We start from the raw sequence: 230686 nt of genomic DNA, 5'->3' as shown, positions 1-230686 counted from the left end.
TCAGGTTACAGGTTGCGGGCCTTCTCGATGATCCGGTCCTGACGCTCCCAGGCTTTCTTCATGACTTCTTGGTAGACGCGCTCTTTCTCTTCGGAAGTGGCGTTGCGGACGAAGTCTGAAAGCGTGCGTTTGAAAGGTGTTTCTGTTTTTTCCGGCGAACTCATTTTTTTCCCTCATTAGCGTTAAGCATCCTTGCCAGCGAAGTCTGATCATATTTTTCAGGGATATGATCGTCAATTCGCTGGATGTTCTCTCGGTACATTCGCGTGGTCCCGTTCTCATTCTTGATGAGGACATCCACGGTCACAGCATGCCCGAACTCAGTTTTGAGTCGGTTAACGACCTCTCGAGCGCTGAAGTACTGCCTGATGAACTCATGCGGAGGAATGTTCCGACCTTCCACCTGCTCCCTTGCCGCCACAAACTTCCAAGCCGGTTCAGGATCTTGGTAAACGTACAAAATCAGCACGAAACGTTGTTTGCGCAAGGATCTGCGAATGTTGCGCGCGACGACGTCAAAATTCGCCGATGTGCCATCCAACAAAAAGGACTGATTCTGCTTAAGCACCTGGTCATGGACTTTGTCCACCAGCACGGAAATCGCGCGCTGAAACAGGTAAGAATTGCCCCCGGTATAAGACGGAATTTCGCTTCTGAGAAGGTCTGGATCAATCCGCACCGTAGGGGTTTCAAATCGAGCGAGAAACTCCAGCGACGCCTCTGTTTTACCCGCACCCGGCGACCCGGCCATGAAAATGGACACGGGAAAATCATCGGGTGGGAAAAATGAAAGGCTCGTCAGCCTTCTCGCAATCTCCCGCCTGTTCGCCTTGGCAAATACCACCGCCTCATCCGCAATCTGTTGTTCGGCTGAATCCATATTCCCCTACGTCCTTTCAATGAGTCGACCCACTTGATTGGCACGCAGTATTGGTAGGTCTGCGGACCCTGCCTATCCGACGCAACACGCAGAAACAGGATGCGCTGCCGAGCATTCACGGATATGGGATAGCAGGAGGCCTAGCGTTCAGGCTATAGAGATACTGCGGATGGACCGGCCCTTTCGCGAATGAATTCGCTCCCACAGTGGAGGTCCGGACGGCTACAGGGGGTTGATGTCGATCGCGTAATCGTGTCGTGACGCAAAACCTGTAGGAGCGAATTCATTCGCGAAAGATGTTCAGGCGATGGAGATACTGCGGATGTACCCACCCGTTCGCGAATGAATTCGCTCCCACAGGAAAAGCCCGGTGCGCCGGCGTGCTACACCGGGATGATGTCGTTCACATCACCCCGGCATGCACGTAAAGTCCCGGCTACGCCCGATCTGGTGCCCTTGGGAATCCTCAAGCTTCACCCGGTATTCCTCGCCCAGGCTCGACTCCACCAGTTTGTAATGCTCGCCCGCCTTGAACTGGTTGAAGCTGATCCCCGCTTCGCAATTCATCTGCCCGTCGTCGCCATTGCCCTCGACGATCAAATCCACGTCCAGCTTATGTGCCCCCGGCTTCACATCGAAATAACGGCCATCGTTCAGGCGCTTCCCGTCCAGGTCCTCGGCCATCAAGACCCCGGAAGGCTCTTCCTGCAACCCTATCCACGCCTCGGTGGGATCGGCTTTCGGCATAGGACCCGCACACGCAGACAGGACAACCACCAGCCCCAGCATGGGCACGAGCAACAGTGATTTGGCGTTCATGACACAACCCTCATTGGAAAGAAGAAGTCCCTGTGGTGCAGGGTGAATTTCAACGATTCAAGGCTGCGCGCCGCCCGGATGAACCACAAATGAATCCCCCATGAAAGCTCCTTGTGCGCGGGACTAACGATTTGTTCATCTGGGCGAAAGCTGCCTGTTAGGTCCCGGCCCCAAGACTCCGCCCATTCGAATAGGAGGTTTCAGGCATGCTCGGGCTGGTCAGGACTGCATTGCTCAAGCCCTACACGTTTATCGTGTTGGCGATTTTCATCTGTATTGTCGGGCCGATGGCGGCGGTCAAGACGCCCACGGACGTGTTCCCCGACATCGGCATTCCGGTGGTGGCGGTGGTCTGGCAGTACGCCGGGCTGTCGCCGGACGCCATGGCGGGCCGGGTGATCTACACCTACGAGCGCTCGCTCAGCACCACGGTCAACGACATCGAGCACATCGAATCGCAATCCTTGCCCGGTATGGGCATCGTCAAGATTTTCTTCCAGCCTGGCGTGGACATCCGCACCGCCAACGCCCAGGTGACGGCGGTGTCACAAACCGTGCTGAAACAGATGCCCGCCGGGATCACGCCGCCGCTGATCCTCAACTACAGCGCCTCGACGGTGCCGATCCTGCAAATGGCCTTTTCCAGCCCGCCGACCCTGTCGGAAGCGCGGATTCGCGACCTCGTGCAAAACAGCATTCGCCTGCCCCTCAGCGCCGTGCCCGGCCTCGCCATGCCAACGCCCATGGGCGGCAAGCAACGGCAGATCACCCTCGACCTCGACCCGCAGGCATTAGCTGCCAAGGGCCTGTCGGCGCAGGACGTCGGCAACGCGCTGGCCGCTGGCAACCAGATCATTCCGGTGGGCACGGCGAAGATGGGCACCGACGAATACACGGTCCTGTTGAACAACAGTCCGCAGGCGATCAACGAGCTCAACGACCTGCCGATCAAGACCGTCGACGGCGCGCTGATCACCATTGGCCAGGTCGCTCACGTGCGGGACGGCTCACCGCCGCAGACCAACATCGTCCGGGTCGATGGCCGTCGTGCGGTGCTGATGCCCGCGTTGAAGAACGGCAATATCTCGACCCTGTCGATCGTCGACGACATCCGCAACATGCTGCCGCTGATCAACGAAACCCTGCCGCCCGAGTTGAAAACCTCGCTGCTCGGTGATGCCTCGGTGTTCGTCAAGGAATCGGTGGGCAGCGTGGCGCGGGAAGGCATCATCGCCGCCCTGCTGACCAGCGTGATGATCCTGCTGTTTCTCGGCAGCTGGCGTTCAACAGTGATCATCGCCGCGTCCATTCCACTGGCCGTGCTGTCGGCCATCGCCCTGCTCTCGGTGACCGGGCAAACCCTCAACGTCATGACCCTCGGCGGGCTGGCGCTGGCGGTGGGGATTCTGGTGGACGACGCCACGGTGACCATCGAAAACATCAACTGGCACCTCGAACAAGGCAAGGCGGTGAAGGACGCGATCATGGACGGCGCGAAGCAGATCGTCGGCCCGGCGTTCGTCTCGCTGCTGTGCATCTGCATCGTGTTCGTGCCGATGTTCATGCTGCAGGGCATCGCCGGTTACCTGTTCCGGCCGATGGCGCTGGCGGTAATCTTCGCCATGGGCAGCTCCTTTCTCCTGTCGCGCACACTGGTGCCGACCCTCGCGATGTTTCTGCTCAAGCCCCACGTGTTGGAATCCGGTCCCGGTCATCACCCGGAAGACGCCTTCATCAATCACCACGAGGGCGATCAGCACGGGCGTCAGCGCAACATGATCCTGCGCGGCGCGCTGAGTTTTCAGCAGGGTTTCGAAAAGCGTTTCTCGGCGATTCGCGACGTCTATCACGGGCTGTTGGGGCTGGCGCTGAAGCGGCGCAAGGCCTTTCTGCTGGGCTTTCTGGCGTGCGTGCTCGCAAGCTTTGCGTTGTTGCCAAGCCTGGGGGAAGACTTCTTCCCGGCCACTGACGCAGGTGCGTTGTCGATGCACGTACGCCTGCCGCTGGGCACTCGGATCGAGGAAAGCGCCGCCGACTTCGACCGCATCGAGCAGCGCATCCGCGAGATCATTCCCGGCGATGAGCTGGACACGGTGATCGACAACATCGGCATCCCGCTCAGCGGCATCGACATGGCCTACAGCAGCAGCGGCACTATCGGTCCGCAGGACGGCGACATTCAGGTCACCCTGAAAGAAGGCCACGCGCCCACTGCCGACTACGTCAAACGCCTGCGCGAAGCCCTGCCCCAGAGTTTTCCCGGCAGCCAGTTCGCCTTCCTGCCCGCCGACATTAGCAGCCAGATTCTCAACTTCGGTAACCCGGCCCCGCTGGACCTGAAAATTTCCGGGCCCAACGGCGACGCCAACCGTGATTACGCGCTGGAACTGCAACGTCGCCTGCAACACATTCCCGGCATCGCTGACCTGCGCATCCAGCAGTCCACGGGCTATCCGTCGCTGCAAGTGGATGTCAACCGGCTGCGGGCCAAGCAACTGGGCATCACCGAAAAAGACGTGACCACCAGCCTCGGCGCCTCATTGGCCGGCACCTCCCAGGTGGCGCCGACCTACTGGCTGAACCCGAAAAACGGCGTGTCCTATTCCGTGGTCGCCGCGACTCCGCAATACCGGCTGGACAGCCTGCCGACGCTGGAAGCCCTGCCGATCACAGGCAACGACGGGCAATCACAGATCCTCGGCGGCCTGGCGACGATCAAACGCGTGGACAGCCCCGCCGTGGTCACCCACTACAACATTCAGCCGACGCTGGACCTGTTCGCCAACGTGCAGGGCCGTGATCTCGGCGGTGTGGCCAAGGACGTGCAAAAGGTTATCGATGACATGGCGCACCTGCGGCCCAAAGGTGCGGTGGTCAGTCTGCACGGCCAGATCGACGCGCTGCACGAAGCCTTCAGCGGCTTGAGTTTCGGCCTGCTCGGTGCGGTAGTGCTGATCTACCTGCTGATCGTGATCAATTTCCAGTCGTGGATCGACCCCTTCGTGATCATCACGGCATTGCCAGCGGCACTGGCCGGGATCGTCTGGATGCTCTTCCTTAGCGGCACCTCGCTGTCGGTGCCGGCGCTGACCGGGGCGATTTTGTGCATGGGCGTGGCGACGGCCAACTCGATTCTGGTGGTGAGTTTCTGCCGCGAGCGGCTGGCGGAACACGGCGACGCCCTGCTCGCCGCGCTGGAAGGCGGGTACACCCGCTTCCGCCCGGTGTGCATGACGGCCTTGGCAATGATCATCGGCATGCTGCCGCTGGCCATTTCTCAGGAGCAGAACGCACCGCTGGGCCGCGCCGTCATTGGCGGGTTGATCCTCGCCACCACCGCCACCCTGCTGTTCGTACCCGTGGTGTTCAGCCTCGTACACCGTCACTCGAAACCCACCTCTGCTATTACCCCCGCCAGCGCTACCGATGGAGAAACACCCCATGTCGTCTGAACACGCCCCTTCGCGCAAACGCCTGATGCTCACCGGCATCGGCGGCCTGACCCTGGCGGCACTTTTGGTCGCCAATGGCCTGGCCGCCCGCACCCGCCACGATCACGCCGTCGCGGACTGGACCGAAAGCCAGTCGGTGCCAGTGGTCACGGTGGTCTCGCCTTCGCAAAACGCCCAGGGTGACACGCTGCAGTTGCCCGCACGCCTCGACGCCTGGAGCAAGGCGTCGATCAACGCGCGGGTCAGCGGCTACCTGAAAGACTGGGCCGCCGACATCGGCACCCAAGTCCAGGCTGGTCAGGTGCTCGCGCACATCGACAGCCCCGAGCTGGATCAACAACTGGCGCAAACCCACGCGCACCTCGCCCAGCAACAGGCCCAGGCGCGCATCGCCCAGACCACCGCCGAGCGCTGGCAACACTTGCTTGCCACCCATTCGGTGTCGCAACAGGAAGTGGACGAGAAAGTCTCCGCCGCCACCGCTGCGAAGGCCGATGTGCAGGCGGCCGAAGCGGACTACCAGCGCCTCACGGACCTGGCCGCGTACAAGACGATTCGGGCGCCGTTCAGCGGCACGATCACCGCGCGCAACACCGACATCGGCCAGTTGATCAAGGCCGACGATGGCGGCGGCACGCCGTTGTTCAGCATGGCCGACACCCATCGACTGCGCCTCTATGTGCCGATTCCGCAGAACTACGCCAGCGTCATCCATCCCGGCATGCAGGTGCAGCTCAGCGTTCCCGAACATCCCGCGCAAACCTACAAGGCGACCCTGCTCGGCGACTCCACTGCCGTCGATCCGCGCTCCGGCACGTTGCTGGCCCAGTTCGTGGCCGACAACCCCGATGGCGCGCTGCTGCCGGGTGATTACGCCGACGCGACCCTGCCCATTGCCGCAGGCAGCCATGGGATGAGCATCCCGGCCAGCGCGCTGATTTTCCGCGCCAAAGGCACGCAGGTCGCGACGATGGACGTGGCCGGTCATGTGCACCTGCGCGACATTCACATTGCGATGGACCTTGGGGATCGGCTGGTGATCGACCAAGGCTTGCAAGCCTCCGACAAGGTCATCGACAACCCGCCCGACGCCCTCCGTGAAAACGACCCGGTGCAACTCGCGGACGCGGGAGGTGCCCATGCGCCCAAGGCTTAAGGGACTGGCGCTCGCCCTGGCCATCGCAGGAACGCTGACCTTACAAGGCTGCTCGCTGGCGCCGACCTACCACGCGCCAGCGGTGCCGCTGCCTGAGCATTACAAGGAGGACGCAGGCCCCTGGCATCCGGCGCAGCCTGCCGATGAATTGCAGGCCCAGTGGTGGCAGGTCTTCGGTGACAAACAGCTCGACGACCTGCAACAGCAACTGCTCACCGCCAACCCGGACCTGGCGGCCGCCCTCGCCCACTACGACGCCTCGGTGGCCTTCGCGAGTCAGCTGCACGCCGGACTGTTCCCGCAGATCAACGCCAGTGTCGCGCCGTTGCGTCAGCGCCAGTCGGATCGCAGACCCTTGCGTGGCGACACCCAGCCCTCGGTCTATAACAGCGACACGGCCGGGTTCAGCCTGAGTTTCGACCCGGACCTGTGGGGCAAGATTCGCAATCAGGTGGCGGCCGGTGACGCACAGGCCCAAGCCTCGGCGGACGACCTGGCCGTCGCCCGTCTCAGCCTGCAAAAGCAACTCGCCACCCTTTACGTGCAAGCGCGCGGACTGGACGCGCAGAGCCGAATTCTCAAGGCGTCGCTGGACGATTACACCCAGGCCCTGCAACTGACCCGCGACCGTTATGAAGGCAAAATCGCCTCGGAACTCGACCTCACCCGCGCCCAGAGCCAGTTGGCCGAAGCCCAGGCGCAACTGGACGATGTCAAAGCGCAAAGTGATTTGAGCGAACACGCCATCGCCGAGCTGGTGGGCGTCCTTCCGAGCGACTTCGCCCTCGTGCATGACGCCAAATCATTGAAACAGCCGGACATTCCTCACGCCTTGCCCGGCAGCCTGTTGCAGCAACGGCCTGACGTGGCGGCCGCAGAGCGTCGGGTGTTCGCGGCCAACGCCAACATCGGCGTCGCCAAAGCCGCGTGGTACCCGGATTTCAGCTTGACTGGCCTGCTCGGCGGGCAGACCCAGGGCAGCGGCAATCTGCTCGCCGCCGCCAATCGTTATTGGGCACTGGGGCCGCTGGTGAACCTGCCGATCTTCGACGGCGGACGCCGCAACGCCAACGAGCGTCAGGCCAGGGCCGAGTTCGACGAAGCCGCCGCGCAGTACCACAGCCAGGTGCTCAAGGCGGTGCGCGAAGTGGAAGATAACTTGGGCCAATTGCGCGATTTGCAGCAGGAGTCCCAAGACCAGCAAGCCGCCGTCGACGCCGCCCACAGCGCCGAACAGATCGCGACCAGCAGTTATGAGGCGGGGGCGGTGAATTATCTGGACGTGGTCACCGCGCAAACCACCGCCTTGCAGGCGCAGCGGCGGTTGCAGGAAGTGGACACCAGCCGGTTGCAGGCCAGTGTCGGGTTGGCGGTGGCGTTGGGTGGAGGGTGGAAATCAGAGTGAGAGCGGCTCATCGACGTTACAGCAGCCAAATCGCAATCTGACTGTAACAGCACGGCTTGCCGGCGGTAGCGATTTCAAGGACGCCACCGCCGGCAAGCCGGACTGCTACAGGGGGATTGATGTCGGTCACGTAATCTCGGCGTACCACAAAACCTGTGGGAGCGAATTCATTCGCGAAAGATTTCAGGCGATAGAGATACTGCGGATGTACCGGCCACTTCGCGAATGAATTCGCTCCCACAGTAGAGATCCTGCGCGTACCGGACGTTGTAGGCGGTGGCGTCCTTGAAATCGCCACCGCCGGCAAGCCGGACTGCTACAGGGTTGTGTGGTGTTCAAATTACCGATCCGCCAACGCCTTGGGCACTTGCCAGACCAGCAGCGCGCCCAAGGTCAGAAACGCCGCCACCGCATACAGCCCGGTGTCGGTGTGCCCGGTTGCGGTGTTCAGCCACCCCACCATATACGGCGACACGAACCCGGCCAGGTTGCCCATGCAGTTGATCCCGGCAATCGCCGCCGCAGCCGAGACCCCGGCAAGAAACGCGGATGGAATGCCCCAGAACAATGACAGCGCGGACAGCACCCCGGCGGTCGCGACGCACAGCGCCAGCACCACCAGCACCGGGTTGGCGCCCACCAACGGACAGACGATGAACCCCAGGGCACCGATCAACAACGCCCCTGAGAAATGCTGGCGGCGCTTGGCGGTGCGGTCGGCCGTCATGCCGGAAATGATGATCGCGGGCAGCGCCACCAGGTACGGGATCGCTGAAATCCAGCCCACATACGCCACATCCTGAATCCCGGATTGCTTGATCAGCGACGGCAGCCAGAAGCTGATGCCGTACAGCCCGATGATCTGGCAGAAATACACCGCCGTGAGCTTCCAGATGTTGCGGTCGCCCATGAAGCTGCGCACGCTGGCGTGTTCGGTTTTCACCGCGTCTTCCCGCGCCAGGTCACTCTGTATTTCCTGCTTCTGCGCGTCGGTCAGCCATTTGGCCTTGGCGGGTTTATCGACCATCAGGAACAGCACGGCAATACCGGCGATGAACGACGGAATGGCTTCGAGCAGGAACAACCATTGCCAGTTAGCCATGACCGTCGAGTCTTTCAGCGTCGCCATGATGATCCCGGAAATCGGCCCGCCAATGACCCCGGCCAGCGGGATGGCGATGTAATACAGCCCGAGCGAAAGGCCACGTTTCTTCGACGGAAACCAGTAGGTCAGGTACAGCATGATGCCTGGCGAAAACCCGGCTTCGGCCACGCCGAGCAGGAAACGTGCGATGTAGAAATGCATCGGCGTCTGCACGAAGAGCATGGCGGCGGAGATGATCGACCAGGTGATCATGATCCGCGCGATCCAGATGCGTGCGCCGACCCGGTGCAGGATCAGGTTGCTCGGCACTTCGAAGAAAAAGTAGCCGATGAAGAACACCCCGGCGCCGAAGCCGTAGATGGCGTCACTGAATTGCAGGTCCTGCATCATCTGCAGTTTGGCGAAACCAACGTTGACCCGGTCGAGGTACGCGGTGAGGTAACAGAAGATAATGAACGGCATGATCCGCCAGGCGATCTTGCGATACACATCGACCTTGCTTGCGGCCTGCGCAGTCGTCTGGCTGGTCGTCTCGGCGACGACGGCTTCGGTGATATTCGACATACATTCCTCTTCTTTCTGAAGATCTTTTTATTGTTGGAAGACCACGTGCGCCGACGGCCAGACAGAGTGCCTGACAGCCGACGCGGGCCTGAATGCAGTGCGCCCTCGGTTACCGCAACGTCGCTTGAAAGATTTCCTCCATTTCCTTGCGCACCCGCACCGCCTGAATCGACAGGTCCGCCGTGACGTCACTCCAGCGCACCGGTTGGCCCGCTGCCACCGGACGGTTCAGCACCACGCCGTGGGCGAGACCGATCGGCAGGCCGCCCATGGCCAGGGAGTCCACCGCTGGCATGAGCTTGCCGTACACCCGATGCCCGCCCTCGCCGTCCAGTTTTTCGCCCGCTTGCAGGTCGCGTTTGGCCGTCGCCACCACATCGCCACGGAAGCCGTTGGTGGCCCCCGTCGCACGGCCCAGCAGCGCGGCCTGGGCCACGGAAATGCCCAGCTCCAGACCGATCATGTGGTACGGCCGGTAGAGCGAGGCGTACTCGCCGGTCGGGTCCGTGCGCACGCCGTATTGCGAGAAGCAGTCGCGCACGTAATCGCTGTGCCCCTTGAACGTCACGTACACGCCCCAGCGCAGGTCGCGGTACACCGGGCGCTCGTCGCGCTCCAGCGAGGAAATCACCTCGACCGTCCCTGAGTGAGAAAGAATCCCGCCGATGTCCCGTGGGCGCAGCAGCGTCGGCAAGTCGTCCACTCCACAGGGCGGAAACGCCAGGCCCGTGGCCGCCGGGGTCAGGCCGGTGGCATTGGACACTGCGGCCATTTCCAGCGCCGATTTGGTGCCGTCGAGAAACGAGTTGAACATCTGTGCGTTGAAATCGCCGGAGCCGACCTGCTCTTCGGTAAAGCCGTAATAGCCCCAGACGGTGTCGGGGGTCGAAGTGTGATAAGCCGGCAGGTATTTGGTGCCCTTGCCCGCGCAGACCACTTCGAAACCCGAGGTCCGGGCCCAGTCCACCAGCTCGACGATCAACGCCGGTTGATCGCCGTAGGCCATGGTATAGACGATCCCGGCCTCGGCCGCCTTCTGCGCCAGCAATGGACCGGCCAGCACGTCGGCTTCGACGTTGACCATGATGATGTGTTTGCGGTGTTCGCAGCAGAGCAAGGCGTGACGAATCCCTGCCGCCGGGCTGCCCGTGGCGTCGATGATCACATCGACCTGGCCATTGGAAATCAGCGCCTGGGCGTCGTCCTGAATGTAGGTGGTTTGGTTGCGCACAGCGTCGTCGAAGGAGCGCGCGGCGTATTGCTCGGGGCTCCAGCCCACCCGCGCCAAGGCGTTGCGGGCGCGTTCAGGCGACAGATCAGCGATGCCGATCAGGTGAATGCCCGGCGTGCGGCGGGCCTGTGAAAGGTACATCGAACCGAATTTGCCTGCGCCGATGAGACCGACACGAACCGGCTTGCCGTCGGCCTGACGTTGTTGCAGTTGATCAATCAGCATCATGAGGGGTACGTCCTCTTTTGTTGTTATGGACCGCTACGTAAACGGTGTCCGGGGTGGGTGTCGTCCTCGTCACCGTTTGTGGAGATTCGAATCTAGCATTAGTATTTCTGCGGATGAATGAGCCTTTTCCCACGACCGGATGTGCAAAAAACCACATGGACGCTTTCAACTGGAACGACTTGCAAACCTTCCTGGCGATTGCCCGCACAGGCCGTCTGACGGTCGCCGCGCAACGCCTGAACCTCGATCACTCGACCTTGAGCCGACGTCTGGCCAGTCTTGAAGAGGCGCTGGGGGTCAAGCTGTTCGACCGCCGCGCCACGGGCTACACGCTGACTCAGGAAGGCGAGGCGCTTATTCAGGAAGCGGAGTCCATCGAAAGCATCAGCCTGCGCCTGCAAACCCGATTGCAGGATGCGCAGCACAGCGTGTCGGGGACCGTGCGCATCGGCACGCCCGAGGGTTTCGGCACCTGGTTTCTGGCGGAACGCTTGCCGCGCCTGATGGCCGACCATCCGCAACTGGAAGTTGAACTGGTGGCCAACCCGCGCAACTTCAGCCTGTCGAAACGCGAGGCGGATTTGTCGATTGCCATGGCGCGCCCGGATCACGGCCGGGTGCATGCCCGCAAGCTGGTGGATTACGAATTGGGGATTTATGGCGCACCGTCGTACCTGGCGCGGCATGACGCCATCGACTCAGTCGCGCAACTGACCCAGCACAAGTGGGTGGGGTACGTGGAAGACCTGATGTGGACGCCGGAGCTGAATTATTTTCGCGGGCAGATCCCGGTGATTCATCCGGGGATTCGCATTTCCAACGTGATCAGCCAACTCGCGGCGGTGCGTGCGGGGGTGGGATTGGGCGTGCTGCCGTGTTTCATGGCCCGTGGCGAGGCGGGGCTGAGGCAGATTTTGCCCAGCCAGAAGATCAACCGCACGTACTGGATCATCACCCACGCTGACACCTGCGAGCTGGCGCGGGTGAAAGTGATGCAGCAGTTTCTGGAGCGCGAGGTGGCGCGGGAACCGTTGTTCTGGCGGATTTGAAAAACATCCGGGATCAACACGTTCACCCTGAGGGAGCGAATTGATTCTGGGCGGCATTCCGACGAGACGGTACTACGCGTTCTGCCTGTGGGAGCGAATTCATTCGCGAGAGGTGTTACAGGCCACGCACTTATGTTGCCTGAACCATTTTTCGCGAATGAATTCGCTCCCACAGGGGTATCCGTATGCCGATGAAAGCGCCTCAGGCTTCAACCACCGAAAAATCGAACAACACCTGTGGCGCTTCGATCAGCAGCGAGCGCATCACCTGCGGCGAGCACCCCAACGCCTGCAACTGTTCGACCACCGTGCCATAGCTGACCTGTGCTTCATGCTGGGTATGCGGCCAGTCGCTGCCCCACACCAACCGCTGCGGGCCGAAGCTCTGCACCAGCAGCGGCAATGCGGCGCGGGCGAAGTCGAGGTTTTCCTGCTCGCTGCCTTCCAGCCGATAGATGCCCGAAACCTTCATCCAGACCTGTCCGCCCAAACCCAACTCCAGCATCTCGCGAAAGCCCGGTTGATCCAGACCCAAACGCGCATCGGGACGACCGAAATGGTCGACGACGACCTTGACCCCGAACGGCATCAGCGCACGAATCAGCCCCGGCAGGTCCGCCACATGGCGGTGCAGCTCCACGTGCCAGTCCAGCTCGGCCACATGCCCGAACAACACCTTCCACTGCGGCTCGGAAAAGTCCGGCATCGCCTTGCCCATCAGGTTCAGGCGGATGCCGACCACGCCCAGCCGGTCCATGTCGTTCAGCTCGGCGCGAGAGATGTCGCGTTCGACCACCACCACGCCCCGTAACTGGCCCGGCGCCTGCTTCAGGGCATTGAGCAGGTAGCTATTGTCGGTGCCCAAAAAGCTCGGTTGCACCAGCACGCCGTGGCTCAGGCCATGGCTTTGCAGGTTCTGAAGATACAAGGCCAGCGTGGCGTCGTAGTCGGGTGAATAGCGTCGTGCCGATGTCAGATCCAGCTCCCTGCTGAATACGTGTGCGTGGCCGTCGATGCCAAGAATCGACGCGGGAAAGGTCTCGGACATGGGTCTCATCTATCGAAGGAATACGCGGTGCCGGGGAGTTGAAATCCGGGCACCGCACTAAAGGAATCGTCAGGCGCTGGCCGCTTCGTTGCGCGGGGTCGAACCCTGGGCAGCGGCGGCGGTGGCTTCGAGGCTCCGGCCACGGGTTTCCGGCAGGCACAGGGCCGCAATCACAGCAACGCCGTAGGCGATACCGGCGTCGATGCCGATGGCCGAACCCAGGGACATCGACTCGCTCATGTGGCCGACGAGGAACGGAAACACCGACGACAGCACGCGGCCGAAGTTGTAGCAGAACCCCACCCCTGCCCCGCGCACGTCCGCCGGGTACAGCTCGTTGAACAACGCGCCGAGGCTGGCGGGAATGCCAGCCGCGAAGAAGCCCAGCGGGAAGCCGAGGAACAGCATTTCGGTGTTGGTCAGCGGCAGGAACACGTAGCACTGCACGGTGATCACGCAGCACAGGGCGAACAGCACGATGTTCATGCGACGGCCGATGCGGTCGATCAGGAAACCGCTGGCCACGCAGCCGCACCAGAAGGCGACGATGATCACCGCGAGGTAGCCGCCGGAGTTCAGCACTGACAGGTTGCGCTCGGTTTTCAGGAACGTCGGCAGCCAGGTCATGACCGCGTGGTAACCGCCGTGGGCACCGAGGCCCAGCAAGCCGCCGAGCAGGGTCACGCGCAGCAGTTCTGGGCGGAAAATGCCGGCCAGGGATTTGAAGAAATTCTGCGGGATGGCGTTGTCTTTTTGCAGGCGCTGGAAGCTGTCCGGCTCTTCGACGTTGCGACGCACCCAGATGATCAACAGCGACGGCAGCAGGCCCACGAGGAACATCACGCGCCAGGCCATGTCGGCCGGGACGAAGGTGTAGATCAGCGCAAACACGCCCACCGCCAGGCCCCAGCCCACGGCCCACGCGCTCTGCACGGTGCCCATGACCTTGCCACGGTATTTCGGGTTGATGGTTTCGGCCATCAGCACCGCGCCCGCCGCCCACTCGCCACCGATGCCAAAACCTTGAAGGGCCTTGACCACCAGCAGCGAGCTGAAGCCGGTGACGAACGCCGAGAGGAAGGTGAAGAACGAGAACCAGAGGATCATCCATTGCAGGGTGCGCACGCGACCGTAGCGGTCCGACAGTGTGCCGCCGACCCAGCCGCCCAGCGCCGAGGTGATCAGGGTCACGCCGCTGATCAGACCGGCGTCGCCCTTGCTCATGGCGAAGGCCGCGATCAGGGCAGGAATGGCCAGGCCGAACATCTGGACTTCAAGGGCGTCCAGCGACCATCCGCCGAAACAGGCCCAGAACGTTTTGCGCTCCCGAGGAGTGACTTGGCGATACCAGTTGAACATGGTTCTTGTCCTTATAAGTGTGTGACGCGGCAGTGGTTATGGCGCCTGCTCTCGATGGCAGGCTTGTCGGATCTTTCAACAACGGACCCGATCCCCTGTAGGAGCGAATTCATTCGCGAAAAATGGTTCAGGCGACATAGATGTGTAGCCTGAACCGGCGTCTCGCGAATGAATTCGCTCCCACAGTAAGTGCAGCAGTGGGCCATGAAAACCGTCGGTTATCTGATGTCCACGCTGTACCGAAAATGGCTGGCGTGCCCCCGCGAGCGGCGCCATTCCAAGGGTTGTCCGGCGTAGTTGCGGGCCAGGCGCTCGATCACCACCACCGGGCTACCGGCTGGCACCTGCAACAGTCGGGCATGGACGTCGCCGATGGCCTCGGCGGTCAGGGTTTCTTCGGCGTAGGCGACCACCTGCCCGCACAGCTCTTCGTAGATGGGATAAAGCAGCGGGCCATGGCGGCTGAGATCGGTGTCGAGCAGGGTCTGGAATTGCACTTGCGGCAGCCAGATTTCCTCGGCCAGCACGGGCTGCGCGTCCAGCAGGCGCAGGCGAATCATGCGAATCACCGGCGCCTCCAGCGGCAGCCCCAGCGCCTGGGACACGGCGGAAGGCGCGTTGACCGGTTCGATGGAAAGAATGCGGCTCTCCGGCACCTGACGTTCGCCGGACACGCTCTGGAAACGAAAGAAACGGAACAGTGACGACTGGAACTGCGGACGGCGAATGAAGGTCCCACGCCCCTGTTGGCGTTCGAGAATGTTTTCGTTGACCAGCATGTCGATGGCTTTGCGCACCGTGCCGGTGGACAGGCAGTACTCGCTCGACAAGGCAGCTTCGGTGGGAATGGCCTCACCCGGACGCCAGCGGTTATTGGCGATCTGCTCAGCCAATTGATCACGCAGACGTTGGTAAAGCGGCAGGCGGACATCACTGGAAAGACGGTTCATGGCGGCGCTTCGCTGTTGTAGTTATCTAGTCATCTATATGAATCTGCGCGAAGTATTGTTCTGTTACAGATGATCGTCAAGGGTAAGGCGCGTGGTTGTCTGATGAGCGGCGTCCCGTCAGGGGCACCGCGTTTTGAACGGTGGGAGCAAATTCATTCGCATAGGGCCAGCGGATTCGGTGGAGAAGCGTTGCCTGGCAGCTTTTTTTTCGCGAATGAATTCGCTTCCACCGTTTCGGGTCAGGCGTGTCGACTGGCGAAGGTTCTTTCAGCCGTCACACCGACGAGATGCTCCACCACATACTCCGCGTCCCGCGCCACGCCGGAGAATCGTCCCGACCCCCAGGTGTACAACCATGGCAGCCCGAGGAAATACAGCCCTGGTTGCGCCGTCACCCCGCGCACATGGCCGGGATGACCACGACCGCTGAACACCGGCGCATCGACCCAGCTGAAATCCGGCGTAAAGCCGATGCACCAGATAATGCTGGTGATGCCCTGCTCCAGCAGATTCAGCTCGCCGCGCTCCTGTTCCGGCGTCCACACCGGCTCGTAACGCTCACCCGCTGGCGCGTCGATCCCCTGCTCGGCAATGTACTTGTCGATAGACGCGTTGATCCGGTTGTACACCGCATCGGCGCTGTTCAGGCTGTCCGTGAGGTTGTCGCTGAACTGCATCACCTTGCCTTGCAAGCCGTCGAGGCGACCGAACAGCTCCATGCCTTCCAGGGCAAATTTGCGCAGGTCGATGTCCCGCCCGCCGTCGCGCCCAGTGACGTAATGGTTGGTGTTGTCGCGCACGCCTTCACGCAGCGGATGGGTATCAACGCCAATCCGGTAGTAGCCCATTTCCGCGAGCCAATCGACCACGTCCTTGCCCCGGTAAAACCGCGCGCACCGGGGCGCATCACCCACCGCCAGATAGACGTTGCGCCCGGCCAGATGGAGGTCTTCGGCGATCTGCGCGCCGGACTGCCCGGAGCCGACCACCAGCACGTTACCCTCGGGCAGCGCTTGCGGGTTGCGGTATTGCTCGGAGTGAATCTGGGTGATGCTCGAAGGCAGGCGCTCGGCCAGGCGCGGGATGATCGGCGTGTGATAGCCGCCCGAGGCGCAGATCACTTGATCGGCGGTGAAGTCGCCTTGGGACGTGTGCACGTCGAACCCGCCAGAAGCACGAGGTGCCACGCGCTTGACCGTCACGCCTTCGCGCACCGGGGCGTTAACCGCTTTGACGAAACCCGCCAGGTAGGCGTTGATCTCGTCCTTTTTCATGAAACCGTGGGGGTCCGTGCCGCCGTGCTCTTCGCTGTAGCGATACCCCGGCAGCGCGCATTGCCAGTTGGGCGTGACCAGACTGAACGCGTCCCAGCGCTGGTGGCGCCAGGTGTGGGTCAGGCTGTGTTTTTCCAGCACCAGATGATCGACGCCCTGCTGTTGCAGGTAGTAGCTGGCCGACAGACCGGCCTGCCCGCCGCCGACGATGATCACGCTGTGGTGCGGGGTTTTGATGGGGGTGATTGAGCTGGGCATGGTGGGGTCTCCGGTGGTGCAAATCATAAAAGTCAGAATGTATGGGCTACGGCCATCTGCCGGCAGAATTGCGTTTTTTCTGTGGGAGCGAATTCATTCGCGAATCGTCGGCACAGGCGCTGCACCTTCCTTGCCTGAAATACCGCTTTCGCGAATGAATTCGCTCCCACAGTTGGGTTTGCGTCTGGCTCAGGCTCCGCAGCGTAGATGAACCTCTGTGGGAGCCAAGTTGAGTCAAAAAGAACTCCACCCCGCGCCCGTCACCCGGCCGCCGCCTTCGGTGCGCATGCTCAGCACTTCGACGTCCCCTTCGGACTGCCCGAAGGCCTGCCCGTTGAGCATGCCGAGGGTGTCCATCGCCGAGCTGCAATAGAAGCCCTTGACCTGCTTCACCCGCTCGGAGGCGTTGTTCAACCCGCCCTCGATGCGCTGCAGAAAATCCGCCAGCGGGTAGCTCGCGCCCTCTTGCAGGTGCTCGTAGATCACGGTCGAGGGCGAGTAGCAGGCGGCCTCTTTGCCATTGGGCCAGCGGATGCGGAAGTTGACGGCGGGCATGTCAGTGCTCCTTGTGTGCGGACAGAGGTGAAAGGTCGAGGTGCGGGTAACTGAACCCGGTGAATGGCTGCTCGTTGAGGTTCCAGAAGGTGCGGCGTTGCAGGCCGTGCTGAACGGTGAGTTCGGCGCTGTCGGTGACCCGGCCGATGCGTTCGCAGCGCAGGCCTTCGAACGCGAACGCCGCCTGAACGTTGGGCCAGTCAGCCTCGTCCAGGGTCATGAGAAATCCGTAGCTGGGGAAGACTTGCAGCCACCGCAAGAGGTCGGCGTCGTCCGGACACGGCAGCCGCTGCAGGTCGATGTCGCCCCCGCAGCCAGTGGTTTCCAGCAGCATCAACAGACTGCCCAGCACCCCGGCGTTGCTGATGTCCTTGGCCGCGTGCAGCAGTTGCGCTTCGGCCAGACGCGGCAGCACTTCGAGCTTGCTGCGCAGGCGCTCGGCAGGCACGCCTTCGAAGGCTTTCCAGTAGGTGCTGTCAGCGTGCCAATAGCCTTCGAGGTCCACCGCCATGGCGATGATTTGCCCCGGCTTCACGTGCAGGGTCGAGAGCAAACGGCTGGCGATGCCGGTGATCGCTACGGCCAAGGCTGTGGGATTGTGCGCGGCGAGGCTGGTGTGCCCGCCCGCCAGCATCAGGCCGTAGGCGTCGCAGGCCGCACGAATACCCGCGAGGATTTCCTGCGCCGCGGCATCGTCGTGGTGCCAGTAGGCATTGACCACTGCCGTCGCGCGCCCGCCCATCGCGGTGATGTCGCTGACATTGGCCATCACCGCTGACCAGCCCGCAAACCACGGCGCCGCTTTCACGAAGGCCGGCAACATGCCTTCGATGGCCAGCAACTGGAAATGATCGCCACAGGCAATGGCGGCTGTATCGTCGCCGGGCAACGCATAGAGTTCGGCGCGGGTCAGTGATTTTTCAGGCTGATCGATAGACGTGCCGATCACCCGAGCAGGCTGCTGGATCGCCTGTTTGGACAGCATTGCCGGGGTGTGGCGCAGGGTGTCGAGCAGCGCGTTCAGATCGATGGATTCAGCCATGACGAGCCCCCTTCAACGCACGCAACGACACCTGACGCGGCATCAGCGGATAGCGGGCCAGATCGGCCTGCATCAGGCAGTGGGGCTGGCCTAGCAGTTCGAGGTGTTCGAGGGTCTGCCACTGCAAGCCATGGAAATACGCTTCGTTGGGCGCCTGAACCGTGGCGTGAAACGTCTCGCAGCCCAGGTCCTTGGCCCGTGAGACCGCCTCGTTGACCAGCGCCTTGCCGATCATGCTGTGGCGACGATAGGCCTGGGCGACACACAAGCGCCCACCAAACCAGAGACCGGGCTCCGGTTGATAGATGCGCACGGCACCGACGACCTGATCCGCCATGCCGCAACTCCCGGCCAGCGCGACAATGGCGATGGCCTGAAAATCATGGCTGTCCTTGTCTTGGGGCAGCAGCTGTTGCTCATCGGAAAACACCGAGCGACGCAGCGCGAAGTACGCCTGTTTCTCCCAGGGTTCCGAGGCGGGTTTGACCACCAGCTCACCGGCGCGAAACGGTTCGAAGGTACTGTCGACGAGGGCAAAGGCCAGGTTCTGCATGATCCGTCTCCCGAAAACCCAAAGGGGTTATTCCCAGTGATTCATTCCTGCTTTTTCATTCATGGTTCTTCAACGCCGAACACGCGCCGCACTTCGCGCAGCCCGCGTTGATGTTTTCCGAGTGCAGGCCGTGGCGACGCAGGCTGGCGCCGATCTGCGGGTAGAGTCGGGCCATCATGGCGCTGTCGGGTTTGGGGTGATGAGCCAGCGGCGTGCCGTCGATGGGCACGAACGGCACGACGAAGGGGTACACGCCCATCGCACTCAAACGCTCGCTCATGTCGGTGATTGCCCGTTCGCTGTCGCCCAGCCCGGCGAGGATATAGGTGCTGACCTGACCGCGCCCGAACACCTTCACCGCCGCTTCGAAGGCTTCGAAATAACGGCTCAACGGCACTTCGGCCTTGCCCGGCATGATCCGCTGACGGACCTCGTCGGTGACCGCTTCCAGGTGCATGCCGAGCGAGACCACGCCGCTGTCGGCCAGTCGCTCGAACCAGATGTCATCGTCCGGTGGCTCGCATTGGGCCTGGATCGGCAAGTCCACGGCGGCGGTGATGGCAGCGGCGGACTCACACAGAATCGCGGCGCCACGGTCCGGCGTCTGGGGCGTGCCGGTGGTCATTACCATGTGCTTCACGCCGTCCAGCTCGACGGCGGCTTTCGCCACTTCCGCCAACTGTTGCGGACGTTTGCGGGCGATGGTCTTGCCGGCCGCCAGCGACTGGCCGATGGCGCAGAACTGGCAGGACGTGCTGCGATCATTGAAACGAATGCAGTGCTGCAACACGGTGGTCGCCAACACGTCAGCGCTGTGCAGCGTGGCGATCTTCCAGTACGGGATGCCGTCGGCGGTGCTGCGGCTGTAGAAATTCGGCACACCGGGCATCTTCACCTGACCGACCTGCAAGCCTTCACGAAAGATCAGCGCCAGGCTGCCGTCTTCACTGGGTTGCGCTTGGTACGGCGACGTCTGCGAAGCCTGGTTGAGGATTGGCACCATCATGGTCCGACCGCCCACGGTCAGCGCCTTGTGATCCGAAGGCCCCGCGCCGCCCTTGCGTGACAGGCCGTTTTGGGCGGCCGGCCAGCGCACGCCGTGGCATTGCAATTCGGCGAGCAGTTCATTGGTCTGCATAGCTCAGCTCCTCGCGGACAGTCGTCATCGGGTGCGGGCTGCGTTCATGCAGCTGGGCGGTGGGCGTGCGGTCGATCAGCAGGCTCAGCAGTTCCGGACGGCTGTAGTGGCCGACGGAATCCATCATGCGTTTGCGTTTGTCGATGAGCTTCAAGTCCAGATCGGCGATCACCCAGCCTTCGCCCGTGCGCAGCGGCTCGCCGAGCAACTTGCCTTCCGGCGTGACGATGGCGGTGAAGCATCCGCCGGAGATCGGCCCCAGGGCGCAACCGGTGTCTTGCATGATCTGGCCCTGCTGATCGGCGTCGAGCCAGGCCGTGGCGTTGACCACGAAGCAGCCGGACTCCAGGGCGTGATGACGGATGGTGACCTCGATCTGCTCGGCAAAAATATCGCCCACCAGCGAGCCGGGAAACATCGCCACGTGAATCTGTTCGCCATCGGCCATCAGCGCGTAACGGGCCAGCGGGTTGTAATGTTCCCAGCAGGCCAGCGAGCCGATGCGGCCCACGGCGCTGTCCACGGCACGCAGGCCCGAACCGTCGCCTTGCCCCCAGACCATGCGTTCGTGGTAGGTCGGAGTGATCTTGCGGCGGTGTTGAATCAGCGTGCCGTCGGCGTCGAACAGCAACTGCGCGTTGTAAATCGTGCCGCCGTCGCGCTCGTTGACGCCGACGGACGCGACGATGCCCACTTCACGGCAGGCCTCGCCAATTTGCCGAGTGACGTCGGAGGGCACGGTGACCGACTCTTCGAGCAGTCGCAGGTGTTCCTTGCCCATGGCGAATGGCGGCTGGACGAAGGAGAAATAGGGGTAATACGGCACCACGGTTTCCGGAAAAACCGCGAACTGCACACCCTCGCGACCCAATTCAAGCAAGGTGCGGCACAGCTTGGCGACGGTGGCTTCGCGGGAGTACAGCACGGGGCTGAACTGAACGGCGGCGGCGCGGATGGTGGTCATGTCGGGGTGTCCTGGTCGTGCATTGATCGTGCGGATCACGAGGCATCGGTTGATCTGTCGCCGGGCGCGATCCCTGTGGGAGCGAATTCATTCGCGAAGGCGACCGTTCAGTCAACGCATCGGCGTCGCCTGAAACCTATCGCGAATAAATTCGCTCCCACAGGGATTGGCGTCAGCCTGCCCAATCGGTGGCGTCGGGCGTTACGCCGTCCAGGTATCGATAATCATCGCGCCCTCACGGCGCATCAGCAGGCGCAGGTCCATCACGTCCAGCGGGTTGATCGGGCGGATGCCTTCGATCAGCGCCTTTTCGGTCTGGCCGTACAACGCCTGCAGGGCAAAACGGCAGGCGTAGACTTCGCCGCCCTCGGCCATGAACGCCTTGATCTGGTTATTCACCGCCAAGTGTCCCGGAAACGCTTCGGCACCCAGTGTCGGGAAGCCGCGCTGCACACCCAGTTGCACGCCAGGTCCGTACAGCAGGACTTTGGTTTCAAAGCCCTTGCGCAGCAGGCGCTTGGCCTGAAGCATATTGACCAGGCCGATAGACCCTTCGAACGCGATGGTGTGGAAGGTCAGCAGGGCTTTTTCGCCCGGCTCGGCTTTGACGTCCTCGAAGACCTTCTCTTCGTAATTGACCAGGAAGTCGCCGTCTTGATAGTGATTGATGTCTACGCTTGGCATGTCGTCGCTCCGTTCTTGGGTGTGTTCGGTGGCCTGAGTCGATCACCGGGTGACACAAGGGACAGAGCGAAGGCCGTGCCAGAAAATAAAAGTGTTTTCGTCCCGCGGCTAACCTACTGATTTACCGGAAGATCCCCATCTGATCCGGTTTTTTGCCTGCCGTCTGATGCTTTCGGGAAATTACGCATTCCCGTAGAACTACGAATATTCGTACGAACAAACCACGAGATTTCGTAGTCATGAACGAACCGGACTCACTGATTGGCTGGGCCGACCTGGCCTATTCCTCGCGGCACATGGTGTTCGAGCACTGCGCCGAAGCCATCGCCCTCCTCGACCCGTTCGCCGATCACTTCGGCGACCTCAACATCGCCGCCTGCAAGCTGCTCGGTTACCCACGACAGGAGTTGCTGGCCCTGCCCGTGAGCAAACTGTTCGGGCATCAGTTGGCGGACCTGATCGTGTTCACCCAGGCTGTGATGGACAAAGGCCGTGGCTGGACCGACGACTTGAGTTGCAACATCAAGACTGGCGAACGCATCGAGCTGGAAATCTCCGCCACCACCTTGCAGATCAAGGGCAGCCCGCAGCTGATTCTGGTGCTGCGCGAGGCCAGCCAGCAGAAGTACCAGCAGGATCAGGCCCACACCGAGCGCACCATGCGCGGCGGGCTGATCGAGTGGCGCAACATCCTCAATCTGTTCCAGGAATCCGAGCGGGACAATCAGCTGTTGCTCAGTTCGGTGGGCGACGGCATCTACGCCATCGACAGCGAAGGCCTGGCCACCTTCGTCAACCCGGCGGGCGCGCGGATGCTCGGCTGGGACGCCAAGGACATGCTCGGCAAGAACATCCACCGCATTCACCACCACAGCCACGAAGACGGCAGCCACTACCCGGTCGAGGATTGCCCGATCTACAAGGCCGTGCACGACGGCGTGGTACACGAAGGTCGGCAGGAGGTGTTCTGGCGTCGTGACGGCAGCTTTTTTCCGGTGGAATTCACCAGCACGCCGGTGATCTCGGATGGGCGTATTGCGGGGGCCGTGGTGGTGTTTCGCGACATCACCGAGCGGCGCAGCACCGAGACTCAGCTGCAAACGGCGCTGGACGAACTGAAGGTGCTGAAGCAGCGGCTCGAAGACCAGAACGCCTATTTACAGGAAGAGATTCACATCGAGCACAACTTCCGCGAGATCGTCGGTCAGAGCGCGCCGATCCTGAAAATCATCAAGCAGATCGACGTGGTCGCCCCCACCGACGCCAGCGTCTTGATCAATGGCGAATCCGGCACCGGCAAGGAGTTGATTGCCCGCGCTATTCACCAGGCCAGTCGCCGCAGCGCGCACCCGCTGATTCGGGTCAACTGCGCGGCAATTCCCACGGAGCTGTTTGAGAGTGAGTTTTTCGGCCATATTCGCGGGGCATTCACCGGAGCGGTGAGAGACCGGGTCGGACGCTTCGAACTGGCCGACGGCGGCACGCTGTTTCTCGACGAAATCGGCGAGATTCCACTGGAGCTGCAAAGCAAATTACTGCGCGTGTTGCAGGAAGGGCAATTCGAACGGGTGGGCGAGGAACGTACCCGCAAGGTCGATGTGCGGATCATCGCGGCCACCAATCGCGATCTGCGGCAGGAAGTCGGGGCCAAGCATTTTCGCGAGGATTTGTACTTTCGCCTCAACGTCTTCCCGATCCAGTCCCCCGCCCTGCGCGACCGCCCGATGGACATCGCCCCACTCGCCGCGCACTTTCTCAAACAAGTCGGCAAACGCCTGAACATGCCCGGTCGGCGGCTGCGCAACAGCGACATCGAACGGCTGCAGAATTACTCTTGGCCGGGGAACATTCGTGAATTGCAGAACGTGATCGAACGGGCACTGATCACCTCGACGGGCGCGGATTTGAATATGGATCTGCCTGATGAACCGAAGGCCTCGAACAGCGCGAAGTCTGACATCTCCAACCCTCCCGCCTTCCTCACCGAAGACCAGATGCGCGACCTCGAACGCAGCAACATGCACGCCGCCTTGAAAGCGGCGAACGGAAAATTGTTCGGCAAAGGCGGTGCGGCGGAATTGTTGGGGGTGAAACCGACGACGCTGGCATCGCGGTTGAAGCGGTTGGATATTGAGGTGGATTGAGTGACGGGCATGCGCCGCAGGGATCTGAACAATACGGTTGTCAGGTTCTACTGCTGCTTTGCAGCAGATCGCAGGCAAGCCAGCTCCTACGGCCTCCGGCCAGAATCAAAAGCCTGAACCTGGTTGCAATCCGCCTCTGGCCGAAGGCCGTAGGAGCTGGCTTGCCTGCGATCTGGCGCGTAGCGGCAGCAAACCCTGACGCCTCAGACTTGACAGGGGCAATGAATACTCCATGACTTACTGCATTTAACCGCCGCATTAAGTATCCGGAGAAACACTCGGCTGCACTGGGGGTATCACCTCTCGATCAGCTTTGGCGTCGTTCGGTTCGACATGAAATTCGCGAGACGGCTGATTCTCACCCCGAACAATCACGCCCATCTCCATCATGCTTTCCACCAGACGCTTGAACAGTTCTTTTTCCATGTTCCCTCCTGAAACCTTCGCACTGTAACTCAAGGGCGAGCACTGGCAATCCCACAAACCGCATTCGTAAAAAAGAGCGCCCGAAGGCGCCCTTGGTTACACGGTATGACCTGCCCTCAAAACCCCACACTCGCCTGCACAAAGAACGTCCGTGGCTGCCCGAGGTAGATCCCCGAGTTGTTGTCGCTGGAGCGGGTGAAGTATTGGTGGTCGAAGATGTTCTTCACGCCCGCGCCCACCTTGAGGTTCGACATCTGTTTGCCGAAATCGTAGGCGCCGCGCACGTTCCAGGTGACGTAGCCGGGGATGTCGCCGTACTGACCGTCGGCGGTAGGGGTGGTGATGTAGTTGCCGGTAAAGCTGCCGTCAGCATTGGACCCGGTGCCGGGGGCGCGTTGTTTGGATTGGGCGTAGCCGTCGAAGTTGTAGGTCCAGCGATCAACCTCATAGCGCAGGCCGACGGTCGCCACCTGACGCGAATAGAGCGGCAGGTCACGGCCTTTGAAGCCAGGAATTTCACCTTCGTAGGTGGCGCGGGTGTAGGTGAATCCGGCGTTGGCGGTCAAACCTGACAAGTGCGCGTCGAGGGCGCTGAGGTCGTAGTGGGCCGACGCTTCGATCCCCTGGTGCTTGGTTGCGCCGAGGTTGGTCCAGCCCACGTCGTTGCTGACGTATTGCAGTTCGTCGTCGAAGTCGATGTAGAACGCGGTCAGCTCACCGCCCCAGGTGCCGTTGTCATACCGGGTGCCCAGTTCGTAGGTCTTGGCCTTTTCCGGTTGCAGGCCGCTGGCCGTCTCGTTACCGATGCCACCCTGGGCGAGCTGGAAGTATTGCAGGCTGCCAAAGGATGTCTCGTAGTTGGCGAACAGTTTCCACTCGTCTGACAGGTGATACATCACGCTCAGCGCGGGCAACGGTTCGTTGTTGTTGACGCTGCGGTCTTTCTCCGGAACGCGTGCGCCGCTGTTATCGATCACTGAACGCTCATGCCAGTCCGTGCTGATGCGCTCGAAGCGAATGCCGGGGGTGATGGTCCATTTGCCGACGTCGATTTTGTCGTCGATGTAAAACGCCGTCGCTTCAGTGCCGCCGGTGCGGTCTTGATAGATGTGGCCGTCCGCACCCGGAATCGGCACCAGCTCACCGTTCACCTGACCCAGACGGGACGCTTGCTCGTGCATCGCCTCTTTCAGGTAACGGGCACCGACACTGACTTCCTGTGTCGTCGGCCCCAGGTCCAGTACATGAGAAACGCGCGGCTCGATGCCAAAGGTGTGATAGCTGCGAGGTGCTGCGAACACGGTTTTCTGGTCCCGGTTGGCGATGTGGCTGCCGCGGAAGCTGTCGGTGTAATACGTCAGCACCTCGGCCTGGGTCGAATCGTCAATCTGGCGCTTGTACTTGATCGACACGTCTTTGCGACGCCCGTTGAAATCGTCGTGATCACGGTCGGACTGATACGGATTGGCGTCGAACTGCTTCTGGGTCAAACCGCCCGGCATGTCGGCCTTGGCGTCGTAATAGTGGAAGTTCACCGACAGGTCATCCTGTTCAGTCAAGGCCCAATGGGTCTTGAGCAGCAGGTCGTCGATGTCGTTGTCATTGTTGCTGGAGCGATAGCCCGAGCCGTTGACCGTGGAGTACAGCAACGCCGCGCCCAGGCCGTTGTCTGCCGTGCCGCCGATGAACATGGTCTCCATGTTTTTGTAACCGCCGTGGCGGCTGGTTTCGACGGTGCTGCTGACGTCGCCGCTGAGTTTTTCCGGGATGGCACGGGTGACGAAGTTGATCACGCCGCCGACGTTCTGCGGCCCGTAACGCACCGAACCTGCGCCGCGTACCACGTCGATGCTGTCGAGGTTGCCCGAGGAGATCGGCGCCATCGACAGCTGTGGCTGACCATAAGGCGCGAACGCCGCGGGCACGCCGTCGATCAGCACCGTCGAGCGGGGCGAGAGGCGCGAGGTCAGGCCGCGCACACCGACGTTCAAGGCGATATCGCTGCCGCCGGTGCCGTTGGATTCCTGCACTTGCACGCCGGGGATGCGGCGCAGCACGTCGCCGACATTCTGCGCGCCCTGCTCGACCATGGTCTGACGGCGCACGACTGTCCGCGCACCGGGGTGGTTCTGCACCACAGCGGCGTCGGCATCACCGAGCCAGTCGCCCACCACTTTCACTTCCATCGGCGCGATTTCCAGGCTGCCCGGTGTCGCGGAGGCACTTTGCCCAGCAGGTTTGAGCACCACGGTGTCGGCGGACATTTCATAGTCCAGGCCGCTGCCTTTGAGCAGCGAACGTAGCGCCTGTTCAGGTGACAGGTTGCCGTCCACCGCAGGCGCCTGCTTACCGGCGACAAGATCCGGGCTGAAGAACAGCTGCAACGATGTTTGTTGACCCAGTTGACTCAACGCGGCGCTCAGGGGCTGGGCCTGAATATGAATGGCGGTCGGCGCGCCCTCGGCATAGCTGTGACCCGCGCTGGTGCCGACCGCCAGGGCCAACGCCCACGGCAGCCAGCGAGAGGATTGCGGTGCAGGCAGGGTGCGGCGGACGGCCAGTTGAAGCGCGTTGAATCGATTGTTTTTCACGTCGGGTCTTGTCCTGAAGTTTCAGAATGCGAAGCACATCTGCGTTGTTCTGAATGCTAAGCAATCGCAGTTGGACAAGAAGACGAAGGGCCGCGAAAAAACCTGAATCTATTTTGAAAATATTTCCTGGCTGCCGTCGGCGAGGGTTCGCACGGCCACCGGCAAAATGCTCGGCAAGGCCCGGAGCAGAGCGTCCGTGTCGTCGGATTTGAACACGCTGGTCAGGCGCAAATTCGCGGCTTTTCCATCGCTGACCCGCAGCGGTTGGGCGCGATAGCGGGAGACTTCTTGCACGACGTCTCTCAAGGACGCGTCGTTGAACACCAGCTTGCCGGTACGCCACGCCGTGATCGCCGCCGTGTTGACGGTCGATGCCGGCATGACGTTGCCACTGGCGTCGATGCTCGAACCCAGTCCCGCGGTGAGCGTGACCTGATTCCCTTGCTCGCCCGCCGTGCCATTGACCTTGACCGTGCCAGACTCCACCGCCACCAGCGTGCGAGTCGGGTCGCGACGAACGTCGAAGCGCGTGCCGGTGACAGTCACCAAGCCATTACCGGTCTGCACCACGAAGGGCCTTGAGGTGTCGTGTTCGACGCTGAACATCGCTTCGCCCTCGGTCAGTTCGACCTGACGCGTGGCGCTGAAGAAGTGCACCTTCAGACGGGTGCGGCCGTTGAGGTCCAGCACCGAGCCATCCGGCAATGCCACCTGACGCCGCTCGCCCACTGCCGTAGCGAATTCCGCGCTGTAATCAGGCTGCCGTTCCAGGCCGAAGTAAAGGCTCGTTCCCACCACCATCGCCACCAGACTGGCCGCCACCGCATAGCGGGTGAACGTTCGACGAGCGGGAGAAGATGGCGCAGGCAACGGCGTCGGCGCATCCGGTTCACACAGGGCTTCGAGCCGGGCCCTGGGCAGCAGATCGGCAGCGCCCCACAGGTTTTGCAGCAGGCGGTATTCATGGGCGTGCGGGTCATGGGCGTTCAGCCAGGCCTCGAACTCAGCGTGTTCTTCCGATGACAGCTCGCCGTCGCGAGCACGCGCAAACCACCACGCCGCCTGATCGCGTACGGCGTCTGGGCCACAAGGGCAATCACGGTCCGTCGTCATGGTGTTTCCTGAGCAAATGAAAGGCGGGCCAGTTCCCGGTGACGATGCATCATGGCGCCGGGGCATCCAGCCGGTCGCGCAAATGGCGCAGCGTGCGAATCATATACTTTTCCACCATGTTCTTGCTCAGGCCCAGGCGGTCGGCGATCTCCAGCTGCGACAACCCTTCGAGCTTTTGCCAGACGAACACCTTGCGACAGTTGAGCGGCAACTCCGCCAGGGCACGTTCGATGGAGTCTGCCAGCTGGATGGCATGCATGAACGCCTCCGGGTCATCCGTGTGACCGGCCGATGTGTCGAGGGATTCCCTTTCGAGTTCGCTGCGCCGGTCTTCACGCCGCCAGGTGTCGACCGCGATGTTGCGGGCCGTTTGATGCAAATACGCCCGAGGCTGCTCGACGCTCGCCCCGCCGGTCGATTCCAGCACGCGCACAAACGCGTCATGGGTCAGGTCTTCGGCCTGATGACGGTTCTTCAGACGGCGGGTCCAGGTGCCCACGAGCTCTTCGTAATGATCGAGAAAGCCTTTGCTTCGTGGCAGCTTGAGGGTCATGAGGGGATGGGGATGTGGGGGCGGAAGGCGCGAATAATAATGGTTCTTATTATAGAAACGCAATGTTCCAACGCATTATCGTCTTCCCCGGTTTTCCGGAGCAGCGCCGTCCTCCGCTCCGCTCCCCCTTGCCCCTCTGTCAGCCATGACGTGCTGAGCGGGACGGTCAGTGTCGTCCATCAGCCCGGTGGAATCGTTGCCAGCAGGCCAATGGAAATGGTCAGCGCCAGGAAGCCCAGCAGAAACAGCGTCATCTTGCCCATGAGTGTCACCTCTCAATGTGTGCGATACAGGCGCAAACATCGCCTGATCGCTCGGGGCCAGCCTCTTTTCAGTGGCTGGGAATGGTGACTATTTTGGGCCGGACAACTGTTTCAATACAGCGCCAGATATTGGAGAAAAATACGGATCAGATGGAAATCCTCACAACGCCGGACGGAGAATGTTCACCCATTCCTGCACGCTCGGCCGCGCCCACTGCCGCTTGGCATACGTCACCAGCGCATCAGGCACGTCGTCGCCATTCAGGATCAGCCGGTTGAGCATCAACGCCAGGTCTACGTCGGCAATCGACCATTCGCCAAACAGGTGGTCCGCCCCTTGCGGCAACAATGCCTGAGCGCCCTCGATCAATTTTCGCGCCGCGGCCTTTGCTGAGGGCGTCAGCGCAGGGGCCTGCTGACCGTAAAACACCACCAGCGTCGAGCGCTCCTGCCGCAACGGGGCCAGATCGCTCCGCAGCCACGCTTGAACCTCACGAGCCTTGGCGCGGTGTTGAGGGTTTCGGGGATAGACCGGCGTGCCGGGGAACACCTCTTCCAGGTATTCGTCGATGGCCGACGATTCGGACAGGGAGAAATCGCCATGGACCAGCGTCGGCACCCGCTGCGTCACGGACAATGCCGTGTAATGGGGGCCTTGCTGCTCGCCAGCCTCCAGGTCCACCGGAATCCATTCAAAGTCGAGGCCCTTCTCGCGCAGGACCACGAAAGCGGACAGGGCGTAAGGGCTGGTGTATTGGGCGTCGACGTAGAGTCGCAGGCGAGCGTCGTTCACGAGGGTGATCTCCATTTCAGGGAACAGACACGCTACGAGAAGCCTGCGAACAAGGGAAATTCAAGATGTTCATGGGCCTATTCTCGCGGGGAATGGAAGGCACCACCGGACGTAAAAACGCCCCCATAAAGGAGGCGTTGTTGAGAGAGTGGTAGACCGATCAGCCCAAATCGAAACGGTCCAGCTGGGTAACTTTGGCCCACGCCGCCACGAAGTCCTTCACGAATTTCTCATGGGCATCGGCGCTGCCGTACACCTCGGAAATCGCCCGCAATTGGGCGTGAGAGCCGAACACCAGATCCACCCGCGTCCCGGTCCATTTCACGTCGCCGGTCTTGCGGTCTCTGGCCTCGAAGGTGTCATTGCCGGGCGACGTGGGTTTCCATTCCACGCTCATGTCCAACAGGTTCTTGAAGAAGTCGTTGGTCAGTACGCCCGGACGGTTCGTGAAGACGCCCTGCTTGCTCTCCCCGACGTTATTGCCCAAGACCCTCAGACCGCCCAGCAACACGGTCATTTCCGGCGCTGTCAGGGTCAGCAATTGCGCCTTGTCCACCAACAGCTTCTCGGCTGAGACCTTGTAGGTCTGTTTGAGGTAATTGCGGAAGCCGTCGGCGATAGGCTCCAGAAAACCAAAAGATTCGACATCCGTTTGCGCTTGGAAGGCATCGACGCGGCCCGGCGCGAATGGCACGGTCACGGTTTGCCCGGCGTCCAGCGCGGCCTTTTCGACGCCTGCGTTCCCGGCGATCACGATCAGGTCGGCCAGCGAGACCTTGCTCGTCGACGCGCCGCCGTTGAATTGGCCCTGAATCTGCTCAAGCACCTGCAACACCTTCGCCAGTTGCTGAGGCTGGTTGGCCGCCCAGTCTTTCTGAGGTGCGAGACGTAGACGCCCACCGTTGGCGCCGCCGCGTTTGTCCGAACCCCTGAAAGTCGACGCTGCCGCCCAAGCGGTGGAGACCAATTGTGAGACGGTCAGCCCCGACGCGAGTATCTGAGTCTTCAAGGCCGTCACGTCGTCAGCGCTGACCAGTGGATGGGTGACATCAGGCAGCGGGTCTTGCCAGAGCAATTCTTCAGTGGGGGTTTCCGGTCCGAGGTAACGGGCGAGCGGGCCCATGTCCCGGTGGGTCAGCTTGAACCAGGCGCGGGCAAACGCGTCGGCGAGCTGGTCAGGATTGTCCTTGAAGCGGCGAGAGATTTTTTCGTACTCGGGGTCGAAGCGCAGGGCCAGGTCCGAGGTCAGCATGCGCGGTTCCTGACGCTTGCTTGGGTCGTGAGCGTGAGGAATGGTGTTAGCACCAGCGCCGCCCTTGGGTTTCCACTGATGGGCACCCGCCGGGCTTTTGGTCAGTTCCCACTCGAAGTTGAAAAGGTTTTCCAGGTACTCGTTGCTCCATTTGGTTGGGGTCGAGGTCCAGGTCACTTCCAGGCCGCTGGTGATGGCATCCCTGCCTTTACCAGTGCCAAATTTATTGCGCCAGCCCAGGCCTTGTTCTTCCAGTCCGGCGGCTTCCGGTTCCGGTCCGACGTTATCGGCAGGTCCCGCGCCGTGGGTCTTGCCGAACGCGTGACCGCCCGCGATCAGCGCCACGGTTTCTTCGTCATTCATCGCCATGCGGCCGAAGGTTTCGCGAATGTCTTTCGCCGAGGCCGCAGGGTCGGGATGACCGTCCGGCCCTTCCGGGTTCACGTAAATCAGGCCCATTTGCACGGCGGCCAACGGGTTTTCCAGATTGCGTTCCCCTTGGGCCGTACGGCTTTTTTCTTCGCCGTGCTTGGCCGGTTCCGCGACCAGATCGCCCTGCCCCGGCTGCTCCATGTCCTTGTGCGCGCCATAACGCTCTTCGCCACCCAGCCAGGTGGTCTCGGCGCCCCAGTACACGTCTTCATCCGGCTCCCAAACGTCAGGCCGACCGCCCGAAAAACCAAAGGTCTTGAAGCCCATGGATTCCAGCGCAACGTTACCGGTGAGCACGATCAGGTCGGCCCAGGAAATCTTGCGTCCGTACTTCTGTTTGACCGGCCAGATCAGACGCCGGGCCTTGTCCAGGCTGACGTTATCCGGCCAACTGTTGAGCGGCGCGAAGCGTTGCTGCCCCGAGCCCGCCCCGCCGCGCCCGTCACCGGTGCGGTAGGTCCCGGCGCTGTGCCAGGCCATGCGCACGAAGAACGGGCCGTAATGACCGAAGTCGGCCGGCCACCAGTCCTGGGAGTTCGTCATCACGGCGAGCAGGTCTTTCTTGACCGCGTCGAAGTCCAGACTTTTGAACGCCTTGGCGTAGTCGAATCCCTCGCCCATTGGATCGGACAAGGAAGAGTGCTGGTGAAGAATTTTCAGGTTCAGCTGATTGGGCCACCAGTCGCGGTTGGTGGTACCGCCGCCGGCCGCATGATTGAAGGGGCATTTTGATTCGGTTGCCATGGTTATCTACCTTTGATCGTGGTCATCCCGCCGTCCGCATTTATCCAGGGCCCGGCCGAGACGCGTGAACTCAGTAGCACCGACGGTGCTTATTCTTATCGCCTTATCAGGGATGGAACCGTCGGCAAAAGCCAACGACAGATCAAAGATAGCTCTGATCTCAGAGAGGTCTAATAGCCGCAGCATTGATCCGCGATAGAGCGGCTCTTTTAAGTGGTCCGGATGTGTCACATTCGCGCGGCCTCGCTCTGCTACCCTGCTTCATCCCTTTCCGGACAGACCTGCCCATGATCAAAATCCGTGCGATGACAATGGACGATTACGATGCCGTCCTGGCCCTGATGAATGCCACCCCCGGCATTTCGATCCGCGATGCCGACTCCCGCGAATCCACGGCCCGCTACCTGGAGCGCAACCCCGGCATGAGCTTCGTGGCGCAAAGCGATGCGGGGCTGGTCGGCTGTGTGATGTGCGGCCACGACGGGCGGCGCGGTTATTTGCAGCACCTGCTGGTCTTGCCCGAACTTCGCCGTCAAGGTATTGCGCGGGAGTTGGTAGAGCGCTGCCTGTCCAGCCTCGAAGCCTTGGGCATTGGCAAATGCCACCTAGACGTGCTCAAGACCAACGACGCCGCTGCCCGCTACTGGCAAGGCCAGGGCTGGAAGCGGCGTGAGGATATCGACCGTTTTTCGTTCACCCGACCGGGCAACGAAAACGCGTGATCCCGACGATCAGGCCTTCGAAACCTCCGCGCTGACGGCCACCGCATCCGCCCCCGCCGGGGTGCGCATCGGCGCGGATGGATCGGTCACCGCCTGCCACACGGCTTCGGCGACATCCAGCGCGTGGGTCATGGGCGATTCGGTGTCACGGACGCTTTCGAACACCTGATCCCGGAACGCGACGTACGCATCCGGAATCGGATCGGCCATCAGCCGCCGAGCGTTATCGCCAAACGCCGTGCCCGGTGCGCGACCCGGCAACACCAGCCGCACGCGAACATCGAACGGTTCCAGCTCCAGCGCCAGCGATTCGGTGAAGGCGTTCACCGCCGCCTTGCTCGCGGTGTACACCGCCAACAGCGGCAACGATTTCAGCGTCACCGTAGACGTGACGTTGACCACCACCCCGCCCCGACGCTGACGGAACTGAGGCAGAACGGCCTGGGTCATGGCGATGGTGCCGAGGGTATTGGTGTCGAAAATCTCCCGTGCGCTGGCAAGGTTCAGCCCTTCCACCGGCGCCAGCAAGCCAACCCCTGCATTGTTGACGAGGGCATCAATCGGTCCCGCCGCGTCGATGCAACGGGCGATGCTGTCGGCGTCCGTCACATCCAGTGCGAGGATGCGCAGGTGATCGGAGGCCGGCAGCGAGTCTTTACGCGGCGTGCGCATCGTGGCGATGACGTTCCAGCCTTTGTCGAGAAAGAATTGCGCGGTTTCCAGGCCGAAGCCCGAGGAGCAACCGGTGATCAAAACGGTGGGCGAGTGAGTCATGTGAAACTCCAGCGAATGAATGACCGCTCCACCATAGATCGACGACAGCAGACGAACTACACTCCAACGTCCTGTTCTTTGTCGTGAGCGTCCGGAATGGTCGATCCACTGGCTGAAGTCGTCGGCCTGCTGCAACCCTCAGCGCCCTTCTCCAAACTGGTCATTGCCTCGTCGCCGTGGGCCGTCAGGCGCGCGGATACCGGCCAGCCATTTTATTTCGTGGTGCTTGAAGGGGCATGCCGACTGGCCATCGACGGCCCTCACGGCAGTGACATGATCGTCCTGAACGAAGGCGACTTCGTGCTGATTCCTGCTGCGCAGTCCTTTGCCACGTCGAGCATGGACCGCGAGCCGCCGCTTGAGGACGAAGTTCCCACGACCGCCGTCACGCCGATGCCTGGCGGTGTCCGGCTCGGCGATCCGCTGGCTGACGTCGACACGCGATTGCTGGTCGGCCATTGCGTGTTCGGCTCGGCCGATGCCGGGCTTCTGGTGCCCTTGTTGCCGCGATGGGTGCACGTGCGTGGCGAACGACGGCTGGCAACGCTGGTGCAATTGGTGGGCGACGAATCCCGTGCCCAGCGACCGGCGCGAGAGATGGTCATGGCGCGACTGCTGGAAGTGTTGCTGATTGAAGCCCTGCGCTCGAGCGGGTCAACGGCGGCCTCGCCGGGGCTGTTGCGAGGTTTGTCCGACCCCAAGCTGTCATTGGCCTTGAGGGGCTTTCATGAGCACCCCGCCGCGCCGTGGAACGTTGCGCAACTGGCAAGCACGGCGGGCATGTCGCGCTCTACGTTTTTCGAGGCCTTCGGCCGTGCGGTGGGCCTGCCGCCCATGGAATACCTGCTGACGTGGCGCATGGCACTGGCCAAACAGATGCTGCGCCAGCGCGAGCTGGCGATCAGCGAGATTGCCGAGCGGGTCGGCTACAGTTCAGTGAGTTCCTTCGGGGTCGCCTTCACCCGTCACGTCGGTCTGCCACCGGGGCGCTACGCCACGACTCAGGTCGATGCAGCGCCGGAGATCGACAGCACAGATCAGCAGCTCGGCTGATCCAGCTTCACCACCGGCACCTGATGCCGACGAGCCGACCAGAGCACCCCGCCCACCAGCAGGCAGATCGACGCCAACTCCACGAAGCCGGGGAAGTGCCGGGTGTAAATAAAGCCGTAGATGCAGGCGAACACTGTTTCGGACACGATCATCTGGCCGCTGAGCGACGAGGCCATACGCCGGGAACAGGCGTTCCACAGGCTGTTCGCCAGCCACGAACCGCACAGCGCCAGAAACAGGCTGACCCACAGAAACGTCATCCAGCGGCTGTGTTCGATGCCGGAGGGAATCAGGTTCGGGAACAGCGCCAACGCCACCACGCCAAACACCACCGCCACGCCGCCGGTGACAATGCCCAGCAACGTCGACCATTCCCTGCTGTTGAACGAACTCTGCTTGAGGTAGCGGCTGTTGTGGGTGGCGAACCACGACCAACTCACCACGCCGCACAACCCGCAGGCGATGCCGAGTAGTTGCGAGGACAGTGGCACATCGGAAGCGGTTTGCACGGCGCGTTCAATGCAGATCGAGACGATGCCGAGGAATACCATCAACAGCGGCAGCTTGAGCTTGTTGATGGGCAGCGATCCGGTGTCGTTGCGCCCTTGAAAGGTGATGGCGATGGGCAGCATGCCGTTGATCAAGGCGGCAGCCGTGACCCCGCTGAGCTGGATCGCCGCGCCGAGCAAGGCGTAGTTCAACACGTTGCCGGTCAGCGACAGGCGCAGCAACAGCATGACCTCGCCGCGAGTGAGCCGAGCGAACAGACGACGGGCGAACGGCAACGCCACCAGCAGGGAAAACAGGCCATACAGGGCAAACCGTGCGCTGCTGATCAGCACGGCATTGAAGTCCGGCAACAGCGACGGGCCAACGATGACCCCGGCCCAGATGGCCCCGGCCAGCAGCGCGTACACAATTCCACTGTTCATGATTTCCACTCGGCAGGCCGTTTGGCGAAATTCTATCGATGGCCGATACTTCGCACATGCGATAAAAACTCAGCGACACATTCCTCGGTGGAATGTCAGCCCCAGGATCGAGCCTTGAGGAGACACCGTCATCAACCGCTACCTGCGCAACCTGCCGCCCCTTGAAACACTGATCACGTTCGAAGCCGTCGGACGGCACGCGAGCTTCACCCACGCGGCGTCGGAGCTGTTTCTCACCCAGAGTGCGGTGAGCAAACAGATGCGTCAGTTGGAGACGTGCATCGGGGTGCCGGTGTTCGAGCGCAAACCTCGGGGCGTGGCGTTGACCCGAGCGGGAGAGGAATTGCTGATGACGGTCAACGTCATGCTGTCGACCCTCTATCAAAGCGTCACGCGCATTCGCAACGTCCACCAGACCAACGCCGTGTCGGTGTTGGCGACCCATGCGCTGGCGCAGTTCTGGCTGTTTCCTAAACTCATCGAATTCAACAAGGCTTACCCCGAGATCGCCGTGCACGTGCATGCGATCAATGAAATCGACGACGCCAGCCTCAACGATTTCGACCTTGGCATCCTCTACGGGGACGGGCAATGGGCCTCGTTGAACAGCGACTTTTTGCTCCCGGAGATCGTTTACCCGGCCGCCCACCCGTCCTACGACGTGTCCGGCATCGAGACGCTGGAAGACCTCGCACGGGCCAACCTCGTGCAAATCGACACCTCCGCCTGGCGTTGCCTGGACTGGCAACAGTGGTTTGAACTGCTGGACCACGACTACATACCGCCCGACAACGCCCCGGTGTTCAATCAGCTGACATTGGCATTCCGCGCCGTGCAACAAGGCATGGGCATCGGCCTGGCGTGGACCTTCATGGGGGACGAAGCCGTGGCCAAGGGCGAACTGCGGCGGGTCACGGACTTCCAGTGCGTCACGCGGTTCGGGGAGTTTCTGGTGTCCGTGAAACACCGCGCCCTGTCACCTTGCGCCGAGGTATTTCGGGAGTGGTTGCTGGTGTCGGCGAAGGAACAGGTGGGTGCATTTGGGGATCGTGTTGGGCCAGATAAAACGCCTTCGCTGCCGTCGTAACCTCCGGCGTCTCCCACGGGTTTCTGTGCTGTAAGACACTTAAAGGGCCGTAGAGACTTATCGGCTGTGCCGGCCAATCGCGAATGAATTCGCTCCTACAGATAGTCCAGGGACGGCGGCGTGCCGTGCTGTTGTGAGCGACACGATCCACTGTGGGAGCGAATTCATTCGCGAAGGATGGGTCAGGCGACAGTGATTCGGAGACTGTAGGGGCCGCTCACTGAACCGTGCGTGTGGGCCGCACCACAATCTCGTTCACATCGACGTCGTCCGGCTGTTCGATGGCGTAGCGCACTGCCCGGCCGATGGCGTCGGGTTGCAGGGCAATGGCGCGGTAGGTGGCCATGGCAGATTTGGCGGCGTCGTCGGTGATGGTCGAGGCCAGTTCGCTTTCCACCACGCCAGGGTGGATGCAGGTGACGCGGATGTCCGGGCTTTCCTGGCGCAAGCCGTCGGAGATGGCGCGCACGGCGTATTTGGTCGCGCAGTACACCGCCGCCGTCGGCACGACGCTCAACGCACCCACCGAAGCGATGTTGATCACATGCCCTGAGCCACGCTGGGTGAATTCGGGCAAGACCGCCGCGATACCGTGCAGCACCCCCTTGATATTGACGTCGACCATGCGGTCCCATTCTTCGGTTTTCATTGAGGCCATGAGCGACAGCGGCATGATCCCGGCGTTGTTGATGATCACGTCCACCCTGCCCCAACGCACCCGTGCGGCTTGGGCGAACGCAACGACGTCGGCAGGATCGGTCACGTCGAGGCGCCGGCACTCGGCCTTCCCGCCGGCAGCATTGATCTGGTCCACCAGGGTTTGCAGACGGTCCGTACGGCGCGCGCCCAGCATCAGGGTCGCACCGGCGGCGCCCAGCTCCCGGGCGATGCCTTCGCCAATGCCGCTGGAAGCGCCGGTGATGAGGATGATTTTGTCGAGGCTCATGTTCAGGTTCTCGTGTGAGTGACGTTGACGGACACACTAACCGTGAAGCATTGTCGCGATAACTCCCTCTCCACTGACCGAACAGGTTAGCGCTGCTTACCAATGGACATTGATCTCAATCTGCTGAAAGTCTTCGCGGCCGTCGCGCAGTGGCACAACTTCAGGGCGGCCGCCGATCATTTGGGGGTGAGCCGCTCAGCGGTGAGCCAAAGTATTCGCAGGTTGGAGGACAGCCTCGGGGTGTCCCTGGTCCAGCGCTCGACCCGCAATGTGCGCCTGACCGAAGCGGGCGAAGCCTTGCACCGACAGACCGCGGGTGCGTTGTCAGCTATGGCCATCGCCCTCGACAGCGCCGCGCTGCAAGGACCGCCTCGCGGGTTGTTGAGGGTGGCGGTGACGTCGATTGCCGAACGCTTTCTCGACGGCCCGCTGATCGCCAGCTTCGTCGAAGCCTTCCCTAACGTGACGCTGGACGTGACAGTAACCGATGAGGAGTTCGACATCGTCGAGCGCGGGTTCGACGCGGGCGTGCGCTTGGGCGAAGTGATCGAGCAGGACATGATCGCCATCCCGGTGACTGGCGAGCAACGCGAAGTCGCCGTCGCCACCCCGGCGTATCTGGCGCAGCACGGGCGACCGCAACACCCCCGCGACCTCACCGCCCACCGCTGCATCGGCTGGCGTCCCGCCCCGGACGTCGCGCCCTGGCGCTGGGAATTCACCGAAAACGGCTGCGCCTTCGACGTCGCCGTCGCCCCCCGAATCACCACCAACGACATGCTGCTGATGGTGCGCACAGCGCTGGCGGGCGGCGGAATCACCTTCGGCATCGAAGACACCTTCCGCCCGTACCTCCAACGCGGGGAGTTGGTGACCGTGCTGGACGAATACCTTACGCCGTTTCCGGGGTTCTACCTGTACTACCCGAATCGGCACAACCTGGCGCCGAAGTTGAGGGCGTTGATTGACCATGTGCGAGGGTATAGGAAGGGATAGAACATGCAGTGCGCGCGGGGAGCCTGATCCACCGGGTTGCCCGGTTTTACTGCCGCTTCGCAGCAGATCGCGAGCAGGCAACGCTCCCACGCCCTTCGGGCAGAATCAAAAGCCTCGACCGCACCACGATCCCGCTTCTGCCACAGGCGTAGGAGCAAGCTTGCTCGCGATCGGCCCGGGGTCGCGCTCGACCACAGCAGTGGCAAACCCGGTGGACGCGGTATGCCTGACACAACCAAGGTCTCTGATTTTACTGCCGCTTCGCGCCAGATCGCGAGCAAGCTACGCTCCCACGGCCTGCCGCCAGAATCGAAACCCTCGAGCGCACCACGATCCCGCTTCTGCCGAAGGCGTAGGAGCAAGCTTGCTCGCGATCGGCCCGGGGTCGCGCTCGACCACAGCAGTCGCAAACCCGGTGGACGCGGTATGCCTGACACAACCAAGGTCTCTGATTTCACTGTCGCTTCGCGCCAAGCGCTAGTCAAAAAACTCCATCCCTTCATACGGACTGACCCGACAAGCGGCCAGCCGGGACGCCAAATCGCCTACATGGGCTTCGAGCTGATGGCCATCGGGATCAAGAAAATACAACGAGTCCCCTTCACTTTTATCCTGTTTCCAAAGTGAGACGTTCCGGTCCCCAAGCAACTGTCCGAATGCAGCAAAATGCTCCGGCGCCACGGTGAATGCATAGTGCGTGTAGTTCAGTTGCACACCTTCCGGGCACACATCATCCAGCGACAGGCACAGCCAGAGATCTCCCAGCGTGAGATACGCGCCACGCGCCCAACGCGCGGAAAGTTTGAAGCCCAAGGTTTTCTGGTAAAACTCAACACTTCGCGGCAGAGACGCCACCGCAAGGGTCAGGTGATTGAAACCGGTCAACATGAGAACGAGCCCTTTGGAGGTTCAATGAGTGCCGATGCAACGCCGCTGGACGAAACAGGATCGCCGCCGCAGGACGGCTGGTTTTCTGCCGAGCATCGGGCGCGGATCGATGAGTTGATCGTGAAGTTGAAGACCAGCGACACCCGCGAGAGCGTTTCGCGGTATCACGGGATGGCGGAAGGGTATCTGCTGGGGCTGCTGGATGGCTATCACGTCGGCGTCGAACACCATGATGCGGTGCGCCAGTACCTACACAGCCTCGCGATTGCACGGTTGAAGGTGGTCAAGCCGAAGGGGCGCACGTGACCACTGTCCCGGGGTCGGTTCAGTCTCCGCGATTGCAGCACAGCCGCATTTCTGCTGGGATGCCCCATCGCCATTCAAAATGAGCCCCTCATGACCTCTTATCAGGACCTTTTCAGCATCGGCGAAGCGTTCGACACCTTCGTCGGTCGCGGCCTGCCCGCAGAAATCGCCAGCGTTCGCCGCATCCAGCAACAGCTCGCGGAAACCAACGCCCTCAGTTCCGCCACCCTTGAGCGACTGCGCGCTGTCCGTGGCCGTGTTCATCTGCTGGCGGCGGGCGAAATGTGGTGCCCGGATTGCCAGATCAACCTCACCGTCCTGGATCACCTTCATCGCGTGCAGCCGAACATTGAGCTGGCGGTGATCACCAAAAGCCGGGCGGAACAGGCGCTCAAGGCACCGCTGGCGCTGGAGCGGATTTCGATCCCGTTCGTGCTGGTGCTGGATGAGGCGTTCCACGTGCTGGGGCGTTTCGTCGAAAGCCCGCAGGCCGTGGCGGACGGCGGCGATGCCGTGAAGGCGGATTATCGGGCGGGGAGATTTCTGGAAAATACCGTGCTGGATGTGCTCGCGATGCTCGAAGCGCCAAAGCCTTGATGTGCTGATTCATCTCACGGGTTTGCCTGTGTGTGGACGTGTCGAGACCGGCAAAAATCCCGTGGGAGACGCCGGAGGGACGACGGTAGCGACGGCGGTGGGGTCCGTTGCCGATCAATCGTCTGCTCCACCGCTTCGCGGCCGTCGTTCCTCCGGCTGCTCCCACAAGGTTCAGTGCCGTGCTCGCGTTCTTTGCTCAAACACAATCGTGTCCGGGTTGCCGATGGCCGCGAGTCACGGCTGCCGCGCCGGAGTGCCACAGTGGGTTTGTGTCGTCAGCTCAATCCCTGGACGCCGCATGTCTTCCTGTGGCGTACGGTGTTTAGCGGACGACGCCAATCTCTGTGCCGGACTCCTTGTAATTTCCGCTCCTTCAGCTCAACTCTCTAAGGTGCATATCCTTATATTCAGGAGCGTTGGACATGGCCATTGCAAGCTCTTTGGCCCCGTTGTTCCGCCAATCGGTGGGATTCGATCGTTTCAATGATGTCTTCGAGTCAGCCCTCCACAGCGAAGCAGCCTCGGGCTACCCCCCTCACAATGTCGAGCGCTACGGCGACGATCATTATCGGATCGTCATCGCCGCTGCCGGGCTGTGCGCCGACGACCTGGACCTTCAACTGGAAAAAAGCGTGCTCACGATTTGCGGCGGCGAGCGCCACGCCGATGCGGGCGCGACTTATCTGCATCAAGGCATCGCCCACGGCCCGTTTCGCATGGTGTTTCATCTGGCCGACCACATTGAAGTGCAAGGCGCAACGTTCGAGCACGGGCTGTTGATCGTTTTTCTGCTGCACCGCATGCCGGAGCCGCTCAAGGCCCGACACATCAGGATCGACAGCTCGGGCGATGGTCCCGGGGAGTACCGAATCAATCGGGGTTGAAGGTGGAGCAATCGGCCGTCTCACCCGCGACGGCCCCTGACCGCCCCTCTTCGACAAACGCTGCCCGCTTCGCCGCCACGGTGTCCCGCAGCGCCTCGTAGTAGTCAGGCTCTTGCCGCAATTTGTCCGTCACCGGTAACAGGCGCGCTCGGTCATCGACAATCCCGCCCACCGTGTTGATCGTGCTCAGGGTGTCGACGGTGTCGCTATTGTCGCCGAACGGATCGACCGCGAAGCTCAATACCTTGCCGGTGGCGTCCCGCAGGTTGGCGGTGCCGAGTAGCGGCAGTTCGACGATAGGTCCGTCGGCGATGCTCCAGACGCCGAAGGTCTGGCCGAAATCGGCCTTATGCCGCTCGATGCCCAGCTTGCCCGACACGTCGAACAGCCCGACCACGCCAACGGTGGTGTTGATGACGAAGCGCCCCAGGGTGTTAACCGAGCGTCGGCCGTTGCCTTGCAGCAAGTCGTTGATGAAGACCTTCGGCTCGCCGAAGTTGGCGACGAAGTTGTGCACGCCGCTCTGGAAGAACCCCGGCAAATGCCGATAGCCACGGGCCACCGGGGCCAGGGCGTAATCGTCAACCGTGCGGTTGAAGGCGAAGATGCCCCGGTTCACCGACTGAGCGGGGTCATGAATCTGGTAGGCCACCGGCTCACACGAAAAGGGCGCCGGGGAAGGCGGCGTCGCGCAACCGCTGGCGAGCACGGCCAGCACACCAACAGCGGCGAATCGAACACAGGGCACAGCAGGTTTGAGGATAGGCATGCGGAGCATCTCGACAGGAAGTGCCGACGATGCTGCCAAGGCTTTTTTGCCCGAAGATTGCCGGTTTCTTGCAAACCGGTCGCTTTGTTGCCGGATTGAAATATATGACGCGGCGCGCTGAATGATTTTAGATAGGCGTCTGTTTTCCAGCCCGACAGCGTGCCCGACCGTGAGCCATCTCATCCTGGTGGACGACGACCTCGAAGTCCTCGCCCTCCTGCAGAAATTCCTTCAGCAACACGGCTACAGCGTCGAGGTCGCCATCGATGGGCCTTCGCTGTGGCAGGCCGTCGAGCGGCGCGCCCCGGACCTGATCATCCTCGACGTAATGCTGCCGGGGGACAGCGGCCTCGTCTTGTGCCAACGCGTGCGCGCCGAACACAATGTCGCGGTGATCATGCTGACGGCGCTGGGCGAGCCAAGTGATCGCATTGTCGGTCTGGAACTGGGCGCCGACGATTACCTGACCAAACCCTTCGACGCCCGCGAACTGCTGGCCCGGGTGCGCGCCGTGCTCAGACGGACTGGAGAACACCAACACCCGACCCGCGAGGCGCCACGACCGATTTTGATGTTTGCCGACTGGCAACTGGACGTCACGCGCCGGGAATTGCGCTCGCCGGATAACGTGATGATTCCGCTGTCCGCCGGGGAGTTCGAGCTGTTGCTGGTGTTCGCCGAGCATCCTCGTCGCGTCCTCACCCGCCAGCAATTGCTGGACATGGCGCGGGGCGAAACCCATGACGCCTTTGATCGCAGCATCGATGTGCAGGTCAGCCGTCTGCGCCGCAAACTGGAGTCGGAAGTGACTGCGATGCCGATGATCCGCACCATTCGCAACGTGGGGTATCTGTTCACCCCTGCCGTGGTCAGTCGATGAACGTGGTACGGGCGGTGCGCGCCACACTGGGCCTGCCTCGCGACACCGTGGCACGCTGGATCGCCTTGACCACGGTTGCCGCGATGCTCACGTCTCTGGCGTTGAACGGCGTGGTCAGCCTGCTCGGCGGGGTGTGGGCCCGGCCACCGCTCACCGAAACCGGCCTGATGGAGAAGGCCGCTGCCGTGACCCGAATCATCGATTCCGTGCCCCCGGCGCAACGGCCAGGGATCGCCAGTGCAGCCAGCGACAAGGCGTTCACCAGCCAGTGGTTGCCGCGTCACGAAGACGCCCGTATGCCACCGGTTGGCGACCCGGACTTCCGCTCCGGTGGCCCGCTGCTGCGCCGGTTGCTGGACAGGCCCACGGCGATAATCGAGGCCTATGAACCCACCGACTGGGTCCCGCAATTGGCCGAGAGTCGCTACAGCCTGTTGATCGAACTGAGCGACAAGAGCTGGGTGCTGTTTTCGGTGCCAACCCGCAGTTGGGGGCTGTCGGAGCTGCCGCGCAATCTGATCATTCTCGTGCTGATTCTGTCCTCGACCCTGCTGGTGGCGCTGGTTGCCACGCGCCATCTGGCGACGCCGCTGGAGCGCTTTGCCAAGGGGGCGCGGCGTTTCGGCGTGGACTTCAAGGCGCCGCCGATTGCCGTCGAAGGGCCTCGGGAAATCCGCGAAGCGATTCTGGCGTTCAATGGGATGCAGGCGCAGATCCAGCACTTTTTGCAGGACCGCACGCAGATGCTCGCGGCCATTTCCCATGACCTGCGCGCCCCGCTGACCCGCATGCGTTTGCGCGGCGAATTCATCGAAGACCCGGAGCAGCAATCGCGGCTGTTCCGGGACGTGGACGAGATGCAGGCAATGGTCAATTCGGCGCTGGAGTTCTTTCGCGATGATGCGCGACTGGAACAGGCTACCGCATTCGACCTGGCCGAGCTGCTGCACACCCTCGTCGATGATTTCAAGGACGCGGGCATCGACGTGGCGCTCGACGCCCCGCCACGTTACGTGTTCGTAGGACGACCCATCGGGATCAAGCGCGCCTTGGTCAACCTGCTGGACAACGCCTTCAAATACGGCACGGAACCGGGGATCAGCTTGCGTGCGCTGACCGGCAGCGTCGAAATCCACGTCACCGACCGCGGCCCCGGCATCGCGGCGGAGTTTCAGGAAAAGGTCTTCGCCCCGTTCTTCCGCATCGAAGTCTCGCGCAACAAACACACGGGTGGTGTGGGCTTGGGGCTGCCTGCGGCACGGGCCATTGTGTTGGAGCACGGCGGCAGCCTGACGCTGGAGGCCCGGCAAGGGGGTGGGTTGGGCGTGAAGGTAGTGCTGCCAGTGTCGGTGTGAACCAGGGGATCGCCTTTGCTGCCGTCAAAACCTCCTGCTGCTCCCACACAGGTTGAATCGGTGTCAGACCGCAAGTATCGCGGCGACACGGGGTTTCTGTGATTGAGTCAGTGTCAGACCGCACATATGGCGGCGACGCTGCCCCCCTGTGGGAGCGAATTCATTCGCGAATCTTCGGTACAGGCGACACATCTCCACCGTTTGAAGTACCGTTTTCGCGAATGAATTCGCTCCCACAGGTTGAGTCGGCGTCAGACCGCAAGTGTCGCGGCGACGCGCGGTTGCTGTGATTGAGTCAGAGTCAGACCGCAGATATGGCGGCAACGCTGCCCCCTGTGGGAGCGAATTCATTCGCGAATCTTCGGTACAGGCGACACATCTCCACCGTCTGAAGCACCGCTTTCGCGAATGAATTCGCTCCCACAGGTTGAGTCGGCGTCAGCCCGCAAATGTGGCGGCGACGCGCGGTTGCTGTGATTGAGTCAGTGTCAGACAGCAGATACGGCGGCAACGCTGCCCCCCCTGTGGGAGCGAATTCATTCGCGAATCTTCGGCACAGGCGACACATCTCCACCGTCTGAAGTACCGCTTTCGCGAATGAATTCGCTCCCACAGGTTGAGTCGGCGTCAGCCCGCAAATGTGGCGGCGACGCGCGGTTGCTGTGATTGAGTCAGAGTCAGACCGCAGATATGGCCGCAACGCTGCCCCCTGTGGGAAGGGATTGCTGTGGTTATTGAATCAACAACCGCAGCGGCGCCAGTGGGCCGATGGTCATGAACTCGTACGACGCGATCCCCTGCGCGGTCAGCGGCAGGGCTTCGATGGCAGCTTTCGCCTCTTCGACGGATTCGACGTTCATCAGGAACACGACGCCCGGTTTGTCCTGCCGGAACCAGAACTGCTCGATCTTGCCGTCCAGATAAAGCTGAAGCGTGGCCGGGACTTCGCTGGGCATGATCTGCTGGCGCATTTCCGGGGTGAGTGGGCGGGTGATCGTTGCAACTGCCAAGACTTTCATGGGTGATCTCCAGATCGGTTTCGGTGTGTTTCGGAGGTCCCAATATGGCGGCGTCGGCGACAAACGAGTATGGTCCTGAATGCCATTTTCAGGATCATTTACGCCATGCGCATGACCATCGTCGCGCTGGAAGGCCTGTTCGACACCGGCTTGTCAGTGCTGCTCGACGCCTTCCGCCTTGCCAACAAATTCGCGGCCGCCCAGCCAGCAGGCGGCAGCCCATTTTTCGACGTCACCCTCGTGGGTGTGCGGAGGAAGGTGCAGACCGCCCAAGGACTGATCGTGCCCGTCAAACCGATCACGCCTGACCTCAAGCCCGACTGGGTGATTCTCCCGGCGCTGGCCACCGGGTCGCCCGAACAGTTGATTCCGGCCCTCGAACGCCCCGACGTGAAAAAGGCCAAGGTTCACCTGAAACAGTGGCACGCCGAAGGCGCGCAGATCGCCGCGTCGTGCATCGGCACGTTTCTGGTGGCGGAAACCGGGCTGCTGGATCAGCGCGAAGCGACCACCACCTGGTGGCTCGCGCCGTTGTTCCGGCAGCGCTACCCGAATGTTCACCTCGACGAATCGCGCATGCTGGTGCAGACCGACATCGGCGTGACCGCCGGGGCCGCCCTGGGGCATCTGGATCTGGCGCTGTGGCTGATTCGCCAGGCCAGTCCGGAACTGGCGGCGATGGTCTCGCGCTACCTGCTGGCGGACATCCGCTCGTTGCAGGCGCCGTACATCATCCCCAACCATCTGGCCCAGGCCGACCCGCTGATCCTGCGGTTCGAACGCTGGTCCCGCGAGCACCTCAAAGAAGGCTTCTCGCTGCCCGCCGCTGCCAAAGCCCTGGCCACCAGTCGCCGGACGCTGCAACGGCGATGCGAAGACGTGTTGGGCAAATCCCCCCTCTCCTATTTTCAGGACTTGCGTGTCGAACGAGCGCAAACGCTGCTTCACGGCAGCGATCTCGACCTTGAAGCCATCGCCACCGAAGTGGGCTACGCCGACGGTTCGACCCTGCGCACGCTGCTGCGCCAACGCTTGGGCCGTGGGGTGCGCGACCTGCGGGCCGATCTGCGCTGACCCATCGATTGATGGAACTCCCTCGGCAAACCCTGGCCCTATAGGAGTAGGCCTCCGCCCTTGAGCGGCGAGAGGCAGGCGCCGGCTCGACGCCGTGCCATGGAATTCAATCGCTGACAGGTGACGCCGTGAATACATTCGTTCCGCTGGAAAAACTAGAAAAAATGGGCCGAGAAGAGCTGAAGGATTTCTACGAAATCTGGCTCACCACGTCCGAAACCTGGCCCCAGGACCCTGCCATCTCGCAACGCGAATGCCTCTGGCGCGCCGACCGCGAGCTGACCCAGGACGTGGAAATCGACGAGGCGTTCTTCCAGAACTTGCCGCGCCTGTGGCTGGTGGTCGATGACCTGAATGACACCTCTGCCATCCGTAAAATCGAAGACGAACTGGGCAGCCATTTCAACGAACTCGCCGTGAAGGGCGAATTTCGGCCGGTCGACAAGCCGAAAGTGTCCTGCGAAGACAAAAACACCGACTTGCGAAGCTGACATCAAATCCCGTGGCAGTCGATCTCCGGCTGCCACTGCCATACCCTTCCAACCTGCGCTAATTGCCCTCCCGTTGTGTTACCGGCATCATCGGCGGTCTCGACACAAGGATCGTGCCCATGTCCACCCCTTCTCTCCCCGACAGCGTTCACATTCGCGACCTGCGAGGCACTGACGCTGAAGCGCTGCTCGCGTTCGAAACCGAGAACCGCGCCTGGTTCGAATCCCACATCGACCCCCGCCCCGCGTCGTTTTACTCACCGCAAGGTGTGAACGAACACATTGAGCGTTGCCTGTCCGAGCTCGCCTTGGGTACATGGCATCCGTGCGTCATCGAAGATGCCAGCGGGCACATCGTGGGCAGGGCCAATTTGAAGCAAATCGATGCGCAGTCCGGGACCGCGGAAGTGGGCTATCGAATCGCGCAAACGGCAGCCGGAAAGGGCTTGGCCACCCACGCGCTCAGGCACCTGATTCAACAGGCGCACAGCCGCTGGGGGCTGACCGGGTTGGTGGCGTATGTGTTTGAGGAAAATCGAGGGTCGCAGAAGGTACTGGCGCGGTGTGGTTTCGGCCGTGACCGCCTCGCCCTTCACGGGGAGCCCGGAAGGGAAAGGCGGTTCACACTGTCACTTTGAGTCCAGCATTCAGCGTCAGTGGCTGATCGCGTCTTCCATGCCGATGCCGCTGTCACGGCGCAACACCAAGGCACGCCATTTCTCATCGGCGTCCACGCGTCTACGGTAGAGAAGAGTGCCCAGTATCAAAAAGATCGCGCCGAGCGGAATCGAAATCACCCCAGGGTTTTTCAAACCGATCAACGGCTGCTCCAACCCCACCAGACTGGTGGTTTCAGCGCCTGTCGCGTCGTATTTATCTTTGTTGGTCTGGAGGTTCGCCTGGGCTTTGGCGAGTGCGGCGGTCAAGGCCTTGACGGACTCATCGTTCAGGCCTGGCGCATCAAGACGGGTTTCCAGCGTTTGAATGTCCGCCGCGATACGGGTCATCGTTACGGTGGTCTCTGCGCGAATCGCCATCGGGTATTGCATGTTGGGCGAGACAAGCACTACCACGATCGCGGCCAGTGTCCCGCCGATGACGCCGCAGACCACACCGAAGACATTGCAACGTTTCCAGTACAAGGTGCCGATCAATGCCGGGAGATTGGCCGAAGCAGCAATGGCGTAGGCAAGCCCTACCAACTGGGCGACGTTTTGCCCCTTGGCCATCAGACTTGCAGAAATGGCCACGGCGCCCACCAGAATGGCGGCCAGTTTCCCGGCCAGCATTTGCTGGCGGTCCGACGCCACGCCCTTCTTGATGGCGCCCACATACACGTCGTGGGCCAGCGACGACGCCGCGGCAAGGGTCAACCCCGCCACCACCGCCACGATCGTGGCGAACGCAACGGCAGCCACCAGACCCAGCAGCACATTGCCGGATACTGTGTCTGCCCCTCCGCCCAACAGCTGGGCCAATAAAGGAGCAGCCAGGTTGCCACCTTTATCACTCGCGATAATCGTCGAACTGCCCACGTAATAAGCCGCCGCGAAACCCAGAAAAATGATCAGCAAGTGGCAAGCGCCGATGGCGAGCATGGCCCACAACACTGACTTACGCGCCGTTTGTGCATCCTTCACTGTAAAGAAACGCATGAGAATATGAGGCAAGGCGGCCGTGCCCAAGGTCAGTCCCAGGCCTAACGACACTTGCTCCAGCGGGTTCTTCAAATACAGGCCCGGCTCGAAAAAGGTTTTCGTCACCAACGTCGGGTCCTCACCGGACGCCAATGCACGGCCATGGGAAAGATAGTCATACAGTGCGGCTTGATGGATGAGCGACGAAAAGAACGCCGAAATATCAAGATGAAAGGGAATGAGTGCGAGCACGGTCAAACCTGCACACGCCGTCAGTAACAAGCCTGCCTTAATGATTTGCACCCAGGTGGTGGCCGTCATGCCGCCAAACGTCACGTAGGTGAGCATTAATACGCCGACCACCGCGACCGACACTTCGTACTTGATGCCCAACAGCGCATAGAGCAGAACGGCGCCGCCGACGATTTGCGGAATCATATAAGCGATGACGATGACGACACTCGATGTCGCTGCGAGAATCTTGGACGTACGAAAGTCATAGCGATACGCGAGCACATCACCAAACGTGTAGCGACCGAGGTTTCGGCAGGGCTCGGCCACGAATAACAGCACAGGCATCAGCGCGACGAAAAAACCGATGAGGTAAAGAATGCCGTCGTAACCATACAGCGCGATCAGGCCCGACACCCCCAGAAACGCGGCGGCAGACAGGTAATCCCCGGCGATCGCGAAGCCATTCTTGACCCCGGATATGCCGCCCCCCGCGGTATAAAAGTCACGCGTGCTCTTGCCCTTTTTCGAAGCCAATCCGGTGATGACCAACGTCATCAGAATAATCGCCACAAACGCCGCCAAGGCATAAGGTTTGTGGGCTTGCGGCACCAGATCTGCCGCTTGGGATGAGGCGGTCGCGAACATCGCTGTACACCCCGCGACGCAGCGCTTAACAGTGTTCATGGACTTTTCTCCAGGCGTCGGAAAACGTTGTTATTTGAATATCAATGGCTTTCATCCGATACGCATAGATCAGGGCAAGGCCCGCAACGAAGAAGTACTGCGACACCGCAAACGCAGTCCCCACATTGACCCCACCCATCAACGGCAATACATAAATGTCGCGAAACCACCCCGCCCCGACAATGAACGCGAAATAGTAGGTGAAAAAAACGGCACTCAGCGTGACCAGCATTCGGTTTTTTGCGGCCATGCAGCGTTCGAAAGATTCAATCGCCAACGCTTTTTCATCCGTGTGCAGCGGCGGGACGGGAAGTTGTTTGAGCGCATTCATGATTGCCAATCCTCCAGGAGCCGGGAATAAATATCGACGCATTCATGAACGCGTCTGACGCTGCACCATTCATCCGTCTGATGGGCGCAAGAAGGCTCTCCGGGACCGATGACGATCGCCGGCACTTCGCCAAACAATTCCCGGAGTACCGGACCATCCGTGAAGAACGCCACCGTCCGCACGGCTGACTGCTCACCGGTGACAAACGCGACGGATTCTGTGACCTGCCGGATCCACGGGTTGGCGAGATCGTTCGAAAGGGCGGGTACATCCACTGTCGCTGACAACTTCACGTTGCCGCCGATATGGTCGCCCACCCTGCCGCACAGCTCCTTGTGGGAAAGCCCGCACACGGTGCGGATGTCGATCGTGAACGCTGACGTGTCCGGCACTGAGTTAACGTTCATGCCTCCCGTGATCGTGCCGATGTTTAAGGTGGGACTGCCCAGCAACGGATCGACCGGGGTGCAGAAATCAAATTGCCGCAGCTTCTGGATGGCATCGACCGCATGGTAGATGGCGTTATCACCAAGCTCGGGCATGGCACCGTGCGCGGTCTTCCCCGTGGCCTGTCCCGTCAGCCAGAGCGCGCCTTTGTGCCCGACGACACATTGATTCGCGGTCGGCTCTCCGATGAGCAACGCGCCCACGTCCAGACCGGACAGATCAAGCTCGGCCAGGCGCTTGGCCCCTTCACACCCCGTTTCCTCACCCGCGGTCAGTACAACCAGAACGGGAGGCAACGACCCGAACCGCGTCGCGAAGGTGTGCAACGCGCAAAGAAAAGCCGCGATGCCCCCCTTCATATCCGAAGCGCCGCGGCCATAGAGACGATCACCGATCACCTCCCCGCCCAACGGCGCCTGAACCCACGGAGCCGCGCCTAACGGGACGGTGTCGAGATGACCTGTGAAACATAACCTCGACCCGTCCGCCGAAGGGTTCCATGCCAAAAGGTTGGCCCGTCCCGGGGCGATCGACTGGACCAGCGTGGTCAACCCCAGCGTTTTAAGTGCCCGCTCCAACTCTTCGACGAGGGGGCCTTCATTGCCAGGGGGGTTGATGGTGTTGGTGCAGACCAGGTGTCGCGTCAGTGCTATAGGGTCACGCAGACTTAGGGGCACGATAGGATTCCTATGTTAGGAAGCAGGATGTCGCACCTAGACAAAGCGGTCTTGAAACGCCATGTACTGGTACGTTACTTATTTTGTACCAGATGAATCTATAATGACGATGCGTGACCGTCAACCGAAAACATAAGGGCGAGGGAGTTGATGAGCCCTCACATCTGGTACAAACGCCCCACGACCCGGCGTATGTCCCGGCATTTCGGCCCTATGCATGTGCAACATCCAGGCGAAGGTACAGGTTTGTCCCGGTTCGAGCTAAAGTATGTCTCCCTGTACCGGCGCCGGCCGGACGCGGCATGGCCCTCCCGCACCCACGGCCAGGTCGCAAAGACCGTTGAGGATGATTATGTTCACGTTGCAACCCCATGAAATTGCCGAAGGCAAGGCAGAATCCATACGCCGTGCCATTGAGCAGGCCATTCTCGACGACCGCCTCAAGCCGGGTGAAAGCCTTCCAACGGTGCGTAACCTCGCGGCGGACCTGGGTGTCAACAAGAACACAGTGGTGGTTGCCTACCGACAGCTACAGGCGACGGGGCTGGTGGTGTCCGATGGCAGACGGGGTTCGATCGTTGCCAACCCCTCGTCGTCGGCGCCTTCCGCCGATGTCGGCCTGCCCCAGATGATGTCGGTGCGTGACGGCAATCCGGACATCGCGTTTCTTCCCGATGACCACGACATTCGCGACGCATTTTCCCGCATGAGCCTCGACAACCATTTGTATGGCGAGCAGCGAAACAACGCAGGGTTCGTCAAATGGGCAAAAGAGGGCTTCCTGGCGGACGACGTGCCCGTGGACAGAAGCATTTTTGTCTCCGCAGGCGCTCTGGATCTGATCGAGCGCGCGCTTGAAGCGAGCGGGCTTATTGCAGGTGACAAAGTGGCCGTGGAGGACCCCGGCTACATGAGCCTGCTGGCGTTGACGCGCCTGATGGGCTTTGAGCTGGTGCCCCTTGCGTTCGATGAGCACGGGATCGTCCCCGCCAGCCTGCAAGCGGCAGTGGACGTGGGCGTGAAGGCGGTGCTGTTCAGCAGCCGTGCGCAAAATCCCACCGGTATTTCGACGTCGAAAGAGCGCGCACGGGCGCTGGCGGACATTGCCGCCCATGCCGATGACGTGCTGTTCATCGATGACGATCATTCCAGCCTGCTCCAATTGGCCGATTATCATCCATGGCACATCCGGGAGAACGGGCCCTGGCTGGTTGTCAGGTCGCTGTCCAAATTCCTGGGGCCTGATTACCGACTGGCGGTATCGACCGGAGACGCCCAGACCATCGAAAGCCTCGAAAACAGACAGGCCGTCGGCATGGGGTGGGTCAGCACCTTTTTGCAGCGTCTGGCGCTTGAGCTGCTCATCAGCCCTGCCATCCGCCGAAAAATAGCCGCCGGTGGCGCAACGTATATCGAGCGCCATACGGCCTTGGTGACGATGCTGAAAAAGAAAGGGTTCAACGTCGCAGGCGGCGCCGGGCTCAATCTGTGGTTGCCCATCCCCGACGAGCGTGCAGTGGCCGAACGCCTGTTCGATGCGGGCTGGCTGGTGCGCACGGGGCGTGATTTCTGCGTCACACCCCAGTCCGGCATTCGGATCACATCATCGAGAATGACACCGCAACAAAGCAGCGTGTTCGTGGAGGCGCTCGTCGCCGCCCGTCACGCCGTGACCACCACACTGTCGGCCTGAGTCTGGCGCCGACAGGACCAGACCGGGACGATCAATGCCGGCCCATTGCGAGCCATCATCGATCGTCCCGTGTCACGCTGGAAAAGCGGATTGATCCGGCAGAATCAAGCGCGGGCCAACGTTTGGCTGGCGTGATAAGCACGTGCGGTTTCAAGGCGCTGGGCCGTGATGTTGGCCGCGCGTTCCGTTACCGTGCGCAAGATCGAGGCAGGCGCGCTTTTCGGTGAACCGGCCTGGAAAGGCGGTTCCGGATCGTAGGCCATGTAGAGTTGCAACTCTTGGGCGACTGTCTCCCCGCGCAGCAGTGAAACCAGTACCAGCGACCCATCGATCCCGGACGTCACGCCGCCAGCGCTGACGAACTTGCCGTCGATCACGACCCGCTCATCGCTGGGGATGGCACCGAAAAAGGGCAGCGTTTCCATGGCTGTCCAGTGGGTCGTCGCGCGCTTGCCCTTGAGCAAGCCAGCCCCGCCACAGAGCAACGCTCCGGTGCACACCGAGAACACGTACTTCGCGTTTGCGGCTTGCTGGCGGATGAAAGAAAGCACGACCTCATCGTGCATCAGGGCTTGCTGGCCATAGCCGCCCGGCACCAGCAGCACGTCGAGCTGTGGCGCCTCGTCCAGGGTCGTATCGGCCAGCAACAGCATCCCGGCCAGATCGCGGACCGGCTCTTTGTCCTTCCAGATGGTGAAGAACGTCGAGTTCGGGGTACGTGCCAACGCTTCGAAGGGGCCGGTGAAATCGCATTGATCCATGCCGGGAAAGATCAGGGCGCCGATCTTCAAATGGGTCTCGAGTGGAATAGTCATGTTCGCTCCAACAGTATCAAGGTTTGTGGTACAACATTTGTTATGTACCAGTACAAATATAGGCTATTGTCTGCCCTGTCAACGAATTTTGACGCCGGGGTGAGTACCCACGGGTGGCCTGTCCAGCGTTCCATCGCTGGGCAGAGCCTCCGGGTGAGTTACGCAAACGGACCATCGACCGCCCTGTTCACGCGACCAGACACACGTTTCTCAGGGCATTTATGCGCATTCACGTGACCTTCATCGACCGCGTTGGCATCACTCAGGAAGTCCTCGCCCTGCTGGGTGGGCGCCGCTTCAATCTGGAGGCCGTGGAGATGGTTCCACCCCACGTCTACATTGATGCGCCGACGCTCGGCGCCGAGGTGCTGGAAGAGTTGCGCGGCGCATTTCTCGACGTGAAAGGCGTGCAATCGGTGACGGTGGTCGACATCCTTCCGGGCCAGCGCCGGCATCTGCAGCTCGATGCGTTGTTATCTGCCAGCTCCGACCCGGTATTGGCGGTGGATGAGCGAGGGCATGTCTTGCTGGCCAACCCTGCGCTGATTGCCCTGTGCGGACGCGAACCGGCCGGCGAGTCACTCGCCGAGGTGTTTGATGACGACGTGCTGCACACGCTGGTCAGTCACGCCTTTCGCTTGCCGATGCGAGAAGTCAGCCTTGGAGGGCGAACCCTGCTGCTCGACGCCATGCCGATCAATGCGGCGGGCGCCCTGATCACCCTCTACCCGCCAAGCCGAATCGGCGAGCGGCTGTCGGCGCTGCGCCATGACCCTGCCGGTGGCTTCGACGCGATGTTGGGTGCTTCTCAAGCCATTCAAAGGCTCAAGGCGCGAGCGCATCGCGTGGGGGGGCTCGATGCACCCCTGCTGATTCAAGGCGAGACAGGCACCGGCAAAGAGTTGGTGGCCCGCGCCTGCCACGCGATCAGCAAACGGCGTGACGCGCCGTTCTTGCCGTTGAATTGCGCAGCTTTGCCGGAGAGCCTTGCCGAGAGTGAGCTGTTCGGGTACGCCGCTGGCGCCTTCACCGGCGCGCAACGGGGCGGCAAACTCGGGCTGCTGGAGCTGGCGGATCAAGGCACGGTGTTCCTGGACGAAGTCGGAGAAATGTCACCCTATCTGCAGGCCAAACTCCTGCGTTTTCTGAGCGATGGATGCTTCCGTCGCGTCGGCGGTGACCGGGAGATCAGGGTCAATGTGCGAATCCTCAGCGCGACCCACCGCAATCTGGAAAACATGGTCAGCGACGGTCAATTTCGTGAAGACCTGTTTTATCGCCTCAACGTGCTCAACCTGCACGTGCCGCCACTGCGCGAGCGTGGCCAGGACATCCTGTTGATGGCAGAGCACTTCATGCAGCAAGCCTGCGCGCAGATTCAGCGTCCGGTTTGCCGTCTGGCCCCCAGCACGTTTCCCGCCTTGCTCGACAACCGATGGCCGGGGAACGTCCGGCAATTGCAAAACGTGATATTTCGCGCTGCGGCCATTTGTGAACATCCCAGGGTGGACCTCGACGACCTGGACATCGCGCGCACGGCCGTGGATGGGCAGCAAACCCGCGAGATAGGCAGCCTGGAGGACGCGGTTGCCCGCTTCGAGAAAGACCTGCTGGAACAGCTTTACCCCAGCCACCCTTCCAGCCGACTGCTGGCGGCGCGGTTGCAGACCTCGCACACGTCGATCTCCATGCGACTTCGCAAATACGGCATCCCTGGCAAGTCCTGAGCCTTTTGCTCCAGTGCCGTGTTCGGCTGGGCAGATGACAGCGCCTATAAAAAAAGCACCCTCAGGTGCTTTTTCAATGACACGTTCTTCTGTTTATCGGGCTGCCGTCGCCCGCGCCGCGTGCAGCTTTTTATAGCTCTCGATCAGGCGCAGGTGTTTGTCCAGGCCTTCAAGCTTCATGCTCGTCGGCGTCAGTCCGTGGAAGCGCACGCTGCCGTTCACCGAACCAATCGCCGCGTCCATGCGCTCGTTGCCGAACATGCGGCGGAAGTTGACTTCGTAGTCGGCCAGTTCCAGGTCGTCGTCCAGTTCCATTTCCAGCACCACGTTGACCGCCTGATAGAACAGGCCGCGCTCGACGGTGTTGTCGTTGTATTGCAGGAAGGCTTCGACGAGGTCTTTGGCTTTTTCGTATTTCTGCAGAGCGAGGTAGATGAGCAGTCTCAATTCGAGAATGGTCAGTTGGCCCCAGTTGGTGTTGTCGTCGAACTCGATGCCGATCAGCGTGGTGATGTCGGTGTAGTCGTCCAGTTCGCTGTCTTCAAGACGCTGGGCGAGGCTTCTCAGGCCGACTTTGCTCAGGCTGTGCAGGTTGAGGATGTCGGCGCGGAAGGCCAGCGCCTTGTTGGTGTTGTCCCAGATCAGGTCTTCGACCGGATAGATCTCGGAATAGTCCGGCACCAGGATGCGGCACGCGGTGGCGCCGAGGTCGTCGTAGACCGCCATGTAGGCTTCCTTGCCCATGTCTTCGAGGATGCCGAACAGGGTCGCGGCCTCCTCGGCATTGGCGTGCTCGCCTTCCGCTGAAAAGTCCCACTCGACGAATTCGTAATCGGCTTTCGCGCTGAAGAATCGCCACGACACCACACCGCTGGAGTCGATGAAGTGTTCGACGAAGTTGTTCGGCTCGATCACCGCCTGGCCTTCGAAGGTCGGCTGTGGCAAGTCATTCAGGCCTTCGAAACTGCGGCCTTGCAGCAGTTCGGTGAGGCTGCGCTCCAGGGCGATTTCGAAGCTTGGGTGAGCGCCGAACGAAGCGAATACACCCCCGGTGCGCGGGTTCATCAGGGTCACGCACATGACCGGGAATTCGCCGCCAAGCGAGGCGTCTTTCACCAGCACCGGGAAACCCTGCTCTTCCAGCCCCTGAATGCCCGCGAGGATGCCGGGGTACTTGGCGATGACCTCCTGCGGCACGTCCGGCAGCGCGAGTTCACCTTCGAGGATTTCGCGCTTCACCGCCCGCTCGAAGATCTCCGACAGGCACTGCACCTGGGCTTCCGCCAGGGTGTTGCCCGCGCTCATGCCATTGCTGAGGTACAGGTTCTCAATCAGGTTGGATGGGAAGTACACGGTTTCGCCATCCGACTGGCGCACGAACGGCAGCGAGACGATGCCGCGCTGAGTGTTGCCGGAGTTGGTGTCGTACAGGTGCGAGCCGCGCAACTCGCCGTCGCGGTTGTAGATTTTCAGGCAGTAGTCGTCGAGCACTTCGCTCGGCAGCGCGTCGTCCGGGCCGGGCTTGAACCAGCGCTCGTTCGGGTAATGCACGAAGTCGGCAGTGGCGATGTCTTCGCCCCAGAACTGGTCGTTGTAGAAGAAGTTGCAGTTCAGACGCTCGATGAACTCCCCCAGCGCCGAGGCCAGTGCGCCCTCTTTCGTCGCGCCCTTGCCGTTGGTGAAGCACATTTGAGAGTGAGCGTCGCGGATGTGCAGCGACCAGACGTTGGGCACGATGTTGCGCCACGAGGCGATCTCGATCTTCATGCCCAGCGCCGCGAGGATGCCCGACATGTTGGCGATGGTCTCTTCCAGCGGCAGGTCCTTACCCGCGATGAAGGTGCTTTCGCCGGACAGGGACGCCGGCATCAGCAGCGCCTGGGCGTCGGCGTCGAGGTTTTCGACTTCCTCGATCACGAACTCGGGCCCGGCCTGCACCACTTTCTTCACGGTGCAGCGGTCGATGGAACGCAGGATGCCGAGGCGATCTTTTTCGGAAATGTCGGCGGGCAGCTCGACCTGGATCTTGAAGATCTGGTTGTAGCGGTTTTCCGGGTCAACGATGTTGTTCTGCGAGAGGCGGATGTTGTCCGTCGGGATGTTGCGCGTCTGGCAGTACAGCTTCACGAAATACGCCGCACACAGGGCCGACGACGCCAGGAAGTAATCGAACGGACCAGGGGCCGAGCCATCGCCCTTATAGCGAATGGGCTGGTCGGCGATCACCGTGAAGTCGTCGAACTTGGCCTCCAGGCGGAGGTTGTCGAGAAAGTTGACCTTGATTTCCATGGGGTTTACCAGAAGCGAAAAACGGAATGGCGGCCATTATCCGGGTTTTGCGCCGGAAGTCTCGTGCGGTCGGCTCAGAGGGTGAAGGTCGGACCGATCAGGGAATGTTGCGAGATGTGAAAAAATTGTAAAAAATCCGTTACCATTTGTGTATATTTCTCATTTGCGACTGATTGACAATTACTTCTCTGCTCAACCACCCAGGAAATCGATCTTGAAAGCCCGCCTCCCTGCCAGCCTGTTGTTCGCTGGCGCTTGCAGCGCCATGCCCCTCACCCACGCCGCTGATGAAATCACCCTGCCCTCCACGCAAATCCAGAGCAACGGCGTCGCCCAAGCCGACGAGCAAAGTCAGGGTTATCAGGGGAAGACGGCCACCAGTACCACGCGTCTGGGGCTATCGGACAAGGAAACGCCGCAAGCGGTGACCACCGTGACCCGCGACCAGATCGACGATTTCCGCATGAACAGCGTCAAGAGCGCGTTGCGTTCGGCGCCCTCCGTCACGGTCGAGCAGATCGAGACCGACCGCACCGAGTTCACCTCACGCGGCTTCAACATCAACACCTTCGAATACGACGGCATGGGCATGCCCTTCACCGGCGACCTGCTGGTGGGTGATCAGGACCTGGCCGAATACGAGCAGATTGACGTGTTGCACGGCGCCAACGGCCTGATGAGCGGCAGCGGTAACCCGTCCGCGACGGTCAACTTCGTGCGCAAGCGTCCGACGAAGGATGTGCAAGCGAAGATCAGCACCAGCGTCGGCGCGTGGGACAACCGCCGTCTGGACGTGGACGTGTCCGGTCCGCTGACCGACAGCGGCAACGTGCGCGGGCGTTTCATTTATGCCCACGACAAGGGCAACTCCTACCTCGACCGCTACAGCCACGAAATTAACGTCGCGGCTGGCCTGATGGACTTCGACCTGACCGACGCCGATACCCTGACCGTCGGTTTCTCTCAGCACAACAGCGATTCAAACGGCAGCAGCTGGGGCAACCTGCCGCTGTCGGATTCGGACGGCAACGCGATCCATTACGGCAGCCGCAGTTCCAACGTCGGTCAGCCGTGGACCTACTGGAACGTGCACACTCAGCGCACCTTCGCCGAGCTGAAACATGACTTCGGCAATGGCTGGAACAGCAAGCTGTCCGTGACCGGCATCCGCCAGTACCAGGACACCGACATGTTCTACATTGCCAGCGTCACGGGCGACGACGCGTCGGCTTATGCGACACACATCACCAGCAAGACCGATCAGGTGATCGGCGAGGCTCAGCTGTCCGGTCCTTTCACCCTATTTGGCCGCGACCATGACCTGACCGTCGGCGCCAACTACGGCCGCACGCATTTGAAGGCCAACGAGCATGACATTGACGCCAACGGCTATTACGACGTGCCGTTCTCCAGCGCGCTAGCCGGCACGCTTACCCGTCCGTCACTGGATTACACCTTCGACACCAACAACCAGAATTTCCGGGACACCCAGAAGAGCCTCTACGCCGGTACGCGTTTCAGCCTGATGGATGACCTGCACTGGATCGTCGGCGCGCGGATGCTCAGCGCCGATGGCAGCGGTCTGGATTACGGCGCTGACCATTACACCCGCGAGCACGGCAAGGTCACGCCGTATTCCGGTCTGGTGTACGACCTCAACGATCAGTGGAGCGTGTACGGCAGCTGGACCAAGATTTACGCGCCGCAATACAAGGTCAGTTCGGACGGCAGCATGCTCGACCCGCTGGAAGGCACCAGCAAGGAAATCGGCATCAAGGGCAGTCTGGACAGCGGCCTCAACCTGACGGCCGCGCTATTCAAGACCAAGCAGGAAAACGTTGCGGGTAACGGGCAGTATCAGGGCAGCCGCTTCGTCTACGACCCCATGGATTACAAGAGCCACGGCGTCGAGCTGCAAGCGTCGGGCGAAGCGATGCCGGGCCTGGAAGTGTTGGGCGGCTACACCTACGTGCGCATCGACGACGATAACGACGACCGCGCCCGCAAATTCGTGCCGACTCATAGCTTCCGGGGCATGGCGACGTATCGCCTGCCGGGCCTGCCGAAAGCCAAGGTGGGCACGCGGGTCAGTTGGCAGAGCGCCGTGCAAAGCGACACCAACAGCGACGTGCGCCAGAACGCCTACGCCCTGGTGGACCTGATGAGCAGTTACGACATTGACGAGCACTGGAGCACGTCGGTCAACCTCAACAACGTCACTGACCGCAAATACCTGATGTCGCTGTACGACAGCGCCACCAGCGCCAACTACGGCGCCCCGCGCAACGTGACCGCGTCGGTGACCTGGACATATTGAGCCGCGTGTTGCTGTAGCACTCCGACTGGCCGGCGGCGCGGTCTCACAGTCGCCACCGCCGGTACGCCGTGCGGCTGCAGCCAACCTTTGGTCTCACAATCTGGCACGTCGCAAGGGTGACAATCCATTCCCCCTGTGGGAGCGAATTCATTCGCGAGAGGCCGGTACATCCGACACGTGTTTGTCGGTAGTACGATTGCATCGCGAATGAATTCGCTCCTACAGGGTTCGCGCTTGTCCGGCCGGAGTGCATTCAGGCGGATAGCGCTTGCGCCTGCTACAGCATGGGTCAGTCGCCCAGCGCTTCGATAAAATCCGTCGACGGCACGAAGAACAGCGCACCGCTCACGGCCTTGCTGAAGTCCAGCAGCCGGTCGTAATTCCCTGCCGGGCGGCCGACGAACATGTTTTCCAGCATCTGCTCCAGCGGTTCGGGCGAGCGCGCGTAGCCGATGAAATAGGTGCCGAACTCGCCCGATCCCGGGCGCCCGAACGGCATGTTGTGGCGCAGGACTTTCACTTCTTTGCCGTCTTTCTCGATGACGGTCAACGCGCTGTGGGAGTTGGTCGGCTTCACGTCATCGCCCAGTTCGATGTCCGACAGTTTCTTGCGACCGATGACCAATTCCTGTTGCTCGACGGTCAACCGGTTCCAGGCCGTCATGTCGTGCAGGTATTTCTGCACGATCACGTAACTGCCGCCCGCGAACGTTGGGTCTTCATCACCGACGATGGTCGCTTCTGCCGCGCGCTTGCCTTCCGGGTTTTCCGTGCCGTCGACGAAGCCGATGATGCTGCGCATGTCAAAGTTGCGGAAACCGTGGACTTCTTCGACGACGGTCACTGCATCGCCCAAGGGTTCCAGCAGCTGAGTGGCAAGCTCGAAACACAGGTCCATGCGATCGGCGCGGATGTGCATCAGAATGTCGCCCGGCGTGGCCACGGCGCGACGTTCCGGTGGGCCGAACTCTCGGAAGTTGTGCAGTGCCGCCGGACGGTGGGTACCGAACAGCGAATCCCAGGCGTTGAAGCTGAAACCGCAGATGCACGACAGGTTGCCGTCGGGCACCCGTTTGCCAACCGCGCGGACCAGACCAGCAATGTCGGCGCACCAGGCTCGGGCGGTTTCAATGGCGTCATCGCCCGGCGCCAGAGTCGCCACCATGAAGATCGCGCTGCTGGTGATGGGCGTGTCGATGCCCTGGGGGAATGGGGTGTCTTTGATCATGGATCCGGTAATTCCTTGGGATACGCTTTGATGCTGACGGAACGTATTGCAGGTGTATGTAACATTTGCGGCCTGCGCGGCCTGCTTCTGCCGAAGGCGTGGGAGTGCCGGGGTGGCGCTCCCACGCCCTCCGGGCAGAAACCATACGCCTCGCCCGAAAAACAGGGCAAGGCGTCGCTCTCCCATCCCTCAGCGAATATCCGCCGCCGAATGCCGCTCCGGCACTTGTTTGTCTTCATCGCCCCAGGTGCGGTTCACCCGCAGGCCGCGCACGACGGCCGGGCGGTTGGCGATGGTTTCGGCCCAGCGCTGGATGTGGGTATAGCTCTCGGCGTCGAGGAATTCGGCAGAGTTGTACACGGTGCCGCGCACCAGTTGGCCGTACCACGACCACACCGCGATGTCTGCGATGCTGTAGTCCTTGCCGCCCAGGTACGGGCTTTCAGCGAGACGACGGTCGAGCACGTCGAGCTGACGTTTGGCTTCCATGGTGAAACGGTTGATGGCGTATTCGATCTTTTCCGGGGCGTAGACGTAGAAATGCCCGAACCCACCGCCCAGATAAGGCGCTGCGCCCATCTGCCAGAACAGCCAGTTCAGGGTTTCGGTACGGCCCGCCGCATCGGTGGGCAGCAACGCACCAAACTTCTCCGCTAGGTAGAGCAGGATCGACCCGGACTCGAACACACGCACCGGTGGCTCGACGCTGCGGTCCAGCAAGGCCGGGATCTTGGAATTCGGGTTGATATCGACGAATCCGCTGGAGAACTGGTCGCCCTCACCAATGCGGATCAGCCACGCGTCGTATTCGGCATCGGTCTTGCCCAGCGCCAACAGCTCTTCGAGCATGATGGTGACTTTCACGCCGTTGGGGGTCGCCAGCGAATACAGTTGCAGCGCGTGCTTGCCGACTGGCAGGACTTTCTCGTGGGTCGGACCGGCCACCGGGCGGTTGATCTTGGAGAACTGACCACCGGATTCTGCATCGTTTTTCCAGACCTTGGGCGGTACGTATGCTGCGTTCGACATGAAACTAACCTCTTGAAGTGAGTCACTGCGAAGGGTCCATGAGGCACCGCCAAACAGGCTGCGGGCCATGACCAGACCGGGCGTGATGGAGAGCGGTTCAGGGTATGCGCTTACGTTGGGGCGGCTCAAGAACATTTCAATCGCGACGTCTTGGCTTTAACCTGACACCCCTTCCTAGCCCCTCTCCGACAGGAACGCCATGCTCGCCCCCTTTTCCGGTGCCAAAATCGCCGTGCTGTGTGAAGGCCAGTTGCTGATCTACCTGCGCGACGACATCCCCACGATTCCATGGCCCGGCCTGTGGGACCTGCCGGGCGGCGGCCGGGAACAGGACGAAACCCCGCTGCAATGCGCTTTGCGTGAAACCCATGAAGAATTCGGCCTCACCCTCGATCCGGCGTGGATCGTCTGGCAACGGCTGTACGCAGGCCAGGGTATGCACGGCCTTGACACCTGGTTTTTCGTGGCTGAAGTGCCGCCGGGCACATTCGATCAAGTGGTCTTCGGCGATGAAGGCCAGCGCTGGATAATCAGCTCAGTCGAAGCCTTTCTGGCCCTGCCGGACGCCATTCCCCGCCTGCAACAGCGTTTACGCGAGTACCTGAACGACGGCCGATAACAGCCTGTTAGCCCAACGGGCGCGCCGCGTCCCGAGCAAACAGCGCCGCCAATTCCTCCGAAGGCACCGCCTTGCTGAAATGGAAGCCCTGCACCTCATCGCACGGATGCCGTTGCAGGCATTCCAGTTGCTCCAGGGTTTCAACGCCTTCGGCGGTGACCGTCATGCCCAGCGACCGCCCGAGGTCGATCATCGCCTGCACGATCGCCTGATCGTTGCCGCGCTCGGTCATGTGAGAGATGAAGCTGCGGTCAATCTTGATCCCGTCCAGCGGGTATTTGCGCAAGTACGCCAGCGACGAAAAGCCGGTGCCGAAATCGTCCAGGCTCAGCCGCACGCCCAGGGCACGCAGCGCCGTGAGGGTCGCGAGTGCGGCGTGAGCATGATCGAGCAGCACGCGCTCGGTGATTTCCAGTTCCAGACGGCTGGCGGGCAAACCGCTGTCGAGCAACGCGGCGGCCACCACGGCGACCACGTCTTCGTTCTCGGCCAATTGGCCCGGCGACAGGTTCACCGACAGGCCGATGTCGTCCGGCCAGGTCATCGCTTCGCGGCACGCAGTGTTCAACACCCACTGCCCCAGCGGCTGAATCAACCCGGTCTCTTCCGCGAGGCCGATGAAGGTGTCGGGCGGGAGCAGGCCGCGCTCCGGATGCTGCCAACGCACCAGCGCCTCGAAACTGCGCAGCGAGCCGCCAACGGTGGCGTAACGCGGCTGGTAATGCAGGCGCAACTGACCGTCGAGCAGCGCCTGACGCAATTCCTGTTCGAGCTGACGACGCGCCACCAGTTGGGCTTTCATGCTGTCGTCGTAGAAACACCACGTGTTGCGACCGGCGCCTTTGGCCTGATACAGCGCAATGTCACCAGTGCTCAACACCTCTGCGGCGGTGTGCGCGTTTTCCGGGGCCTGAGCGATACCGATGCTGGTGCCGATGAACACGGTCTGCCCCTCGACCTCCAACGGGCGGCACAGGTCGTCCACCACCCGCCCACACAGTTCGATGATGTCGCCTTTTCGCGACTCGCCCACCAGCACCAGAATGAATTCGTCGCCCCCGAGCCGCGCGACCATGCCATTCGGTTGCGCGTGGCTGCGCAGGCGCTGGGCGACTTCCTGCAACACAAGGTCGCCGATGGCGTGGCCCAGCGCGTCATTGATCGGCTTGAAGCGGTCCAGGTCCAGACTCAACACCGTCAGCGCTGACGGCGCCGGTCGATCCAGGTGTTCGTCGAGGAATTGGTGCAGGCGCAAGCGGTTCGACAAGCCGGTCAGGGAATCATGCAACGACAGCTGGCGAAAACGCTGCTCGCTGCTGGTCAGTTCCAGTTGGCTCGCGTGCAAGGCGTCGAATTGCGCGTCGATCTGCCGCGCCGAGGTCAGGGCGTAACGCACCAGCATCGCCAAGACGATCGCCAGCACCAGCACCCCGGAAATGAACAGCGGCAAGGTCTGTTGAAGCAGGTCCATGCCAGGCTTGGGCGGCACCCAGCCCAATTCGATGTTGGAACCGAGCAGCGGCATCTGGTCATAGCCCTGCCGTGGCGCGGGGGACACGGAGATCGTCGGCAGACCGTAGGTGTCGCTGAGGTGCGCGAGCTTGGCGGGGTCGAGAATGGTGACGAACATCATCACCGACATGGGGCCGGGCACCGGTTCGATCAGCGGGTCGGACGCCGGGCTGATGGTCGCTGCGGCCACCAGCGCGGGCACGCCGTCGACGCTGAACGCGCGCACCAGCCCGTCGTTCTCCTGAGTGGACTGACGGGCATCAGCGATCAACGCGCTTAAATCGCCTTCCAGCCAGTCGCCGGCCTGAATCATCGAGGGCTTACCGTCGATCACCGCGTAGCTGGTGCGGTCGTTGGCATCGATCACCAGCACGCCGTTGTAGCCGTACAACTCGTAGGGCACCGCGCCGACGTTGCGCTGTTCGTCAGCCCACGGTTTGTCCACCACCATGTGCAAGTGTTTGTAGGCCTCGCCCCACTTGGCGTAGTTGATGATGTTGCGCCCCACCTCGTTGCGCACCTGATCCAGCGTGCGGGAGATGAACGTGCGCGAACGCTGCTGCACGTCGCGATCCTGATTGAGCGCGTTCTGCACCAACAGGTAGCCACTCAGGCCGATCAGCAGCAACAGCGCGCAGATCGCCGGAAAGAGGCGCAGGATCAATTGGCGACTGCGACGGGTGGCGGCCCAGTCGGTCAGTGTGGGTTTGAACATGCAGACACCTGAATGCATCGACGGTAACGACCGCGGCTCGTCTGGACCGGCCGTCAGCAAGACGCTGCGGCCGACCGATGATTGCGATTGGCTATCGTAACCGGCTGTTTCTGCAGGGGCTAGCGGTCATTCTGCGAAGCGGCAGTCACCTGGTCGCGAACGGCCGCCTTGTCGATGACCGAATACACGTTGCGAATCCGCCCGTCGCTGAATTCGTAGAACACGTTTTCGGTGAACTGCACGCGCTGGCCGTTGACCGCCGCGCCAAACAGTTCGCCCACCGGGGTGCAGTCAAAACGCAGGCGGGCCGCGACGTGCGGCGGGTCTGCCAGCAGCATGTCGATCCCGAAATGCAAGTCGGGGATGGCGTGAAAATCGTTCTCCAGCATGCGTTGGTAACCTGCCAATCCGATGCGGTGGCCGTTGTAATGGGCCTCCTCATCGACAAACCGGCCGAGGTTGGCCCAGTCCTGATGGTTCAGGCAATCGATGTAACGGCGATACAGGCTGAGAATTTCGGGTTCGGACATGGGAAGCTCCCTTTTTTTATCGCTGCGGGTGCAGCCTTCGGACGTTAGGGCGCACGAGCTTCGGGTTAGTTCACCGCGACGCGGCAGGCGGTGGCGTTCGTGAAATCGTTACCCTGCGGGCCGTGCGGCCAGAGGGGAACCGAATGCAGCCTGTGAAATGGCGGCGTGCCCCGAACGCCTGGGGTCGGCCCGCTCATTATTACCAAACCCACAACACTGTTTATCCACGCTGTCGCAGGACAATTTGCCGCAGCGAAGGGATTTTTTGGTATCTTTGCGCAATTAACTAACTGGTTAATTACACACGTGATCACGCCCTGGCACCCGATGTTGCGGCGCGTCGTCACGGGATAAAACCTCTCCCCCACCACCGCCGAGGACGACCTGAAGCCCTCGGCGTCAGCAGGATCACGCAACATGACAACGTCTCGACCTACGGCATCCGTCAGTCGCTGGCCCATCTGGGTCGTCGCCTTCGGCGTGCTGGTATTTGGCTTACTGTTTTCGGCGGGCGGCGGTTACCTCGTCACCCTGGGTGGCAGCTGGTATTTCCTGCTGGCGGGCCTCGGCCTGATCGGCTCGTCGGTTCTCCTGTTTCAACGCCGCCTCGCGGGTGCCTGGCTGTTCGCGGTGGTGATGGTGCTGACCCTGATCTGGGCCGTCGTCGATGCCGGTGTGGTGTTCTGGCCGTTGGTGTCACGCCTGTTCGCACTGGGCGTGTTGAGTCTTTTGGTGGCGCTGGTCTACCCGACTCTGCGCAAGAGCAACGGTCTGGCCAGCGGTCGCGGCGGCTACGCCCTGAGCGCGCTGCTCGCCCTCGCCATGGTCGGCGGATTCTGGGGCATGTTTCAGCCCCACGCCTCGGTGTCGCCCACCGGCAATGGCCCTGAGCTGACCAAAGTCGACCCGGCCAAGGCGCAGAAAGACTGGGCGCACTACGGCAATGACGAAGGCGGCAGCCGCTTTGCTGCGCTGGACCAGATCAACCGCGGCAACGTGTCGAAGCTGGTCCCGGTCTGGACCTACCACACCGGCGACATCGCCCTCAGTGACGGCAACGGTGCCGAAGACCAGATGACCCCGCTGCAAATCGGCGACAAGGTGTTCATCTGCACCCCGCACAACAACATCATCGCGCTGGATGCCGACACCGGCAAACAGCTGTGGAAGCACGAGACCAACGCCAAATCCGCCGTCTGGCAGCGTTGCCGGGGTTTGGCGTATTTCGATGCCACCGCCGCCGTCGTAGCCCCTACCGATGGCAGCGTCCCTGCCGCGCCGGTCAGTGTTCCTGCGGGGGCGAGCTGCCAGCGCCGCCTGCTGACCAACACCATCGACGCCCGCCTGATCGCGGTCGATGCCGACACCGGCGAGTTGTGCAAAGGCTTCGGCGACAACGGCCAGATCGACCTGAAAGCCGGTCTCGGCAACGTTCCGGACTCCTACTATCAACTGTCGTCGGCACCGCTGATGGCGGGCACCACCGTCGTGGTGGGCGTTCGCGTGGCAGACAACGTGCAAACCGACATGCCCGGTGGCGTGATCCGGGGTTTCGACGTGGTCACCGGCGAGATGCGCTGGGCGTTCGACCCGGGCAACCCGGAAGACAAAAAGGCCCCGGCCGACGGCAGCACCTATGTGCGCAGCACGCCGAACAGCTGGGCGCCGATGTCTTACGATCCGGCCATGAACACCGTGTTCCTGCCGATGGGAAGTTCGTCCACGGACATCTACGGTGTCGAGCGCACCCAGCTCGATCACACCTACGGCGCGTCGGTGCTGGCGTTGAACGCGACCACCGGCCAGGAAAAATGGGTCTATCAGACCGTCCACAACGACCTCTGGGACTTCGACCTGCCGATGCAGCCGAGCCTGATCGACTTCACCAAGAAGGACGGCAGCACGGTCCCGGCGGTGGTGATCGGCACCAAGGCCGGCCAGATTTACGTCCTGGATCGCCACACCGGTCAGCCGCTGACGGAAGTGAAAGAAGTCCCGGTCAAGCCGTCGAACATCCCGAACGAACCGTACTCGCCGACGCAACCGAAATCAGTGGGCATGCCGGAAATCGGCGCGCAGACCTTGACCGAATCGGACATGTGGGGCGCGACTCCGTTCGACCAGTTGCTGTGCCGCATCTCGTTCAAGAAAATGCGCTACGACGGCCTGTACACCGCGCCGGGCACTGACATTTCGTTGAGCTTTCCGGGATCGTTGGGCGGCATGAACTGGGGCAGTCTGTCGACCGACCCGGTGCACGGTTTCATCTTCGTCAACGACATGCGTCTGGGCCTGTGGAGCCAGATGGTGCCGCAACAGAAAGACGCCAAGGCGTCGAGCGGCGGTGAAGCGCTGAACACCGGCATGGGCGCCGTACCGCTCAAAGGCACGCCGTATGCGGTGAACAAGAACCGCTTCCTGTCCGTGGCCGGGATTCCGTGCCAGGCGCCGCCGTTCGGCACCTTGACCGCCATCGACATGAAGACCCAGAAAATCGCCTGGCAAGTGCCGGTCGGTACCGTGCAGGACACCGGCCCGATGGGCATCAAAATGCACCTGCCATTGCCCATCGGCATGCCGACGCTGGGAGGCACCCTCTCCACCCAAGGCGGGCTGATCTTCATCGCCGGGACCCAGGATTACTACCTGCGCGCCTTCAACAGCGCCAACGGCGAAGAAGCCTGGAAGGCCCGCCTGCCCGTCGGCAGCCAGGGCGGCCCGATGACCTTCGTCTCGCCGAAGACCGGCAAGCAATACATCGTCATCACCGCCAGCGGCGCCCGCCAGTCGGCAGACCGTGGCGACTACGTGATTGCGTACGGATTGCCGGACGGCCAATAAAACGCGGCACATGAAAAACCCGCTGTCACCTCATGGGTGGCAGCGGGTTTTTTGTTGGCTTTCACATTCGTTTGAAAGACCGGAGCCCCCTTCATTCCGCGTCTGGCAAAAGCCGTGGGAGTGCGGGTGTGGCGCTCTACCATGCCTACGATCGGCTGGGGAAACAGCCGTAAACCCGGCTGACGCAGCAGGCCTGAAACAACGAAGGTGTTTGATTTTGCTGTCGCTTCGCGCCAGATCGCAGGCAAGCCGGCTCCCACGCCTTCGGCAGAAGCGGGATTGATGCACGATCCGAGCTTTTGATTCTGGCCGGAGGCCGTGGGGGCGCTCCTTCGGCAGAGGCAGATCGGTGGCGCAACCTAGGTTTTTGATTCTGGCCGAAGGCCGTGGGAGTTGGCTCGCCTACGATCTGGCGCGAAGCGGCAGTAAATTCAGCGCATGCAGTGTGTCAGAGCTACCCCGTCGCCAAGGGGTACGACTGCCGCGCCGCCGGTCGTCTGAGCATAGCCCGGAGCAAGCAATGCTCTCATGCCTTCTCTCACGCTTTCGGCAGAAGCGGGATTGATGCACGATCCGAGCTTTTGATTCTGGCCGGAGGCCGTGGGGGCGCTCCTTCGGCAGAGGCAGATCGGTGGCGCAACCTAGGTTTTTGATTCTGGCCGAAGGCCGTGGGAGTTGGCTCGCCTACGATCTGGCGCGAAGCGGCAGTAAATTCAGCGCATGCAGTGTGTCAGAGCTACCCCGTCGCCAAGGGGTACGACTGCCGCGCCGCCGGTCGTCTGAGCATAGCCCGGAGCAAGCAATGCTCTCATGCCTTCTCTCACACTTTCGGCAGAAGCGGGAGTGATGCACGATCCGAGCTTTTGATTCTGGCCGGAGGCCGTGGGAGTTGGCTCGCCTACGATCTGGCGCGAAGCGGCAGTAAATTCAGCGCATGCAGTGTGTCAGAACTACCGCGTCGCTAGGGATTACGACTGCTGTGCAGCCGATCGGCTGATCGCAGTCCGGAGCAAGCAATGCTCTCACGCCTTCGGCAGAAGCGGGATTGATGCACGCGGCCTCAATTTCCCGCCACTTGCGCCACTTCACCCGAGGTCACCAGCGCTTTGAGCGAGGCGTCGAACTGTTTCAAGGCGTGGACTTGCAACGCGCGCTGTTGATCGATCTGCGCGGCAATTTCAGGGGCGGCCTTGTCGTGAACCCAGACCGATGTCAGCTCCTGAGCACCCGCACCTTCCGCTTTACCAATATATTGCAGGTTTTCGTCATAAAACTTGGCGACAAACCGTGCCTCTACTTTGCTATTACGCTGGGTCACGAGCTGGTTGTAGGTGTCGAGCATGACCACCACATCAGGGCGCGCTTTCATCAACGCATCGAGATTGTCGTAAACAGTGACCGACGCAAACTCTTTGGCAATCGACGCTTTGAGCCAATCGATCGCCAGCTTCGGATCGGAGCTGTTGACGAACGCCTCACGAATCCGAGAATCCAGCGCGCCATTTTTGACGCCCTTCAATGCCACGGCGTGATAACGCTCAAGGTATTCGAGCGTGCTGACGGTGTTTTCGCTGTAAAGAACGCCCACCGACTGAGTTTTTCTCAAGGCAATGTTGCTGTCAGCCACGGGCACGAAATGGCAGGAATGTTCATCCACAGCAGCGGTGGCCGCATAAACAGGCGCGGTGGCAGCGATGCCCCCAGTGAGGACGGCGACAAGTGTCAGCAGGGTTGAAATTCTCATCGCGGGTGTCCTCTAACGCCAGTTCGGTATGGCTCTATCCTGCTCCTTTGCTGGAAAAAAAGAACTCCCGATTGGTGATGTTCACTATCGATTTCACGAATGGTAGACAGACGGAAAAGGTCCTTTACGTTTTACTGAATAAAGCAACTTCGCCCTATGCTTATACGGACTAACTCAGAAGGCCAAGTTACCGATTACTTGCCGAACTTTATGCAGCGCCTGTTGTAATGCATTCATGTCCACCGACCCGAGTGCCAACCGAATCGCATGAGGCACCGGGCTGGAAATGGCGAACGGTTCGGCGGTGGACACCGCCACGTTCATCGACAACAACGCCACCGCGACCTGATCCGCCCGCACCTCTTCCGGCAGGGGCAGCCACAGAAAATACGACGCGGGATGGCCGATGACCTTCAGCCCCTCCAAGGCTTTCCGGGCCAGGGTTTGCCGTTTCCTCGCATCTTCACGTTTTTCCGCTTCGAGCCGCAGGACGGTGCCGTCTTCGATCCAGCCACAGACCAGCGCGGTCATCACCCCCGGCGTGTTCCAGGTGGTCGCCCGTATTGTCCGTTCAATCGCAGGCACCCACTGCAACGGCGCGACCACGAACCCAACGCGCAAGCCGGTGGCGATGTTTTTCGAGAAGCCCGAGACGTAGACCGTCAGCTCCGGGGCCAGCGCTCGCAGCGGCGCAGGGGGCGAATCGGCGAGAAAGGCATAGGCCGCGTCTTCGATCAACAACAAACCGTGTGTTCGTGCGATGCCGACCAGACGCTCGCGCCAAGGCAAATCCATGACCCAGCCCATGGGGTTGTGCAGGGTCGGCATCGCATACACCGCCTTGATCCGGCGTTTTCGACACAGCGCCTCTAACGCCTCCAGATCAGGGCCGGTGTCGGTCAGCGGGATCGCCACCAGTTCCAACCGATGGGCGTCGGCGATCACCTTGAAACCCGAATAGGTCAACGCATCCACCGCGACCACGTCCCCCGGTTTGAGCAAGCCCATCACCGTCGCTGCCAGCCCGTGTTGAGCGCCGCTGACGATCAACACTTCTTCCGCTTCGACCTGCAATCCCCGCTCCGCCAGATGTCGGGCCATGCAGGCCCGTTCATGGCCTCTGCCCGCGTGAGGCTGATAGCGCAGCAACGCCTCCAGGTCCCCTGACAACGCCAGTTGCCGCAACCCCACGCGCAATAACTCCGCCTGTTCCGGTAATGCCGGGTAGTTGAAGTTCAGGTCCAGCACGCCCACGGCGGCTGCCTGTTGATCGACGCCATGGCTCAGCGGTAGCGCAATCTCGCGAACGAAGGTGCCGCGCCCGGCTTCGCCGCTGATCAGGCCCATCGCCTCCAGCTCGGCATAGACCCGAGACGCCGTGACCAGTGCCAGCCCTTCTTGCTCGGCCAATTGGCGGTGGGTCGGCAAACGCGTGCCTGGCGGCAAGGCGCCCGACGCGATGTCGCTGGCAAAGGTGTCGACGAGGGTTTTGTAGCGGGCGCGGGGCATGGGGCTGTATCCATTACAATTTTTTGATTGTCCTGATACTGCGCCTTAGGATGCGTCAACTGCAACCTGGCACCGGACGATCAGCATGGAAAACGCATCGAAACTGCAACACGGCAATCCCGTGAAAGCCTCCAGCGGCTGGCTGAACGGACTGATTGGGGTGGTGATCTTCAGTGGCTCGCTGCCCGCGACACGCATCGCGGTGCAGGAAATCGCGCCGGTGTTCCTGACCGTTGCCCGGGCCTCCATCGCGGGTGCCGTGGCGCTGTGCATGCTGCTGTTGCTCAAGGAACGGCGCCCGGCGCGGCATCACATCCTGCCGCTGTGCATCGTCGCGTTGGGCGTCGTGCTCGGCTTTCCGCTGCTCACGGCGCTGGCCTTGCAATACGTCACGTCCGCGCATTCCATTGTCTTCGTCGGCCTGTTGCCATTGGCGACCGCAGTCTTCGCCGTATTGCGCGGCGGTGAACGGCCCAAGCCAGCGTTCTGGCTGTTCTCGGTGCTGGGTAGCGCGCTGGTGGTGGGGTTTGCAGTGTCTCAGGGGCTGTCGCAAGGACTGAAAGCCTCCCCGGTCGGCGACTGCCTGATGCTGCTGGCGATCCTCGCGTGTGGGTTGGGCTATGCCGAAGGGGCGAAAGTCTCGCGGACCCTCGGCGGCTGGCAGGTGATCTGCTGGGCGCTGGTGATTTCCCTGCCCTTGATGCTGGCGCTGACTGCATTTACCGCCCCGCTCACCCTTGCCCACCTGAGTTGGCCGGCATGGCTGAGCCTGGGTTACGTCTCGTTGTTCAGCATGCTGATCGGGTTCGTGTTCTGGTATCGCGGGCTGGTACAAGGCGGGATCGCGGCCGTGGGGCAGTTGCAACTGCTGCAACCGTTTTTCGGACTGGCACTGGCGGCCACATTGCTTTATGAACAGGTCAGCGTCGGGATGATCGGCGTCACCGTCGCGGTGATTCTGTGTGTGGCAGCGGCGCGCCGGTTCTCTCGCTGAACGCGCTCAGTTGCTCAGGGCTGCGGCCGTGCGTCTGCCGTACACCAGCAGCCCGCTGAAACAGATCAACGCCATGCCCGCCACCGAGAACAGCGCCGGGTAATTGCCGAAGAAAAGCATCCCGTACAGCGTGGCAAACACGATCTGCAAATAGCCCAGCGGCGCGAGCGCGGACGACGAAGCGTAGCGGTAGGATTTCGAGATCAGGAAATGCGCCGACAGACCCAGGCTGCCCAGTACCAGCAACATCAGCCATTGGGTCAACGTCGGGCTGACCCAGAAAAACGGCACCACCAGGCTCAACAGTGCGGTGCTGAACACCCCCACATAAAAGCTGCACACCGACGGGCTGTCCGACTCCCCGGCCAGTTGCGTCAACAGTTGGTACACCGCGAAGCAGAACGCACAAGCCAGCGGGAACAGCATCCACAGCGAAAATCCGTCACTGGCCGGGTTGATCACCACCAGCACACCGATGAACCCGACGATCACCGACACCCACTGCAAACGGTCGGCGCGAATGCCGAACAGCAGCGGCGAAAGGATCGTGACGAAGGCCGGTGCCAGGAACACCAGCGCGGTTGATTCGGCCAACGGCACGTGAGTCAGGCCAAACAGAAACGTCAGGCTGTCGCCCAACAGAAACACGGCCCTGAGCAGATGCAGCCAAGGGCGTTTGGTGTGGAACGCGGCGCGGCTTTTCTCCCGGATGATCACGCTGGTGACCAGCAAGGTGTGAATCAGATACCGCGCCCAGGCCACGAAAATAACCGGCAGTACAAAGATCAGGCTTTTGGACAGCGCATCGTGGGTGGCGAACACAAACGCCACGCCCACCATCAGCCACATGCCGATCACATGGCTGGAACGGGAAGAAACAGTCATCGAACCGCCGGACAGTCAAAAGGTGTGCAGGAATGCGCGGGAGTACACCACAGTTGAGGCCACGGGTCCAAGCAGGCCGCCGCCCGCAGAGGATTCGATGTCGGTCGCAGACATTGAGTACGACACCTCCTCCCCTGTAGGAGCGAATTCATTCGCGAAGTGGGTTCAGGCGATGGAGATGTATTGGCTGTACCGGCCCTTTCGCGAATGAATTCGCTCCCACAGGGGATCTGCGTCAAGGCAGTCACAGGTGCACCGCCTGACACACCGCCTTCGCGGCCGTCGTAACCTCCGGCTGCTCCTACAGGGAATTTGCGTCAAGGCAGTGACAAATTCATCGCCTGACACACCGCCTTCGCGGCCGTCGTACCTCCGGCTGCTCCCACAGGGTTCGATGTTGGTCTCAAACCTTGAGTACGACACCCCTCCCCTGTAGGAGCGAATTCATTCGCGAAGGGGGTTCAGGCGATGGAGATGCGTCGACTGTACCGCCGGTTCGCGAATGAATTCGCTCCTACAGGAAAGGAACGTCGTCGGACAATGCCCTGTGAATCCGGCTATCCGTGCGCCTACTTCGTGCGACTCACCCGCCACACCTTATTCCCCACGTCATCCGCCACCAGCAACGCACCCTGCTGGTCCAGAATCACGCCCACCGGACGTCCCTGAGCCTCGCCATCGGCATTGAGAAACCCGGTGAGGAAGTCGATGGGCATGCCTGACGGTTTGCCGTTGTCGAAGCCGATGAACACGACCTTGTAGCCCGATTGCGGGTTGCGGTTCCAGGAGCCGTGTTCGCCGACGAACACACCGTTGGAGAAGTTCTCGGGCATGCCTTTGGCGTCGGAATAGGTCAGGCCCAGCGGCGCTACGTGGGTGCCGAGGGCGTAATCGGGGGCGATGGCCTTGGCGACCATGTCCGGACGCGGTGGCTGGACGCGAACGTCCACGTGGCCGCCGTAATAACTCCACGGCCAGCCGTAGAATGCGCCGTCTTTCACCGAGGTCAGGTAATCCGGCACCAGGTCGCTGCCGATTTCGTCACGCTCGTTGACCACGGTCCACAACTCGGTGCTGCCCGGTTTCCAGATCAGGCCGTTGGGGTTGCGCAGGCCGCTGGCGAAGAGGCGCTTCTGGCCGGTCTTGGCGTCCACTTCCCAGATCGCCGCCCGGCCCTCTTCCGCTTCCAGGCCGTTCTCGCCGACGTTGCTGTTGGAGCCGACGGTGACGTACAGCTTGCTGCCGTCAGCGTTGGCCACGATGTTCTTGGTCCAGTGATGGTTCAGGCCCGCTGGCAGGTCGGTGACTTTGACCGGCGTGGCGGTGATTTCCGTCTGGCCTGCGGTGTACGGCACTTTCACCACCGCGTCGGCATTGGCGATGAACAGCTCGTTGCCCACCAGTGCCATGCCATACGGCGACGTCAGGCCGCTGATGAAGACCGTGTGCACCTCGGCCTTGCCGTCGCCATCGGCATCACGCAGCAAGGTGATGCGGTTGGCGCTCGGCGCTTCGGCTCCGGCGCGGTCCATGACGATCCCGGTGGCCTTGCGCTTGGCCCACGCCATGAACCCGCTGCCGCCATCCTTCGACCCTTCCGGTTTCGGCGGCGTGTTGCTCTCGGCCACCAACACATCGCCGTTCGGCAGTTTGTACAGCCAGCGCGGGTGCTGAAGGTTGTCGGCCAGCGCCTGCACCTTGAAACCCTGCGGCGCCTTCGGCGTGTCATCGCCCTTCCAGCCCACGGCCTTTGACACCTTGAGCGTCGGAATCAGGCTGCTGGTCGGCTCCGGCAATTGCGGGTTGGGCCCGACACCGGCCTGAAACGGCAATTTGGAATTCTCTCCACAGGCACTCAACAGCGCCGCGGTGGTCATCAGCAGTACAACGCGTTGCGACGGCTTCATCATTCGAACCTCTTGGCGGCCATCCATGGGCCGAATTGGAATTGACCGAAGTATCGCCCTGTCGCCCGACACCGAACAGGCCGGGGGCCACAAATGAGATTTGTCCTTCAGGCACGAATAACCGACCGCACGGAACGCACAAGGGTTCAACTGCCCGGCCTGTTGCGCTCATGCCCGGAACGACACACGCCGCTCACTTCACCAACCGCTTCTCCTTCGATGGCCGATAACCGAAGTACGAGCTGTAGCACTTGCTGAAGTGGCTCGGCGAGACAAACCCGCAGGCCACCAGCACTTCAACCTGTGACAGTTCGGTGTGCTGCAACAGGCGGCGGGCTTCGGTGATGCGCAGTTCGAGGTAGTAGCGCTGGGGCGTGGTGCCCAGTTGTTCCTTGAACAGCCGTTCGATCTGCCGCCGTGAGCGTCCGGCATAGACCGCCAGCTGCTCCATTTCCAGCGGTTCTTCAAGGTTGGCGTCCATCAGTTTGACGACTTCCTTGAGCGGCGCGCTGACGGAGATGTGCGGGCTGGGTTTGATGCGGCGGTAGCGCGATTCTTCGAACGACAGGATGTCTTCGATGCCTTCCACCAACGCCTTGTCGTGGAGTTCCTTGATCCACTCCAGCGCCATGTGAAACGCCCCGGACGGGCTGGATGCCGTAAGTCGCTGGCGGTCGACGACGAAGGGTTCGCTGGTGACGTGGGTGACCTTTGAAATCTCCGCCAGCGCCGGGCGATGCTCGGGGTGAATCGCGCATCGGTAGCCTTCCAGCAGACCGGCGGCGCCGAGAAACCAGGCGCCGTTCCATAGTCCTGCCAGGGTCAGGCCCAGGTCGGAAGCGGTGATCAGCAGGTGGTTCAGCGACTCCATGACCTTGAGTTCGGTGCGGTAGCCGCCGCAGATCACCAGCAGGTCCAGATCCTTGAGCGCCGACAGTTCAAGGCGCGCGTCCGGGCGGATGACCAGGCCCAGGTCGCTGGTCACCTCGCCGTCCTGCAACCCGAAGGTGCGCGACGAAAACAGCTTCGGGCGCAACAGGTTGGCCGTGACGAGGGTGTCGAGAAACTGGGTGAAGGCCGGCAGGGAAAAATGTTCGAGCAGCAGGAAGCCTGCCCGGGTGGTCGCAGAGGGTGTCTTTTTATTGTCGTCCAGATAACGAAGGTTCTTGCCCTTCATGCCCCCACTGAACTCGCGTCTTTCGCTCAACGTTTGCCTCTTCGCTTGAAAACAGGCGCCCGGATGCGGGCGCCGCGCACGTGCCGATGACTCGACGCCTACGCCAGCTGGAAGCCGTGGGCGAGTGGATCGCGGTCATCGACAAAAATGGTGTTGTGGCCGGTCACGCGGGCCCAGCCGGCGATGCTGGGTTTCATGCCGTCGAATTCGCCGACCTTGATCGCGGCCTCGACTTTGCCCTCGTAGAGAGTACCGATCAAACTCTCGTGCCGGTAGAGGTCGCCCACATTCAAGCGGCCTTTGCCGAATAACTGCGCCATTCGCGCCGAAGTCCCGGTGCCACCGGGTGAACGGTCGATGGCCTTGTCGCCATAGAACACCGCGCAGCGTCCGTGGGCGGTGGGGTCTTTCGGGGCGTCGCACCAGATGACGTGGTGCACACCGCTGATGCGTGGGTTTTCCGGGTGGACGGGCTGGCTGATGTGGGCCAATGCCGCCCGCAGCTTCACGCTCAGGTCAACGATGTCTGCCGTGGTCTGCCCTTCCAGGCCGCGCCAGTTGGCCTGGGGTTCGACCACTGCGTAGAAATTGCCGCCGTAGGCGATGTCCACCTTCAGCGTGCCCACGCCCGGCACCTCCACCTCCACGTCGGCGCTGTGCAGGTAGCTGGCGACGTTGTGCAGGCGCACCGAATCGACGAAGCCGTTGTTCACCTCATACGCCACGTCGACCCGACCCGCCGGGGTTTCGATGGCCAGTTGGCCGGGCACTTTCGGGGTGATCAGGCCTTCTTCGATGACCACCGTGGACAGCCCGATGGTGCCCGCGCCGCACATGGGCAGGCAGCCGCTGACTTCGATGAACAGCGCGCCGAAGTCGCAGTCGCTGCGGACCGTGGGGTAGATGATCACGCCCGACATGATGTCGTGGCCGCGAGGCTCGAACATCAGCGCCGTGCGCACCCAGTCGTGATCGCGAACGAAAATCTCGCGGCGCTCGGCCATGGACACCGACGGCAGCAACGGCCCGCCCCCGGCCACCACGCGCACCGGGTTGCCACAGGCGTGGGAATCGATACAGAAAAAACTACGTCTCATGTGGGAAATCCTTCAGACCGTTTTGGAAGGCCTAAACCAGCTTGGTTGGAGAGTGCCGCTGCAAGGCGCCCCGGGACAATCGATCCAGCAACAGCGCGATGGCGACGATGGCCAGACCGGCGCGCAAGCCCAGGCCCATTTCCATCCGCGACAGCCCTCGCGTGACTTCCGCACCGAGACCGCCCGCCCCCACCAGCCCCGCCAGCACCACCATCGCCAGCGACATGAGGATGCACTGGTTCAGCCCCACCAACAGGGTCGGTGCGGCGGTGGGCAGTTCGATCTTGAACAGAATGTCCTTGGGCGACGCACCGGAGGCTTGGCCCAGTTCCAACAGGTCCTTGGGCAGCTGTTTGAACGCTAGCGTGGTCAGGCGCAGCATCGGCGGGATGCCATAAACGATGGTGGCGATGATCGCAGGCACCCGGCCGAGGCTGAACAGAATCACGGCCGGGATCAGGTACACCCATGGCGGCACGGTCTGCATGATGTTGAGGATCGGCTGGAACGCGTCGTCCACGCGCTTGACCCGCGCCGCCAGCACGCCGAGCGGGAACGCGATGGCCACCGAAATCAGCACCGCCACCGAGACCAGCGCGACGGTTTGCATCGACGCCACCCACAGCCCGGAAAACAGACAAAACGCCAACATCAGCGCGGCGAACACCGCCACGCGTTTGGTGGCGAAAATGAACGCCGCGACGAACACGATGCCGATCAGCACGTAAGGATGCGGCGCCAACAGCACGCGCTCCACCAGCCCCAATACCGCCTCAACGATCTGGCTGATGAACACGAACAACCCGTGCAAATTGGCGTTCAGCCAGTCGATGGCCGGAGCGAGGAATTCGCCGGGGGAAAAACGCAGGTCCGCAGTCATTGGGCTTCTCCCGTACGCGACCGGGCGGCGCTCTGGGCCAGGCGGTCGAGGATCATGGTCAGGATGACGATGGCAATCGCCGCGTTGATCGACTTGGCGATGTCCAGCGTGCGCACCGCGCCGTAGATCGATTCACCTAGCCCACCGGAACCGACGATCCCGGCGATCACCACCATGCCGAAGGCCATCATCAGGCTCTGGTTCACCCCGGCCATGATGCTCGGCATCGCGAACGGCAGGCGGATCTTGAAAAACATCTGCCAGCCGGTCACACCGCTGGCGTCGCCCAGTTCGATGAAATGATTGGAGGTCATGCGAATCCCCAGCGAGGTCAGGCGCAAGGCCGGTGGCAGCGCGACGATGAAGGTCGCCAGCAACGCCGTGGCCGGACCGTAGCCCAACAGCGCAATCGCGGGCAGCAGGTAGATGTAGGGCGGCATGGTTTGCACCAGGTCCAGGCACGGATCCACGACCCGGTCGAACGCCGGAGTCAGCCCTGCCAGCACGCCCAGCGGAATCGCCACGACCAACGCCAGAAAGGTCGCCGTCAGCACCAGCGCCAACGTGCTCACCGTTTCCGGCCATAGCCCGATGAACGCGCAAAACGCCAAGGCCAGGCCTGACAGGATCGCAAACCGCACGCCAATCAAGCGCCAGCCGAGCAACGCAAAAACGATCGCCACGACGTAGAACGGCGGCCAGGCGATGCACCACAGCACGGCCTTGTATAAACCGGTCAAGGCGCTGTTGGCCGCATCGAACAGAAACTCGCCGTGGTCGGCCAGCCACCCAAGCGCGGAGTCGATGGCCTCGTCGAATTGACTGGAAAAATCGGGCGTGTTCATGCCGAGGCCTCCAGCGCCGCGACGTTCGCCGAGGCCGCGAATTCGTTGGGAATGCCCTGCACGCCCCGCAGCAGGTCGCGGGAGGTGATGATGCCGACGACACTGCCGTTTTCCACGACTGCCAGCGCGTCGCGCTCGGACTTCATGGTCAGGCCGATCAGTTCGTCGATGTCGGCGCTGGGCGAGGTTTTGGTCAGGCGCTGAATGTCGCAACCGGGGTTGGCCGCCTTGTACGCATCGACCGGGGTCATCACCGAATGGGCTTTCACCAGGTGCAGGCGGGAGATGCCCGCGACGAACTCGGCCACGTAATCGTCGGCCGGGTTGAGCACGATGTCCTCGGCGGTGCCGACCTGAATGATCGCGCCGTCTTTCATGATCGCAATGCGGTCACCGATGCGGATCGCTTCATCGAGGTCGTGGGTGATGAACACCGCTGACTTGCCCAGCTCTTTGGTCAGTTGGCGGAACTCGTCTTGCAGCTGTCGGCGAATCAACGGGTCGAGGGCGCTGAACGGCTCGTCCATCAGGATGATTTCCGGGTCCGCCGTGATGGCGCGGGCCAGACCGACACGCTGTTGCATGCCGCCGGACAGCTCGCTCGGGTAGCGGGAGGACCACTCGCTGAGGCCAACTTTCGCCAGCGCGCGCTCGGCGACCTGATAGCGCTCGGCCTTGCCGATGCCCTGCACTTCCAGGCCGAACGCGGTGTTTTCCAGCACCGTGCGGTTGGGCAGCAGCGCCACACTCTGGAAGACCATGCCGATGTGGCGGGCACGGACTTCACGCAATTGGGCCGGGCTCAGGGCCGACAGGTCTTTGCCTTTGACGATGACCTTGCCTGAGCTCGGGGTGATCAGCTTGTTGAGCAACCTGATCAGGGTGGACTTGCCACTGCCGGACAACCCCATGATGCAAAAGATCTCCCCACGGCGAACCTGGAGACTGACGTCCGAGACCCCGACCACGCAGCTGAAATCTTGCAGAATCCGGCTCTTGGTCAGGCCTTGCTGCACGACAGCGTTCATCGCGGCAGGTGCGCTTTTCCCGAAGATTTTCCAGACGTTCTGGCAATCCACCAGCACTTCGTTCGTATCGATTTTAGCCGTAGTCATGTCGTAACCCGTCGAGTCAGTGGTGCTGACTTCTCTCATTGATCAAAAGGCGGCAGTGGCAAAAAAGGTGCAGCAATCGCTCAGTTCTTCACTCAGTTCTTGACGTTTTCCCAACGCTTGAGCAGGTCGGCGTGGCTGTCGGTCCAGTCTTTGACGGCCTGGTCCATGGTCTTGCCGTCCTTGACCTGGGTGTTGATCCCGGTGATGTCGGCAATCGGCACGTAGACGCTGGCCATCAGCTCGCGAGCGTGGGGATAATCCGCCGCGAAGCCTTTGTGGCCGATCCAGTAGTAACCCTGTGGCGGCGGGAAGACGCCTTTCGGGTCTTTGAGGAATTTCACGTCGTATTTCTGCACCATCCACGACGGCTCCCAGATGGTCACGGCGATGGGTTCCTTGCGGTCCACGGCGGACTTCAGCGCAGCGGTCATGGCCGCGGTACTGCCTTCCACCAGTTGCAGCTTGAGGTCATAGCCCTTGACCACATTGGTGGCGTCTTTCATCAGGCCCGACCCCGGCTCGATGCCGATGATCTTGCCGCCGAACTTGTCGGCGTTGGCGTTCAGTTGTTCGATGGAGTCGATGTCCACGTACTTCGGAACGGCCAGGCCTTGATAGAGGCCGTGGGACACTGGCGACAGTTTTTCCAGCCGGTTCTTGTTCTTGTTCCAGTAGTCGGACGCGGCGTAGTCGGTCTGGGAAGCCAGCACCTGCACGTCGCCCTTGGTCAGCGCGGCGTAAGCGATGCCCCATTCAGAGAACTCCACCACCTTGACGGTGTAGCCCGAGTCTTCGAGGACTTTCTTGGTGATGCCGGTGATGGGCGTCAAATCCTCCCAGTTCATGGTCCCGACGGTGATGGTCTTTTCCTCTGCCTGAACCGGCAGCGTCATCACGCCCACGACAGCCACCGCGCAAACGGCCTTCCAGATGTTCTTCATGGCATTCCCCGATCTACGTTGATGAAACTTGAGTGTTGGTGTTTTTCGAACCCGATACCGCGTTTACCCCTCACGCCCCGCTCTTAACTCTTGCCAGCGAATCACCGAACTCACCCCCAGTTGCGTCAGCAGTCGCGGCGGTAATTTGCTCGGCTCCGGTGCCTGGCTGAAGCGCCGCAGGAAGTCGGAACCCATGCCCGTCGCCAGCTCCGCCGCCATGACGCCCGCCAAAGTGCTCTTCACCGTGCCCAGGCCGTTTTCACAGCAGGCGGCGTAGAGGTTTTCTTCCACTTCGCCGAACGCCGGAACGCTGTTGCGGCTCAGGCACAGGCGCCCCGCCCAACTGAATTCGATGGGGGTGTCTTTCAGTTCCGGAAAGCGCGCGTCGAGGGACTGCCGCTGCTCCATGGCCACCTGCGCCACCCGTTTCGGGGTCACGGTGATGGTCGGGTCGTAAGTGAATTTGGTGCGGATGACGATCCGCGACAGGCCGTCTTCCGAGATCTTGCGCACCGTTGCGCCCATCGGGTCGGCGGGCAGCAGCGCCCAGCGATCGTGACCGGAGACCCTGCGTGAGAACTGATCGTCGCTGTAGGCCGCGGTCATCGACGCGTAGGTGAAGACGTGCAGCAGCCGTCCCTGAAAATGCCCGAAATCCTCGATGTGGCCGTTGACCGCGAGAATCACCTTGGGCGCCGACACCCGGCCCTTGTGGGATTTCGCCACCCAGCCCGCGCCGGATTTCGACAGCTCGACGATGGGCGAGCGTTCGTACAACGTGACGCTCTGCGCCAGACCGCCCGCCAAGTCGCGGATGTACTGCGCCGGTTGAATCATCACCGCGCCGGGGGTGTACAGCCCGCCGTGGTAATAACGCGAGCCGGTGATCTCACGCATCTGCGCGGCGTCGAACAGCTCGTGTTTCTCGCCAATCCCCGCCAGCGATTTCGCATACTTGAGGTTCAGCTTCAGGCCGCGTTCGGTGGCCGCCGCGTTGATCTTCCCGGACGGGTCGAAGGTGTGCGGCGACATGCCGTATTCGAAAGCGGCCTGTGCAGCGAAATCGATGGCGAAGCGGTTCTGCTCGATTTCCAGCGCCGTGGCCGATTCGCCGCCCACCGAATATTCGCCAGTGGACAGGCTGTGGGGCACGTCGATCATGAAACCGGAATTACGCCCCGCCGGGCCTTTGGCGATTTCATGGGCATCGACCACCACGATGCGGTCCTGTGGGCGCAACTGGGACAGCCGACGGGCCGCCGAAAGACCGGCGAATCCCGCACCGATGATCAGCCAGTCCGCCGACACGTTCCCATCAAGCATTCGCACCGGGGTCGAACGCGTGGAGATCGCCTCCCAGCCTGAAACACCGGTGTCCACCGGCAGCCGCTTGATGGTGTGCTGGCTCATTTTACGGTCTCGTCTACCGAGCGATCGGACACGTCGATCCAGATGGTCTTGATCTCGGTGTACTGGTCGTGGGCGAACACCGACTTGTCGCGACCGCCGAAACCGGACTCCTTGTAACCGCCGAACGGGGTGGACGCGTCGCCCTCGCCGAAGCAGTTGACGGTGACGATGCCGGCACGAATTTCCCGCGACAGTTTGATCGCCTTGCGCAGGCTGCCGGTGTACACCGAAGCGGCCAGGCCATACGCCGTGTCGTTGGCCAGTGCGATGGCTTCGGAGATCGAATTGAAGGTCGTGACCGACAGCACCGGGCCGAAGATTTCTTCCTGGAACAGGCGGCTGTCGCGGTCCACGCCGTCAATAACGGTGGGCTGCACGTAAGCGCCGTCCTGGGTGTCGCCGCCATACACCGCTTCCAGATCGCCGCTGCTGGCGTAATCGAGGTACGACTTCACTTTCTCGAAATGGTCGCTGCTGACCAGCGCGCCGACGCGGTTTTGCGGGTCCAGCGGGTCGCCCATTTTCCATTCACGCAGATAGGCGCCCATGCGCTTGAGCAGTTCGTCCTTGACCGACGCGTGCACCAGCAGACGCGAGGTGGCGGAGCAGTTTTCGCCCATGTTCCAGAACGCGCCGTTGACCACGTGCTCGGCGACCAGGTCCAGGTCTTCGGCATCGTCCATCACCACGGCCGGGTTCTTGCCGCCGCACTCCAGCACCACGCGCTTGAGGTTCGAATCCGCTGCGTAATGCAGGAAACGACGCCCGGTGGCGGTGGACCCTGTAAAGCTCACCATGTCCACGTATTTGTGCAGGCCGATCGGTTCGCCGACGTCCTTGCCAGTGCCGGTGACGATGTTCAGCACGCCCGCCGGTACGCCCGCTTCGAACGCCAGTTCGGCCACGCGCAATGTCGTGAGCGAGGTTTGCTCGGCGGGTTTGACGATCACCGAGCAGCCGGAGGCCAGCGCCGGGCCGATTTTCCACGCCAGCATGAGCAGCGGGAAATTCCACGGCAGCACGCAGCCGACGACACCGATGGGCTCGCGCACCACCAGGGTCAGCGCGTCATTGCCCACGGGCGCGGTGTGGTCGTAGAGCTTGTCGATGACTTCCGCGTGCCAGCGCAGAGTGTGAATGGTGTCCGGCACATCGACCAACTGGCACTCGCGCACTGGCTTGCCGCTGTCGAGGCTTTCCAGCACCGCCAGTTCGTGGCGATTGTTTTCCAGCAATTTGGCGAATTTGAGCAGCACGGCCTTGCGCTCACCAGGCGCCAGCAATCTCCAGCGGCCATCGTCGAAGGCTTCCTTGGCCTTGCTCACCGCGTAATCCACGTCATCGGCGTTGCACGCCGCCACGTCGGTGAGGTGTTCGCCGTTGGCCGGGTTGAAGGTGGCGAGGGTGTTGCCCGAAATCGCCGGTTTGAATGCACCGTTGATGAACGCATTGGTCGGAAACGACATCGACTGAGCGATGGCGGCATATTCGGCCGCGGTAAGAAGATCACGCATTGCTGGCTCCCGAGGTGATGTGTGCGACGGTGCGTTTCACGTTGGTGATAACGGTCTGAAGGCTGCGTTTGTCATCGGAGTTGAGGGGCCGCAATGGCGCACGCACATCCCCGACGTTCAAGCCGTTCAATTCACAGCCGAACTTGATGCATTGCACGAACTTGCCGCCGTCGAGGGCGTTCATCAGCGGCATCATCGCCGACATGATCTGCCGGCCTTTATCGAAGTTCTTTTCCAGCACGCAGGCTTCATACAGCGCGACGTGTTCTTTAGGCAGGAAGTTGGAACCGGCACACACCCAACTTCTGGCGCCCCAGGCGAAGAACTCCAATGCCTGATCGTCCCAGCCGCAGGACAGCGCAATATGCGGAAATTCACGGGCCAATAAGTGCACGCGGCCCATGTCACCGGAACTTTCTTTAATGGCTTTAACGTTCTTTGATTTGCCGACGCGCGCGAGGTAATCCTCGTTCATTTGCACGGACATGCGACCCGGATAGTTGTACAACATGATCGGCAAGTTGGCGGCGCGGTCGATGGTCAGCGCGTGGATGGCGTTTTCCTGATCGGTGGGCAGCGCGTACGGCGGGGTCGTGACCAGGATCGCGTCAGCCTTGATCCGCTTGGCGTCTTCGGCGTACAGCACCGCGTCTTCAGTGCGAATGGCGCCGGTGCCGACGATCAATTGCACGCGGGAACCGATGACTTCCTTGGCGTGGGCCGCCAACTTCAGACGCTCTTCGGCGGTCTGGGCGTAATACTCGCCGGTGGAGCCACCAATGATGATGCCGTGGACGTTCGCTTCAATCAGCGATTCCAGAACTTCTGAAAAGACGCTCCAGTCGATTTCACCATCAGGCGTGTGAGGCGTCACCGCCGGTGTATATATGCCTTCGAATTTCAAGACGTCTTCTCCGAATAAGTAGGGCGCGAGCGTTCAATGAGCAGCACAAAACAATCCCCGGATAAACAAGAGGAAGATTCCGTGGTGAAACATGTTCGGTTGTGTACGGACGCAGGGGTGCCGTGCGCTCGAGTCGGAACTTGAGCGGGGTGTTCGGCCGTTTGGCCTCAACAATTTGTCAGCAGCGCGAGCGAACCGTTATTCCACGCCCGTCCTTTTTACTCGGGCGATGGGGTGAACTAGGTCTTTAGCATTCATGTCGTCGGGACAGCGCCGGAAAAGCACTAAGGCGTTGTTCGACAGTGGGCAGAGGTCACTCAATCATCTGGAGCATGGACCGTATCTATCCCAATTGGCAGTGACGACGGTTTCTTGTTTTAAGCCCGTCCGGGGCAGCCCCGGCGGTCTTTTTGCACGTCTCGAATCCCGGTTTTCGTCCCGGTGATGGCTGGCGGCTTGGGTGAAGATTACGTGGCGTTTGAGGCTGGGAACAAGAAACTTTTACGCTCATCAATCCATAAGCTGATGTTATCGATTGGGGGTTTTTGAGGGGGAATTCTGGGTAAATGAAGGGCAAAAGATTCGGTTAGAGCATCTCAGGTTTTTTTGCCATGCATTATTTCCAGGTAGCCCCCCGCACGGCTTCTGCGGTATTGCGTTTGACGCGAGAACATCATGCGTCGCTCCCACAGCTGAAAAGTGTCCAGGTCAAGACCTGTGCACGGCATCGGAGCGAGCTGTTCCAGCACTAAAACTGCCCCAACACCCAATCCCGCAAGCGGCAGCATGCCTCGTCTTTCTCTCGGTCTTCGCGGAACGTCAGGTAGTGCTGGCTCTCCGTCAACACCACTTCCTCCTTCACCGGCCGCACCAACCGGCCTTGTTCCACCAGCGCCGCGACCAGATGGTTCCACCCCAAGGCAACACCCTGATGGGTGAGCACCATGCTGATGATCAAGTTGTAGTCGTTGGCATTCAGCAGATGGGGGCTGTCATGGGGGCGTTCATCGATGTCGACGTCATGAAAGGCAAACCACACGCCCCAATCCACATGTTCCGCCACTTGGGAACGGCCATAGGGGCTCAGGTTCAGCAACCCGCTGTCGCGCAGTCCCGTCAGCGACGCCAGTTCCAGGTGCGCCGCCTGGTATTCCGGCGTACACACCGGATAAATCACGTCGTGGAACAAGGGATAGCTGCGGTAGCCGTCCTGAATTTTCGCCATTTTCGTGATAAAGATATCCGGCCGCACCCCCGGCTCCATCGACAGGAAGTTCTGCGTCGTGATCAGGTTCAAGTCGATGTCCGGGTTCTCGCTGAAGAACGTCGGCAGTCTGGCCGACAGCCACAACGCCGAAAAAGCCGGCGAGCAACACAGGGTCAACACACGCTTCCCGGCGTTGTGGCTGCGGATGCGTTCGGCGGCCTGGGAGATGTTGACGAAGGACATCTGCGCCGCGTCGAAAAAGATCGCCCCTGCTTCGGTCAGCGCCACGGCGCGCCCTACCCGCTTGAACAGCTCGACGCCGAGGTAGGTTTCCAGCTCACGAATCTGTCGGCTGATGGCCGCTTGCGTGACACACAACGCCTCGGCAGCGCGGGTGAAGCTCTGGTACTTGGCCGCCGCTACGAACGACTTCACTGCTTTCAGCGAAGGCATTTTCAGCAGCGTCATATCCGGATCGATGTGTTTTACCATAACGTGAGGGCGTGGATTCCGATTCGATGCAGGATGAGGGGAGCAGGCCTGCGCAGACCGCCTGCGCCCGTGGGGCAGGCGGGAGATTAGCCGAAAGCTCGGGCAACGCCTACGCCGAGTCGCCCCGAACGGCGGCCTCGATGGTGGCGATGTCGATTTTGGTCATGTTCATCATTGCCGCGAACGCCCGTTTGGCTGCGGCCTTGTCGGTGCTGGTGTACGCCTTGGTGAGCACACGCGGGGTGATCTGCCACGACAGGCCCCATTTATCCTTGCACCAACCACAGACGCTGGCCTCGCCGCCGTTGCCGATGATCGCGTCCCACAGGCGGTCGGTTTCCGCCTGATCGTCCGTGGCGACCTGAAACGAAAACGCCTCGCTGTGTGTGAATTCGGCACCGCCATTAAGCCCGATACAGGGGATGCCCATCACCGTGAATTCCACGGTCAAGACGTCTCCTTCCATGCCGGACGGGTAATCGCTCGGGGCGTGATGGACGGCCTTCACTTCGCTGTCGACGAACGTCTTGGCGTAGAACGCTGCGGCCTCCAGGGCGTCGCCGTTGTACCAGAGGCAAAGGGTGTTTTTGCTGACCATGTCGGTTCTCCAGAAACGAAGAATTGAAAGGTCAGTCTAGTCCCGCCCGTCACAACAGCGAACGCGAGAGAGGGTCAGCCGGACGAGCGCTGACCCGTCTGCTTTCAATCGCGGAATTGCGTGAGTTGCTTGTCCAGCGACCCGGCCTGGTCGCGCAGTTCGACCGACTGATCGAGCAACACGCGGATCGCCTGATCGTTCTGTTCGGAAATGCGGCTCACGCCCTGGATCGCCACCGACAGTTGCTCGCCTGTGGCCGCCTGGCTTTGGGTCTGGCGGGCGACTTCGCTGATGCGGGTGAGGATGTCGCGGGCGTGCTGACGGATCTGCACGACGCCTTCAGAGGAAGTGGTCAATTGCGAAACACCGGTGCGCACGGCTTCACCGACCTGTTGAACGTTGGCCACGGTGTTACGCACGTCCGAGCCGATGGCGCCGATCATCTCGCCGATTTCACCGGTCGAGCGGCTGGTGCGTTCGGCCAGTTGCCGGACTTCATCGGCCACCACCGCAAATCCTCGGCCCTGCTCCCCTGCCCGCGCCGCTTCGATGGCGGCGTTGAGCGCCAACAGGTTGGTCTGGTCGGCGATGCTGCGGATGACCGCGATGATGCCGGCGATTTGTTGGGAGCGTTTTTCCAGATCGCCGACGGCACCGGCCACAACGTCCATGGTCTGGTCGATGTGGGTGATGCCCGCCAGGGTCTGGCTCATGTCATCGGAGATGTGCGTCGTCAGCGCTTCAGTGTTGCGCGCCAGTTGCTCGACGTCCTCGGCCTGTTGGGCCATCTCGGTCACCGAGTGCGCCAGGGCTGTGACACCGCTGGCCATTTCTTCCGTGGCCGTGTGTTGCGCGGTCGCCCGCTCGGCGACGGCCTGGGTGGTGTCGCCCAGTTGCGTGGAAATCTGCATCAACGCGCCGCTGCTGTGGCGAATGGTGCCGACCAGCCCGCCGAGGCGCTGAATGAACTGATTGAAGGCGCCCGCCAGCTTGCCGGTCTCGTCGCCGCTGCGTTGTTCGAAACGCAGGCCCAGTTCGCCGCTCCATCCCTGGATACCGACCGTGAGCCCCGACAGCGGACGAATCTGCCAACCGAGCAGGTTCCACAGCACCAGCGCCAGCACCAACAACCCCGCCAGCCCCACCAGCACGGCGACGTAGAGGAAGCGGTTGATGCCCGCCATGGCCTCGGCCTGCGGGTAGGCAATCATCAGTGACCAATGGTTCGGTGCTTCACCGATCTGCACCGGCCGCAGCGCGTAGGTCCAGCCATTGCTTTCGAAGTTGTAGGGCTGACCGGCCTTGATCGCCTCTCTCGCCGCGACAGGCAGGTCGTCCGCGAGCTGCGCCAAACGTTTGCTATCCGGGTGACTGGCGTACAGACCGTCGCTCGACACCAACGCGCCGTAGCCCTTGAACACATTGATGGTCGACAGCTGTTTATTGATGCCCTCAAGCGGAATATCGACCCCCGCAACCCCCAGCGTTTTGCCGCCCTGCACCAGCGGCACCATGATCGAGGTCAGCATCAATTGCTGGCCGCTGGCGGTTTTGTAAGCGTATGGCTCGGAGGCCCAGGCCTTGGCGGTGTGCAGCGGGCGGTAGTAATACTGGTTGTCGGCGTTTTCCGGCACATAGCCCACCAGCGGCTCGGATTTGACCACCCCGCTCGCCCGGTTCCAATACGTCAGGTAACGGCCGGTTGCATCGTGATTGGGTTGATTGACAAATTCGCTGTCTTTGCCATCGAATGCGTTCGGCTCCCAATACTGCCCCAATCCCAATAGTTGGGAATTGGATTCCAGAAGTGCGCGCGAAGTGGCATCAGCGGTTTTACGATCGACATGTTCGTGTTGCATGGCAATGGCAACACTGGCAAGCGAGTCTGCAATTGAATAGCCCACGCCAAGTTCTACTTCGACCGCCCTCGCGTTTTCTTTGACGAGGGTATCGACCAGCGTTGTATTTTCTTTGACCGCCGACCCGTAAGCCACGTAGGCAACGGACGCCAGCAACAGCAGCAGGACCGCCACAGCGCCGATCAGCGCGGTCCAGAACAGTTTGAAGTGTAAAGAGCGGTTAGACATGAAGGTTCTCGGATGGCATAAAAAGTCAGTCGGCAAGACTGTCCGAATATGCACACGCGGCAGCCCTGCCAGGTCTATTATTAGTTTGATATCTATGTGCCAGCATATACCTGCTTCCTTCAACTCCGCAACCATATAAAGCGCAGCGTTATAAAAGATGACGGGTGAGTCTCTGGGCGAGGTCGTTATTGGAAAGTTGTACGACGTAATAGAACTAAGACCGGCTCGTTATTAACGAACCGGTTAGTTTTTGTTTAGCCTGAATAACTGATTTATATAACCGAACAATCATTCCGCCTCGTCGGCGACCTCCACTCGGTTTCGGCCTTGGCGCTTGGCGTGGTACAGCGCGGTATCCGCCAGGCCGTAGGCCAGGTCGAAGCTGGTGCCGACGGGATTGGCACTGACGCCGAAACTCGCGGTGATGACGCGATTGACCGGGTCGCCGAAAACGTGTTCGGCGACGGCCTGGCGCATCGCTTCGGCCAGCGCGAGGCCTTCTTCCAGTTGGCCACCGGGGATCAGCACGGTGAATTCCTCGCCGCCGACCCGGCCAATGGCGCCTTTCTCGCCGACGATCTTGCGCAGGCACTCGACGATGCCCTGAATCACGGCATCGCCCGCCGGGTGACCGAATTCATCGTTGACGTGTTTGAAATGGTCGATGTCGAGCACGATCATCACCGCCCCCGTGCGCATCAGCGCCTGGGCAGTCATGTCGATGATTGCGCCGCGGTTCAGTACGCCGGTCAGCGCGTCGTGGGTGGCCCGGTATTCAAGCTGGCGCGCCAGGGTCTGCAACTGCGCGTTGAGCGCGTTCATTTCGCGCTCCGCCCGGTCGCTGCGGCCAATCAGGCGACGGGTATCGCGCATCAGCCGCTCGTAGTGAGTCGCCAGACCCGACAACGATGTGCGGTAGACCTCGGCGTCGGCATGCGGCAATGCCAGCACCGAACGAACCTGTTCAAGGGCCTCGGCCTCGCTCTTGAACAAGTCAGGCGCCGGCTGGCCGGAAGGGTCTCGCGAAGCGACGGAGGCTGCCATGTCCACGAGCCTCTTCACGTCGTGATCGGACGGTCATTGAAGACAATCGACGTGAAGTCGGCTTTCAGTTCTTCACCGAATTCGAAAATCGTCTCGTCTTCTTCGTCGTAGTACCAGTTCACTTCGATGCCGTTGCCGTCTTCGGCGCATTGGTCGAGGGCATCGAAAATGCTGAACAGCATCTTGGTACTGGAACTGTTGAAATACGCCAGCGCGATGTTGGCGGTGATCGTTGCGCCTTCTTTGCCTGCCAGGTAGGTGCGCAGTTGCTCCACGATGGGCGAGTAAAAGGCGGCTGCGTTTTCCGGGTATGACTCACCCTTCATCGACAGAAGGTTCTGGTCGAAACGAAAGTCGATTTCCGGGGAAGTGGCCGTTGCTTCGATGTAGACGTTGTCCATGGCTAAGCGTCGCTCAATTCAAATAGTGGCTTTAAGGCAAAACAGCGTCGTGTCCGGGTCATCGGCGCGCGGATGAAACCCGAACTCCAGCGGCGCGCTGGCGTCCCGGGCCATGGTCAGAAAGCCCAGACCGGCGCCCTTGCTGTCTTCCGGCGTCTCGGCACGCAGGGTGACTTTGTAGGCCTGTTTGATTTCCTCGATCGTCATGTTGCGCAGCGGCTCCAGCTTTTCGCGCAGACGTTCGGTGTCGGCGGTGGCGATCGGGTTGGCGCAAAGCATCTGATGACGCTCGCCATCGGTGCTGATGCACACCGCGCCCTGACGCAGGCCGGACTCGTCGGGGGCCGAACCGCTCAAGGCGTCGGACGAGTAATGGATGATGTTCTGGGACAGCTCGACGAACGAGGAAAACAGCTTGCGCCGCGTCGGTCCGCTGACCCCGGAGATTTCCAGCTGCAGCTTCACCACCTCAGCCATCGCCGAGATGATGTGATGAGAGAAATAACCCATGTGATAGAAAATCACGTTTCGCTGTTGGGCCAGGTCGAAAAACGTGCAGTCCTGCTGGGCGGTTTCTGAGTTGAACATCGTCATTCCTGAATGCGGGCACAGAATAGGGTCAAATCGTCGCGCCGAGCCTGGTCCGCCTGCCACAGCGCCAGCGCTCCTTGCAACGCTTCACAGATGGCAGCGGACGATTCGCGGCGGTGTTGCAGCAGAGCGTCGAAGGCTTTGCGTTTGCCGAAGGCGATGCGTTTCGGGCCGCCGATCTGATCGATCAGGCCGTCGGTGGCGATAAACATCAGGCTGCCGGGCTGCATCGGAACCGTGCTGACCGACCATTGGTAATCGAAATCGCTGCCCACGTAGCCGACGCCCATGCGCTGACCGGCGATGGTCTCGACCTGATCGACGTCGGGGTGCAACACCTGCAAGGCCATGCGCGCGCCCGCGAAACTCAGGGTGCGGCTGGCGTTGTCGAACCAGAAAAAGGACGCATCAAGGCCGTCATCGGATTCCGGGGTGTCGTCCTGGCCATCGACCTGCCCCAGCAGTTCCTTTACGCTGCGGTTGACCGCCGCGAGCAACTGCGCGGGGTCACTGGGTCCGAAGCGCTCCAGCGACTGGGTCAGCGAGGAAGACGCGATGAGCGTCATGAATGCGCCCGGCACGCCATGGCCGGTGCAGTCGGCAATCGCGCCAAACCAACCCTCGGGGTAGGCGCTGAAATGGTAGAAATCGCCACCGACCACGTCTCGCGGTTCCCACAGCAGCGCGGCGTCGCCCAACGTGGACGCCAGCGCATCGCGAGAGGCGCGCAGCATGGCCCGCTGAATCACGCTGGCGTATTCGATGCTTTGCATCATCTGGCGATTTTTTTCGGCTTGCATGGCGGCGACCACGGCCATCAGTTCCAGACCGTTGCCCAACCCGGCAAAGCGCCCATTACGGGTGACGATGAAACCGTCCGCCAAGGCCTTTTCGCCGAACTCGACCGTCTTGAACGTCAGGTCCTCGATGCTCATCAGTGCATCGACGATCAGCGGTTCTTTGTCCATGAAGGCGATGCAACTTTTCTTGTCGTAAAGCTCACGATGAAACGGCTTGCTCATCTGCGACAGAAAAATGTTGCGGTTGATCAGACCAATCGGGCGCTCGCCTTCCAGCACAGCCAGACACGCACGTTCGCGGTGGGCGCTGAAGATTTCCATGACCCGGTCATTGGTGCTGTTGGATTCGATACCGGGCACTTCATTGCACAGGTCACCGGCACAGCGGTGGTCCCTGGGCAACTTCGGCCGGGTGAAAGTGAAGTGTTCTGCCTGCATGCTCGTGGCCACTGCGCCGGACGGAAGCGGGGACATTAGCAATGTGATGTTAAGGTGATGTTACAGCGAACCGCCTCTGCCTCCGTTGCCCGAGTTGGTGTTAAATACAGCACGCGGATTACACGTACAGCGCGCCAAGCCTTGTCTGGACGCGCGCCATGAAACGGAAAGCACGATGAAAAGCCCATTGAAGACCCCTCTTTTTCCTCATTCGGCGGTGGCAGCATGATCGAAGTCACCGAAGTTTCCATTGCTGACCTGCGGGCTGCACTGGCATCCGGTCAGACCACCTCGGTCGAGCTGGTCAAGGCGTACTTGGCGCGCATCGACGCCTACGACGGCCCGCAGACCGACACCGCGCTCAATGCCGTGGTCGTGCGCAATCCTGATGCCTTCAAAGAAGCCGAAGCCGCCGACCAGCGACGCGCCGAGGGGAAAACCCTTGGTCCGCTGGACGGCATCCCGTACACGGCCAAAGACAGTTATCTGGTCAAGGGCCTGACCGCCGCATCGGGCAGTCCGGCCTTTGCGAATCTGGTCGCCCATCGCGACGCCTTTACCATCGAACGCCTGCGTGCAGCCGGGGCGATCTGCCTGGGCAAGACCAACATGCCGCCGATGGCCAATGGCGGCATGCAGCGCGGCGTCTACGGTCGCGCGGAAAGCCCGTACAACGCGGATTTCCTCACTGCACCGTTTGCGTCCGGCTCCTCCAACGGCGCCGGGACCGCAACGGCGGCCAGCTTCGCGGCGTTCGGGCTGGCGGAAGAAACCTGGTCCAGCGGCCGTGGCCCGGCGTCCAACAACGGCCTGTGCGCCTACACCCCATCGCGCGGCGTGATTTCGGTGCGCGGCAACTGGCCGCTAACGCCCACCATGGACGTGGTCGTACCCTTCGCCCGCACCATGGCCGACCTGCTGGAAGTGCTGGACGTGGTGGTCGCGGAAGACCCGGACACCCGTGGCGACCTGTGGCGGTTGCAGCCGTGGGTGCCGATTCCGCCCGTCGCGTCGGTGCGTCCGGCCTCCTACGCCGAATTGGCGGTGAAGGCCGATGCATTAGCGGGGAAACGTCTGGGCATCCCGCGTATGTACATCAATGCGGATGCTGACGCTGGCACCAGCGAAGCGCCGGGCATTGGCGGCCCCACCGGGCAACGCATTCACACCCGCCCTTCGGTGATCGGCCTGTGGCAAGCCGCACGCAAAGCCCTCGAAGCCGCAGGCGCGCAAGTGATCGAAGTGGACTTCCCGCTGGTGTCGAACTGCGAAGGCGATCGCCCCGGCGCACCGACCGTGTTCAATCGCGGCATCGTCTCCAAGGAATTCCTGCACCACGAATTGTGGGAACTGACCGCCTGGGCGTTCGATGACTTCCTGCGCGCCAACGGCGATCCGCAACTGAACCAGTTGGTGGACGTCGACGGCCCGAAAATCTTCCCCCACGACCCCGGAACCCTGCCCAACCGCGAGGGCGATCTGGCGGCCGGCATGGACGAGTACGTGCGCATGGCCGAGCGCGGCATCACGCCGTGGAATGAAATCGAGACGTTGCCGGACGGCCTGCGCGGGCTGGAGAAGACCCGCAAGCAGGACCTGGAAGACTGGATGGACACACTGGGGCTGGATGCGGTGCTGTTCCCGACCGTCGCCGACGTCGCGCCGGCCAACTCGGACGTTGACCCGGCGTCGGCCGACATCGCCTGGAGCAACGGCGTGTGGGTCGCCAACGGCAACCTCGCCATCCGCCACCTCGGCGTGCCCACCGTTACCGTGCCCATGGGCGTCATGCCCGACATCGGCATGCCCGTCGGCCTGACTTTCGCCGGCCGCGCCTACGACGACTCGGCATTGCTGCGACTGGCCTCGGCGTTCGAGTCCACAGGCAGCAAGCGCCAGGTGCCACCGCGCACGCCGCCGTTGGAGCGAAACGCAGGTTGATGCCGCTCCCCTTGTAGCCGTCCGGCTAGTCGGCGGTGGCGATCTCAAAATCGCCGCCGCCGACAAGCCGTGCGGCTACAGCGGCGCTCCACCGCTTCTGCCATCGCTTTTCAACTGAACGAGGACCTGAACATGCTTCTCCATCTGTCGACGTGGCGCGAGATCGAACACTTTCTGACGCGCAGCCGCACGATCGTTGTTCCCATTGGCTCCAATGAACAACACGGCCCCACCGGCTTGCTCGGCACTGACTGGATGTGCCCGCAGATCATCGCCGAAGAAGCCCAAAAAGACGCCGACATCCTGATCGCGCCGACCTTCAACATCGGCATGGCCCAGCACCATCTGGGTTTTCCCGGCACGATTTCCCTACGCCCCTCGACCTTCATCGCCGCCATCGGTGACTGGACTCGCTCGCTGGCGGGCCACGGCTTCGAAAAAATCCTTTTCCTCAATGGCCATGGCGGCAACATCGCATCGATTGAAGCGGCGTTCTCCGAGCTGTACGCCGAAGCCAGCTTTGCCAGACGCCCCGCAGGTTTTGCGCTGAAGTTGTGCAACTGGTGGGATCTGGAAGGCGTCGGCAAACTGGCCCACGCGCAATTTCCGGTGGGCCATGGCTCCCACGCAACGCCATCGGAAATCGCCGTGACGCAATGGGCCTATCCCGACGCAATCAAGTCGGCCGACTACTCCCCGCAAATCGCGCCGACCGGTCCGATCCGTGAGGCCGGCGATTTCCGCGCACGCTTTCCCGACGGCCGCATGGGCTCGGACCCTGCGCTGGCGACCCCGGAAAAAGGCGGAGAACTGGTGAGGCTGGCGGCCAAGGGCTTGGTGAAGGAAGTGGAGGCGTTCAGCCGGGAATCGCTGCCCGGCTGATTCATCAGCGTGTGCGCTGACGATCGACTTGCCTCGGCCGTCAGGGGTTCAACCGCTTGAGAGCCTCGCGCAACTCGGCATCATTGCCCCCTAGCGCGTTGGTGGCGATGGCTGCGTTGCGCAGCAGTATCGACGCGGCGTGTTCGATGTGTTCTTTGAGCAGACGGTCGGACGGGCCGGACAAGGTCAACGCCCCTTTCAATTCATACCCCATGGCGAACACCGGCACTGACACGGCCGTGGTCTCAGGGTCGCGCTCGCCGTAGGAACACGCCCAAAAACGCTCGCGAACTTCTGTCAGCGCAGGGTCGACATTGCGCGAGAACGCCCGAAGTACCTTGCCGGACGCACCCGCCTGCAACGGAAAGCGCGCGCCTTCCAGCACCGACACGCGCACCGCCCGCTTGGGTTCTACCCTGAACAGCACCACGCGGCTGCCGTTTTCCAGCACATAAAAGGAAGAGGTCTCACCGCTTTCTTCGGTGATCGATTCCAGCAGCGGATGAATCACGTCGCGCAACCGGAACGAGGTCTGGTACAGCTGCGACAAACGTAGCGGCTCAGGTCCCACGGAATAGCGACCATCGCTGAGACGACGGACGAACCCGGCTTTTTCCAGCGAAGCGATCAGACGCAAGATCGTACTTTTGTACAAACCCGTGCGCCGTGCGATCTCGGCCAGGGTCAGGCAATCCTGTTCAATGTTGAAGGCCGACAGAATGGCGAACGCGCGGTCGACGGCCGCCACCCCGCTTTCTGCTTGGGCCTGCTCAGGGAGGTTCTTTTCGGATTCGGTATTCATAGACACTCATTGTCGATTCGTCGCTCGCGGGCGGCAGGTGATTCGCAAACCACCCCGCCGACCCGCAAGACAATATCAGAGCAGCCGGATACCTTTCGAAAAAAGTGCAGCCCGCCTCACGCCTCGCGCAAAAACAATCGCAGCGAAACCACCATGGCCGCGGCGATGAACATGATGCAGCCCATCACCATCAGACCCGCGGTGAACGAACCGGTGTAATCCTTCAAGAAGCCCATCAGGTACGGCCCGACAAAACCGCCAAAGGCACCGATGGAATTGATCAGCGCGATGCCGCCCGCCGCTGCCTGCCCACGCAGGAACTTGCCCGGCAACGTGTAGAAAATGGTTTTGCCGGCGATGGTGCCGATCAAGGCCAGGGTGATGCCCGCCAGTGCCGGAATCAGCGCGTCCATCTGCAGCGCCAGGATCAACGCAAAGCCGGCCAGCAACATTGCCAGCGTCAGGTTGAAAATGCCCTTGCCGGTACGGTCCACGTGTTTGGCCCAGATCAACAGCGCCACGGTGGAAAAGAAGTACGGGATCGCCGCCACCCAGCCGATCATGCTGACCTCCACGCCATGGGCCTTGAGCATCTGCGGCAACCAGATGCCGATGCCGTAGGAACCGAGGGTGAAGCTGAAGGTGATCGAACTGAGAATCCACACGCGCGGATCTTTCAGCGCCGCCTTGAAGCCGTGGCTGTGCTGGCCCTTGCCCTGCTCTTCGGCCAACATCCCGGTCAGCACCTCGCGCTCATCGGCGGTCAGCCATTTGGCCTCGGCCGGGTGATTGGTCAGCACCTTGAGGGTGATCAACCCGAGGATGCACGCCGGAACCCCTTCGATGAGGAACATCCACTGCCAGCCCGCGAGCCCCAGCAAACCGTGCATTTGCAACAGCCAGATCGACAGCGGCCCGCCTACCAGGAACGAGATCGGTGTGGCCACGGTAAACCAGGCCAGCACCCGCGTGCGGTATTGCGCCGGGAACCAGAGGGTCAGAAAGAAGATCACGCCAGGGAAGAAACCCGCTTCGGCGATGCCGAGGATCAGGCGCACGATATAAAAGCTGTACGGCCCTACAATCATCGCTGTCGCGGCGGCAGCAAGGCCCCAGGTGATCATGATCCGCGCCATCCACAAGCGGGCGCCGAAACGGTACATCGCCAGGTTGCTCGGCACTTCGCACAGGCAGTAGCCGAAAAACATGATGCCCGCGCCCAAACCAAACTGCGTGGCGGTCAAGCCCAGTTGCTCGGTCATCTGCAACGCGGCATAGCCGACGCTGGTGCGGTCCAGGTAATTGAAGAAATACGCCAGCGCTAGCAACGGGATCAAGCGCCAGGCGGCTTTATGCAGGACGCGGGTCTGTTCGGCATCCAAGGGGCGCACGCTGGCGACGTCGCTGCTGTGCGGGGGTGTCGTGACGATGGCCATGACGGGGTTCCTCACCAATTATTTTTATAAGGCTGACGGCGGGAATGGCCGTCAGCGACAGGCATCAGGGAATCCGTTCCAGCAGAGTGTCAGCGAACGATGCCACGTCCGCGCAGCGCGTCGATGTCACCCGAGGCGTAGCCCATTCCTTCCAGCAACTCGGCGGAGTGACTGCCCAGCGACGGCACATTGAGGCGGGCGTCGAAGCGACGGCCATTCATCTCGAAAGGCAGCATCGGCACCTTGACCGCCTCGCCATCTTCCAGCGTCAGATGGGCCAGGCCACCCGATTCGTTGAGGTGCCGATCTTCGAACAGATCCTGCGGACGCTGGATCGGTGAAAACGGCAGGCCGGTCTGTTCGCACAGGTCCATGACCGCCTGCTTGGTCATCTGTGCCAGCCGTTCACGGACCGGCGGCAAGATCCTTGCTCGGGCTTGAACGCGCTGGGTGTTTTTCGCCAGCGAAGGATCACGGCCCAGTTCGGCAAAACCAAAACGCTCGCAAAAATTGACCCACTGGCTGTCGCTCACCACACCCATGAACACCTGCTCATCGCCCAAGGTATTGAATACGTCGTAGATGGCCCAGGCCGACAAACGACTGGGCATCGGCGCGGCGGGCTTACCGGTGGTCGCCATCTGCATCATGTGCTGCCCCACCAGAAACGCCGAGTTCTCGAACAGGCCGGTCTGCACGAACTGCCCTTCCCCGGTGTGCTTGCGCTGCCACAGCGCCGCCAGAATCGAGATGGCGCTGAACATGCCGCCCATCACGTCGTTGACCGACGCCCCCGCGCGTAGCGGGCGACCTTCCGGACCGGTCATGTAGGCCAGGCCCGTCATCATCTGCACCACCTCGTCCAGCGCGGTGCGATGTTCATACGGCCCCGGCAGAAAACCTTTCATCGAGCTGTAAATGATGTCTGGCTTGATCGCCTTGACCTGCTCGTAGCCCAGGCCGAGTTTATCCATGGCGCCAGGGCGGAAGTTTTCGGTGACCACATCAGCGCTTTCGATCAGCTTGCGCACGGCGGCCATGCCCTCCTCAGTCTTGATGTCGACCGCGAAGCTTTTCTTGTTGCGGTTGTAAGTCATCCAGTAGCCCGCGCCGGAACCGGTCAGACGACGGGTATTGTCGCCTTCCGGAACGGGCTCGACCTTGATCACCTCGGCGCCAAGATCCGCCAGCACCAACCCGCAGGTCGGGCCCATGACCATGTGCACGAACTCGACCACGCGCACGCCGGCCAGCGGCAGCGCCTGAAGCTTCTGATTGAGCAGGCTCATCGCGCGCCTCCGGCGTAGTGGAAATTCTTGCCGACGCCTGCGTCCGGAATGAAGCCATACAGCGGCTCTCCCGGCAGGCCCTGTTTCAGCCAGGCCCGAGCGGCCACCAGCTTGTCGATGTCCACGCCGGTGCGCAGGCCCATGGATTCGAGCAGGAAGACCAAATCCTCGGTCACGATATTGCCCGACGCCCCCGGCGCATAGGGGCAACCGCCGATGCCGCCTTGAGAGGCATCGATGGTGGTCACGCCGACGTCCAGCGCCGCGACCACATTGGCCAGGCCCTGCCCGCGAGTGTTGTGAAAATGCGCGCTGCCAGCCTTGCTGCCGATCTCGTTGCGCAGCCGCGTGAACACGCGACGCACCTGCGCCGGATTGGCGTACCCCACGGTGTCGGCGAGCCCCACCTCATCAACGCCCAGCTCAACCATGGTCAGGGCCATGCGCAGCACATCGTCTTCCGGCACCTCGCCCTGAATCGTGCAACCGAACACCGTCGACAACCCGGCCTCGACCTCGACATGAGGGAAGCGCTCGTTGCGCAGGGCCATGACCGCGCGTACTTCGTCGTACACCTGTGGGTGGGTCTTGCGGATGTTGGCCAGGGAATGGGGTTCACTGACGGAAATAGGCAGGGTGATCTTCTGCACGCCCGCGTTGAACGCCGCTTCAGCGCCTTTGAGGTTCGGTACCAGTGCGGTGACGAACACGTCAGATCGCTGACGCATGTGCGCCACCAGCTCAGCGGCATCGGCCATTTGCGGCAGCAGTTTCGGAGAAACGAACGAACCGACCTCGATCTCTTTCAAGCCCGCGTCGGCCAGCGCCGTCAGCCATTGAAGCTTGAGCGCCGTGGGCATGGTCGCGCTGACGCTTTGCAGGCCGTCGCGGGGGCCGACCTCGCTGATCAGGATGTCTACGTTGTTATTCGGGGTCATCGCCGGGTCTCCGGGTGTTAGAATGCGATTGTTCTATCTGGTAGAACGATGTTCTGAAATAATCATGGGCCGATAAAATCCCACTGTCAACGCTGCGTATCCCGAGCCCTGCGCGAGAGCTTCCGTGATCGGTCGGGAGTGTTCAGCCAAGCCTCGTGAAATGAAAACCAGACCCACCCGGCGGGTTGACAGCCGAAAAAATAAAGTCGAACCTTGTTCTGTCAGTAAACACAACGTTCTGTCAGATAGAACAATAACGATATGGCGAAAAGGCCTCGTCACCGGCAAGATCGGTGGTTTCCCGTTCGCCCCCGTAGGAGCTGATCCTGTGAGCCTGTACGCCCCGCCTCGCGATTTGCCCACTCGCTTGTTCACCACGCTGCCCGAAGCGTTCTGGAGAAACGGCGACTCCGACTGGGTGCGCGCCAACAAGCCCGGGCAGAAGGTCAAGAGTTTTCTCGAAGGACCGTCCTTCGACCGGAACGGCAACCTGTACGTCACCGATATCCCCTACGGCCGCATCCTGCGCATCGATCCTCAGGGCCACTGGACCCTGATCGCCGAATACGATGGCTGGCCCAACGGTTTGAAAATCCACCGCGACGGACGGGTTTTCATCGCCGATTACAAGCAAGGGATTCTGACCCTCGATCCGCACACCGGAGCGGTGACCCCCTTCCTCACCCACAGCCGCAGCGAAGGCTTCAAGGGCGTCAACGACCTGTTCTTCGATGCCAGCGGCAAGCTGTACTTCACCGATCAAGGCCAGACCGGACAGCAGGACCCGACCGGTCGCGTCTATGCCTATGACCTGGAAAAGCAAACCCTCATGCGCCTGATCGACAACGGTCCCAGCCCCAACGGCCTGGTCATGGACCTGGCGCAGAACGCGCTGTTCGTGGCGATGACACGGGGCAATGCGGTCTGGCGCCTGCCAATCCAACGCGATGGCGGCACCAGCAAAGTAGGGATTTTCACAGCCATGGCCGGGGGCGTCAGTGGCGCCGACGGCATGGCACTGGACATCGAAGGCAACCTCTATGTGTGCGATGCCGGGAATGGTTGCGTCTGGGTGTTCGACCCTCACGCCGTGCCGCTGTACCGCATCCGCTCGTGCACCGAAGGCCGCACCCTGACCAACCTGGCGTTCGGTGGCGAGGGCAATCGGCAATTGTTCATCACCGACTCCTCCACCGGCTCCATCCTGGTCGCCGACTTGCCCCACAGCGGCCAGCCGATGTTCTCGCACCGCTAGGCCCTTAATCCGCTGAACCCTGTGCGCCAGGCGCACGGGTTTCGTTCGGCCTGAAGAAAGCGAGCCCCGCCGCGCTCGCTCCCGACAAAACCAATAAAAGGGATGCCCATGTTGATCTTTCTGAGCTACGCCATGATCGCCTGCTTCATGTACCTGATCATGAGCAAGCGCCTCTCGCCGCTGGTCGCGCTGCTGCTGGTGCCGATTGCCTTCGGTTGCCTCGGCGGCTTCGCTACGCAACTGGGCGGCATGATGTACGACGGCGTAAAGATGCTTGCCCCCACCGGGATCATGCTCACGTTCGCGATCCTGTACTTCTGCATGATGACCGATGCCGGGCTGTTCAATCCGCTGATCAAGGTGTTGCTGCGGCTGGTCAAGGGTGATCCGCGCAAGATCGTCGTCGGCACCGCCGTGCTGGGATTGTGCGTCGGGCTCGATGGCGACGGCGCCACCACCTACATCATCGCTACGGCGGCTTTTTTACCACTCTATCGTCTGACCGGCATTCGTCTGCAGGTCATGGCCACCGTGTTGCTGCTGGCCATCGGAGTGATGAACATTCTGCCTTGGGCTGGGCCGTTCTCGCGGGCGGCCAGTGCCATGCACGTCGACATCACCGAGCTGTTTCTGCAGATGGCGCCGATCATGATCGCCGGTGGCGTGTGGGTGATCTTCGCGGCGTGGTGGCTGGGCCGGATGGAATATCGCCGCCTGGGTATCGTCAGTGTCAGCGAAGACAAAGTGCTGGAAGGCTACGCGCACATTCGCCTGAGCGACCCGAAATTTCTGTTCAACGTGGTGCTGACCGTCGCCCTGATCAGCTCGATGATGCTCAGCCTGATGCCGCTGCCGATCCTGTTCATGGTCGCGTTCGGGCTTGGCTGCCTGGTCAACTACCCGACGCTGAAACAACAGAAGGAGGTCATCGGCCGTCACGCCGACAACGTGCTGGCCGTGACGCTATTGATTTTCGCGGCAGGGATCTTCGTCGGCATCATGGGCGGCACCGGGATGATCAAGGCCATTTCCGACAACCTGATCGCCATCCTGCCGGAGCAGGCCGGACACGGTATGTCGGTGATCACGGCACTGCTGAGCATGCCGTTCACTTACGTGCTGACCAACGATGCATTCTACTTTGGCGTGCTGCCCATCCTCGCCGAAACCGCCGCCCACTACGGCATTGGCCCCCACGAAATGGCCATCGCCTCGCTGATAGGCCAACCGGTGCACCTGCTCAGCCCACTGGTGGCTTCGACCTATCTGTTGTGCGGCCTGCTGGACATCGACTACGGCGACAACCAGCGGATCTCGCTGAAATGGACCTTCGGCACCGTGCTGGTGATGCTGATCGCGGCTATCGCCATCGGCGCAATCACGGTCATCAACTGACGTGCAACGCGGACGCCGATGGCCTGGGGTGATTAGGCCACGGCGTCCAGTTCGGTCAGCAATTCGGCCGGAATCTTTAACTCCGCCGCTCCGAGGTTCTCGCGCAAATGCGCCACCGAAGACGTACCCGGAATCAGCAGAATGTTCGGCGCCCGTTGCAACAGCCAGGCAAGGGCCACATTCAATTGCGACGACCCCACACGTTGCGCGACGCTGGCCAATACGTCCGACTGCAACGGGGAAAAGCCGCCCATGGGGAAAAACGGCACATAGGCAATCCCCTGCTGGCCCAGCTCCGCGATCAATTGTTCATCATCCCGGTGAGACAGATTGTAGTGGTTCTGCACACAAACCACCTTCGCAATGCCTTGAGCCTCTTTCACCTGTTTGCTGGTGACGTTGCTCAAACCCAGGTGCCGAATCAGCCCCTGCTGTTGCAGCTCGGCTAACGCACTGAAACCTTCGGCGATGGACTCATCACCCGGCGAATGCAAGTTGCCCCACGCTCGTAGATTCACCACGTCCAGCACATCCAGACCCAGATTGCGCAGGTTGTCGTGCACGGCGCTCACCAGTTCGGCGGGGCTCTGCGCCGGGTTCCACGACGCATCGTCACCGCGCACGGCGCCCACTTTGGTCACGATCGTCAGATCATCGGCGTAGGGGTGCAGCGCCTCGCGAATCAACTGATTGGTGACGTGGGGACCGTAAAAGTCTGACGTGTCGATGTGATTCACCCCCAGCGCCAAGGCTTCGCGCAACACGGCAATCGCCGCTTGCGGGTCTTTCGGCGGCCCGAATACGCCTGGCCCTGCCAGCTGCATCGCACCGTAACCCATGCGGTTAACGGTACGGTCGCCCAATTGAAACGTGCCTGCCTTGTTCGCATCGCTCATGTCGTTTGCCTCTGTCAAGGGGTGTCGGGCCACTATAGGCGTTGACGGACCGCTCGATAATCCGGTGCAATCGGCACAGGTCGTACGGCTCACCGAACAATCACCTTCACTCAAGAGCACACCATGGCAGCGGATATTCAGGATTTGATGGCTTTCGTGGCCGTGGTCAAGGCCGGCGGTTTTCGTGAAGGCGCGCGGCTGAGCGGTAGATCGGCGTCGAGCCTGAGCGACGCCGTGCGGCGAATCGAATCGGGGTTGGGCGTTCGGCTGCTCAACCGCACCACCCGCAGCGTGGTGCCGACCGAAGCCGGGGCGAGGCTGATGGAACGCATTGTGCCCGCACTGGGCGAAGTGGAATCGGCCCTGGATGTGGTCAATGACTTCCGCGATCGCCCGTCCGGCACCCTCAAACTCAACGTCCCCGCCAGCGCCGCGCGGCTGGTGCTTCCCGCGATCATCACGCCGTTTTTACAGGCCCACCCCGACATCCAGCTGGAAGTCATCGTCGAAGAAAGCTTCGTCGACATGCTCGCCGCCGGCTGCGACGCGGGCATTCGCTACGATGAACGCCTCGAACAAGACATGATCGCCGTGCCCATCGGCCCGCGCTTCCAGCGCTTCACTACCGCCGCTTCCCCCGCCTACCTCGCCGCCCGCGGCATCCCGCAACACCCTCGCGACCTCCTCGATCACGCCTGCCTGCGGGGCAAATTTCCCAGCGGTTCAATGCCAATGTGGGAATACGAAAAAGACGGAGAAACCCTCCACGTCGACCCCACCGGCCCGCTCGTGGTGCGCATCGCGGGCGCCATCGACCTCGGCATCCAGGCCGCCGTCGATGGCCTGGGTGTGGTCTACCTGTTCGAAGACTGGCTCCGCCCACACATCGAGAGCGGCGCATTGGTGCCGATTCTGGAAGACTGGTGCATGACGTTCAGCGGGCCTTTCCTTTATTACCCAGGGCGCCGGTATGTGCCGTCGCCGTTGCGGGCGTTTGTGGAGTTTATAAAGACAAGAGAATGACAACGTTATGGGAGTGGACATCCATCTGCAATTCAGCATCTAAAACCCAACCACCAACGATCCTACAACTAATTCCTACAATAATGTTTAAAGCTATCGTTTTGCAAAATACGAAGCCTACATGCCTACGGGACATTTCCCACACGGCTTGCCATTGACCTCATAAATAAAACAGCTAATCTGGAAATGTCAGAAACATTCTGACAATCTCAATAACAAAGGAAAAAAAATACATGAAAAATATTTCGCTGGAATCCAAAAAAATCACCAATCTGAACTGCCTGGTGAAAACCAAGTAACTGAGTAAACTGTCGAGTGGGGAGTGCCGGCTACCCACTCTTCATGACAGGAGTATCGGCATATGATATTCAATTCCCACATTTTCTGTATTCCACGCCCACCCCATTTGATTGTATGGAACTGCGAATCACACCAGCAATACGAGTTATCCGTCGCCCACCAAGAGCGTCTAATGGAACTCATTAACGCGCCTGGAATCTTTGAAGCCAGCAACCCGATAGACAGGGATTTTTTGGCAACGGGTATTCTTATCGATCGCGATGTTCCCACCGACGACTGGGGGTGGGATATACTCTCAAAATTATTTCACGTCGGTACAAAAAATATACCGTTCGAGTTCCAGCCCGAGACCTTGGCTGAATGGGCGAAAGCGTATACCACCCACTGTTGCGAAACACTCTCAAAAACGTCCCCGCAGGAGAACTCGGCTTTACACGCAACAACCAGCATCGATCTTCCCAAACCACAACCCAATCAAACTCGCTTAAACCACGCACTTCAAGCAAGACAAACTTCAAGAGAATTCAACAGAAAAGCCGTTTCACTTGAGAGCGTCGCGACCATTCTGTATTACACGCTTGCCTACCTCGACCGAAAAGAGGACCCGGACGAAGCTGTTCTTCACCCTCGCTTTGGTAACCGAAGAAGCAGTCCTTCGGGCGGCGCACTGAATGCTACCGAAGGCTATGTCTATGTCACAAACGTAGAATCGGTAACCGCTGGGGTTTATTACTACAATCCAACCCATCACACACTTGAACACCGAAGCGAGTTACCGGTTGTACCCTTAGGGAATATGCTCAATGGGCAGCACTTCGTGAACGACATCTCATTTGGGGTTTTTTTCACATCCAGGCTTGACAAACTTTGGTGGAAGTACGAGCACTCCAGGGCCTATCGAATGGCTTTGATCGAGATCGGACACCTCTCACAAACCTTTCAACTGGTCGCCACCTCGTTCGGCTTGCGGACATGGCTGACCGGTGCGCTTAACGAAAAGCCAATCGAACAATTAATCAACTCCCCATTCGAGCGGGAAGAGGTCATGTTTTTCGTGGGTGCAGGGTATGGAAGCAACGCCTCCGTACCCTCAGTATTGAAGGCAGAACTGGCCAGGCAAATAAAAGATGAGTAAACCCAACGATCGTCTAGCGCTTGAGTCATGGGATAAGTATTCCTCCGTGCGCAGCAAACCTAACAACTATGGATTGCAGCACTTTTGCACGGCAACAGAAAAATCAAGAGATTGGTATCCCAGAGCAATGTTACCGTTTTTGGAACGGCCTTGGTTTGAGAACATGCCTAATGGGACACTTCAAAAGCTATTAGCCCGGCACCTCATTTATTTTCTGGATTACACGACTCGGCTTGAACACCTGATGATCAACAGATCATTAGAAGTTGTGATTTATGGCGCATTGAAGGTTCCTGTTTCTGATTTTTTGAAAACCGCGGCATTACAAATCTACACGGACGAAGGCTACCACGCGCTCTTCTCGAGACAACTATCAAACGCGCTGGCCGGCGAATACCAAATTGTGCGACCAGACATCTTGCCTTATCGAATTCGCGTACTGTACGACTTCCTCGACACATTTCCTATTCAAGACAGGGATCTCATCTATTTCTCAATAGGTTTTGTTTCAGAGACCATCATTGCAAAGGAAATCTCTAGAGTCACCTCAGAGGATCTAGCCGCACCCGCCTATGCGTTGCTCACCGATCATCTGCGCGACGAAGCCATACACGCTCTTTACTTCGCAGACGTGTTCAAGGCTATCTGGACTAACTGTTCCACTCTCCAAAGAAACATCATGGTAGGCGCCTTTCCCGCCATTTTGAAAATATTCTGTTCAAGCGACATTCCATGGCTTACCTCGGCGCTCACAGAATCGGAAGTTCCGACTCTGGAAATCGAACTAATCACAAGCCGGTTAAATGATGCTAACACCCTCACCCAACGCGTGGCCGCTGTAGGCGGGATGACATTTTCAGTTTTAAGAAAAGTGGGTGTTTTTGAAAACGAACAGTATGTTGATTCGTTCAAGAGCGAGGGACTTCCGTATGCTTAAGCCTTATAAAGGGTATACATTGCTCCTGTTGCTTTCAATGACCCTGCTCGGCGTCTTCCCACTGGACGTCATCCTGCCCTCTTTCCCCGCGCTGTCCGCCCATTTCAACACCCCGTCAGCCACCATCGCGTTGTCCATCAGCCTTTTCGCGATTGGTTTTTCCCTGTCGCAGTTCTTTCTGGGCCCGCTTTCAGACCGGCTGGGACGCAAACGGTTGTTGATCATGGGAATGGTCGTGGCGATTATCGGGGCGTTGGGGTGCGTGCTCAGCACAGAATTCTCGACATTTATTCTGTGGAGAATCCTGCAGGCTGCCGGTTGCGGTTGTTTCGTCTTGAGCAATGCCTTGGTTCAAGACCTCTTCAGCAGAGACGAACGCGAGCGCGTGAGAATCTTGATGACCACCGCGAGTGGCCTGTTCATTTCAACGTCTCCGCTCATGGGGACGGCACTTCAACATGCATTCGGGTGGACGGGCAGTTTTTGCCTGTTTGCCGTGATTGCGGGGCTCGTTTTGCTCCACGCAACATGGGTGCTGCCTGTCACTGTGGCGCCTGCTTCGAGCCTTCGTTTCTGGCAATCATGCGTTTTGGTGATATCCAATGCGCGATTCATGGGCTTTTCGTTGATCGCAGCGTTCGCCTTCACCTGCCACTTTTCCTTTATCGCCATCTCTCCCGTCATCTTCCTCGACGGTTTCGGGCTTTCCGCCTTTGAGTTTTCGCTGATATTACTGGCCTACGGGGCCGCTTATGTCATGGGGGGCCTGGTCGCCAGCCGTTTGCAGAAGGTCCTCGGCCACCCGCATCAACTGAAAACCGGGTTGGTACTCATCGGTCTGGCGGGTGTGATCTTGATTGCGCTCCACGTCACGACAGAGCGCAGCTTTCTGACGTTTTTGCTACCCATGATGGTCTGCACCATCGGCACCACTATTGCCCGTCCTGCGGCCACTTCGCAGGCCATGGATTTTTTTCCGAACAACGCGGGTGCTGCCTCGTCTGTGCTCAATACCCTCGTGTTCGTCACGGGTGGTGTGTTCAGTGGGCTTGCGAGTCTGGCCGTGATGAACGTCGAATACGTGCTCTCAGTAGGTTTCATGGTGGTGAGCGGCCTCGGCTGGATTCTGGTCCGCGCGGTGTACGCACCTGAGTCCTGCACCCAAGCGAGTCTGTAGACATCGATCACTGGACCCACGCTTCAGCCCCTACTCCTCTCCCCAATCATCTCGTAAAGCTGCTGAGCCGCCGCCGACAGCACCCGCCCCCGTCGACGAATCAAGCCGATGGTGCGGCTGACCACCGGCTCCACCAGCGGCACGCTCACCAATATCGGGTGGTCATCGGCGGGCATGGCCAGGCGTGGCACGGCGGCGATGCCGACGCCTGCTTCGACCAGGCTCACGACGCTCATGACGTGGCGCACTTCGCAGAATGAGCGCGGCAGGTCCGGGGCGTCGGCCAGGGCCAGGTCCAGCAGCAGGCGGTTGCCGCTCGCTTTGGCCACGCTCATGTAGTCGTACGCGTTGAGCTCGGTCCACGTCACGGCTGGCCGTTTCGCCAAAGGATGATCGCGGCGGCAGGCGACGACGAAGGCTTCTTTGAGCACGGGCTGGAAGTCGATGTTGGCCTCCTGAACGCCAATGTAGTTCAGGCCGAAGTCCACTTCGTTGCGCACCACGCTGGAGAGCACGTCGCTGGCGCCTTCGTCCATCACGCGGATGACGATCCGCGGGTAACGTTCGTGAAATTCGCGCAGCACTTGCGGCAGAAAATAGCGCACCACCGAAGGCACGCAGGCCACGCTGACTTCGCCGCTCATGCGTCCCGCGACGTCGCCCAGCCCGATCAACGACTCGTCGAGGCTGTTGAGAATGTCACGGGCCTTGCGGGCGAAGTCACGACCGAAGGCCGTAAGGTCGACGCGCCGGGTCGTGCGTTCCAGCAGGCGCACGCCCATTTTCGCTTCGAGCTTGGAGATCCGTCTCGACAGTGCTGGCTGTGACAGGTGCAGGTCCAGCGCAGCGGCGCTGAACGTTCCGAGCTCCGCGACCGCAACGAAAGCGCGGAGGTCGCTCATTTCCAGATTCATGTGTGGCATGCATAGATCCATCAGATTGTTGCAATTCAAATGCTACCACTGCTGCGCCATGATCGCCGGGTGCTGCTCGGCACGTGCAACCAGACAATCATAAATAGAAGGAGCGCACCCTCATGACCACGATCAATCGCCGCGGACTGCTCAAGGCAGGAGCCATCGCCTCTGTCGCCGCCGCCACGCCCGGCCTGTCCTTCTCCGCTCTCGCGCAAGGGGAAAAAATGAAACCTGCCGACCCCGCTCCTGCCCCAGAACCAGTGACCCATATCCTGGCGCGCTATTTGGTGAACGCCCGCTACGAAGACCTGCCCGCCAATGTGCGAAAGGAAGGCACGCGCACCCTGCTCAACTGGGTCGGCGTGGCCGTTGGCGGTTCGCACCATGAAACGGTGGAGCGGGCGCTGTCGGCGCTCAAACCTTTTTCCGGACCGCCACAAGCCGGTTTGCTGGGGCGATCGGAACGTCTGGACATCATGAACACGGCCTTTCTAAATGGGGTCGCCAGCCACATTTTCGACTTCGATGACACGCACCTGAAAACCATCATTCACCCGGCAGGACCGGTGGTGTCGGCGATTCTGGCGTTGTCGGAGTACCACCCGGTGTCTGGCAAGGATTTCCTCAACGCCGTGGTGCTGGGCGTGGAGACCGAATGCCGCATCGGCAACGCCGTGTACCCCAATCACTACGACGTTGGCTGGCACATCACCGGGACCGCCGGTGTGTTCGGCGCGGCTGCGGCGGCGGGCAAGATTCTGGGGCTGAATGAACAGCAAATGGTCTGGGCCTTGGGCCTGGCGGCCTCGCAACCGGTGGGGCTGCGCGAATCGTTCGGCTCGATGAACAAGAGCTTCAACCCCGGCCGTGCGGCCAGTAACGGCCTGTTTGCAGCGCTGCTGGCCGCGAAGGACTACACCAGTTCCGACGGCATGATCGAGGCCAAGCGCGGCTGGGCCAACACCATCAGCACCAAGCAGGATTACCGCGAGATCACCGAAGGCCTCGGGACCCGCTACGAGGCGGCGTTGAACACCTACAAGCCCTTCGCCTGCGGGATCGTGATTCACCCGGCACTGGACGCGGCGATTCAACTGCGCAATCAGAACAAGCTGACCGACGACCAGATCGCCCGCATCGACCTCAAGGTGCACCCGCTGGTGATCGAACTCACCGGCAAGAAAACGCCGAAGATCGGGCTGGAAGGCAAGTTCAGCATTTACCACTCGGTGGCCGTGGCGATCATCGAAGGCGCGGCAGGGGAACGTCAGTACAGCGACCGCGCCGTCAACGATCCCAAGGTCATCGCCCTGCGCGACAAGGTGACGGCCACCATCGATCCGGCGATCAAGCCCGAGCAGGTGGACATGACCATCACCCTCAAGGACGGCCGCACGCTGCACAAATTCATCGAACACGCCATCGGCAGCCTGGAAGTGCCGATGACCGATCAGCAACTGGAGGCCAAATTCACCGACCTGGCGAAAGGCATCCTGCCTGATGCCCAGATCCGCAAGCTCATCGAAACGTGCTGGTCGGTAGAAAAACTGGCAAGCGCGGCGGAGATCGCCAAAACGGCAGTGGTCTAGCGGCTCGCCAGTTAGCCACCTGTAGGAGCGAATTCATTCGCGAAAATCGGCCAGGCGACCGAGTTGCGTGGGATGTCCCGACACTTCGTCGGAATGCCGCCCAGAATGAATTCGCTCCCACAGTGACTGGCGGCATGCCGAAGTCCTGCGAATGGACGCTGCTCTGTAGCCGACCCGTTTCGACTGGGCAATAATGCACGACGTTTTTCCGCGCCCACCCAGAAGGAATTTTCGTGTCGTCGAACGGTTCAACCCCTGCGTTGCTTGAGGTCAGGAAACTGAGCCGTCTGGATCAAAGCGGCACGACGCAACTGCTGAAACCCACTGATTTTTCCCTGATGCCTGGTGCGCAGGTCGCGATCACCGGGGCGTCCGGTTCGGGCAAGAGCGTGTTCCTGCGCACCCTGGCGTCGCTCGATGCGCCGTCCACGGGCGAGATTCTGTGGCAGCAACACCCGCTCTCCAATGACACGATTCCGCACTTCCGCACATGCGTGGCGTACGTGGCGCAACGCCCGGCGTTGATCGAGGGTTCGGTGCTGGACAATCTGCAGTTCCCGTTCACCCTGAACGCCCTGCGCACGCGCACGTTCAACTTGGCTCACACCACTGAATTGCTGGTGAAAGCCGGTAAGGACACCCTTTTTCTGAGCAAGCCTGCCGGGGATTTGTCCGGTGGCGAATCGCAGATCGTCGCGCTGATCCGCACCCTGCAACTGGCGCCGCAGGTCATGCTGTTCGATGAACCCACTTCCGCACTCGACCCGGCCTCGGCGGCCGCAGTCGAGTCGTTGGTGCTGCATTGGTTCGAGGAAGGTGCGGGGACGCGGGCCTACATCTGGGTGTCCCATGACCCCGAGCAGGCGCGTCGAATGAGCACTCAACACCTGACGATGAATCAAGGCGTGTTGCGATCGGGAGACGACGCATGAATTACCAGAACCTGTCGTATGTGGACCTGGCCATCGCGGCCACGCTGATCCTGATCAACGGCGTGTTGTCGCTGGTGCTCAAGCTCGGGTTGGGGCGCCAGTTGTTGTGGGCGTCGGTGCGCACGGTGGTGCAGTTGCTGGCGGTGGGTTATCTGCTGGGCTGGGTATTCGCCCACGCCGAATGGTACGTGGTGCTGCCGTTGATGTGCCTGATGACGCTGGTGGCCGGGGTGTCGGCGGCGGGCCGGGGCAAGCGCACGTACGCCGGGCAGTTGATGGACAGCGTGGCTTCGGTGTGGAGCAGCTCGTGGCTGGTGGCGGCCATCGGCCTGTTCGTGATCATCCGCATTCGGCCGTGGTACGAGCCGCAGTACGCGATTCCGATTCTCGGGATGATTCTGGGCAACACGCTGACGGCGGTGTCGCTGGGCATCGAACGCATGACTCAGGAACTGACCTCCGGTCGCAACACCATCGAGATGATCCTGGCGCTGGGTGGCACGCGCTGGGAAGCCGCTCAGGGCGCGGCGCGGCAAGCAGTTCGTGCGGGGATGATGCCGACGCTCAACCAGATGTCGGTGGTGGGGATCGTCAGCCTGCCGGGGATGATGACCGGTCAGGTGCTGGCCGGTGAAAACCCGGTGGATGCGGTGCGTTACCAGATCATGATCATGTTTCTGATTGCGGCGGGATCGGCGTTGGGCACCGTGTGCGCGGTGCTGCTGACGTTCCGGCGGCTGTTCACGCCGGACCATCGTTTCAGGGCTCATCGGCTGGTCGTCCGGCGCTGAAACCGGTGGTAGCCGGTTTGTTGCGGGCCGGCGCCGCCAGAGAACACGCCAAGTCACGAGACCGTCATAAAGCAGTATTATTCTGCCATCACCTCGCGGCAGGAAATACATGCAGTGGTCCGCCGATCGTTCTCCTCCCTCAGTTTCCTCCAACGCCTGCTGATGACGCTCTGCGCCGCGACGCTGGTGTTTCTCTGGGCGCTCTATGGCCAACAGAAAGCCACCTCGCGCCACGAAGCGCTCGCCGCCAAATCAGCGGAACACCTCAATCTGGCCACCATCGCAGCCGAAAACCTGCGCCAGCTGGTTGACCGGGCACAGGCCATTGGCCGGGTGACGCGAGGTGATATGGACGACCTCGGCCAACGCCACCAAGGGCTGGTCCGCATGTTGGCCGAAGACCCGGTGTTCAAGCGCATGAGCCTGTACAGCAGCGACGGTACGCTGCTGTCCGCCAGCCATTTCGATGAGCTCCGTCAACTGCCGCCGGAATGGCTGAGCCAAATGCAGCAGCATGCCGAGCACTACGGGCACAAGGCCCTGTTGCCGAGCGCGCCTGCCACCCAGACCCATACGCTGCTGCCGAGCTGGCGCCTGCCCTTCCTGCTGCCACTGGTGGATTCAGCGACCGGCAAGATGGACAGCATTCTGGTGGTGCAACTGGACGTCGGCTACCTCGCCGCCCTCTTCGAACACATCGACCTCGGTCAGAGCGGCATGATGCGCCTGCTCGACAACGACGGCCACGAACGCCTGCGCATCAGCAGCAGCGGCGTGATGGTGTCGGGTGTCCCTATGATCCCGGAGCTGTCTTCCGGCAACGAGGTGACGGGGATGCTGACGCAAATGTCCCGGGACACTCCGTACCAGAGCATGTACCTGCGCGTGCCGCAACGGGGCTTCAGCGTCGTGGTGAGCCAGGCTGACGACGAAATCCTCGCTTCGTCCCGTCGGACCTATGAACGCCAGTTGTGGCTGAACCTCTGCATGACCCTGCTGATTCTCGGCAGCCTGATCTGGACCCTGCGGGTGTTGCGCAAGCGCCAAGAGGCGTTTAACGCGCTGGAACAGGCGCAACAGGTCAATCAAGAGTTGATCGATCGCCTGGAAGACGAGCATCGGCGCAGCAGCCACGCTGCCGCCACCGACCATCTGAGCGGCCTGCACAATCGCCGTCAATTTCTGGAAGTCGCGGCCCGCACGCTGTTCAGCCAACGGGGCAAGCGGCGTCTGATGGCGATTCTGTTCATCGACATGGACCGCTTCAAATCGATCAACGATTCCCTGGGCCACAAGGTCGGCGACATGCTGCTGCAAGCCGTGGCCGGGCGCATCAGCCGCATGTTGGAACCCGACGACGAAGCGGCGCGCTTTGGCGGTGACGAGTTCGTCGTGCTGCTGGCCGGTGAACGCACTGAAGAACAGATCGACAGCTGGGTGCGGGGTTTGGTGCAAAAGCTCTCGGCGATCTATTCCCTCGGCGATCACGAAGTCACCACCAGTCCCAGCGTCGGCGTCAGCATTTGCCCGCGGGACGGCCAGGACGTCGAAGACCTGATTCGCAGCGCCGACGCCGCCATGTATTCGGCCAAGCGTGCGGGCCGCGGCCAGTATCGCTTCTTCGACCCGTCCCTGAACGTCGCCGACGTTGAAGAGTTCATGCTCGAACAGGCTTTCGGCAATGCCCTGAGCGAGCGGCAATTCGTGCTGCACTACCAACCACAGATTCGCCTCGACACCATGATTGTCGACGGCTACGAGGCATTGGTGCGCTGGGAACACCCCGAATTCGGATTGTTGTACCCGGACCGCTTCATCTCCCTCGCCGAACGCAGTGGCTTCATCATCGCGCTGGGTTGGGAAGTGCTGCGGCTGGCCTGCGAAACCCTCGAACAGTGGCTCAAGGAAGGCCGTCAGTTGCGCCTGGCGGTCAACGTCTCCGCCATTCAATTGCATCAGGCCGATTTCAGCGACCGGGTGTTGGCCAAACTGGCGCGACACGGCATCCCTGCGCAATGGCTGGAACTGGAAATCACCGAGACCACGCTGCTCGATCAGGAAGGCCGCGCGGTGGAGCACCTGCAGCGTCTGCGCGAAGCGGGGATGCACATCAGCCTCGACGATTTCGGCAAGGGCTATGCCGGTTTCGCTCACTTGCAAGCGCTGCCGCTGACCAAGCTGAAAATCGATCGCACGCTCATCGCGCCACTGTCCAACAGCCCGGACGACAGCCCCATCGTGTCGTCCACCATCATCCTCGCCAAGCGCCTGGGGCTGACGGTGGTGGCCGAGGGCGTGGAAACCCGCGAACAGGTGGTGTGCCTGAAAATCGCCGGGTGCGACGTGGCGCAGGGTTACCACTTCAGCCGCCCATTGGCAGCGGCACAACTGGCCGAATACCCGCCCTTCATTCACTCGGCTCCAACGGACGCGACTCACAGGGATGCGACGGAAAACACATGCACGCAGTGAAATGCCTTAGCGCTGTTTTGGCAGGCCTGATGTTCAACGTCTGCGTGGCCGCGCCTGCTCCGACGGCGCCCTCTCCGGCACCGCCCTTTTCGACCGCGCAGTGCACCCAACACAGCCTGCGCATCGCGGTGATTCCGAAAAAGAGCATGGACGAACTGCTCCAGGAACAGAAACCGCTGATCGAACGGCTGAGCAGTGCCACCGGCATTCCTGTGGAAATCGTGCCTTCTTCGTCCTACGAGAGCGTGGTCGATGCCATCGTCTCGGGCGGCGTCGACATCGCCTGGCTGGGCCCTGCGTCCTACATGCTCGCGTACCAGCGTGACCCGCGCATCGAACCCTTTGCCAGCCTGACCATCAACAACGGCTTCTTCACCCCGGCCGGTCATCATTATCAGGCCCTGCTGCTGGCCCGCAGCGATGTCGCCAGCAGCCTCGACGCCTTGCGCGGCAAACGCGTGGTCCTGACCGACCCCGCCAGCACCTCCGGGAGCCTGGTGCCGAACACTGAATTCTCCCGATTGACCGGGATTCCGCTGGCGCAGTTCTTCGGCTCCATTGCCTATTCGGGTTCTCACGACAAGTCATTGGACGCCCTGATCAACCGCAAGGCCGACGCGGCGTTCGTGTCCAGCGTGCGCGCCGATGAATACCTCATCAATGGCCTGATCCAGCGCGACACCTTCAAGGTGCTGTGGCGTTCGGAACCGATCTACTACGACCCTTTCGTGTTCAGCGGCAGTGTCTGCCCCCCGCTGAAGGAAAAGATTCGCGCCGCGATGCTGAACGATCAGCAAGGGCTGGCAGGGTTTCTGGCATCACAGAAAGCCTCCGGCATTGCGCCGGTGAGCCACGCCGAATACGCGCCGTTGCTGCGCATGATGCAGGCCGAACCGATCCCGAAATGAGCGGTTAAAACGGGCCGTCCAGCGTCGCCTGATACAGCGCCCGATAAGCGCTCACCAGTTGCTCCTGCGAGAACGCCAGGTTGCGGCCGCTGGGATTGGGCAATACCCAGACGATTGCCCCGCCGAACGTGTCCGCCTGACGCCCCCACGGAATGTCCTTGCGGCCCGACAGCGCTGAATACGCGGCCTTGCCGAGAAAGGCGACGAAGCGTGGCGCGTACAGCCTGATCTTCTGTTCGAAGGCCACGGCGGCCAGATCGAACTCCTGCCGCGACAACTGATCGGCCCGCGCCGTGGGACGGTCCACCACCGCCGTGAGACCACAGCGGTGCTGCAAAATCGTCCGATCATCTTCGGGTCGCAGCAACTCCGGCGTGAAACCCGCCAACTGCAACGTGCGCCAGAAACGATTGCCCCGCCCCGCGAAATGATGCCCTTGGGCTGCCGCAAGCAGGCCCGGATTGATGCCGCAGAAAATCACCGAGAGGTGCTCGGCGAGGATGTCTTGCAGGGAATGGGGCAACGTAAACCTCGTACTCAGTGCAGCAGTCACGACGGACGGCGCCTGATTGTGGGACGGAGCACTGCGTTTGGGAACCTCGATGAAGATTGCGTCAGGAATCACCGCGGCAGCTGATCGATCACTGCGATTGCGCGCATAATGCGCCCGCCACGTTTCCACGATGAGGGTCTCTGAGATGTCAGTCGTTCATAAAGCGGCTCAAGTGGGGTTTTCGACGCAAGCGGGGGCCTACACTCAGGGCCGACCGGATTATCCGGATGAACTGAGCAACTGGCTCAGGCGCACGGTGGGGATCGAGGCGCAGGCCTCGGTGGTCGACCTCGGTGCAGGTACCGGCAAGTTCACGCGATTGTTGGCCCCCCTGACCGACCACCTCACCGCCGTCGAGCCGGTCCAGGCGATGCGTCGGGAGTTCGCCAAGGGCCTGCCCGACACGAACATCGTTTCCGGCACGGCCGATGCCCTGCCCTTCACAGATGGCGCCGTTGACGCGGTGGTCTGCGCCCAGGCCTTTCACTGGTTCGCCAATGACGCGGTGCTCGCCGAGATTCACCGGGTGCTGAAACCGGAGGGTCGTCTGGGATTGATCTGGAACGTGCGCGACGAGTCCGTGGACTGGGTCGCCGAGATCACCCGCATCATCACGCCGTACGAAGGCGATACCCCGCGCTTTCACACGGGCCAATGGCGCCAGCCCTTCAGGGGCCCGCACTTCGCCCACCCCGAACTCACCTGTTTCAACTACAGCCACTCCGGCCCTGCGGAAACGGTGATCATGAACCGTTTTCTGTCCGTCAGCTTCATCGCCGCGCTGCCCGAAGCAGAGAAAGCCGTGGTCACCGAACAGCTGCGGGAGCTGATCAAAACCCATCCCGCCCTGCGCGGCCGCGACAGCATCGACTTTCCCTACCAGACCCAGGCCTACGTGTGCCGACGGCTGGATTGATCAAAGGTAATCCTCGTGAAGATCATTCGCAGTAAAGCGTTCACCGGCGACCGCGCCTGGGCAGCACTGGACATCGCCAACATGAACGGCATCACCACCCGCCTGCACTGGACTGACCGGCCGTACAAATGGCACGTCAACGACGGTCAGGAAGTCTTCGCCGTGCTGGACGGTCGCGTGGAGATGCACTTCAAGGCAGACGGCGTCGAGCAGTCGACGATTCTGGAAACCGGCGACGTGTTCTACGCCTCGGTCGGCACCGCCCACGTCGCCCACCCACTGGGAGTGGCGCGGATTCTAGTGGTGGAAAGCGAAGGGAGCGTTTAGTCCTCGGATCTGGCAAGAAACACTGCAAATCTGTCACATGCGCAATCCGGTGGGCACCTACAGTCGTCAGCCAACGGTGGGGCGACGTCCCGCCCCTGCCCACAGGAGACGACCATGTCCAGATTCGATGAATACGTGTTCAGTGCACAGCCGGGTTTCGATGAGCCGGTCATGCGCGAGGCGTTCGCCAAAGCCGTTCCGCTCAACACCGTGGTGATCTATTGTTACGACCCACGGGTGCGGGACATTCCCGAAGCGATCGCCCGGCATTTTGGTGAGGTCTATCCCGGCGAGGTGATTCGCGATCAGGACGGTAGCAGCGTCGGTTCGACCACCACGCTGGCCACGGTGTCGGTGGCGGCGGGACGTGCCGTCGATGGTTTGCGCTCGATCACGGTGGCCGAATACCTGTTCGGCATTCGCAACATAGTGGTGGTGCATCACTCCAACTGCGGTGCGACCTCGTTCTCCAAAGACGGCTTCGTCCGCAACTTCAATCATGAGCACAGCGCCGATATTTCAGCGTGCTACGACCACGGCAGCGTCGCCATCGTCGATTATGAACAGTCGCTGGCGTACGACACCGCCATGGTCCGCACCCATCCCGGCACACCCGAGAACGTCAACATCTTCGGTCTGTTCTACAACACCGACACCGGCGAGCTGACCGAAGTCGTTCGCGACCTGCGGACAGACTGACGGCGAAGTCAGGCCTCTGCCGTCGCGAGTCTGGGTGACGGCGCGAAACGCTGCGCGTACTCTTTCGGCGTCACCCCCAACCGTCGAACGAACGCCTTGCGCAACACATCGACGCTGTTGTACCCGCAGCGGCGGGCGATTTCTTCCATGGAGCGCCCGCCCATCTCGAACGCACGGCACGCGGCTTCAAGACGGACGTCTTCGACGTATTTCGCCGGGGTGGTGTTCAGGCCTTTCTGAAACTGGCGAATCAACGTACGAACGCTGGTGGACATGCGGTCGGCGAGCATCTCCACGGTCAGTTCGGTGTGCAAATGCTCGCTGATCCACACGCACAGTTCTTCCAGCCCCGAACCCGCAGTGCGTTGGGATTGCAGGGTGACGCTGAACTGCGCCTGCCCGCCGGGACGGCGCAGAAACAGCACCAGGTTGCGGGCGACCTCCATGGCAATCGCGTCGCCAAGGTCCTCGCTGACCAGTGCCAACGCCAGATCGATCCCTGCCGAGATCCCCGCCGAGGTGTAGACGTGTCCGTCCTTGATCCAGATCGGGTCCGGGTCGACGTTGACCTTGGGATAACGCTCCGTCAGCTCCCGCGCCACGCCCCAATGCGTGGTCGCCCGCCGGCCGTCCAGCACCCCCGCCGCGGCCAACGCGAACGCCGCCACGCAGATCGAGCACAGTCGGCGCACGTCCGTTGACCGCTGCTGAATCCATGTCAGCGCGGGCTGATCCAGATGGCCAAGCGTCTTCCAGCCGGTCGTGACGATCAGGGTGTCAATCGGCAGGTCATCCAGCCGTTCCTGTTCCAGCGTCTTGTGGGCCAGAAGGCCAATGCCGGTGCCGCTTTGCATCTGCACATCAGCGCTCGACGAGATCAGTTCCAGCCGATAAGGGGGCGCGTCGGCAGCGAACAAGCTGTTGGTGAAACTGAAAACCTCAGCCGGTCCGATCACGTCCAGCGCGTCCACCGGGGGCAACGACAGAATGACGACCCGTTTCTGCGGCGTATGCAAGGCCCGGGTCTGGCGGCGGGTAGGGGTGGTCACGGGACGTCTCCGGTTGAATGGATGAAGAACACGATCTTGGCACGAATCGACTGAAAACAGTCAATTCTGACGATGGCAGAACCCTAGACTCAGCGGCAGACCCACTTCTCAGGTAAGCGCCATGACTTCTCCCATCACCCTCGGTGGCATCATTGCCCCGGATACCGACCTGACTCGCGAAGCCAGCGCGCTGGTCGAGCGGGTGCATTCCAAGGCCCTGCTCAACCACGTCCACCGCTCTTGGTGGTTCGCCGATTTTCTCGGCCAACAGCGTGGCCTGAAATACGACCGCGAAGTCGTTTACTTGGCCGCCCTGATGCACGACCTCGGGCTGACCGAAGCCTTCGCGGCCGACCAGCGTTTCGAAGTGGATGGGGCGGATGCCGCCAGCCGTTTCCTGCTCGACAACGGCTATGCAGAGGCCAAGGCGCAACTGGTCTGGGACGCTATCGCCCTGCACTCCAGCGCCGGGATCGCCGACCGTAAACAACCGGAAATTGCCCTGATCTACATGGGGGCCCACGTCGACGTCATGGGCCTGTTCATCGACGAAATCACCCCGTCGCTGATCGACGACACCCTGGCGCTGTACCCGCGCCTGGGCATGAAGGCGGCGTTCACCCAGGCCGTCGCTGAAGTCGCGCGGAAGAAACCGCACACGGCCATCGGCACCGGGCTCGCGGACGTGGGAAGACGGCACATCCACGGCTTCGATTGCCCGAACGTGTGCGACCTGATCGACAACGCGCCGTTCGACAGCTAAGCGGAGGTGTCCATGATTTCTGACTGGCTTTGCGGGGTGCTCGCCCGACGCGGGATTCATTATGGCTGGGCAATGGTCGCGGTGACGTTTCTGACGGCCCTGATCACGGCGGCCTCGGTGGGCGCGCCGGGAATTTTCATCGTGCCCATGCAAATGGAATTTGGTTGGAACACGCTGGAAATCTCATCGGCGTTGTCGATTCGCTTCGTGCTGTTTGGCCTGATGGCGCCGTTTGCCGCTGCGCTGATGAACCGCTACGGCCTGCGCACCGTCACGATCACCGCGATTCTGGTGATCATGGTCGCGCTGCTGCTGTCGCTGAGCATGACCAAGGTCTGGCAACTGGTGGCGCTGTGGGGCGTCGCGGTCGGCATCGGCGCAGGAATGACCGCGCTGACCCTGGGCGCGACGGTTGCCTCACGCTGGTTCAGCCACCGGCGAGGGCTGGTGATCGGCGTGCTCACCGCCAGCACGGCCACCGGGCAACTGATCTTCATGCCAATTCTGGCGAATATCACCGATCACTACGGTTGGCGCTGGGCATTGATGTTGATGTCCGTGATGCTCGCGGTCGCGGGTTTAGCCGTGCTGATGATCATGCGCGATCGCCCAGGCGACATGGGCCTGCGCCCGTATGGCGACACCGGCGACGTTGCGCTTGCCACGCCACCTGTCAGTGCGGCGTCGATCTTCGCCGCGTCTTTGAACACCTTGCGTGACGCCGCGAAGACCCGGGTCTTCTGGATTCTGTTCAGCACCTTTTTTATCTGCGGCGCCACCACCAACGGTCTGGTGCAAGTCCACCTGATACCGATGTGTGGCGATTACGGCATTTCACAGGTCAAGGCAGCCGGGTTGCTGGCGGCGATGGGGGTGTTCGACCTGATCGGCACGGTGGCGTCTGGCTGGCTGTCGGACCGGTTTGATAATCGTCGGCTGCTGTTCTGGTACTACGGGTTGCGAGGGCTGTCGCTGATCGCACTGCCCTTCACCGACTTCTCGATCTTCGGCTTGTCGGTGTTCGCCGTGTTTTACGGCCTCGACTGGATCGCCACCGTGCCGCCCACTGTCCGCCTGGCGGCCTCCCGATTCGGCGCCGAACGCGCCGGGCTGGTGTTCGGGTGGATCTTCGCCGGGCACCAGATCGGCGCCGCCGTTGCGGCATTTGGCGCAGGCTGGTCGCGCACAGCGCTGTTGAGTTATCTGCCCTCGTTTTTCACCGGCGGCGTGTTGTGCCTGATCGCGGCAGTGACCATCCTGTCGGTGCGGGAGCAGAAAGCGATGCCCAAGGCCGTGACGAGCTGATGGCGGCGTGAAGGCTGCTTGAAGACTCAGCGCAGCCCCGCGGCAAACGCCTCCAGTTGCGTGATCACTGCGTTCCAGCCGTCGAAGAAGCCGAGCTGTTTGTGCTGCTCGCACGTGTCTTCGTCGGGGTGCATGACGTGGGCGGTGTAGCGGGTGCCGCCACCTTCATCGCTCATCGTCACGATGGCGGTGAACCCCAGCCAGGGCGTGGCCGGGCGCCAATCGGCGGTGAGCATGGAGGTGAACACCAGCCGCGACTGTGGCACCACTTCCAGAAAGCTGCCGGGGTTGCCGCTGCTGGCACCGTCCGGCCCGGTCATCAGCGTATGAAAGGCACCGCCGGGTCGTAGATCGAACGCCTTGACCTCGGTGACCCACGGTTTGGGGCACCACCATTCTTTCAGCAGATCGGGGTCGGACCACGCACGCCAGAGCGCGGTGCGGGGGACGTTGAGCACGCGGGAAATGATCAGGTCGTGAGGGTGGGTGTTTTCAGATGTATTGAGCGACATGGCGGGCATCCTCTTTTTAGGGTTGTCGGGTTTCCCGAGGGGATCGCACGGGATTAACAGCCTAGCAGGCGGCAGTGAGTCTGCGCCGTGAGCCCGGCCTGCCACCGCTTTCGCGGCCGTCGTAACCTCCGGCTGCTCCCACAGGTTTCGCGTCGTTACGCGGGTCCTCGCTTCAACGCCATTTCCTGTGGGAGACGCCGGAGGTTACGACGGCAGCGACAGCGACCTATCGGCCGCCGACCGTGCCTGGCCTACAACCGAAACGATTGCTGCATCGCCTGTGCCAGCAGGTCCACGGCTTCATCCCCGTGTGAAGCCGCGCTGCGCACGAACACAATGTCGTGATCGGGAATGACCGGCAGGCCGTCGAGGATTTGCATCTGTTCGGTGACCTTGCCGCGATCAATCAGACTGACAGCCATGCCGGCTTCCACACAGGCCTTGACCGCTTGATTGGAAGGGCTTTCGAGGACGATGCGTGAGCAGCGACCCGAGGCTTTAAGCGACTCCGTCATGGCTTCGCGGTAAGGGCATTGCAGCGCGTGAACGGCCAAGGGCAGCGGATCGTTGAGCGCCACTGTCGTGCTCGTCGGGCCGACCCAGACAGGCGTGGTCGACATCAGCACTTGGGTGTCGGGGCCGATGTCGCCTTTGCGCTGCGCCACGACGGCCGTCTGCAACTTGCCGCGCTGGACCAGTTCTCTCAGCGCATAGCTCGGCCCGGTTTTCAGTTCCAGCACCACATTCGGCCAGGCGGCGGCGAAGGTCGGCAGGATGTCGCGGATGACATGGGTCGCGTATTCGTCCGGCACCCCCAGCGTAATGCGCCCGGCGAGGTCAGTGCCGTGCAGGTCGGCCAGCGCCTGATCGTGGGTGCGCAGCAACTCGGCGGTCGAAATCAGCAGCCGCTTGCCCAGCACGGTCAGCGAAATGGACTGGTTATCGCGGTTCAGCAACCGGCCGCCCGCCACCTGCTCCAGACGCTGAATGTGAACGCTCACCGCGGCCGGGCTTTTATGCAGCTGCTCGGCCGCCGCGCTGAATTTTCCGATGCGCACCACCGCATGAAAGGTGCGCAACAGGTCGATGTCGAGAATGGCTGTCATGGTTCAATCCTGATGAACAACTGCTGCATGATCTTTTGATTTATTAGACTACGCCCTTTCCGTAGTCTGTGGAAATGAGCCAGCCAATTCCGCTTCAACACGACCAACCGACGCGCCGCCACTGGCGTCAGACCCTGCCACTGCCCTTGCTTGAAGCAGGGCTGCTGCTGACCTGGAGTTCCGGCTTCATCGGCGCACGCTTTTCCATTGATTACGCCCCGGCGCTGCTGGTGGTGTTCTGGCGCTGCGTCGTCGTATGCCTCCTGCTGCTGCCGTTCGTCTTCCGCGCCCTGCTCAAGACGCCGGTTTCCGTTTTGTTGACCAACGCCGGGATCGGGCTGCTGGCCATGGCGGGTTATCTGACGGGAGTGACTCAAGGCATCGCGATCGGGGTGCCCGCCGGGCTGGCCGCGTTGTGCGCTGATTTGCTGCCGCTGGGCATGGCATTGCTGGCAGCGCTGGCGTTGGGCGAGCGCTTGGCACGGCAGGTCTGGCTGGGGCTGATCGTCGGGCTGGTCGGAGTGTTGTGGGTGACCCATGGCGCGCTGGTGCTGGGGGATGCGCCGCTCTGGGCCTACGGCTTGCCGGTGGCGGGCATGTTCTCCCTCGCCGTGGCGACCTTGTGGCAAAAACACGCCACCACGTCGCAGTCGATCGGTCTGCTGCCCAACCTGTGGTTGCAGTGTTTCGTGTCGAGCTTCGCCTTCGCCGCCATCGAGGGCAGTCAAGGCAGCCTGGCGCCGATCCCTACCTCGGGCTTCGTCCTGAGCGTGGTATGGACCGTCGGCCTGTCGACCCTCGGCGGCTACGGGCTGTACTGGATTTGCCTGCGTCGGACCACCGCGACCCGGGTCGCCAGCGTGCTGTACCTCAGCCCGCCGATCACCCTGCTCTGGGCATGGGCAATGTTCGACGAACCGTTGTCCTGGCAGATGGCGTCGGGCATGGCGATTTCCGCAGTGGGCATCTGGCTGGTGGTGCGCGCCGAGGCTCGGCAGGCGGAGAAAGCGAAAGACTCCGCGAGGCCCTCCCCCGGCTCGGTTGGCCAAGGCGATGACGTCCTTCACGACAACGCAATCACCGAGAATCGCTGACGTCTACCAAGCGCACGCCTGCGTCAGACGGCCGACAAATGCTCGAAGAGGATGGTCGCGCCCACTGCGATCAGCACCAGACCGCCAACGATCTCGGCACGCTTGCCGACCACCGTGCCCAGCACCCGACCGAGCATCACCCCCAGCGTCACCATCACGGTAGTGGCGATGCCGATGGCCAGTGCCGCGACCATGATGTTCACGTCAACGAACGCCAGGCCCACGCCGACTGCCAAGGCATCGATGCTGGTGGCGAACGCGGTCACGGCAAGGATGAGGAACGAATGCTGGTCAGGCTTCTGCTCGTCTTCTTGGTCGTGTTTGAAGCCGTTGTAGATCATGTGCAGGCCCAACGCGAGCAACAGCACAAAGGCGATCCAGTGGTCCCAGCTCTCGACGAAACGGGTCGCGACCTGACCGATGCCCCAGCCGATGACCGGGGTAATGGCTTCAATGACGCCGAAGATCAGACCGGTGCGCAGCGCTTCGATCAGGCGACGTTTGTGCAGGCTGGAGCCTTTGCCGATGGCCGCTGCGAAAGCGTCCGTGGACATGGCCAGGGCGAGAAAGATGAGGGAAATGGGGCTCACGGTTTACGTCCAGTCACCCCGAGAGTCCCCCCTGCTCGGCCATCAATTCGACAATCCAGTCGATGAATACCCGCAGCTTGAGGCTGATGTGCCGGTTGGGCGCATAGGCCACGTACATAGGCATCACGCTCAACGTCCAGTCCTCGAACAAGGGGATCAGTTCGCCCTGCGCCTGCGATTTTTTCGCCATGTAGACGGGCAACCAGAGTGCGCCCAATCCGGCCAGACCGGCTGTGATGTACGCGTTGCCGTCGTCCACCACCAAGCCGTGGCGGCTCTGCACTTGAACGGCTTCGTCACCCCGTTGCAAGGTCATCGGAAACAGCTTGCCCGTCCGCGCCCAGCGATACCCGACGATGCGGTGGTGCGCCTCTTCCAGCTCCCGGGGGTGGGTGGGCGTGCCGTTGCGTTGCAGATAATCCGGCGCAGCGTAGACACCCAATTGCAGGTCGCCGATATGGCGGGCCATCAACGATTGATCGGTGAGTTCGCCGCCGCGGACCACGCAATCGACGTTTTCGCCGATCAGATCGACCATGCGATCGCTCACGCCCAGGTCGATCTGGATGTCCGGGTAGCGCGCCTGAAACCCGGGCAGCGCCGGGATCAGAATGAACCGCGCAAACGGGCTCGGGACGTCCACCCGCAACCGGCCTCGGGGCACGGTGGCAGCGCCGGACAGGCTGGTCTCGGCGTCGTCCACGTCGGCCAGCACCCGCACCGCACGCTCGTAGTACACCGCGCCATCGGCAGTGACGTTCACCTTGCGCGTGGTGCGGTTGAGCAACTTCACCCGCAGGCGCGCTTCCAGTTGCTGAACGAGCTGTGTAACGGTGGTCTTGCTCATGTGCAACGTCCCGGCAGCTTTGGTGAAACTGCCGGTTTCGACCACACGAACGAACGCCTGCATTGCGTCGAAACGGTCCATGACGACTCCGAAAACGAGAGAGATTGTTTGGGATTACCAAACAGTGCTGAACAAGGTTGCTCGTTTATCGGTGGCGTGCAAGGGCTTTACAGTCACTTCATCGTTAATTACGGGTCATCACTGACCCACCGATGGAGGTTGCACATGACAGTTCGCGACGTTGTTTTCCCACCTGGACGCCAAGCGCTGTATGAGCGCAATCGGTACTCCCCGGCCATCAAGTCCAATGGCTTTCTGTTCGTGTCTGGCCAGGTCGGCAGTCGCGAAGACGGCTCGCCTGAGCCTGAACTGAAGGCGCAGGTGCGCTTGGCTTTTACGAACCTCAACGGGATTTTGAAAGAGGCTGGCATCACCTTCGACGACGTCATCGACGTGACCGTGTTCATCGTCGACCCGCAGAAGCGATTCGAGGAAATCTGGGAAGTCGTGCCCGAATTCTGGGGCGTTGCGCCGCATCCGACCATCACGGCAGTCGGCGTGACGTGGTTGTACGGGTTTGATTTCGAGATCAAGGTGATTGCGAAATTGCCGGAGTGAAACGACGGCATCAATGGCGGTGTGTCAGCGCTGAATGGGGCGCCTCACACACCGCCTTCGCGGCCGTCGCACAGCTCCGGCTGCTCCCACAGGATTTCCTTCGTTCCGCCTGGAGGGGACCGGCGCACCATCGCGGACGTGAGGATGTCCATAAACAAAGGTTCAACACGGTTCCCGTGGGAGACGCCGGAGGGACGACGGCAGCGATGGCGACCTATCTGAGACACCACTGCCACTGACTGACCTCAGCTCACCAAACCCGGCGCAGGCCCCAGCTCCGCACGCAACTTGCTCAACGCTGCATAGGCCTTGTCGCGATACGCCAGCAGTTCGGCGCGTTTTTCCGGGTCGATATCGAGAAAACCGTGCCCGGACTTGAGGCCGTAGTTGCCGCCGTCCACCAGGTCTTGCAAGGCTTTCGGCGCGGCCAGACGATCGCCATAGGTGCCCGACAGCGTTTTGTAGGAAGACGCATAAACGTCCAGCCCGGCCATGTCACCAATCGCGAACGGCCCGAACAGCGCCAGACGGAAACCGAAGGCATTGCTCACCACCAGATCGACCTGTTCCGGCGTCGCCAACCCCTCTTCCACCACCATCACCGCTTCTTTATAGAGCGCGAACTGCAAACGGTTGGCGACGAAGCCCGGGGTGTCCGCGACCCGCGCAGGCACCTTGCCGACCGCGCGAATAAGCGCTTCCAGTGTGTCGACATGACCGGGCAATGTGTGTTCGCTGGCAATCAGCTCGACGCTCGGAATGAACGGCGCCGGGTTCATCCAGTGCACGCCCAGAAAACGCTCCGGGTGAGTGACGAACTTCGCCAGTTCGCCAATCGGAATCGCCGAGGTGTTGGTGCCGATGATGGTGTCCGCTGCGGCCGCCGCCGACACGCGCCCCAGTACATCGCGCTTGACGTCCATCGATTCGAACACCGCCTCGGTCACGTAATCCACGCCCTCGACCGCCTCTTCGATGGAGCCTGCGGCGGTCAGGTTTGCACTCAGCCGTGCATGGGCATCTTCCGGAAACAGCCCGGCTTCGGCGAACGCCTTGCCCTGTTTGAGCAGGCGCTCCAGGTTGTCCTTCGCCACGCTGGCGGACACATCGCCCAAGACCACCTGCGCGCCGCCCAGGGCCAGCACTTGAGCGATACCGCCGCCCATGTAGCCCGAACCGACCACTGCCACTTTCTTGATCGTCATACTGCAACTCCTATTCTTGAATGACAGACCCGGTGATCAGAGATGCTGATCGCTGCGGTCCTTGAGACTCGACAAAGCCAGTGCGGCAATCACGCCGCCTGCCGCCAGATAAGCCGCCACCGCATACCCCGAACCGAAGCTGACCAGCAGGAACGACGCGATCAGCGGCGCCGGACCCCCGGCCACCAGCGAGGACATCTGGTAGCCGACCCCCGCACCGGTGTAGCGAACGTGCACCGGAAACTGCTCGGAGATCAGCGACGCCTGGGCGCCGTACTGAATGGCATGAGGCACCAGCGACAGGGTAATGGCGATGAAAATCCAGGTTTCGTTGCCCGAATTCAGCACCCAGAAGTACGGGAAGGCCATGAGGATCAGCACCGCACACCCGAAGTAGTACATGTTGCGGCGACCTACCCGGTCCGCGAGGTTGGAGAAAATCGGCAACAGGATCAGGTCGAGGATCGCTGCGGACAACGTCCCAAGCAGCACAAAGGTGCGCGACACGTGAGCTGTCTGCGTCGCGTAATCGAGGATGAACGCCGTGAAGATGTAGAACGGCATCTGCTCGGACATGCGCAGGAACGCCACTTTGATGATCTCGCGCCAGTGGTGTTTGACCACGAACTTGAGGGGGCTTTTCTCGATTTGCTGGTTCTGCTTCTTCGCCGCGAAGGACGGCGTCTCTTCAATGGAGAGACGCACGAGCAGGCCGACCACCACCAGAATCCCCGACAGCAGGAACGGAATGCGCCAGCCCCACTCAAGGAAATGCTCGCCGGTGAAATAGCTCGACCCCATCACCGCCGAGGTCGACAGGATCAGGCCGATGGACGTGCCCAGTTGCGGCCAGGCGCCCGCCGCACCGCGCTTCTTCTGATCGCCCCACTCCAGCGACATCAACGCCGCACCGCCCCACTCACCGCCCACGCCGAAACCCTGGACCAGACGCAGGATGATCAGAATCACCGGCGCCCACAGCCCGATGCTTTCGTAGGTGGGCAAAAACCCGATGAGAAAAGTCGCCAGCCCGGTCATCACCAGCGTGACGATCAACGTGGTCTTGCGCCCGACGCGATCGCCGTAGTGGCCGAAAACTGCCGCGCCGATGGGGCGAATCGCGAAGGCGATGGCAAAGGAGGCGAACGACAACATCAATGAGACGAGCCGATCATGAGTGGGAAAAAATAACAGAGGGAACACCAGCGCGGCCGTCGCACCGTAGATGTAATACTCGTACCACTCGATGGTGGTGCCGATCAGACTGCCCACCGAAGCCCGGCGGCGCTGTTTGAGCTGGTGCGCGGTGGGTTGCGCCGAATGCGCAACCGGCTCGGTGGTGGGTGCCGCATTGGGTGCAGAGGAGCTGCCCCCCAAGGTGCCGTCGAGTGTAGACATGAAGCTGCCTCCATTATTCTTATTGGGGTAGGCAAAGCGCGCGGAACGGCCTGTTCAGGCCGTCGGGCTTGCGCTCTGTCATGAGCAACGCATTGTGTCGTGTGGCTTTTGCATGTGAGCAGCTCACAGTATTTGTTATTTTTTCACATTGTCAAGCAATATGCGTTAAAATTTAACAAAACGAGTTATCACTTTTCACACTCAGGATTCTCGATGGACACTGATGAACAGACCCACCGCACGCTCTACCTGATCCGCCACGGCGAAACCGACTGGAACGCCAAACGCTTGTTGCAGGGGCGCCGCGATATCCCCTTGAACGCGTTGGGTAGAGGCCAGGCCGCAGTGTCCGGCACCTGTCTCAAGTGGCTGCTGCCAGACGCGTCACACACCGACTTCATCGCCAGCCCGCTGGGCCGCACGCGCGAGACCATGGAAATCATCCGTCAGCGAATGGGGCTGGACGCCGAGGATTACCAGACCGATGAACGGCTGGTGGAGATCAACTTTGGCGAGTGGGAAGGACTGGACTGGCAGCAGATCGCCGAGCGTCAGCCGGAGCGTTACGCCGCACGGCAGGCTGATCCGCTGAATTTTATTCCCACCGAGGGCGAGAGTTACCCCCACGTGTTCGAGCGCGTCGGCAGCCTGCTGGGTTCATTGCAGCGGGACACGGTTCTGGTTGCCCACGCCGGGGTGCTGCGCAGTTGCCTGGCGTTGCTCACCGAGGTGCGGGATTATGAGGTGCCGCTGCTGGAAATCCCGCAGGACCAGGTGCTGATGGTGCGCGATGGCCAATTTGCCTGGATGCGGGTCAGCACGGCTCTGGATGGAAGCCGCTGACCGTAGGGCGACGTCAACGGCGATCAGGCGAGGATCAGTTCGATGCCCGAGCGGCGAATGCCAGCGGCGGAATCGGTCGTCAGCCCGTCGTCGGAAATGATCGGATCAAAGCGGTCAAGACCGGCTACGCGGTACATGCCGAAGGTGCCGTATTTGGAGCTGGTGGCCATCAACACCACCTGGGAGGAACCCGCCATGGCGGCTTTCTTGACCTCGACTTTGGCCTCTGACGGTGTGGTGATGCCCCGTTGCAAGTCCCAAGAGCTGCTGGAAATGAAAGCGATGTCGGTGGCGAGATTGCGCAGGGTGTCGGCAGCGAGGGTGCCGATGCCGGTGATGTTGTCGTGGTCCAGCACGCCGCCGGTGTGAATCACTTTGACGTGCCGCGCTTCCGACAGGGCAATGACGATGCTGAAATCGTTGGTGACCACGGTGATGCCCTCCAGCGCGATGATGTGCGGCACAAGGCACAGCGTCGTCGTGCCCGCATCGAGGTAAACCACCATGCCCGGCTTGAGGTACTGCGCGGCGATCACGGCCATGCGCTGCTTCTGCTCGGATTCGAGAATCACCCGCTTATGGTGGCTCGGCTCGTTGGCCATCTGGCTCGCCAGACGCACGCCACCGGGCACGGAAAACACCAGTCCCTCCTGCTCCAGCAGCGCGATGTCCCGGCGCACGGTCATGTGCGAACAATTGAAGATTTCCGTGAGCTGCACGACGCTCAACGTCTGCTCGCGCCGAAGCCTGCGAATGATCATCTCGCGACGTTGCGCCGGTTGCATCGGCGGCGCATCAGGTGATGGCAGAAGGTCTTCGCTCATGGGGGCTCTTGGGGTCGGGTTGAGGGCGTAGATTAACGCACAACGTCAGGCGGGCGCTGTTGATTGCACCCGTTTCATTTACCACTCCAACCTGATGCGGCTTTGGAACACCCGCTCCTCCCCCGTCACCGGATCGACGAACCGCAATCCCTGCGCCAGCAATTTCAGCGGCCGGTCGTAATCATCCACGGCGTCCTTGATCACCTCGGGATAGAAAGGGTCATTGCAAATTCCTGCGCCCAGCGCCGCCATGTGCACCCGCAATTGGTGCTTCTTGCCGGTTACCGGGTACAAGCCATAACGCCACAGGTCGCCCTTGCGCTCACAGACTTCGATGCGGGTTTCGGTGTTGCTCTGCCCTTCCCCTTCCTGCATGCGAAAAAACGGCTCGCCATCCACCAGACGGCTCTTGTGCACCCGCGGAAATTCCAGCTCAGGCAAGGCGCGAGCGATGGCTTCGTAGCGTTTGTTGATCGTCCGGGTGGGAAACAGCGCTTGATACGTCGAGCGGCTGTCTTTATTCGCGGAGAACAGCACCAGGCCTGCGGTGTGACGGTCGATACGGTGCAGCGGCACCAGATTGGGATTGTCGAGCGTGCGAATCAAGCGCCGCAGCAACGTCTGTTCGACGTACTCCCCGGCAGGCGTGACCGGCAGGAAGTGCGGCTTGTCGGCGACCACCAGATGCTCGTCGGCGTACAGAATCGTCTCTTGCACGGGAATCGGCACTTCATTGGGCACTTCGCGAAAATAATGAATGCGCAGGCCTTCGCGGTACGGCAGGTCCAGTGCGATGGGCTGTCCTTCGCCGTCCAGGACTCGACCACGGGTAATACGGTCCAGCCATTGCTCCCGGCTGATGGCGCTGAAGCGTTCGCACAGACAATCGACCACCGTCAGCCACGGCCCCGGCGGAAGATAAAGGGTGCTGGCCTGGCGTTCGGCGGCGATGAAAGCGGGTTCGGACATGGGGGGCTCAGAATCTGTGATCGGACGGACTGACACGACAAGCCGGCATTATCGCCCAGCCCCATGGCGTTGCGCGAGCAGCGTCACTTCAACTGAAGCCGCTCCGCTTGTCGGCGGTGACGGTCGCAATAGCATGGCCGTGACGATTTGTCGCAGCCCGATTCAGTACCAGTTGTCAGACATCCATATGACAGCGGTAGAAGCGACAACTGATTTGTCCTAAAATGTTTCCAAATCGGCAAGCAGGCGCGACACCGATCGACATCAACCGGGCCTCCACAGACCCGCCCGATGACCGAATCCGAAAACGCCTGCCGGACCTGAACTCATAAAAAGAAAGCCCGTCCTCGACGGGCTTTTTTCGTTTTCAGCGTTTGTTCCGCGCATCGAGCGCGACCGCCGGACTCGCAACGTCGGCACTGAAGACCCAGGACACCGCGGTGTTCTCACTGCCCACGACAGATTTTGTATTTCAAACTTTGAGGTGACACCCATGCTGGTTCAACTGTTTCAATGGATCAAACGTCTTTCCACCGGCACATCGGCCGAAAGCGAAGAGCGCTACTCGCAATCCTTTCAGGACGAAGAAAGCGATGTCGGTCGCTGGACCTTCATGTCGGTGTTCATCGTCTTCACCCTGAGCCTGTACATCGTCGCGGGCCTTGGCTACTACGCCAAAGTGCACGTCTGGGATGGCATGAGCGAAGCGCAGAAAGAAGCCGTTGCGAAAGCGATGGTCGTGGACACGCAATATCTCTGATTGACCGACCTGGATTGAGCGCCCCGGACTGAGAGACCGCCCGGCCTCAGTCACGCAAAAACATCACCACCTGCCCGGTGTCGAACGGCCAGTCCAGTTCGGCACCGGTGTCAGTGCGCCGCAACACCGGAATGCGCAAACCGTACGCGTCATTCAGCGCGTCACTCTCCGCAATATCGACCAACTCGACCAACAAGCCGTGCTCTACCAGGGGCATCAGCTCGGCCTCGGCGACTTCGCATAAATGACACCCTAACGTCCCGAAAAGTTGGCACTCTGGCGGCATGTCGTGGCCCTCTGCATGGGGATTTCAACGGCTGAACGCCAGTTTAGGCCCGCCCTGAAATGCCGTCGAGCCGGAACCGACGTCGAGAGAAGTCGTTGGAACGGTCCAGCACCGGCTTCTCGAACCAGCGATACCCGACCCACCCGTAGCAGAGCACTGCGGCCAGCATCAGCAGGGTGAACAGCACGTTGTCCCACAGGCTGTCAGGCCGACTTCCCACGATCTGCCAAACGCGCCCGATCACCCCCAGCACCAGCAGATGCGACAAGTAAACGGTGTAGGACATGTCTCCGACTGCAACCAGAAACGGTGGCATGCGCAGGTGACGGCGGCGCTCCAGCAAGGCGAACCCGAGGATCAGCGTGCCAAACACCCCGCCCACCGCGAACATGCGCAGCAGGCCGTCATCGTCAAACAGCCGGTAGTAACCGATGAGCCCGATGCCCGGCAGCAACGCGGCGATCAGCGCGATGACAACGGCACGCGTTGGAATGCGTGCGCTGTGCGGGCCGTAAAACAGCAATGCCAGCGCCACACCGACCATGAATTCCAGCGAGTACGGATGAAGGATGATCCTCAGCGCCGCGTTGTAGTCCCGCCAGTCCTGGACGCCATTGAACACGATCAGGACGAGCGCCCAGACCGCCAGAAACCCGGGCAGCCAGCGCTCACGAAACAGCATCAATCCGGTGAAGACCAGGTAGAACCACAGCTCGAACAGCAGCGACCAGGCGACCATCACCAGCAACACTTTGTCGTTGGGCAGCAGCAGGAAGGACATCAGCAGGTTGGACGAACCGTGGGTGCTGTTCACCATGTTCGGCTGCACCAGCACCACCGCCAGGGTGAGGAAGAAATAGAGCCAGTACGTGGGATAAATGCGCGACACGCGATTGAACAGAAAGCGCTTGGATTCGGCGGCTTTCTGAAATCGGCCCCGGCTGACGATCACCATCACGAAACCGCTGATGATGAAGAACAGGTCCACGCCCAGTTGAAAGAAATCCAGCAACGGCGGCAGCAGAATGTCGCCGCCCGAATATTTGTGCTCCACGGCGGTCATGTGGAACAGCACCACACCCAACACCGCCACGCCCCTCAACCCCTGAAGGGAATAGATACGTTCCATCGACTGCTCCTACTGCGGACGCGGTCCTCAAGGATCGCGACAAATCCGGCATGTCGGGGGCAGGCGCTTTTGGCCATGCCTGCCCCATTGGGGAACAAGCATAGCCAACGGTGGGTATCACGCTTCAGTCGTGACTGACAGCCCCGATCTTGTGGATGGACAGGTCGGCGCCGTAGTACTCCTGTTCCTGACTGAGCCGCAGCCCCAGGCACAGTTTGATCACGCCATAGACCAGGAAGCCCCCCACCAGGGCAATCGCCACACCCAGCGCGCTGCCGATCAACTGGCTGATCAGGCTGACGCCACCGATACCGCCCCAGCTCGTCTGACCGAAAATGCCACAGGCGATCCCGCCCCATACGCCGCACAGACCGTGCAACGGCCACACGCCCAGCACGTCGTCGATCTTCCACTTCACTTGCGCGGCGGTGAAGCACCAGACGAACAAGGCACCGGCGATGATGCCGGTGACCAGCGCGCCTACCGGGTGCATCAGGTCGGAACCCGCGCACACGGCGACCAACCCGGCCAGCGGGCCGTTGTGCAGAAAGCCGGGGTCGTTGCGGCCGACGATCAACGCCGCCACTGTACCGCCGACCATCGCCATCAGCGAATTGACAGCCACCAGACCGCTCACGCCGTCCAGCGTCTGGGCGCTCATGACGTTGAAGCCGAACCAGCCGACGATGAGAATCCACGATCCCAGCGCCAGGAACGGGATGCTCGACGGCGGATAGGCCACCAGCCTGCCCTCGCGATACCTGCCGTGGCGCGCGCCGAGCAGGGTCACGGCTGCCAGCGCCAGCCAGCCTCCCATCGCGTGCACCACCACTGAGCCGGCGAAATCATGAAAGCTCGCCCCAAAGGACTTCAACAGCCAGGCCTGCAGGCCAAAGTTGCCGTTCCACACCATGCCTTCGAAGAACGGGTAAACAAACGCAACGATCAACACCGTCGCGCACAATTGCGGGGCGAATCGCGCACGTTCGGCAATGCCGCCGGAAATGATCGCCGGGATGGCCGCCGCGAAAGTCAGCAGGAAAAAGAATTTCACCAGGCCGTAGCCATGGTCGGTCGCTAGCACATTCGCCGGTTGCAGGAAGCTGACGCCGTAGGAAATCCAGTACCCCACGAAGAAATACGCCAGGGTCGAGACCGCAAAATCGCTGAGAATCTTGGACAGCGCGTTGACCTGGTTTTTTTGCCGGACGGTCCCGACTTCCAGAAAGGCAAAACCGGCGTGCATGGCGAGAACCATGACCGCGCCGATCAGAATGAACAGGGTATTAGAGCTGTGGATCAGGGTGTCCACCGCACTTTGCACATTTTCCATCGAGAGGCAGGCCTGCAAGTGATGAAAAGCACCAAAGCGGTACAACGTTTCCATCGCACTCGGCAAACGGCACCAATCTGGCGCACGAACGCCGCTGCGCGAACCGGTTTGGCGCACGCTTATCGACAGGAAAATTGAACGCTTAAGGGTTTTTCTCGGTTTTATGGTTTTGGATCAACGTGTCGGCGCATTCACCGACTTCCGCGCTCCGCGATGGAGCGCGCTGCCTCCCTGGCGCACCAACACAAAGCAAAACCTGTACCAGCCAAAGAGATCACAATGCAGGGCAATTGGAATGAACCTTCGCGAATAGGCCATACTCGAAAGCCAATATTGCCACCCCTACGGAGAACACCCATGGCTCGCCCGACCGCAGAGAAAGCCCAGGACATTTTGATGGCAGATTTCCAGACATTGGTGGCCGACACCGAAAAGCTGCTAGCGCACACCGCGTCGTTGGCCGGTGAGCAAGCTGACGTCCTGCGTGATCAGATCAACGACAGCCTGGTACGTGCCCGCGAAACCTTGGCCCTGGCGGAAGAAGCCTTGCGCAACCGCAGCCAGGAAGCCGTTGTCGCCACCGAAGAATACGTGCAAGCCAATCCATGGCAATCCGTGGGCATTGCCGCTGGCGTCGGCTTCTTGCTGGGTCTGCTGGCTACAAGGCGCTGACTGATATGACCCTAGGAACAGGTCCATCCGAGACCGATAACACGTCTTCGCCTCGTCGACTGGGAGCGGCCTTTCTCGGCTTGCTTCACAGCCATGTCGAGCTGTTCGGCATTGAATTGCAGGAGCAGAAAGCGCGCACCGTGAGCCTTCTGCTGTTCGCGGGTCTGGCGCTGGTGTTCGCGCTGTTGTTGCTCATCGGGCTCTCGGCGTTGCTGCTGATTCTGGTGTGGGACAGCTATCGACTCACCGGCATCATCGGGCTGTGCGTCTTCTATACGTTGGCTGCGCTGTTCTGTGCGATGCGTCTGCGGTCCGCGATCTTCGATGAATCCTCGCCCTTCCACTCGACCCTGGAAGAACTGGCCAATGACCGCGAGCGACTGATGCCATGAGCAATCCCGATTCGCCCCAGACTCATAACCGTCGGGAACTGCGCAAAGCCCTGATCCGCCTGCGCATGGAAATGCATCGCCAGGAAATCCGCCACGAATCCGCACAGTTGCTACGCCCCCTCCACCGCATGCGCGGCATGGCCCACGACCTGCCCGGCTCCCTTGGTATCAAACACGCGCCGCTATGGGGTGTCGGCATCGTTTCGCTGCTGGGCTTCCTGACCGGCAAAGGCGCCCGCAGCAAACGCACCGGCAGCGTCACGCGGTTGATCAAACTCAGCGCCAGTGTGATGCCAATCATTCGTCTCATCCTCCAAACCTCGGGGCGTCGCCCCTGAGCTGACCATTTGGCTGCATTCTTGCAACAAATCCTGTCTGCGCTTTTGCCTCGTGTTTTTTCACGGGGCAAAGGCGCGCCTACGCCTGACCATAAAGCCAATAATCATTGAGGACGCCATGTGATCGATGGGCAACCGCTAGCGTGTTTTCAGCCGTTCATCGATACCGCCACCGGCCGTATTGCAGGAATCGAAGCACTGGGACGTCTGCGTCAATCTGACGGGCGCCTGCAGTCCGTAGGCCCGTTGTTCGCCGACCCGAGAAGGCCTGCGGCCGAGCTCCGCCGCCTGGACCGATTGATACGCGACAACGCGCTGGGGCGGTTGCATGAAGTCCCGAATGACTGGTTTCTGAGCATCAACATTTCCCCACGCTGGATCAGCCGACTGCGCCCCGGCCAGCCGCTGCCGAGCCTCAAACAATTGCAGCAACACGGTATCCCGGCACAACGCATCGTTTTTGAGATCACCGAGTTGGGCGGCGACGGCCAGCGCTTGAGCGAGGTGGTGGCGCGCTACAGGGAAGCAGGCGCGCGCATCGCCATTGATGACTTTGGCGCGGGCTATTCGCAGTTGGACCGGGTGCTGGCCTTGCAACCTGACATCCTCAAACTCGACATGCGTCTGTTTCAGGCGGCGGCCCGTGGCGGCCCCAGCAGCGACGTGGTCAAGGCCCTGGCGCAGATGGCGGAGAAGACGGGTTGCTGGATCATCGCCGAAGGCGTGGAAACCGAAGCCGAACTGCATTTCGCGCTGGAATGCGGCTCCCGTTACGTTCAAGGCTTCCTGTTCGCCCAGGCCGAAGAAAACTTTTTCGCCGCCGACGCCTTCGTCGAGCGCTTCGCCGAATTGCGCGACCGCTACGTCATGCAAAAGGTGGTGGACCGCGAACGCTGGATGAATCTGCGCAAACAGCTCAGCCAGCTCATGCAGCGCTTGCAGGCCTGGGCCGAGGGCGACGAGCCGCTGGGCCATCTGCCGGACGTGCAGGAATACCCTTGGCTGCTGCGGTTTTACCAATGCGACCGACACGGCACGCAACTCACCCCCAACCTCGAATGGCGCCAAGGCGCATGGATCGCCGACACCCGCTACATGGGGCACAACTGGTCGTGGCGGCCATACTTCTATCACCTGCTCGCCGAGGGCTGGCATGAGCGCCGTCTGACCCTCTCCAACACCTACCGCGACGCCACGAGCAATCAGTATTGCCTGACCGCCGGGCAGTTCTTCAATAACGGCCAGCGCTTACTGCTGATTGACGTCGACGCCGCCGGCTTTTGATTCATCGGCTCCATGATGTTCTGCTTGCAGCCCGACAGACGAACCGGGAAGCTAGCCCGGTAATCACTCGATGGAGTACCGGCCTTGGATTGGCAGACCCTGCTCACCCGCGAGCGCCTCGGCAAGACCCTGCACAGCCCTGAAGAACTGGGGCGAAGCCCGTTCCACAAGGACCATGACCGCATCATTTTTTCCGGGGCGTTCCGGCGACTGGGACGCAAGACCCAAGTCCATCCGGTGACCAGCAACGACCATATCCACACGCGCCTGACCCATTCGCTGGAGGTCAGCTGCGTGGGCCGCTCGCTGGGCATGCGCGTCGGTGAAACCCTGCGCGGCGCCCTGCCCGACTGGTGCGAGCCAAGCGACTTGGGCATGGTCGTGCAATCCGCTTGTCTGGCCCACGACATCGGCAACCCGCCGTTCGGCCACTCCGGCGAAGACGCCATCCGCAACTGGTTCAAACAGGCAGCGGGCCGCGGCTGGCTTGACGCGATGACCGACGTCGAGCGCAATGACTTCCTCAATTTCGAGGGCAACGCTCAGGGCTTTCGCGTGTTGACGCAACTGGAATACCACCAGTTCGAAGGCGGCACGCGGCTGACCTACGCCACCCTCGGCACGTACCTCAAATACCCGTGGACCGCCCGCCACGCCGACTCGCTGGGCTACAAAAAACACAAATTCGGGTGTTACCAGAGCGAACTGCCGATCCTCGAACAGATCGCCCATAAGCTCGGACTGCCGCAACTGGAAGAACAACGCTGGGCGCGGCACCCGCTGGTCTACCTGATGGAAGCGGCCGACGACATCTGCTACGCGCTCATCGACCTTGAAGACGGCCTTGAGATGGAGCTGCTGAGCTACCCGGAAGTCGAGTCCCTGCTGCTGGGGCTGGTGGGTGATGACCTGCCGGAGACGTACCGCCAACTGGGGCCCAACGACTCGCGCCGACGCAAACTGGCGATCCTGCGCGGCAAGGCGATCGAACACCTGACCAACGCCGCAGCCCGTGCCTTCGTCGAACAGCAGGACGCCCTGCTCGCAGGCACCTTGCAAGGCGATCTGGTCGAGCACATGCACGGCCCTGCCAAACGTTGCGTACTCAGCGCCAAGGACATGGCCCGCAAGAAGATCTTTCAGGACAAACGCAAAACCCTCCACGAAATCGGCGCCTACACCACGCTGGAAATCCTGCTGAACGCTTTTTGCGGCGCCGCGCTGGAACAGTTCGGTGGCCACACGCCGTCATTCAAGAGCCGCCGCATCCTCGACCTGCTGGGCAACAACGCGCCTGATCCCGACTGGTCGCTACACACCTCGTTCCTCAGGGTCATCGACTTTATCGCGGGCATGACCGACAGCTACGCCAGCGAGATGGCGAGGGAAATGACCGGACGCTCGAACCCGATCCACTGATCCCACGAACCGGACGCTGCGTTCACAGCCCGAAATCCTATTGGAGATCGGGCTTTTCTTTGCGTGCTCAACAGAAAAGAAAACAGAATCTTCGGAAGCGTCCTACACGCGAACAGGAAACACCCTATCGCAGCCCTCAGACCGCTACCGAATAATCCGGCAGCCCTCAAACGCTGGCGGCGCCGCTTCTTCGCCCGCCAAAGCGCCTCAATCCTGTGTGTTCCCATCTATTGCGCCAGGGCTGCGCATCGGTGCGAACCCCCTCGCTCTGCCAGGTACCCACGATGTCCAGACACACCCTTCGCATTTTGCTGGTAGAGGATCATCCGTTTCAGCTCATCGCGCTGCAGATCCTGCTCAACAACCACGGCTTCTACCGCGTGACCCCCGCCCTGACCGCCAGCGAAGCGCTGGCGGCAATGGAGCGCAGCGACATCCCTTATGACCTCCTGCTCTGCGATCAACGCCTGCCGGACATGAGCGGCATCGAATTGATCGAACGGGCAAGCCGACGGTGCCTGGTAAGAGAGGCCGTCTTGCTGAGTGGTCTGGAACCGTCACAGTTGCGGGATATCGAAACTCAGGCCATCAGAAACGGCATTCCATTACTCGGTTGCCTGATCAAACCGTTGAACACGCTGGAACTGTTCCGACTTATTTCTTCCATTCCCGGTGACTGCTGACGCTATCGCGGCATCTTATTGGCACTTGCATCGCTGGCAAGTTAATAACATCACGCTGCCCAGTCGTTAATGAATACCCCATTTTGAGGGTACGCGTTGCTGCATCACCTTTTTGAGTGGTTTAAATATGTAGTCAGTGCCTGACTTCAATGTAGGATCATTCCGATTTTCAATAAACGCCATACGCCTGATAACTTTTTTTCGACGACTATAACGCTCGTTTTTTTAAACTTTTTCGTGCCGCTTGAGTAGTGACGTACGGCAATACGCCATTTTTTGTAGGACATTTCCTATATACAGCCATGAGCCCTTTCAGCTCATGCGCACCCTCTAGCTTCTGAGATAAGGTGCGCGCTTTCTTCGTTGCTCGTTATGGATTGAATTATGAAAACAGTTTTTATCATCGATGATCATCCTGTGATTCGTCTCGCCATCCGGATGCTGCTTGAGAATGAGAATTACGAGATCGTCGGCGAGACCGACAACGGGGTGGACGCCATGCAGATGGTCCGCGAATGCATGCCGGACCTGATCATTCTGGACATCAGCATTCCCAAACTCGACGGTCTTGAGGTTCTGACACGCTTCAACGCCATGAACATGCCAGCAAAGATTCTGGTGTTGACGGGACAAGCACCCAGTTTGTTCGCCATCCGTTGCATGCAAAACGGCGCCGCTGGCTATGTATGCAAGCAAGAAGACCTCAGCGAACTTGTCAGCTCGGTGAAAGCGGTACTTTCTGGCTACAATTATTTCCCAAGTCAGGCGCTGGGAAGGTTGCAGACAGACGGAATTCCCGAAGAACTGGAGCGCTTCAAAATAGTCAATGACCGAGAACTGATGGTCCTTCAGCTATTTGCCCAGGGGCGGACAAACAAGGAAATCGCCAAAGGCATGTTTCTCAGCAACAAGACGGTGAGCACTTATAAAACCCGTCTGATGCAAAAATTGAAAGTCAAGACGCTCGTAGAACTTATCGAGATGGCAAAACGCAATTCGCTAGTGTGAGAGATAGGATGTCTAAGGGGCTAAAGGACTATTGGATAGCATGCGTGTTGGCGTGCCTGAGCATGGGTATTCATGCCGGATCGGCTGCGGCCGAACGCTATACCCTGCTCAGCCGTGCCAACCCGGCGCACATGGATGTGACGCTGGACCGGACGCAGTGGCAGTGGGTGCGCAACAAGCGCGAGCTGGTTCTGGGCACTTCCGCTCCGGACTACCCCCCTTTCGACATGACCCTCACCGGCCGTGATTACGAAGGCTTCACCGCCGACTACACGGGTATTCTGGGGCGGGCACTGGACCTGCCCATCAGGGTCCTGCGCTATGACTCAAGGAACGCGGCCATCGACGCACTGCTGAGCGGGGAAATCGACCTGCTGGGCAGCGCCAACGGTTACGAGGCCGCTGCGTCCGAACTCAAGCTTTCGTCTCCGTACGCCGTTGACCAGCCGGTACTGGTGACGCGTACGGGCGAGAACCGGAGTCTGACCGATGGTCTCAATGGCCTGCGCCTGAGCATGGTCTATCACTACCTGCCTCCGGACGAAATCAGCGCGCTTTACCCCAAGGCGAGCTTGCAGACATTCCCGTCATTCCAGAGCGCGATCAATGCGGTCGCGTTCAATCAGGCCGACGTCTTTCTGGGCGACGCCATTTCAACCCACTACGTCATCAACAAGGGTTACCTCAACAACGTTCAGATGGCCAACTTTGGCAAGCACGAGCCCAACGGGTTCAGCTTTGCCGTCAAAGGCGACAACACAGCGCTTCTGGAGATCGTCAATTTGGTCCTCAAAGGCATTCCCATCGAGGAACGCATCGCCATTTCCAAACGCTGGGGTGCAGGCGCCGACCTGCTGCTCACTGACCAGAAACTGCAACTGACCCAACGCGAGGAACGCTGGATCGCCCAGCATCCAACGGTTCGGGTGGTGATCAACGACGCTTACGCACCGCTGACTTTCTTCGACGTCAACGGTAACTTTCGCGGCGTGACGGCGGACCTGCTGGACCTCGTCAAGCTGCGCACCGGGCTGCGTTTCGAGGTCAGTCACGCGCCGAGCATGCGCGACATGATGAACCGGCTGACCCAAGGGCAGGCCGACCTTATCGGCGCCATGGTGCCCAGCGACGAACGCGAAAACCGCTTCAACTTCAGTCGCCCCTACATGGACAACGCCTTTGTGCTGGTGACCCGCAAGGAAACGTCCAGCCCTTCCAATCTCGATCAACTGGAAGACAAACGCATTGCCCTCACCCTCGGCAGCCCGGTGATGGAATACCTCCAGCAAGCGTACCCGCGCATTTATCCCGTGGAAGTCGACAATCCCGCCCAGGCGCTCGACATGCTGGCCCATGGTCGCGTGGAAGGGGCTGTCACGTCGTTGTTCAGCGCCAATTATTTCATCTCATCGCGGGGGCTGAGCGATGCCTTGCAAATGCGGGTGACGGTGGGCCGTGACCCGGCGCGCATCGCCATGGCAACGTCGCGCAACGCCCCGGAACTGAGCGGCATCATCGACAAGGCGCTGTCGAGCATTGCGCCGGAAGACCTGGCGGTGATCAACAACCGCTGGCGCACATACGTCCCTTCAGGAGGTGGCGCCTGGCAGGACTATCAACTGCTGATTTACCAGATCGTCATCGGTGCGGGCCTGTTGCTGCTCGGCTTGCTGGCCTGGAACGCCTGGATGCGTCGTCAGATAAAGCAGCGCGTACGTGCCGAACGTGCGCTAGGTGACCAGTTCGAATTCATGAGCGCGCTGGTTAACGGCACGCCCCACCCCATCTATGTGCGCGACAGTGCCGGGTTGCTGCAACTGTGCAACGACAGCTACCTGACCGCCTTTTCGGCTAACCGCGAAGACGTGATCGGCAAGAGCATCCTTGACGGGGTGCTGAGCGATGCCCAGGAAGCCCGGCAGTACGTTGCCGACTATCAACAGGTCATGCAGAACGACACGCCGCTGATCCTCGACCGTTCTCTGCACATCGGTGATCGCTCATTAACCATCTACCACTGGATTCTTCCGTTCCGGGATTCCCTCGGCAAGGTACAAGGGATTATCGGCGGCTGGATCGACATCAGCGAACGCCGCCAGTTGATCGAGGAACTGCAGACCGCCAAACAACAGGCCGACGACGCGAACCGCGCCAAGAGTACTTTTTTGGCGACCATGAGCCATGAAATCCGGACACCGATGAACGCTGTCATTGGCATGCTCGAACTGGCCCTCAAACGCGCGGACCAGGGTCAGCTCGACCGTCCTGCCATTGAAGTGGCGTACAGCTCCGCCAAGGACCTGCTGGAGCTGATCGGCGACATTCTCGACATTGCACATTTCCCCATTTACGACGGTCGTCAAAACGACCTAATTACCCGCTAATTCGGAGCATTAGCGTTTCAAGACCCCTTTCAAAAAATTGACGATCGTCAAATTCATCGCGAAGCTTACAGCTAAATTATTTCCGTAAAAAAACTGTCCTACCGCGACAAAAAATTAAATCCCAGATGACTGTTATAAATACAAAACAGCGAACCCTTATTCATCAGCAACTTAAAAACCGTTCAGCAATACAAAATAACAGCTTACAAATAAAGAAATTAATAATAATATCAAAACTATTGAAAACGAACACACCAGTGCAACTAACTTGCCAAAAACAAGGTAATCGGAAATATTTTTAAAGGCTATTGACGGGACTGCCACAGTCGGATTACATAAATAATCCAATGATTCTAACATATCCATGATAGCGACTAAGTTCATCACGCAATTCCCGCTAGCCGCGATTGACGGTGAGGCGGTAGCTATTCTCCAAGCAAGCACAAAGCGGCGAGCCGGCGTGAGTAGAAACTGGCCTAGGTTGATTAGCATGGTCAGTGCCTTTTGCGATATTACGGGACGGCATCTCTCCATCGAAGATATGCAATCTCAAAGCGCTGCCGAAATAAAACTATCCGGTTTCGAAGGTTTTTTACTATCAGAAACAGATATCTCAAAGCGCGTTGCTGCATCAAAGTACAGTGAAATCTTGAGGATAATGTCGCTCAGCTTTGGTTTCAAGCTCGAAAGTTCACAGGTGAGGAAGGCTAAATCGGGTTTGCGCACAGCAGAATCGATCAGTCACTACGCACTATGCGCAAAGGACCAAGATAAAAGAAAGTATTATGAAGGTTGGTTTTTAAACACCAAAGGAAAGACAAGGGTATTTATAGATCTCTCTCGTTTTTATATCCAGTTTGGAAGAAACCATGCTGAAATTCTTGTAACGCAGATAAATACGAAACTGAGCAAATATTCACATTTTTCCGGAACAGGATATACAGCATGCATTCGCGCCATTATCAAACAACTATGTCGGGAATTTAAAACACCGCTCCAATTAAAAATGCTGCATCAGCCACCAAAAGTTAACGACTTTGCGGAAAAATGTTTTAGCCACGGGTTGTTAAGAACAATAGCACTCGACAACGACATAGAGACCTACTACCAAACCTGGAAAAAAACCGCAACTATATTCGAAAAGGTTTTTTGCAATTCTTATTTTGCTGCCGAACCTGCATACGCGATTTTCGCACCACATTTCTCGACGTCAATTTATGAATCTCGTAAAAAATATGATAACACATTTACACCTATCCCGCTTCAAATCAAAGATGATGAAGCATTAGCAAAACTTCGCCAAACGTTAGTTGAAAACAAGAATGACATTATCAAAGCTTGTAGACAATCCACTTATCACGAACTTCGCAGATATTATTCGGCAAAAAAACTCGCCAAGAATGGGAAACCACTAACAAGCATTAGTGACCAGAAAATCAGACCCTACTATAACATGGCGGACCTTTGCGCCACCTGGAATTCTGCTCCTTATGAATCACAAGACATAATCTTTTCATCCAAATACGGGTCGGAAACACTACTTAAGTCAATATACACCCTTCGAGCCGACACGTTATTGCCCTTAATCTATCATCTAGCCATTCTTAACCCGCAGATAACACCAAGCTGGTTGATCGATCTAAAGCTTTATAATAAAAAAGGGCAGATGACTGGATTTACGCAGTCCGGCAAAACGTATAAAGCAAAGAGCCGAAAAAAGCGTGCAAATAAAGAGCAAATCATCACGCTAGATAAGCAATCGGTGCGCATTTTTAAGCGGATCATTATGCTTACCAAAGATGCTCGAAGTTATCTTCGAGACCAAGGATCAGATGATTGGCGCTGCTTGTTGTTCACCTCTGATAAAGGAATGACTTATCCAACCCGGATGAATGCCATCCCAAGCATTCGACAATTAACTGAGCAACATCAGTTCAGAAATGAATTACTTAAACTAGAAAAGTTACGAAAAAGCAAAAATCGCCCTATTGAAACTAAAAGCTTGACTATAAAACGAATGCGTGCAGACCAACTGGTCATTCGGTACTTAGACACTCTCAGCCGCGAGGAGTTTGCTAAAGCTGCGGGACATTCGAAGCATAGCAGCAAACTGATTTATACATATATCCCATTGCAAATTCGGCATTTCCTACTAGACCGGTGGCTAAGACAATTCCAGAACGCAATTTTATACGACATCATGAAGGACAGTCCTCATCTTCTGCAAAGCGTAGATTTCAATAGTCAGCAAGAGTTAGACGCGTTCCTTAAAAATATTAGACCAGATTATGATTTCCATATGGATGGAAATCCCGCCACCATCGAGTCAGTCAGCAGCGACATACGTAAAAGCGATAAAATCTACATAGCTCTAAACCGATCAAAGCTCTTGATATTGCTCTCGATCTACGAACTGGTTAAAGAGGCTATCACTCTTAGCAAAATCATACCTGAAGTAATACTTCAGTGGTATCGAGTTGCATGCCTGGTCGTGACTGCTAAAAGTCTAGCGAATGAAGGAAAAATGTCCGGAATTTGCTCACAGGGAGCCATTTATTTGCTTCGCTCCACAGAGCACTCATTAGAATTATCAAACCGTTTGCGAGGGCTTATATATGGCAGTCAGAGTGCATAATACACTTTCCAACCTTTCTCAGGAAGAAGCCAAAGAGCTGCTTGAGTTGCTTGAAACCGAGTCGAATTGGACTACGACCGACGACATTCGCGACAGAGTATTCTCGACCTTAACAGTAGGCTCTTCCGTTTTCGAACCATACTGGTTTTCCGATTCCACCGCCTACTCTCAAAACATTTGGTATCAGAAAATTGATGATGGGAATGGAGGGTTCTATGAGCGAACTATCGACTTCAATATTCGACTCCACGATGGGAAATATCTTACACACCGCAAGCACAGAAAGCTGCTCAGTTTCATCAAACATACGATCGCAATACAGATTCACCCTCGGTACAATGGATCAGAATTCAAGCCATCCTATGCTCACTCACAGCTAGCTATCGTGTTATACGCATTGGATTGGCTGATCCTGAACTCCGAACGTCTTCACATCTTGGAGCTGGGAATGCTGTTGATGTCTGATAACGATTTCAAATATTTTTTGACAACTGTTTCAGACCTTCCCGTGAGCGAAGGCATCTATAAACTTACGTCGAAGACTGAAAACTACATAAAAGAAAATATTGCTTCTATTGACGAAGAAGATTTTCAAAATGTCTTGCACACAATGCCTGAATTGAGCGAACTACCACCGGATGAATTAAGACAGCTCCACCTAACAGATGATGAGCTTATCCGAGGACGGTTTTTGTTTTGGAAAAGAGGGTGGTATTATCGGCAACACGGCGCCTTGACGTTCAAAACCCCGCGGTTACTTGCAGATCTTTATCAAAATACTCTACAAGGCGCTTCACAAATCCCCAGACGAATCACTGATCTGGATATGGGTATTGAATCCTATCGCACTGAATTCGAGTCGGTTGAGGTCCGTTCAGGATACAGTGAAGGCCTGTCTATAAGGAACTTAAAGTCTTATATAGGAACGCTGCGCAAGATGACGATCTTTGAGGATGAAGATTTCTATATCGACCGCAAAGCAATCTTTGCGCTTACAGTGCCAGGCGTAGTAGCGAGAGGCAGAGTCAAGCCTGAGGGTCGTTACAAGACTGTTCCGATCGATGTCATAAGCGTTGCTCTGAGAAAATGCGTTGAATTCGTAATTAATGAAACTGACAATATCCTAGACATGATGCTTCACACTCTCAAGACTTACCAAGAAACCAAAAGTAGTACTGAAGGGATATATTTAAGGTATCAGCACATCCGGCATACTTTTAAAGCTGGCGTATTGCCTGCAAGATGGTCATTGGAACGCAGCGAAGTGGAATTTTACGCCGACATGAGACGGGGCGTAAGTCTTTGCGAGCTTTATCAAATCCTTCTGGGCGCTATTGGCATATGCACCTGCGGACTAGTAGCACGCCGAAGCATAGAGCTATTGAACCTCGAATCAAAGTGGTGTCTCGTGCCGAGGGATAATCCTCAGCTAGCTAAACATCAGGCAATTCAGTACAAACTGCGATTTCACGGAGCAAAAACTGGTGCAGCGGCTAAACGCCAAGTTTTGCAGCGACCTATTCCCCGCGTACTAGCGAAGGCGATATACAAGCTAAAGACATTCAATCGGAAATTGGAAAAGCTTAACCTAGTTAATCCCTCACCAAAACTGCTGGTTGGCATTAGTCGTTTGTCGGGAAAATCCCAGTCGTTATCTAAAGCCGGATTGTACAACTACATGGCACTGGCTGCTGACTACTTCGAATTCCCCACAATCGTAGGCCCTGACAAGGTCACCCGCAGATATTATATTCGCCCTCATCAATTGCGTCGATTCTTCGCTATGTTGTTTTTCTATGCTGCGTCTCCTGAAAAGCTCTGGGCGATATGCTGGATGCTAGGTCATACAGACTTGCATAGCTTCTATCGATATGTAACTGAAGTAACTGGCGGCCGAGCAATGAATGAAGCAAAAGCCAACGTATTGCGCAAGGCCGTAGCGAATGAAGATGCACCCCAAGTTGAGCAATTAGAAAAGCTTGTAGAGAAACTTCGGGACGATTACGAGACAAAACAAGTATTCGTCAGAACATCATCTGACCTAACAGATGACTTGAAATACTTATCCGAAGAAAATTTCATTTCGCTGGAGCCTACTTTTGAAGAGTATCTTCGCGGAGAAACAGTAGAACATGACATACTGGACTACCTAAAAAGCGGTGAAATTGAATTTCAGCCCAAATTTTTTGATATAAAAAACGAGAAAGGAGAAATCATTCACCGCTTCACGCTAGTCTTAACCGTACATGAACTTGAAATATAGCCATGAAATCTACAAACTTACATTCCGCTACCAAGAAGTTTGAATTACTCATCGACATTATCAATCGACCTGGCGATTACCTTGATGCGGTTGAGTTGCGCAATGCGCTTACAACACAATCAAAATTCTCTCTATATTCCGATGTCTCACTAGACATAACTGGGTGCCATCTTAACACGTTCAAGCAAGCCACAAATGCAGTAGTTCCAGGCGGTTTTAAAGCTATGGAACATAACCGTATAAAAGCCGCTGCTGTTTTAACCGAAAAAATACCGCCAAAGGAACGCACTGACACGGTCAGATCGCTTAAGTCTAAAGTAGATGAGCTTAAACACAACATAAGATCTCTGGAAGCACACATCATGCGTCTCACATACCTTCAACGAAAAACGATGGAGAAATACAAGCGCATATCTGACCTTCCTCCCAATCAGATCAAACTAGCATTCGAAAAAGACCTTGATGAGTTGTATTCATTAATGCGTGTTCTAGATATTTCAGATTTCTGGACGACAAAATGAGCCACAGCCCTGAAACTATCGTTACTTCTCTCTCAGACGATTTTCAACTTCCCAACGTGGTATTTCCAGACGGTAGTGTCTCAATGAGAGACGCAGGCGGACTACCCATCATTAGATTTCCTGATGGAACCATCTGTTATCTAGCAAACATGTATGTTCTAGAAGAGTATGTACGAGGAAAATCAGTCACCAACAGGGGTGGTACAATTCGAGCATATGCTTCTCTGCTTAGCCATCTAATTAAATTTGCACATAATAACAATTTGTCGTTCGCGATGTTCACTGACAGTTTGTTTCAGCAATTTATCGCCTCACTCAATGTTCAAGTGGGCATTGAAGATGATAAGGGTGATGAGCACAAACGGAAAATCATCTTCAAGAGCCTTGATTTTCTGTTTTACATAGGTGAGCTGGTTGGTTTGCAGAACTATGTAGGAAAAAATGGTATTATCAGGGCTGTGCGTGCGGGCCGCAGTCCAAGCACAGAACACCCAGACCTGTTTATTTCAAATGGGTGGGAATGCGAAAACCTTCCATTATCCAAAAGTGGTGGCCACGGAGTTGCGATGGGAGATGAGGCACTCGCCGCGTTGAAGCAGGCGACGACACAATTTTCTCCCTTTCTGGCCCAGCGTAATGATTTGATGATAGACCTGATGAATGCAACTGGCCCTCGCAGGGGCGAAACGGTCCCGATCAAAGTCGTAGACATTCTTGACGCATTGACGGATGAAGAAGCGCCTAACAGCTTACGACTTCGAACGCTCAAGCATGGTCAACTTGAATTCAGAGAGGTCGCCGCCACAAGCACTATTCTTGAAAAAGCAAAAGACCATATAGACATGTCTCGACGCCGAATCATCAAACAAAAACTAGGAAAGCAAAAGCGCCATACCTCAAATGCGCCCCCCTCAAGATCAAGCTCGCAACTTGACCATGGATATCTTTTTGTATCCGAACGAACTGGCAAGCCATTATCAACGAACTACATCACAAATATTTTCATAAATCTTAGAAAAATTGCGAAATTAGAAGAAAAGGCTCATGCCCATCAACTCCGCCATCGTTTCATTCAAACGCGCAAGGTCACCCATGACCTATTAATCGACCTCGGTGCAAAGTCGACAGGGCTAACGTCCGAACACAAAGCGCACGTTATTTTGCTTAAGCTAGCCCAAGAGTCAGGCCACAAGCGCATAACTTCGCTTCGCCATTATCTCCAGCAAGTTGATGATGAAATTTCGAAGACTTCACTTTCGGAGCGAAATATTCTTCGTGAAGAAGCCCTACGCTGCCTACCTGAAGTTCTGGAGAAACTCTACACAAATTTTCAAACAATGACCGTTAGCGAGTTTCACAGTTATTTGAAGACCCTCATACTAGCAACCAAGCGCGATTTGGGCGATTACATAGCTGATTAGGACCGATATCACCATCAAACACAGAGTCTTACCGTGTACTTTCCTATCAGGCCGCTGAGCCTACGGTGTGACATGTTTTTTTGGGAACATCCACCACACGCGCCGATGTTCAACCCACAGCTATCGCTCGGTTTACGGTACAGGGTTACGTGCATTAATGATACTCGCGGAAATCCTCCGTTCCGCTGCCGCAGTTTCATTGATTAAATCCGCGTCATTGGCCAACACCGGGCCACGGTGTATCGGCCACACCATCAGACGGCCTTAGAGGTGCCAATTGGATGTTCCTTCAAAGTCTGCATGCTGCGCGTGATGATGCTGATCGGCTAACTTCAGTACTCGGTCACGAATGTGACGGCCTGATCATAGGACGCCGTGTACGCGCGCTAGACGCTGCACCAGAAGGGACGCGGGTAGGCGTCCTTGCGAAGCCCCCCTCAATGGTCTTACGGAGCGACGGGGTTTACTCAGGCACTCGATACTGATCGACCTAGATCTACGGGGCAAGGGACGACAGTTCAGCCATTCAATATCCACCTTGTCGCCCCACATTTGTTTGACCGCTCAAGGAGCGAGCACTCCGATTCTGCGCAATCTCCAATGAAGGCTGATCTTCAGAAGCCACCGGAGACTCAATCAGGACTTCCATTACTTTATCGATCTCCGACTCCCAGGTGAGTTCGATGACGACCCTCGGAGTCATCGACTCATCCGCCTGATAGGCTCTACCACTAAGGTTAATCGAGCTTTGAGATCGGTGAGCCCTCCTCGCGCATCACCCGCTCTGCGATAAAAAGGCACACACAGCTCCATCCCACGCCCCTGAGGGTTGCTTCTCCAAGCCTGTCAAGATCCCAAGCAGTGGCTGTTTATGCGGTTGGTCGCTCGTTGCATTCGACGCCCGCCAGGTAGCTCCTGGACGGTTCGGCTGACCATCCCGCTGATTGATGCGGGAACGCAAAACACTGATCTAGGGGACGCCTCGCCCCTTCTTCATCCTTTACCACGTCTAGTCGAATCGGAACAGTCTCCAATCTCCCCTGCGATTGAATTACGCAGGAAAGTCCTGTGCTAGCTGAGTAAAGCTGCTAATTACACGCCGACGTGAAGGTGAGGCGCTTCCTTCCCTAGGATGGAGTGCCCTGAGCGTCAGGGCGCTTCCAATAGCTCCAGCATCAAATCGCGTAGCTAAAACGTCCTACGCCATCATTTCGGCGTGCTTTCTCCCAGATCTCAGGGGGCAACATAGGACTACGTGTACAAATACATCAATTCGATGGATCTGCGCCCCGTCAGCGCTGGAAGATGCATAAAGCTTGCATCGCCTTTGATTGATCTCCAAGCCCTTGTGATTCGCAGATGATCTTCAGATGTCAATTTCCGTTTTTGCTTTTTCATATTCCACCCGTACGTTGGTTATCCTGCGTTTGCCACCGCCCCAGCTACCGCGCTATGGGTGCTCGATATCATCGTTGGGATCGTCCTCCTCCATAAGACTGAGGCAACGGTTTATATATACGGTCCAGTTGTGTCGGACCTTTGATCACCGGTGTAGGCTTCCAATTTTTGCGAAGCGCTTCTAGGATTTTTCTGCGCTAAATCTCAGATAGCTCCGTCTTGTGGTAGTTATAACTCACCTGCACAGCTCAGAATTAAGAAATCTGCCGCTTGGATTGTTGGACTCCATCCGATCAGCAGACAAAGACTAAGGACTAGCTCAGGAGTCAGTTCCGCGCAAGGGCGACTTAGCAAAATAAATGTTATTGACATCAATTCAACAAATTCAATATTAATTAACACCTAATAAAATCTTGTCATGCAATCACAATCCTATGTTTTATAATGGTTTTTATTCTGTACATATTTACGCTATTTGCAATTTCTCTAAATCGACTATGATTACCCTCTAGATATTTCTTTCTATTTTTTTCAACCGGCAAGCTATCGCCCTCACGTTGGCTTTCTTTGTTTCTTTTGAAATTCGCCTAGCATAGATTTTTCACCTGGCGTAATACGTACATGATCGATCAAATCTATTGGCATGTTTTTACATTCCGCAACTATGGTGATTGCAGAGCGGCACTTTCGACTACCTAGCTCCTGATCAGCTTTAGGATCTGAATTGCGAACTGCTGCGCGAGCGACTCCAGTAATTAGCATCTTTTTCTATTTCTACCGACGAGGCGAGAGTATTGAAATGAAACAAATGCGGATCAGCGACTTTTTAGCCTGCTCATTTCAAGATATCACAGAAACCAATAGACAGAACCATCTCTGGCCGTACCGGCTGACTTTGGGCAACTACACAGATTCCGACTATGACTATGCTCCGGCATTTTTTTGCCTTCGTATGGCCATTCGCGAAAAAGCCATATGGGCCGACCTCGGCGAATGGTCCAGCAGCAATGTACTCTATGATTTGGGCGTGTACCTTTCCGAGCCTCAGTTATCCCCTCTTCCTTCCAATGCTCTCGGCACCGCTGGATTTGAGTACTGCTTGCTGCTGCCCCGTAAAGGAGCGATGCGGCTTGGCGCGGCTTACCACCCTACCTGGGGCGATTATGATTCGGACAATCAAGAGGAGTCCCCTAACGAGGACAATGACTCAGGAAAGTTGTACGTAGCGCAACGTGATCCACCCACGGCTCCGGAAGCATCTACTACGCCTGGTGGGTGGTTCTTGCCGTGTAAAGCAAGCCGCAGTGCGCTTCGTGCATTCGATGAAGATGCCCAGTTCCCTGAACCGTCAATGATGCCTGGCCTGCCACTCGATAAAAAAGCGCTGAAAGGCATTGGCGTCGTTGTGCGAACCCATACGGAAGCAGATTGGATCTGCCGTGATCTCCTCACGATGGTCGATAGAGATTTGATCAAACGCAATGAAGCGGACCTCGATCATTTTGCGTTTGTTCTGCCGTTGGACCAAATCCCATCAAATTTCGACGTGAATGACTCAGTTGCATTCACATCGCTGGTCTCAAAGCACCGCGTCGACTTGGCTGCGTTGGCAGACGTAAATGATGAAATTGCCGTGGACATGACCGCATCTTTCAATGCCCTTGTACAGACCGTCCAAGATCGTCATCCGCCTCGCGCGACCGGTACAAGGGGGGGAACCTCTTGGCTATGGCTGCTCGACAATCACCATCCCCTCACAAGGGCACTGATGAAGACCTATCGGGTGCGCATACCTCAAGCAGGGTTCTACCTGTTTCGCAACATGTTTACCGGCGTTCGGGATTTGGAGCAGAAGGAAGAAATGATTACCGAGCTGGCGGCACTCGTTAAGCAGACCTTCCAGATCGAGGCATCATATTTCACCTCCGCCGATTTCGTAGACATTGAAGGCCCCGACGTGTATTTCGATGTCGATCTGAGGAGTACCAGAATGTGCTTCAACTTCACAACAGGCGATGCGACTGGCGACGATTATGAGGATGAAGATGATTTCGAATAGTCACCAATTTCTAGGTATCAGACTCGGTCGGCCGAAACTGCTTGGCTGCCCCAGACGTAGCGCCCAATATCAATGGCCACGACCCCACCAACGTGGTGGAGTCAGCCATGCAGTGCATTTGGCTACAGCGATAAGCTTCGTTGAAACTCTGGCGTTCGTTGAAGCTGCCATTCGATTTGGCGGCGTGCGGTGGAAATGATGTCGGTGAACAGGAGATGGTTGACGTTCGGCTCTTTATCTTTGGTTGGGAAATCGTCCACCTTCCCGCCGATGACCAGAACGTTGATCGACTTCGCGGTGTATTCACCCAAGTGATGCCGATATCTCGTGGCTTGTTGGTAGTCATTGTACTTGAGCCCATGCGATGGTCGCTTGAACTCAATGAGCAGCAGATCCCCAGTCAGGCTTTCATTCAGGAGCAGATCCGGCCTGTTTGAGGGTTCGCGACCTTCGTACTGCTTTTTCAGCAACTGCTCGACCTGGCGCTTGAGCGTGATGTTGGAGCTGAAAATGGTAAAAGCCGCTCCGAATATCCAGAGATTAAACTCAATGGCCTTGTGGACGGTGATCTCTAGGCATGACTTGTCGCGAATCAACTGCTCAAGATCATCCAAGTATTGAAGCCGTGCTTTTGCTTGATCGACCAGTACGGCCATATCAGCGAGACCGAATCTCTCCAGCGCTTCTGCGAGGTTGCTAACGTCACCACGCTGCGCCTCTGCCAAATGTTCCATGATCAGTCGATATTCGCTGCGCTCTACCGCTTCTAGGACGACGTAGGCAAGGGCTTGGACTTTGTGAGCGGGCTCATCGTAATACTTTTTCAGCACCTTCTTGATCGCCCGATCCGCGAACTCTCGCTTGTGTTCAGGTAGTTTTTGCAGCCTCCCCTCCACAGCCTTTTTCAACCTGGCGTGGGCGAGTCGCATCTCCATCCCGTGCGTTGCACGGAAAGCTTCCAGGAGGTGTTGCTGGACGAACGCGATGATCTCAGTGTACGACTCGCTGTTCTCAATCACTGAGTCCCAACCAGCAGTGACGTATTCCATGATCCCGTCCGCTTCTACGTCACCGTAGAGCTTCTTTAGCAAACGAGCTGGCACTTCATCGCTTTGTTCCAGCCCGAAATATCCAGGCTTACCGACGGCCTTGCCATCCACTATCAAGCTGAGCCCTGGCCGCCGCAATCCGCTCCTTTTGTTGCTGATAGTGAATCGGAGCACCACTTTTCCAGCATTGGGCAGCGTTGTGGGGATCTCGGTGAAATCTCCCTCCAGATCATCAATGTCTAGCTCTTTACCGTTGATGACGATGGTGAAGTCCCGCTGCCGACCGTACTCCATGATTAGCTCTTGACGGAGTCTATCTGCACTCGGATACCGAAGCCCTTGCCGCAGGTGCATGAGTGTCACCGATGTACCGTGGTCATCCGACGCACAAGTACCGATACTTAACGGCAGTTCCAGGTGCTCAATGCCCGAGGCAGTCTTGAGATCTTCGACGTCTAGAGAGAAGGAAATTTGCTCTCCGCGGACCTTCGTGGTGACGGCCATCGTCGAGGCGCACATCAGGCCAGCAAATTTGCCGATGCCCTTCTTACCTTTGATAACCCGGCGCTTCTTGGCCGTACGCTCGCCTGTCCTCGCTCGTCGATCTGATGCAATCTTGAGGTAGTGAAACTCAAGCTCTTGGCGCGTCATACCGTTTCCGTTGTCCTGAACGACTATTGGTGCATCGGTCAGAGGCTCGGGCAAGGTCACTTGAACGAGTTCGGCATCAGCATCCCAAGCGTTATCGATCAGCTCCTTAAGGGCTTTCTCGGTGGTTGAGTAATCTTGGCCAAGCAAGGTCGCCAGTCTGGGATCGACCTGAAATTTCGCGTGTTGCATCGCCACTTCCATCTGGAGATTATTGATTTTGGGGCTCGATTCAGCGCATGAAGGGCATGGGCTGATGATGGCCAAATAGAGGCCATGGGCGATGCATGGTAACGATTAGACCGGCGTCGAACCAGACAGCGTAAATCGTTGTATCTCTCGCCAGCTAACACGCAAGCCGACACTTAGGGCACTCATTCTGGTCATGCTCCGAGAAAATCAATGCCACGCGTAGGTTCGAACATGTTCGGAGATTTCACCCAAATCGCTAGGTCTGGTCACGTCCGCGCCTGTGGCACGAAATTACCGTTGAAAAGCCTAGCCCCAGCAGTGTGCAAGCGCGTGCGATGACGCTATTCTTTAGCGATCACCGTGCGACTTTCATTCTTCGTGAGACCCAGCGCTGATCGGTGTGCTAGCACAGAATGGAAACAGATTGTTTGAAAAAGCGAAGGAAATCTAACGGTATTCGAGAAAGAAATTCTCATAAACGCGCCATGGCTAGCCTGAGTCGACCATCGTACCGCCCTGATCTCTACGCGACCCCAGCCATCCTCGGGCGACACACCGTGGTAATCCCAGAAGAACTGAACCTCTTTCCGACTGAGGGGCGAGACCGTCTTTACGTCATCTTAAGGCAGCTAGCTTCAGTTCCCGCACGATCCAAGTTGACTCTAGATTTCCGAAATCTAAAGACCATAAAGATCGCTGCAATCGTAGTCCTCTATGCTCATCTGGAAATAATGCTGGAGAGCAGAGTTGTCTCGAAATTGCTTTGGATTAAGCCTTCTGATGAACGCATCAACGCAAGTTTATCAGAGCTAGGAGTTTGGGCTTTATTTGGAGAAGACTTCAAACCTCAAGAGAGCACTATTCGAATTTGCTCTATTTCGTACGAACAGAATCAGAGTGACAAAAAACAGCCCCTCCGTGACGCCATTACGTATGCGAAAAACTCTATTGCTCAATTTCAGGCCACAGAGATTTTAGAAGAAGCAGGTGACGCAGCTTTCGGGGCCATCTCAGAATCATTCACTAACGTTTGGCAACATGCGTATGCTGAAGATCTCCAGCCCCACTACCGCACACTTAGCGGGGCCGTAACTTTAAAGAAATGGTGGATTGCATTAAGGCACATCGATGGGCAGTTATTTATGGCTGTATATGATGTAGGTGTGGGCATACCTGCAAGCACTCGACGTAAAGGTTGGTATAGCGCGGTAAAACAAGATCTCGTTAGCTTTTTAACAGGGAAAAGCCCGGACAATCAGGACATCAATACCGCATTGGAGTACGGAAACTCTCGCTACAAGGTGCAAGGCCGTGGCAACGGCCTTCCAACAATGAAAAAACTTGTTGAAATCAATCCTGACGGCGCATTGAGGATTATGTCCGGTAAAGGCATGTACAGGTTTGGCTCTAGAAATAACACGGAAGAATGGTCTGATTTAGCAGCCAGCTTCCCAGGAACATTGGTGCAGTGGAATATTGCTCTGAGCAACGGCGGTGAAACAGATGAAGCCTGAATGTACACTAATGGTAGCTGATTACACAGACATGCCAATAGGTCGAAACGAACTCGACGGCCCTAAAAATGGTGCAGATTTCCGTGACAACTATCTGATTCCGGCGCTTGAGGAATACACAATAGTTAATGTTGATTTCAATGGAACTCTTGGGACTACCCCCTCATTTCTTGAAGAAGTGTTTGGCGGAATAATTCGTAAACGTTACTTGAATGCAGCCGACCTTGCGGTACGCGTGCCGATTATCTATAAATTTGAAAGTGTCAAAAATAACGTAAAAAAATACATCCTAGAAGCCGAAAACCATCTGTTAAGGGACTAATTTTAGAATATGGATTTTCTTGCACTCATCGTCAGCGTGACGGCTATAATTACGGCCATCATGTCAACGACATCTGCTAGTGTGAGGAATGAGGCCCATCATCAGACTACGCTGATGCAGGATTATCTCAAAGAAATCTCTGAAGCTACTCATTCCTATTTTTTGGATATTTCATCATCTTCCTCTGTGGAGGAACAAACCGTCAAGTCTGCATTGAATAAAAAGAATATGACCTACGAGTTGATGTGCAGCATGCGTTGCGACTTGTTAGAGTCGGCCATGCTATTGCTTGTACGACGATGCGCCAGGATGTGGTTTTTTGATGCTGATGTGGAATCTTTCAGAGCTGATTTCGTGAGTCTACTTGGCAAATTACGAGATGCCTTGTCTGACGGAGCATATTCAGAAATTGGAGATACCAAATCCATGATTTTAATTGATGGCTACATTACAAAGCTTCATGTTCGTCTAAATGAATATATCGGTGAAAGATTTCGGCCAATCTTCGAGCCTCGAAGCTGATAAGCGCCATCTACTTAGAGCTTGTTGAGATCAACCTCAAGACCAGCGCCTTTCAGCTCCTTGGCGAGCGAATAGCGCCAGGCTCCAAAATTGTCTAGCTCAATGTAAACGACCCCGTAGTAGTCCGAAGGAAGCTCCACTCCTTTTTCGTAGAGAACGCATACCCGCCTGCGGCCTATTTTTCCCATGAAATATCCGAGTTCAAGGACCACGTTCTGCCTGGCTCGATCAACCAGCGCGTTGTCTGTTGAATTCTTCTTTCCGCCTATGTCGTCAGCTGTCATGAGCACTACGGCGAAATGGACGTTGGCATATCGCTCCAGCTTCTCGATCACAGTGTCGCTGCCACTAGCTTGCTCATGGAGAATGATCACTTCCAAGCCGAGCCTCTCAAGCAATCGAGCTGACATCTCTCGGATGGCTTCATCGTGGCCGTGAGCCAGGAATACCGTACTTGGGCTTCGACTGATCTGGGATTGCTTACCCGCTCCAAGGTCATCGCGGATAACGTTTTTCAGTACTTCGATTTCCATGATCGGTGATTGACGTGTCACCTTGTCACCGATTTTTACGAACATTTTGAGCACGCGACCAGATAGCGGCGACGGGAGTTCTATGGAAGCCTTATCACACTCGATGGTGACGTACGTGTCGCCTTGCATGAGAAAGTCCCCAGCAATCACTGGAGTCTCGATCACAACGAGATCACCGAGCCCCGGGTCTGATTCTGAGGAGCAAGCGGCTTCCAAATCGGGAAACAACAATATTTGAGTTTGACTCTCCACCGTTAGTGCTCCTGATTCGTAGCTGGACTAACTGTGCATGAACTCAATGCCATTCATAATGGCTGGACACAATCCACAACTGTGTCGTGCCAACTGAATCTGGCCAAGGGTCCATTCTTGGGGCACGCCGGAAGCGCGCAAGGCCGCGCCGCATTGTCCTGGAGTGGATTTACGCTCGTGAGAGCTTGCTCCAGTCAATCACATGTCCCGCCGCCTCTAGCTCACGTCCAAGAGACAGCTTCCAGCCGCCGCCTTCGTCCATCTGCTCCCAAACTACACCTGCAAAATCACTAGGGATTTCCAGCGCGCCTCGCTTGAGAGCGCAAACCCTGTTTCGTCCGAGCCTGCCAATGAAATATCCCAACTCCAGAAGCACATTTTGTCGAGCCCTAGGCTCCAGCTCACCGCCTTTCACTCTGCCTTCGTCGTCTGGGGTCAAGAGCACGACGGCAAAGCTTACGTCTCCATGGGCCTCAACCTTCTCAATGACCGTTCGCCCCTGATTCGCTTGCTCGTGCAGGATAATGGCCTCAAAGCCAATTCGCTCAAGAAAGCGCGCGAGCGTCTCCCGGGCTCCGGTTTCGTGACCATGGACGATGAATATTTTGTTAGACATGGGTGATTTCAGTTTCGGCTCAACGTTTCCATTGGATTCTACGTACAGCTTGTAGTCCCGAATGAAGGGGATCAAAAGCTGCTTGGTTAGCTCTCGAACACCCGCAATTACTTTGCTGCCAGCGTAGAAGAAGTGATACCCGAAATCGGTTGCAAACCCCGGGTCTGCTGCAAGCTTATCGATCAAAAGCAACGTCAGGCCCAGCGTCTCTCTATGATCATCGGGCCAAAGAAGCGCCGCGCTACCAACCATGCTCCCCGTCGTACTCTCGCTGGCTTCTAAAAACGCGTCCAAATCGACGCCCTGCACAAGGGAGGTATTGATGGCCTCCAGATCGGGGCTGTTCAGGAGAGCCGAAATCTTTTTCAGAGGCCGTTCAAAGGTTTGGAGATTCGCGCCTTGTAGGTCGAGCAGCGCATTATTCAGTTGCTTGAACAGATCGGCCTGCATTACTCACCCGCTTCCAGTCTCGCGGCCGAAGCACGTTCCAGGATTTCAGAGCGGTAGCGCTCTTTCATTTCGACTGCAAGCGGCTCAATGATCGGATTGGAGGCGTAACGGCCAATGCGCTCATCAATTACTGCCTCGACCTGCTGGACTGCTTCCTCGATGCTCGCAGGATCGGTGGGGTCGAAATTTACCGTGCACAAATCGCCATCGAGAGCTTTCAGCACTGCTTCTGCCTCTTTGAGCTGCCGCTGAAGCTGGTCGAGTCCTTTAAGCATAGTCATCACTCCTTCGGGTAATCTCAGAACAATATCACTATTTTTCTGACAGTTGGATCCCAAGAGCAGCAGGGTCGCGCACGACGGAACGGCCCCGTGCGATTTCAAGCCGCATCTCTGACGCACTGGTCCCCCTAACCTCGGTACCCATAGTCGTCTGGTGATTGATCGCTGACTTTCCGGGGGGATTTCCTCCGGCTCCCGATCTGATTTAGCTGCCCCTAACGAACCCATGCAATAGCCTTACTTGCTTACGGCACTACCCTGGTCCATTTCCGTGAAGCGGGTATTTCGCAACCGCCACGCGAACGGTGCCAGCGGATGTACTGCCAGGATGCGTCATTTGACTCGTGATCGCGTGAGTTCAGCTAGTCACCAATCTGGTGTCGGTCTTCACCCCTTCAATTCGTTAGACGCTACGTGAGCTGGATGATGGGTGGTGACTTCGTGGCTGAGCATCAACTTGGCATCATCTCTAACTGCCCTTGAGGCGATTCATTCACTCCGTTGCGTCATAACGAATCTATGACGTTCACAATCTCCTCGTTTCTCGCAACGGCTGAAAGCATCGCCGCCCTCTCAATCAACAGTACCCCTGTGAGGACGAGCATTGATAGGACAAAAAGCGACGGTACTTGACCTAGAGCGGTAGCCGAAAGACTGGGAAAGAGATCCAGCAATACCGACGTGTGTTCCTTAGGATTCAAAGAAGTTAATCCGTACACAGCCAATGCACCAGAGGCAAGCACAATGAAGTCGTTCCGGTGCTTTAGCTTTGCGTTTATGGTCTTCAAAGCCGCCTTACGCACTCCCAATTCCTTCCTTGTAATCTCTTTATTATCGATAGCAGCCTGCAAAAGGCCTGCTCCAAATTTGATTCGAAGGATCTCGACCTCTACAAGCTCATCCGAATATTTGCTGCTGCGGGCGATACGGTTGAACAGCCCTCGAAATGTCAAAATAACCCGCTTGTTGACGCTCTCGCTGCCCTTCTGGAATTTACGTTCAAAATCCTTCATGTACCCGCTGTTCATACACATTCCTTACTGAGCTTGATCGGTATTGCCACCAGCACGCACGCCAGCGAAATGAAAAGCTGTAACTGACTGGAGCCTCTGCTGAGAGAGCTACAACCAGCAACCTGAGCATGCAGGGCTGAGGTCGGTGAGATGACGGGCCGCTGCTGGAGTCAGTGATTTCGTGCGTAGCATACGCTTCAATCGCAAAAGAGTACATTTGTACTCCTGACAATCTATTTGCGTCACCGTGCAATTTGAGCGGATGCTGTGCACGCGGCCATACTCCCAAAACACCATCCCCAGTAGATTGGAGCGATCAATAGATCTTGTGCTGTCTTGTGCCTTTGAATCCAGCAGGTTAGCTGTGCAAAATGCAAACCTTGATCACATGCCTCTGTTCGGAAAACGTCAGCAATCTCTACCCTCCTACACAGTCAACTCTCTCAGTCGCAGGGAGAGCTGCGTTGAGAGCAGAGCCAGGTTACCCATGTCGTACTGGAGAAACCTCAAGTGTCTCAGATCAAAAGGGATATCAGCCGGGTCGCTGGTCAGGATGACCACTTCCTTGCCCCAAGCATGAGCGAGCCCTAGCTCATAGAAAACATTGGCATTCTTGCCAGAGCAGTCAAAAATCACGACCGCTGACCGATCAATGAGATTGGCCACATCATCGATCACCGCGGGGGTGTCCCAGATATTGTCGGCTCGTGTACACGCGAGCTGATTCGCGACACAAGCGGTCTGAATCGCATGAAAAACAGGATTGTATGCGGGAGCGAAAGGCATCATCACGGACACCAGATTTCGCTCGATTTGAGGATGAATCGGCATTCTCAAAACGTTCGGCGAACGGGTGGGTGGCTGCACTTCCGTGTACAAAACCCGGAAAAGATCCACGTCCTTAACTGCCCAGTGAATTCTGTTCATCTCGGTCAATCCCCTTCCACTGGTTGAAATATGGAGGTGACGTGCGAGCCTGATTATTTCCGCTAGGGCGATTGGAGGCACGCCTCGTTCGAACACCACGTCAAAATCGATGTCACGCCCTCGCCTTCGTGGATTTAGAATCCTTCCGACTCGTGCGAATTGAGGTTCTACTCCTTGTTGCTCAGGGGCGAAAAGCGTTGGCAACCTGCTCAGTGCTTCGAGGTCTAGCCCATCATTGACCGTAAATGCCCGCTGGATGTCTGTATCTGGATGTTCGAAGACACGAGACTCGGAGATTGATTCGAGCCCCTCCTCGTAACCGACGTATTGCATGATTAGGTTGTACATCCGAATAATCCCGCCTTCATGTCCTATGCCGTATCAGCGCTACGACAGCGGCTGCTCGTGCTCAGTAGCATTGTAGTTGTTGGGTTGCCCCTAAACGTGATGTCTCGACCTTCGATAAAACGATGATCTGCTGATGCTCGAAAGCTTGGTTCTGCTTCCCCAATTCGCAGAGTTCATAGCATGGCTTATTTTGTCGAGTTCCTCTCAACCAGCTAGCTGCTCAGGCCGGAGACATCCTGGAGTCGCGTCCATTTGCGCATGCAACAGTTGGCTGACCACTTCGCGAAGATCGCCAGCGGGAAATTACTGTTCCCTCCCTTGCTTGTTAGCCGATGGATACCAGCATAGGATTCACAATCCGCACGAGCCTCTGGAGCCGCGGGCACCAAGGCACCGTATCCTCATGCGGATCGAGGCTCGCTCAGATCGACCATCACCAAATCAGCTTGCAGAACCCTCAGCTTCCTTTCATCTTCGCTGGCCAGAATTATGGTTTTTGATGATCAGTGAATGCCCGCTAGCTCCAATCGAGGCAGAGCTGATGCGGCAGATCAGGAAGATGTCCATCAAAAGGATCACGATGAAAAATACCACCGTCCGTTTTGCACCTTGGGTTGGCAGCCAATACTCGGAGGGTTGGGACGGCCTAAGGATTTTGCTCATGGGAGAATCTCACTACGCCGAGAACCATCATGAACGCCCCACGGTTACGCCTGAGATTGTGAAAGCCCTAGCCCTGGGCGAGCGGCATCCACTCGCCACAAAGCGTCTTCGTCAACACCCGCATTTCACCAAGATCATGAGAGCTGTGACCAGCTCCAGGCGCCCAGCCACTCGTGCTGAAAAGGCTGACTTCTGGGGACGTGTGGCCTACTACAATTTCATCCAGGAATTCATACCTACCAAGAGGCGCGCGCCCCCCAAGGAAGCGTGGCTTCGTGGTAAAGCTCCGCTCTGTGACGTGTTAGACGTGCTAAGGCCGGACTTGATCGTATGTCTGAGCCAGCGGAATGGTGACTTAGTTTGTTCGCTCGCCGGGGATGTTCCAGTAGCGGTGGTGCACCATCCCTCCTCGCACTTCAAATACTCAACCGTCATCCCAAAGATCGCTCAGAAGAGAGCGATTGCTATGGCAACAAAGACCCATGGGGCGTCATTTTCTCGCTGTGAGGTGTTTGATCGTTGGAGCCAAGCCTCCGCTGCTGCCTTTCCCACGCCGGGCTCTAATCTCTCGGAAGACGACGCCGCGTTGCTTGAGATGCAACGGCGGCGTGCAATGGCAGAGTTAGATGAGGCGCTCGTATCGATCTAATTCGGTGAGGTCTATTCGGAATCTAAGATCATTAAACCTGTTAGGTTTCGCACCACTCTCAAAGACTCTGCATAGCTCGAAGCGAAACCCTGATCGACGACATAGAAATCTCCGAACCTACGGCACGTTGATTCAACTTGCCAGTGTGGATGGTGATATTTTTTGTGTTCAGGATTCGCCGGTGCGATGAACAAAGGCCTGTCACAGAGATGAGCGATCAGCTCTCGCAGACGATCCATGTTGGGGTCGTAGCTCATTCGCGATCCATGATGGGGTAGGACGAAAACCGTCGTCAGCCCCATTTCGCAGTGAAAATGAGTTAAGAAATCTTTCAATTTTGTCGGAGTAGAAAAATCTGCATCCCCAGTGGTAATCCAGCCCACTTCACGGCTAGGGGCGTCTTTTAGCTTGTGCTCGCTTAGCGCTCGACGACCGAAGTGAATTAGACGGGAAAATCGCTCACGCCGCGTGCCAACGCTGCGCTGTGCGGGTCCAGAATAAATGCACATTGAAGCGTCGTTATAGTCCTTTAGAGAGTCACTAAGCAGATATAGTTGGCTCAGCACGTTCTTGCAGCTCAAACCATTCGGTTTCGACTGAATATCTCGAACGAGTTTCTGCACAGCCTTAAGGCGGGGATCCGCCTTGCTCGGTTTTGCTCCCAAGATTTTTCTCACCTGGGCTGCATCTCCAGGCTTGATTTTGGCGGAAAGCTGAGTTTCTAAATCCGTTGCGAACGAAGCCCAATCCGCTGAAGACATCGGCTTTGCTGTGCGATCTACTATGGCCTTCAAGCTTGCGAACAATGGAAGGGACCAAATGGTCTGTACCTCGGCAGGAAACTTCCATTCACGAGAATAGAAACGGACTAACCAGTCGATATTCTTGAAAGTAAGGGATTGCGCGCATGGGAAAATCTGTCCACCCACGCCTCTGGCCTTCATCACAGCGTCGTAGGCGTCTTTAGTCAGATGCGCAGCTAGGTTCTCGTCAGCAGCGTCGCCTCGTCTCTGATCATCACTTGTTGTGGGATCCGGAGATCCAACAAGCACGACAGGCCCAAAATCTCCACCGTAAAGGCGACCACCAAGCTGGACGAGCCGAGAGAGTTCGTAGCTATTCGTTTCTTCAACACTGAACCGCAACGTCATCCACAGCAGATAGTGTTGAGCTTCGACGTGAGGCAAGAACACAGATTTGAATCTGACGCCCGCTTCATGCAGTTCTTCAATCCCGTTGATATGATCATCGTCAAAATGGCTAATCGCAAGAATGTCATGCTGGCTAGGTGGTCCTGCAAATGCGTTGATCAGAACTCCGCGATGCTCCGCGTCAGATCCTCCACAATCGACCACCATGCTTAGCCGACTCTTCGCTGAGGTATGCACAACAGTCGAATGAAAACCGCCCTGACCGATTGGATATTGACTTCTGTCTACTTGAAAAAACGCCACTCTTCTTTCCTATGTTAATGGTGGCACGCCCTCTGTCCCTGAGAATGACTGATAGTGGCATGCTTAAGGGTTTGAGATCATAGCGCGCCCCGCTCCTCCTAGCTCTCCTCACATGGTGATCTACGTTCTTACTGATTGATCGTGCGCTGGTCATAGGCCAGTTGCTGCTCAGCCGTGATGCACTCAGTCTTCCGTCATTCCCTCCCAAATTGTAGTTGTAACGCAACACTTTCCATCTGCCAGAACTTCACGGATGTACTTGCTCCTATTTCATAGCGGTGGCCTTCTGAGCATCTCTACAATTGGCTATGCCCTCCCGCTGCCAATCGAGCAGGAGCCGATCGATGTCGAAGGCAGCTTCAGCTTGAGAACGTCAGGTTCGATGAATCTTCTTGTGTTCTGAATAGTCGGCCCACTGACGTGTGAAAACTCAACGTCACACACTCCAAACGGTCATCAACTGGTGATGCACTGGCTCCAACGGCCTAGATGTCAGGCGTATGAGTTTGCCAGCAGCTCATACACGCTTTTGCCCTGATAGTGTTAGTCGACAGTCGTTCGCATGACCTTGTTCCAATCGATCTGATGGCCAGCGGCTTCAAGTTCACGGCCCAAAGCTTGCTTCCAGCTATCACCTTCCATGGACTCCCAAACCACTCCAGCGAAATCGCTGGGAATCTCCACGGTTCCGCGTTTCAACGCGCATACTTTGTCGCGCCCCAAACGCCCGAGGAAATAGCCCAATTCGAGCAGTACGTTCTGTCGTGCCCGCGGCTGCGGCGTACCGCCCTTTGCGTAACCCTCATCATCGGCCGTTAACAACACAACGGCGAAGCTCACGTCAGCATGAGCTTCGACTTTCTCCATAACCGTACGGCCCTGGTTGGCTTGCTCGTGCAAAATGATGGATTGGAAACCAAGCCGTTCGAGGAACCGAGCTACCATTTCTCGCGCACCTTCATCATGCCCGTGCACAACAAAAACCTTTCGAGATAGCGGTCGACCGCTTTTATCGGCGGCATCAGGGTATGACATGACCTCGTGCTCGTAGTCGGCAAGATCTTCCCTCAGCGTTCGCTGTGCTTCCTCAAGCAAGCACATCGATTGGAGAATATTTTCCCGCGTACCTTCTATGTAGTGGTGCTTCTGCGGGTAGTTATCTGTCCATACCCCAGGGGAGAAATGTAGTTTTACCGCAGGTGAAAAACGGTAATAGGCCGATGTGTTTTCACCAAAACATCGCACGAGTGTGTCTTCTATTGCGGCTGAAAGGGCCAGCAGTTTGGGGGCGTCACCCTCGTCGCTGATTTCTGAAGCGTCGAAAGACGCCAGCTCAGTAATGCGCTCTTTCAGTCGCTCAATGCCTCGTTTGATCGCCGAGGGGCTCAATTGCAGCTTGGTAGCGACATTGCCATTCGTAGTGTTCGCACGAGCCATCGGATCATTCCTTTCCAACAAGTGGTAATGGACATTATCACCCATAGGCAAGAACAGCGGTGACCGTTCGCTTCACTTGCTGCCATCGCCGATGGCTTGGCCCGTGGCAGGCTGCTAAACCTTCAAGAATTGCGACAAAAAGCTGCCCAGTTAGCTTTTGAGATACAGCGTTCTCAGTAAGCGCCACCGGCGTCCGCCCGCTTCGCATCAACGTCCGCTTGGTTGTGGATAGCTGCCACTCAATGAGTTCGGCTCAGTTCTTGACTCGCCACGCCTCCAAGCTCGCACATTGCGCGCCCATTTTTTGTAATCACAAAGGTGTTTCCCTGAGCAGCCAACGCAGTCGTCTGCGAGCTTGACCACAGGCCAAAGTAGTAAGCATGGTTTGTGCCTCCCATATGTGCGTCCCTAAGGGGATACCAATGGATCACGATATCTCGATTGATGACGAGTTATGGCGGCAGGCACGAGAATGTGTTCCGGGTGAGATGACTGATAGTGAGGTCGTTGCGCTCGCGCTTGCTATGTTTGTGCGACTAAAAGCCGTCACATCTCGTCTAGATTCGCCCCATGCAGCTTCAGAAGCTCAGAAGGCTGCTCGCGCTACCAAAAAGAAGGCAACCCCGTTTGGAACTATCGCCCCCGAGGATCGATCAGTGCCAGCCCTGCCGCGTCGAGCCACACATATTGCACCGGCTGTATTGGCTCCAACGTCCATTCCTGTGCTGCATCACCCCGCCGCATGTTGTGCAGCTGCCAACCAGCTCGCCGCTCTCCCATCGCCACAGCAACCAGGTATTTCGAGCCAGCCATGAAGCTCCTATCGCGGCGAGGGTTAAAGCCGCCCAAAACGCGACCTGTAGGACTGTGGTCATCATTGCTGCCAACGGGGTAGTCTGGTCATCGTGACCGGCGCAAATCAGCATTCCGATCAGTCCGACAGTGATCAGTGAGATCGGCAAAGCAAACAGGCGGACGTTTCGCTGGATCGCGGTGAGATCTACATTCATTGCTCTAGCTCCTTGCCTACTGGGACTTTATTGCCGCCGATTTGCGGTAGTTTGAGCTGTTAGCGCCACGATTTGGTGTTGTGATCTAAATCTATCAATCGCGCTTGGGACACGCCAAACGTCCCGCGAGAGATAATCAGCTTATTCGCGGATGCCATTCAGTGCTTTGTACTTATCCCAGGGAATCTCAAGCTGTCTTGCGACGTGGCGATGCCGCACTAAAGCGCAGATTCGGGCTTGATGGGGCGAGGCACCTTCGTGCCCTAAGCATCCCCAATGGTCATTCTCCTCCACCAGCGGAGGTACCTCAGTGGATTTTTCCATCGCAACCAACGTTCGCATCACCAATATTCGAGATTCTTCGCAGTTCAGCTTGTCACTCATCCAAGGGAGATAGTGGGGCATCAAGATCAACCTCCACTCCCTCGACTAGGCTGCGAGCCCTCTCCACCAAACCAGGGTCGAGTGGTTTGAGAGTGTCCGGATTAGCAGCGATATCTTCCAGAATCAATTTCAGGGATTCGCCAACATCCTGCTGGGAAAGGTCTTCGACCTTAAGCGTATCGGTCATTCACATCCCCCCCTCTGAAATGAGCACACCCGACGTTAGGCGTGGGAGTGTGCATACGAGGCATCCCTCACTCACGAGCAGTCTTCAGGACACCTGGATCATCCTACCTCACCGCTCAGTAAACCAGCGAGATGAACTACACCTAGCCTAGGGCGCTGGTTTGCAAGTGCATGACCCGCTTGGGATCTTTTATCGCAACGCGATGGTGGTCAGACGGTCTGAACAGACACCACTTCAAAGTATTTGAATTTGCTCTTGCGCGCAGCCGCTTTGGCATCAATCTCGGCGGTGAGTGTGCTCAGCGTGTCTGCCTCATAAATGAAAAGCTCGGTCGCCCCCTCAAACACCTTAGAAACTTTCAATGTGACCCTAATTTTGGGCGACAGCGATTTGGCCTTCGGCTTGGGTGTAACAGGCCGCTCAGTAAGCGGTGGCGTCAGCGCAGGCTCCCCCAATGAGCCAAAAAGCGCGCGCCGCATTTCTTCTTCCAAATCACTCATCTGTAGTCTCTTTGTAACCATTCACCTAGCAGCGGTACTAGTGACGTCGTAGGTGCAGGCAGAATAGGAAGTAGCCCCCCTACCCTGCCTCGATCTGATTAGAGTATCAATTTACGATACCCAAGACTCAACGACATCGCTGCCGTATTCGCCTTTCCACTGCTTCAAGGTCTTGTGGTTGCCGCCTTTCGTTTCAACCACTTCACCATTGTGCGGGTTCTTATAAACCTTCACCGTTCGGGCACGACGGGTACTTTTCTGTGGCGCTGGAGCTGCTTTAGATGCGCTTTTGGACGCAGCTTTGGGATCGATGATCGAGACTACGTCTTTTAAGCTTTTACCGTACTCGGCGAGTAGGTTGCGGAGTTTGGTCTCAAACTCAATTTCCTGCTGGAGACCTGCGTCCCCCTTTAACGCTTCGAGGGCAGCCAGCTGCTCTGCAAGGTGTTGCTCAAGCTGACGATACTCGGCGAGCTTTGACATATGTATCGCCTAATGAAAATGTCTGTTTTTATCTGAATAGCATTCTAGCAGGCGGCGCCTGGTCAGCAGTGATGGAGGGCGTCATCAGATGCAAGGACGACCACCGACAATTAGCGGTTGAGGGAACGTGACTGATAACTGGGCAACTCCGACTGGTATCACATACAGCATTGGAGCGACCTTAGCCCCAGTAGGCACCGGGCTACCACTGCACAGTGGCCTACCTGAATGGAAAGCTGCGGCCCAGTTCCTTTTCATAGAGTTCAAGGAAATAATCCCACTGCGCGCTGTTCCACGAAGAATGGCGGCGCAGCTGGCGTACGTCGTGTCGTGCAGCTCGCAACATGGATACCCTGGACCGAGACTTTTCTAGATCTAGCAATGCCAGATCAAAACTGACTCCACCATTATGTTGCGCACTTGAATTGATAAACACATGTTTCGCGCGCATACACCCGTGCTGCTGACGTCCTCGGTGAAGCTTTGCCAGTAACACGGCAAGATTTTTCAATACGACCAAGTGATCTTCTTGCGACAGCCCGTTCAGTGCCTGATCGCCCAACCAGGTCTCAAGATCGCGGAAGCCTGCTAACTCGCGGGTGACTAACAGACCGTGCCACGTGCCATTGATCTTGCGAGCACCATAGAAAATGGGCTGAGGCGCCCTGACACCCAGCTTGAAAAGTCTATCCAGGGCCATTCCTTCCCTTATCACGGTAGGTCGACCCAGAGGGAAACGAAGACTGCGATAGGTATGGCCGGTCTGGCGTTTGACATAGACACATGATCCGTCCTGCATCACTCTCTGGACGCCGCTGGTGCCACTGCGCCGAACATTGGGCTCCTCTACCCACGGCCCGCGAGTGTTCCACCAATGATCAAAATCATGAGCATCCACGCTGTTTACCATTGCATTTGACTCCACTTTGTCGGCTCTATTGGCCAACTTCAAGGCAAGCATGCCGGTAGAGCAAACGATCATGCAACCACTTTGGACCTAATAAAATGCAGGCGGCCAAGACAATATCGCGTCACGAAGTGCTAACGATGATCCTGAACAAATCAAATTCGGAATCGCCAGGTTATTTATCTGCTAAGTGTTGGCGAAGCCCTCTGGGAAAATTCCGCGTAGCGGGTTCGTAGGACGCTGACCGCTTCGCGAAACTGCCACGGTCGCCCCGCGTCCATGGCGCACCGAGCAAGCCTTTGTTGCTCACCTGCCACACAGCCAAGCTTAGCGTCCATTTCTTCCCGCCCTTCTCGATCGGATGACTAGGTCGCCCCATCGGGCTAATAGGCACCCCGCCCCTCGCAAGCTCTCACGAGCAGGAATTGATGCTCTATCAAATACAGCGCACAGCCAATGTGAAAAATTTGTCATCAGAATCAGCAAATCTAAAAGCGCTCTGATATCATTCGCACCTGCGAATATTTCGCATTGCCAAGGAGGCTCCCCACTCGTTCTATTCATCTTGCCGGGTAGTTCCTAATGCTCCTCTCGCTCCCCTTTCGCCCCACCGTGCTTGCACTTTGTTGTTCTGTTAGCTTTATCGCCAACGCTGCCAATTCGGCCGTTGAGCTGGGCGCTACTGACGTCAACGCCGATGCTGTAAAAGCCAACTCTAATACGTTGCCGGACGCATTTGCAGGCGGCCAGGTCGCTAGAGGCGGACAGATGGGTGTTCTGGGTAACCAGGACAACATGAACGTTCCCTTCACCATGACGAGCTATACCTCCAAGCTCATTGAGGATCAGCAGGCTGAGGATGTTGGCGATGTGCTGCTCAACGACCCTTCGGTGCGCCAGTCCTATGGCTTCGGCAACCAGTCGCAGATTTTTGTAATCCGCGGTTTGCCGCTCGCTGGCGACGATATTTCCTATGGTGGTCTGTACGGCGTACTTCCACGCCAGATACTTTCTACCGACGCCATTGAGCGGGTAGAAGTCTTCAAAGGCCCCAATGCCTTCATCAACGGCGTAAGTCCTACCGGTACAGGTCTGGGCGGCAGCGTCAACTTGCAGCCAAAACGTGCTGAAGACGTGCCTACCCGTCGCTACACCCAAGACATCAGCTCTGATGGACGTATTGGTGAGCACCTGGATCTTGGTCAACGCTTCGGCGAGGGCAACCGATTCGGAGCGCGGGTCAACCTTAGCCAGCGCGAAGGAGATACCGCGATTGATGACGAAAACCAGCGCACCAAACTGTTTGTTGCAGGACTGGATTATCGCGGTGACAACTTCCGCGTTTCCACCGATTTTGGCTACCAGAAACAACGTATCAACGGCCTGCGCAACACTGTGCAACTCGGCAACGCGACCAAAATCCCGACCGCGCCGGACGCCAGCCACAACTACGGCCAGGACTGGACTTACACCGAAACTGAAGATACCTTCGGCATGATTCGTGGCGACTGGGACTTGAGCGAAAACTGGACCGCATACCTTGCAGGTGGCGCCAAACACACGCGCGAAACCGGCGTCTACGGCACACCGACGCTGGTGGGAAATAACGGTGTCGCAACCGTTGGCGGTTCGGAAATCCCACACAATGAAGACAACACGAGCTTCGCGGCGGGCTTGAACGGCCATCTGCAAACTGGTCCGGTCAGCCATCAAATTGCAATCGGTGCCTCGACTATCTGGACTCAGCAAGAGAACGCCTACACGTTCTACCGCTCGGTCACAGGGAACACCAACATCTACAACACGCCTACCCTGCCTAAGCCGACAGCGGTTTCCCTCACTGGCGGTGATATGGGTGATCCAGGCGTCACTGGCAAGACTAGAAACCGCAGCCTCGCAGTTTCCGACACCGTTGGCCTATTCGACGACAGCCTGCTGCTGACATACGGCTTACGTCGTCAGCAGCTACGCGTGGAGAACTATTCGTACGACGGCACCACCTCCAACGGCGTAGCCAACCCGGCCAACGACGGCAGCCGCACTTCGCTGTATGACGAATCCATCACTACGCCGGTGTATGGCATTGTCTACAAACCGACTGACACGGTTTCCCTCTACGCCAACCGAATTGAAGGTCTGGCTAAAGGGCCTGTCGCATCCGGCACCAACATCACCAACCTTGGCGAGGCATTCCCACCCGGCCGCACGAAGCAGTTGGAAGCAGGTATCAAACTGGATATGCAGTCATTCGGTGCGAACCTCGGCGTGTTTCGTATCGAGAAACCTAGTGATGGTTTCGTCGACGCAACGCAACGCCTCTACGTCCGTGACGGTGAGCAGGTTAACAAAGGTGTTGAGCTGAGCGTGTTCGGCGAGCCGATCGAGGGCCTCCGCCTGATGGCTGGCGGCACTCGCATGACCTCAGAACTGAAGAAGACGTCTGGTGGACTGACTGATGGCAACCACGCGATCGGCGTACCCACCTTCCAGCTGAACGCCAGCGTCGACTGGGACATTCCGGGCCTGGAAGGCGCGGCTCTCAGCGCCCGCATGCTTCGCACTGGTGGTCAGTATGCCGATCAGGCAAATAACCTGAGCTTGCCAACATGGAACCGCTTCGATGCGGGTGCGCGCTACAAGTTCAAGGTTGACCAGAAGGACCTAACGTTGCGCGTAAACGTGGAGAACCTCACAGACAAGAACTACTGGGCCTCGGCCAACGGTGGCTACCTCAGCCAAGGCGACCCACGCCTGGTCAAATTTTCGGGCACTATCGACTTCTAAGTAGATCTCCCTAGGGGTTGTTCTACCTCAATCCCTAGGGGCTGCTAATTCCCAGAAGCAGCCCTTGGTCGATCTACCATCATCCGGCGCGTTGTTTCAGGTGTGGGGACTGCCTTCGTAATCAACCACTACGGTGGCGCAGGTAACCGATACCGAACCCCAGTCCCCTTTCAAGTGGTAAGTGGCACCTTCTATCCTGAATACGTCTACATTGCCTAAATCGGTGTCACCGTTCGCATCCCTAGATACCAAAACACTCCTTTCATGCCAAAGAACGCGCTGTGTCAGGCAGAAATGAATGTGTGCATTCCAATAGCAGTATGCTTCCCCATCTGCTGGTTTCACATAGAGTGGATGTGATTCGAGCAGCACCAACTCCATTGCAAATGACAAGGTTGACACACCCTCCTCAATCGCAAGAACGTAGCTGTCTTCCAGGTAAATATTGGCAAAGCAGATTTCATCGTAGTAATTCATAAATCGCAGATTGTGCAAATCTCAAGTGGGATCGTAGCAGCTACTGTCAGTCGCCACAGTCCGCTTTGAGTCGAAAACAGCCGTTCGATGAACGAGTGCCTTACATTTCCCTTTCCATGCGGAGGGAACTGAGAGACCTAAAATTTTGCCCTACACTTTCACTCCACTGATCACAAGGAGAGGAAGGTCGTGCTCTCAGACTTGGAAATCAAACACGTACTGGAAACGGCATTTTTGCCGGATAGGTGTGCTTGCAGCCTGGATCCATATGGTTCGATCAGTGTCCAGATCTATGATCAGCGCTCCGGGAAGCTACTGCTGACGGTTGCTGGGATATCTCGGGTGGAGGTAGCGTCGAGCCGATCCATTGCCAATCTTGTGGGCCAGATACGGGAAGAAATACGCCTCAGGGAAATCGTGGACGTGCGCAATTCCGGCGCTAGGCAGAAATGACTATGTTCACGATCAGTAGGCGCTTAAGAGAGAGTCAGCTGTCGGCCAATAGCGGACGCTCCCGCGCAGAGCAATTCGTGATATGAATATAAGATCCCGCTTTCACGACAGACCATCAGACACCACGAAACCTATGTCCAAAAAAAATCCGTTAGCCGCCATCATTGAGAAAAAAACCAGAGCTGATCGTCATGACTACGCAGCCTGGGGGGAGCTTGCAACGCTGCATAGCGGATTTTCGTTGCTGGCAAATCCCGAATCGTATCAGATTTCCATTCATGTGGTGGCTATCGCATCCTGCATAGAAACATTTTGCAAATCATGTATAAAAAATTTGATAGATCACGAGAATAGCCCCTACCTTGAGCGAGCGAAAAACTTTAAAGACCTTTCATTTGATTTTGAACTGACGAAGGCGTTAAGCAAGAAAGAAATCACGTTTGGCGATTTGGTTAGCCATAGTGTAGCCATCAGCTCTACCGAACAAATTATGAGACACTTCGACACTCTCTTGGGCGGTGACGACGGATACAAAAATTTCAAAAATTGTTTGGCATCTGTACGGGAGTTCGTAGAGCCGCCCGAAGATTTTATTCTGGGGAATATTGAGGGATATGACATTCAGCTCGGAGACATAATTCTAGACAGGCCCGATGATTTGATAAGAGATATACAAGCCATCTTCACTGCGCGTCATATTATTGCCCACGAGGCCAATTTTCGGCTAGTTAGCAAGGATCAACTATACCGTTGGTTTGAAAGCGCGATGGCCTTTGCAAATGCCATTTACGAAATCATTGAGCAGCGGCTTCGCCCTGGCGCATCGCGGGCAGCATTTGGGAGTTCAGTTCAAGCGTTGCAGAACTCTGGGGAATTATTTTCCGCAGTCCAGGAAAAACGGCAGGATTTGGTACGTAAGTGGCAGGCGGAATGGAATCTTGATAACAGCGCTCTAGAAATGCTTTGGCTCGAAGTCAAGGCATCAGAGGACGCGTTTAGTGCATACTTGGAAAAAGAAATTTGTGTAAATTTTCGACGAGTTGGCATGATTACCGGAAACGGATATAGGCATTTAGAAGCAAAGATTCAGAAAAGGCTTCTAGAGCTGAAGTTGATTTATCTTGAAGATTTGTTGGCGGAGAGTTGATCCAAACATGATTGCATGCTGGTTTTTTAATGCCTAAGACTGAAGATTTGCATACAGAGTGACGTATGACAAAAGTACCAAGAACCCTGTTAATGGACCGAGTTGCCCAAGTACGCTCCAGACTACTGATTGCTCGAACGGATGGGGCATTATATGAATCTACTTCAAGACTCATCGACCTTAAGCGCTCGCTAAAGAGCCTTGAAAACAGTCAGAGCGCGGAACTCTATAGGTATTTTCCCGTTGCTGCCGTAGCCGTGTTAGAGGCTCATTTCAGAGCAACTGTAACAATGATAGTAGACGAAGGTGGGGAGTATTCTGCAAGAGGGCTAGCGTTAGTTGGGGATAAAATTAAAGCCACGGAAGTAATTGCGAGCATCCACAAAAAGGCTATCAGCATCGGAGAGGTTGTCGCTTACAGCCTGCCTTTTAGCTCGCTTAACCACCTTGAAAGTGTGTATGACTCACTTTTAGGGCAGAGTTTCAAGCAGCTTTCAAAGTCCGCTAAGGATCCACACTTTTTAAGAAATGACGTTCCAGACACCGGGCCAATCTCGAATGATGTCCTCGCGCTGTGGGCTGATCTTCATCAGACTTTTTATGATCGACATATCTTGGCACATGAATCCGCGACCCAATTTGTAATGACCTACAAGAAGGCTGCGATCGCAGTGAATTGCGTAAGCCTTATTATTGATATTACTGAAGCTATACTGTGGTCTACCGTCTGGAAGGACGAGCCACTCACCCAATATGAAATGAATGTTGCAGCATGGAAAAAATACAAGCTTGTTCGAATTGATTTAGCTCAGGCGATAAGGGCTAGACGAAAATTGGAAGTTTCTGATCCGGAGCGTTCTAAATTTCGAAAGCTCCACTTTAGGTGGAAACAATGGGCTTTTGGTTGGTGCGATTTTTGCGCTGATAGGTTTGCAGGAGGATCAATCAGGCCATTGATCCACGCGACCGAGCTGACGGAAGCTTTTGAGACTCGTGTAAAACAGATTGAGGGTGTAACGGGATGCTAACGCGTTCAATGGATGGAGGACGACGCCTCCCATCAACAACGACTGCGCGTGCTGGTGTCATGACTGAACGCCACCTCATTACCGCCCATGATCGAGATCACGGGACTAATCAGAACGACCACTGCGTTGTGAACCTAGTGGTCGGCTACGTTAGCCGACCGCCTAGCTAATCGCACATCAGGAATCATTTAACGAGCAGTTCCGCCACTTCATGAGAGTGCCACTTAGTAATCAACTAACCACAAAGCGTCCTACCAGCCCGTTCAGGCCCACGGCTAGCCGCGAAAGCTCATGACTCGCAGCACTCGTCTGATTCGCTCCGGCTGCCGACTGAGTCGACAGATCACGGATATTGACCAAATTACGGTCCACTTCTCGCGACACCTGCGCTTGCTCTTCAGAAGCACTCGCGATGACTAGATTACGTTCATTGATCTGAACAATTGACTCGGTAATCTGCTGCAATGCGTCACCCGCGGCGCGAGCCAATTCCAATGTCGTGCGCGTACGGTTAGTGTTCAGGGCCATGGACTGCACCGCCTGTCCGGTGCCACTCTGAATCCCCGCCACCATCTGCTCAATCTCCTGAGTGGACTGGGCGGTACGATGTGCCAAGGCCCGGACCTCATCCGCTACAACGGCAAAACCTCGCCCGGCCTCACCAGCGCGAGCCGCTTCGATAGCAGCGTTCAATGCGAGCAGGTTTGTCTGTTCGGCGATTGAGCGAATCACATCTAGAACTCGGCCAATATCACGACCTTGCTCAGCGAGCCCCTCAACCAAAACCGAGGTGGCTTGTACGTCATGGGTCATGGCCTGGATCGCAGTTACTGTCTCCACAACCCTCTCGCGGCCTTGAAGGGCGATGCTACTGGATTGCTTCGACGCTTCGGAGGTCGACACTGCGTTTCGCGCCACTTCCTCAACGGCAGCGGTCATTTCATTAACGGCGGTAGCCGCCTGCTCGATCTCGCTGTTCTGTTTTTGCAAGCCGCGGGATGACTCCTCCGTCACCGCGTTCAGCTCCTCAGCAGCCGATGCCAATTGGGTGGCCGAGCCGGTAATCTGCTCGATTGTCTTGCGCAGGCTTTGCTGCATCAGAACTAGAGCCCCCAGCAAACGAGCAGGCTCATCCTTACCGTCAACTTCAATGTGTTTGGTCAAATCGCCGCCGGAAATTTCACCAGCTGCGCGAACCGCTTTGGCCAAGGGATTTACAATGCTGCGCGTCAACAGCCAGGCAAGCAATACCGTAAGCAGGACGGCTAATACCGCCACTGAGATGATGGCGATATTCGCACTCTGATACTGCTCGCCGGCGATTGCGGAGGAGTTTCTGGCACCGTTTTTGTTGATGTCAATTAGACGCTGGAGGTGGACTCCCATCTGCTCTGAGGACTCGAACAGTGGCCCGTTGAGCAGGCTTCGCAAATCATCCAGCTTACCCTGACGCGACAGATCCAGAGCTTGGCTTTGTATGCTTAGATAATTAGTGAGCGTCTCGTTGAATTTCGCATAAATGGCTCTTTCTTCCGCTTCGGCCGGGGTAGCCGCGTAGCCATTTTTGGCGTCTTGAAGCTTTCCAATCAGTGGCGGAATTTGGCTATACGCGTCTTGGAGTTGAGTCGCATCGCGATTGACAAGGGTCCCAAAAACACTGAGGCGCAAGCGGAGTAAGTTTTCTGTGACATCTCCCAGAAACACGACGCTGGGCATCATGTTGGTTTCCATTTCCACTGTCGCCGAGCGAATCACTGTCATGCGATTCAAGGCAAAAACACCCAAGATCACTACCAGCAACGCGATGAACGCGAACCCAAGAAAGGCACGTGGTGCGATGTTCATGTTTCGTATATTCATGAGTTTATCTCAATGGAAGGGCCAATAAGCGTCCATGCGCTCGAACATCCGCCGCATCTCCTGAACGGGCATGCGTATACGATTGGTGTCATACAAGTGTCGTGATTTTATCGGCTGCGAACGGCGTTACATTAAGGTCTAAATATGAATATTTGGCTTTGCGTCAAAAATGTCTATTTTTCGGCGTGCAACATTTCACAGCTTGGGCATAGCGTTCGCTCTTCCCGCCTGTGAAGATTGCGTGTCAGGGCCGCAAACAGGCTTTAGCACTATCGATCCGCGATCAATTGGATCCTGAGGAATCACCCGAACGGACGTTCATTTTCTGCAAGAAGGTCCGGTAGGAAATCGATAATAACGTCTCCGCTGCCATCACCTGGATCTTGGCATTTTGACGATTCTCCGCGGGGATTCGTTCGTTAGGGGTCGCCTTCCCGGGATTGACGGGGTGAGCCTCAATGCAATGCCCGCGTAACTCCTTCGCCCAGTTCACCGTGCCAATGTAGATCTGCCCCTGCTCTTGGCTGGATGTGTGCTGAATGAACATGCGCGGAATATAGCCCAACTGGATCGCCTGGCGTGTCAGCGAGAATGCCCCTGAGATGACCGCTTGCGAGGCGATGATGGACAAAGCGCTCAGTTGGGTGGACACTCAAAGACCTTAGGCACCTTTCCTGCCCTCCATTGCTATGCATGTCGAGCGTGGTCAGAGTTTTAAATAGCGTGCTGCTGGGCGGTACAATTAAAACTGTCAGGCGATATGGCCTCCGCTTAAATTGAGCGGAGACCCTTTAATCAATGCAAACCTCAGCGCTGTGTATCTGAACGCAAAAAAGCACGGGTTGATCGATATTACCGCCCTACAATGTTCTCCTTCGAGGTCTGTGGCCAACCTCCACCGAGAGCGCGGAAGGTCGACACCGCAGCCCGCGCATCATTAGCGTGCAGTTGCGCCAGTTGATCTCGTGACACCAGCAACTGACGATCCTCGTCGAGCACTTCCACCAAACTGATCGCCCCGCCTTTGTACGCATCCTGCGCCGCATCCCGTGCGGTCTGATGGGCGGCGACTTCGGCGTTCACCTCCACGCGTTGCTGCTCCAGCTCCACCAGCGTGACGATGGCGTTCTCGACATCCTCAGTGGCCTTCAACATCACCTGACGGTACTCGGCCAGGGCTTCGGCGTTGGCGCCTTTGGCCTGGGCGACTTCGGCATCCACGCGACCGAAATCGAACAGCCGCCAGTGCAGGCCCAGAATCGCTTGTGGTTGGAAGGCCGACGACGTGAACAACTGTCCACTGTGGGCCGTGTCGAAACCCAGCAGGCCGGACAGCGAGACTTTCGGGTAGTACTCGGAAATCGCTGCACCGATCCGCGCATTAGAGGCCGCCAGTTTGCGCTCGGCGGCGATGACGTCCGGACGACGGCGCAATAGGTCAGCCGGGCCTTCTGAATCGCTGATGGTCGGCACGTTGTACTGCTGCGGGCTGCCTTTAAGCTCTTGAGAGTAGGTGCCAGGTTGCGCGCCCATGAGCACGTCAAGACGGTTGAGCTGGGTCGCCAGTTCGGTGCGCAGTGGTGGAATCGTCGCCCGTGCTTGCAACACCAGCGCCTCGGCCTGGGCCTGTTCGCGATTGGTGGCCAAGCCACTACCCATGCGGTCCTTGATCAAGTCGAGCAGGCCGTTCTGGGTCTTCACCTGATCTTCAGCCACGGCCAGACGCTGCTGCGCGCCACGAATGCGGAAATAGGCATCTGCGGCTTCGGACGCCACGGAAATCCGCACCCCGACATGACTCGCTTCCGCAGCCTGCGCTTCGTCTACGGCGGCTTCCTCACCACGCTTCAGGCCGCCGGCAAGATCGGCCTCCCAACTGGCGCCGACGCCAATGGTCTCAAGGGTCTGGTTGCGGTCGTAGCCGGGAAAGGTGCTGCCGACCTGGCCTTGAGAACTCTCTGTGGATTGACGCTGACGCACGGCCTTGGCATCCAGCGCGCCCTGGGGCAGGCGAATCGCCCCGGCCTGCTGCGCCACTGCACGGGCCTGTTCGACCCGGGCGAAAGACTTCGCCAGGTCCAGATTCTGATCCAGCACGCGCTGGATGATACGGGTCAGTTCCGGGTCGTTGAAACCGGTCCACCAGCTGTCCAGCGCCGGCGCCGGGGTTTCGCCAACGCGCTGCTGCAACAGCCTCTGGTTCTGGTAGGTCGCGGTCAGGGTGTTTTCCGGCTGCTTGTAGTCGGGGCCGACGGTACAGCCAGCCAGAGCGATGAATAGAGCGCTAAGGGCGAAGATGCCGGTCCGTTTGAAACGAGACGCCAGAGTGTTCATGGGGCTGTCCTCGAAACGTGATGCTGAAAGTGGGGAAGAAGTTTTCATGGCGATCTCAATGGGCGTCAGCGGACGGCGCAGCCGGTGGCGCAACTTTGCGCATCAGCGGGACCATGGCCACGGCGATGATGAAACAGACCATGATCGCCAGGAACGCATCGGCGTAGGTCTGGGTCTGCGCCTCGCGGTAGGTCAGCAGCCACAACTGATGCAGCGCTGAACTGCTGGCATCGGCCGCGTTCTGGCCCAGGCTTGCGAAGTTACCGGTGACCGTCGACAGCCAGTTGTTCATGGCTTCGTTGCTGTAGTTCAGGTGCTCGGCCAAGTGCGTGAAATGCAGGTTGGTACGGTCGTTGAGGATCGTGGCACAGGCCGCAATGCCAATGGCGCCGCCCAGGTTGCGCATCAGGTTGAACAGTCCCGACGCCTGTTTGAGGCGCGAAGGGTGCAGGCCACCAAGCGTCAGCGTCACGGTGGGCGGTACGGCCATTTGCTGGGCGAAACCACGAATCGCCTGTGGCAGCAGCAGCTCATGGCCGCCCCAGTCGTGGGTGATCGGCGAGAAATCCCACATCGACAAGGCGAACAGCGCCAGGCCGAACATCATGATCCAGCGCAAATCGACGCGGTTGGCGAGGAAGCCGTAGACCGGGATTGCCAGCAACTGGAACACGCCGGTGGAGAAGATCGCTTCGCCGATGTCCAGCGCGCTGTAGCCCCGGACACGGCCCAGGAACAGCGGCGTCAGGTAGATGGTGGCGAACAGGCCGATACCCGTGACGAACGAGAAGAAACAACCGAGGGCGAAATTGCGGTCCTTGAGGGCACGCAGGTCGACCACCGGGTTCTTCGACATAAGGGTGCGGCCAATAAAGGCGATGGCCGACAGACCGGAAATCCACGCGGTGGTGAGAATGGTCTGGTCGCTGAACCAGTTCCAGCGTGGGCCTTCCTCCAGCGTGTATTCCAGGCAGCCGAGGAATAGCGCGAGGAACACCATGCTGATGTAATCGGCCCCCTTGAGCAGCTTCAAGTCAGCGGAGTCGATGTTGACCAAAATCGGCACCGCGATGGCGACGAAGATACCCGGGACCAAGTTGATGTAGAACAACCAGTGCCATGACGATACGTCGGTGATCCAGCCGCCGATCACTGGACCCAAGGTGGGCGCCAACGAGGCGATGGCACCAATGGTGGAGGCTGCGATGACACGTTGCTTGCCGGTGAAGAACATGAAGGCCGAGGTGAAGACCATCGGGATCATGGACCCGCCGAGAAAACCTTGCAGCGCACGAAAGGCGATCATGCTCTGGATGTTCCAGGCCAAGCCGCACAACAGGCTTGCAAGGGTAAAACCGACCGCCGAGGCGCAGAACAGCCACCGGGTGGAAAACACCCGGGCCAGCCACCCGGACAACGGGATCACCACAATTTCGGCGATCAGGTAGCTGGTCTGCACCCACGCAGTTTCGTCGGAGCCGGCCGAAAGCCCACCACCAATGTCACGCAGCGAGGCCGAGACGATCTGAATGTCCAGCAAGGCAATGAACATCCCAAGACACATGCTGGCGAAGGCGAAAACCTTGGCAGCCGTGGCCATCGACGCGGCGTCTACCGGCCCTTTGGGTTTTGCAGCGGGTGTGTTGGCATTGGCGGTGGCAGCACTCATGGGGCTGTCTTCCCGTCAGCAACGCTGACGACTTTTGGTTGCGAGTCGTTGGCGTTCGTATGTTCTTCATGGCCGTCAGCTTTCGTATCCACTTCAGCGACCACCGACAGACCCGGACGCAGCTTGCCGAGGTTGCCGTCTTCGCCGTCCAGGTACACCCGTACTGGCACCCGCTGGACGATCTTGGTGAAGTTGCCGGTGGCGTTTTCCGGCGGCAGCACGCTGAACTGCGAGCCAGTTGCCGGAGCAAGGCTGTCCAAATGGCCGTGGAAAACCTGGCCGGGCAGCACGTCCGCCTCGATGTTCACCGCTTGGCCAGGATGCATATGAGCCAACTGGTCTTCCTTGAAGTTGGCGTCGACCCAAAGGCCTTTCGCCGGAACTACCGAGATCAACTGAGTACCTGCTGCGGCGTAGGCGCCAACCCTAGCCCGACGGTTGCCGATCACGCCATCCACTGGCGCGCGTAATTCGGTGTAGCCAACATTTAGGCGGGCCATGTCGCGTTCGGCTTTGGCCTGTTGCAGCGCGGCACGGGCTTGTTGTTTCTGAGTAGAGATCACGTCCAGTTGACGCTGCGAAGCGAGCATCGACGCCTGAGCCTTCGCACCGTTAGCCTGGGCGGTTTTGTAGGTAGCGTCGGCGCGTTGGAAGCTTTCAATGGAAACAGCTGAGCGACCGGACAAAACTTGATAACGCACTTGGTCGTCGCGAGAGCGCACGGTTTCGGCGTTGGCGGCATCAATGCCGGCTTTGGACTGGCTGACGACCGCATGTTGCAACTGCTCTGTAGCGTCGAGATTGGCGAGCAACGCTTCTTCGGCAGCGACAGCGCCTTCGGCTTTGTTGAGCGCGGCAACGTAGTCGCGATCATCAATCTTCACCAGCAGATCTCCGGCGTGCACGAACTGGTTGTCGACCACTTTCAGCTCAGTGATGTAGCCGGGTACCTTCGGGCCGATCACGGTCACGTCGCCCCCCACATACGCGTCATCTGTGGACTCCAGAAAACGGCCGGCTGTCCACCAGTGCAAACCAAAAATGACCGCACCGACCACAGCGGCACTGGCCAGCGACAACAGAATCAGGCGCTTGCCCCGAGCAGGCTTTTGCGGTGTGGCGCCAACGGCGGGCTCGGTAACAGTTTGAGGCTTGTTCATCGTGAATTACCTGGTGATCTGCTGTGAGTGGGAGGTGGGTAAGAGGTCGTCATGGGCCTCTCGTCGAGCACGACCGGCTTCGACACGCCAAGCAGAAAGGCTGCCCGCTGGACCGATGTAGCGCATGCCGTGTTCTCGGAGGTTGATGCGTTTGCCGGTATTACCGTCGGTGAGCATCAAATCAACTGGCTGGTTCTGGGTTTCATCAAAAAGCTGGATCTTCGTGCCATCTGGTGAAAAGTGCTTGTTGCCGAACTTCATCAGCATCAGGACCACCGGGCGAAAGTCACGACCGCGTTCGGTAAGCACATAGTCGTAGCGTGGGGGTTTGTCGGTGTAGCTGCGCTTCTCGACCAGCCCGGACTCGATCAGGCCATTCAAGCGACGGGTCAAGGTGCTAGGCGCGATGCCCAAACTCTTTTCAAACTCGTCGAAACGGCTGAGGCCATAGGACAGGTCGCGCAAGATCAGGATGTTCCACCAGTCGCCCACGTGCTCAAGACTGAGCGCAATGGGGCAAGGCATATTGGCAAAGCTTTTCTTCTTCAAGACCAGGTCTCCAAAGCAAAAGGCTGCTGATGAATTATGGTCATAATCTAAAAGAGTAACTATCATTGTGCAAGTGACTATCTCTATGAAAGCGATAGTCGGTGCTAGGAGCTAGGAGCTAGAGGGTGAGAAAAACAGCGGGGGGAATTGAGCTTAGCCGACAGCCCTGCATGATCCGCGACCCGAGTCGAGTTGATCGAGTCGAATCGTCCATGCGCGGAATATTCGTCATGTTCGGCCGTGTAGGAAATCGTAAGCTAAGAATGGCGGCTAGGCTGCCTACGGAAAGCGCCACAAGTAGGAATATGCTGGAGCTGATGGCGGTGTAGAACCGAACACAGCTCGGCAGAATGCATGGGTATTGGGGCGATTAGGCTCGCGGTAAAAAGCCACCCTTCCCAGCTGCGACATAATCCTGCATTGCACAAGAATGGCAAACGGAAAACCCGTCATGTACTCAGGTCGGGGGTTAATAAACATACGTGCGCTGGACACGAGATAGGATGGGGAGTCAAACCTGGCTCCAACGTTCAGGACTGTTCTCCACCAGCTTCGCTGAAAAGGCCCAGGGGCGAATCTTAGAGATGCGGTTGTGGCTCGGCCGAATCAGCGGAGAATTTCTGGGGCAGAATTGAGAGGAGCCCTAAGCAAAATGCACCTAGCGGCGCTGGCTAAGAGCTGGTGGATACGCCCTGTGGTCGGTCGCGGTTGAAAGAGAGTTGCTTTTAATGAAGGCTGGATTCAGGACTGGAAAGCTTGAGTTGCAGTGGATCGGCGGTGTCGCACTCAGGTTTTTTCCCTGATCAAGTCGGCTTCAGGAGGAATCGCAACGGCTTCAGGGGACCCAGCGGAATCAGGTCAAACACCATCAGCCCCGCTCGCCCCAGAGGAAGGATGTCGAGCAAATGGTGGGCCTCCTCCAAATCCACGACGTTGAGCAGGAAGACCACCCCGCTTTCATCCTGCCTAGAGAACCATTGTTCAATCTTACCATCTAGGTAGAGCTGCGCCGTCTCAGACACTTCTTGGGGCATCAGCGACTTAATCGTTTCGAACGTGGGCGGAGTCAAGAATCTTCCAACTGCCAGGATCTTGGTAGTTGGGACTGGTGGCAGGGCTTGGGATGGGTTGCTCATTTTCAGACGACCTCGTTTGAATGATTACTTCGGCAGCTTTCCAGCTAGAAGTCGGATTGAGCTGCACCGCCGGTTCGGGCGGATGGTGCAGCGAAGATATTGCGATCACAGTCTGGGTCGGTTCTAAAGTTACAGCCTCGTGGTCAAGCCGTAACGAAGACCGCATTTTCAGGAGCTAGCAACCTGTCAATGTCCTGCAAGTGGAGCAGCTTAACTGGGTAGCTACGGCTGCTTGTAGGCTCTACGGACGAATTAATGTTGCGGTCGGCAACGCCAGTTCGCCCGGCCCATCTGTCAACGACATATTTGAAGTCTCGAATGGGCCATGACGTTGTCGATCGGGTTAGCCGCAGGATGCAGCAGGGGTTAAACGCAGCCCCCCTATCGAGACGGTGATAGCGAAATCAAATACGCGGTTCCAGGTGCGACCGGCAGCACATCGAGAATTCTCGGCCAGAATTACGTTGCCGCGCCCTATGCACTCGTCACTTTAACGGCCAACGCCAGCAGCTTTTCATCCAGATGTTGAGCCGCGACCTCAAGCTCCGCATTCGGCTCGACAACCATCAGGCTCGAAGGCTTGACGTACATCAGACGGCTGTTGCCGGCCTCTTCTACCAGCAGCATCTCAACCGGTGCGAACAGCCCCGCGTTTATATCGTGCTGCAACATTGTTATGGCTAAGGCTGGATTCCCTAACACGACTCTGATCGAACGCGAAAACGACCCAACCTTTGCCATCCAAGCTCCATGATCGACCAGCGCAAACAGCATGAATCCACTCGGGCCCGCCAGACTTTCAGCTTGCCCTCTGTAGCTCTCCCAAGAGCCGTGGCTTCGCTCAAGCTCGTCCAAATCGACTGGAGAGTGCCCGAGGTCATCCAGCAACGAAGACAGGAGTTGGTCATAGGTTTTCTGGGACGGAAGGTTAACCCGCACACCCTCAAAGCTCAGTTCAATTGGTTTAGCAATCATCGTCGACACCTCATAAAAACCTGGCTGGTGAGCACCTTAGGATTACGGATGAAATATAAAGTTCGACGAGTGTTCGGAGTTGCGGTATTAATTGGTGATGTGTAGCTAAATAGGCCGACACACCAAGGGTGCGTCGGCTGAACAAGGTCACTTTGTGCTGGCAGCTTGCTCAATTGCGTGAACTACGCCCCTCACATCGGTAAGGAATGGTGTGTGCCCGGTGTTGAGCGTCAGCTCATTTTTGACTGGAGTCGCAGCAACCATGCCTGCTTGAAACCATGGGCTGACAACCTGATCTTTGGCGGTGTGAATATAGAATTTCGGGACAGCTCCATATGCGGCAGGGGTCAGTTTGACCGGTGTCGCGAGTGGGCCCAGCGGCTCGTCGAGGATCAGAGCTGGAATTGCCTGGCGCAATTGCTCACTGCCATCGTTAGCGAACAAATCAGCCCGGGCATTACGTGCAATAGACGCAATCCCGTGTTCCTTGTCGATATTCAGCTGTGGCCCGATTTTGGCTTCCTTGTCAGCGGTCGCGAGCGAAAGCAGAGAGTCGCCATCCTTTGGAAGATATGCAGCCAGATAAACGAGGCTACGGACTTTTGCAGGCTTAGCTTCTGCAACGTCAGAAATCACGATGCCGCCGAAGCTGTGTCCAACGAGTACAACCGGCGTCTTAGCGCCATCGAGGGATTTTAGAACGGTATCTCGATAAAGGTTAAGGCTTACTTTATCGGGGCTCGCAGGATTGCCAACTCGTCCGGGAAGAGTCGGTACGATGACTTGATAGCCGTCAGCCTTGAGACCTGCTTCAACGCCTTGCCATATCCCAGCGTTCTCAAATGCGCCATGGACCAGCGCGATGGTAGGCTTCGTATCGGCATAGACGTTGCTGAATACGGCAATTCCGGAGAGCGTTAAGAGTGCAGCAAGCTTTTTCATATAAACCTCTGAGGTGGGAAATTTGAACTTGCCCAAGATAGAAGCCAATCCGATGCGGGAGAATGATCTGAACGCCGTGACTCTTGCTCCGAACGCCGGAAGCATCGACTCACCCAAAAAAACAGATGTGCTCTCGCAAGTCTTGGCACTGGTGCGGCTGAAAGGGGAGACGGTTTTCACTGGAACACTCAGCGACGATGCACTGGCGGTGAATGAAGGCGTATCGCGGTTTTACTTCGTAGAAACTGGACGTATGTGGCTCAGTGTTGCTGATGATCAGGAGGACCCGCTGGAGGTTGAGGAAGGCGATCTCGTCCTTCTCCCTCACGGAAACTTGCACAGTCTCGCCAAGGCGCTCGCAGCAAAAAACTCCAAAGAAGTGAGGACCGTTCGATCCCCGGCGCAAACCGCAATTAAGGTTTATCCTGACACTCACTATATCGGTGGGCTTTTCCGATTTGACGGGGGAAAGCTCCCACCAATTCTCGCCTCATTGCCATCAATAATTCACGTACCGGCGGGACCTTCCGGAACGCCTGCTTGGCTACAGGCAATCTCACACTTTCTTCTCCACGAGGCGAACCAGATCCAGCCCGGCGCTGAGCTGATGGTCTCGCGACTCATCGACCTTCTCGTCATCCGAGCCCTGAGAACCTGGTCCACTTCCGCCCCGGGGCGTCTTGGTTTCATTGCCGGACTAGGTGACGACAGAATCGCTCAGGCGCTTGCTGCCCTTCACGCTGCGCCTTACAAAGCCTGGACGGTACCCGAGCTTGCAAGCGTTGCCTCAATGTCACGATCGAGCTTTGCTGACCACTTTTCTGCAACTGTTGGAGAGGCCCCACTTCGCTACTTAACCCGCTGGCGCCTTCATCTCGCTTCCGAGATGCTGAGTGGGGGGTCAATGAGAGTTAGTGAAGTAGCTGAGCGTGTCGGGTACGCATCTGATGCGGCATTTAGTAGGGCATATAAAGCTTGCTTTGGGTATTCGCCAAGTGAATCAGTCCCCAAAAGCTCTGCTTGACCTTTAAAGAGAAAGATTCGACGTGACCCCTACTCCCCGGCGACATTAATTCACAGGTGTTTCGTGCGGCCGCTAATCAGTCAGGCCTAGCACCATTCTACTCTGCCAGTCTTCATGTTAACGACGCGGATACGCTTGTACCGCGTTGGCTCAGCCAGAGACTGAGAAGACCGAGATTTAACCAGTTTTAGAGCGATTATGATGATCAACAAAATCATCAAAGCAGATTCTCACACGGCCCGCTCCCAGACCGGGCCAACTGAGCCATTTTCCGTACTACAGGTCGCATATGCCACTACTAGACTTTTATGAAATTCCACCGTCCAAAGCACCATCCTCCGATGTGAGCGCTTTTGAAAAATTTGCCAAAGACTTTTTTGTAACGATCTACGGCGCCGATATAGAGAAGACGGTTGGACGAGGGGCAGATGGCGGCGCCGATATTGTGATTCGAGTCGGCGATGAGCGTTGGTTGATTAGCTGCAAGCACTACCTTGTCGGGTCTGTCCGTCGCGATGATGAGGGATCGCCTTTAGGGGACATGCAGCAATGGGGCTGCCAGCAATTTGTCGGATTCTACTCGCCTGAGCCTTCTGCCGGTCTGGAGGCGAAGTTGAGGCAGACAGCTAGCTCAAATACTAGTTTTCGGTATCAGATCTTTGATAACAGAGATATTGAACGAACGCTTATGCAGTCTGGACCCGCAGCTGGATGGCCTCTAGCATCTCGTTGGTTCCCCAAAAGTTTTTCTAAAATCGCATCCTCCCTCGTCTCTCCACTATCGGAATATAGCAATAATGATGTTATCAACACGGACGGAACAGCACGAATTAAAGGGATTTCAACCTTTATTAGCTACAGTAAAAAAAACTTAACCGCCGCAGAGCTTGCATCAAAAGATCTTGTATCGCTTGCCAATGAAATAGCGACGGACAAAGTCTTTGCTATGATTTTCATAGAGCGAATCAAAGAGTTTTGCATTGCAGTCCCCGGCACTTTCCATCGCCCAAGCTTTGTACTAGATGCCAATGTATCGTCCGCAGTCATATTCCCTAGCTGGAACCTAGAGCTAATCAAAAAAATTTGCTCGGACGGAAACAAAGTAGGTCTCAAAAGCATATGTCGGATTTGGTCTCTATGGCATCTAGAGTCCGCTGAAGCCGTTTATTATTACGGGAGAAATATTATAGAGTCAAAGGCCGACAGCCTTATTTCAGTAGACATCACAGACATACGCCACTTGCGTGAGGTAGTAAAAAAACACGAGGAAAATTCAGATTACAATCACAAAGGTAAGCAATATAGGTCCGCACTAACCTTTGCGAGCATCGCCAGCGAAGGCCACACAACTCAGCGGGGCTACTTTGCATCTCTCTTGTGTTATTGCCCTTCAAATCTAACGCCATTCCTTTCCATAGAATATGCGATTGTTGAACTCGCAGCGAGATTTGATGAAAAAGATTCACTTGCCGTAGCTCTAACGAACATTATGTCGAATTTTGACGATTTTGATCTCGATTACATAAGAGAATATAGCCAAACTCTTCTCAGCCACCTAATCTCCATCGCTTACCTCGATCCGGACTACCGGGAGAAGTTGCTCGTTATCAACCCAAATCTGCGATGCATCACTGCACCTATGCTTGATCTGTGGAGCCCGGATGGAGAAGAGAATACCACGATCTCTAACTCATTAGGCTTTGGAAAAAATCAATAATTAGGTCTTCTATAAACACTACCCGACTATTAGGCACGGGTAGGTTTTTATCATGCCATGATCGATATATGTCACACAATTGAGCTGCTGCCGTAGCGAATGTAATCACAGGACCTGATCACTTCGAAAATCAAGTCACTCCATAAGGATTGTGAGCACGTAGCTATTTTTGTTGACCACTTTTTTGTTGAGCGTAACTGTCCCACTACCAATTTCAATTTTCGCTGGATTTCCCTTAATTATCGCCTCATCGATGAAGTGGGGTGCTGACAGGCCCAATACTCGTACCGCAAGCCTCTTAGTGGCTTTCACAAGTTCCCGCTTGCCAGCTTCTTCGTCAGCGAGAGTAGGCACGGTTAGGATCAACCTAACCAGTCGAGGTATTGAGTTTGAACCTTCGCTAAGATAGAGAATCCGAACTCCCCTGACTGATCCAGAGGGGATAGCCCTCGGTTGACTTGTGCACCCCTCTTTCCCATCCTGCGTTTCTCCCCACGCACCAGCGCGCAGCTGTGTGTCATTCAAGACCTTACATATTTCTACAGTCGATCGAACCGTTAATTCAGCGTTGCAATCAAACGAAACCGCCAGCATCGCAACCGCAATCCCGAATACAATCCTCATCAAACCCGCCCCCCGTCTAAAGAATGTTTTGCAATCGATCAATGAGTTGACCGCAATCTATTTCAGCATCAGTTCTGTTTAGCAATCACACCAATGCTCACCGGGGTCATCTACAGGTGATGACTTCTCCCGCTCAATTTGCTTGCTAGAACCACCACCTAAAGGACAAGGGTTCCAACGAACTTTTGAAATCCCTTGGGTGCTCGCAGCTTTCATTAACGTAGGCAATAGACGCACCACTGGCAGAGCTTCTTCGGGCACACCGCAAGTGACGGCAGCGACCACCCAGGCCTCACAGTCAGTCATATTCGCGGCGAGCGTTATCTTTACTTTTTTTAGCCCTTTATATACGTAATGTATTTCATACATCCGCAGTCTATGATTTATATCAGTAGCCAAATCTGCCACCAGCCTAGTTGCAAGAGGGTGAATGAGGGAGCCGAATTCGCTCTGCGCGCACGCTTTGAACTTCAGCAATACCATTATGCGCGGAGGGCGTTGCAACCGGTCTGGAGCAGACTAAAGCGCAATCCTTGGGATAAAAATTTCTGACTACCAAGTTCTGTACATGCGCAAACTCAATCGTAGCCTTTATTATCGAAATCTTTACGATTGGTTTCGACATACTCTTGTACGGTCATAGGAGTTCGACCGGTTAAACGTTCGACAACATCATTTGTGCCAGCGAAAATCCCATTTTTATAGTCCACGTATACCCCCATGAAGTGCTGAATTCGGTGCTCCTGTATTGAACCGACACTGTGCAGCCGAGCTTCGAATGCGTCTAATGGTTCATCCACATAGGTGATCGTTCTGCCCAGTACCTGCGACAGAACCGCTGCAACTTCTGTATGGCTCATTTCAACCGCCCCAAAGAGTTTGTATGTTTTTCCAGCGTGTGGCTCGGGATTCAAAAGGATGGATGAAATCACCCTTCCTTGATCGGCAGCGGCAATGGGCGCATGACGTCCTTCGCCAGCAGGCACGCTCAAGATATTCTGTTCGCGGATCAGAGGGAGTTGAAACGGATACTTCAGCCACTCCATAAAAAAAGTGGGTCTGAGATGGGTGACGGGCACCTCGCACCGATCGAAAATCTTTTCTGCAAACCAGTGCTGCCGAGCAGCGTCACTCTCTGCATCACGGCGGGCTGAGATTTGCGACATGTTTACAATCGCCTTAAGACCGGCCTCATACGCCGTATAGGCAAAGTAAGCAGTAGCCTCCATTAGCTGCGCTCTAACAGGCCAGACAAAGTATGCGCTCACAACTCCAGCCAGGGCTGGTCGCAGAGATTCAGGATCCAAGAGGTCGCCAATCATGACCTCTACGCCTCTCGCGCGTAACGCCGCAGCCCTTTCATCATCACTGTGGACCAGGGCCCGTACTTTTGCCCCAGCCAGCAGCAAGTTATCGATAGTGAAGCGACCGGTAGACCCGGTCGGTCCCGTAACAAGAATCAGTTGTTGGCTCATGAAAGACCTCAGGGATTGTGGGTGAGACGATTTTTGAAAATTGAGGATCTAGGTGCGTGCCAAATTGAGCGTCGCTCCTAAACAATTGACAGGCCTAGGTCCCCCAAGGAGAGTCGGCGACGCGGTAGGTACCGAGCGCGTGCTGATTACCGACTTAGCCCGTCAGGCCGTCCTGCTTCGCTCGTAATGGCATCTTGGGTTCAGAGAGCGCCTGGAATCACAATGACCTAAAAGGAGGGATCTTCGACATTCGCCCTTAGAATTACCCATGTAATCTAAGCCTCACTTGATACCCAACCCACTGCGTGAGGAGCTTCAAAATGACTATCGTTAAAGCCGCCGCCGTTCAAATTGCCCCAGTGCTGTATAGCCGTGAGGGCACTGTTGCGAAGATTGTCGAAAAGATTAAAGAACTCGGTGAGAAAGGCGTTGAATTCGCCGTTTTTCCTGAGACCATCGTCCCGTACTACCCCTACTTCTCGTTCGTTCAAACCCCATTCGAAATGGGCCGCGAGCACTACAAACTGTTAGAAAATGCCGTGGTTGTGCCATCCGCAACCACTGATGAAATCGGGAAAGCGGCTAAGGCTGCAAACATGGTGGTGTCCATCGGCGTTAACGAACGGGATGGCAGCACGCTTTACAACACACAGTTGCTGTTCGATGCAGACGGCACGCTGATTCAGGCTCGGCGCAAACTCAACCCGACTTACCACGAGCGGATGATCTGGGGCATGGGTGACGCCTCTGGCCTGCGCGCCGTTGACAGCAAAGTTGGCCGCATCGGCCAGTTGGCCTGCTGGGAACATTACAACCCATTGATCCGCTACGCGTTGATCGAAGACGGTGAGCAGATTCATGCCTCGATGTACCCTGGCTCGTTCGCCGGTGATCTGTTTACCCGTCAGATGGAGGTCAGCATCCGCATGCATGCTCTGGAATCAGCCTGCTTCGTGGTCAACTCCACCGCCTGGCTGTATCCAGAACAGCAAGCACAGATAATTGCAGACACCGGTTGCGACATCGGCCCGATCTCCGGCGGTTGCTACACAGCAATCATCGACCCACAAGGCGAAGTTCTCGGTGAGCTGACTGAAGGCGAAGGCGAGGTAATCGTCGATATCGACCTGTTCCAGATCGAGATCCGCAAGCGTCAGATGGATTCGCGCGGCCACTACAGTCGCCCTGAATTGCTGAGCCTGAATATTGACCGTACAGCGCATCGCCACGTTTATGAACGCAACGACCGTCCGGTAGTGGAAGCTCGCGACACGTTGCAAGACAGCAGCAACTGATCAGCATCACTCGATCAGAAGCCTCGCTCCCGTTCATACTGGAGGCGGGGCTTTGCCATATCCACATGTCCAGATTCACCGGTTAGAGGTGCCGTCATGCAAGATACAGGGCTCATTGTTTACCCAGGTTTTCAGGTTCTTGGACTTGCCATGTCCGCGACATTGGAACACGCAAACATAATTGCTGGGCGTGAGGTCTATGGAATCACGCTGTTATCGGAGCAAGGTGGGCTGATAAAAACTTCAGCGGGTTTCTCCATCGACACCGAAGCTTTCGATGAACGTCGTTTCGACACACTGCTAGTAATGGGTGATAACGAAGTCCGCCCTGTCAGCGAAGGGATGATTGAATATCTACGTGACTCAAGCACCATGACGCGTCGGCTTGGCTCGATTTGTACAGGCGCCAACGCCCTCGCCCAAGCAGGGCTGCTGGACGGTCGACGGGCGACCACTCACTGGTGCCATGCGCGCGAGATGCAGAAGAATTACCCCTCGGTCAGAGTGGAGGAGGATCGGATTTTTATCAACGACGGACCTATCTGGACGGCCGCAGGCATGAGCGCGTGCGTTGATCTTTCTCTAGCACTAGTTGAAAACGATCTCGGCGAAGAAATCGCCCGCATGGTCTCTAAATATCTGGTCGTCTATCACCGACGCGCGGGTGGGCAGTCGCAGTTTTCGGTAATGCAAGACCTGGCGCCAAAATCCGACCGCATACAGATGGCGCTTACTTACGCAAGGCAGCACCTAAAGGCCGATCTATCAGTGGAAAGCCTTGCTGATGTCGTGAATATGAGTCCGCGGCAATTCAGTCGGGTATTTACAACAGAAACAGGTCAGTCTCCCGCAAAAGCCGTAGAGAACCTGCGCGTGGAATCAGCCCGTATTCTCATGGAAGCGGGCAATCATACGGTGGACGCTGTAGCCCACGAAGCAGGTTTCGGTGACCAGGAAAGAATGCGCCGGGCATTCATTCGAGCATTCGGTCAGCCACCACAAGTTTTTCGCAGGGCGCATCGTCACTGATGTGTACCCGCTTCCTATGCTCCCAAGAGAAAGTTCTTGGGGCGCGTCTCAATTCAGGATATGTGGTTTGTTTCACTGCCGAGCGCGAACTGGGATGGGGATCTCCCGGATGCAAATAAAATCAGCATAGCCTAGGGCCGGCGAAGCAACAGTTTGAAGATCATGATATGTGTGCAAATGAGGAGCGGGACGAAAACCGTTGGAATGTAAAAGGTAGCGCCCAGAAAGCCTGCCTCAAATCCAGGTCCGAACGCACCTTTGTAGAACGCAAATACAAGATCTCCAAAGCCCCAAATGTTGAAGATCCAAAGCGCTAGGATGCCGCCCTTGCGGTTCAGCAGTAAGATTGCGACCCAAGCCAATCCCGTGGCGATCAAATCACCATAGGCCGCAGGATTAGCAAAATCCTTTGAAAGTGAGGTCCCCGCCACGCCTGGGATCAAAAAAGATGCACCCACAAATCTGAAAGTGTGAATTGCCAGCAGCGGGCGAGCAGCATGGCTAAGGGAGAGCGACCGGACCCAAGGCCATAGATAATTTATGCAGATAAAAGCCCAACCCGCGAAGCTAAGCGCAACACTCAACCCGAACAGCAGAAACCCGTTCATATCCTTCTCCAACTGATATTGCTCCAGCCACAAGATGAGGCTAAAGCTGTGAGTGAATATGGAATTCGCCCTAGGACGCGCACGCTAACAAATGACACCCGGGCGGAGCTGGCACTGTCGAGAACTTCGTACCCTTAGCAACCGATGAAGGGCTTGGGCTCCCAGCCCAACCTTCTTGACACCCTAGAACTCTTGCCAGGCTGAATACCTTCGAACGTCTCGACGATGTCGTATAACTCATCGGCCCAAGCGCGCCTTTGGTTGCCCAAGCCCCTCATTCATCTGCGACAAAAAGAGCCTCGGGCTGAGGAACGACTGGAGCGGTTTTCACCATCAAAATTCTGGTTAGTACCAAAGCCAACAATGCAATGGTCGCTGCGACCCAGGCAGCGCTGCTAAAGCTAAATTCGAAGGCTGTGCGCAGAGATGTCGCAATTACCTCTCTCATTTGTCCTGGCAATGCGGCTAGCTGAGACTCGGCATCACCGGCCGAAAAACGCTTTGCAAGGTCAACCGCAACGTCCATAGGCAGGCCAGCTTGCTGTCCAGCGGGTACAAAAACTCTCAGCATCGTGGAGGCGAGTACCGCTCCAAGCGCTGCTACTCCGAACAGAAGCGTGGTGAATCGAATCGTGGACGCGATGCCGGATGCAACGCCAGATCGATTGGATGGCAATGCCCCCTGCACTGCCTTTGCGGTCTCCCCATTCAAAATTCCTGCCCCCGTCCCGGCAATGACCATTGCGATGGCAAACAGCCCATATGAGACGCTTGCGTTCGAAGTCAGAGCCATCAGTGCATTGCCAGTGAAAGTCACTGCAAGCCCAAGTGATAGCACTGAGCGCGGCGGCCATGTGAGCTTAGCCCCCAGACGCGGGACCAAAAACATCGGAAGTGCAAACGGCAGCATAGAGATTCCGGCTGCCATGGGCGAAAAGCCAAATGCGTTTTGCAAGTAAAGCGGCAGATAGAAAATCATGACCTGCGCCCCTGCTGCGTAACCCACCATCGAGGCAACAGTCCCGCCAAAATGTGCAGATCGGAAGATCGCAAAATCAACCATGGGATTAGCTTGGCATCGCTCGACGAAAACGAACAGAACCAGCAGCGATGCTCCTCCGATAAATCGCCATAAAACCGCGGGGGCAAACCACCCTAATGCGTTGCCGTCAATAACTGCCCAGGTTAGTAGAAATAATCCGCTGCTAAAGCTGAGAATTCCACCGTAGTCGAGGCCCTTAGCATGAGGATCACTGGACTCAGGAACGATTTTGAGCGTGGCTATGACAAGCACAGCGCATATAGGAACATTGATTAGAAATGCCCATGTCCATCCAAACATGCTGGAAATGACGCCACCTATGATCGGTCCGCATGTGATCGCAACCCCTAAGCTAGCGCCCCAGAATGCGTAAGCCTTGGCTCGGGCATGGCCTTCAAACGTGTGATTAATAATGGCCAAAGAAGCAGTAAGCAGCAGACTCGCCCCAACTCCTTGGACAGCCCGTGCAAGATTTAACATCAAAGGCGAAATTGCTAATCCACATGCCAGTGATGAAACTCCAAAGAGTGTCATACCGATGACCGCGGATCGGCGGCGCCCGACTTTATCCCCGAACGAACCCGCGGCTAACAGAAGGGCAGCAAAAGGAAGTACATAAGCGGTGATGACCCATTGTACGTCTGAGAAATCGGCGTTCAATGAGACAGCAATAGTCGGCAAAGCGACAGCTACGACGTTTGAGTCGAGCATGACCAATGACGACACTAGCGCGATGACGATCAAAATCATCTGCTGTTTTTTTTCAGGTAACACGTCAATGACCAAGATCTCATATCTCCAAAAATCTAAATAGGATTGCACTCACAATACAATAATTTACTGCTGTACTGCTTGCTCATGTCTTTGGCTGGATTGTTGATACATCTTCGAAGGCCCTAAATTTCGGCATTTGAGCTATGAAAGCTCCTACCCGCTCTCGCCGTTTAGTCTATTTGATGGTAGACGCTGAGACATGGCGTGATCTCCGCTTCTAAGCGGATGAGCACGAACTTGACCAGGGGATACGCCCCGGATTTGCTTGAAAGCCTTGCTGAATGAGTACTGTGAGGAATAGCCCACCCGAGTGGCTATCCGGGAGATACTCTCGTCGGTGTCCTTGAGCATCTGCGTCGCGAGCCCCATTCTGAATCGCGTCAGATAGGCATACGGCGTCTGGCCAACTGACATCGCAAAAATCTTCGCGAAGGCTGACCTAGATAGCCCAGCAGAAAGCGCAAGACTCTCAAGCGTCCAAGGTTCGAAGGGCTTTTCATGTATTCGGGCCAAGGAAGCTGCGATCTGTCGCCGCTGGCTTATGGACACCAGCGTTTCAGCCGGAGCACTGCGGATGTTCTCCCACTCTCGAAGAATATATATAAAAATGGTCGAGAGGAGATGCCTGATCATTTGTTGGGTCCCGAATTCTTTTCGCCGTAGCTCCTCACGGAGCTGGTTGAGGTTCTCCGATATAGGAAGGCTATTGCACGCTTCAAGATGGACGTACGGAGGTAGGGATTTTAAAGTACTGAGCAAATTTGCGGCTTCTAAATCAAAAAAACCACAAACAATAGCTGTCGCATCGTTAGCTTTACTAATCGTGCCATTTAATTCCGCTAAAAACTGTTCCACCGGCATCGTCAGGCTGTCAGGTCCATGCACCACTTTGTGTGGCGCGCCCTGAGACACCACCATTATATCTCCCGACTGTAATTTGATCGGCTGAAATGTATCTGAAAAAACGTAAGCGTGGCCCTCAAGCACAAAGTGAAAGTACGCGCCATTGTTAAACGGAAGATCTACTCCCCAGTCCCCCGATATCCTTGCCTGCATAAGGATGACACCTGGAGCGACGAAATGATGTTTCAGAGACTTATCATGAGGCATACAGATCTCGTAACGGTTTAATTCATATATTGAAAAATGCGTTATACCGCACCGAAGCATGATCACAGTGAGGCAGGATTATGCAGCCACAGTCTACTCGTGCCTAGCTAGCCTAGAGCTGTACGCACCAAATAGATTTTTGACATTGGTCCTGTCGCGCACTAATTCCACCCGATTCTAGATCCCCGACCGGTAGCACGTACGAGACTTCAATACAGGCTAGCATCGTAGGATTATTGATGTAATATGATATTCGATTGTCCCAGCTAATTCAGCAAAATTTTCACTCAGCAGCAGTGATTTACGTCTGAACACTATTGCTGGACGTGCACAATCGAAACCTGCACCATTCACACGACTCAGAGGAACAATAAATGGACACCAACAAACCTATTCTGGTAACGGGCGCAGCCGGCAGTATTGGTGCTGTGGGAAATGTCGTGACAACCAAATTGCTAGAGCGCGGCCACAAGGTCAGGGCGATGGTACATCGCGATGACGAGCGGGCACAAAATCTGCGTGACAAAGGCGCTGAAGTCGTTGTAGGAGACTTGCTCAATCTGCACGATATGCACCGCATCATCGAGGGATGCGGTTCACTCTACTTCGGAATGTCTGTGTCAGATAGTTACTTGGCCGCGACGGTAAACGTCGCAGCAGTCGCAAAGCATCACGGAATCGAAACCTTCGTGAATATGTCACAAATGACTCTTTCCCAAATGAGCATTACTGAAACTACAGATAGTCCGCAACACAAGCTTCACTGGTTAGCTGAGCAGGCCCTAAATTGGTCTGGATTACCCATTGTGCACGTTCGCCCAACCGTATTCATGGATGGTTTTTTCTTAAAGTTTTCGACTCAAACTATCAAGGGACGGGATGCTTTAATCCTTCCCTTCGGTGACGGAAAAACCTCACCAATTGCTGCGAGCGACGTTGGTTTAGCTGTGGCGGAAATCCTTTCGAATCCAACTCCACATATTGGCTCGATCTATCATCTCACTGGGCCAGAATGCGAAGACATGTCTTACTATGCAAAACAGTTCACCGCCGTGCTCGGCAGACCAATTTCTTATATCGACGTTCCAGTCGCTGCATGGCGGGAAGCGGTGAAAGGCGCAGGACTTTCCTCACACGTAATTGACCACTTGTCAACGATGGGAAACTTACACCGCGCTGGCCGTTACGCTCGAATGTCAGATGATTTCTTTAAACTGACAGGCACGCAACCGATTGATGCCAGGACTTTCATAAGCCGCCACGCCGCAAGCTTCGAGAAATAGTACCAAAGACAATTATGGTGCAGCACGCTTGAGACCAAGCGTGCTGTGATTTTGGCACCGAGCACAAAAAGGTCAAACTGACTAGAACTTACGGAAATCTTCCTAAGTAGTCCATCTTACCGAGTGGGACACCTTTATATCGCAAAATGTCATAAGCGGTTGAGAGGTGAAAAAAGAAATTCGGAAGAGAAAATTGCAAGATATAATTCTGAGATGAGAATTCCAAGGTCCCGTACGGTATGACCAGGGACACTTCTTGTGTTTCGCTGAGCGCAAATTGCTCTGGTGTTAGCTTTTCTAAATACGAGACCGTCACGGCAATACGATCCCGCAACTGCTCTATATTGGCCTCATCATTAGCGAATATTGGCGCTTGCGTCCCACTCAACCGTGCCCCACAGCCCTTGGCCATCTCAGTCGCTACCTGAATTTGTCCCCTGAGGGTAAACATATCAGGCGCCAAACTCGTAGCTACGAACTCTGCCATCACCGTTTCAGAACGCGCAAATTCTTCAGCCTTTACAAGCCACTGCAAAAGATTCCTGAACCCTCTCAAAAATACAGGGACTGAAATATCGTAATTATTCATCCAGGGTCACGCTCCATACAACATCATAAAAATCACTTAACTATCTCGTTATGGAGAGGACGACCCTTCAGCCCTCCTCCCCCTGCCCATTACATATCGACCGGTGGAAAATCCAACGAAGTGTGCGCAACGTTGTTCAAAAGGTTTGTGAATACAAGTAAAGTCACCTGCGAAATGACTTCTATAATCACCGCGTCGGACAGACCTTCAGCCCGAGCTGTCGATAGAACTTCATCGTTAATGTGACCGCGCGCCAGCGATACTTCACGGGCAAAAGTCGCGTAGGCATCCAGGGTACCGTTACGGGCGCTTAGCAACTCTTCTTTTGAGAGCCCGACCTTAGATCCAATCAATGAGTGCACGGCAGTGCAATACGAGCACTTGTTAACCTGAGATACCGCCAACGAGATAATTTCTCGTTGCTGAGCAGTCAAGGAAGTATTTTCATTCGCCTGGTGAAACTGGAGGTAGGTCGCAAGACCTGCTGGCGAGTGAGCCAAAACCTTGAAAACGTTCGGAACCATCCCATAGGCACTCTGGACACTTTCCAGCAGCGGACGCGAACCTTCAGGGGTTTGTTCAGCTGACAATACGCTAATTCGGGACATGAAATTCACCTACTCTAAATTGAAGTTGGGTTTAGCAAAAAATTCAGATTACATCCTTGCGTTAGAATCGGTGGACTATAATCATAAACGTCGACCGAAATACTTGCTCTATGCATTCACTACCGTCTGAATAATATTGAGTGCAGGCAATAGCGTCTGGGCAATTTCGCTAGCTTTGGCGGTCGGCCTAACTCCGCGCGGCCCCACAGGCACGAACAGCCTGTCATTGAAACGCTTGCGAAGCCGAGCTAATGATCCGCTTACTGCCGGCTGCGTGACATTCAAGCATACCGCTGTTTTAGAAACGCTCAACTCGCGAAATAAAACAATGAAAACGAGCAGTAAATTCAAGTCGATGCCGCTCAACGCTTGCTCGTCAATGTCCATGATTAATATCCGAACCTTCCCAGACTAATACCAAGCGCAGGGTACAAACCGCAACTATTATTGCGCTGGAGACTTGATCAACAATGACAAAGGTGACAATGGGCCGACGGGAATGAACTCAAACGAAATCAAGCCCGCTCGATCCAAGGGCATTTTCGCGAAAATAGCGCGTGCTTCATTGACGTCAGTCATATTCAGTACAAACACTACGCCAAGCTTGTCATTACGCACGTTCCACTGCTCGATCTTACCATCAAGGTGGAGCTGAACAGTTTCACGCACTTCCTGAGGAAGCACCTTACTGATTGCTTCCTGCGTTGAGCCCGGCGTGACCGTCCCTATTGCGATAATTTTAGTGGTTGGGACAGAAGGCAATGGTTCGGCGCCGGCAAAGTTGCTGAACGAACATGCTAATACCATAGCAGCTGCTATGAGGCCTAACCGACTTTTGCCAGCCAATAACTCCAATCGCATTTTCATCACATTTCCTCTTTGGATGACTACTGCGCATTCGCAGTAATCCGGTAAGGTTTAGCCATAATGGTCGGTATTGCGTTAAGCCACATTTGGCATTCGTCGTATCCGACCGGTTTAAAACATTATGAATATTTACTTGCCCGCTCTCTATCGTCAATCACGACAGCTTTCGGATGGTTTGCGCCATAACTACACTTCAATCATCGCGCCGGACCATAGGTATTTTGTACGCACTAGGCTTCGGCAACAATGTCGTAGTTCCCACCTTTTAAGCCACACCATCCACGCCGGGCGCGGCGTTCTTGTGTGCCACTGAGATCTATGACCTACTAGCAGAAATGAACTGTTTGAGACCATTCACGCCATGAAAATCACGATTCTTGCCATTGAAGGCGTCTTTGATACCGGCTTGACGGTTTTGCTCGATGCATTCGCCACGGCCAATGACTTGGGGATTTTACTGCTCGAAACGTCACCCCATTTTAAGGTTGACACAATTGGCGTGCGTAGTTCCGTCAGGACCGCCCGTGGCCTGGAAGTCCCGGTGAGTCCAGTGGATCCCAGTTCTCGCCCTGACTGGGTAATCATTCCGGCCCTGAACACCCGAATGCCTGAGGAACTAGTTGAGTCCTTGGGGCGTGCTGACATGCTGGACGCTAAGGAGCAATTGTTAACCTGGCATGATCAGGGTGCAGGCATCGCAGCCTCTTGCATCGGCACTTTTTTGCTTGCTGAGACGGGACTGCTATCGGGACACGAAGCTACAACCAGTTGGTGGCTCGGACCGTTCTTTCGTCAACGCTATCCGGACATCGCTCTAGATGAATCTCGTATGTTGGTTCCTGCGGATCGGTTGGCCACCGCGGGCGCGGCCATGGGGCATCTGGATCTCGCATTATGGATCATCCGTAAATTCAGTCCTGAGCTTGCTGGGCTTGTAGCCCGCTATATGCTGGCTGATTACCGTTCACTACAGGCTCCGTACATCATCCCCGAACACATGGCACACGCAGATCCGCTAGTTGAGAAATTTGAGCGTTGGGCACGTAGCCAACTGAGTATCGGCTTTTCATTGCAGGAAGCAGCAAAGGCTCTCGCTACAGCGCCTCGCACACTTCAACGTCGGACAGAAGCGGTACTCGGTAAATCTCCATTAGCTTTTTTTCAGGACATGAGGGTCGAGCGCGCCCAGCATCTGGTTAGGACGACAAACATGGACATCGAAGCCATCGCCGCCGAAGTGGGTTATGTGGATGGAGCCACATTACGTACCCTCCTCCGCAAAAGACTTGGGCGGGGCGTTCGGGAGATGCGTGCAGATACTCGGTGAGGTATCAGAAATTATAGCCGTGTCCCCATGCATCCGATCATTTAAACGGGGTTTGTTGGAAGCTGTCTCTCTGAGAGAGACGCTCGTAAAGCTTCAGCAGCTCCGCATATCGGTTCTCCCAATCGTTGAGCGGCATACGATACTTGAGGTATGACAATGCGACGCCGACGACCACCTCTCCCAACGACACCACGACGGACCGGGTACTCATAACCGTGTCTAAGGTTTGTAGAGTTTTGCTAATTGCTTCAGTTCGCCGCTTACCCAAGAATGAATCTCCCGCAGCCTTCCCTTCGTATTTGCCTGCGATCACACTGGTGAACGCGGCTTCCATCAACCCTAGGCCCAAGCCTACGACCCTCAACGTCTCCCGATCATCCAAACGAAGGAGTGGCTTATCGTGAGTTAAGGTGTCAAAATGCTGAGCGATCAATATTGACTCTGATATTGGAATCCCGTCATCTGTAACGAGGACCGGAATTCTGTTTGCCGGATTGATCTCTAACACTGTGGATTGTTCAGCCCACGGGTTACACCATTCTAAGGTAACGCTCTCGGCCAGCCCCTTCTCGATTGCGACAATTCGGACGACACGGGAATAGGGAGACGAATCATTGATAAACAGTTTCATATGAAGTGCGTACTCAAAAAGTTTATCTGGCTGTTTACTAGTTTAAAACTCACGCGTCGTTATTTGTCTTGGTACACACGCCCATGACTAGGCGCAGCTTGCCTTCTTTAAGGTTGCGCGCAAAGTTCTCAGCCATCTGGCCAAACCGATTCCCCATCACCAGCTTCAGTGTTGGGCTGACGTTTTCCTTCTCCATGGAAGGCAAACGAACTGTCTCAAACCATTCGATGACCTCCTCCGTGACGTCCGCCCAACTTTGCACGACGAAGCCGGTTGCCTGGAGCACGGTTCTCGTTTCGGGCTCGGTCAAGAGGAAGCTTTGATTCTCGGCCTCCGCCCAAGGCACAGGGTAATGAGGAGTCGGTTTGGCATCCGTGGCCAGCACGTCAAAAAATCCGAATTCACCTTCCGGTTTAAGGACTCGATTGATCTCGCTGTATGCACTACGGCGATCAGGGATATTCATGACAACGTGCTGTGTGTAAGCCACATCGAACTGCTTCGCTTCGAAAGGAAGAGAGCAGAGATCGCCAACCTTATAGGTAACGCGCTCGCCCAGACGCGTACGGCCGGCCAGGAGCCCCGCGATCTCTACAAACGATTCCGTTAGATCAACGCCCGTCACCTGGCAGCCAAAATTTTCGGCTACGTAGCGCGAGGGGCCGCCCAAGCCCGACCCTGCATCTAACACAGTCATGCCCGGCCGAACATTCAGCAGCCTGATGAAATCAGCAGTGGTCTTTAGGCCTCCACTGTGGAACTGATCCAACCCAGCCAACTGCTCTGAGCTAATCGTCCCCTCCCCAAACTTCGCGAGCATTTCTTTAACGCGGTCGATGTGACCGCCCTGCTCCGCAGTTCCCTGGTAATGATCACGTACTGAATTTATGCCGCTGCTCATACGTACCTCACGGTATCTACTAACTTGACGAGGACTGCCGGGAAGAGCTTGCATTTATAGCCAGTCCCCCCGAGGGACACATTGCAGTAACGCGTCCCCCGAGTTGCAAACCATTAAACGGATAGGAGCTAGACTTCAGGGCGCAGCAGTGCTGGAGGAACTACGGTCTTAACAAGGCCAGTAGCAACGTCATACACCATCCCGGTGACAGTAAAGCCGCCGGGAAGGTTTGGGTTCGCTTTCAACGCGGCGACATCAATTGCGACTGCCGCGTATGGATCGGCGATCGCCAAATTATCGAGATCGGCGGTAGTCACCCCAAGGTTTTTTGCCAAAAGTTCTGGAGCGTGATGAAGGCACGGGGTAATTCCGCAATCCGTGTGGTGAAGAACGATCAAATTCCACCCTGGCCCCATTTCCTTCCCCTGCGCAACTGCAACCGAACGAACGATAGCCATATTTTGCAGGGTTGCAGGATTAATCCTGCCGCCTACGTTACGGATGACAGCAGCTTCACCGTGCTTAAGTCCCAATACGTCCGCCGGGTCGACACGGGGGTCAACACACCCAATGACTACGGTTTTCATCGAGGGCATGATTTTGAGATCAGCGTTAAAACCCTCTTTCGCGAACGCATCGTTCCGTTGGATCAGATCGTCAATTACGCTCATATCTTCCTCTACACATAGGTACTAAGGCTATTAAAGAAGCCGCATATCTCTTGAATGACGGCTTCGACGTTGGAGTCAATTGTCCTCGCGTCTTAGGTCGCTGAGTATTCTCAAAAGTGACAAGTACCGGATCATTTACGTCAACATCGCACTCATTCGGCCACCAGCTACCAATGCCTTTGCCCCACCTGTTTATGAGGAACAGACACAATCAGCGGGTACGCTACCGCCCCACCGCAGCCCGAAAGCAGTGAAATGCGACCGTGCCAATACTCCTGTCTACGGTCAAATAGGGTAATAGGGGCGGACCACAATTTAAATTTCGCGCGTCGCCCGCTATCAACGAGGCAGAGCCTAGCCGCAGGCCCATGACCAGCCAATGTCAGAAAATCCAAGAATTTTGTCTATTCGTATATAACTAGCGATTTATACAAAATGGCCCTTTAGAACGAACGCGCACCATATTTTGTGGTCACAAGCGAGGGGAATGCGATCCTGTTGTTAAGAGCATGTCGGGCCTCCAAAACTGTAAGGGGCCACCCAGATAGTACTCGGCTAGCCTCGCTCAACGACCAACTACTCTGAACCGTCTAAGACTCAGGTTGTTTCGCCCGCTCTATACACTAGCCTTTACCTTCGACTAGCAGACTGGAATGCAGTTGGTGAAATGTTATAGAGTACCGTTGGCGTGAAGTAGAGGCTCTCAACGGGTATCGGGCAGATAATTCGCTCGACATTGACTAAGCATCCATTTGAAATAGCACCCATTGAAAGAGCCGATGCCCGTCCACTTTTAGTTACAGAATTGAGATTTACGGAAAATTCACCAGCCTGCATTAAATCAGAATAAATCACGCCTAGAGATTGACTGTTTTCCACACTAAGCACGCTTCTGCGCACATTAGTCGAGACCTGTGCTCTGGCGATGAATGCTCCACGCTGGTTAAAAATTTTCATCAAGCTTCCATTGGCAATCCCTCGGAGCTGTGCGTCCATAGGATTAATCCAAACTATCCCAAAAGTGGGGGGCCGATATTGGTAATTAGCACCATCACCCGACGTGCGAAAAGAGCTGACCGGCATCGTTCGAGCCAGGAGATGAAATGGATAGGTAACGGCTAACTGGCTCCCTAACCACTCCTCTTTCTCGTACCAAGTAGGGTGGCCTGCACAATTCTCGTACTCAAAATCCAAAATAACATTGGAAAAAAGCTCAATTTTTCCAGAAGGCGTACTTAATGGGTTCCGAAGCGGATCTGCCCGAAACTTGCCGAGGGAACGGTCGATTTCATTAGACAAGAAACTCCCATTGCAAAACACTCGTCCCGTCTCATATTCTAATCCCTCCCTGTATGTCAACTCGCCTCCGAGCTTCAAACTGGTGGAGGCATGAATATGATTTTTGGCCCCTTCCCCTAAAGGAAGGATTGCTCGAAAAGCTGCGTATCTATCCAACCGATCAGCAAGCGCGCAAAAAATATCAATCTCAGTCCAACTCTCCGCAGTGTCAACGCCGGATCTACAGGAATCCCTACTCACTCCACCAGTCTCATCAGTTAAAGTAGCGGCCTGCCCGCTCTGCTGCTGCACTGGAAGGTCCGGTAGAACAATGTCTGCGTATCTGGCGGTTTCGTTCCAGTTAGAGGCATGAACGACGGAACATTGAAGATTGTGCAAAGCTCTGTGAAGACGATTGCTATCTGGATGAAAGTGAAGCGGATCAGCACCTGCGCAATAAACGAGAGCAATATCTGGATACGTCAGATCTTGACCATTATAGGGGAACTGAAGACCCGGCGATTCAAGCATTTCTCCCATCTGAGCGATGGGTATAGCTCTAGCAGTATTGGTAAAAGGGTCAATACCCACAGTTAGGGGATTCGAAATCTCGGGCGGCGCCGATATGCCGTTGGGTAAAGGTTCTGTTTCCATCACTAGCCCGCCGCCAGGAAGCCCAATGTATCCAAGCGCAGCCGCCAGCGCGATTCCTGCCCAGTAAAAGTGTTCGCCGCTTTCACTGGCTAGATTTGAGGCAGAAAGCTCCAGAACACATCTTTCGGCAGCCATCAGGCGTGCCAAAGTAAGAATGTCTTGCGCCTCAATCTCCGATTTGGCCTCTGCCCAGCTCGCATTTTTGGGAACACCATCAGACTCGCCCATTACGTAACTTGCAAACACTCCGAAACCCGAACAATGTGTGGAAATAAACTGCTTATCGTACAAATCTTCGTCTATCAGGGTGTGCACAAGCGCAAGCATGATTGCCACCTCGGTATCAGGACGACAAGCCAGCCAACACCCCCTCGACGCCGCATATGCACCATCCTTAACTGGGCTCACATTTACAACGGAGATATGACCGTCCTCGATCGCTTGCTTTCGACGCCACGAGCTTGATCCCTGCACGTTCTCCAGGCCATTGGCTTGAGCGGAGGCACCACCCATACATACGATTCTCTTGCAGTGGATCGCACCTTCCGCACTGAATATCTCATCTGCTTGAAAGCTGGCAGCGGCTGCCCCTAAAACATGTGGGAGTAGAACGTTTGCCGGAGCGTAACGATAGTTTCCAATACCGTCGGTGCACCCACCTAAGCAATCCAAAAACCGATGCAGGTAGCTGCCTCTACCTTGCCGTGACGTACCATCCAACGAGTTATCAGAACACGCATAGATGCCGCTCACGCCTTTCATGACCATCGCTTCCGTCAAGGCTTGCGCCACCAGGTCTATAGCTTCGTCCCATCCTACGGCCACGAATGGCTCTCGCCCACGAAGCGTCGTATCGCCTGTAAACCCATTCAGGTAGTAGCTTTTACGGATCAGAGGTTGTGATATTCGGCTTTTTGCGTCAGCAACTTCCAAGGACGGCCGACCCTCGGACTGTGATGCCGACCTTTGAAACGGGGGAGCGCCAACAGAAGAAGTGTTTTCATCAAGAAGAGCAAAGAATCTGTTTTTCAGTCCAGCTAACCGCAACATTGACGCGCGTTTCATGCACCCACTCCTTGCGGCTTCATCGGCCATAAGTGGAGGTCTGAAATTCAAAACCGACAGATGCAAATCACCGCGGCCGCATGGGACGGATACGACCGACGGTTGGCTCTACGGGGAGCTTATTTGGTCTGCGTACGGGAAAGCGTGAAGTTTCACCCTCTAATTCGTTTAAGCATGGCGGCACTACGCTGCCGGCATCCGCCTCCAACCGATCACCGTCAAAGCGGGCTTAGCCCACTGGGTCAACGCAAGGATTTTTGGGCGACGCGATGCCAATGCCCGACAACCCTATCCGTAAAAACGACATCAGACGCATCTGCCGCATCACTTCTCAACCAGACCGCAACAAAGCACCTATGCTGACCTGAGCTACAAGCTAGACGCCTAGGGAAGGCTCGACAACGTCAAAAAATATGAGAAACACAACAAATCGTATCGACGAAGGATTCCCTATGAACGCGGATCATTGGCTCAAATACATCACCGCAGAAGGGATCGTGATTTCCCAGAGCCACTTGAAGGGAGACTGGGGGATTGAAATGGCAAGTGCTGACGGCTCGTATTTTCATTTCGTGGCCCAAGGGGGTGCTTTCTTCTCCATTGATGGCATGGATGAAGTTCAACTCTGCGCTGGGGACCTGATCGTCCTACCTCAAGGGGACGCACATAAGCTGAAACGCACGAAAAACAGCAGCACCGTTTCACTAGGACACTTCGTCAAGCATTCCAATGGCCTTCACCGTAAAGATCCCGATGCTACGAGCTTCCTATGTGGAGCGATCGGAATCGACAGGCATATGGTCATGCCCGCGATAAAGTCTCTTCCGAGATCGTTGCACCTTAAAGCTGGCTCAGGAAACGTCGCGCCCACCACCATTGAAGTCCTAAAGCAGCTACGGACAGAGGTCGAAAACGCCCAGCTAGGTAGTCAGGTGGTCATCAGAAACCTCCTTTCCACCCTTTTTGTTTATGTGCTCAGAGAGTGGTCCGAAAACGCCAAGGCCGAAGCCGGGACCTGGTTTTCTGCAATGCAAAATCCTCATATCGCTAAAGCACTGGCTTGCATTCACGAGAGGCCGAATCACAACTGGACGCTGGATCGACTAGCCCAAGAAGCCAATCTTTCACGCTCCACCTTTGCCAATCAATTCCGGGACTCTGTGGGCGAAACTCCACATTCGTATTTAACAAGGTGGCGCTTAGGGATCGCTGCGCAGCTGCTCAATCAGACGACCCTGAGCATCGGCGAGATAGCCTATAAGGTAGGATATCGGTCTGAGTTTTCCTTTAACCGAGCGTTTAAAGCTGCCAGAGGTCGCACCGCTGCGAAAGAGCGGGAATCGAGACAACCTCAGGGCACGCCTCTTCTGGTCCCCACGAAATGATGGTTAGGTCAACTTTGCAACCTCACCATCAATCCATTTTCGAGCGAGGATCGTTCTCGTAACAAGCATTGAGCTGGCCAGAATAGGCGTCGATATCTTCGAAAGACTCAGCGACATCTAGTGCGCTGATCCAGCATCATAGGAGCACATCTTTCTGCGTTGAGTAATCTTTGGCGGCGTTGCGGTGAAAGTCCAACGGGCGTCATAGGTGCAGCCATACCTTTTGCGGACTGAGGGGATTCCGATTTTGTCGTCATAGGAAACTTAGACCGTGCGCGGTTGCTTTCTGCGGACTAGGTGAAAGGCTAGCTCAGGATCGACCATGCTTATCCAGCGCTCCGATGTGTATGGTCGATGCGACACTCCCGCTAGAGAAGAAGCGTCTGGCTAGATGCTGTCTAGGGCCCAGGGCCTATCCACGACGACCATTTTTCTGAGCGGTAATTTTTGAAGGATGTTTCCATAGGCCGCTTCGCGAAATTAGCCAGGTAGAGACTCCACGCGTCGTCAACCCACGCAACCCCATGAAGCCCGATGTCCTGACCTACGATGGCGACCACGCTTGCATGTTTTACCTAGTCCCCGTGAATGCCCGAAAACTGCCTATCGTCATGTGACCCGGTGCAGACCAGGTTTCCAAAACCTGGGAACCACGGCTGGCGGCCGTGATGGTTTGCACGCTTTTTTCTGCGCCGTCAGTTCGGTGTGTACCGGATCGATTAACCGCGTCGTCGCAATGATGGGCGCAGCGTGACCGAGGCGACGGTCAAGCCAACCCCTGACGAGCAGCTTTGGCTCCAGCAACTCCTTACCAGGCTGTGGCCAGGCTATTTCAAAAGGGCGGATGTCGCTCAGGATTCGTAAATTCGTGAGCAGTTCTTTCGCGCCAGACACCGAATACGGGATCTTTCGACATGGCCGTGGCTTCAGATGGGGTGTCGGCAATATGCGACAGAGTTGGCCTCAGGTTTTTTTACCCACACCCAAGGTGGCGGGCTGAATAGCTGACCGCGATCAAGACCACTAAGGTCAGAGCGATTATTGCTTTCGAGCCGGGCAGCAGCTTCTTCTTCCCGGGAAATGACTGGCAGCCACGTGAAGCTAGCACTCATTAGCTTGACCATCAGCGCCAGGATTCGTCACATACCTGACGCTCGATCGATAAGCTGGATACGGCGCCACTTCGAGGCGCCTTTGCTTAGAATTCTTGCTTCATCAAGTAGGAGCATAACTGAAAACCGTTGTACTCATAGGTTGGTAAAGATTGCGTCTCACAAGGGCAGACTTACGGTGACGAATCAGTCTTCTACATCGCCCGCAGATTTGCGATTTACGGACTCCCGAAACTCGGTACGCATCGCGGTTCTCTGGGCCTCCATCGCTAAGCCAATGGTCACCTTTACATCTTTGGGGCCCACAGCCTCGCCACAACACTTGCAAGTAGGCACGATTTCAAGCTCGTGGCCGCAAGCCTTATGGGCTAATTGCAAAGGTCGTTCGACCTCATTCTCCGGCTGCATCCAGTCATTGCCCCACTGGCCCATCATAATCACCAGCGAGTGCAGCGCCAGGCCTTGGGCAGTCAGACGATATTCATAACGCGGGCGCTTACTATCGTAAAGTTCACGTACGACAACGCCATTTTCCTCTAGCTTAGCCAGTCGGGCCGTGAGTAACCTTGGCGACATCCCTGTAAGCGCTTGAAACTCCTCGAACCTACGAGTTCGAAGAAATAATTCCTTGATCAGCAACAATGTCCAACCATCACCTATCACGCCGATGGTTCGTGCGACGTTGCATGTGAGACCGCCAATTTCAGATTCTCGCATTGCCTTTCACTTCACATTGAGTAGTTAGAAAGTATAAGGCAACGCGAGCGGTAACGCTCTCAAGACTCCAGCAGCACCCGCTTGCCTATGATGCCGCTCCATCGTTCAAAATCAGGCATAGGCTGCTTTTGGAGCAGGATAGGTAGCCATGCTGGGTCGCTTGCATGTTCAGCGTTGAAGCCTACAAACCAGCGTTGATTTGGGGGCACTGCATGTTCTGAGAAAATTGCCTGCTCGGGACATGCCGGTACGCAAACGCCGCAATCAATACAGAGTGCTGGATCAATGACTAACAGATCTGCACCCTCTTTGAAACAGTCCACAGGGCAGATAGAGACACACTCGGTGTGCTTGCAGCGAATGCACCCTTCAGTAACGACATAAGTCATATAGCAACTCCTAGCCCGGTGCTCAGTTAACCCGCACTGGCATGCCCGAGCAGGTATTCGTTGGCGATCTCACGCAGCTTGAACTTTTGCACCTTTCCTGTTGCGGTCCGAGTGATGGCCATGAACAGCACGTGCTTGGGAACCTTGAAGCGCGCGAGCTTACTTCGGCAGTACTCAACGACTTCCTGCTGACTCAGATTAGCGCCAGGCTTGAGTACCAGAAATGCACAAGGCACCTCGCCCCATTTGGCATCATCTACAGCTACGACTGCGGCCTCCAGAACGCTAGGATGCCCATACAACACCTCCTCCACTTCGCCGGAGGAAATATTCTCGCCGCCGGAGATGATGATGTCTTTCGACCGCCCCCGGATGGAGATGTAACCCTCGGAATCCCGCACCGCCAAATCGCCGGTATGGAACCACCCATCCATAAAAGCATCTTGCGTTGCTAAGCGGTTTTTCAAATAGCCGCTCATCACTGTATTCCCACGAACCACAACCTCACCTACTGTCTGGCCATCACTCGGCACCGGCGATGATGTACCAGGGACAATCACCTCAAGTCCGCCACATGCGGGATAGCGCACGCCTGCACGGGCTTTACGGCGATACCTATCGGCATCTGGCAAACTATCCCACTCAGGCTTCCAGATACTGATTGCGACCGATGAATAGGTTTCGGTCAGGCCGTAGACTTGGGTTACTTCCGCGTTGAGTAACTCCATTTCCTGAATAGTTGCGGCCGCTGGAGCAGAGCCGGCAGTCAGGATCTGTACCCGGTTTGCAAACGGTTTCTTCACCGGTGTCTCGGTAGAGGTCAGCAGTGTGAGCACAATAGGTGCGGCGCAGAAATGCGTGACCTGGTACTTACCAATCAAGCGAAAAATCTCAGGCCCATCGATCCTGCGCAAACAAACATGAGTTCCGGCCAGGTGAGTCACAGTCCACGGAAAGCACCAGCCATTGCAATGAAACATCGGCAACGTCCACAAGTACACAGGATGCATGGGCATCGACCAGCCAATAGCGTTGGCCGTGGCGTTCAAATACGCGCCGCGGTGATGGGTGACGACGCCCTTGGGATCGCCCGTCGTGCCCGAGGTGAACGAAACTGCAATCGCATTCCACTCGTCCTGCGGGCCCAGGTGTTCATCGGGCAAGTGCTGTCCGATCAACGTTTCATAATCAAACTGACCTAGCGAAATGCAGGGGAATGCTTGCGTCGGATCAATCACCTCGACAGCGCATATGTCATGACTCAGGCCCGCAATGACCTGACGCATGACATCCGCATATTCACGGTCGAAGACGATTACTTTCGCTTCGCAATGCTCGACCTGAAAACGGATGGCCTCAACGTCGAGCTTGGTGTTGATCGGGTGCAGCACGCCCCCTGCTCCGTTTACCGCAAAGTGCATTTCGATCATTGCCGGAATGTTCGGCAATATGACCGAAACAGCAACGTCCTGCGTGACGCCCACAGATTTGAGGAAGCTGCTGAATCGGGAGCACCGGTCGTGCAATTGGGCATAAGTTTGCACCACGTCACCATAGGCAGTGGCGATTTTCTCCGGGTACACCGCAGCGGAGCGTTTCAAAAAGCTGACGGGCGACAATGGCGCATAGTTGGCGTCGCACTTGCCCAGGTCGTTACTGAAAATGGAAGTCATGGATGGTGTCCTTACAGGCTGATTGTTATCAACTCGATTTGTTCTTCAGATGTCATGGCGGCTCACGCCGCCTCAGGCAACAAGCGCCTCCTCGACGAATTCGAGGCGGTCCTGACCAAAGATCAGCCGATCGCCGACAAAGAACGTCGGGCAACCAAACACCCCCCGCTCTAGCGCGTCTTCGGTGTTTTTTCTGAGCAACGACTTGACCTCGGCGTGACTTATCAATGCCTCAAACTGCCTGGCATCAAGGCCGACCGGTGCCAACACGCGTTCAACCACCTGCGGGTCCGCCAGGTTTTCATTGTGTTTCCACAGCGCCTCGAATACCGCCTTCACGTAGCTTGAGAACTGCGCAGTGCCCAGCAAAGCGGTCGCCCCCCGCATGAGCGCTAGCGTGTTCAAGGGGAAGAAGGGATTGCGCGAAAACGGCACATGATGTTTGTCGGCGCAGGCGGCTAGATCCCCAAAAAACCATTTCTCCTTGGCAGGAAAAGTAGTGGGCGCAACACTGCCGACCGCTTGCAAAACGGCACCGAGCAGCACCGGGGTCCAGACAATTTCGATCGCACGGTCGCGCGCTAGGCGCATCAACCTGGCGTACGCGAGGTAGCTGCTGGGGCTGCCAAAATCAAACACGAACTCGACTGATTTCATTGAGAGGTCACTCCTGACACGCGTGTAATCACCAAGCTTCCAGGTACGGGCGCACGTCCATTTCAAAGGTCCAGGCGTCTCGGGGTTGTTGGTGCAGAAACAAGTAGTTTTCGGCGATGTGATCCGGGTTCAGAATCCCGTCCAGGGACTTAAGCTCGTACCGCTCGGGGAACAGCGTGCGAATGAATTCGGTATCGATTGAGCCGTCGATGACCAGGTGCGCGACATGAATACCCTGCGGCCCCAACTCGCGCGCCGTGCTTTGCGCCAAGGCACGCAAGGCGTGCTTGCCCCCGGAAAACGCAGCGTAGTGTTTGCCACCGCGCACGCTGGCGGTGGCTCCGGTGAAGATCAGGCTGCCCCTCCCGCGCGGCAGCATCACTTTCGCGGCTTCGCGTGCCGTGAGGAATCCAGCGAAGGCGCACATTTCCCAGACCTTGAAGTACTTTTGCGCGTCAGTTTCAACAAGAAGGAATTGCACGTTGGCCCCAATATTGAAGACCACTATCGCGACCGGGCCGATCTCACGCTCGACCTGCGCGAAGAATTCCACGACCTGATCTTCCTTGCGCGCGTCGACCCCGAAGGCGCGAGCGTTGCCGCCAGCCGACTGAATGCCTTCGACCAGTGCGGCGAGTTTTTCCGGCGTGCGCCGCGCCAGGCACACGAAATAACCTTCGCGAGCAAAGCGTCTCGCGATGGCGCTGCCCAAGGCATCGCCGGCGCCGATAATCACTGCTGTCTCTTGTGGCATGCGCTCAGCCCTTTTGATTGTTGCCGGGTGATCTCGACCCCATGAACAGGCCGAATAACTGGCGCGTTAAGTGGGCATTTGATAGGCCTTGTACTCAAGAAACTCATCAATGCCAAAAGCTCCGCCTTCACGACCGATTCCAGACTGTTTGAAACCACCAAAGGGCGCCAGCGCGTTGAATGCGCCGCCATTGACCGTGACCTGGCCGGTGCGCAATCGACGCGCAATCGCCATGGCGTGCGCATCGCTGTCCGACCATACCGCGCCGCTCAAACCGAACGCCGTGCCATTGGCAATGCGCACAGCGTCGTCCTCATCGTCGTAACAGATGATCGACAGCACCGGGCCAAACACTTCCTCCTGCCCAAGCACCGAATCGGGCAGCACGTTGCCCAGAATCGTCGGTTGCACGTAATAACCACGTTCCAGACCTGGAGGTCTCTCTGTACCGCCAGCAATCAACTCAGCACCCTGTGCAAGGCCTTTTTTAATGAACGTAAGCACCCGATCCCGCTGAGCGGCCGAGGTCAAAGGCCCCAGCCGGGTGGTGTCAAGAAAGGGATCGCCGGGCACCAGCGCGCTGACATGTTTGAGGGCCAACGTCTTCACTTCGGAGTACCGAGACGCTGGGACCAGCAGCCGGGTCAGCGCCGAACAGGTTTGACCGGCGTTCAGGAAACACGCATTGAGTGTCGCTTTGACGGCGCTCGAAAAGTCGGCGTCGTCGAGCATGATCGACGCTGATTTACCACCCAGTTCCAGCGCCACACGCTTGACCGATTCGGCGCAGCGCGACGCCACCCGCTTACCCGCCAGGGTGGAACCGGTGAAAGAAACCATTGCCACGTCAGGATGGGCGCTCAGCGCTTCACCTACCGTAGAACCCAGGCCGGTGACGAGGTTAAACACACCCGCAGGCAAGCCCGCGGCTTCGATGACTTCGGCCAGAATGAACGCGTTGAGCGGTGCGATCTCCGACGGTTTCAGCACCACTGTGCAGCCAGCGCCCAACGCGGCTGCCACTTTCAGCGTGATCTGGTGCAGAGGGTAATTCCATGGGGTGATCGCAGCCACCACGCCAACCGACTCTTGGGTGATCAATGAATTGCCGATCCGCTGCTCAGTCACGAAGTCATCTACCAAATCCGCCACGCTGCGCCATTGCGCTATCGGACCGGCGACTTGAATAGCGCGCGTTTGACGAATCGGCATGCCCACCTCGGCGCATATAACCTCGGCCAACTCCGTCGCTCGCACTTGCAGGCCATCTGCAATTTTGCGCAGGTAAACCGCGCGTTCGCTGGGAAGCAGTTTTGACCATGACTCGAACGCGTTGCGTGCAGCGGCCACCGCCATGTCTATTTCAAAAGCCCCGCCAAGCGGGATGGCGCCCATCCGTTCTTCGGTGGAAGCGTTGATCACGTCCATGTGCTCACCTGAGCGAGAAGCGACCCATCGTCCATCGATGTAAAAACAGTTTCTGAGCGTCATGACGAATGCTCCGTGAACGCAATAGGCTGGGTGACTTTCAAGATGCGACAGGGAATGCCCTTCAAGTGCGGAATGCCTTGCTCGCGATCGAGAAACTCATGTTCGTCGCTGGTTATCATCGCGTCGGAATACATCCACGCCCCCGAAAGGTTTTCCTTGCCTTGGGCGGTTTCCGGCAGCCACCAACCGTGAGGAATACGCACCAGCCCTAGCGGCATGTCCGGCCGAATTTCAGCGCGAGCCCGCACCTTCCCAGCCTTGGTTTCCAGTTCTATCCATTCATCTTCCGCCACCCCAAACGTCTGGGCGGTGAGGGTGTTCATAAAAGTCTTCGGCTCCGGCGTCAGACGCCGCAGCTCTGGGACGTGCCGATGGCCAGTTTGAAAAAAGCCGTCGTCGCGTACGCCCATGAAAAGAGTCAGCGGAAATCCCTCCTCTACACCGGGTGCTTCTCGGTAATAAGGCAGCGGATCGAAACCTAGCCCGTCGAGGATACTGGAGTACAGCTCGACCTTGCCTGAGGGCGTAGCAAAACCCGTTTGCTCGTACTTTTTATAAGTGGGTTTGTGCCCATAGAACTGCTGTTTGTCGACCAACTGGTCGAAGGTGAACCCCGTACCACGCAAGCGATGGTCGTAAAGGTCCTCAAGTGTCCGCCACGGAAAGTGGTCGCCAAAACCCATGCGATGCGCGAGATCGCGCCAGAATTCATAGACACTCCGGCACTCCCCGGGTGGTGCCATCGCCGGCTTAGCCAGCGAGATCGTCGACGACCAATGCAACCCATCGTATACAAGCGGGCGCTCTAGCCAACTGTCCCCTGGCAAGATGTAGTCCGCTAGCTGTGCTGTGGGCGTCTTGACGTGCTCATGCACAACCACCAAATCCTGATTCATCATGGCCTTGTAGATCAGCTTCATATTAGCCAGGCCCATCATGGTGTTGTTGCCTAGCGAGATGAACGCCTTGACCGGATACGGATCGCCGGTAGCCATAGCCTTGAAGGTTTCTGAAGGGTTGGCCATATAACAGCCTGTAAGCAAATTGGCGTACGCCCTTCCCCAAACCTTTAGCGTGGGCTCCATCAGCCCCGCCATACCTCGATAAGTGAACGCCGGGTAGCGACTAGCGCCCAACTGCTTGTCCTTTTGCGCCGGAGGCAAGGCTTCGTGCAGCTCCAAATCGGTCTGCGGAATGACGTCTGGATTAAGCCCCATGAACAGTTCGCCGCCGGGAGTGTCGATGTTGCCCGTCAGCGCACGCAAAGCGCAGTGCAACCGGATAGCGGAGGTGCTGTTAAGTTGCTGATCGGTGATCGGCGTCCATGGAATGATCGCGGAAGCTGCGTTGGCATACATTCGTGCGGCCTGCTGGATGAGATCGACGCTGACGCCGGTAATATGGGCGACACGCTCCAGCGAATATTCAAACACGCGGTCACGAAATGCCTCGAAGCCGACAGTCCACTTAGCCACAAAGTCTTTGTCGTACAGCTCTTCGCTGATGATCACGTGCAGCCAGCCGAGGGCCATAGCAGCGTCAGTTCCTGCACGCAGCGGCAACCATAAATCAGCAAGCTCAGCATTTTCGCTTCGACGCGGATCGAGAACGATCAGCTTGGCCCCGCGCTCTTGGGCCCGCCTCAGCTTGTTGTAGACGGGAGTCCAACTGTGCTTCTTGGGATTATGACCGAAAAGCGCGATACATTCGGTCTTGTTGAAATCCGGATTGGGAAACCAGCCGTAAACCATTCGGTTAATCGCTGCGGTATTGCCAGCGCACATTGCAACGCCACTAATCCAGTTAGGAGAACCCAAAAGATTCATGAAGCGACGCCCGGCTCCGTTATCGACTGATGTGTTCCATTCGCTAGTCGCGACGGCCAAAGCCTCAGCGCCGTGCTCCTCCACAACGCTACGCAAACGCGCGGCAATGTCAGTCATCGCCTCTTCCCAAGAAACACGCTCCCACAATCCTGAGCCCCGCTCGCCGACCCTTTTCAACGGATGTAGGACGCGATCCGGATGGGAAAAACCTTTGTGGGCATAGATCCCTTTGACGCAGATGTTGTCCCTGAGCGAAGGCTTGAATGAGGCGCGAATTTTTATGACCTTCCCATTCTCGACTTGGGCCACAACTGGGCAGGCGATGTCGCAGCTCGCGCAGATCATGTTCTTGTTCTCGATCATGCGTTCCTGACTCATTTTTATTCTCCTGGGCTGGATCCGAGTCGAATCCAATGCTGTCCGGACATGACTGCATCGTAAGGCTTTACTAACTATACAAAGTGAAGTCAGACTAGCTACAGGTTGCCCATGGGTCAACACTTCTTCTGATTCATCTGCGCGAAGTCAGTTGCGGAAGGAGAACATCGACCGTTTCCACCCTAGGCATTAGCTACTCAGAGGATTAGGAACATGAGCGAAGACACGAAACTAAAACGCCTCTTTCTAGAAGATTTAGCGCCGGGAGATAGCTTCGCAAGCGCGTCTTATCTCGTTGATGCAGATCAGATAAAAGCCTTTGCAGTGGAATTTGATCCTCAGCCGTTTCACCTTGATGAGGTAACAGCCCAAGCGACTTTTTTCAGAGGACTCGCGGCGAGTGGATGGCACACAGCGGCAATCACAATGCGTTTGCTGGTCGAGAGCGTGCCTTTCGACTGCGGTCTGATTGGTCTTGGCAGTGAATTAAGCTGGCCGGCCCCCACGCGGCCAGGGGACCAGCTCCACGTCGAAAGTGTGATCGTATCTATAGCGCCGTCAGTGTCTAAGAAAGATCGTGGGGTTGTTACTGTACAAAGCGAGACCCTGAACCAAGACGGGCACGTCGTTCAGCGAATGGAAGCAAAACTGCTGGTGTTACGCCGGTGAAATCCCAGCGCTAAACTCACCTTTCGCTGAGTATTCTGAATCGTACTTACCGCGCCAGGGCATGGTATGCGAGCAGCAGCGCGGCAGATATGCCGGTCACTGAAAAAGCCTGCTGTAAGCGCGCACCAGCTAAGTGGTCGGCAACCTGTCGACCGCCAATCAAGCCAAGGACGGCGCCCGCCGCAAACGGTATTCCAATACGCCAGTTCAAGGTACCAGTCAGGGCGGCACCCACTACACTGCCGCATGATACTAGGGCAATAACCGCCAGCGACGTCGCGGTGATGCTCTTGATATCCAGATTGGTGCAGCGTGTCAGCGCAGGAACGATAACAAAACCTCCCCCGACGCCTAACAACCCAGACAACAGGCCTGCCATAAACCCCGTGAATGCGAGCGCGCGAGCACAGGGCAGCGTCCATCGCAAACGCCCCTCAACTGGATTAAGAACGCAAGCCATAGGCTCTCGCCTTTGCGACTGATGCGAATTGCCAGGCTCCCGCATCGATTTGTGCAACATGCGTAAGCACGTCCCCATTAAAACGACGGCGAATGCTATCGCTAATGGCGCGTTTGGAACTCGTTGGGCTATGTAAATACCCAACGGAGCGACAGCGACTCCGACCAATGCAATAGCGGCTGCGGCGCGATAGCGAACTATCCTTTGCCGCAACCCTAATAACGCGCCAACTGACGCCGAGAGGCCAACAGCTAACAAGGCAATGGGGGCGGCTTGATTCATCGATAAACCAAGGCCGATAATCAGAACGGGTACTGCGAGAATTCCTCCGCCCGCACCCGTTAAGGCAAGAACCGCACCGATGAAACCACCCAGCAGAACGCTCAATGCATTGTGTTCAATCATTCCGATTCCCTAGGGAGACGACCGCTTCAGGGCGTGCGAATCCGACAAGCCAATTGTAGTTGGTCAACACCATAAAGTGCCTGCCGCGGCAATGGGCTCAGAGGGTGTTCATCGGTATTTTTAGGTACCTAATGCCATTCGCTTCAGGTTCTGGAAAATGGCCACCTCTCATGTTGACCTGCACCGATGGCAAAATCAGAGTCGGCATAGCAAGCGTTGCGTCGCGGGCTTCCCTCATTGCAACGAAGTCGTCTTCGCTCAACCCGCCACGGATATGGATGTTGGTGAGCTGCTGAGCCTCGACCGTCGTCATGCACTCAATGGGGCGACCATTTGCGCAATAATCGTGGCACATGAAAATCCGCGTGCTGGCAGGCAGGGTCAGGATCTTTTCAACTGAGCGAAATAAGGTCCGAGCGTCACCTCCGGGAAAATCACAACGGGCAGTTCCGTAGTCCGGCATGAATAAGGTATCCCCAACAAAAGCCAAGACCTCATCCTCAACACGAACCACATAGGTCATACAGGCCGGCGTATGTCCTGGGGTATGCATCGCGCTGGCAATGAGTGTTCCTACGGAGAATGCCTCCCCATCTTCAAACAGGACATCAAACTGGCTACCGTCTCGCTTGAAGTCCTCCCCCTCGTTAAACAGCGTTCCAAACGCCTCTTGAACCTCTGTGATCCGGCTGCCTATTGCAATGTTTCCTCCGAGCCGCTCCTTCAAATAGGCGGCGGCTGAGAAGTGGTCGGCATGGACATGGGTTTCGAGTATCCATTCCACCGATACACCCAATTGCAGGACTCTCGAAATAATCGCGTCGGCCGATCGAGTGTGCGTGTGACCCGACTTGGGGTCGAAATTGAGAACGCTATCGATGATTGCGCAACAACCTGCTGTCTGATCCAGTAACAAATAGCTGAACGTAGACGTATCCTCGTCCAAGAATGGTTCAACCATGACTTTTCCGCCTATAAGCATATGACTGCCCTCATTGCGCAGTGCCAGTTTCGGAAGACGTAGCTGCATTGACCGTTCCCCCACACTTTCATGAGAGGCCCTTTCCATGCACGACATGATCGAGCTTTATGGCGCACAGACTGGTAACTGCTTTCGTGCCGCTATCGCATTGATCGAAGCAGATATCCCTTTCACAGTGCGCCATGTAGATCTTCGCGCCGGGGCTCACATGCAGCAGCCGTTCATGGCGCTCAATCCGGCGGGCAAGGTACCTACTCTGGTAGACCATAACTGCACACCATCGCTGGTTATCAATCAGTCGAACGCCATCATCCAATACGCCGACGCTAAGGCGCCCGGGACGCTTGCCCCGTCGGAGATCGGCCCCGGACGTTTCAGAGTTTTTGACCGCTATTTCTTTTTCGTCACGGATGTTATTGCGACTAGCCATGCTGCTTTTTTTCTCAAACGTGTCGGGCTGAGAGACGCCGCCGCACCACTCGATCATCGAGTGGTGGAGCAGCTGCTGCTGGCGGAGAATTTCCTGACCGAGGCCTATATGGCTGGTGGGGCATTCTCAATGGCAGACATCTCCGCCTTCACTCTCGCGGCGACCATTGAGGATCGTTTACCATGGGACAAGCTCCCAAAACTCCAACAATGGTTTGAACGTATGCGCGCAAGACCAAGCATTGAGGCAGGTATGCGCGCATTCGAGGTCTAGTCAGTCAGCCGTGCCGGAAAATTTCGCTTGGCGGGCTGCAACCACTGAGCCGGCGTGCTCAAGATCAATAGCTCTTGTAGGGCAGAAATTTGCCCGACAGCACCACGTTTACCCGGTCGCCTTTGGGATCAGATTCACGCTGAATGTCCATGGAAAAATCGATCGCGCTCATGATGCCGTCGCCGAACTCTTCATGAATCAATTCTTTGATCGTCAGGCCGTAGACATTGACCATTTCGTACCAGCGATAGATCAGCGGGTCGGTCGGCACCGCGGTCGGCAAAGAGCCCTTGTAGGGCACAACCTGCAACCAGGCCACTGCTTCATCCGACAGCTCAAACACCTTACCGAGTGTCTCGGCCTGCGCTTTGTCGAGCTTCATCTGCCCCAGGCAACCGGCAGTCGTCCACTCTTTGGATAGGCCTATGGTTTCTGCAACGTCACACCACTTGAGGCCCTTGCGAACCTTGGCGGCGAGGATCAATTGGGTGACTTGGTCGCGATTGGAAAACATGGAAAACCTCTCTGATTGAGTTATGCAGCTAATTGGGTCAAACGGTGGCTCACGCGACAATTCGCAGCTTTGAATCCGACGGCCCATCAGGCCCTGGAGGCGGACTGTCGTCGGGCAAGCCGGGATAAACGATCAGTGGGTCAGTCAACGTGCCGGACTGCGCGTTTTGCTCCTGAATCGTCTTTGAACGACGGACCAGGAAATCCACCAGGTGGTTACGGATGCGATAGAACTGCGGGTCATGGTGGATGGTTTCGCGTGAGCGATCACGCGGTAGGGTATTGACCACGATCTCCGCGATACGGGCGTGAGGACCATTGCTCATGAGCATGATCTTGTCCGCCAGAAGAATCGCCTCGTCGACATCATGGGTGATCATGTAAACGGTCTGCTGGGTAGCCGAACAGATGCTCAGCAACTCGTCCTGAATGACACCGCGAGTCAATGCATCAAGGGCGCCGAAGGGCTCATCGAGCAGCAGCATCTGGGGTTCGACCGAGAACGCACGGGCAATGCCAACACGCTGCTTCATGCCACCGGACAGTTCGCTTGGCTTCTTCTGCCCTGCCCCTTTAAGCCCGACCATCTCCAGGAAGCGTTTGCCATGTTCAGCCACTTGGGCCTTGGACCAATCGGGATGACGGGAGCGCACGGCGAATGCAATGTTCTGATCCACTGTCATCCAGGGCAGCAGAGCGTGATTCTGAAACACTACTCCACGGTCCAGACTGGGGCCGGAAATCTCGCGACCACCCATCACCACTGTGCCGCTGCTGGCCTCATCAAGGCCGGCAAGGATGTTCAGGATGGTGCTCTTGCCGCAGCCGGAGTGGCCAATCACACATACGAACTCGCCGCGCTGGATCGAGAAACTGATGTCTTCAAACACCGGGGGAAGGTCATGCCGATAACGCTTGGTGAGCCCTTCGACCTTGACGAACGCAGGTGTGCGGCTGGTGGTTTCATTCAGCATAAGTCACCTTCTTTTGCAGGGTGGCGAACAGCAAATCCAGGAGCATGCCCATCACACCGATCATGAGGACCGCGAAGATCACGTTGGACAGCGACAGGTTGTTCCACTCGTTCCAGACGAAGTAGCCGATGCCAGCGCCACCGATCAGCATCTCGGCGGCGACAATCACCAGCCACGCGATGCCCATGGAAATCCGCATGCCGGTGATGATCGTCGGCGCGGCAGCAGGCAGAACGACCATGAAGGCTTTTCTCAGCGGGCTGACTTCCAGCGTGCGCGCCACGTTGAGCCAGTCCTTGCGCACCGCTGCCACGCCGAATGCGGTGTTGATCAACATCGGCCAGACCGAGCAGATGAAGATCACGAAGATGGCCGAGATCGACGAGTCCTTGATGGTGTAAAGCGCGATGGGCATCCAGGCCAGCGGGGAGATCGGCTTGAGTACCTGTATGAACGGGTCGAGCGCGCGATACAGCAGTGGCGACATGCCGATGGCAAAGCCCAGAGGTATCGCCACGAGCAGAGCAATCAGATAACCCACCGCCACCCGTCCCAGCGAATAGGCCAGTTGAATCCCAATACCCTTCTCGTTAGGGCCTCGGTCATAAAAGGGATTGCTCAGTTGCTTGAACGCCAACGTCGAAAACTGCACAGGCGTGGGAAACCCGCTGACTTTGCGCTGCTCGCTGCTGACGCTTTTGCCCATCAGCACGGCGTATTCTTCATCCATCGCCACCTTTGCCGACTTGGCCACCGGCAACGTTGCCAGCTGCCAGACCAGTAACAACATTGCGAGCATCGCCAGTGACAACAGAGCCGCCCTGAACCTTAGTGTTTTCATCGAAAGCTCCTCTTACACGCGCTTGATGGCGAAACCATCGAGATAGGCCTTGGGTTGAGTAGGATCGAACGGGCGGCCCATGACCGAAAACGCCTTGTAGCCCGACAACGGTTCGGCGCTGGCCTCGCGCATATCCAGCTCGTGCATCTGGCGGCGAGCGTCGGTCATCAGGAACACCTGCTCGGCGATGCCGTTGAAATCCATGTCGCCCTTGATATAGCCCCAGCGCTTGAGCTGGGTGAGCATCCAGGTCGCCATCGAATACCAGGGCATCGGATCGAAGTCAGAGCGCCGCGGATCGTCCTGCACCACACCCAGCCCATCGGCAAATCGACCGGTGAGCCCTTGGCGGATGACGATTTCTGGCTGGTTCAGGTAATTCGGAGTGGAGATGGTTTGCGCGATCATCGTGCGATTGGCCGGGTCGCGTGCCATCGCAGCAGCGTTGAGAATGGCCCGGTACAAGGCAGCAAAGGTATTTGGGTTCTCTTCGATGAATTTCTGTGACGTGCCAAACGAGCAGCAAGGGTGACCGTCCCAGATTTCCTTCGAGAGGATGTGGATAAAGCCAATTTCGTCGTACACCGCCCGCTGATTGAAAGGGTCGGGACCCAGAAATCCATCGATATTGCCCGCGCGCAGGTTGGCGATCATTTCAGCAGGTGGCGTCACCCGAAGCTGCACGTCGCGGTCTGGATCAAGGCCATGCTCGGCCAGGTAATAACGCAACAGGAAGTTGTGCATCGAGAACTCGAACGGGATGGCGAACTTGAAGCCCTTCCAGTTGCGTGGATCGCGATTGTCCTTGTGTTTGAGCGCCAGGGTGATCGCCTGACCGTTGGTGTTCTGAATGCTCGCAACGCGCATCGGTTGAGCGTTGGAGCCAAGACCGAGCGAGATGGTCAGCGGCATCGGTGCGAGGAAGTGCGAGGCGTCCAGTTCACCGTTGAGCATGTTGTCGCGAACCAGCGCCCAGCCTGCGGTTTTTTGCAACGTGACGTTCAGGCCCTGCGCCTTATACAAGCCCAGCGGGTCAGCCATGATCAGCGGCGTCGCGCAGTTGATCGGGATAAAGCCGATCTTCAGATTTTTCTTTTCCAGCGCGCCGGGCTTGTCTTCAGCCATGGCCTGCATCGCTTGAATCGGCAGCAAACTGTTGATGGCCGCCATGGCCGCGCCGATGCCCACGGCCTTAAGAAATCGGCGACGGGTGTTGTCGTTGGGAAAGAGCGCACGGATCGCCGCGGTCTCGACGAAATCCCGAGACAAGGCTTCTGCATCTTGCCCGCGTGCCATACGGGCACTTTCGGCACCGGCATCATGCGCCTGCTGGCTGGCGTGCTGTCCGCAGGTGCAGCCCGACAAGGTCGAATCGGTGCTGTACGGGCGGTAAAAGTTGTCGTCGCTCATGCCCAGTGTCCTTGTGGAAAGTGAGGGTCAGGCCGCTGCCTGTCCAACTTGCAATGTGGAGGCCATGAGGCCGTCGAGGTCCTGCTCCATCCGAAGATGCCCCTCGCCTTGCTCGACGACACGCCACGTCCCGGCAGCTGACGGCAGGCCGCGCAGTACGATGGGCAATGAACGTGTTTTCAAACGGATGACCGGCTGCACGTGGACATATCCCTCGTGTGCCTTACCCAGCAGCGCATGGGCAATTACGTTGGCCTGCAATGAAATCGGCTCCACGAATCGGCACGGCAGACCCGCCAGGCTGATGCAATCGCCCAAAGCGTGAATATCAGGATCGCTGGTCATCAGGGTGGTTGGATCGACCTGAATGCCCCGGTCGAATGCCAGTCCGGCGTTGTGGGCCAACCGGCCATCAGTGATCAAGCCCGTCGCAGCCACTACCTGATCGAATTCGAATTGGCGACCGCACTCCGTTGCCAGAGTCTTCACGCCGTTCGATGTGCCCTCGATACCTGCCACCTGCACACTGCTGACGAACGTGATTCCCAGGCGCTGCTGGCTGCTCAGCAACAGTTCCGCGGCGAGGTCAGGCAAAAGCCCTGTCAGTGGCAACGGATTGCGGTCGATCAGGGTAACGCTGTGCCCTGCCCGTGCGAAATCTTCTGCCAGTTCACACCCCACCATGCCGGCGCCGACGATAGCAACACGCTGAGAACTCTGGCTCAAACGGGTCTGCAATCCCGACCACTCGTGGAGGTTGTTGACGCGCCAGCACAACGCTGGTGGCAACGCGGCCGGCAGTGCCGGGCGAGCGCCTTGAGCCAATACCAGCTTGGTATAATTGAGGGTGCCACGGGTGGTGCGCAACTGATGCAACGCGGGTGTAAGTCCCACCACCGACGTTTCGGTGTACAACCTTACGCCCAGTCGAGCGGCAGCGTCATGCGCGGTCTCACGCACCAGTGATTGCGCAGTTTGGCCACGACTCACCGCCAGTGACAGCTCCGGCTTGTGATAACGGTTTCCGTTGCAGGCGCTGACCAGAGTAATGGGCACCGAACCGTCCAGTTCGCGAATGGCCTCGACCATCGCCCAGCCCGACAGACCGCCGCCGACCACGACAATCCCGGTGCCGCGATGGGCGCTCGGCACGTGGCCCACCGCCTCGACTTCACGTTTGACGAACAGCTCAAAATCAGTCTTGGTCACGCCACACAGCGGACATTCCCAATCGTCCGGTATATCTTCAAAACGGGTGCCCGGCGGCAGGCCGCTGTCCGGATCACCCAATTCCTCGTCGTAGATCAGCCCGCAGGCGCGGCAGATGAATTGCAGCCAAGGTTTGGTCAGCGCGCTCATGCTGGCAGCTCCTCTTTCATCAACCGCGCCATTTCCCAGCGCAGGTGTTTGATGGCAGGCGTGACGATGGCGACGAAATGAGCTTCACGGATTCTGCGCTGCGGGGCGGCACTCATCCGGTAGCCACGAGCGCCCTGGTGCAGCAAGGCGGACTGCGAGGCCTTGAGGGCCAGCTCAGCGCCTTGCACCCGCGCATCGAGTACGTCGAGCAAATAATCCTTGCTGGTTTCGTACGGCGTCCGGCATAGCTTCAGCACCCGGTTGTTAAGATCGTCGAGTTCAAACTGCAACTCGTCCGGGCCGTTGTGCAGGAACTGATTCACGTGCCCAAGCGTCGACTCGACCTCACGAATCGAGTCGATGCTGCCTTGCGTGACGCCCGTGGCCATCCCCGACTGAAGCAGGATGAACGCGCCACGGATGCGCTGAATGAAAGGTCGCGCAGGATCGGCAATCAGGTTGTCCTGCGCGACAAAGTAATCCACCAGCCGAATACCAAAGGTACTGGTGCCTTCCATGCCGGAAAACTCCGGGCAGGTCTTGAGTTCAACACGCTCATCGATGTCGAGCATGAACATGATCTCGCGGGAGATCGAACCATCGTCTCGTTCCACACCCGCAATAGCGCCGCAGTATTGGCCACGGTTGATGTGACTGACCCACGGCAAGGCACCGTTGACCACGTAACCCCCGGCGACTTTGCGGGCCCGCAGGATGAGGGTTTCAATGCCCGCCAGGGCCTTCATGGGATTGGAGAGCGCCGTACCGCCGAAAGTGAGACCTTCGGTATGCGCCTCCAAGCGGCCACGAAGCGCTGCGTTGTCCGACTGATCCATGTACAGGCCGCAGACGTCATGGCACCACATCAGAAACCCAGTCGAGCCGCAGCTGCGACTGGCCTCGTGCATGCTGCCAATGGCGACGTCGAAGCGATTGCCTTGCTGCTTCAGATGCGCCGCAAACGCGCCTGCCTGTCCGAGGGTTGCCATGATATCCAGCGGGTAATGACCTTCATCGATCCGGTGTGCCGCCTGCGCCAGCGGGCCGGTCGCAATGCGACTGACTTCACTAAGCACCTGGGCGTCGTCGCTCCAGTCTGCGGTGCGTCCCGCAGCGGCGAAAGCAACAGCAATGTTGTTCATGGCAACTCCTCCCTCAGTGGTGTACGTCAACCTTGGTGCGCTTGACCCAGTAGCCGACGATCACTCAGCCAGGCTGATGCTGAACGGAATCGGATTGCGCAAGGTGTTGGCCATTGGCGAGGCGAAGTTCGCCAGGCGGACGATTTCATCGAGGGTTTCGCGGGAAGCATCGCCTTCCACCAGTACTTTCACGCGGATGTCCTGGAAGCCCATTTCCAGCGGCTGTTTTTCCGCACCACCGGCACCCCACGCCGAGGGGTTGCCGATGTCGCCTTCCAGAAACACTTCGAGTTTGCTGAGTTTGACGTTCATCCAAGTGGCGACAGCGGTGATGCCTACGGCGAGGCAACCGCCGAGGCCGGACAAGATGATTTCGCCAGGCGCCGGCGCCGTGTTTTCGCCAAAAAGATGCAGCGGCTCATCGACTACGACTGGGGTGTGATCGCCCACATAGCTGAGAGTGCGGAACATGCCTTGAGTGACCGTATGGACCTTATTGGTACCGCGCATCTGAGGATTATTGCGACCTTTTTCAGCGAATGCTTCCAGGCCCGCCTGATCGATTGGCTTCAGATAAGTGGCGGCGACTTGTGCGGTTGTAGCGGACATGTGTGATCTCCATTTGGCTGAGCAATGGGCTTGCTGGAAGTGCAGAGCCCTTTCGCCAATGGACTATCGCAACCGGTGTGCCAGTTTCTATCGAACACATTGTTTTATTTCATTATTCATATTAAACAGTAGGTTACGGATACACCAAGCTAAGTTGCCCGTTTTCCTTAGCGCATTTAATCAAGCCAGCGGCACAAAAAAAATGTCGACAATGTAAACATTGTCGACATTTCCTCCTGCTCACTCCCTTGTTAAGGATGGAGCTTTTTCCAGCGGTAATTGAATTGACGTGCGGTCATTCCCAGCATTTGCGCAGCACGAGACTTGTTTCCTCCACAACGCTCAACGGCCCGATGCAGCTCATTGGCCGAATGAGAACTGGCTGCCACGTACGGGCGCACGATGTCGTGATTGAATTCCGCCACAGGCACGGGATCCTGACCAACAACAGGCGCAACAGCGTTTCCAGGCGCAGGCAGAAACCGCTCGATTTCCGCTGCGCTTAAAACAGGCTTGTCTGCCAGAAGGACCAGCCTCTCTATCAGGTTAGACATTTCCCGAATGTTGCCTGGCCAGCCATACTGTTGCAGACGCTCTATCGCAGACGCGTCAAAACTGACGTTACGTTGATTCGCCTGGTTGATACGGTTGAGAAACTGCAATGCCAACGCTGGAATGTCCTCGGGCCGGCTGGCCAGGGTCGGCAGATGGATTGGAATCACGTTCAGCCGGTAGTAAAGGTCCTGACGGAAAACGCCTTGACTGACTTCATGGGCCAGATCCCGGTTCGTTGCGGCAACGAGACGTACGTCGACTTTAACCTCGCGCTTGCCTCCTAATCGGGTAATCGTTCCTTCTTGCAGCGTCCGCAGAAGTTTGGTCTGCATAGACAACGGTAGTTCTCCGATTTCATCGAGAAAAATCGTACCGCCATCGGCTTGCTCAAACCAGCCCTCACGCGCAGTGTTGGCTCCCGTGAATGCACCCCGCTCATAACCGAACAGTTCAGACTCGAAGAGCGTGTCGGGAATAGCGGCACAGTTGATCTTGATAAAAGGTTTATCCTGCCGCGGGCTGGCGAGGTGCAGCGCGCGTGCAAAGAGTTCCTTGCCAGTGCCGGACTCGCCCAGAAGCAAGACACTGGCGGTGGAGTTGGACACTCTTTCCAGCTCTGAAATCGCCTGAAGAAGCTGCGGCGAGCTGCCGACGATGCCGTAGCGATTGGTCCGGGTTTCCAATGCTCGGGTCAGCTGCTGATTGCGCATCTCCAATGCTTCGGTCTTCTCTTTTATGTATGCCCTTAGATGCAGAACTTGACCAACCATGGTCGCCAGGATGCGCAGGATGCTGATGTCATCAGTGAGAGGTCTAGCCCGCATGCGGATACGGTGCGTAGCCAGTACGCCAATGACCTTCTGCCCAATCATGATGGGTAAAGCGATATAGGAGACAGGACCAGAGGGAAGCCTGGAGCGTTCGACCACACGCCCTAAGAACGAGGGTTCTTTATCGATATCCTGGACAATGATCAATTGGCCCCGGGCGAGAACACGGCCGGTTATTCCCTCGTCGGGCTCGTAAATGCCTCGCTTGATTTCCTCACGCGTCAGCCCGTATGCATAACGGATACTCGCGCGCTTCGAAGATTCATCGAACAGGACGATTCGCCCACGGTTCAGCCCCAGTAATTCAGAGAGCAGGTGAAGCATTTCGTTTGGCACGTTATCCGAGGTCAGATCCTTACCCATGAGCCCAGTCACCTGCTGCAAAAGAAGCATTTCTTGGGATCGCCAGAATGCGGGCGATGCTTCAGTGTCCTGATCGCTGTCTACGTTCTGCAATTGTTCTCTCCACGTCCTGTCCAGACTCGGCACTCGGGTTTACAGCAAGTTTCACTAATGACCATGCAAGATCTCTTCCCCCCATCAACAGACATTCAGACCAGTTCTCTGACTCGAACCAAGAAGAACGGTGAGTGAGACAACGGGTTTGGTCACAGAAAACGTTGAAGCGTTGAAGCGTTGAAGCGTTGATGATGGAGCTATCGTTCCCTCTGCTGAACGTCAGCGCGGAGCAGATGGCCGCGATTACCAACCCCACAATAACCTTGGCCCACCATGAACGGAGCAGACCATTGGCTGAACTACCTCGTTCCCGAAGACGTCGTCCTGGCACGGTCAAAGCTGAAAGGCGAATGGGGGGTCAGTTAGAACAGAGCGAAGGTGTCTATTTTTATTTCTAAGCGACTGCACGTCTTAAGCAGGCGCGTGCTATCGCTGGCATCGCTGAAGCTGATCGGATGCCGCAGATCGGTCTCAGCGCCGGCGGGCAAAGAAACCGTGAATCGTCCAACAATCTGTCGGGTGGCATTGCCGTAGGAGCCCACACGACCTATCAGGCCAGCCTGACGGCCAGCTATGAGGTTGACCTGTTCGGCCGAGTGTCGTCCAACGTCAACGCTGCCAACTCGGACGCCGCCGCCAGCGAAGCCAGTTACCGCTCGGTGCTGCTGTCGCTGCAAGCGGACGTCGCGCAAACCTATTTCCGGCTGCGCGAAACCGATGCAGAGCTGGCAACCCTGAATGAGACCGTACGGTTGCGGGAACAAACCGTACACGTCACGCAGAGCCGGTTCGATCTGGGTGATGTCGGTGAGTTCGATCTGTCGCGAGCCAAGACAGAATTGTAGACGGCGCGCGCTGAAGCGGTCGCCCTGCAACAGCAGAGAGCAACCAATGAGCATGCGCTCGCTGTACTGTTGGGCAAGCCAGCGTCGAATTTCTCCGCCAGCAGTCAACCGCTCAACGACATTGCCTCGCTGCCGCAGATCCCGACAGGCATGCCTTCGACGCTGCTCCAGCGTCGCCCGGACATCGTCATCGCTCAGCACGAAATGGAAGCGGCCAACTCGCGTATCGGCGTTGCCCGTGCCGCGATGTTTCCGGCGCTCAATCTCAACGGTGGCATTGGAGGCGTCGGCACCTCGGTAGCGGACATTTTCAACTAGAGCAGTCGCTCTTGGGTACTGGGTGCGCTCATGTCAATGCCGATCATCGACGGCGGCCGCAACAGGAACAATGTGAAACGCAGTGAGGCTGCTCTGGAAGAGTCGGTTGCCACTTACCGACAACAGGTGCTGGTCGCGTTTGCCGAAGTAGAAGACAACTTGGCTGGCCTGCGCATTCTGGCTAATCAGGCGCAGCAGACCGACGAGGCTGTAGTCTCGGCCCGCCGTTCGGCGGAATTGGCCCAGATGCTCTATGAAGCCGGTCGCACGGGCTATCTGGACCTTCTGGAGGCGCAACGCAACCTGACAACTGTGGAACGTAGCGCTGTTCAGCTGCGTGGTAGTCGAGCCGTCACCACTGTTGCCCTGGTGCGTGCACTTGGTGGCGGTTGGGACGGTCAGCATAGCGACCAGCAACCAACCACTCCTATCGTCAGCCGCTGACCTCACGAAAGTTGCAACAAAGGATAGGTTGGTCCTGC

General features: G+C 58.0%; 198 protein-coding genes and 9 pseudogenes. 78 read left to right on the top strand and 129 right to left on the bottom strand.

The window, feature by feature from the left end:
• Positions 1 to 5: 5 nt before the first annotated feature.
• From ACIQAL_RS04450 to ACIQAL_RS04440, 3 genes are all read right to left on the bottom strand, one after another.
• Positions 6 to 164: a hypothetical protein gene (locus tag ACIQAL_RS04450; protein ID WP_401142883.1), complete on the bottom strand. Its 159-nt coding sequence runs from the start codon at positions 162 to 164 to the stop codon at positions 6 to 8.
• Positions 161 to 880 (bottom strand): zeta toxin family protein, encoded by a 720-nt coding sequence (locus ACIQAL_RS04445; protein WP_401142881.1) that lies wholly within the window; start codon positions 878 to 880, stop codon positions 161 to 163. The genes ACIQAL_RS04450 and ACIQAL_RS04445 overlap by 4 nt, the downstream gene beginning before the upstream one ends.
• A gap of 408 nt (positions 881 to 1288) precedes the next feature.
• Positions 1289 to 1699 (bottom strand): hypothetical protein, encoded by a 411-nt coding sequence (locus ACIQAL_RS04440; RefSeq protein ID WP_401142878.1) that lies wholly within the window; start codon positions 1697 to 1699, stop codon positions 1289 to 1291.
• 206 nt (positions 1700 to 1905) lie between these two features.
• On the opposite strand from ACIQAL_RS04440, the gene ACIQAL_RS04435 reads away from it, so the two are divergent.
• Genes ACIQAL_RS04435 through ACIQAL_RS04425 form a run of 3 tightly spaced genes read left to right on the top strand, consistent with a single transcriptional unit; the run spans position 1906 to position 7712 of the window.
• On the top strand, positions 1906 to 5151 hold the full coding sequence (locus ACIQAL_RS04435) for an efflux RND transporter permease subunit (protein ID WP_401142876.1): 3246 nt from the start codon (positions 1906 to 1908) through the stop codon (positions 5149 to 5151).
• Positions 5141 to 6307, top strand: coding sequence for an efflux RND transporter periplasmic adaptor subunit (locus tag ACIQAL_RS04430; protein ID WP_401142872.1), 1167 nt, complete (start codon positions 5141 to 5143; stop codon positions 6305 to 6307). Before ACIQAL_RS04435 ends, ACIQAL_RS04430 begins: the two co-directional genes overlap by 11 nt.
• Positions 6291 to 7712, top strand: coding sequence for an efflux transporter outer membrane subunit (locus tag ACIQAL_RS04425; RefSeq protein WP_401142869.1), 1422 nt, complete (start codon positions 6291 to 6293; stop codon positions 7710 to 7712). Before ACIQAL_RS04430 ends, ACIQAL_RS04425 begins: the two co-directional genes overlap by 17 nt.
• Before the next feature lie 340 nt (positions 7713 to 8052).
• Here the strand turns inward: ACIQAL_RS04425 and ACIQAL_RS04420 are convergent, their stop codons facing one another.
• Together ACIQAL_RS04420 and ACIQAL_RS04415 are read right to left on the bottom strand one after the other, a co-directional pair.
• Positions 8053 to 9381: an MFS transporter gene (locus ACIQAL_RS04420; protein WP_166596821.1), complete on the bottom strand. Its 1329-nt coding sequence runs from the start codon at positions 9379 to 9381 to the stop codon at positions 8053 to 8055.
• A 109-nt stretch (positions 9382 to 9490) separates the two neighbouring features.
• Positions 9491 to 10840, bottom strand: coding sequence for an NAD(P)H-dependent oxidoreductase (locus tag ACIQAL_RS04415; protein ID WP_166596820.1), 1350 nt, complete (start codon positions 10838 to 10840; stop codon positions 9491 to 9493).
• Between the two features lie 155 nt (positions 10841 to 10995).
• On the opposite strand from ACIQAL_RS04415, the gene ACIQAL_RS04410 reads away from it, so the two are divergent.
• The gene (locus ACIQAL_RS04410; protein WP_401142865.1) at positions 10996 to 11889 is read left to right on the top strand and encodes a LysR family transcriptional regulator; all 894 of its coding nucleotides are present in this window, start codon (positions 10996 to 10998) and stop codon (positions 11887 to 11889) included.
• A gap of 202 nt (positions 11890 to 12091) precedes the next feature.
• Here the strand turns inward: ACIQAL_RS04410 and ACIQAL_RS04405 are convergent, their stop codons facing one another.
• The 10 genes from ACIQAL_RS04405 to ACIQAL_RS04360 all read right to left on the bottom strand — a co-directional run bounded on the left by ACIQAL_RS04405 (position 12092) and on the right by ACIQAL_RS04360 (position 21714).
• The gene (locus ACIQAL_RS04405; protein WP_401142863.1) at positions 12092 to 12937 is read right to left on the bottom strand and encodes an amidohydrolase family protein; all 846 of its coding nucleotides are present in this window, start codon (positions 12935 to 12937) and stop codon (positions 12092 to 12094) included.
• A 69-nt stretch (positions 12938 to 13006) separates the two neighbouring features.
• Positions 13007 to 14296: an MFS transporter gene (locus tag ACIQAL_RS04400; RefSeq protein ID WP_166596817.1), complete on the bottom strand. Its 1290-nt coding sequence runs from the start codon at positions 14294 to 14296 to the stop codon at positions 13007 to 13009.
• A gap of 218 nt (positions 14297 to 14514) precedes the next feature.
• Entirely contained in the window at positions 14515 to 15246 is a 732-nt protein-coding gene (locus tag ACIQAL_RS04395) for a GntR family transcriptional regulator (RefSeq protein WP_401142860.1), read from the bottom strand.
• A gap of 239 nt (positions 15247 to 15485) precedes the next feature.
• Complete coding sequence (locus ACIQAL_RS04390) at positions 15486 to 16778, bottom strand: MSMEG_0569 family flavin-dependent oxidoreductase (RefSeq protein WP_401142857.1); 1293 nt, start codon at positions 16776 to 16778, stop codon at positions 15486 to 15488.
• A gap of 234 nt (positions 16779 to 17012) precedes the next feature.
• Positions 17013 to 17333, bottom strand: a complete 321-nt coding sequence (locus ACIQAL_RS04385) for an MSMEG_0570 family nitrogen starvation response protein (RefSeq protein ID WP_401142855.1) — start codon at positions 17331 to 17333, stop codon at positions 17013 to 17015.
• A 1-nt stretch (position 17334) separates the two neighbouring features.
• Entirely contained in the window at positions 17335 to 18375 is a 1041-nt protein-coding gene (locus tag ACIQAL_RS04380; RefSeq protein ID WP_401142852.1) for a sll0787 family AIR synthase-like protein, read from the bottom strand.
• On the bottom strand, positions 18368 to 18928 hold the full coding sequence (locus ACIQAL_RS04375; protein ID WP_401142849.1) for an MSMEG_0567/Sll0786 family nitrogen starvation N-acetyltransferase: 561 nt from the start codon (positions 18926 to 18928) through the stop codon (positions 18368 to 18370). The genes ACIQAL_RS04380 and ACIQAL_RS04375 overlap by 8 nt, the downstream gene beginning before the upstream one ends.
• A gap of 55 nt (positions 18929 to 18983) precedes the next feature.
• Positions 18984 to 20066 carry an MSMEG_0568 family radical SAM protein gene (locus ACIQAL_RS04370; RefSeq protein ID WP_401142847.1) on the bottom strand — a complete coding sequence of 361 codons (1083 nt, stop codon included), beginning with the start codon at positions 20064 to 20066 and terminating at the stop codon, positions 18984 to 18986.
• Positions 20053 to 21030 carry a Nit6803 family nitrilase gene (locus ACIQAL_RS04365; protein WP_401142844.1) on the bottom strand — a complete coding sequence of 326 codons (978 nt, stop codon included), beginning with the start codon at positions 21028 to 21030 and terminating at the stop codon, positions 20053 to 20055. The genes ACIQAL_RS04370 and ACIQAL_RS04365 overlap by 14 nt, the downstream gene beginning before the upstream one ends.
• 201 nt (positions 21031 to 21231) lie before the next feature.
• Positions 21232 to 21714: an MSMEG_0572/Sll0783 family nitrogen starvation response protein gene (locus ACIQAL_RS04360; RefSeq protein WP_062387355.1), complete on the bottom strand. Its 483-nt coding sequence runs from the start codon at positions 21712 to 21714 to the stop codon at positions 21232 to 21234.
• Between the two features lie 239 nt (positions 21715 to 21953).
• Here ACIQAL_RS04360 and ACIQAL_RS04355 point away from each other — a divergent pair, with 239 nt between their 5' ends.
• On the top strand, positions 21954 to 23858 hold the full coding sequence (locus tag ACIQAL_RS04355; RefSeq protein WP_401142837.1) for a sigma 54-interacting transcriptional regulator: 1905 nt from the start codon (positions 21954 to 21956) through the stop codon (positions 23856 to 23858).
• Between the two features lie 258 nt (positions 23859 to 24116).
• Here the strand turns inward: ACIQAL_RS04355 and ACIQAL_RS04350 are convergent, their stop codons facing one another.
• The 6 genes from ACIQAL_RS04350 to katG form a co-directional block, all read right to left on the bottom strand.
• Complete coding sequence (locus ACIQAL_RS04350; RefSeq protein WP_401142834.1) at positions 24117 to 24284, bottom strand: hypothetical protein; 168 nt, start codon at positions 24282 to 24284, stop codon at positions 24117 to 24119.
• Between the two features lie 116 nt (positions 24285 to 24400).
• Positions 24401 to 26827 carry a TonB-dependent siderophore receptor gene (locus ACIQAL_RS04345; RefSeq protein WP_401143731.1) on the bottom strand — a complete coding sequence of 809 codons (2427 nt, stop codon included), beginning with the start codon at positions 26825 to 26827 and terminating at the stop codon, positions 24401 to 24403.
• Between the two features lie 156 nt (positions 26828 to 26983).
• The gene (locus ACIQAL_RS04340) at positions 26984 to 27988 is read right to left on the bottom strand and encodes a FecR family protein (protein WP_401142832.1); all 1005 of its coding nucleotides are present in this window, start codon (positions 27986 to 27988) and stop codon (positions 26984 to 26986) included.
• A 49-nt stretch (positions 27989 to 28037) separates the two neighbouring features.
• Positions 28038 to 28541, bottom strand: a complete 504-nt coding sequence (locus ACIQAL_RS04335) for a sigma-70 family RNA polymerase sigma factor (RefSeq protein ID WP_166597002.1) — start codon at positions 28539 to 28541, stop codon at positions 28038 to 28040.
• 423 nt (positions 28542 to 28964) lie between these two features.
• Positions 28965 to 29597, bottom strand: coding sequence for a glutathione transferase (gene yfcF, locus ACIQAL_RS04330; protein WP_401142830.1), 633 nt, complete (start codon positions 29595 to 29597; stop codon positions 28965 to 28967).
• A gap of 160 nt (positions 29598 to 29757) precedes the next feature.
• Positions 29758 to 32025, bottom strand: coding sequence for a catalase/peroxidase HPI (gene katG, locus ACIQAL_RS04325; protein WP_401142828.1), 2268 nt, complete (start codon positions 32023 to 32025; stop codon positions 29758 to 29760).
• A gap of 287 nt (positions 32026 to 32312) precedes the next feature.
• On the opposite strand from katG, the gene ACIQAL_RS04320 reads away from it, so the two are divergent.
• Complete coding sequence (locus tag ACIQAL_RS04320) at positions 32313 to 32747, top strand: GNAT family N-acetyltransferase (RefSeq protein WP_401142826.1); 435 nt, start codon at positions 32313 to 32315, stop codon at positions 32745 to 32747.
• Between the two features lie 9 nt (positions 32748 to 32756).
• Here ACIQAL_RS04320 and ACIQAL_RS04315 read toward each other — a convergent pair whose 3' ends face one another.
• Complete coding sequence (locus ACIQAL_RS04315) at positions 32757 to 33521, bottom strand: SDR family oxidoreductase (RefSeq protein ID WP_401142823.1); 765 nt, start codon at positions 33519 to 33521, stop codon at positions 32757 to 32759.
• Positions 33522 to 33617: 96 nt separating this feature from the next.
• Between ACIQAL_RS04315 and ACIQAL_RS04310 the strand changes: the two genes are divergently transcribed.
• Positions 33618 to 34574 carry an AraC family transcriptional regulator gene (locus ACIQAL_RS04310; RefSeq protein ID WP_401142820.1) on the top strand — a complete coding sequence of 319 codons (957 nt, stop codon included), beginning with the start codon at positions 33618 to 33620 and terminating at the stop codon, positions 34572 to 34574.
• Here ACIQAL_RS04310 and ACIQAL_RS04305 read toward each other — a convergent pair.
• Positions 34559 to 35509, bottom strand: coding sequence for a DMT family transporter (locus ACIQAL_RS04305; protein ID WP_401143728.1), 951 nt, complete (start codon positions 35507 to 35509; stop codon positions 34559 to 34561). The two genes, ACIQAL_RS04310 and ACIQAL_RS04305, sit on opposite strands and share 16 nt — an antisense overlap.
• 127 nt (positions 35510 to 35636) lie before the next feature.
• Here ACIQAL_RS04305 and ACIQAL_RS04300 point away from each other — a divergent pair, with 127 nt between their 5' ends.
• Entirely contained in the window at positions 35637 to 36593 is a 957-nt protein-coding gene (locus ACIQAL_RS04300) for a LysR substrate-binding domain-containing protein (RefSeq protein ID WP_401143725.1), read from the top strand.
• A gap of 217 nt (positions 36594 to 36810) precedes the next feature.
• Here ACIQAL_RS04300 and ACIQAL_RS04295 read toward each other — a convergent pair whose 3' ends face one another.
• A complete protein-coding gene (locus tag ACIQAL_RS04295; protein WP_401142819.1) occupies positions 36811 to 37539 on the bottom strand; it encodes an SDR family oxidoreductase in 729 nt (242 codons plus the stop codon).
• 102 nt (positions 37540 to 37641) lie between these two features.
• Here ACIQAL_RS04295 and ACIQAL_RS04290 point away from each other — a divergent pair, with 102 nt between their 5' ends.
• The gene (locus tag ACIQAL_RS04290; protein WP_401142816.1) at positions 37642 to 38535 is read left to right on the top strand and encodes a LysR family transcriptional regulator; all 894 of its coding nucleotides are present in this window, start codon (positions 37642 to 37644) and stop codon (positions 38533 to 38535) included.
• A gap of 477 nt (positions 38536 to 39012) precedes the next feature.
• On the opposite strand, the gene ACIQAL_RS04285 is transcribed toward ACIQAL_RS04290, so the two are convergent.
• Positions 39013 to 39423, bottom strand: coding sequence for a VOC family protein (locus ACIQAL_RS04285; RefSeq protein ID WP_401142814.1), 411 nt, complete (start codon positions 39421 to 39423; stop codon positions 39013 to 39015).
• A gap of 24 nt (positions 39424 to 39447) precedes the next feature.
• On the opposite strand from ACIQAL_RS04285, the gene ACIQAL_RS04280 reads away from it, so the two are divergent.
• From ACIQAL_RS04280 to ACIQAL_RS04270, 3 genes are all read left to right on the top strand, one after another.
• Complete coding sequence (locus tag ACIQAL_RS04280; protein ID WP_401142811.1) at positions 39448 to 39729, top strand: hypothetical protein; 282 nt, start codon at positions 39448 to 39450, stop codon at positions 39727 to 39729.
• 90 nt (positions 39730 to 39819) lie between these two features.
• Positions 39820 to 40326 (top strand): thioredoxin family protein, encoded by a 507-nt coding sequence (locus ACIQAL_RS04275; RefSeq protein WP_401142809.1) that lies wholly within the window; start codon positions 39820 to 39822, stop codon positions 40324 to 40326.
• 422 nt (positions 40327 to 40748) lie between these two features.
• Positions 40749 to 41210: an Hsp20 family protein gene (locus tag ACIQAL_RS04270; RefSeq protein WP_166598439.1), complete on the top strand. Its 462-nt coding sequence runs from the start codon at positions 40749 to 40751 to the stop codon at positions 41208 to 41210.
• Here the strand turns inward: ACIQAL_RS04270 and ACIQAL_RS04265 are convergent.
• Entirely contained in the window at positions 41197 to 41979 is a 783-nt protein-coding gene (locus ACIQAL_RS04265; protein ID WP_401142807.1) for a VacJ family lipoprotein, read from the bottom strand. The genes ACIQAL_RS04270 and ACIQAL_RS04265 overlap by 14 nt on opposite strands.
• Positions 41980 to 42148: 169 nt before the next feature.
• Here ACIQAL_RS04265 and ACIQAL_RS04260 point away from each other — a divergent pair, with 169 nt between their 5' ends.
• Positions 42149 to 42859 carry a response regulator gene (locus ACIQAL_RS04260; protein ID WP_401142805.1) on the top strand — a complete coding sequence of 237 codons (711 nt, stop codon included), beginning with the start codon at positions 42149 to 42151 and terminating at the stop codon, positions 42857 to 42859.
• A complete protein-coding gene (locus ACIQAL_RS04255; protein ID WP_401142804.1) occupies positions 42856 to 44214 on the top strand; it encodes a sensor histidine kinase in 1359 nt (452 codons plus the stop codon). The genes ACIQAL_RS04260 and ACIQAL_RS04255 overlap by 4 nt, the downstream gene beginning before the upstream one ends.
• Before the next feature lie 731 nt (positions 44215 to 44945).
• On the opposite strand, the gene ACIQAL_RS04250 is transcribed toward ACIQAL_RS04255, so the two are convergent.
• On the bottom strand, positions 44946 to 45233 hold the full coding sequence (locus tag ACIQAL_RS04250) for a hypothetical protein (protein WP_401142801.1): 288 nt from the start codon (positions 45231 to 45233) through the stop codon (positions 44946 to 44948).
• A gap of 105 nt (positions 45234 to 45338) precedes the next feature.
• Here ACIQAL_RS04250 and ACIQAL_RS04245 point away from each other — a divergent pair, with 105 nt between their 5' ends.
• From ACIQAL_RS04245 to ACIQAL_RS04235, 3 genes are all read left to right on the top strand, one after another.
• On the top strand, positions 45339 to 46307 hold the full coding sequence (locus tag ACIQAL_RS04245; RefSeq protein ID WP_401142799.1) for a GlxA family transcriptional regulator: 969 nt from the start codon (positions 45339 to 45341) through the stop codon (positions 46305 to 46307).
• 128 nt (positions 46308 to 46435) lie between these two features.
• Positions 46436 to 46798 (top strand): hypothetical protein, encoded by a 363-nt coding sequence (locus ACIQAL_RS04240; RefSeq protein WP_166598445.1) that lies wholly within the window; start codon positions 46436 to 46438, stop codon positions 46796 to 46798.
• 119 nt (positions 46799 to 46917) lie between these two features.
• Positions 46918 to 47436: a GNAT family N-acetyltransferase gene (locus ACIQAL_RS04235; protein WP_401142796.1), complete on the top strand. Its 519-nt coding sequence runs from the start codon at positions 46918 to 46920 to the stop codon at positions 47434 to 47436.
• A 15-nt stretch (positions 47437 to 47451) separates the two neighbouring features.
• Here ACIQAL_RS04235 and ACIQAL_RS04230 read toward each other — a convergent pair whose 3' ends face one another.
• From ACIQAL_RS04230 to ACIQAL_RS04220, 3 genes are read right to left on the bottom strand one after another with little or no spacing between them, the layout of a single operon-like run.
• The gene (locus ACIQAL_RS04230; RefSeq protein ID WP_401142793.1) at positions 47452 to 49353 is read right to left on the bottom strand and encodes a cation acetate symporter; all 1902 of its coding nucleotides are present in this window, start codon (positions 49351 to 49353) and stop codon (positions 47452 to 47454) included.
• Positions 49340 to 49684, bottom strand: coding sequence for a DUF485 domain-containing protein (locus tag ACIQAL_RS04225; protein ID WP_341958577.1), 345 nt, complete (start codon positions 49682 to 49684; stop codon positions 49340 to 49342). Before ACIQAL_RS04225 ends, ACIQAL_RS04230 begins: the two co-directional genes overlap by 14 nt.
• Entirely contained in the window at positions 49681 to 50808 is a 1128-nt protein-coding gene (locus ACIQAL_RS04220) for a M20 family metallopeptidase (protein WP_401142790.1), read from the bottom strand. Before ACIQAL_RS04220 ends, ACIQAL_RS04225 begins: the two co-directional genes overlap by 4 nt.
• A gap of 352 nt (positions 50809 to 51160) precedes the next feature.
• On the opposite strand from ACIQAL_RS04220, the gene ACIQAL_RS04215 reads away from it, so the two are divergent.
• The gene (locus tag ACIQAL_RS04215; RefSeq protein ID WP_401142787.1) at positions 51161 to 52501 is read left to right on the top strand and encodes an aminotransferase class I/II-fold pyridoxal phosphate-dependent enzyme; all 1341 of its coding nucleotides are present in this window, start codon (positions 51161 to 51163) and stop codon (positions 52499 to 52501) included.
• Between the two features lie 104 nt (positions 52502 to 52605).
• On the opposite strand, the gene ACIQAL_RS04210 is transcribed toward ACIQAL_RS04215, so the two are convergent.
• On the bottom strand, positions 52606 to 53316 hold the full coding sequence (locus tag ACIQAL_RS04210) for a DJ-1/PfpI family protein (protein ID WP_401142784.1): 711 nt from the start codon (positions 53314 to 53316) through the stop codon (positions 52606 to 52608).
• A gap of 221 nt (positions 53317 to 53537) precedes the next feature.
• Here ACIQAL_RS04210 and ACIQAL_RS04205 point away from each other — a divergent pair, with 221 nt between their 5' ends.
• A complete protein-coding gene (locus tag ACIQAL_RS04205) occupies positions 53538 to 55043 on the top strand; it encodes a sigma 54-interacting transcriptional regulator (protein ID WP_401142782.1) in 1506 nt (501 codons plus the stop codon).
• Positions 55044 to 55136: 93 nt separating this feature from the next.
• Here ACIQAL_RS04205 and ACIQAL_RS04200 read toward each other — a convergent pair whose 3' ends face one another.
• Positions 55137 to 57332 (bottom strand): OsmC domain/YcaO domain-containing protein, encoded by a 2196-nt coding sequence (locus tag ACIQAL_RS04200; RefSeq protein ID WP_401142779.1) that lies wholly within the window; start codon positions 57330 to 57332, stop codon positions 55137 to 55139.
• Positions 57333 to 57597: 265 nt separating this feature from the next.
• On the opposite strand from ACIQAL_RS04200, the gene ACIQAL_RS04195 reads away from it, so the two are divergent.
• Complete coding sequence (locus ACIQAL_RS04195) at positions 57598 to 59649, top strand: TonB-dependent siderophore receptor (RefSeq protein ID WP_401143722.1); 2052 nt, start codon at positions 57598 to 57600, stop codon at positions 59647 to 59649.
• 289 nt (positions 59650 to 59938) lie between these two features.
• On the opposite strand, the gene ACIQAL_RS04190 is transcribed toward ACIQAL_RS04195, so the two are convergent.
• Positions 59939 to 60877, bottom strand: a complete 939-nt coding sequence (locus ACIQAL_RS04190; RefSeq protein ID WP_401142776.1) for a Dyp-type peroxidase — start codon at positions 60875 to 60877, stop codon at positions 59939 to 59941.
• Positions 60878 to 61066: 189 nt separating this feature from the next.
• Positions 61067 to 61906, bottom strand: coding sequence for a glutathione-dependent disulfide-bond oxidoreductase (gene yghU / locus ACIQAL_RS04185; protein WP_401142774.1), 840 nt, complete (start codon positions 61904 to 61906; stop codon positions 61067 to 61069).
• Between the two features lie 199 nt (positions 61907 to 62105).
• On the opposite strand from yghU, the gene ACIQAL_RS04180 reads away from it, so the two are divergent.
• Positions 62106 to 62525 (top strand): NUDIX hydrolase, encoded by a 420-nt coding sequence (locus ACIQAL_RS04180; protein WP_401142771.1) that lies wholly within the window; start codon positions 62106 to 62108, stop codon positions 62523 to 62525.
• 7 nt (positions 62526 to 62532) lie between these two features.
• On the opposite strand, the gene ACIQAL_RS04175 is transcribed toward ACIQAL_RS04180, so the two are convergent.
• Both ACIQAL_RS04175 and ACIQAL_RS04170 read right to left on the bottom strand, forming a co-directional pair.
• On the bottom strand, positions 62533 to 64752 hold the full coding sequence (locus ACIQAL_RS04175) for an EAL domain-containing protein (RefSeq protein WP_401142768.1): 2220 nt from the start codon (positions 64750 to 64752) through the stop codon (positions 62533 to 62535).
• A 119-nt stretch (positions 64753 to 64871) separates the two neighbouring features.
• The gene (locus ACIQAL_RS04170) at positions 64872 to 65282 is read right to left on the bottom strand and encodes an ester cyclase (RefSeq protein WP_401142765.1); all 411 of its coding nucleotides are present in this window, start codon (positions 65280 to 65282) and stop codon (positions 64872 to 64874) included.
• Between the two features lie 417 nt (positions 65283 to 65699).
• On the opposite strand from ACIQAL_RS04170, the gene ACIQAL_RS04165 reads away from it, so the two are divergent.
• Positions 65700 to 68123 carry a glucose/quinate/shikimate family membrane-bound PQQ-dependent dehydrogenase gene (locus ACIQAL_RS04165; protein ID WP_401142762.1) on the top strand — a complete coding sequence of 808 codons (2424 nt, stop codon included), beginning with the start codon at positions 65700 to 65702 and terminating at the stop codon, positions 68121 to 68123.
• Positions 68124 to 69183: 1060 nt separating this feature from the next.
• On the opposite strand, the gene ACIQAL_RS04160 is transcribed toward ACIQAL_RS04165, so the two are convergent.
• Complete coding sequence (locus ACIQAL_RS04160) at positions 69184 to 69867, bottom strand: ATPase (RefSeq protein WP_401142759.1); 684 nt, start codon at positions 69865 to 69867, stop codon at positions 69184 to 69186.
• Positions 69868 to 70041: 174 nt separating this feature from the next.
• Positions 70042 to 71376 carry a PLP-dependent aminotransferase family protein gene (locus ACIQAL_RS04155; protein ID WP_401142756.1) on the bottom strand — a complete coding sequence of 445 codons (1335 nt, stop codon included), beginning with the start codon at positions 71374 to 71376 and terminating at the stop codon, positions 70042 to 70044.
• Positions 71377 to 71461: 85 nt separating this feature from the next.
• Here ACIQAL_RS04155 and ACIQAL_RS04150 point away from each other — a divergent pair, with 85 nt between their 5' ends.
• Positions 71462 to 72370: a DMT family transporter gene (locus tag ACIQAL_RS04150; protein ID WP_401142754.1), complete on the top strand. Its 909-nt coding sequence runs from the start codon at positions 71462 to 71464 to the stop codon at positions 72368 to 72370.
• Positions 72371 to 72376: 6 nt separating this feature from the next.
• Here ACIQAL_RS04150 and ACIQAL_RS04145 read toward each other — a convergent pair whose 3' ends face one another.
• The 18 genes and pseudogenes from ACIQAL_RS04145 to ACIQAL_RS04060 form a co-directional block, all read right to left on the bottom strand.
• Complete coding sequence (locus ACIQAL_RS04145; RefSeq protein ID WP_341958597.1) at positions 72377 to 73255, bottom strand: DMT family transporter; 879 nt, start codon at positions 73253 to 73255, stop codon at positions 72377 to 72379.
• Positions 73256 to 73824: 569 nt separating this feature from the next.
• Positions 73825 to 75165 (bottom strand): PQQ-dependent sugar dehydrogenase, encoded by a 1341-nt coding sequence (locus tag ACIQAL_RS04140; RefSeq protein WP_401142751.1) that lies wholly within the window; start codon positions 75163 to 75165, stop codon positions 73825 to 73827.
• Between the two features lie 190 nt (positions 75166 to 75355).
• Positions 75356 to 76369: a GlxA family transcriptional regulator gene (locus ACIQAL_RS04135; RefSeq protein ID WP_256665461.1), complete on the bottom strand. Its 1014-nt coding sequence runs from the start codon at positions 76367 to 76369 to the stop codon at positions 75356 to 75358.
• A 68-nt stretch (positions 76370 to 76437) separates the two neighbouring features.
• Entirely contained in the window at positions 76438 to 77436 is a 999-nt protein-coding gene (locus ACIQAL_RS04130; protein WP_401142747.1) for a 4-hydroxyproline epimerase, read from the bottom strand.
• Positions 77437 to 77467: 31 nt separating this feature from the next.
• A complete protein-coding gene (locus ACIQAL_RS04125; protein WP_401142746.1) occupies positions 77468 to 78316 on the bottom strand; it encodes an ABC transporter permease in 849 nt (282 codons plus the stop codon).
• Positions 78313 to 79161, bottom strand: coding sequence for an ABC transporter permease (locus ACIQAL_RS04120; protein ID WP_401142743.1), 849 nt, complete (start codon positions 79159 to 79161; stop codon positions 78313 to 78315). Before ACIQAL_RS04120 ends, ACIQAL_RS04125 begins: the two co-directional genes overlap by 4 nt.
• Entirely contained in the window at positions 79158 to 80276 is a 1119-nt protein-coding gene (locus tag ACIQAL_RS04115; protein ID WP_401142740.1) for a glycine betaine/L-proline ABC transporter ATP-binding protein, read from the bottom strand. Before ACIQAL_RS04115 ends, ACIQAL_RS04120 begins: the two co-directional genes overlap by 4 nt.
• Before the next feature lie 92 nt (positions 80277 to 80368).
• Positions 80369 to 81217, bottom strand: a complete 849-nt coding sequence (locus ACIQAL_RS04110) for a glycine betaine ABC transporter substrate-binding protein (protein ID WP_401142737.1) — start codon at positions 81215 to 81217, stop codon at positions 80369 to 80371.
• Between the two features lie 63 nt (positions 81218 to 81280).
• Positions 81281 to 82627 (bottom strand): NAD(P)/FAD-dependent oxidoreductase, encoded by a 1347-nt coding sequence (locus tag ACIQAL_RS04105; protein WP_401142734.1) that lies wholly within the window; start codon positions 82625 to 82627, stop codon positions 81281 to 81283.
• Positions 82624 to 84141, bottom strand: coding sequence for an aldehyde dehydrogenase (locus tag ACIQAL_RS04100; protein WP_401142732.1), 1518 nt, complete (start codon positions 84139 to 84141; stop codon positions 82624 to 82626). Before ACIQAL_RS04100 ends, ACIQAL_RS04105 begins: the two co-directional genes overlap by 4 nt.
• Complete coding sequence (locus tag ACIQAL_RS04095; protein WP_401142729.1) at positions 84134 to 85045, bottom strand: dihydrodipicolinate synthase family protein; 912 nt, start codon at positions 85043 to 85045, stop codon at positions 84134 to 84136. The genes ACIQAL_RS04100 and ACIQAL_RS04095 overlap by 8 nt, the downstream gene beginning before the upstream one ends.
• Before the next feature lie 748 nt (positions 85046 to 85793).
• Positions 85794 to 86744 carry a LysR family transcriptional regulator gene (locus ACIQAL_RS04090; RefSeq protein WP_401142727.1) on the bottom strand — a complete coding sequence of 317 codons (951 nt, stop codon included), beginning with the start codon at positions 86742 to 86744 and terminating at the stop codon, positions 85794 to 85796.
• Positions 86745 to 86853: 109 nt separating this feature from the next.
• Positions 86854 to 87342 (bottom strand): VOC family protein, encoded by a 489-nt coding sequence (locus ACIQAL_RS04085; protein WP_401142724.1) that lies wholly within the window; start codon positions 87340 to 87342, stop codon positions 86854 to 86856.
• Between the two features lie 104 nt (positions 87343 to 87446).
• Positions 87447 to 87983 (bottom strand): annotated as a pseudogene (locus tag ACIQAL_RS04080) (methyl-accepting chemotaxis protein); the annotation flags it as partial.
• Between the two features lie 1734 nt (positions 87984 to 89717).
• Positions 89718 to 90473, bottom strand: coding sequence for a GGDEF domain-containing protein (locus ACIQAL_RS04075; RefSeq protein WP_401142721.1), 756 nt, complete (start codon positions 90471 to 90473; stop codon positions 89718 to 89720).
• A gap of 14 nt (positions 90474 to 90487) precedes the next feature.
• Positions 90488 to 90874 (bottom strand): DUF1987 domain-containing protein, encoded by a 387-nt coding sequence (locus ACIQAL_RS04070; RefSeq protein ID WP_166597401.1) that lies wholly within the window; start codon positions 90872 to 90874, stop codon positions 90488 to 90490.
• A gap of 18 nt (positions 90875 to 90892) precedes the next feature.
• Positions 90893 to 91462, bottom strand: a complete 570-nt coding sequence (locus ACIQAL_RS04065) for a SiaB family protein kinase (RefSeq protein WP_166597400.1) — start codon at positions 91460 to 91462, stop codon at positions 90893 to 90895.
• A 2-nt stretch (positions 91463 to 91464) separates the two neighbouring features.
• Complete coding sequence (locus ACIQAL_RS04060) at positions 91465 to 92703, bottom strand: SpoIIE family protein phosphatase (protein ID WP_401142717.1); 1239 nt, start codon at positions 92701 to 92703, stop codon at positions 91465 to 91467.
• A gap of 225 nt (positions 92704 to 92928) precedes the next feature.
• Here ACIQAL_RS04060 and ACIQAL_RS04055 point away from each other — a divergent pair, with 225 nt between their 5' ends.
• Together ACIQAL_RS04055 and ACIQAL_RS04050 are read left to right on the top strand one after the other, a co-directional pair.
• Positions 92929 to 94644 (top strand): amidase, encoded by a 1716-nt coding sequence (locus ACIQAL_RS04055; protein WP_401142715.1) that lies wholly within the window; start codon positions 92929 to 92931, stop codon positions 94642 to 94644.
• Positions 94645 to 94776: 132 nt separating this feature from the next.
• On the top strand, positions 94777 to 95526 hold the full coding sequence (locus tag ACIQAL_RS04050) for a creatininase family protein (protein ID WP_401142712.1): 750 nt from the start codon (positions 94777 to 94779) through the stop codon (positions 95524 to 95526).
• Positions 95527 to 95566: 40 nt separating this feature from the next.
• Here ACIQAL_RS04050 and ACIQAL_RS04045 read toward each other — a convergent pair whose 3' ends face one another.
• From ACIQAL_RS04045 to ACIQAL_RS04030, 4 genes are all read right to left on the bottom strand, one after another.
• Positions 95567 to 96328, bottom strand: a complete 762-nt coding sequence (locus tag ACIQAL_RS04045; protein WP_401142709.1) for an IclR family transcriptional regulator — start codon at positions 96326 to 96328, stop codon at positions 95567 to 95569.
• Between the two features lie 116 nt (positions 96329 to 96444).
• Positions 96445 to 97764 carry an MFS transporter gene (locus ACIQAL_RS04040; protein WP_341958614.1) on the bottom strand — a complete coding sequence of 440 codons (1320 nt, stop codon included), beginning with the start codon at positions 97762 to 97764 and terminating at the stop codon, positions 96445 to 96447.
• Between the two features lie 89 nt (positions 97765 to 97853).
• Complete coding sequence (locus ACIQAL_RS04035; RefSeq protein WP_401142705.1) at positions 97854 to 99053, bottom strand: CaiB/BaiF CoA transferase family protein; 1200 nt, start codon at positions 99051 to 99053, stop codon at positions 97854 to 97856.
• Positions 99050 to 99991 carry a hydroxymethylglutaryl-CoA lyase gene (locus ACIQAL_RS04030; protein WP_401142703.1) on the bottom strand — a complete coding sequence of 314 codons (942 nt, stop codon included), beginning with the start codon at positions 99989 to 99991 and terminating at the stop codon, positions 99050 to 99052. Before ACIQAL_RS04030 ends, ACIQAL_RS04035 begins: the two co-directional genes overlap by 4 nt.
• Positions 99992 to 100319: 328 nt before the next feature.
• On the opposite strand from ACIQAL_RS04030, the gene ACIQAL_RS04025 reads away from it, so the two are divergent.
• Together ACIQAL_RS04025 and ACIQAL_RS04020 are read left to right on the top strand one after the other, a co-directional pair.
• A complete protein-coding gene (locus ACIQAL_RS04025) occupies positions 100320 to 101246 on the top strand; it encodes an SMP-30/gluconolactonase/LRE family protein (RefSeq protein ID WP_401142700.1) in 927 nt (308 codons plus the stop codon).
• 108 nt (positions 101247 to 101354) lie between these two features.
• Positions 101355 to 102641, top strand: coding sequence for a CitMHS family transporter (locus ACIQAL_RS04020; protein WP_401142697.1), 1287 nt, complete (start codon positions 101355 to 101357; stop codon positions 102639 to 102641).
• A 32-nt stretch (positions 102642 to 102673) separates the two neighbouring features.
• Here the strand turns inward: ACIQAL_RS04020 and ACIQAL_RS04015 are convergent, their stop codons facing one another.
• Positions 102674 to 103537, bottom strand: a complete 864-nt coding sequence (locus ACIQAL_RS04015) for an aldo/keto reductase family oxidoreductase (RefSeq protein WP_401142695.1) — start codon at positions 103535 to 103537, stop codon at positions 102674 to 102676.
• 123 nt (positions 103538 to 103660) lie between these two features.
• On the opposite strand from ACIQAL_RS04015, the gene ACIQAL_RS04010 reads away from it, so the two are divergent.
• From ACIQAL_RS04010 to ACIQAL_RS03995, 4 genes are all read left to right on the top strand, one after another.
• On the top strand, positions 103661 to 104560 hold the full coding sequence (locus ACIQAL_RS04010) for a LysR family transcriptional regulator (protein WP_401142693.1): 900 nt from the start codon (positions 103661 to 103663) through the stop codon (positions 104558 to 104560).
• 472 nt (positions 104561 to 105032) lie between these two features.
• Positions 105033 to 105995 carry a SagB family peptide dehydrogenase gene (locus tag ACIQAL_RS04005; RefSeq protein WP_401142690.1) on the top strand — a complete coding sequence of 321 codons (963 nt, stop codon included), beginning with the start codon at positions 105033 to 105035 and terminating at the stop codon, positions 105993 to 105995.
• Complete coding sequence (locus ACIQAL_RS04000) at positions 105988 to 106932, top strand: diiron oxygenase (protein WP_401142687.1); 945 nt, start codon at positions 105988 to 105990, stop codon at positions 106930 to 106932. Before ACIQAL_RS04005 ends, ACIQAL_RS04000 begins: the two co-directional genes overlap by 8 nt.
• The gene (locus tag ACIQAL_RS03995; RefSeq protein ID WP_401142684.1) at positions 106892 to 108109 is read left to right on the top strand and encodes an MFS transporter; all 1218 of its coding nucleotides are present in this window, start codon (positions 106892 to 106894) and stop codon (positions 108107 to 108109) included. Before ACIQAL_RS04000 ends, ACIQAL_RS03995 begins: the two co-directional genes overlap by 41 nt.
• Before the next feature lie 23 nt (positions 108110 to 108132).
• On the opposite strand, the gene ACIQAL_RS03990 is transcribed toward ACIQAL_RS03995, so the two are convergent.
• Positions 108133 to 109032 (bottom strand): LysR family transcriptional regulator, encoded by a 900-nt coding sequence (locus ACIQAL_RS03990; RefSeq protein ID WP_401142682.1) that lies wholly within the window; start codon positions 109030 to 109032, stop codon positions 108133 to 108135.
• A gap of 113 nt (positions 109033 to 109145) precedes the next feature.
• On the opposite strand from ACIQAL_RS03990, the gene ACIQAL_RS03985 reads away from it, so the two are divergent.
• From ACIQAL_RS03985 to ACIQAL_RS03965, 5 genes are all read left to right on the top strand, one after another.
• Positions 109146 to 110615, top strand: a complete 1470-nt coding sequence (locus tag ACIQAL_RS03985) for an MmgE/PrpD family protein (protein WP_401142679.1) — start codon at positions 109146 to 109148, stop codon at positions 110613 to 110615.
• 233 nt (positions 110616 to 110848) lie between these two features.
• The gene (locus ACIQAL_RS03980; RefSeq protein ID WP_401142676.1) at positions 110849 to 111547 is read left to right on the top strand and encodes an ATP-binding cassette domain-containing protein; all 699 of its coding nucleotides are present in this window, start codon (positions 110849 to 110851) and stop codon (positions 111545 to 111547) included.
• The gene (locus ACIQAL_RS03975) at positions 111544 to 112338 is read left to right on the top strand and encodes an ABC transporter permease (RefSeq protein WP_401142673.1); all 795 of its coding nucleotides are present in this window, start codon (positions 111544 to 111546) and stop codon (positions 112336 to 112338) included. The genes ACIQAL_RS03980 and ACIQAL_RS03975 overlap by 4 nt, the downstream gene beginning before the upstream one ends.
• 114 nt (positions 112339 to 112452) lie before the next feature.
• Entirely contained in the window at positions 112453 to 114810 is a 2358-nt protein-coding gene (locus tag ACIQAL_RS03970; RefSeq protein ID WP_401142671.1) for a putative bifunctional diguanylate cyclase/phosphodiesterase, read from the top strand.
• Complete coding sequence (locus ACIQAL_RS03965; protein WP_401142668.1) at positions 114798 to 115718, top strand: phosphate/phosphite/phosphonate ABC transporter substrate-binding protein; 921 nt, start codon at positions 114798 to 114800, stop codon at positions 115716 to 115718. The genes ACIQAL_RS03970 and ACIQAL_RS03965 overlap by 13 nt, the downstream gene beginning before the upstream one ends.
• A 4-nt stretch (positions 115719 to 115722) precedes the next feature.
• On the opposite strand, the gene mug is transcribed toward ACIQAL_RS03965, so the two are convergent.
• On the bottom strand, positions 115723 to 116271 hold the full coding sequence (gene mug / locus ACIQAL_RS03960; RefSeq protein ID WP_401142666.1) for a G/U mismatch-specific DNA glycosylase: 549 nt from the start codon (positions 116269 to 116271) through the stop codon (positions 115723 to 115725).
• A 145-nt stretch (positions 116272 to 116416) separates the two neighbouring features.
• On the opposite strand from mug, the gene ACIQAL_RS03955 reads away from it, so the two are divergent.
• The 3 genes from ACIQAL_RS03955 (at position 116417) to ACIQAL_RS03945 (ending at position 118213) form a co-directional block, all read left to right on the top strand.
• On the top strand, positions 116417 to 117187 hold the full coding sequence (locus tag ACIQAL_RS03955; protein ID WP_401142664.1) for a class I SAM-dependent methyltransferase: 771 nt from the start codon (positions 116417 to 116419) through the stop codon (positions 117185 to 117187).
• A 15-nt stretch (positions 117188 to 117202) separates the two neighbouring features.
• On the top strand, positions 117203 to 117514 hold the full coding sequence (locus tag ACIQAL_RS03950; protein ID WP_401142662.1) for a cupin domain-containing protein: 312 nt from the start codon (positions 117203 to 117205) through the stop codon (positions 117512 to 117514).
• 114 nt (positions 117515 to 117628) lie between these two features.
• The gene (locus ACIQAL_RS03945; protein ID WP_401142659.1) at positions 117629 to 118213 is read left to right on the top strand and encodes a carbonic anhydrase; all 585 of its coding nucleotides are present in this window, start codon (positions 117629 to 117631) and stop codon (positions 118211 to 118213) included.
• An 8-nt stretch (positions 118214 to 118221) separates the two neighbouring features.
• On the opposite strand, the gene ACIQAL_RS03940 is transcribed toward ACIQAL_RS03945, so the two are convergent.
• A complete protein-coding gene (locus tag ACIQAL_RS03940) occupies positions 118222 to 119262 on the bottom strand; it encodes a GlxA family transcriptional regulator (protein WP_401142657.1) in 1041 nt (346 codons plus the stop codon).
• Between the two features lie 121 nt (positions 119263 to 119383).
• Here ACIQAL_RS03940 and ACIQAL_RS03935 point away from each other — a divergent pair, with 121 nt between their 5' ends.
• On the top strand, positions 119384 to 120025 hold the full coding sequence (locus ACIQAL_RS03935) for an HD domain-containing protein (protein WP_401142654.1): 642 nt from the start codon (positions 119384 to 119386) through the stop codon (positions 120023 to 120025).
• 12 nt (positions 120026 to 120037) lie between these two features.
• Positions 120038 to 121330 (top strand): MFS transporter, encoded by a 1293-nt coding sequence (locus ACIQAL_RS03930; protein WP_401142652.1) that lies wholly within the window; start codon positions 120038 to 120040, stop codon positions 121328 to 121330.
• Between the two features lie 26 nt (positions 121331 to 121356).
• Here the strand turns inward: ACIQAL_RS03930 and ACIQAL_RS03925 are convergent, their stop codons facing one another.
• On the bottom strand, positions 121357 to 121842 hold the full coding sequence (locus ACIQAL_RS03925; protein ID WP_401142649.1) for an SRPBCC family protein: 486 nt from the start codon (positions 121840 to 121842) through the stop codon (positions 121357 to 121359).
• A 251-nt stretch (positions 121843 to 122093) separates the two neighbouring features.
• On the bottom strand, positions 122094 to 122948 hold the full coding sequence (locus ACIQAL_RS03920; RefSeq protein WP_401142646.1) for a LysR family transcriptional regulator: 855 nt from the start codon (positions 122946 to 122948) through the stop codon (positions 122094 to 122096).
• 146 nt (positions 122949 to 123094) lie between these two features.
• On the opposite strand from ACIQAL_RS03920, the pseudogene ACIQAL_RS03915 reads away from it, so the two are divergent.
• Positions 123095 to 123946: pseudogene (locus tag ACIQAL_RS03915) on the top strand (DMT family transporter); the annotation flags it as partial.
• A 119-nt stretch (positions 123947 to 124065) separates the two neighbouring features.
• On the opposite strand, the gene mntP reads toward ACIQAL_RS03915, so the two are convergent.
• Entirely contained in the window at positions 124066 to 124632 is a 567-nt protein-coding gene (mntP, locus tag ACIQAL_RS03910; protein WP_401142644.1) for a manganese efflux pump MntP, read from the bottom strand.
• A 13-nt stretch (positions 124633 to 124645) separates the two neighbouring features.
• Positions 124646 to 125560 (bottom strand): LysR substrate-binding domain-containing protein, encoded by a 915-nt coding sequence (locus tag ACIQAL_RS03905; protein ID WP_401142641.1) that lies wholly within the window; start codon positions 125558 to 125560, stop codon positions 124646 to 124648.
• Between the two features lie 144 nt (positions 125561 to 125704).
• Here ACIQAL_RS03905 and ACIQAL_RS03900 point away from each other — a divergent pair, with 144 nt between their 5' ends.
• Positions 125705 to 126097: a RidA family protein gene (locus ACIQAL_RS03900; RefSeq protein ID WP_401142638.1), complete on the top strand. Its 393-nt coding sequence runs from the start codon at positions 125705 to 125707 to the stop codon at positions 126095 to 126097.
• Positions 126098 to 126342: 245 nt separating this feature from the next.
• Here ACIQAL_RS03900 and ACIQAL_RS03895 read toward each other — a convergent pair whose 3' ends face one another.
• Positions 126343 to 127302, bottom strand: a complete 960-nt coding sequence (locus tag ACIQAL_RS03895; protein ID WP_401142635.1) for a 3-hydroxyacyl-CoA dehydrogenase family protein — start codon at positions 127300 to 127302, stop codon at positions 126343 to 126345.
• Between the two features lie 36 nt (positions 127303 to 127338).
• Positions 127339 to 128700, bottom strand: a complete 1362-nt coding sequence (locus ACIQAL_RS03890; protein WP_401142633.1) for an MFS transporter — start codon at positions 128698 to 128700, stop codon at positions 127339 to 127341.
• 213 nt (positions 128701 to 128913) lie between these two features.
• Between ACIQAL_RS03890 and ACIQAL_RS03885 the strand changes: the two genes are divergently transcribed.
• Complete coding sequence (locus tag ACIQAL_RS03885) at positions 128914 to 129543, top strand: histidine phosphatase family protein (protein ID WP_401142631.1); 630 nt, start codon at positions 128914 to 128916, stop codon at positions 129541 to 129543.
• Positions 129544 to 129566: 23 nt separating this feature from the next.
• Here ACIQAL_RS03885 and ACIQAL_RS03880 read toward each other — a convergent pair whose 3' ends face one another.
• Positions 129567 to 130367, bottom strand: coding sequence for a DeoR/GlpR family DNA-binding transcription regulator (locus ACIQAL_RS03880; protein ID WP_341964084.1), 801 nt, complete (start codon positions 130365 to 130367; stop codon positions 129567 to 129569).
• Between the two features lie 78 nt (positions 130368 to 130445).
• Complete coding sequence (locus ACIQAL_RS03875; protein WP_401142628.1) at positions 130446 to 131336, bottom strand: pseudouridine synthase; 891 nt, start codon at positions 131334 to 131336, stop codon at positions 130446 to 130448.
• A gap of 493 nt (positions 131337 to 131829) precedes the next feature.
• On the opposite strand from ACIQAL_RS03875, the gene ACIQAL_RS03870 reads away from it, so the two are divergent.
• The gene (locus ACIQAL_RS03870; RefSeq protein WP_401142626.1) at positions 131830 to 132096 is read left to right on the top strand and encodes a hypothetical protein; all 267 of its coding nucleotides are present in this window, start codon (positions 131830 to 131832) and stop codon (positions 132094 to 132096) included.
• Positions 132097 to 132142: 46 nt separating this feature from the next.
• On the opposite strand, the gene ACIQAL_RS03865 is transcribed toward ACIQAL_RS03870, so the two are convergent.
• The 3 genes from ACIQAL_RS03865 to ACIQAL_RS03855 form a co-directional block, all read right to left on the bottom strand.
• Positions 132143 to 132382, bottom strand: a complete 240-nt coding sequence (locus ACIQAL_RS03865) for a glutaredoxin family protein (protein ID WP_401142624.1) — start codon at positions 132380 to 132382, stop codon at positions 132143 to 132145.
• A gap of 43 nt (positions 132383 to 132425) precedes the next feature.
• A complete protein-coding gene (locus ACIQAL_RS03860) occupies positions 132426 to 133511 on the bottom strand; it encodes an acyltransferase family protein (protein WP_401142622.1) in 1086 nt (361 codons plus the stop codon).
• Between the two features lie 124 nt (positions 133512 to 133635).
• Positions 133636 to 134844 carry an ammonium transporter gene (locus tag ACIQAL_RS03855; RefSeq protein WP_401142619.1) on the bottom strand — a complete coding sequence of 403 codons (1209 nt, stop codon included), beginning with the start codon at positions 134842 to 134844 and terminating at the stop codon, positions 133636 to 133638.
• A 357-nt stretch (positions 134845 to 135201) separates the two neighbouring features.
• On the opposite strand from ACIQAL_RS03855, the gene ACIQAL_RS03850 reads away from it, so the two are divergent.
• The 13 genes and pseudogenes from ACIQAL_RS03850 to ACIQAL_RS03790 all read left to right on the top strand — a co-directional run bounded on the left by ACIQAL_RS03850 (position 135202) and on the right by ACIQAL_RS03790 (position 153321).
• Complete coding sequence (locus ACIQAL_RS03850) at positions 135202 to 135516, top strand: YqjD family protein (protein ID WP_166595296.1); 315 nt, start codon at positions 135202 to 135204, stop codon at positions 135514 to 135516.
• Between the two features lie 5 nt (positions 135517 to 135521).
• On the top strand, positions 135522 to 135908 hold the full coding sequence (locus tag ACIQAL_RS03845; RefSeq protein WP_401142616.1) for a phage holin family protein: 387 nt from the start codon (positions 135522 to 135524) through the stop codon (positions 135906 to 135908).
• Positions 135905 to 136246 carry a hypothetical protein gene (locus tag ACIQAL_RS03840; protein WP_401142614.1) on the top strand — a complete coding sequence of 114 codons (342 nt, stop codon included), beginning with the start codon at positions 135905 to 135907 and terminating at the stop codon, positions 136244 to 136246. Before ACIQAL_RS03845 ends, ACIQAL_RS03840 begins: the two co-directional genes overlap by 4 nt.
• 120 nt (positions 136247 to 136366) lie before the next feature.
• On the top strand, positions 136367 to 137530 hold the full coding sequence (locus ACIQAL_RS03835) for an EAL domain-containing protein (RefSeq protein WP_401142611.1): 1164 nt from the start codon (positions 136367 to 136369) through the stop codon (positions 137528 to 137530).
• Between the two features lie 84 nt (positions 137531 to 137614).
• Entirely contained in the window at positions 137615 to 138949 is a 1335-nt protein-coding gene (locus tag ACIQAL_RS03830; RefSeq protein WP_166595292.1) for a deoxyguanosinetriphosphate triphosphohydrolase, read from the top strand.
• Between the two features lie 284 nt (positions 138950 to 139233).
• Complete coding sequence (locus ACIQAL_RS03825) at positions 139234 to 139632, top strand: response regulator (RefSeq protein ID WP_401142608.1); 399 nt, start codon at positions 139234 to 139236, stop codon at positions 139630 to 139632.
• Between the two features lie 384 nt (positions 139633 to 140016).
• The gene (locus tag ACIQAL_RS03820) at positions 140017 to 140640 is read left to right on the top strand and encodes a response regulator (RefSeq protein WP_401142606.1); all 624 of its coding nucleotides are present in this window, start codon (positions 140017 to 140019) and stop codon (positions 140638 to 140640) included.
• A 62-nt stretch (positions 140641 to 140702) separates the two neighbouring features.
• A pseudogene (locus ACIQAL_RS03815) lies at positions 140703 to 142976 on the top strand (transporter substrate-binding domain-containing protein); the annotation flags it as partial.
• Positions 142977 to 143514: 538 nt separating this feature from the next.
• Positions 143515 to 145659 (top strand): hypothetical protein, encoded by a 2145-nt coding sequence (locus ACIQAL_RS03810; protein WP_401142603.1) that lies wholly within the window; start codon positions 143515 to 143517, stop codon positions 145657 to 145659.
• Entirely contained in the window at positions 145652 to 147922 is a 2271-nt protein-coding gene (locus ACIQAL_RS03805; protein ID WP_401142600.1) for a hypothetical protein, read from the top strand. Before ACIQAL_RS03810 ends, ACIQAL_RS03805 begins: the two co-directional genes overlap by 8 nt.
• Positions 147923 to 147924: 2 nt before the next feature.
• A complete protein-coding gene (locus tag ACIQAL_RS03800) occupies positions 147925 to 148443 on the top strand; it encodes a hypothetical protein (protein ID WP_401142598.1) in 519 nt (172 codons plus the stop codon).
• Positions 148440 to 149864 (top strand): tyrosine-type recombinase/integrase, encoded by a 1425-nt coding sequence (locus tag ACIQAL_RS03795; RefSeq protein ID WP_401142595.1) that lies wholly within the window; start codon positions 148440 to 148442, stop codon positions 149862 to 149864. The genes ACIQAL_RS03800 and ACIQAL_RS03795 overlap by 4 nt, the downstream gene beginning before the upstream one ends.
• Positions 149865 to 152061: 2197 nt before the next feature.
• Positions 152062 to 153321 carry a DUF4427 domain-containing protein gene (locus tag ACIQAL_RS03790; RefSeq protein ID WP_401142592.1) on the top strand — a complete coding sequence of 420 codons (1260 nt, stop codon included), beginning with the start codon at positions 152062 to 152064 and terminating at the stop codon, positions 153319 to 153321.
• A 122-nt stretch (positions 153322 to 153443) separates the two neighbouring features.
• On the opposite strand, the gene ACIQAL_RS03785 is transcribed toward ACIQAL_RS03790, so the two are convergent.
• On the bottom strand, positions 153444 to 155210 hold the full coding sequence (locus ACIQAL_RS03785) for an ATP-binding protein (RefSeq protein ID WP_401142590.1): 1767 nt from the start codon (positions 155208 to 155210) through the stop codon (positions 153444 to 153446).
• Between the two features lie 656 nt (positions 155211 to 155866).
• On the opposite strand from ACIQAL_RS03785, the gene ACIQAL_RS03780 reads away from it, so the two are divergent.
• The 3 genes from ACIQAL_RS03780 to ACIQAL_RS03770 are packed head-to-tail and all read left to right on the top strand — an operon-like array spanning position 155867 to position 157568.
• The gene (locus tag ACIQAL_RS03780; protein ID WP_401142588.1) at positions 155867 to 156724 is read left to right on the top strand and encodes a hypothetical protein; all 858 of its coding nucleotides are present in this window, start codon (positions 155867 to 155869) and stop codon (positions 156722 to 156724) included.
• Positions 156714 to 157046, top strand: coding sequence for an STAS-like domain-containing protein (locus tag ACIQAL_RS03775; protein ID WP_400595723.1), 333 nt, complete (start codon positions 156714 to 156716; stop codon positions 157044 to 157046). The genes ACIQAL_RS03780 and ACIQAL_RS03775 overlap by 11 nt, the downstream gene beginning before the upstream one ends.
• A gap of 9 nt (positions 157047 to 157055) precedes the next feature.
• Positions 157056 to 157568: a hypothetical protein gene (locus ACIQAL_RS03770; RefSeq protein WP_401142585.1), complete on the top strand. Its 513-nt coding sequence runs from the start codon at positions 157056 to 157058 to the stop codon at positions 157566 to 157568.
• A gap of 14 nt (positions 157569 to 157582) precedes the next feature.
• On the opposite strand, the gene ACIQAL_RS03765 is transcribed toward ACIQAL_RS03770, so the two are convergent.
• The 5 genes from ACIQAL_RS03765 to ACIQAL_RS03745 form a co-directional block, all read right to left on the bottom strand.
• Entirely contained in the window at positions 157583 to 158353 is a 771-nt protein-coding gene (locus ACIQAL_RS03765; protein WP_401142582.1) for a TIR domain-containing protein, read from the bottom strand.
• Positions 158354 to 158522: 169 nt separating this feature from the next.
• Entirely contained in the window at positions 158523 to 159419 is an 897-nt protein-coding gene (locus tag ACIQAL_RS03760; protein ID WP_401142580.1) for a TIR domain-containing protein, read from the bottom strand.
• Positions 159419 to 159694 (bottom strand): hypothetical protein, encoded by a 276-nt coding sequence (locus ACIQAL_RS03755; protein WP_401142578.1) that lies wholly within the window; start codon positions 159692 to 159694, stop codon positions 159419 to 159421. Before ACIQAL_RS03755 ends, ACIQAL_RS03760 begins: the two co-directional genes overlap by 1 nt.
• A gap of 512 nt (positions 159695 to 160206) precedes the next feature.
• Positions 160207 to 160728 carry a hypothetical protein gene (locus ACIQAL_RS03750; protein WP_401142576.1) on the bottom strand — a complete coding sequence of 174 codons (522 nt, stop codon included), beginning with the start codon at positions 160726 to 160728 and terminating at the stop codon, positions 160207 to 160209.
• A gap of 411 nt (positions 160729 to 161139) precedes the next feature.
• Positions 161140 to 161988 (bottom strand): hypothetical protein, encoded by an 849-nt coding sequence (locus ACIQAL_RS03745; protein ID WP_401142573.1) that lies wholly within the window; start codon positions 161986 to 161988, stop codon positions 161140 to 161142.
• Positions 161989 to 162391: 403 nt separating this feature from the next.
• On the opposite strand from ACIQAL_RS03745, the gene ACIQAL_RS03740 reads away from it, so the two are divergent.
• Positions 162392 to 163300 (top strand): hypothetical protein, encoded by a 909-nt coding sequence (locus tag ACIQAL_RS03740; RefSeq protein WP_401142571.1) that lies wholly within the window; start codon positions 162392 to 162394, stop codon positions 163298 to 163300.
• An 11-nt stretch (positions 163301 to 163311) separates the two neighbouring features.
• On the opposite strand, the gene ACIQAL_RS03735 is transcribed toward ACIQAL_RS03740, so the two are convergent.
• The 7 genes from ACIQAL_RS03735 to ACIQAL_RS03705 form a co-directional block, all read right to left on the bottom strand.
• Positions 163312 to 164754: a hypothetical protein gene (locus tag ACIQAL_RS03735; protein ID WP_401142569.1), complete on the bottom strand. Its 1443-nt coding sequence runs from the start codon at positions 164752 to 164754 to the stop codon at positions 163312 to 163314.
• Positions 164755 to 165297: 543 nt separating this feature from the next.
• Positions 165298 to 166191: a TIR domain-containing protein gene (locus ACIQAL_RS03730; protein ID WP_401142566.1), complete on the bottom strand. Its 894-nt coding sequence runs from the start codon at positions 166189 to 166191 to the stop codon at positions 165298 to 165300.
• A 653-nt stretch (positions 166192 to 166844) separates the two neighbouring features.
• On the bottom strand, positions 166845 to 167201 hold the full coding sequence (locus tag ACIQAL_RS03725) for a hypothetical protein (protein WP_401142564.1): 357 nt from the start codon (positions 167199 to 167201) through the stop codon (positions 166845 to 166847).
• A 376-nt stretch (positions 167202 to 167577) separates the two neighbouring features.
• A complete protein-coding gene (locus tag ACIQAL_RS03720) occupies positions 167578 to 167772 on the bottom strand; it encodes a type II toxin-antitoxin system PrlF family antitoxin (protein ID WP_401142561.1) in 195 nt (64 codons plus the stop codon).
• Positions 167773 to 167981: 209 nt separating this feature from the next.
• Positions 167982 to 168272: a hypothetical protein gene (locus tag ACIQAL_RS03715; RefSeq protein ID WP_401142559.1), complete on the bottom strand. Its 291-nt coding sequence runs from the start codon at positions 168270 to 168272 to the stop codon at positions 167982 to 167984.
• A 111-nt stretch (positions 168273 to 168383) separates the two neighbouring features.
• The gene (locus ACIQAL_RS03710; protein ID WP_401142556.1) at positions 168384 to 168755 is read right to left on the bottom strand and encodes a histone-like nucleoid-structuring protein, MvaT/MvaU family; all 372 of its coding nucleotides are present in this window, start codon (positions 168753 to 168755) and stop codon (positions 168384 to 168386) included.
• A gap of 220 nt (positions 168756 to 168975) precedes the next feature.
• The gene (locus ACIQAL_RS03705; RefSeq protein WP_401142553.1) at positions 168976 to 169737 is read right to left on the bottom strand and encodes a lipopolysaccharide kinase InaA family protein; all 762 of its coding nucleotides are present in this window, start codon (positions 169735 to 169737) and stop codon (positions 168976 to 168978) included.
• A gap of 507 nt (positions 169738 to 170244) precedes the next feature.
• On the opposite strand from ACIQAL_RS03705, the gene ACIQAL_RS03700 reads away from it, so the two are divergent.
• Positions 170245 to 172446: a TonB-dependent receptor gene (locus tag ACIQAL_RS03700; RefSeq protein ID WP_401142550.1), complete on the top strand. Its 2202-nt coding sequence runs from the start codon at positions 170245 to 170247 to the stop codon at positions 172444 to 172446.
• Positions 172447 to 172542: 96 nt separating this feature from the next.
• Here ACIQAL_RS03700 and ACIQAL_RS03695 read toward each other — a convergent pair whose 3' ends face one another.
• Complete coding sequence (locus tag ACIQAL_RS03695) at positions 172543 to 172923, bottom strand: hypothetical protein (RefSeq protein ID WP_401142548.1); 381 nt, start codon at positions 172921 to 172923, stop codon at positions 172543 to 172545.
• Between the two features lie 189 nt (positions 172924 to 173112).
• On the opposite strand from ACIQAL_RS03695, the gene ACIQAL_RS03690 reads away from it, so the two are divergent.
• The 3 genes from ACIQAL_RS03690 (at position 173113) to ACIQAL_RS03680 (ending at position 175551) form a co-directional block, all read left to right on the top strand.
• Positions 173113 to 173376, top strand: a complete 264-nt coding sequence (locus ACIQAL_RS03690) for a DUF1652 domain-containing protein (RefSeq protein WP_401142545.1) — start codon at positions 173113 to 173115, stop codon at positions 173374 to 173376.
• 133 nt (positions 173377 to 173509) lie between these two features.
• Positions 173510 to 174523, top strand: coding sequence for a HEPN domain-containing protein (locus ACIQAL_RS03685; protein WP_401142543.1), 1014 nt, complete (start codon positions 173510 to 173512; stop codon positions 174521 to 174523).
• 65 nt (positions 174524 to 174588) lie between these two features.
• Positions 174589 to 175551 carry a lysozyme inhibitor LprI family protein gene (locus ACIQAL_RS03680; protein ID WP_401142540.1) on the top strand — a complete coding sequence of 321 codons (963 nt, stop codon included), beginning with the start codon at positions 174589 to 174591 and terminating at the stop codon, positions 175549 to 175551.
• A gap of 231 nt (positions 175552 to 175782) precedes the next feature.
• On the opposite strand, the pseudogene ACIQAL_RS03675 reads toward ACIQAL_RS03680, so the two are convergent.
• The 10 genes and pseudogenes from ACIQAL_RS03675 to ACIQAL_RS03630 all read right to left on the bottom strand — a co-directional run.
• Positions 175783 to 176385, bottom strand: a pseudogene (locus ACIQAL_RS03675) (methyl-accepting chemotaxis protein); the annotation flags it as partial.
• 258 nt (positions 176386 to 176643) lie between these two features.
• Positions 176644 to 177396 (bottom strand): annotated as a pseudogene (locus tag ACIQAL_RS03670) (MCP four helix bundle domain-containing protein); the annotation flags it as partial.
• 496 nt (positions 177397 to 177892) lie between these two features.
• A pseudogene (locus tag ACIQAL_RS03665) lies at positions 177893 to 178039 on the bottom strand (KUP/HAK/KT family potassium transporter); the annotation flags it as partial.
• Between the two features lie 224 nt (positions 178040 to 178263).
• A complete protein-coding gene (locus tag ACIQAL_RS03660) occupies positions 178264 to 179745 on the bottom strand; it encodes an efflux transporter outer membrane subunit (RefSeq protein ID WP_401142537.1) in 1482 nt (493 codons plus the stop codon).
• A 55-nt stretch (positions 179746 to 179800) separates the two neighbouring features.
• Positions 179801 to 181414 (bottom strand): DHA2 family efflux MFS transporter permease subunit, encoded by a 1614-nt coding sequence (locus tag ACIQAL_RS03655; RefSeq protein ID WP_401142534.1) that lies wholly within the window; start codon positions 181412 to 181414, stop codon positions 179801 to 179803.
• A complete protein-coding gene (locus tag ACIQAL_RS03650) occupies positions 181411 to 182574 on the bottom strand; it encodes an HlyD family secretion protein (protein WP_401142532.1) in 1164 nt (387 codons plus the stop codon). The genes ACIQAL_RS03655 and ACIQAL_RS03650 overlap by 4 nt, the downstream gene beginning before the upstream one ends.
• 6 nt (positions 182575 to 182580) lie before the next feature.
• The gene (locus ACIQAL_RS03645; protein ID WP_401142530.1) at positions 182581 to 183123 is read right to left on the bottom strand and encodes a winged helix-turn-helix transcriptional regulator; all 543 of its coding nucleotides are present in this window, start codon (positions 183121 to 183123) and stop codon (positions 182581 to 182583) included.
• Positions 183124 to 183926: 803 nt separating this feature from the next.
• Positions 183927 to 184259, bottom strand: coding sequence for a hypothetical protein (locus tag ACIQAL_RS03640; protein WP_401142528.1), 333 nt, complete (start codon positions 184257 to 184259; stop codon positions 183927 to 183929).
• 474 nt (positions 184260 to 184733) lie between these two features.
• On the bottom strand, positions 184734 to 185234 hold the full coding sequence (locus ACIQAL_RS03635; protein WP_401142525.1) for a DUF302 domain-containing protein: 501 nt from the start codon (positions 185232 to 185234) through the stop codon (positions 184734 to 184736).
• Positions 185235 to 185381: 147 nt separating this feature from the next.
• Positions 185382 to 186176: an alpha/beta fold hydrolase gene (locus tag ACIQAL_RS03630; RefSeq protein ID WP_401142522.1), complete on the bottom strand. Its 795-nt coding sequence runs from the start codon at positions 186174 to 186176 to the stop codon at positions 185382 to 185384.
• Between the two features lie 22 nt (positions 186177 to 186198).
• Here ACIQAL_RS03630 and ACIQAL_RS03625 point away from each other — a divergent pair, with 22 nt between their 5' ends.
• Both ACIQAL_RS03625 and ACIQAL_RS03620 read left to right on the top strand, forming a co-directional pair.
• Positions 186199 to 187200, top strand: a complete 1002-nt coding sequence (locus ACIQAL_RS03625) for an AraC family transcriptional regulator (protein WP_401142519.1) — start codon at positions 186199 to 186201, stop codon at positions 187198 to 187200.
• Between the two features lie 289 nt (positions 187201 to 187489).
• Complete coding sequence (locus ACIQAL_RS03620) at positions 187490 to 188917, top strand: restriction endonuclease (RefSeq protein WP_401142516.1); 1428 nt, start codon at positions 187490 to 187492, stop codon at positions 188915 to 188917.
• 135 nt (positions 188918 to 189052) lie between these two features.
• Here the strand turns inward: ACIQAL_RS03620 and ACIQAL_RS03615 are convergent, their stop codons facing one another.
• Positions 189053 to 189271 (bottom strand): hypothetical protein, encoded by a 219-nt coding sequence (locus tag ACIQAL_RS03615; protein WP_401142513.1) that lies wholly within the window; start codon positions 189269 to 189271, stop codon positions 189053 to 189055.
• An 848-nt stretch (positions 189272 to 190119) separates the two neighbouring features.
• Complete coding sequence (locus tag ACIQAL_RS03610; RefSeq protein ID WP_401142511.1) at positions 190120 to 191016, bottom strand: NmrA family NAD(P)-binding protein; 897 nt, start codon at positions 191014 to 191016, stop codon at positions 190120 to 190122.
• A 320-nt stretch (positions 191017 to 191336) separates the two neighbouring features.
• Between ACIQAL_RS03610 and ACIQAL_RS03605 the strand changes: the two genes are divergently transcribed.
• Together ACIQAL_RS03605 and ACIQAL_RS03600 are read left to right on the top strand one after the other, a co-directional pair.
• On the top strand, positions 191337 to 192311 hold the full coding sequence (locus tag ACIQAL_RS03605) for a nitrilase-related carbon-nitrogen hydrolase (RefSeq protein ID WP_401142508.1): 975 nt from the start codon (positions 191337 to 191339) through the stop codon (positions 192309 to 192311).
• A gap of 96 nt (positions 192312 to 192407) precedes the next feature.
• Complete coding sequence (locus ACIQAL_RS03600; RefSeq protein WP_401142505.1) at positions 192408 to 193340, top strand: GlxA family transcriptional regulator; 933 nt, start codon at positions 192408 to 192410, stop codon at positions 193338 to 193340.
• A gap of 131 nt (positions 193341 to 193471) precedes the next feature.
• Here ACIQAL_RS03600 and ACIQAL_RS03595 read toward each other — a convergent pair whose 3' ends face one another.
• The 3 genes from ACIQAL_RS03595 to ACIQAL_RS03585 all read right to left on the bottom strand — a co-directional run bounded on the left by ACIQAL_RS03595 (position 193472) and on the right by ACIQAL_RS03585 (position 196874).
• Positions 193472 to 193948 carry a hypothetical protein gene (locus ACIQAL_RS03595; protein ID WP_401142503.1) on the bottom strand — a complete coding sequence of 159 codons (477 nt, stop codon included), beginning with the start codon at positions 193946 to 193948 and terminating at the stop codon, positions 193472 to 193474.
• A gap of 274 nt (positions 193949 to 194222) precedes the next feature.
• The gene (locus ACIQAL_RS03590; RefSeq protein ID WP_401142500.1) at positions 194223 to 195776 is read right to left on the bottom strand and encodes an MFS transporter; all 1554 of its coding nucleotides are present in this window, start codon (positions 195774 to 195776) and stop codon (positions 194223 to 194225) included.
• Positions 195777 to 195917: 141 nt separating this feature from the next.
• Positions 195918 to 196874, bottom strand: coding sequence for an AraC family transcriptional regulator (locus ACIQAL_RS03585; protein WP_401142497.1), 957 nt, complete (start codon positions 196872 to 196874; stop codon positions 195918 to 195920).
• Positions 196875 to 197248: 374 nt separating this feature from the next.
• On the opposite strand from ACIQAL_RS03585, the gene ACIQAL_RS03580 reads away from it, so the two are divergent.
• Positions 197249 to 198157, top strand: coding sequence for an NAD(P)H-binding protein (locus ACIQAL_RS03580; protein ID WP_401142494.1), 909 nt, complete (start codon positions 197249 to 197251; stop codon positions 198155 to 198157).
• Positions 198158 to 198245: 88 nt separating this feature from the next.
• Here the strand turns inward: ACIQAL_RS03580 and ACIQAL_RS03575 are convergent, their stop codons facing one another.
• The 4 genes from ACIQAL_RS03575 to ACIQAL_RS03560 all read right to left on the bottom strand — a co-directional run bounded on the left by ACIQAL_RS03575 (position 198246) and on the right by ACIQAL_RS03560 (position 200221).
• Entirely contained in the window at positions 198246 to 198746 is a 501-nt protein-coding gene (locus tag ACIQAL_RS03575; RefSeq protein WP_401142492.1) for a DUF1993 family protein, read from the bottom strand.
• An 89-nt stretch (positions 198747 to 198835) separates the two neighbouring features.
• Positions 198836 to 199354, bottom strand: a complete 519-nt coding sequence (locus ACIQAL_RS03570; protein ID WP_401142489.1) for a carboxymuconolactone decarboxylase family protein — start codon at positions 199352 to 199354, stop codon at positions 198836 to 198838.
• A 108-nt stretch (positions 199355 to 199462) separates the two neighbouring features.
• Positions 199463 to 199741 carry a LysR family transcriptional regulator gene (locus ACIQAL_RS03565; RefSeq protein WP_401142486.1) on the bottom strand — a complete coding sequence of 93 codons (279 nt, stop codon included), beginning with the start codon at positions 199739 to 199741 and terminating at the stop codon, positions 199463 to 199465.
• Positions 199742 to 199798: 57 nt separating this feature from the next.
• Entirely contained in the window at positions 199799 to 200221 is a 423-nt protein-coding gene (locus ACIQAL_RS03560; RefSeq protein ID WP_401142483.1) for a hypothetical protein, read from the bottom strand.
• A gap of 361 nt (positions 200222 to 200582) precedes the next feature.
• On the opposite strand from ACIQAL_RS03560, the gene ACIQAL_RS03555 reads away from it, so the two are divergent.
• A complete protein-coding gene (locus tag ACIQAL_RS03555; protein WP_401142481.1) occupies positions 200583 to 201548 on the top strand; it encodes a GlxA family transcriptional regulator in 966 nt (321 codons plus the stop codon).
• A gap of 37 nt (positions 201549 to 201585) precedes the next feature.
• Here ACIQAL_RS03555 and ACIQAL_RS03550 read toward each other — a convergent pair whose 3' ends face one another.
• The 4 genes from ACIQAL_RS03550 to ACIQAL_RS03535 form a co-directional block, all read right to left on the bottom strand.
• Positions 201586 to 202179 (bottom strand): glutathione S-transferase N-terminal domain-containing protein, encoded by a 594-nt coding sequence (locus tag ACIQAL_RS03550; protein WP_401142478.1) that lies wholly within the window; start codon positions 202177 to 202179, stop codon positions 201586 to 201588.
• Positions 202180 to 202228: 49 nt separating this feature from the next.
• A complete protein-coding gene (locus ACIQAL_RS03545) occupies positions 202229 to 203080 on the bottom strand; it encodes a class I SAM-dependent methyltransferase (protein WP_401142476.1) in 852 nt (283 codons plus the stop codon).
• 128 nt (positions 203081 to 203208) lie between these two features.
• On the bottom strand, positions 203209 to 203751 hold the full coding sequence (locus ACIQAL_RS03540; protein WP_401142473.1) for a carbonic anhydrase: 543 nt from the start codon (positions 203749 to 203751) through the stop codon (positions 203209 to 203211).
• A 630-nt stretch (positions 203752 to 204381) separates the two neighbouring features.
• Complete coding sequence (locus tag ACIQAL_RS03535) at positions 204382 to 206748, bottom strand: molybdopterin-dependent oxidoreductase (RefSeq protein WP_401142471.1); 2367 nt, start codon at positions 206746 to 206748, stop codon at positions 204382 to 204384.
• Positions 206749 to 207200: 452 nt separating this feature from the next.
• Here ACIQAL_RS03535 and ACIQAL_RS03530 point away from each other — a divergent pair, with 452 nt between their 5' ends.
• Positions 207201 to 208133, top strand: coding sequence for an AraC family transcriptional regulator (locus ACIQAL_RS03530; protein ID WP_401142468.1), 933 nt, complete (start codon positions 207201 to 207203; stop codon positions 208131 to 208133).
• Between the two features lie 524 nt (positions 208134 to 208657).
• Positions 208658 to 209206, top strand: a pseudogene (locus ACIQAL_RS03525) (alpha/beta hydrolase); the annotation flags it as partial.
• Between the two features lie 225 nt (positions 209207 to 209431).
• Here the strand turns inward: ACIQAL_RS03525 and ACIQAL_RS03520 are convergent.
• From ACIQAL_RS03520 to ACIQAL_RS03490, 7 genes are all read right to left on the bottom strand, one after another.
• Positions 209432 to 209962, bottom strand: coding sequence for a winged helix-turn-helix transcriptional regulator (locus tag ACIQAL_RS03520; RefSeq protein ID WP_401142466.1), 531 nt, complete (start codon positions 209960 to 209962; stop codon positions 209432 to 209434).
• A gap of 59 nt (positions 209963 to 210021) precedes the next feature.
• A complete protein-coding gene (locus ACIQAL_RS03515; RefSeq protein WP_401142463.1) occupies positions 210022 to 210351 on the bottom strand; it encodes an indolepyruvate ferredoxin oxidoreductase subunit alpha in 330 nt (109 codons plus the stop codon).
• Positions 210352 to 210377: 26 nt separating this feature from the next.
• The gene (locus tag ACIQAL_RS03510; RefSeq protein WP_401142461.1) at positions 210378 to 212024 is read right to left on the bottom strand and encodes an AMP-binding protein; all 1647 of its coding nucleotides are present in this window, start codon (positions 212022 to 212024) and stop codon (positions 210378 to 210380) included.
• A 72-nt stretch (positions 212025 to 212096) separates the two neighbouring features.
• On the bottom strand, positions 212097 to 212681 hold the full coding sequence (locus ACIQAL_RS03505) for a 2-hydroxychromene-2-carboxylate isomerase (protein WP_401142458.1): 585 nt from the start codon (positions 212679 to 212681) through the stop codon (positions 212097 to 212099).
• A gap of 28 nt (positions 212682 to 212709) precedes the next feature.
• A complete protein-coding gene (locus tag ACIQAL_RS03500) occupies positions 212710 to 213435 on the bottom strand; it encodes an SDR family oxidoreductase (protein WP_401142455.1) in 726 nt (241 codons plus the stop codon).
• 66 nt (positions 213436 to 213501) lie between these two features.
• Positions 213502 to 214926: an aldehyde dehydrogenase family protein gene (locus tag ACIQAL_RS03495; RefSeq protein ID WP_401142452.1), complete on the bottom strand. Its 1425-nt coding sequence runs from the start codon at positions 214924 to 214926 to the stop codon at positions 213502 to 213504.
• Complete coding sequence (locus ACIQAL_RS03490; RefSeq protein WP_401142450.1) at positions 214923 to 217130, bottom strand: molybdopterin-dependent oxidoreductase; 2208 nt, start codon at positions 217128 to 217130, stop codon at positions 214923 to 214925. Before ACIQAL_RS03490 ends, ACIQAL_RS03495 begins: the two co-directional genes overlap by 4 nt.
• Positions 217131 to 217343: 213 nt before the next feature.
• Here ACIQAL_RS03490 and ACIQAL_RS03485 point away from each other — a divergent pair, with 213 nt between their 5' ends.
• The gene (locus tag ACIQAL_RS03485; RefSeq protein WP_401142447.1) at positions 217344 to 217799 is read left to right on the top strand and encodes a MaoC family dehydratase; all 456 of its coding nucleotides are present in this window, start codon (positions 217344 to 217346) and stop codon (positions 217797 to 217799) included.
• Between the two features lie 46 nt (positions 217800 to 217845).
• On the opposite strand, the gene ACIQAL_RS03480 is transcribed toward ACIQAL_RS03485, so the two are convergent.
• Together ACIQAL_RS03480 and ACIQAL_RS03475 are read right to left on the bottom strand one after the other, a co-directional pair.
• Positions 217846 to 218664, bottom strand: coding sequence for a sulfite exporter TauE/SafE family protein (locus tag ACIQAL_RS03480; protein ID WP_401142444.1), 819 nt, complete (start codon positions 218662 to 218664; stop codon positions 217846 to 217848).
• A gap of 97 nt (positions 218665 to 218761) precedes the next feature.
• On the bottom strand, positions 218762 to 219646 hold the full coding sequence (locus tag ACIQAL_RS03475; protein WP_401143719.1) for an MBL fold metallo-hydrolase: 885 nt from the start codon (positions 219644 to 219646) through the stop codon (positions 218762 to 218764).
• Positions 219647 to 219731: 85 nt separating this feature from the next.
• Here ACIQAL_RS03475 and ACIQAL_RS03470 point away from each other — a divergent pair, with 85 nt between their 5' ends.
• Positions 219732 to 220349 (top strand): glutathione S-transferase family protein, encoded by a 618-nt coding sequence (locus tag ACIQAL_RS03470; RefSeq protein WP_401142441.1) that lies wholly within the window; start codon positions 219732 to 219734, stop codon positions 220347 to 220349.
• Positions 220350 to 220413: 64 nt separating this feature from the next.
• Here the strand turns inward: ACIQAL_RS03470 and cynS are convergent, their stop codons facing one another.
• From cynS to ACIQAL_RS03430, 8 genes are all read right to left on the bottom strand, one after another.
• On the bottom strand, positions 220414 to 220863 hold the full coding sequence (gene cynS, locus ACIQAL_RS03465; RefSeq protein WP_401142439.1) for a cyanase: 450 nt from the start codon (positions 220861 to 220863) through the stop codon (positions 220414 to 220416).
• 49 nt (positions 220864 to 220912) lie between these two features.
• The gene (locus tag ACIQAL_RS03460; RefSeq protein ID WP_401142436.1) at positions 220913 to 221836 is read right to left on the bottom strand and encodes an ABC transporter ATP-binding protein; all 924 of its coding nucleotides are present in this window, start codon (positions 221834 to 221836) and stop codon (positions 220913 to 220915) included.
• Positions 221826 to 222677, bottom strand: a complete 852-nt coding sequence (gene ntrB / locus ACIQAL_RS03455) for a nitrate ABC transporter permease (protein ID WP_401142433.1) — start codon at positions 222675 to 222677, stop codon at positions 221826 to 221828. Before ntrB ends, ACIQAL_RS03460 begins: the two co-directional genes overlap by 11 nt.
• A 12-nt stretch (positions 222678 to 222689) precedes the next feature.
• Entirely contained in the window at positions 222690 to 224087 is a 1398-nt protein-coding gene (locus ACIQAL_RS03450; RefSeq protein WP_401142430.1) for an ABC transporter substrate-binding protein, read from the bottom strand.
• Positions 224088 to 224114: 27 nt separating this feature from the next.
• Positions 224115 to 225446: an FAD-dependent oxidoreductase gene (locus tag ACIQAL_RS03445; protein WP_401142427.1), complete on the bottom strand. Its 1332-nt coding sequence runs from the start codon at positions 225444 to 225446 to the stop codon at positions 224115 to 224117.
• Positions 225443 to 226588 (bottom strand): acyl-CoA dehydrogenase, encoded by a 1146-nt coding sequence (locus ACIQAL_RS03440; protein ID WP_401142425.1) that lies wholly within the window; start codon positions 226586 to 226588, stop codon positions 225443 to 225445. The genes ACIQAL_RS03445 and ACIQAL_RS03440 overlap by 4 nt, the downstream gene beginning before the upstream one ends.
• 60 nt (positions 226589 to 226648) lie before the next feature.
• Positions 226649 to 227197 carry an OsmC family protein gene (locus ACIQAL_RS03435; protein WP_401142422.1) on the bottom strand — a complete coding sequence of 183 codons (549 nt, stop codon included), beginning with the start codon at positions 227195 to 227197 and terminating at the stop codon, positions 226649 to 226651.
• 251 nt (positions 227198 to 227448) lie between these two features.
• Positions 227449 to 229038: a sigma-54 interaction domain-containing protein gene (locus ACIQAL_RS03430; protein WP_401142419.1), complete on the bottom strand. Its 1590-nt coding sequence runs from the start codon at positions 229036 to 229038 to the stop codon at positions 227449 to 227451.
• Between the two features lie 416 nt (positions 229039 to 229454).
• Between ACIQAL_RS03430 and ACIQAL_RS03425 the strand changes: the two are divergent.
• Positions 229455 to 229886, top strand: a pseudogene (locus tag ACIQAL_RS03425) (TolC family protein); the annotation flags it as partial.
• A 150-nt stretch (positions 229887 to 230036) separates the two neighbouring features.
• Positions 230037 to 230648: pseudogene (locus tag ACIQAL_RS03420) on the top strand (TolC family protein).
• Positions 230649 to 230686: the final 38 nt, after the last annotated feature.

It is taken from the genome of Pseudomonas sp. NPDC088368, assembly GCF_044753445.1.
Lineage (GTDB): Bacteria > Pseudomonadota > Gammaproteobacteria > Pseudomonadales > Pseudomonadaceae > Aquipseudomonas > Aquipseudomonas bambusae.
Note: the sequence above shows the minus strand (reverse complement) of the source record. Positions and strands in the feature narration are given on the sequence as shown.

What these genes read in the sequence shown, in the direction of transcription:
- ACIQAL_RS03840 (WP_401142614.1), top strand. Translation starts at nt 135,905, where the DNA reads ATGAGCAATCCCGATTCGCCCCAGACTCATAACCGTCGGGAACTGCGC.
- ACIQAL_RS04100 (WP_401142732.1), bottom strand. Translation starts at nt 84,141, where the DNA reads ATGCGTGATCTTCTTACCGCGGCCGAATATGCCGCCATCGCTCAGTCG.
- ACIQAL_RS03450 (WP_401142430.1), bottom strand. Translation starts at nt 224,087, where the DNA reads ATGAGCGACGACAACTTTTACCGCCCGTACAGCACCGATTCGACCTTG.
- ACIQAL_RS04005 (WP_401142690.1), top strand. Translation starts at nt 105,033, where the DNA reads ATGGAACTCATTAACGCGCCTGGAATCTTTGAAGCCAGCAACCCGATA.
- ACIQAL_RS03480 (WP_401142444.1), bottom strand. Translation starts at nt 218,664, where the DNA reads ATGATTGAACACAATGCATTGAGCGTTCTGCTGGGTGGTTTCATCGGT.
- ACIQAL_RS04285 (WP_401142814.1), bottom strand. Translation starts at nt 39,423, where the DNA reads ATGTTGACCGGTTTCAATCACCTGACCCTTGCGGTGGCGTCTCTGCCG.
- ACIQAL_RS04235 (WP_401142796.1), top strand. Translation starts at nt 46,918, where the DNA reads ATGTCCACCCCTTCTCTCCCCGACAGCGTTCACATTCGCGACCTGCGA.
- ACIQAL_RS03485 (WP_401142447.1), top strand. Translation starts at nt 217,344, where the DNA reads ATGAGCGAAGACACGAAACTAAAACGCCTCTTTCTAGAAGATTTAGCG.
- ACIQAL_RS04310 (WP_401142820.1), top strand. Translation starts at nt 33,618, where the DNA reads ATGGTCGATCCACTGGCTGAAGTCGTCGGCCTGCTGCAACCCTCAGCG.
- ACIQAL_RS03695 (WP_401142548.1), bottom strand. Translation starts at nt 172,923, where the DNA reads ATGAATTACTACGATGAAATCTGCTTTGCCAATATTTACCTGGAAGAC.
- ACIQAL_RS03900 (WP_401142638.1), top strand. Translation starts at nt 125,705, where the DNA reads ATGACAGTTCGCGACGTTGTTTTCCCACCTGGACGCCAAGCGCTGTAT.
- ACIQAL_RS04140 (WP_401142751.1), bottom strand. Translation starts at nt 75,165, where the DNA reads ATGATGAAGCCGTCGCAACGCGTTGTACTGCTGATGACCACCGCGGCG.
- ACIQAL_RS04060 (WP_401142717.1), bottom strand. Translation starts at nt 92,703, where the DNA reads ATGCAGGCAGAACACTTCACTTTCACCCGGCCGAAGTTGCCCAGGGAC.
- ACIQAL_RS04155 (WP_401142756.1), bottom strand. Translation starts at nt 71,376, where the DNA reads ATGCCCCGCGCCCGCTACAAAACCCTCGTCGACACCTTTGCCAGCGAC.
- ACIQAL_RS04170 (WP_401142765.1), bottom strand. Translation starts at nt 65,282, where the DNA reads ATGTCCGAACCCGAAATTCTCAGCCTGTATCGCCGTTACATCGATTGC.
- ACIQAL_RS03845 (WP_401142616.1), top strand. Translation starts at nt 135,522, where the DNA reads ATGACCCTAGGAACAGGTCCATCCGAGACCGATAACACGTCTTCGCCT.
- ACIQAL_RS03785 (WP_401142590.1), bottom strand. Translation starts at nt 155,210, where the DNA reads ATGCAACACGCGAAATTTCAGGTCGATCCCAGACTGGCGACCTTGCTT.
- ACIQAL_RS04130 (WP_401142747.1), bottom strand. Translation starts at nt 77,436, where the DNA reads ATGAGACGTAGTTTTTTCTGTATCGATTCCCACGCCTGTGGCAACCCG.
- ACIQAL_RS03760 (WP_401142580.1), bottom strand. Translation starts at nt 159,419, where the DNA reads ATGCAGGCCGATCTGTTCAAGCAACTGAATAATGCGCTGCTCGACCTA.
- ACIQAL_RS03445 (WP_401142427.1), bottom strand. Translation starts at nt 225,446, where the DNA reads ATGAGCGCGCTGACCAAACCTTGGCTGCAATTCATCTGCCGCGCCTGC.
- ACIQAL_RS04245 (WP_401142799.1), top strand. Translation starts at nt 45,339, where the DNA reads ATGCGCATGACCATCGTCGCGCTGGAAGGCCTGTTCGACACCGGCTTG.
- ACIQAL_RS04405 (WP_401142863.1), bottom strand. Translation starts at nt 12,937, where the DNA reads ATGTCCGAGACCTTTCCCGCGTCGATTCTTGGCATCGACGGCCACGCA.
- ACIQAL_RS03790 (WP_401142592.1), top strand. Translation starts at nt 152,062, where the DNA reads ATGAAACAAATGCGGATCAGCGACTTTTTAGCCTGCTCATTTCAAGAT.
- ACIQAL_RS03895 (WP_401142635.1), bottom strand. Translation starts at nt 127,302, where the DNA reads ATGACGATCAAGAAAGTGGCAGTGGTCGGTTCGGGCTACATGGGCGGC.
- ACIQAL_RS04070 (WP_166597401.1), bottom strand. Translation starts at nt 90,874, where the DNA reads ATGGACAACGTCTACATCGAAGCAACGGCCACTTCCCCGGAAATCGAC.
- ACIQAL_RS04270 (WP_166598439.1), top strand. Translation starts at nt 40,749, where the DNA reads ATGGCCATTGCAAGCTCTTTGGCCCCGTTGTTCCGCCAATCGGTGGGA.
- ACIQAL_RS03570 (WP_401142489.1), bottom strand. Translation starts at nt 199,354, where the DNA reads ATGTCCCGAATTAGCGTATTGTCAGCTGAACAAACCCCTGAAGGTTCG.
- ACIQAL_RS03965 (WP_401142668.1), top strand. Translation starts at nt 114,798, where the DNA reads ATGCACGCAGTGAAATGCCTTAGCGCTGTTTTGGCAGGCCTGATGTTC.
- ACIQAL_RS03435 (WP_401142422.1), bottom strand. Translation starts at nt 227,197, where the DNA reads ATGTCCGCTACAACCGCACAAGTCGCCGCCACTTATCTGAAGCCAATC.
- ACIQAL_RS04180 (WP_401142771.1), top strand. Translation starts at nt 62,106, where the DNA reads ATGCTCGCCCCCTTTTCCGGTGCCAAAATCGCCGTGCTGTGTGAAGGC.
- ACIQAL_RS03620 (WP_401142516.1), top strand. Translation starts at nt 187,490, where the DNA reads ATGCCACTACTAGACTTTTATGAAATTCCACCGTCCAAAGCACCATCC.
- ACIQAL_RS03600 (WP_401142505.1), top strand. Translation starts at nt 192,408, where the DNA reads ATGCAAGATACAGGGCTCATTGTTTACCCAGGTTTTCAGGTTCTTGGA.
- ACIQAL_RS03925 (WP_401142649.1), bottom strand. Translation starts at nt 121,842, where the DNA reads ATGTCGCTCAATACATCTGAAAACACCCACCCTCACGACCTGATCATT.
- ACIQAL_RS04275 (WP_401142809.1), top strand. Translation starts at nt 39,820, where the DNA reads ATGACCTCTTATCAGGACCTTTTCAGCATCGGCGAAGCGTTCGACACC.
- ACIQAL_RS04075 (WP_401142721.1), bottom strand. Translation starts at nt 90,473, where the DNA reads ATGGCAGCCTCCGTCGCTTCGCGAGACCCTTCCGGCCAGCCGGCGCCT.
- ACIQAL_RS04295 (WP_401142819.1), bottom strand. Translation starts at nt 37,539, where the DNA reads ATGAGCCTCGACAAAATCATCCTCATCACCGGCGCTTCCAGCGGCATT.
- ACIQAL_RS04340 (WP_401142832.1), bottom strand. Translation starts at nt 27,988, where the DNA reads ATGACGACGGACCGTGATTGCCCTTGTGGCCCAGACGCCGTACGCGAT.
- ACIQAL_RS03775 (WP_400595723.1), top strand. Translation starts at nt 156,714, where the DNA reads ATGAAGCCTGAATGTACACTAATGGTAGCTGATTACACAGACATGCCA.
- ACIQAL_RS04210 (WP_401142784.1), bottom strand. Translation starts at nt 53,316, where the DNA reads ATGACTATTCCACTCGAGACCCATTTGAAGATCGGCGCCCTGATCTTT.
- ACIQAL_RS04115 (WP_401142740.1), bottom strand. Translation starts at nt 80,276, where the DNA reads ATGACTACGGCTAAAATCGATACGAACGAAGTGCTGGTGGATTGCCAG.
- ACIQAL_RS04125 (WP_401142746.1), bottom strand. Translation starts at nt 78,316, where the DNA reads ATGACTGCGGACCTGCGTTTTTCCCCCGGCGAATTCCTCGCTCCGGCC.
- ACIQAL_RS04165 (WP_401142762.1), top strand. Translation starts at nt 65,700, where the DNA reads ATGACAACGTCTCGACCTACGGCATCCGTCAGTCGCTGGCCCATCTGG.
- ACIQAL_RS03975 (WP_401142673.1), top strand. Translation starts at nt 111,544, where the DNA reads ATGAATTACCAGAACCTGTCGTATGTGGACCTGGCCATCGCGGCCACG.
- ACIQAL_RS03945 (WP_401142659.1), top strand. Translation starts at nt 117,629, where the DNA reads ATGTCCAGATTCGATGAATACGTGTTCAGTGCACAGCCGGGTTTCGAT.
- ACIQAL_RS03510 (WP_401142461.1), bottom strand. Translation starts at nt 212,024, where the DNA reads ATGACTTCCATTTTCAGTAACGACCTGGGCAAGTGCGACGCCAACTAT.
- ACIQAL_RS04415 (WP_166596820.1), bottom strand. Translation starts at nt 10,840, where the DNA reads ATGATGCTGATTGATCAACTGCAACAACGTCAGGCCGACGGCAAGCCG.
- ACIQAL_RS04420 (WP_166596821.1), bottom strand. Translation starts at nt 9,381, where the DNA reads ATGTCGAATATCACCGAAGCCGTCGTCGCCGAGACGACCAGCCAGACG.
- ACIQAL_RS03565 (WP_401142486.1), bottom strand. Translation starts at nt 199,741, where the DNA reads ATGGACATTGACGAGCAAGCGTTGAGCGGCATCGACTTGAATTTACTG.
- ACIQAL_RS03650 (WP_401142532.1), bottom strand. Translation starts at nt 182,574, where the DNA reads ATGAACAAGCCTCAAACTGTTACCGAGCCCGCCGTTGGCGCCACACCG.
- ACIQAL_RS04435 (WP_401142876.1), top strand. Translation starts at nt 1,906, where the DNA reads ATGCTCGGGCTGGTCAGGACTGCATTGCTCAAGCCCTACACGTTTATC.
- ACIQAL_RS03605 (WP_401142508.1), top strand. Translation starts at nt 191,337, where the DNA reads ATGACTATCGTTAAAGCCGCCGCCGTTCAAATTGCCCCAGTGCTGTAT.
- ACIQAL_RS03585 (WP_401142497.1), bottom strand. Translation starts at nt 196,874, where the DNA reads ATGCCTCATGATAAGTCTCTGAAACATCATTTCGTCGCTCCAGGTGTC.
- ACIQAL_RS04250 (WP_401142801.1), bottom strand. Translation starts at nt 45,233, where the DNA reads ATGAAAGTCTTGGCAGTTGCAACGATCACCCGCCCACTCACCCCGGAA.
- ACIQAL_RS04335 (WP_166597002.1), bottom strand. Translation starts at nt 28,541, where the DNA reads ATGACCCTCAAGCTGCCACGAAGCAAAGGCTTTCTCGATCATTACGAA.
- ACIQAL_RS03560 (WP_401142483.1), bottom strand. Translation starts at nt 200,221, where the DNA reads ATGAAAATGCGATTGGAGTTATTGGCTGGCAAAAGTCGGTTAGGCCTC.
- ACIQAL_RS04410 (WP_401142865.1), top strand. Translation starts at nt 10,996, where the DNA reads ATGGACGCTTTCAACTGGAACGACTTGCAAACCTTCCTGGCGATTGCC.
- cynS (WP_401142439.1), bottom strand. Translation starts at nt 220,863, where the DNA reads ATGTTTTCCAATCGCGACCAAGTCACCCAATTGATCCTCGCCGCCAAG.
- ACIQAL_RS03470 (WP_401142441.1), top strand. Translation starts at nt 219,732, where the DNA reads ATGCACGACATGATCGAGCTTTATGGCGCACAGACTGGTAACTGCTTT.
- ACIQAL_RS03795 (WP_401142595.1), top strand. Translation starts at nt 148,440, where the DNA reads ATGAGCCACAGCCCTGAAACTATCGTTACTTCTCTCTCAGACGATTTT.
- ACIQAL_RS03955 (WP_401142664.1), top strand. Translation starts at nt 116,417, where the DNA reads ATGTCAGTCGTTCATAAAGCGGCTCAAGTGGGGTTTTCGACGCAAGCG.
- ACIQAL_RS04010 (WP_401142693.1), top strand. Translation starts at nt 103,661, where the DNA reads ATGGCAGCGGATATTCAGGATTTGATGGCTTTCGTGGCCGTGGTCAAG.
- ACIQAL_RS03505 (WP_401142458.1), bottom strand. Translation starts at nt 212,681, where the DNA reads ATGAAATCAGTCGAGTTCGTGTTTGATTTTGGCAGCCCCAGCAGCTAC.
- ACIQAL_RS03440 (WP_401142425.1), bottom strand. Translation starts at nt 226,588, where the DNA reads ATGAACAACATTGCTGTTGCTTTCGCCGCTGCGGGACGCACCGCAGAC.
- ACIQAL_RS03905 (WP_401142641.1), bottom strand. Translation starts at nt 125,560, where the DNA reads ATGGACCGTTTCGACGCAATGCAGGCGTTCGTTCGTGTGGTCGAAACC.
- ACIQAL_RS04120 (WP_401142743.1), bottom strand. Translation starts at nt 79,161, where the DNA reads ATGAACACGCCCGATTTTTCCAGTCAATTCGACGAGGCCATCGACTCC.
- ACIQAL_RS04365 (WP_401142844.1), bottom strand. Translation starts at nt 21,030, where the DNA reads ATGACCACCATCCGCGCCGCCGCCGTTCAGTTCAGCCCCGTGCTGTAC.
- ACIQAL_RS04160 (WP_401142759.1), bottom strand. Translation starts at nt 69,867, where the DNA reads ATGAGAATTTCAACCCTGCTGACACTTGTCGCCGTCCTCACTGGGGGC.
- ACIQAL_RS03500 (WP_401142455.1), bottom strand. Translation starts at nt 213,435, where the DNA reads ATGCCACAAGAGACAGCAGTGATTATCGGCGCCGGCGATGCCTTGGGC.
- ACIQAL_RS04355 (WP_401142837.1), top strand. Translation starts at nt 21,954, where the DNA reads ATGAACGAACCGGACTCACTGATTGGCTGGGCCGACCTGGCCTATTCC.
- ACIQAL_RS03520 (WP_401142466.1), bottom strand. Translation starts at nt 209,962, where the DNA reads ATGCGAGAATCTGAAATTGGCGGTCTCACATGCAACGTCGCACGAACC.
- ACIQAL_RS03855 (WP_401142619.1), bottom strand. Translation starts at nt 134,844, where the DNA reads ATGGAAAATGTGCAAAGTGCGGTGGACACCCTGATCCACAGCTCTAAT.
- ACIQAL_RS03610 (WP_401142511.1), bottom strand. Translation starts at nt 191,016, where the DNA reads ATGAGCCAACAACTGATTCTTGTTACGGGACCGACCGGGTCTACCGGT.
- ACIQAL_RS04175 (WP_401142768.1), bottom strand. Translation starts at nt 64,752, where the DNA reads ATGTTCAAACCCACACTGACCGACTGGGCCGCCACCCGTCGCAGTCGC.
- yghU (WP_401142774.1), bottom strand. Translation starts at nt 61,906, where the DNA reads ATGTCGAACGCAGCATACGTACCGCCCAAGGTCTGGAAAAACGATGCA.
- ACIQAL_RS03820 (WP_401142606.1), top strand. Translation starts at nt 140,017, where the DNA reads ATGAAAACAGTTTTTATCATCGATGATCATCCTGTGATTCGTCTCGCC.
- ntrB (WP_401142433.1), bottom strand. Translation starts at nt 222,677, where the DNA reads ATGAAAACACTAAGGTTCAGGGCGGCTCTGTTGTCACTGGCGATGCTC.
- ACIQAL_RS04015 (WP_401142695.1), bottom strand. Translation starts at nt 103,537, where the DNA reads ATGAGCGATGCGAACAAGGCAGGCACGTTTCAATTGGGCGACCGTACC.
- ACIQAL_RS03540 (WP_401142473.1), bottom strand. Translation starts at nt 203,751, where the DNA reads ATGAGCGTAATTGACGATCTGATCCAACGGAACGATGCGTTCGCGAAA.
- ACIQAL_RS03850 (WP_166595296.1), top strand. Translation starts at nt 135,202, where the DNA reads ATGGCTCGCCCGACCGCAGAGAAAGCCCAGGACATTTTGATGGCAGAT.
- ACIQAL_RS03655 (WP_401142534.1), bottom strand. Translation starts at nt 181,414, where the DNA reads ATGAGTGCTGCCACCGCCAATGCCAACACACCCGCTGCAAAACCCAAA.
- ACIQAL_RS03730 (WP_401142566.1), bottom strand. Translation starts at nt 166,191, where the DNA reads ATGGCTCGTGCGAACACTACGAATGGCAATGTCGCTACCAAGCTGCAA.
- ACIQAL_RS04385 (WP_401142855.1), bottom strand. Translation starts at nt 17,333, where the DNA reads ATGCCCGCCGTCAACTTCCGCATCCGCTGGCCCAATGGCAAAGAGGCC.
- ACIQAL_RS03490 (WP_401142450.1), bottom strand. Translation starts at nt 217,130, where the DNA reads ATGAGTCAGGAACGCATGATCGAGAACAAGAACATGATCTGCGCGAGC.
- ACIQAL_RS04085 (WP_401142724.1), bottom strand. Translation starts at nt 87,342, where the DNA reads ATGGTCAGCAAAAACACCCTTTGCCTCTGGTACAACGGCGACGCCCTG.
- ACIQAL_RS03635 (WP_401142525.1), bottom strand. Translation starts at nt 185,234, where the DNA reads ATGATTGCTAAACCAATTGAACTGAGCTTTGAGGGTGTGCGGGTTAAC.
- ACIQAL_RS04040 (WP_341958614.1), bottom strand. Translation starts at nt 97,764, where the DNA reads ATGGCCATCGTCACGACACCCCCGCACAGCAGCGACGTCGCCAGCGTG.
- ACIQAL_RS04065 (WP_166597400.1), bottom strand. Translation starts at nt 91,462, where the DNA reads ATGTTCAACTCAGAAACCGCCCAGCAGGACTGCACGTTTTTCGACCTG.
- ACIQAL_RS04350 (WP_401142834.1), bottom strand. Translation starts at nt 24,284, where the DNA reads ATGGAAAAAGAACTGTTCAAGCGTCTGGTGGAAAGCATGATGGAGATG.
- ACIQAL_RS04290 (WP_401142816.1), top strand. Translation starts at nt 37,642, where the DNA reads ATGGACATTGATCTCAATCTGCTGAAAGTCTTCGCGGCCGTCGCGCAG.
- ACIQAL_RS04430 (WP_401142872.1), top strand. Translation starts at nt 5,141, where the DNA reads ATGTCGTCTGAACACGCCCCTTCGCGCAAACGCCTGATGCTCACCGGC.
- ACIQAL_RS03770 (WP_401142585.1), top strand. Translation starts at nt 157,056, where the DNA reads ATGGATTTTCTTGCACTCATCGTCAGCGTGACGGCTATAATTACGGCC.
- ACIQAL_RS04090 (WP_401142727.1), bottom strand. Translation starts at nt 86,744, where the DNA reads ATGGTAAAACACATCGATCCGGATATGACGCTGCTGAAAATGCCTTCG.
- ACIQAL_RS04360 (WP_062387355.1), bottom strand. Translation starts at nt 21,714, where the DNA reads ATGCCAAGCGTAGACATCAATCACTATCAAGACGGCGACTTCCTGGTC.
- ACIQAL_RS03555 (WP_401142481.1), top strand. Translation starts at nt 200,583, where the DNA reads ATGAAAATCACGATTCTTGCCATTGAAGGCGTCTTTGATACCGGCTTG.
- katG (WP_401142828.1), bottom strand. Translation starts at nt 32,025, where the DNA reads ATGGCAACCGAATCAAAATGCCCCTTCAATCATGCGGCCGGCGGCGGT.
- ACIQAL_RS04215 (WP_401142787.1), top strand. Translation starts at nt 51,161, where the DNA reads ATGTTCACGTTGCAACCCCATGAAATTGCCGAAGGCAAGGCAGAATCC.
- ACIQAL_RS04230 (WP_401142793.1), bottom strand. Translation starts at nt 49,353, where the DNA reads ATGAACACTGTTAAGCGCTGCGTCGCGGGGTGTACAGCGATGTTCGCG.
- ACIQAL_RS03740 (WP_401142571.1), top strand. Translation starts at nt 162,392, where the DNA reads ATGCGGATCGAGGCTCGCTCAGATCGACCATCACCAAATCAGCTTGCA.
- ACIQAL_RS04280 (WP_401142811.1), top strand. Translation starts at nt 39,448, where the DNA reads ATGAGTGCCGATGCAACGCCGCTGGACGAAACAGGATCGCCGCCGCAG.
- ACIQAL_RS03885 (WP_401142631.1), top strand. Translation starts at nt 128,914, where the DNA reads ATGGACACTGATGAACAGACCCACCGCACGCTCTACCTGATCCGCCAC.
- ACIQAL_RS04195 (WP_401143722.1), top strand. Translation starts at nt 57,598, where the DNA reads ATGCCCCTCACCCACGCCGCTGATGAAATCACCCTGCCCTCCACGCAA.
- ACIQAL_RS03710 (WP_401142556.1), bottom strand. Translation starts at nt 168,755, where the DNA reads ATGTCAAAGCTCGCCGAGTATCGTCAGCTTGAGCAACACCTTGCAGAG.
- ACIQAL_RS03545 (WP_401142476.1), bottom strand. Translation starts at nt 203,080, where the DNA reads ATGAGCAGCGGCATAAATTCAGTACGTGATCATTACCAGGGAACTGCG.
- ACIQAL_RS04315 (WP_401142823.1), bottom strand. Translation starts at nt 33,521, where the DNA reads ATGACTCACTCGCCCACCGTTTTGATCACCGGTTGCTCCTCGGGCTTC.
- ACIQAL_RS03875 (WP_401142628.1), bottom strand. Translation starts at nt 131,336, where the DNA reads ATGTCCGAACCCGCTTTCATCGCCGCCGAACGCCAGGCCAGCACCCTT.
- ACIQAL_RS04000 (WP_401142687.1), top strand. Translation starts at nt 105,988, where the DNA reads ATGAGTAAACCCAACGATCGTCTAGCGCTTGAGTCATGGGATAAGTAT.
- ACIQAL_RS04370 (WP_401142847.1), bottom strand. Translation starts at nt 20,066, where the DNA reads ATGCAGACCAATGAACTGCTCGCCGAATTGCAATGCCACGGCGTGCGC.
- ACIQAL_RS04050 (WP_401142712.1), top strand. Translation starts at nt 94,777, where the DNA reads ATGCTTCTCCATCTGTCGACGTGGCGCGAGATCGAACACTTTCTGACG.
- ACIQAL_RS03630 (WP_401142522.1), bottom strand. Translation starts at nt 186,176, where the DNA reads ATGAAAAAGCTTGCTGCACTCTTAACGCTCTCCGGAATTGCCGTATTC.
- ACIQAL_RS04225 (WP_341958577.1), bottom strand. Translation starts at nt 49,684, where the DNA reads ATGAATGCGCTCAAACAACTTCCCGTCCCGCCGCTGCACACGGATGAA.
- ACIQAL_RS03870 (WP_401142626.1), top strand. Translation starts at nt 131,830, where the DNA reads ATGCTGGTTCAACTGTTTCAATGGATCAAACGTCTTTCCACCGGCACA.
- ACIQAL_RS03990 (WP_401142682.1), bottom strand. Translation starts at nt 109,032, where the DNA reads ATGCCACACATGAATCTGGAAATGAGCGACCTCCGCGCTTTCGTTGCG.
- ACIQAL_RS03715 (WP_401142559.1), bottom strand. Translation starts at nt 168,272, where the DNA reads ATGAGTGATTTGGAAGAAGAAATGCGGCGCGCGCTTTTTGGCTCATTG.
- ACIQAL_RS03700 (WP_401142550.1), top strand. Translation starts at nt 170,245, where the DNA reads ATGCTCCTCTCGCTCCCCTTTCGCCCCACCGTGCTTGCACTTTGTTGT.
- ACIQAL_RS04200 (WP_401142779.1), bottom strand. Translation starts at nt 57,332, where the DNA reads ATGGAAATCAAGGTCAACTTTCTCGACAACCTCCGCCTGGAGGCCAAG.
- ACIQAL_RS03495 (WP_401142452.1), bottom strand. Translation starts at nt 214,926, where the DNA reads ATGACGCTCAGAAACTGTTTTTACATCGATGGACGATGGGTCGCTTCT.
- ACIQAL_RS03865 (WP_401142624.1), bottom strand. Translation starts at nt 132,382, where the DNA reads ATGCCGCCAGAGTGCCAACTTTTCGGGACGTTAGGGTGTCATTTATGC.
- ACIQAL_RS03535 (WP_401142471.1), bottom strand. Translation starts at nt 206,748, where the DNA reads ATGAAACGCGCGTCAATGTTGCGGTTAGCTGGACTGAAAAACAGATTC.
- ACIQAL_RS03660 (WP_401142537.1), bottom strand. Translation starts at nt 179,745, where the DNA reads ATGAACACTCTGGCGTCTCGTTTCAAACGGACCGGCATCTTCGCCCTT.
- ACIQAL_RS04390 (WP_401142857.1), bottom strand. Translation starts at nt 16,778, where the DNA reads ATGCCCAGCTCAATCACCCCCATCAAAACCCCGCACCACAGCGTGATC.
- ACIQAL_RS04400 (WP_166596817.1), bottom strand. Translation starts at nt 14,296, where the DNA reads ATGTTCAACTGGTATCGCCAAGTCACTCCTCGGGAGCGCAAAACGTTC.
- ACIQAL_RS03720 (WP_401142561.1), bottom strand. Translation starts at nt 167,772, where the DNA reads ATGACCGATACGCTTAAGGTCGAAGACCTTTCCCAGCAGGATGTTGGC.
- ACIQAL_RS03680 (WP_401142540.1), top strand. Translation starts at nt 174,589, where the DNA reads ATGACAAAAGTACCAAGAACCCTGTTAATGGACCGAGTTGCCCAAGTA.
- ACIQAL_RS03880 (WP_341964084.1), bottom strand. Translation starts at nt 130,367, where the DNA reads ATGAGCGAAGACCTTCTGCCATCACCTGATGCGCCGCCGATGCAACCG.
- ACIQAL_RS03755 (WP_401142578.1), bottom strand. Translation starts at nt 159,694, where the DNA reads ATGCTTAAAGGACTCGACCAGCTTCAGCGGCAGCTCAAAGAGGCAGAA.
- ACIQAL_RS04030 (WP_401142703.1), bottom strand. Translation starts at nt 99,991, where the DNA reads ATGACCCCGAATAACAACGTAGACATCCTGATCAGCGAGGTCGGCCCC.
- ACIQAL_RS03745 (WP_401142573.1), bottom strand. Translation starts at nt 161,988, where the DNA reads ATGTACAACCTAATCATGCAATACGTCGGTTACGAGGAGGGGCTCGAA.
- ACIQAL_RS04020 (WP_401142697.1), top strand. Translation starts at nt 101,355, where the DNA reads ATGTTGATCTTTCTGAGCTACGCCATGATCGCCTGCTTCATGTACCTG.
- ACIQAL_RS03475 (WP_401143719.1), bottom strand. Translation starts at nt 219,646, where the DNA reads ATGCTTATAGGCGGAAAAGTCATGGTTGAACCATTCTTGGACGAGGAT.
- ACIQAL_RS03860 (WP_401142622.1), bottom strand. Translation starts at nt 133,511, where the DNA reads ATGGAACGTATCTATTCCCTTCAGGGGTTGAGGGGCGTGGCGGTGTTG.
- ACIQAL_RS03995 (WP_401142684.1), top strand. Translation starts at nt 106,892, where the DNA reads ATGTTGATTCGTTCAAGAGCGAGGGACTTCCGTATGCTTAAGCCTTAT.
- ACIQAL_RS03460 (WP_401142436.1), bottom strand. Translation starts at nt 221,836, where the DNA reads ATGCTGAATGAAACCACCAGCCGCACACCTGCGTTCGTCAAGGTCGAA.
- ACIQAL_RS03595 (WP_401142503.1), bottom strand. Translation starts at nt 193,948, where the DNA reads ATGAACGGGTTTCTGCTGTTCGGGTTGAGTGTTGCGCTTAGCTTCGCG.
- ACIQAL_RS03930 (WP_401142652.1), top strand. Translation starts at nt 120,038, where the DNA reads ATGATTTCTGACTGGCTTTGCGGGGTGCTCGCCCGACGCGGGATTCAT.
- ACIQAL_RS03890 (WP_401142633.1), bottom strand. Translation starts at nt 128,700, where the DNA reads ATGTCTACACTCGACGGCACCTTGGGGGGCAGCTCCTCTGCACCCAAT.
- ACIQAL_RS03515 (WP_401142463.1), bottom strand. Translation starts at nt 210,351, where the DNA reads ATGACTTATGTCGTTACTGAAGGGTGCATTCGCTGCAAGCACACCGAG.
- ACIQAL_RS04440 (WP_401142878.1), bottom strand. Translation starts at nt 1,699, where the DNA reads ATGAACGCCAAATCACTGTTGCTCGTGCCCATGCTGGGGCTGGTGGTT.
- ACIQAL_RS03725 (WP_401142564.1), bottom strand. Translation starts at nt 167,201, where the DNA reads ATGAATGTAGATCTCACCGCGATCCAGCGAAACGTCCGCCTGTTTGCT.
- ACIQAL_RS04255 (WP_401142804.1), top strand. Translation starts at nt 42,856, where the DNA reads ATGAACGTGGTACGGGCGGTGCGCGCCACACTGGGCCTGCCTCGCGAC.
- ACIQAL_RS03550 (WP_401142478.1), bottom strand. Translation starts at nt 202,179, where the DNA reads ATGAAACTGTTTATCAATGATTCGTCTCCCTATTCCCGTGTCGTCCGA.
- ACIQAL_RS04035 (WP_401142705.1), bottom strand. Translation starts at nt 99,053, where the DNA reads ATGAGCCTGCTCAATCAGAAGCTTCAGGCGCTGCCGCTGGCCGGCGTG.
- ACIQAL_RS04105 (WP_401142734.1), bottom strand. Translation starts at nt 82,627, where the DNA reads ATGAGCCAGCACACCATCAAGCGGCTGCCGGTGGACACCGGTGTTTCA.
- ACIQAL_RS04190 (WP_401142776.1), bottom strand. Translation starts at nt 60,877, where the DNA reads ATGATCAAAGACACCCCATTCCCCCAGGGCATCGACACGCCCATCACC.
- ACIQAL_RS04380 (WP_401142852.1), bottom strand. Translation starts at nt 18,375, where the DNA reads ATGGCTGAATCCATCGATCTGAACGCGCTGCTCGACACCCTGCGCCAC.
- ACIQAL_RS03825 (WP_401142608.1), top strand. Translation starts at nt 139,234, where the DNA reads ATGTCCAGACACACCCTTCGCATTTTGCTGGTAGAGGATCATCCGTTT.
- ACIQAL_RS03750 (WP_401142576.1), bottom strand. Translation starts at nt 160,728, where the DNA reads ATGAACAGCGGGTACATGAAGGATTTTGAACGTAAATTCCAGAAGGGC.
- ACIQAL_RS04110 (WP_401142737.1), bottom strand. Translation starts at nt 81,217, where the DNA reads ATGAAGAACATCTGGAAGGCCGTTTGCGCGGTGGCTGTCGTGGGCGTG.
- ACIQAL_RS04375 (WP_401142849.1), bottom strand. Translation starts at nt 18,928, where the DNA reads ATGCAGAACCTGGCCTTTGCCCTCGTCGACAGTACCTTCGAACCGTTT.
- ACIQAL_RS03985 (WP_401142679.1), top strand. Translation starts at nt 109,146, where the DNA reads ATGACCACGATCAATCGCCGCGGACTGCTCAAGGCAGGAGCCATCGCC.
- ACIQAL_RS03640 (WP_401142528.1), bottom strand. Translation starts at nt 184,259, where the DNA reads ATGAGCAACCCATCCCAAGCCCTGCCACCAGTCCCAACTACCAAGATC.
- ACIQAL_RS03935 (WP_401142654.1), top strand. Translation starts at nt 119,384, where the DNA reads ATGACTTCTCCCATCACCCTCGGTGGCATCATTGCCCCGGATACCGAC.
- ACIQAL_RS04055 (WP_401142715.1), top strand. Translation starts at nt 92,929, where the DNA reads ATGATCGAAGTCACCGAAGTTTCCATTGCTGACCTGCGGGCTGCACTG.
- ACIQAL_RS04045 (WP_401142709.1), bottom strand. Translation starts at nt 96,328, where the DNA reads ATGAATACCGAATCCGAAAAGAACCTCCCTGAGCAGGCCCAAGCAGAA.
- ACIQAL_RS03575 (WP_401142492.1), bottom strand. Translation starts at nt 198,746, where the DNA reads ATGAATAATTACGATATTTCAGTCCCTGTATTTTTGAGAGGGTTCAGG.
- ACIQAL_RS04265 (WP_401142807.1), bottom strand. Translation starts at nt 41,979, where the DNA reads ATGCCTATCCTCAAACCTGCTGTGCCCTGTGTTCGATTCGCCGCTGTT.
- ACIQAL_RS04395 (WP_401142860.1), bottom strand. Translation starts at nt 15,246, where the DNA reads ATGAACCGTCTTTCCAGTGATGTCCGCCTGCCGCTTTACCAACGTCTG.
- ACIQAL_RS03530 (WP_401142468.1), top strand. Translation starts at nt 207,201, where the DNA reads ATGAACGCGGATCATTGGCTCAAATACATCACCGCAGAAGGGATCGTG.
- ACIQAL_RS03705 (WP_401142553.1), bottom strand. Translation starts at nt 169,737, where the DNA reads ATGATCGTTTGCTCTACCGGCATGCTTGCCTTGAAGTTGGCCAATAGA.
- ACIQAL_RS04450 (WP_401142883.1), bottom strand. Translation starts at nt 164, where the DNA reads ATGAGTTCGCCGGAAAAAACAGAAACACCTTTCAAACGCACGCTTTCA.
- ACIQAL_RS03920 (WP_401142646.1), bottom strand. Translation starts at nt 122,948, where the DNA reads ATGACAGCCATTCTCGACATCGACCTGTTGCGCACCTTTCATGCGGTG.
- ACIQAL_RS03810 (WP_401142603.1), top strand. Translation starts at nt 143,515, where the DNA reads ATGGTCAGTGCCTTTTGCGATATTACGGGACGGCATCTCTCCATCGAA.
- ACIQAL_RS03685 (WP_401142543.1), top strand. Translation starts at nt 173,510, where the DNA reads ATGTCCAAAAAAAATCCGTTAGCCGCCATCATTGAGAAAAAAACCAGA.
- ACIQAL_RS03800 (WP_401142598.1), top strand. Translation starts at nt 147,925, where the DNA reads ATGAAATCTACAAACTTACATTCCGCTACCAAGAAGTTTGAATTACTC.
- ACIQAL_RS04445 (WP_401142881.1), bottom strand. Translation starts at nt 880, where the DNA reads ATGGATTCAGCCGAACAACAGATTGCGGATGAGGCGGTGGTATTTGCC.
- ACIQAL_RS04425 (WP_401142869.1), top strand. Translation starts at nt 6,291, where the DNA reads ATGCGCCCAAGGCTTAAGGGACTGGCGCTCGCCCTGGCCATCGCAGGA.
- ACIQAL_RS04320 (WP_401142826.1), top strand. Translation starts at nt 32,313, where the DNA reads ATGATCAAAATCCGTGCGATGACAATGGACGATTACGATGCCGTCCTG.
- ACIQAL_RS04205 (WP_401142782.1), top strand. Translation starts at nt 53,538, where the DNA reads ATGCGCATTCACGTGACCTTCATCGACCGCGTTGGCATCACTCAGGAA.
- ACIQAL_RS04145 (WP_341958597.1), bottom strand. Translation starts at nt 73,255, where the DNA reads ATGACTGTTTCTTCCCGTTCCAGCCATGTGATCGGCATGTGGCTGATG.
- ACIQAL_RS03580 (WP_401142494.1), top strand. Translation starts at nt 197,249, where the DNA reads ATGGACACCAACAAACCTATTCTGGTAACGGGCGCAGCCGGCAGTATT.
- ACIQAL_RS04150 (WP_401142754.1), top strand. Translation starts at nt 71,462, where the DNA reads ATGGAAAACGCATCGAAACTGCAACACGGCAATCCCGTGAAAGCCTCC.